At 58.5% G+C, this 216,190-nt stretch carries 208 protein-coding genes, 1 tRNA gene, 1 pseudogene and 1 riboswitch; of the genes and pseudogenes, 96 read left to right on the top strand and 114 right to left on the bottom strand.

The annotated features are described in order from the left end of the window. Together AC1DK3_RS21110 and AC1DK3_RS21105 are read left to right on the top strand one after the other, a co-directional pair. Nucleotides 1-727: arginase family protein (locus tag AC1DK3_RS21110; RefSeq protein WP_477194202.1), on the top strand; the 727-nt coding region annotated here is incomplete at its 5' end. A gap of 11 nt (nt 728-738) precedes the next feature. Beyond that, the gene (locus AC1DK3_RS21105; protein ID WP_477194201.1) at nt 739-1,362 is read left to right on the top strand and encodes a HupE/UreJ family protein; all 624 of its coding nucleotides are present in this window, start codon (nt 739-741) and stop codon (nt 1,360-1,362) included. Between the two features lie 112 nt (nt 1,363-1,474). On the opposite strand, the gene AC1DK3_RS21100 is transcribed toward AC1DK3_RS21105, so the two are convergent. The 3 genes from AC1DK3_RS21100 to AC1DK3_RS21090 are packed head-to-tail and all read right to left on the bottom strand — an operon-like array spanning nt 1,475 to nt 3,311. Then, a complete protein-coding gene (locus tag AC1DK3_RS21100) occupies nt 1,475-1,873 on the bottom strand; it encodes a group II truncated hemoglobin (protein ID WP_477194200.1) in 399 nt (132 codons plus the stop codon). A 5-nt stretch (nt 1,874-1,878) separates the two neighbouring features. Beyond that, a complete protein-coding gene (locus AC1DK3_RS21095; protein ID WP_477194199.1) occupies nt 1,879-2,850 on the bottom strand; it encodes an NAD(P)H-dependent flavin oxidoreductase in 972 nt (323 codons plus the stop codon). An 11-nt stretch (nt 2,851-2,861) separates the two neighbouring features. After that, nucleotides 2,862-3,311, bottom strand: a complete 450-nt coding sequence (locus AC1DK3_RS21090; protein WP_477194198.1) for an RrF2 family transcriptional regulator — start codon at nt 3,309-3,311, stop codon at nt 2,862-2,864. 96 nt (nt 3,312-3,407) lie between these two features. Here AC1DK3_RS21090 and AC1DK3_RS21085 point away from each other — a divergent pair, with 96 nt between their 5' ends. The 4 genes from AC1DK3_RS21085 (at nt 3,408) to AC1DK3_RS21070 (ending at nt 5,646) form a co-directional block, all read left to right on the top strand. Then, nucleotides 3,408-3,857 carry a group III truncated hemoglobin gene (locus tag AC1DK3_RS21085; RefSeq protein ID WP_477194197.1) on the top strand — a complete coding sequence of 150 codons (450 nt, stop codon included), beginning with the start codon at nt 3,408-3,410 and terminating at the stop codon, nt 3,855-3,857. 137 nt (nt 3,858-3,994) lie between these two features. Further along, nucleotides 3,995-4,693, top strand: a complete 699-nt coding sequence (locus AC1DK3_RS21080) for an RNA polymerase sigma factor (RefSeq protein ID WP_477194196.1) — start codon at nt 3,995-3,997, stop codon at nt 4,691-4,693. A 91-nt stretch (nt 4,694-4,784) separates the two neighbouring features. Then, nucleotides 4,785-5,306 carry a DUF4142 domain-containing protein gene (locus AC1DK3_RS21075; protein ID WP_477194214.1) on the top strand — a complete coding sequence of 174 codons (522 nt, stop codon included), beginning with the start codon at nt 4,785-4,787 and terminating at the stop codon, nt 5,304-5,306. Nucleotides 5,307-5,319: 13 nt separating this feature from the next. Next, entirely contained in the window at nt 5,320-5,646 is a 327-nt protein-coding gene (locus tag AC1DK3_RS21070) for a plastocyanin/azurin family copper-binding protein (RefSeq protein WP_477194195.1), read from the top strand. 37 nt (nt 5,647-5,683) lie between these two features. On the opposite strand, the gene AC1DK3_RS21065 is transcribed toward AC1DK3_RS21070, so the two are convergent. The 4 genes from AC1DK3_RS21065 to AC1DK3_RS21050 all read right to left on the bottom strand — a co-directional run bounded on the left by AC1DK3_RS21065 (nt 5,684) and on the right by AC1DK3_RS21050 (nt 8,243). Then, on the bottom strand, nt 5,684-6,037 hold the full coding sequence (locus AC1DK3_RS21065; RefSeq protein ID WP_477194194.1) for a hypothetical protein: 354 nt from the start codon (nt 6,035-6,037) through the stop codon (nt 5,684-5,686). 79 nt (nt 6,038-6,116) lie between these two features. Next, entirely contained in the window at nt 6,117-6,527 is a 411-nt protein-coding gene (locus AC1DK3_RS21060) for a VOC family protein (protein WP_477194193.1), read from the bottom strand. 71 nt (nt 6,528-6,598) lie between these two features. After that, the gene (locus tag AC1DK3_RS21055; RefSeq protein WP_477194192.1) at nt 6,599-7,852 is read right to left on the bottom strand and encodes an RNA polymerase sigma factor; all 1,254 of its coding nucleotides are present in this window, start codon (nt 7,850-7,852) and stop codon (nt 6,599-6,601) included. Between the two features lies 1 nt (nt 7,853). Continuing rightward, a complete protein-coding gene (locus AC1DK3_RS21050; protein WP_477194191.1) occupies nt 7,854-8,243 on the bottom strand; it encodes a YciI family protein in 390 nt (129 codons plus the stop codon). 133 nt (nt 8,244-8,376) lie between these two features. On the opposite strand from AC1DK3_RS21050, the gene AC1DK3_RS21045 reads away from it, so the two are divergent. Together AC1DK3_RS21045 and AC1DK3_RS21040 are read left to right on the top strand one after the other, a co-directional pair. Then, entirely contained in the window at nt 8,377-8,841 is a 465-nt protein-coding gene (locus tag AC1DK3_RS21045; RefSeq protein ID WP_477194190.1) for an SRPBCC family protein, read from the top strand. Nucleotides 8,842-8,850: 9 nt separating this feature from the next. Beyond that, nucleotides 8,851-9,327, top strand: coding sequence for a VOC family protein (locus tag AC1DK3_RS21040; protein ID WP_477194189.1), 477 nt, complete (start codon nt 8,851-8,853; stop codon nt 9,325-9,327). Between the two features lie 595 nt (nt 9,328-9,922). Here AC1DK3_RS21040 and cydX read toward each other — a convergent pair. The 5 genes from cydX to cydD form a co-directional block, all read right to left on the bottom strand. Next, on the bottom strand, nt 9,923-10,066 hold the full coding sequence (cydX, locus tag AC1DK3_RS21035) for a cytochrome bd-I oxidase subunit CydX (RefSeq protein ID WP_092865835.1): 144 nt from the start codon (nt 10,064-10,066) through the stop codon (nt 9,923-9,925). A gap of 24 nt (nt 10,067-10,090) precedes the next feature. Next, nucleotides 10,091-11,248, bottom strand: a complete 1,158-nt coding sequence (gene cydB, locus AC1DK3_RS21030) for a cytochrome d ubiquinol oxidase subunit II (protein WP_477194188.1) — start codon at nt 11,246-11,248, stop codon at nt 10,091-10,093. Between the two features lie 4 nt (nt 11,249-11,252). Further along, nucleotides 11,253-12,830 carry a cytochrome ubiquinol oxidase subunit I gene (locus tag AC1DK3_RS21025; protein WP_477194187.1) on the bottom strand — a complete coding sequence of 526 codons (1,578 nt, stop codon included), beginning with the start codon at nt 12,828-12,830 and terminating at the stop codon, nt 11,253-11,255. 76 nt (nt 12,831-12,906) lie between these two features. After that, a complete protein-coding gene (gene cydC / locus AC1DK3_RS21020) occupies nt 12,907-14,595 on the bottom strand; it encodes a thiol reductant ABC exporter subunit CydC (RefSeq protein ID WP_477194186.1) in 1,689 nt (562 codons plus the stop codon). Beyond that, nucleotides 14,592-16,349 (bottom strand): thiol reductant ABC exporter subunit CydD, encoded by a 1,758-nt coding sequence (cydD, locus tag AC1DK3_RS21015; protein ID WP_477194185.1) that lies wholly within the window; start codon nt 16,347-16,349, stop codon nt 14,592-14,594. The genes cydC and cydD overlap by 4 nt, the downstream gene beginning before the upstream one ends. 660 nt (nt 16,350-17,009) lie before the next feature. Between cydD and AC1DK3_RS21010 the strand changes: the two genes are divergently transcribed. The 15 genes from AC1DK3_RS21010 to AC1DK3_RS20940 all read left to right on the top strand — a co-directional run bounded on the left by AC1DK3_RS21010 (nt 17,010) and on the right by AC1DK3_RS20940 (nt 39,024). After that, complete coding sequence (locus tag AC1DK3_RS21010) at nt 17,010-18,437, top strand: polysaccharide biosynthesis/export family protein (RefSeq protein WP_477194184.1); 1,428 nt, start codon at nt 17,010-17,012, stop codon at nt 18,435-18,437. Nucleotides 18,438-18,484: 47 nt separating this feature from the next. Then, on the top strand, nt 18,485-19,285 hold the full coding sequence (locus AC1DK3_RS21005; RefSeq protein WP_477194183.1) for a glycosyltransferase family 2 protein: 801 nt from the start codon (nt 18,485-18,487) through the stop codon (nt 19,283-19,285). Between the two features lie 28 nt (nt 19,286-19,313). Continuing rightward, nucleotides 19,314-20,447 (top strand): glycosyltransferase family 4 protein, encoded by a 1,134-nt coding sequence (locus tag AC1DK3_RS21000; RefSeq protein WP_477194182.1) that lies wholly within the window; start codon nt 19,314-19,316, stop codon nt 20,445-20,447. Next, nucleotides 20,444-22,381 (top strand): hypothetical protein, encoded by a 1,938-nt coding sequence (locus AC1DK3_RS20995; RefSeq protein ID WP_477194181.1) that lies wholly within the window; start codon nt 20,444-20,446, stop codon nt 22,379-22,381. The genes AC1DK3_RS21000 and AC1DK3_RS20995 overlap by 4 nt, the downstream gene beginning before the upstream one ends. Further along, nucleotides 22,371-23,174 (top strand): hypothetical protein, encoded by an 804-nt coding sequence (locus tag AC1DK3_RS20990; protein WP_477194180.1) that lies wholly within the window; start codon nt 22,371-22,373, stop codon nt 23,172-23,174. The genes AC1DK3_RS20995 and AC1DK3_RS20990 overlap by 11 nt, the downstream gene beginning before the upstream one ends. Beyond that, entirely contained in the window at nt 23,174-24,415 is a 1,242-nt protein-coding gene (locus tag AC1DK3_RS20985; RefSeq protein WP_477194179.1) for a glycosyltransferase family 4 protein, read from the top strand. Before AC1DK3_RS20990 ends, AC1DK3_RS20985 begins: the two co-directional genes overlap by 1 nt. After that, nucleotides 24,412-25,995: a glucosamine inositolphosphorylceramide transferase family protein gene (locus AC1DK3_RS20980; protein WP_477194178.1), complete on the top strand. Its 1,584-nt coding sequence runs from the start codon at nt 24,412-24,414 to the stop codon at nt 25,993-25,995. The genes AC1DK3_RS20985 and AC1DK3_RS20980 overlap by 4 nt, the downstream gene beginning before the upstream one ends. Continuing rightward, nucleotides 25,982-26,956 (top strand): glycosyltransferase family 2 protein, encoded by a 975-nt coding sequence (locus AC1DK3_RS20975; protein WP_477194177.1) that lies wholly within the window; start codon nt 25,982-25,984, stop codon nt 26,954-26,956. The genes AC1DK3_RS20980 and AC1DK3_RS20975 overlap by 14 nt, the downstream gene beginning before the upstream one ends. After that, complete coding sequence (locus AC1DK3_RS20970) at nt 26,953-28,257, top strand: lipopolysaccharide biosynthesis protein (RefSeq protein ID WP_477194176.1); 1,305 nt, start codon at nt 26,953-26,955, stop codon at nt 28,255-28,257. The genes AC1DK3_RS20975 and AC1DK3_RS20970 overlap by 4 nt, the downstream gene beginning before the upstream one ends. A 10-nt stretch (nt 28,258-28,267) precedes the next feature. Beyond that, the gene (locus AC1DK3_RS20965; RefSeq protein WP_477194175.1) at nt 28,268-29,482 is read left to right on the top strand and encodes a glycoside hydrolase 5 family protein; all 1,215 of its coding nucleotides are present in this window, start codon (nt 28,268-28,270) and stop codon (nt 29,480-29,482) included. Between the two features lie 64 nt (nt 29,483-29,546). Continuing rightward, nucleotides 29,547-30,317, top strand: coding sequence for a class I SAM-dependent methyltransferase (locus AC1DK3_RS20960; RefSeq protein ID WP_477194174.1), 771 nt, complete (start codon nt 29,547-29,549; stop codon nt 30,315-30,317). 228 nt (nt 30,318-30,545) lie between these two features. Next, a complete protein-coding gene (locus AC1DK3_RS20955) occupies nt 30,546-31,259 on the top strand; it encodes a hypothetical protein (protein WP_477194173.1) in 714 nt (237 codons plus the stop codon). A 634-nt stretch (nt 31,260-31,893) separates the two neighbouring features. Then, nucleotides 31,894-34,032 carry a type I secretion system permease/ATPase gene (locus AC1DK3_RS20950; RefSeq protein ID WP_477194213.1) on the top strand — a complete coding sequence of 713 codons (2,139 nt, stop codon included), beginning with the start codon at nt 31,894-31,896 and terminating at the stop codon, nt 34,030-34,032. Beyond that, nucleotides 34,033-35,838 (top strand): HlyD family type I secretion periplasmic adaptor subunit, encoded by a 1,806-nt coding sequence (locus AC1DK3_RS20945; RefSeq protein WP_477194172.1) that lies wholly within the window; start codon nt 34,033-34,035, stop codon nt 35,836-35,838. A 201-nt stretch (nt 35,839-36,039) separates the two neighbouring features. Then, nucleotides 36,040-39,024 carry a N,N-dimethylformamidase beta subunit family domain-containing protein gene (locus AC1DK3_RS20940; protein ID WP_477194171.1) on the top strand — a complete coding sequence of 995 codons (2,985 nt, stop codon included), beginning with the start codon at nt 36,040-36,042 and terminating at the stop codon, nt 39,022-39,024. Between the two features lie 66 nt (nt 39,025-39,090). Here AC1DK3_RS20940 and AC1DK3_RS20935 read toward each other — a convergent pair whose 3' ends face one another. Continuing rightward, nucleotides 39,091-41,292 carry a hypothetical protein gene (locus AC1DK3_RS20935; RefSeq protein ID WP_477194170.1) on the bottom strand — a complete coding sequence of 734 codons (2,202 nt, stop codon included), beginning with the start codon at nt 41,290-41,292 and terminating at the stop codon, nt 39,091-39,093. Nucleotides 41,293-41,310: 18 nt separating this feature from the next. Continuing rightward, complete coding sequence (locus AC1DK3_RS20930; RefSeq protein WP_477194169.1) at nt 41,311-43,551, bottom strand: polysaccharide pyruvyl transferase family protein; 2,241 nt, start codon at nt 43,549-43,551, stop codon at nt 41,311-41,313. Between the two features lie 534 nt (nt 43,552-44,085). Between AC1DK3_RS20930 and AC1DK3_RS20925 the strand changes: the two genes are divergently transcribed. Beyond that, a complete protein-coding gene (locus AC1DK3_RS20925) occupies nt 44,086-44,367 on the top strand; it encodes a hypothetical protein (protein ID WP_477194168.1) in 282 nt (93 codons plus the stop codon). A gap of 56 nt (nt 44,368-44,423) precedes the next feature. Here the strand turns inward: AC1DK3_RS20925 and AC1DK3_RS20920 are convergent, their stop codons facing one another. Further along, nucleotides 44,424-44,981, bottom strand: coding sequence for a cytochrome P460 family protein (locus tag AC1DK3_RS20920; protein ID WP_477194167.1), 558 nt, complete (start codon nt 44,979-44,981; stop codon nt 44,424-44,426). A gap of 408 nt (nt 44,982-45,389) precedes the next feature. Here AC1DK3_RS20920 and AC1DK3_RS20915 point away from each other — a divergent pair, with 408 nt between their 5' ends. The 6 genes from AC1DK3_RS20915 to AC1DK3_RS20890 all read left to right on the top strand — a co-directional run bounded on the left by AC1DK3_RS20915 (nt 45,390) and on the right by AC1DK3_RS20890 (nt 50,868). After that, nucleotides 45,390-46,334 carry a metallophosphoesterase family protein gene (locus tag AC1DK3_RS20915; protein WP_477194166.1) on the top strand — a complete coding sequence of 315 codons (945 nt, stop codon included), beginning with the start codon at nt 45,390-45,392 and terminating at the stop codon, nt 46,332-46,334. A 4-nt stretch (nt 46,335-46,338) separates the two neighbouring features. After that, nucleotides 46,339-46,722 (top strand): c-type cytochrome, encoded by a 384-nt coding sequence (locus AC1DK3_RS20910; RefSeq protein ID WP_477194165.1) that lies wholly within the window; start codon nt 46,339-46,341, stop codon nt 46,720-46,722. After that, a complete protein-coding gene (locus AC1DK3_RS20905; RefSeq protein ID WP_477194164.1) occupies nt 46,722-47,294 on the top strand; it encodes a sigma-70 family RNA polymerase sigma factor in 573 nt (190 codons plus the stop codon). Before AC1DK3_RS20910 ends, AC1DK3_RS20905 begins: the two co-directional genes overlap by 1 nt. After that, the gene (locus AC1DK3_RS20900) at nt 47,291-48,094 is read left to right on the top strand and encodes an anti-sigma factor family protein (RefSeq protein ID WP_477194163.1); all 804 of its coding nucleotides are present in this window, start codon (nt 47,291-47,293) and stop codon (nt 48,092-48,094) included. Before AC1DK3_RS20905 ends, AC1DK3_RS20900 begins: the two co-directional genes overlap by 4 nt. 4 nt (nt 48,095-48,098) lie before the next feature. Further along, a complete protein-coding gene (locus AC1DK3_RS20895; protein WP_477194162.1) occupies nt 48,099-49,118 on the top strand; it encodes an alpha/beta fold hydrolase in 1,020 nt (339 codons plus the stop codon). A gap of 70 nt (nt 49,119-49,188) precedes the next feature. Continuing rightward, complete coding sequence (locus AC1DK3_RS20890; RefSeq protein WP_477194161.1) at nt 49,189-50,868, top strand: FAD-dependent oxidoreductase; 1,680 nt, start codon at nt 49,189-49,191, stop codon at nt 50,866-50,868. On the opposite strand, the gene AC1DK3_RS20885 is transcribed toward AC1DK3_RS20890, so the two are convergent. Both AC1DK3_RS20885 and AC1DK3_RS20880 read right to left on the bottom strand, forming a co-directional pair. Continuing rightward, on the bottom strand, nt 50,865-51,740 hold the full coding sequence (locus AC1DK3_RS20885) for a hypothetical protein (RefSeq protein ID WP_477194160.1): 876 nt from the start codon (nt 51,738-51,740) through the stop codon (nt 50,865-50,867). The two genes, AC1DK3_RS20890 and AC1DK3_RS20885, sit on opposite strands and share 4 nt — an antisense overlap. Nucleotides 51,741-51,746: 6 nt before the next feature. After that, nucleotides 51,747-52,958, bottom strand: a complete 1,212-nt coding sequence (locus tag AC1DK3_RS20880) for a hypothetical protein (RefSeq protein WP_477194159.1) — start codon at nt 52,956-52,958, stop codon at nt 51,747-51,749. Nucleotides 52,959-53,082: 124 nt separating this feature from the next. Between AC1DK3_RS20880 and AC1DK3_RS20875 the strand changes: the two genes are divergently transcribed. Further along, nucleotides 53,083-54,018, top strand: coding sequence for a cytochrome P450 family protein (locus AC1DK3_RS20875; protein ID WP_477194158.1), 936 nt, complete (start codon nt 53,083-53,085; stop codon nt 54,016-54,018). A 7-nt stretch (nt 54,019-54,025) separates the two neighbouring features. Here the strand turns inward: AC1DK3_RS20875 and AC1DK3_RS20870 are convergent, their stop codons facing one another. The 7 genes from AC1DK3_RS20870 to AC1DK3_RS20840 all read right to left on the bottom strand — a co-directional run bounded on the left by AC1DK3_RS20870 (nt 54,026) and on the right by AC1DK3_RS20840 (nt 60,224). Beyond that, entirely contained in the window at nt 54,026-54,292 is a 267-nt protein-coding gene (locus tag AC1DK3_RS20870) for a phosphopantetheine-binding protein (protein ID WP_477194157.1), read from the bottom strand. 137 nt (nt 54,293-54,429) lie between these two features. Beyond that, the gene (locus AC1DK3_RS20865) at nt 54,430-55,560 is read right to left on the bottom strand and encodes an NAD(P)/FAD-dependent oxidoreductase (RefSeq protein WP_477194156.1); all 1,131 of its coding nucleotides are present in this window, start codon (nt 55,558-55,560) and stop codon (nt 54,430-54,432) included. Continuing rightward, on the bottom strand, nt 55,557-56,936 hold the full coding sequence (locus tag AC1DK3_RS20860) for an FAD-dependent oxidoreductase (RefSeq protein ID WP_477194155.1): 1,380 nt from the start codon (nt 56,934-56,936) through the stop codon (nt 55,557-55,559). Before AC1DK3_RS20860 ends, AC1DK3_RS20865 begins: the two co-directional genes overlap by 4 nt. Continuing rightward, complete coding sequence (locus tag AC1DK3_RS20855; protein WP_477194154.1) at nt 56,933-57,745, bottom strand: phosphotransferase; 813 nt, start codon at nt 57,743-57,745, stop codon at nt 56,933-56,935. The genes AC1DK3_RS20860 and AC1DK3_RS20855 overlap by 4 nt, the downstream gene beginning before the upstream one ends. Continuing rightward, nucleotides 57,742-58,572 carry a carbohydrate ABC transporter permease gene (locus AC1DK3_RS20850; RefSeq protein ID WP_477194153.1) on the bottom strand — a complete coding sequence of 277 codons (831 nt, stop codon included), beginning with the start codon at nt 58,570-58,572 and terminating at the stop codon, nt 57,742-57,744. Before AC1DK3_RS20850 ends, AC1DK3_RS20855 begins: the two co-directional genes overlap by 4 nt. After that, nucleotides 58,562-59,446, bottom strand: a complete 885-nt coding sequence (locus tag AC1DK3_RS20845; protein WP_477194152.1) for a carbohydrate ABC transporter permease — start codon at nt 59,444-59,446, stop codon at nt 58,562-58,564. Before AC1DK3_RS20845 ends, AC1DK3_RS20850 begins: the two co-directional genes overlap by 11 nt. 4 nt (nt 59,447-59,450) lie before the next feature. Next, nucleotides 59,451-60,224 carry a DeoR/GlpR family DNA-binding transcription regulator gene (locus AC1DK3_RS20840; protein WP_477194151.1) on the bottom strand — a complete coding sequence of 258 codons (774 nt, stop codon included), beginning with the start codon at nt 60,222-60,224 and terminating at the stop codon, nt 59,451-59,453. A 127-nt stretch (nt 60,225-60,351) separates the two neighbouring features. Between AC1DK3_RS20840 and AC1DK3_RS20835 the strand changes: the two genes are divergently transcribed. Both AC1DK3_RS20835 and AC1DK3_RS20830 read left to right on the top strand, forming a co-directional pair. Then, nucleotides 60,352-61,656, top strand: a complete 1,305-nt coding sequence (locus AC1DK3_RS20835; protein ID WP_477194150.1) for an ABC transporter substrate-binding protein — start codon at nt 60,352-60,354, stop codon at nt 61,654-61,656. A 41-nt stretch (nt 61,657-61,697) separates the two neighbouring features. Continuing rightward, a complete protein-coding gene (locus AC1DK3_RS20830; RefSeq protein ID WP_477194149.1) occupies nt 61,698-62,762 on the top strand; it encodes an ABC transporter ATP-binding protein in 1,065 nt (354 codons plus the stop codon). A gap of 34 nt (nt 62,763-62,796) precedes the next feature. Here AC1DK3_RS20830 and AC1DK3_RS20825 read toward each other — a convergent pair whose 3' ends face one another. The 3 genes from AC1DK3_RS20825 to AC1DK3_RS20815 all read right to left on the bottom strand — a co-directional run bounded on the left by AC1DK3_RS20825 (nt 62,797) and on the right by AC1DK3_RS20815 (nt 64,830). Then, nucleotides 62,797-63,153 (bottom strand): c-type cytochrome, encoded by a 357-nt coding sequence (locus tag AC1DK3_RS20825; protein WP_477194148.1) that lies wholly within the window; start codon nt 63,151-63,153, stop codon nt 62,797-62,799. An 80-nt stretch (nt 63,154-63,233) separates the two neighbouring features. Continuing rightward, on the bottom strand, nt 63,234-64,079 hold the full coding sequence (locus AC1DK3_RS20820; protein ID WP_477194147.1) for a universal stress protein: 846 nt from the start codon (nt 64,077-64,079) through the stop codon (nt 63,234-63,236). 64 nt (nt 64,080-64,143) lie between these two features. Next, nucleotides 64,144-64,830, bottom strand: a complete 687-nt coding sequence (locus tag AC1DK3_RS20815) for a Crp/Fnr family transcriptional regulator (protein ID WP_477194146.1) — start codon at nt 64,828-64,830, stop codon at nt 64,144-64,146. Between the two features lie 126 nt (nt 64,831-64,956). Between AC1DK3_RS20815 and AC1DK3_RS20810 the strand changes: the two genes are divergently transcribed. After that, the gene (locus AC1DK3_RS20810; protein ID WP_477194145.1) at nt 64,957-65,673 is read left to right on the top strand and encodes a response regulator; all 717 of its coding nucleotides are present in this window, start codon (nt 64,957-64,959) and stop codon (nt 65,671-65,673) included. Nucleotides 65,674-65,677: 4 nt separating this feature from the next. Here the strand turns inward: AC1DK3_RS20810 and AC1DK3_RS20805 are convergent, their stop codons facing one another. After that, complete coding sequence (locus tag AC1DK3_RS20805) at nt 65,678-67,588, bottom strand: hybrid sensor histidine kinase/response regulator (protein ID WP_477194144.1); 1,911 nt, start codon at nt 67,586-67,588, stop codon at nt 65,678-65,680. Between the two features lie 188 nt (nt 67,589-67,776). On the opposite strand from AC1DK3_RS20805, the gene AC1DK3_RS20800 reads away from it, so the two are divergent. Further along, nucleotides 67,777-68,349, top strand: a complete 573-nt coding sequence (locus tag AC1DK3_RS20800; protein WP_477194143.1) for a hypothetical protein — start codon at nt 67,777-67,779, stop codon at nt 68,347-68,349. Beyond that, nucleotides 68,346-68,795 carry a host attachment protein gene (locus AC1DK3_RS20795; RefSeq protein WP_477194142.1) on the top strand — a complete coding sequence of 150 codons (450 nt, stop codon included), beginning with the start codon at nt 68,346-68,348 and terminating at the stop codon, nt 68,793-68,795. The genes AC1DK3_RS20800 and AC1DK3_RS20795 overlap by 4 nt, the downstream gene beginning before the upstream one ends. Before the next feature lie 56 nt (nt 68,796-68,851). Here the strand turns inward: AC1DK3_RS20795 and AC1DK3_RS20790 are convergent, their stop codons facing one another. Next, nucleotides 68,852-69,307, bottom strand: a complete 456-nt coding sequence (locus AC1DK3_RS20790; RefSeq protein WP_477194141.1) for a c-type cytochrome — start codon at nt 69,305-69,307, stop codon at nt 68,852-68,854. 232 nt (nt 69,308-69,539) lie between these two features. On the opposite strand from AC1DK3_RS20790, the gene AC1DK3_RS20785 reads away from it, so the two are divergent. Beyond that, complete coding sequence (locus AC1DK3_RS20785) at nt 69,540-70,001, top strand: c-type cytochrome (protein WP_477194140.1); 462 nt, start codon at nt 69,540-69,542, stop codon at nt 69,999-70,001. An 83-nt stretch (nt 70,002-70,084) separates the two neighbouring features. On the opposite strand, the gene AC1DK3_RS20780 is transcribed toward AC1DK3_RS20785, so the two are convergent. Beyond that, nucleotides 70,085-70,885: a pentapeptide repeat-containing protein gene (locus tag AC1DK3_RS20780; RefSeq protein ID WP_477194139.1), complete on the bottom strand. Its 801-nt coding sequence runs from the start codon at nt 70,883-70,885 to the stop codon at nt 70,085-70,087. Between the two features lie 497 nt (nt 70,886-71,382). Between AC1DK3_RS20780 and AC1DK3_RS20775 the strand changes: the two genes are divergently transcribed. After that, nucleotides 71,383-75,117 (top strand): autotransporter domain-containing protein, encoded by a 3,735-nt coding sequence (locus AC1DK3_RS20775; protein ID WP_477194138.1) that lies wholly within the window; start codon nt 71,383-71,385, stop codon nt 75,115-75,117. A 213-nt stretch (nt 75,118-75,330) separates the two neighbouring features. On the opposite strand, the gene AC1DK3_RS20770 is transcribed toward AC1DK3_RS20775, so the two are convergent. Continuing rightward, nucleotides 75,331-76,158 carry an LssY C-terminal domain-containing protein gene (locus AC1DK3_RS20770; protein WP_477194137.1) on the bottom strand — a complete coding sequence of 276 codons (828 nt, stop codon included), beginning with the start codon at nt 76,156-76,158 and terminating at the stop codon, nt 75,331-75,333. A 166-nt stretch (nt 76,159-76,324) separates the two neighbouring features. After that, a riboswitch (cobalamin riboswitch) is annotated at nt 76,325-76,548 on the top strand. 236 nt (nt 76,549-76,784) lie between these two features. Here AC1DK3_RS20770 and AC1DK3_RS20765 point away from each other — a divergent pair. Both AC1DK3_RS20765 and AC1DK3_RS20760 read left to right on the top strand, forming a co-directional pair. After that, nucleotides 76,785-78,824, top strand: a complete 2,040-nt coding sequence (locus AC1DK3_RS20765) for a TonB-dependent receptor plug domain-containing protein (protein WP_477194136.1) — start codon at nt 76,785-76,787, stop codon at nt 78,822-78,824. 82 nt (nt 78,825-78,906) lie between these two features. After that, complete coding sequence (locus tag AC1DK3_RS20760; protein WP_477194135.1) at nt 78,907-79,518, top strand: hypothetical protein; 612 nt, start codon at nt 78,907-78,909, stop codon at nt 79,516-79,518. A gap of 3 nt (nt 79,519-79,521) precedes the next feature. On the opposite strand, the gene AC1DK3_RS20755 is transcribed toward AC1DK3_RS20760, so the two are convergent. Next, nucleotides 79,522-80,262, bottom strand: coding sequence for an adenosylcobinamide amidohydrolase (locus tag AC1DK3_RS20755; RefSeq protein ID WP_477194134.1), 741 nt, complete (start codon nt 80,260-80,262; stop codon nt 79,522-79,524). 154 nt (nt 80,263-80,416) lie between these two features. Continuing rightward, nucleotides 80,417-81,727 carry a lipopolysaccharide biosynthesis protein gene (locus tag AC1DK3_RS20750; protein WP_477194133.1) on the bottom strand — a complete coding sequence of 437 codons (1,311 nt, stop codon included), beginning with the start codon at nt 81,725-81,727 and terminating at the stop codon, nt 80,417-80,419. 320 nt (nt 81,728-82,047) lie between these two features. On the opposite strand from AC1DK3_RS20750, the gene AC1DK3_RS20745 reads away from it, so the two are divergent. The 3 genes from AC1DK3_RS20745 to AC1DK3_RS20735 all read left to right on the top strand — a co-directional run bounded on the left by AC1DK3_RS20745 (nt 82,048) and on the right by AC1DK3_RS20735 (nt 85,210). Further along, complete coding sequence (locus tag AC1DK3_RS20745) at nt 82,048-83,160, top strand: glycosyltransferase family 4 protein (RefSeq protein ID WP_477194132.1); 1,113 nt, start codon at nt 82,048-82,050, stop codon at nt 83,158-83,160. A 222-nt stretch (nt 83,161-83,382) separates the two neighbouring features. Beyond that, nucleotides 83,383-83,952 (top strand): WecB/TagA/CpsF family glycosyltransferase, encoded by a 570-nt coding sequence (locus tag AC1DK3_RS20740; RefSeq protein WP_477194131.1) that lies wholly within the window; start codon nt 83,383-83,385, stop codon nt 83,950-83,952. Then, complete coding sequence (locus AC1DK3_RS20735) at nt 83,942-85,210, top strand: hypothetical protein (protein WP_477194130.1); 1,269 nt, start codon at nt 83,942-83,944, stop codon at nt 85,208-85,210. Before AC1DK3_RS20740 ends, AC1DK3_RS20735 begins: the two co-directional genes overlap by 11 nt. A gap of 21 nt (nt 85,211-85,231) precedes the next feature. On the opposite strand, the gene AC1DK3_RS20730 is transcribed toward AC1DK3_RS20735, so the two are convergent. From AC1DK3_RS20730 to AC1DK3_RS20720, 3 genes are read right to left on the bottom strand one after another with little or no spacing between them, the layout of a single operon-like run. Further along, nucleotides 85,232-86,452 (bottom strand): polysaccharide biosynthesis/export family protein, encoded by a 1,221-nt coding sequence (locus tag AC1DK3_RS20730; RefSeq protein WP_477194129.1) that lies wholly within the window; start codon nt 86,450-86,452, stop codon nt 85,232-85,234. Nucleotides 86,453-86,454: 2 nt separating this feature from the next. Next, nucleotides 86,455-88,125, bottom strand: a complete 1,671-nt coding sequence (locus AC1DK3_RS20725; RefSeq protein ID WP_477194128.1) for a nucleotide-binding protein — start codon at nt 88,123-88,125, stop codon at nt 86,455-86,457. Nucleotides 88,126-88,166: 41 nt separating this feature from the next. Next, nucleotides 88,167-88,880: a sugar transferase gene (locus AC1DK3_RS20720; RefSeq protein ID WP_477194127.1), complete on the bottom strand. Its 714-nt coding sequence runs from the start codon at nt 88,878-88,880 to the stop codon at nt 88,167-88,169. Between the two features lie 598 nt (nt 88,881-89,478). Here AC1DK3_RS20720 and AC1DK3_RS20715 point away from each other — a divergent pair. Next, nucleotides 89,479-90,549 carry a glycosyltransferase family 4 protein gene (locus tag AC1DK3_RS20715; protein ID WP_477194126.1) on the top strand — a complete coding sequence of 357 codons (1,071 nt, stop codon included), beginning with the start codon at nt 89,479-89,481 and terminating at the stop codon, nt 90,547-90,549. 30 nt (nt 90,550-90,579) lie between these two features. On the opposite strand, the gene AC1DK3_RS20710 is transcribed toward AC1DK3_RS20715, so the two are convergent. Next, entirely contained in the window at nt 90,580-91,575 is a 996-nt protein-coding gene (locus tag AC1DK3_RS20710) for a glycosyltransferase family 2 protein (RefSeq protein WP_477194125.1), read from the bottom strand. Between the two features lie 395 nt (nt 91,576-91,970). Between AC1DK3_RS20710 and AC1DK3_RS20705 the strand changes: the two genes are divergently transcribed. Next, nucleotides 91,971-93,932 (top strand): glycoside hydrolase family 5 protein, encoded by a 1,962-nt coding sequence (locus AC1DK3_RS20705; RefSeq protein WP_477194124.1) that lies wholly within the window; start codon nt 91,971-91,973, stop codon nt 93,930-93,932. Nucleotides 93,933-93,958: 26 nt separating this feature from the next. On the opposite strand, the gene AC1DK3_RS20700 is transcribed toward AC1DK3_RS20705, so the two are convergent. From AC1DK3_RS20700 to AC1DK3_RS20665, 8 genes are all read right to left on the bottom strand, one after another. Beyond that, nucleotides 93,959-94,843 carry a glycosyltransferase family 2 protein gene (locus AC1DK3_RS20700; RefSeq protein ID WP_477194123.1) on the bottom strand — a complete coding sequence of 295 codons (885 nt, stop codon included), beginning with the start codon at nt 94,841-94,843 and terminating at the stop codon, nt 93,959-93,961. Nucleotides 94,844-95,062: 219 nt separating this feature from the next. After that, nucleotides 95,063-95,722 (bottom strand): hypothetical protein, encoded by a 660-nt coding sequence (locus tag AC1DK3_RS20695; protein ID WP_477194122.1) that lies wholly within the window; start codon nt 95,720-95,722, stop codon nt 95,063-95,065. Nucleotides 95,723-95,728: 6 nt separating this feature from the next. Beyond that, entirely contained in the window at nt 95,729-97,129 is a 1,401-nt protein-coding gene (locus AC1DK3_RS20690) for a selenium-binding protein SBP56-related protein (protein ID WP_477194121.1), read from the bottom strand. 95 nt (nt 97,130-97,224) lie between these two features. Continuing rightward, nucleotides 97,225-97,998 carry an ABC transporter ATP-binding protein gene (locus AC1DK3_RS20685; protein ID WP_477194120.1) on the bottom strand — a complete coding sequence of 258 codons (774 nt, stop codon included), beginning with the start codon at nt 97,996-97,998 and terminating at the stop codon, nt 97,225-97,227. Continuing rightward, a complete protein-coding gene (locus AC1DK3_RS20680; RefSeq protein ID WP_477194119.1) occupies nt 97,995-98,816 on the bottom strand; it encodes an ABC transporter permease in 822 nt (273 codons plus the stop codon). Before AC1DK3_RS20680 ends, AC1DK3_RS20685 begins: the two co-directional genes overlap by 4 nt. Before the next feature lie 10 nt (nt 98,817-98,826). Next, nucleotides 98,827-99,891, bottom strand: coding sequence for a putative urea ABC transporter substrate-binding protein (locus AC1DK3_RS20675; protein ID WP_477194118.1), 1,065 nt, complete (start codon nt 99,889-99,891; stop codon nt 98,827-98,829). Between the two features lie 43 nt (nt 99,892-99,934). Continuing rightward, the gene (locus AC1DK3_RS20670; protein WP_477194117.1) at nt 99,935-101,251 is read right to left on the bottom strand and encodes an NtaA/DmoA family FMN-dependent monooxygenase; all 1,317 of its coding nucleotides are present in this window, start codon (nt 101,249-101,251) and stop codon (nt 99,935-99,937) included. A gap of 52 nt (nt 101,252-101,303) precedes the next feature. Then, complete coding sequence (locus tag AC1DK3_RS20665; RefSeq protein ID WP_477194116.1) at nt 101,304-102,770, bottom strand: tetratricopeptide repeat protein; 1,467 nt, start codon at nt 102,768-102,770, stop codon at nt 101,304-101,306. Between the two features lie 648 nt (nt 102,771-103,418). Here AC1DK3_RS20665 and AC1DK3_RS20660 point away from each other — a divergent pair. Next, nucleotides 103,419-103,724 carry a hypothetical protein gene (locus AC1DK3_RS20660; protein ID WP_477194115.1) on the top strand — a complete coding sequence of 102 codons (306 nt, stop codon included), beginning with the start codon at nt 103,419-103,421 and terminating at the stop codon, nt 103,722-103,724. A 103-nt stretch (nt 103,725-103,827) separates the two neighbouring features. Here AC1DK3_RS20660 and AC1DK3_RS20655 read toward each other — a convergent pair whose 3' ends face one another. The 3 genes from AC1DK3_RS20655 to AC1DK3_RS20645 form a co-directional block, all read right to left on the bottom strand. Continuing rightward, the gene (locus AC1DK3_RS20655) at nt 103,828-104,208 is read right to left on the bottom strand and encodes a hypothetical protein (protein ID WP_477194114.1); all 381 of its coding nucleotides are present in this window, start codon (nt 104,206-104,208) and stop codon (nt 103,828-103,830) included. A 223-nt stretch (nt 104,209-104,431) separates the two neighbouring features. Then, on the bottom strand, nt 104,432-104,953 hold the full coding sequence (locus AC1DK3_RS20650; RefSeq protein ID WP_477194113.1) for an MOSC domain-containing protein: 522 nt from the start codon (nt 104,951-104,953) through the stop codon (nt 104,432-104,434). 181 nt (nt 104,954-105,134) lie between these two features. Then, complete coding sequence (locus AC1DK3_RS20645; RefSeq protein WP_477194112.1) at nt 105,135-106,097, bottom strand: polysaccharide pyruvyl transferase family protein; 963 nt, start codon at nt 106,095-106,097, stop codon at nt 105,135-105,137. 570 nt (nt 106,098-106,667) lie between these two features. Here AC1DK3_RS20645 and AC1DK3_RS20640 point away from each other — a divergent pair. From AC1DK3_RS20640 to AC1DK3_RS20630, 3 genes are all read left to right on the top strand, one after another. Further along, nucleotides 106,668-109,205 (top strand): TonB-dependent receptor, encoded by a 2,538-nt coding sequence (locus tag AC1DK3_RS20640; RefSeq protein WP_477194111.1) that lies wholly within the window; start codon nt 106,668-106,670, stop codon nt 109,203-109,205. Nucleotides 109,206-109,873: 668 nt separating this feature from the next. Continuing rightward, entirely contained in the window at nt 109,874-110,560 is a 687-nt protein-coding gene (locus AC1DK3_RS20635) for a DUF2076 domain-containing protein (RefSeq protein WP_477194110.1), read from the top strand. 314 nt (nt 110,561-110,874) lie between these two features. Continuing rightward, nucleotides 110,875-111,108, top strand: coding sequence for a con-10 family general stress protein (locus AC1DK3_RS20630; RefSeq protein ID WP_339083724.1), 234 nt, complete (start codon nt 110,875-110,877; stop codon nt 111,106-111,108). Nucleotides 111,109-111,205: 97 nt separating this feature from the next. On the opposite strand, the gene AC1DK3_RS20625 is transcribed toward AC1DK3_RS20630, so the two are convergent. After that, a complete protein-coding gene (locus AC1DK3_RS20625; protein WP_477194109.1) occupies nt 111,206-111,646 on the bottom strand; it encodes a diacylglycerol kinase in 441 nt (146 codons plus the stop codon). A gap of 85 nt (nt 111,647-111,731) precedes the next feature. After that, on the bottom strand, nt 111,732-113,153 hold the full coding sequence (locus AC1DK3_RS20620; RefSeq protein ID WP_477194108.1) for a coniferyl aldehyde dehydrogenase: 1,422 nt from the start codon (nt 113,151-113,153) through the stop codon (nt 111,732-111,734). Nucleotides 113,154-113,345: 192 nt separating this feature from the next. On the opposite strand from AC1DK3_RS20620, the gene AC1DK3_RS20615 reads away from it, so the two are divergent. Next, nucleotides 113,346-113,483, top strand: coding sequence for a hypothetical protein (locus tag AC1DK3_RS20615; protein WP_477194107.1), 138 nt, complete (start codon nt 113,346-113,348; stop codon nt 113,481-113,483). 235 nt (nt 113,484-113,718) lie between these two features. Here the strand turns inward: AC1DK3_RS20615 and AC1DK3_RS20610 are convergent, their stop codons facing one another. The 5 genes from AC1DK3_RS20610 to AC1DK3_RS20590 form a co-directional block, all read right to left on the bottom strand. Beyond that, the gene (locus AC1DK3_RS20610; RefSeq protein ID WP_477194106.1) at nt 113,719-114,969 is read right to left on the bottom strand and encodes a response regulator; all 1,251 of its coding nucleotides are present in this window, start codon (nt 114,967-114,969) and stop codon (nt 113,719-113,721) included. Further along, on the bottom strand, nt 114,950-117,589 hold the full coding sequence (locus AC1DK3_RS20605) for an ATP-binding protein (RefSeq protein WP_477194105.1): 2,640 nt from the start codon (nt 117,587-117,589) through the stop codon (nt 114,950-114,952). The genes AC1DK3_RS20610 and AC1DK3_RS20605 overlap by 20 nt, the downstream gene beginning before the upstream one ends. A gap of 4 nt (nt 117,590-117,593) precedes the next feature. Beyond that, nucleotides 117,594-118,991, bottom strand: a complete 1,398-nt coding sequence (locus AC1DK3_RS20600; RefSeq protein ID WP_339083729.1) for a class I SAM-dependent methyltransferase — start codon at nt 118,989-118,991, stop codon at nt 117,594-117,596. Between the two features lie 138 nt (nt 118,992-119,129). After that, complete coding sequence (locus AC1DK3_RS20595; RefSeq protein WP_477194104.1) at nt 119,130-120,251, bottom strand: response regulator; 1,122 nt, start codon at nt 120,249-120,251, stop codon at nt 119,130-119,132. Nucleotides 120,252-120,573: 322 nt separating this feature from the next. After that, nucleotides 120,574-121,974, bottom strand: a complete 1,401-nt coding sequence (locus AC1DK3_RS20590) for a glutamine synthetase family protein (RefSeq protein ID WP_477194212.1) — start codon at nt 121,972-121,974, stop codon at nt 120,574-120,576. 485 nt (nt 121,975-122,459) lie between these two features. Between AC1DK3_RS20590 and AC1DK3_RS20585 the strand changes: the two genes are divergently transcribed. From AC1DK3_RS20585 to AC1DK3_RS20565, 5 genes are all read left to right on the top strand, one after another. After that, the gene (locus tag AC1DK3_RS20585; RefSeq protein WP_477194103.1) at nt 122,460-123,569 is read left to right on the top strand and encodes a polyamine ABC transporter substrate-binding protein; all 1,110 of its coding nucleotides are present in this window, start codon (nt 122,460-122,462) and stop codon (nt 123,567-123,569) included. A gap of 97 nt (nt 123,570-123,666) precedes the next feature. After that, entirely contained in the window at nt 123,667-124,863 is a 1,197-nt protein-coding gene (locus tag AC1DK3_RS20580; protein WP_477194102.1) for an ABC transporter ATP-binding protein, read from the top strand. A gap of 7 nt (nt 124,864-124,870) precedes the next feature. Further along, nucleotides 124,871-125,773 (top strand): ABC transporter permease subunit, encoded by a 903-nt coding sequence (locus tag AC1DK3_RS20575; protein ID WP_477194101.1) that lies wholly within the window; start codon nt 124,871-124,873, stop codon nt 125,771-125,773. Next, nucleotides 125,770-126,594: an ABC transporter permease gene (locus AC1DK3_RS20570; RefSeq protein ID WP_477194100.1), complete on the top strand. Its 825-nt coding sequence runs from the start codon at nt 125,770-125,772 to the stop codon at nt 126,592-126,594. Before AC1DK3_RS20575 ends, AC1DK3_RS20570 begins: the two co-directional genes overlap by 4 nt. Before the next feature lie 55 nt (nt 126,595-126,649). Beyond that, entirely contained in the window at nt 126,650-127,927 is a 1,278-nt protein-coding gene (locus AC1DK3_RS20565) for an NAD(P)/FAD-dependent oxidoreductase (protein WP_477194099.1), read from the top strand. 87 nt (nt 127,928-128,014) lie between these two features. Here AC1DK3_RS20565 and AC1DK3_RS20560 read toward each other — a convergent pair whose 3' ends face one another. Then, nucleotides 128,015-128,992 carry an NAD-dependent epimerase/dehydratase family protein gene (locus tag AC1DK3_RS20560; RefSeq protein WP_477194098.1) on the bottom strand — a complete coding sequence of 326 codons (978 nt, stop codon included), beginning with the start codon at nt 128,990-128,992 and terminating at the stop codon, nt 128,015-128,017. Between the two features lie 75 nt (nt 128,993-129,067). Here AC1DK3_RS20560 and AC1DK3_RS20555 point away from each other — a divergent pair, with 75 nt between their 5' ends. Then, nucleotides 129,068-129,613, top strand: coding sequence for a TetR/AcrR family transcriptional regulator (locus tag AC1DK3_RS20555; protein ID WP_477194211.1), 546 nt, complete (start codon nt 129,068-129,070; stop codon nt 129,611-129,613). 21 nt (nt 129,614-129,634) lie between these two features. Here AC1DK3_RS20555 and AC1DK3_RS20550 read toward each other — a convergent pair whose 3' ends face one another. The 8 genes from AC1DK3_RS20550 to epmA all read right to left on the bottom strand — a co-directional run bounded on the left by AC1DK3_RS20550 (nt 129,635) and on the right by epmA (nt 136,980). Beyond that, nucleotides 129,635-130,276, bottom strand: a complete 642-nt coding sequence (locus tag AC1DK3_RS20550; RefSeq protein WP_477194097.1) for an NrsF family protein — start codon at nt 130,274-130,276, stop codon at nt 129,635-129,637. Beyond that, nucleotides 130,273-130,830, bottom strand: coding sequence for a sigma-70 family RNA polymerase sigma factor (locus AC1DK3_RS20545; RefSeq protein WP_477194096.1), 558 nt, complete (start codon nt 130,828-130,830; stop codon nt 130,273-130,275). The genes AC1DK3_RS20550 and AC1DK3_RS20545 overlap by 4 nt, the downstream gene beginning before the upstream one ends. Nucleotides 130,831-131,002: 172 nt before the next feature. After that, nucleotides 131,003-131,389 carry a DUF3307 domain-containing protein gene (locus AC1DK3_RS20540; RefSeq protein ID WP_477194095.1) on the bottom strand — a complete coding sequence of 129 codons (387 nt, stop codon included), beginning with the start codon at nt 131,387-131,389 and terminating at the stop codon, nt 131,003-131,005. Between the two features lie 197 nt (nt 131,390-131,586). Next, nucleotides 131,587-133,734, bottom strand: coding sequence for a molybdopterin-containing oxidoreductase family protein (locus AC1DK3_RS20535; protein ID WP_477194094.1), 2,148 nt, complete (start codon nt 133,732-133,734; stop codon nt 131,587-131,589). Nucleotides 133,735-133,878: 144 nt separating this feature from the next. Next, entirely contained in the window at nt 133,879-134,946 is a 1,068-nt protein-coding gene (locus AC1DK3_RS20530) for a lysine-2,3-aminomutase-like protein (RefSeq protein WP_477194093.1), read from the bottom strand. Next, nucleotides 134,943-135,461, bottom strand: a complete 519-nt coding sequence (locus tag AC1DK3_RS20525; protein ID WP_477194092.1) for a hypothetical protein — start codon at nt 135,459-135,461, stop codon at nt 134,943-134,945. Before AC1DK3_RS20525 ends, AC1DK3_RS20530 begins: the two co-directional genes overlap by 4 nt. Next, nucleotides 135,422-135,922: a GFA family protein gene (locus tag AC1DK3_RS20520; protein WP_477194091.1), complete on the bottom strand. Its 501-nt coding sequence runs from the start codon at nt 135,920-135,922 to the stop codon at nt 135,422-135,424. The genes AC1DK3_RS20525 and AC1DK3_RS20520 overlap by 40 nt, the downstream gene beginning before the upstream one ends. Nucleotides 135,923-135,927: 5 nt before the next feature. Continuing rightward, nucleotides 135,928-136,980: an EF-P lysine aminoacylase EpmA gene (gene epmA / locus AC1DK3_RS20515; protein WP_477194090.1), complete on the bottom strand. Its 1,053-nt coding sequence runs from the start codon at nt 136,978-136,980 to the stop codon at nt 135,928-135,930. Nucleotides 136,981-137,131: 151 nt separating this feature from the next. Here epmA and efp point away from each other — a divergent pair, with 151 nt between their 5' ends. Then, nucleotides 137,132-137,701: an elongation factor P gene (gene efp, locus AC1DK3_RS20510; RefSeq protein ID WP_477194089.1), complete on the top strand. Its 570-nt coding sequence runs from the start codon at nt 137,132-137,134 to the stop codon at nt 137,699-137,701. A gap of 24 nt (nt 137,702-137,725) precedes the next feature. Here efp and AC1DK3_RS20505 read toward each other — a convergent pair whose 3' ends face one another. The 7 genes from AC1DK3_RS20505 to AC1DK3_RS20475 all read right to left on the bottom strand — a co-directional run bounded on the left by AC1DK3_RS20505 (nt 137,726) and on the right by AC1DK3_RS20475 (nt 143,573). Beyond that, nucleotides 137,726-138,565 (bottom strand): transglutaminase-like domain-containing protein, encoded by an 840-nt coding sequence (locus AC1DK3_RS20505; protein ID WP_477194088.1) that lies wholly within the window; start codon nt 138,563-138,565, stop codon nt 137,726-137,728. 130 nt (nt 138,566-138,695) lie between these two features. Further along, nucleotides 138,696-139,907 carry a molybdopterin molybdotransferase MoeA gene (locus AC1DK3_RS20500; RefSeq protein WP_477194087.1) on the bottom strand — a complete coding sequence of 404 codons (1,212 nt, stop codon included), beginning with the start codon at nt 139,905-139,907 and terminating at the stop codon, nt 138,696-138,698. A gap of 84 nt (nt 139,908-139,991) precedes the next feature. Then, entirely contained in the window at nt 139,992-140,468 is a 477-nt protein-coding gene (gene moaC, locus AC1DK3_RS20495; protein WP_477194086.1) for a cyclic pyranopterin monophosphate synthase MoaC, read from the bottom strand. Further along, nucleotides 140,465-141,268 carry an indole-3-glycerol phosphate synthase TrpC gene (gene trpC, locus AC1DK3_RS20490; protein WP_477194085.1) on the bottom strand — a complete coding sequence of 268 codons (804 nt, stop codon included), beginning with the start codon at nt 141,266-141,268 and terminating at the stop codon, nt 140,465-140,467. The genes moaC and trpC overlap by 4 nt, the downstream gene beginning before the upstream one ends. Nucleotides 141,269-141,271: 3 nt before the next feature. Continuing rightward, a complete protein-coding gene (gene trpD / locus AC1DK3_RS20485; protein ID WP_477194210.1) occupies nt 141,272-142,270 on the bottom strand; it encodes an anthranilate phosphoribosyltransferase in 999 nt (332 codons plus the stop codon). A gap of 66 nt (nt 142,271-142,336) precedes the next feature. Next, nucleotides 142,337-142,933 (bottom strand): anthranilate synthase component II, encoded by a 597-nt coding sequence (locus AC1DK3_RS20480; RefSeq protein ID WP_477194084.1) that lies wholly within the window; start codon nt 142,931-142,933, stop codon nt 142,337-142,339. A gap of 127 nt (nt 142,934-143,060) precedes the next feature. Further along, nucleotides 143,061-143,573: a SixA phosphatase family protein gene (locus tag AC1DK3_RS20475; RefSeq protein WP_477194083.1), complete on the bottom strand. Its 513-nt coding sequence runs from the start codon at nt 143,571-143,573 to the stop codon at nt 143,061-143,063. Nucleotides 143,574-143,683: 110 nt separating this feature from the next. Here AC1DK3_RS20475 and AC1DK3_RS20470 point away from each other — a divergent pair, with 110 nt between their 5' ends. Continuing rightward, nucleotides 143,684-144,079 carry a hypothetical protein gene (locus AC1DK3_RS20470; RefSeq protein WP_477194082.1) on the top strand — a complete coding sequence of 132 codons (396 nt, stop codon included), beginning with the start codon at nt 143,684-143,686 and terminating at the stop codon, nt 144,077-144,079. A 17-nt stretch (nt 144,080-144,096) separates the two neighbouring features. Here AC1DK3_RS20470 and trpE read toward each other — a convergent pair whose 3' ends face one another. Together trpE and AC1DK3_RS20460 are read right to left on the bottom strand one after the other, a co-directional pair. Then, the gene (gene trpE, locus AC1DK3_RS20465; protein WP_477194209.1) at nt 144,097-145,617 is read right to left on the bottom strand and encodes an anthranilate synthase component I; all 1,521 of its coding nucleotides are present in this window, start codon (nt 145,615-145,617) and stop codon (nt 144,097-144,099) included. A gap of 64 nt (nt 145,618-145,681) precedes the next feature. Continuing rightward, nucleotides 145,682-147,571 carry a SurA N-terminal domain-containing protein gene (locus tag AC1DK3_RS20460; RefSeq protein WP_477194081.1) on the bottom strand — a complete coding sequence of 630 codons (1,890 nt, stop codon included), beginning with the start codon at nt 147,569-147,571 and terminating at the stop codon, nt 145,682-145,684. A 216-nt stretch (nt 147,572-147,787) separates the two neighbouring features. Between AC1DK3_RS20460 and tpiA the strand changes: the two genes are divergently transcribed. From tpiA to AC1DK3_RS20435, 5 genes are all read left to right on the top strand, one after another. Then, a complete protein-coding gene (gene tpiA / locus AC1DK3_RS20455) occupies nt 147,788-148,564 on the top strand; it encodes a triose-phosphate isomerase (protein ID WP_477194080.1) in 777 nt (258 codons plus the stop codon). Next, on the top strand, nt 148,564-149,307 hold the full coding sequence (locus tag AC1DK3_RS20450; RefSeq protein WP_477194079.1) for a hypothetical protein: 744 nt from the start codon (nt 148,564-148,566) through the stop codon (nt 149,305-149,307). Before tpiA ends, AC1DK3_RS20450 begins: the two co-directional genes overlap by 1 nt. Nucleotides 149,308-149,461: 154 nt before the next feature. Beyond that, complete coding sequence (secG, locus tag AC1DK3_RS20445) at nt 149,462-149,845, top strand: preprotein translocase subunit SecG (protein ID WP_477194078.1); 384 nt, start codon at nt 149,462-149,464, stop codon at nt 149,843-149,845. A gap of 100 nt (nt 149,846-149,945) precedes the next feature. After that, a complete protein-coding gene (locus tag AC1DK3_RS20440) occupies nt 149,946-150,527 on the top strand; it encodes a hypothetical protein (protein ID WP_477194077.1) in 582 nt (193 codons plus the stop codon). Between the two features lie 105 nt (nt 150,528-150,632). Continuing rightward, a complete protein-coding gene (locus AC1DK3_RS20435) occupies nt 150,633-152,261 on the top strand; it encodes a CTP synthase (protein WP_477194076.1) in 1,629 nt (542 codons plus the stop codon). A 42-nt stretch (nt 152,262-152,303) separates the two neighbouring features. On the opposite strand, the gene AC1DK3_RS20430 is transcribed toward AC1DK3_RS20435, so the two are convergent. After that, entirely contained in the window at nt 152,304-153,428 is a 1,125-nt protein-coding gene (locus tag AC1DK3_RS20430) for a hypothetical protein (protein ID WP_477194075.1), read from the bottom strand. 293 nt (nt 153,429-153,721) lie between these two features. On the opposite strand from AC1DK3_RS20430, the gene AC1DK3_RS20425 reads away from it, so the two are divergent. After that, a complete protein-coding gene (locus tag AC1DK3_RS20425; RefSeq protein WP_477194074.1) occupies nt 153,722-154,114 on the top strand; it encodes a bactofilin family protein in 393 nt (130 codons plus the stop codon). A gap of 85 nt (nt 154,115-154,199) precedes the next feature. Here AC1DK3_RS20425 and AC1DK3_RS20420 read toward each other — a convergent pair whose 3' ends face one another. Beyond that, the gene (locus AC1DK3_RS20420; RefSeq protein ID WP_477194073.1) at nt 154,200-154,439 is read right to left on the bottom strand and encodes a hypothetical protein; all 240 of its coding nucleotides are present in this window, start codon (nt 154,437-154,439) and stop codon (nt 154,200-154,202) included. Nucleotides 154,440-154,811: 372 nt separating this feature from the next. Here AC1DK3_RS20420 and pqqA (AC1DK3_RS20415) point away from each other — a divergent pair, with 372 nt between their 5' ends. Together pqqA (AC1DK3_RS20415) and kdsA are read left to right on the top strand one after the other, a co-directional pair. Beyond that, nucleotides 154,812-154,901, top strand: coding sequence for a pyrroloquinoline quinone precursor peptide PqqA (gene pqqA, locus AC1DK3_RS20415; RefSeq protein WP_045836478.1), 90 nt, complete (start codon nt 154,812-154,814; stop codon nt 154,899-154,901). A gap of 112 nt (nt 154,902-155,013) precedes the next feature. Further along, nucleotides 155,014-155,874, top strand: coding sequence for a 3-deoxy-8-phosphooctulonate synthase (gene kdsA, locus AC1DK3_RS20410; protein WP_477194072.1), 861 nt, complete (start codon nt 155,014-155,016; stop codon nt 155,872-155,874). Nucleotides 155,875-156,171: 297 nt separating this feature from the next. Here the strand turns inward: kdsA and AC1DK3_RS20405 are convergent, their stop codons facing one another. From AC1DK3_RS20405 to AC1DK3_RS20380, 6 genes are all read right to left on the bottom strand, one after another. Next, nucleotides 156,172-156,408, bottom strand: coding sequence for a hypothetical protein (locus AC1DK3_RS20405; RefSeq protein WP_339083761.1), 237 nt, complete (start codon nt 156,406-156,408; stop codon nt 156,172-156,174). 197 nt (nt 156,409-156,605) lie between these two features. After that, a complete protein-coding gene (locus AC1DK3_RS20400; protein WP_477194071.1) occupies nt 156,606-157,271 on the bottom strand; it encodes a hypothetical protein in 666 nt (221 codons plus the stop codon). 8 nt (nt 157,272-157,279) lie between these two features. Next, a complete protein-coding gene (locus tag AC1DK3_RS20395; RefSeq protein WP_477194070.1) occupies nt 157,280-158,299 on the bottom strand; it encodes an ABC transporter permease in 1,020 nt (339 codons plus the stop codon). Beyond that, on the bottom strand, nt 158,299-159,078 hold the full coding sequence (locus AC1DK3_RS20390; protein ID WP_477194208.1) for an ABC transporter ATP-binding protein: 780 nt from the start codon (nt 159,076-159,078) through the stop codon (nt 158,299-158,301). The genes AC1DK3_RS20395 and AC1DK3_RS20390 overlap by 1 nt, the downstream gene beginning before the upstream one ends. A 61-nt stretch (nt 159,079-159,139) precedes the next feature. Next, nucleotides 159,140-160,126, bottom strand: a complete 987-nt coding sequence (locus AC1DK3_RS20385) for a PQQ-dependent catabolism-associated beta-propeller protein (protein ID WP_477194069.1) — start codon at nt 160,124-160,126, stop codon at nt 159,140-159,142. Between the two features lie 65 nt (nt 160,127-160,191). After that, nucleotides 160,192-161,493, bottom strand: a complete 1,302-nt coding sequence (locus AC1DK3_RS20380; RefSeq protein ID WP_477194068.1) for an ABC transporter substrate-binding protein — start codon at nt 161,491-161,493, stop codon at nt 160,192-160,194. Between the two features lie 265 nt (nt 161,494-161,758). Here AC1DK3_RS20380 and AC1DK3_RS20375 point away from each other — a divergent pair, with 265 nt between their 5' ends. From AC1DK3_RS20375 to AC1DK3_RS20330, 10 genes are all read left to right on the top strand, one after another. Continuing rightward, nucleotides 161,759-162,286: a DUF3280 domain-containing protein gene (locus AC1DK3_RS20375; RefSeq protein WP_477194067.1), complete on the top strand. Its 528-nt coding sequence runs from the start codon at nt 161,759-161,761 to the stop codon at nt 162,284-162,286. After that, entirely contained in the window at nt 162,283-163,269 is a 987-nt protein-coding gene (locus tag AC1DK3_RS20370) for an ABC transporter substrate-binding protein (RefSeq protein WP_477194066.1), read from the top strand. Before AC1DK3_RS20375 ends, AC1DK3_RS20370 begins: the two co-directional genes overlap by 4 nt. After that, the gene (locus tag AC1DK3_RS20365) at nt 163,232-164,044 is read left to right on the top strand and encodes an ABC transporter permease (protein ID WP_477194065.1); all 813 of its coding nucleotides are present in this window, start codon (nt 163,232-163,234) and stop codon (nt 164,042-164,044) included. The genes AC1DK3_RS20370 and AC1DK3_RS20365 overlap by 38 nt, the downstream gene beginning before the upstream one ends. After that, on the top strand, nt 164,032-164,790 hold the full coding sequence (locus AC1DK3_RS20360) for an ABC transporter ATP-binding protein (protein WP_477194064.1): 759 nt from the start codon (nt 164,032-164,034) through the stop codon (nt 164,788-164,790). Before AC1DK3_RS20365 ends, AC1DK3_RS20360 begins: the two co-directional genes overlap by 13 nt. 8 nt (nt 164,791-164,798) lie before the next feature. Beyond that, on the top strand, nt 164,799-165,563 hold the full coding sequence (locus tag AC1DK3_RS20355; protein WP_477194063.1) for a (5-formylfuran-3-yl)methyl phosphate synthase: 765 nt from the start codon (nt 164,799-164,801) through the stop codon (nt 165,561-165,563). Next, nucleotides 165,560-166,015 carry a dihydroneopterin aldolase gene (locus AC1DK3_RS20350; protein ID WP_477194062.1) on the top strand — a complete coding sequence of 152 codons (456 nt, stop codon included), beginning with the start codon at nt 165,560-165,562 and terminating at the stop codon, nt 166,013-166,015. Before AC1DK3_RS20355 ends, AC1DK3_RS20350 begins: the two co-directional genes overlap by 4 nt. Further along, entirely contained in the window at nt 165,996-166,622 is a 627-nt protein-coding gene (locus AC1DK3_RS20345) for an amino acid kinase family protein (protein ID WP_477194061.1), read from the top strand. The genes AC1DK3_RS20350 and AC1DK3_RS20345 overlap by 20 nt, the downstream gene beginning before the upstream one ends. After that, nucleotides 166,622-167,203 (top strand): DUF447 domain-containing protein, encoded by a 582-nt coding sequence (locus tag AC1DK3_RS20340; RefSeq protein WP_477194060.1) that lies wholly within the window; start codon nt 166,622-166,624, stop codon nt 167,201-167,203. Before AC1DK3_RS20345 ends, AC1DK3_RS20340 begins: the two co-directional genes overlap by 1 nt. Beyond that, the gene (locus AC1DK3_RS20335) at nt 167,143-168,381 is read left to right on the top strand and encodes a class I SAM-dependent methyltransferase (protein ID WP_477194059.1); all 1,239 of its coding nucleotides are present in this window, start codon (nt 167,143-167,145) and stop codon (nt 168,379-168,381) included. The genes AC1DK3_RS20340 and AC1DK3_RS20335 overlap by 61 nt, the downstream gene beginning before the upstream one ends. 116 nt (nt 168,382-168,497) lie before the next feature. Beyond that, nucleotides 168,498-168,797, top strand: coding sequence for a PepSY domain-containing protein (locus tag AC1DK3_RS20330; protein ID WP_477194058.1), 300 nt, complete (start codon nt 168,498-168,500; stop codon nt 168,795-168,797). A gap of 55 nt (nt 168,798-168,852) precedes the next feature. Here AC1DK3_RS20330 and AC1DK3_RS20325 read toward each other — a convergent pair whose 3' ends face one another. Continuing rightward, nucleotides 168,853-169,863, bottom strand: a complete 1,011-nt coding sequence (locus tag AC1DK3_RS20325; RefSeq protein ID WP_477194057.1) for a hydantoinase/oxoprolinase family protein — start codon at nt 169,861-169,863, stop codon at nt 168,853-168,855. Between the two features lie 59 nt (nt 169,864-169,922). On the opposite strand from AC1DK3_RS20325, the gene AC1DK3_RS20320 reads away from it, so the two are divergent. Next, on the top strand, nt 169,923-170,630 hold the full coding sequence (locus AC1DK3_RS20320; protein WP_477194056.1) for a HisA/HisF-related TIM barrel protein: 708 nt from the start codon (nt 169,923-169,925) through the stop codon (nt 170,628-170,630). Between the two features lie 186 nt (nt 170,631-170,816). On the opposite strand, the gene fae is transcribed toward AC1DK3_RS20320, so the two are convergent. From fae to AC1DK3_RS20285, 7 genes are all read right to left on the bottom strand, one after another. Then, nucleotides 170,817-171,329, bottom strand: a complete 513-nt coding sequence (gene fae, locus AC1DK3_RS20315) for a formaldehyde-activating enzyme (protein WP_092869382.1) — start codon at nt 171,327-171,329, stop codon at nt 170,817-170,819. A 231-nt stretch (nt 171,330-171,560) separates the two neighbouring features. After that, nucleotides 171,561-172,424 (bottom strand): triphosphoribosyl-dephospho-CoA synthase, encoded by an 864-nt coding sequence (locus AC1DK3_RS20310; RefSeq protein WP_477194055.1) that lies wholly within the window; start codon nt 172,422-172,424, stop codon nt 171,561-171,563. Further along, nucleotides 172,421-173,392: an ATP-grasp domain-containing protein gene (locus AC1DK3_RS20305; RefSeq protein ID WP_477194054.1), complete on the bottom strand. Its 972-nt coding sequence runs from the start codon at nt 173,390-173,392 to the stop codon at nt 172,421-172,423. Before AC1DK3_RS20305 ends, AC1DK3_RS20310 begins: the two co-directional genes overlap by 4 nt. Then, nucleotides 173,376-174,335, bottom strand: a complete 960-nt coding sequence (gene mch / locus AC1DK3_RS20300) for a methenyltetrahydromethanopterin cyclohydrolase (protein WP_477194053.1) — start codon at nt 174,333-174,335, stop codon at nt 173,376-173,378. Before mch ends, AC1DK3_RS20305 begins: the two co-directional genes overlap by 17 nt. A gap of 14 nt (nt 174,336-174,349) precedes the next feature. Continuing rightward, entirely contained in the window at nt 174,350-175,534 is a 1,185-nt protein-coding gene (locus tag AC1DK3_RS20295; RefSeq protein WP_477194052.1) for an ATP-grasp domain-containing protein, read from the bottom strand. 22 nt (nt 175,535-175,556) lie between these two features. Beyond that, nucleotides 175,557-176,462 (bottom strand): NAD(P)-dependent methylenetetrahydromethanopterin dehydrogenase, encoded by a 906-nt coding sequence (locus AC1DK3_RS20290; RefSeq protein ID WP_477194051.1) that lies wholly within the window; start codon nt 176,460-176,462, stop codon nt 175,557-175,559. Between the two features lie 5 nt (nt 176,463-176,467). Next, on the bottom strand, nt 176,468-177,472 hold the full coding sequence (locus tag AC1DK3_RS20285; protein ID WP_477194050.1) for a beta-ribofuranosylaminobenzene 5'-phosphate synthase family protein: 1,005 nt from the start codon (nt 177,470-177,472) through the stop codon (nt 176,468-176,470). A 114-nt stretch (nt 177,473-177,586) separates the two neighbouring features. Between AC1DK3_RS20285 and AC1DK3_RS20280 the strand changes: the two genes are divergently transcribed. Both AC1DK3_RS20280 and folK read left to right on the top strand, forming a co-directional pair. Beyond that, nucleotides 177,587-177,964: a 4a-hydroxytetrahydrobiopterin dehydratase gene (locus AC1DK3_RS20280; protein ID WP_291163718.1), complete on the top strand. Its 378-nt coding sequence runs from the start codon at nt 177,587-177,589 to the stop codon at nt 177,962-177,964. A gap of 23 nt (nt 177,965-177,987) precedes the next feature. Beyond that, entirely contained in the window at nt 177,988-178,515 is a 528-nt protein-coding gene (gene folK, locus AC1DK3_RS20275; RefSeq protein ID WP_477194049.1) for a 2-amino-4-hydroxy-6-hydroxymethyldihydropteridine diphosphokinase, read from the top strand. Between the two features lie 100 nt (nt 178,516-178,615). Here the strand turns inward: folK and AC1DK3_RS20270 are convergent, their stop codons facing one another. From AC1DK3_RS20270 to pqqA (AC1DK3_RS20245), 6 genes are all read right to left on the bottom strand, one after another. Then, nucleotides 178,616-178,972 carry a c-type cytochrome gene (locus AC1DK3_RS20270; protein ID WP_477194048.1) on the bottom strand — a complete coding sequence of 119 codons (357 nt, stop codon included), beginning with the start codon at nt 178,970-178,972 and terminating at the stop codon, nt 178,616-178,618. 213 nt (nt 178,973-179,185) lie between these two features. Beyond that, nucleotides 179,186-180,346 (bottom strand): pyrroloquinoline quinone biosynthesis protein PqqE, encoded by a 1,161-nt coding sequence (pqqE, locus tag AC1DK3_RS20265; RefSeq protein WP_477194047.1) that lies wholly within the window; start codon nt 180,344-180,346, stop codon nt 179,186-179,188. A gap of 29 nt (nt 180,347-180,375) precedes the next feature. Further along, on the bottom strand, nt 180,376-180,678 hold the full coding sequence (gene pqqD, locus AC1DK3_RS20260) for a pyrroloquinoline quinone biosynthesis peptide chaperone PqqD (RefSeq protein ID WP_477194046.1): 303 nt from the start codon (nt 180,676-180,678) through the stop codon (nt 180,376-180,378). After that, nucleotides 180,675-181,457 carry a pyrroloquinoline-quinone synthase PqqC gene (pqqC, locus tag AC1DK3_RS20255; protein WP_477194045.1) on the bottom strand — a complete coding sequence of 261 codons (783 nt, stop codon included), beginning with the start codon at nt 181,455-181,457 and terminating at the stop codon, nt 180,675-180,677. Before pqqC ends, pqqD begins: the two co-directional genes overlap by 4 nt. Further along, on the bottom strand, nt 181,454-182,386 hold the full coding sequence (gene pqqB, locus AC1DK3_RS20250; protein WP_477194044.1) for a pyrroloquinoline quinone biosynthesis protein PqqB: 933 nt from the start codon (nt 182,384-182,386) through the stop codon (nt 181,454-181,456). Before pqqB ends, pqqC begins: the two co-directional genes overlap by 4 nt. A 144-nt stretch (nt 182,387-182,530) precedes the next feature. Continuing rightward, entirely contained in the window at nt 182,531-182,620 is a 90-nt protein-coding gene (gene pqqA, locus AC1DK3_RS20245; RefSeq protein ID WP_041921595.1) for a pyrroloquinoline quinone precursor peptide PqqA, read from the bottom strand. Nucleotides 182,621-183,191: 571 nt separating this feature from the next. Between pqqA (AC1DK3_RS20245) and AC1DK3_RS20240 the strand changes: the two genes are divergently transcribed. Both AC1DK3_RS20240 and AC1DK3_RS20235 read left to right on the top strand, forming a co-directional pair. Beyond that, nucleotides 183,192-184,976 (top strand): diflavin oxidoreductase, encoded by a 1,785-nt coding sequence (locus AC1DK3_RS20240; protein WP_477194043.1) that lies wholly within the window; start codon nt 183,192-183,194, stop codon nt 184,974-184,976. A 59-nt stretch (nt 184,977-185,035) separates the two neighbouring features. Further along, a complete protein-coding gene (locus AC1DK3_RS20235) occupies nt 185,036-186,766 on the top strand; it encodes an NADPH-dependent assimilatory sulfite reductase hemoprotein subunit (RefSeq protein ID WP_477194042.1) in 1,731 nt (576 codons plus the stop codon). 130 nt (nt 186,767-186,896) lie between these two features. Here the strand turns inward: AC1DK3_RS20235 and AC1DK3_RS20230 are convergent, their stop codons facing one another. The 5 genes from AC1DK3_RS20230 to AC1DK3_RS20210 all read right to left on the bottom strand — a co-directional run bounded on the left by AC1DK3_RS20230 (nt 186,897) and on the right by AC1DK3_RS20210 (nt 192,248). Next, nucleotides 186,897-187,697 carry a sulfite exporter TauE/SafE family protein gene (locus tag AC1DK3_RS20230; RefSeq protein ID WP_477194041.1) on the bottom strand — a complete coding sequence of 267 codons (801 nt, stop codon included), beginning with the start codon at nt 187,695-187,697 and terminating at the stop codon, nt 186,897-186,899. A gap of 179 nt (nt 187,698-187,876) precedes the next feature. Then, a complete protein-coding gene (locus AC1DK3_RS20225) occupies nt 187,877-189,412 on the bottom strand; it encodes a GTP-binding protein (RefSeq protein WP_477194040.1) in 1,536 nt (511 codons plus the stop codon). Next, nucleotides 189,412-190,317, bottom strand: coding sequence for a sulfate adenylyltransferase subunit CysD (gene cysD / locus AC1DK3_RS20220; RefSeq protein ID WP_477194039.1), 906 nt, complete (start codon nt 190,315-190,317; stop codon nt 189,412-189,414). The genes AC1DK3_RS20225 and cysD overlap by 1 nt, the downstream gene beginning before the upstream one ends. Further along, the gene (locus tag AC1DK3_RS20215) at nt 190,314-191,123 is read right to left on the bottom strand and encodes a phosphoadenylyl-sulfate reductase (RefSeq protein ID WP_477194038.1); all 810 of its coding nucleotides are present in this window, start codon (nt 191,121-191,123) and stop codon (nt 190,314-190,316) included. Before AC1DK3_RS20215 ends, cysD begins: the two co-directional genes overlap by 4 nt. A 420-nt stretch (nt 191,124-191,543) precedes the next feature. Further along, nucleotides 191,544-192,248: a sulfotransferase family 2 domain-containing protein gene (locus AC1DK3_RS20210; protein ID WP_477194037.1), complete on the bottom strand. Its 705-nt coding sequence runs from the start codon at nt 192,246-192,248 to the stop codon at nt 191,544-191,546. 392 nt (nt 192,249-192,640) lie between these two features. On the opposite strand from AC1DK3_RS20210, the gene AC1DK3_RS20205 reads away from it, so the two are divergent. Both AC1DK3_RS20205 and AC1DK3_RS20200 read left to right on the top strand, forming a co-directional pair. After that, on the top strand, nt 192,641-193,345 hold the full coding sequence (locus AC1DK3_RS20205) for an ATP-grasp fold amidoligase family protein (protein WP_477194036.1): 705 nt from the start codon (nt 192,641-192,643) through the stop codon (nt 193,343-193,345). After that, entirely contained in the window at nt 193,291-193,536 is a 246-nt protein-coding gene (locus AC1DK3_RS20200; RefSeq protein ID WP_477194035.1) for an ATP-grasp fold amidoligase family protein, read from the top strand. Before AC1DK3_RS20205 ends, AC1DK3_RS20200 begins: the two co-directional genes overlap by 55 nt. 45 nt (nt 193,537-193,581) lie before the next feature. Here AC1DK3_RS20200 and AC1DK3_RS20195 read toward each other — a convergent pair whose 3' ends face one another. Both AC1DK3_RS20195 and gloA read right to left on the bottom strand, forming a co-directional pair. Then, entirely contained in the window at nt 193,582-194,820 is a 1,239-nt protein-coding gene (locus tag AC1DK3_RS20195) for a TIGR03862 family flavoprotein (protein ID WP_477194034.1), read from the bottom strand. Then, nucleotides 194,814-195,254, bottom strand: coding sequence for a lactoylglutathione lyase (gene gloA / locus AC1DK3_RS20190; protein WP_477194033.1), 441 nt, complete (start codon nt 195,252-195,254; stop codon nt 194,814-194,816). Before gloA ends, AC1DK3_RS20195 begins: the two co-directional genes overlap by 7 nt. Before the next feature lie 585 nt (nt 195,255-195,839). Between gloA and AC1DK3_RS20185 the strand changes: the two genes are divergently transcribed. The 3 genes from AC1DK3_RS20185 to AC1DK3_RS20175 all read left to right on the top strand — a co-directional run bounded on the left by AC1DK3_RS20185 (nt 195,840) and on the right by AC1DK3_RS20175 (nt 197,134). After that, nucleotides 195,840-196,439, top strand: a complete 600-nt coding sequence (locus tag AC1DK3_RS20185; protein ID WP_477194032.1) for a cold-shock protein — start codon at nt 195,840-195,842, stop codon at nt 196,437-196,439. Nucleotides 196,440-196,461: 22 nt separating this feature from the next. Beyond that, the gene (locus tag AC1DK3_RS20180) at nt 196,462-196,983 is read left to right on the top strand and encodes a DUF192 domain-containing protein (RefSeq protein ID WP_477194031.1); all 522 of its coding nucleotides are present in this window, start codon (nt 196,462-196,464) and stop codon (nt 196,981-196,983) included. 74 nt (nt 196,984-197,057) lie between these two features. Continuing rightward, nucleotides 197,058-197,134: transfer RNA gene (locus AC1DK3_RS20175), tRNA-Pro, on the top strand. Between the two features lie 143 nt (nt 197,135-197,277). Here the strand turns inward: AC1DK3_RS20175 and AC1DK3_RS20170 are convergent. From AC1DK3_RS20170 to AC1DK3_RS20145, 6 genes and pseudogenes are all read right to left on the bottom strand, one after another. After that, a pseudogene (locus AC1DK3_RS20170) lies at nt 197,278-197,808 on the bottom strand (tyrosine-type recombinase/integrase); the annotation flags it as partial. Between the two features lie 445 nt (nt 197,809-198,253). Continuing rightward, nucleotides 198,254-198,496 carry a helix-turn-helix transcriptional regulator gene (locus AC1DK3_RS20165; RefSeq protein WP_477194030.1) on the bottom strand — a complete coding sequence of 81 codons (243 nt, stop codon included), beginning with the start codon at nt 198,494-198,496 and terminating at the stop codon, nt 198,254-198,256. 151 nt (nt 198,497-198,647) lie between these two features. Then, nucleotides 198,648-200,285 (bottom strand): virulence-associated E family protein, encoded by a 1,638-nt coding sequence (locus tag AC1DK3_RS20160; protein WP_477194029.1) that lies wholly within the window; start codon nt 200,283-200,285, stop codon nt 198,648-198,650. Between the two features lie 50 nt (nt 200,286-200,335). Further along, nucleotides 200,336-200,524 (bottom strand): excisionase family DNA-binding protein, encoded by a 189-nt coding sequence (locus AC1DK3_RS20155; RefSeq protein ID WP_477194207.1) that lies wholly within the window; start codon nt 200,522-200,524, stop codon nt 200,336-200,338. A 477-nt stretch (nt 200,525-201,001) separates the two neighbouring features. Next, the gene (locus AC1DK3_RS20150; RefSeq protein WP_477194028.1) at nt 201,002-201,511 is read right to left on the bottom strand and encodes a hypothetical protein; all 510 of its coding nucleotides are present in this window, start codon (nt 201,509-201,511) and stop codon (nt 201,002-201,004) included. A gap of 576 nt (nt 201,512-202,087) precedes the next feature. Further along, complete coding sequence (locus tag AC1DK3_RS20145) at nt 202,088-202,951, bottom strand: hypothetical protein (RefSeq protein WP_477194027.1); 864 nt, start codon at nt 202,949-202,951, stop codon at nt 202,088-202,090. Between the two features lie 568 nt (nt 202,952-203,519). On the opposite strand from AC1DK3_RS20145, the gene AC1DK3_RS20140 reads away from it, so the two are divergent. Next, nucleotides 203,520-203,696, top strand: coding sequence for a hypothetical protein (locus AC1DK3_RS20140; protein WP_477194026.1), 177 nt, complete (start codon nt 203,520-203,522; stop codon nt 203,694-203,696). Nucleotides 203,697-203,832: 136 nt separating this feature from the next. Here the strand turns inward: AC1DK3_RS20140 and AC1DK3_RS20135 are convergent, their stop codons facing one another. The 5 genes from AC1DK3_RS20135 to AC1DK3_RS20115 all read right to left on the bottom strand — a co-directional run bounded on the left by AC1DK3_RS20135 (nt 203,833) and on the right by AC1DK3_RS20115 (nt 206,680). After that, entirely contained in the window at nt 203,833-204,381 is a 549-nt protein-coding gene (locus AC1DK3_RS20135) for a hypothetical protein (RefSeq protein ID WP_477194025.1), read from the bottom strand. Nucleotides 204,382-204,615: 234 nt separating this feature from the next. Further along, nucleotides 204,616-204,819 carry a hypothetical protein gene (locus AC1DK3_RS20130; RefSeq protein ID WP_477194206.1) on the bottom strand — a complete coding sequence of 68 codons (204 nt, stop codon included), beginning with the start codon at nt 204,817-204,819 and terminating at the stop codon, nt 204,616-204,618. Nucleotides 204,820-204,916: 97 nt separating this feature from the next. Then, the gene (locus AC1DK3_RS20125) at nt 204,917-205,558 is read right to left on the bottom strand and encodes a DnaB-like helicase N-terminal domain-containing protein (protein WP_477194205.1); all 642 of its coding nucleotides are present in this window, start codon (nt 205,556-205,558) and stop codon (nt 204,917-204,919) included. A 76-nt stretch (nt 205,559-205,634) separates the two neighbouring features. Next, complete coding sequence (locus AC1DK3_RS20120) at nt 205,635-205,811, bottom strand: excisionase family DNA-binding protein (protein WP_477194204.1); 177 nt, start codon at nt 205,809-205,811, stop codon at nt 205,635-205,637. A 119-nt stretch (nt 205,812-205,930) separates the two neighbouring features. After that, the gene (locus AC1DK3_RS20115) at nt 205,931-206,680 is read right to left on the bottom strand and encodes a hypothetical protein (protein ID WP_477194024.1); all 750 of its coding nucleotides are present in this window, start codon (nt 206,678-206,680) and stop codon (nt 205,931-205,933) included. Nucleotides 206,681-206,961: 281 nt separating this feature from the next. Between AC1DK3_RS20115 and AC1DK3_RS20110 the strand changes: the two genes are divergently transcribed. The 8 genes from AC1DK3_RS20110 to AC1DK3_RS20075 all read left to right on the top strand — a co-directional run bounded on the left by AC1DK3_RS20110 (nt 206,962) and on the right by AC1DK3_RS20075 (nt 214,614). After that, nucleotides 206,962-207,840 carry a DUF4238 domain-containing protein gene (locus AC1DK3_RS20110; RefSeq protein WP_477194023.1) on the top strand — a complete coding sequence of 293 codons (879 nt, stop codon included), beginning with the start codon at nt 206,962-206,964 and terminating at the stop codon, nt 207,838-207,840. Nucleotides 207,841-208,067: 227 nt separating this feature from the next. Beyond that, the gene (locus AC1DK3_RS20105) at nt 208,068-208,556 is read left to right on the top strand and encodes a hypothetical protein (RefSeq protein ID WP_477194022.1); all 489 of its coding nucleotides are present in this window, start codon (nt 208,068-208,070) and stop codon (nt 208,554-208,556) included. Continuing rightward, nucleotides 208,499-209,116 carry a very short patch repair endonuclease gene (locus AC1DK3_RS20100; RefSeq protein ID WP_477194021.1) on the top strand — a complete coding sequence of 206 codons (618 nt, stop codon included), beginning with the start codon at nt 208,499-208,501 and terminating at the stop codon, nt 209,114-209,116. Before AC1DK3_RS20105 ends, AC1DK3_RS20100 begins: the two co-directional genes overlap by 58 nt. Nucleotides 209,117-209,190: 74 nt before the next feature. Continuing rightward, nucleotides 209,191-211,341 (top strand): AAA family ATPase, encoded by a 2,151-nt coding sequence (locus tag AC1DK3_RS20095; RefSeq protein WP_477194020.1) that lies wholly within the window; start codon nt 209,191-209,193, stop codon nt 211,339-211,341. Then, a complete protein-coding gene (locus AC1DK3_RS20090) occupies nt 211,331-211,576 on the top strand; it encodes a hypothetical protein (RefSeq protein WP_477194019.1) in 246 nt (81 codons plus the stop codon). Before AC1DK3_RS20095 ends, AC1DK3_RS20090 begins: the two co-directional genes overlap by 11 nt. A 275-nt stretch (nt 211,577-211,851) precedes the next feature. Continuing rightward, nucleotides 211,852-212,439 carry an AAA family ATPase gene (locus AC1DK3_RS20085; RefSeq protein ID WP_477194203.1) on the top strand — a complete coding sequence of 196 codons (588 nt, stop codon included), beginning with the start codon at nt 211,852-211,854 and terminating at the stop codon, nt 212,437-212,439. Between the two features lie 281 nt (nt 212,440-212,720). Beyond that, nucleotides 212,721-213,305, top strand: a complete 585-nt coding sequence (locus AC1DK3_RS20080; RefSeq protein WP_477194018.1) for a tyrosine-type recombinase/integrase — start codon at nt 212,721-212,723, stop codon at nt 213,303-213,305. 862 nt (nt 213,306-214,167) lie between these two features. After that, nucleotides 214,168-214,614 (top strand): DUF992 domain-containing protein, encoded by a 447-nt coding sequence (locus AC1DK3_RS20075; RefSeq protein WP_477194017.1) that lies wholly within the window; start codon nt 214,168-214,170, stop codon nt 214,612-214,614. 110 nt (nt 214,615-214,724) lie between these two features. Here the strand turns inward: AC1DK3_RS20075 and AC1DK3_RS20070 are convergent, their stop codons facing one another. Next, nucleotides 214,725-214,913, bottom strand: coding sequence for a hypothetical protein (locus AC1DK3_RS20070; protein ID WP_477194016.1), 189 nt, complete (start codon nt 214,911-214,913; stop codon nt 214,725-214,727). 530 nt (nt 214,914-215,443) lie between these two features. Here AC1DK3_RS20070 and AC1DK3_RS20065 point away from each other — a divergent pair. Continuing rightward, nucleotides 215,444-215,962, top strand: a complete 519-nt coding sequence (locus AC1DK3_RS20065; protein ID WP_477194015.1) for a superoxide dismutase family protein — start codon at nt 215,444-215,446, stop codon at nt 215,960-215,962. The last annotated feature ends 228 nt before the right edge of the window (nt 215,963-216,190 follow it).

Here is a 216,190-nt window from a genome sequence, read left to right as displayed (position 1 = left end):
CGACCAGGTGACGAAGGCCGTGTCGCACATCTACACCTCGGGCGTTTTTCCGATCATCTGCGGCGGCGATCACAGCTTGGGCTTTCCCAACGTGCGCGGCATTGCTCCGCACATCGACGGCAACGTCGGCATCATCCACATCGACCGGCACATCGATATCCAAGAGAAGGATATGGATGAGCGTATGCATACGACGCCTTGGTTCTGGACGACGAACGAGGGGACGCACACCTCACATCGCGATCATAGCCACATGCACGATGTCGGTTTGCCCAACTGCCATCCGAAGAATCTCGTGCAGATCGGTATCGGCGGCTGGTACGGCAATCGTCCCGGAACGGCGGTCGCCAAGCGCCGCGGCACGAGCGTGCTGACGATGCATGACGTGCAGCATTTCGGCCCGAAGAAGGCCGCCGAAATCGCGCTCGAAATGGCCTGGGAAGGCTGCAAGGCGGTCTACCTGTCGTTCGATATCGATTCGATCGATCCGGGGTTTGCGCCCGGCACAGGTTCGCCGGAGCCCGGCGGTCTTCTGCCGCGCGAAGCTTTCGAGATGATCCATACGATCGCAGCCGAAGGCTTATGCGGCATGGAAGTCGTCGAGGTGTCGCCACCGTACGACGTCAACGACAACACCGCGCAGCTCGCCTGCCGGGTCGTACTCGATACGCTTGGAACACTGGTGGCGAATGGAAAGCTCGGCCATCGCAGCAAAGTCATGAAATAGGAGGGCGTACGATGAGACATTCACGCGTGCAGCACGTTCTAAAATCCGTCGGCGCAGCCTCGATCCTGATGGTGGCTGCGATCGCGCCAGCGTCGGCTCATGTCGGGCTCGGCGCCGTCCACACGTTCAGTCAGGGCTTTCTGCATCCCATGAACGGCATCGACCACATCATCGCGATGCTGGCTGTCGGCTTCTTTGCAATGAACGTGGGAGGGGCCGGACGCTGGCTCGTGCCCACGGCATTCGTCGCGGCGATGATGTTTGGCGGCTGGCTCGGCTATGAGGGTTGGCCGCTGCCGATGGTCGAACAAGGTATCGGCTTGTCCGTCGTCGCCTTGAGTGTGGCGGTGGCCGTCGGCGTTCGGCCGCCAACCGTCATCGCGATGGCGGCGGTTGGGCTGTTCGCTGTTTTCCATGGTCACGCCCATGGTAACGAGGGCGCTGGGCTCGGCTTCGCATTCCTTCCCTATGCTGCGGGATTCGTTGTCGCGACGGCGCTCCTGCACCTTTCGGGAATGGCCTCGAGCCTCTGTCTCGATCAACTGAAGCCATCGCTCGCGCTAACGTTCAAGAGAGCAACAGGTGTAATCGGCGCGATGGCGGGCGCGTCGCTGCTTCTCGGGTTGATGAGCTGAGGTGGCATTCAAAACGGGGCAAGTCTCGATGGAGACTTGCCTCATTTTCAATAGTGACAACGGCCGCCTGGGCGGTCTTTTTTTTATTGTTTGAGGACTTGCCTCAACGCATTCACCTCATTGTTGCACTCTGATTTTCGAGCGCGTTCGCTACAACGCGAAAATGTTTCATCAACGTGGCTCCGACGTCGGGCGGTATTCCGACCCGATCAATCGCTTTCGACATGCAGAGAAGCCAGGCGTCTTTTTCCGCCGTTCCGATTTCGATATGGCGGTGCATCTCGCGAACATCGGAGTGACCGTATTTTTCGACATAAAGTTTCGGGCCGCCCAAGAATCCGGAAAGGAAATTGAACTGCTCAATTCGCGAATGTGCAACGCCGTGTCCTCTGAGATGCAGCAGATGTAAAATCTTGCCTTCCGGTTCCGTTTCCACAATGTCGTAGAACACGTCGACGAGCATTTGGACCCGGCTAGCGCCTCCCATCCGTTCGTACAGCGATACAACCATCGATCTCATCCCAGTTGCTTTGATTTCGACCGCAGAAGCTCCTCCGCTTCACGCACGATACGTTCGATGATATTCGACACCGGCTCGATATCGTGGATCAAACCGACGACTTCGCCCACGAAGGTGTTGCTTTCCTCCGGATCGCCATCGGCCCAGGCTTTGCGATATTTGGCAGCCTCTTGGTCGGCAACGGCTAGCAGTTCCGGCTCATGCCCGTGCCAACGTTCGATGAATCGGTTCTTGAGCACCCGAGCGGTATAGCGCGAGGGCCAATCCAGTTTGCGCGCCAGATCCATGACTTGCGAGCGAATGGTATCGTCGCCGGTTGCCGCCAGCGCGGCGTCATGCATGCGTTGGCCGACATTGGCTTCTTGCGAAGCCCAAAGGCGCGAGCCGATCAGAACGCCATCAGCACCCAACATGAGAGCCGCCGCGAGTCCCCGTCCATCTCCAATGCCGCCAGCCGCGCATAGAAGTGTGTCCGGCGATTCTTTTGCAATCAAATCCGCGACTTCAGGGACAAGGCTGAACGTGCCGCGCCTTTCCCCGTGACCGCCAGCTTCCGAACCCTGCGCGACGATGACGTCGGCCCCGCACGCGAGTGCCCTTTCAGCATCGCGGCGCGTCTGGATTTGACAGATCAAGGTGACGCCGCGTTCTTTGATGCGGTTGGCGAGCGGTGCCGGATCGTCGAAAGAGAGAAAGATCGCCGTTGGATTTTTGCTAAGGACCAGATCGAGCAGCGCCGGTTGTTTGCGCAATGACCAGGTGATGAAGCCGCATCCGACCCGTTGATTTCCGGCGGCGCGGAACTCTTCGGTGATCCAGTCCGCATCGCCATATCCGCCACCGATGAGGCCGAGACCTCCGGCCGCCGAGACAGTCGCTGCGAGGCGTCCACCGGCTGCAAATGCCATTGGCGCGGAGATAATCGGGTGGCGCAACTTTAGCCGTTCGGTCAGGCGTGTTTTGAGCACTGTCGTATCCTCTATCGGCGGTCGATTTGATCAGCGTTGCCGAGAACGCCGAGGAGAGCCTTGCGGTTGGCGACGATGTCGGCCAGCGTCCAGTCGTCGAGGACCTCGAAATAGGCCTCCAACGCGCGGCGAAGGACGCGCTTCAAGCGACACACATCAGAAATGAGGCAGGTATTCCCGGCGCCGAAGCATTCGACGAGTTCGAAGTCCTCTTCGACCGCACGCACAACCTCGCCTAGCGTCACTTCGCCCGACGGTTTGCCGAGGCGTAGTCCGCCACCTCGACCCCGCTGCGTTTCGACGAAGCCGAGCTGGCCCAGCCGATGCACGACCTTCATCAAATGATTTGCAGAAATCCCATAAGCTTCAGCGATTTCGTCAATCGTCGCAAGCCGGTCCGGATTGGTCCCGAGGTACATAAGGACGCGTAGTGAATAGTCGGCCAAAGCGGTCGGTCGCATGGGGTTCCGCGCAAACAAGAGAGGGTCGACATTGCCCGCTTGACGAAAGATGTATGCATCATACATCTTATAGGAGAATTCGCGCAAGGGAACTGTATGCAACGACCACCACATCCGAAGGCGCCCGGGCTCGATGCCGGTGTCGACGAGGAGATGATCGGTATGCTCGTCGATCGCTTCTATGCGGCCGTCCGCCGTGACGAAGTTCTTGGACCGGTATTTGAGGCGCGCATCAAAGATTGGGACGATCATCTCGAGAAGTTGCGGGCGTTCTGGTCATCGGTCATTCTGATGACGGGGAGCTATAAAGGCCGGCCGATGCCCGCGCATCTCGCTATCGAGGAAATCTCCAAAGAGCATTTCGCGCGATGGCTCGATCTCTTTGGCAAGACAGCGTTGGCCGTTTGTCCGCCTGCTGCGGCATCGCTCTTCATTGATAGGGCTGCGCGGATCGCCGAGTCCCTTCAGATGGGCATAAGCTTACATCGGGGCGACAATTCCGTTCTCCACATGCCGCGAGAACGCGCTGCACAAACGTCAGAATGAGCCAAGCGCCCGGGAGGCGACATTGCGCTTCCGGTAACGCCGTTCACGGCATCGAAAATTGTTTCTGGCCCGGGAACCTTTGCAAATCCGGGCCATCTAATCTCTGATATGTTGTCGAACGTACGGAGATGTCGCTGATGGTCCTATCGCATGTAGAAAACGGCAGGGGGGACGACCGGGAAGCCGATCTTATTCGCCGCGCCGTGGGACGAGACGAATCCGCAATACGTGCCATCATCCAGGCGAACAACCGCCGTCTCTACCGCGTCGCGCGGAGTGTCGTGCGCGATGACGGGGCAGCCGAGGATGTGCTGCAGGAGAGCTATCTTCGCGCATTTTCAGCCCTATCTGAATTCCGCGGAGGATCGTCTCTTTCGACGTGGCTGACACGCATCGTCCTGAACCAGGCTTTGCAGCATCTTCGCCGCCGCTCCGAAATTCCAAACTCGGCGATCGATCCTCCCCAAGCCCAGGCCCAAGGCGAGGTCATTCCGTTTCCGCTATCCGGTCATCCATCCATAGATCCCGAGCGCACCATGGCTCAACGAGAACTCTGTCATCTGCTGGAGCGGGCGATCGACGAACTTCCGGAAGATTTTCGCACTGTTCTCATCGCGCGCGTCATAGAGGAAATGAGCATAGAGGAGACGGCTGAGCTGTTGGGGCTTCGCGCCGAAACGGTGAAAACACGGCTGCATCGCGCCCGCCGTCTTCTAAAGTCCGCACTTGCCGAACACATGGACTCGCTCTTCAGCGATGTTTTTCCGTTCCAAGGCAAGCGCTGCGAGAGACTTACAAATGCCGTCATCAAACAACTCGTGCCGGGCTCCCGATAGCGGGAACCTTTGTCAAACGATGGCATCAAATCCTTTGTGACGTCGACATGCCACTTACGGCGAGACAGTCCCGGAGGTTTTCAAGATGCGAATGATTGAGATCAGCGGCATCGCCGCAGCTATCCTATTAGCGACGGCGACGGCGCCCGTTCATGCGGCCGACAAACCATCAGACGCGCAGATCGCTCACATCGCCTATACGGCCGGCGACCTCGATATCAAAGCAGCTCAGCTGGCTTTGAAGAAATCCAAAAACGCCGACGTTCGCGCTTTTGCCAGCGACATGGTGCGGGACCACCAGGCTGTGAACGACAAGGCGTTGGCTCTTGTGAAGAAGCTTGGCGTCACGCCTGAGGACAACGACACAAGCAAAGGTTTGGTCGAGCAATCGGGTGAAAAGCAGGCGAAATTAGCGAAGCTATCGGGCGCGGACTTCGACAAGAGTTACGTCGACAACGAGGTCGCCTATCACAAGACTATCAACGGTGCGCTTCAATCCACGCTAATTCCGTCGGCCGATAACGGCGAACTCAAGAGCCTGCTACAGACCGGCCTCAAAATATTCACCGGCCACACGGAGCACGCAGAGCACCTTGCGAACGCACTTCATTAGCAGGAGGTATCTCATGCGGTTTGTTCGGCGCCGTGCGGCCTTGATTGTCTTGGCGCAAGCTTTGGCCGTACCGGCGCCGGCGGGAGAGGTTGTGCAAGTCAAAATCAATGATCTCGCATTTGTTCCCGCAGAGATCACTGTGAAGGTCGGCGATAAAGTCGAGTGGGTGAACGAGGATTTCATCGATCATACCGCCACCGCGAAGAGTGGAGAGTGGGACGTCATGGTTCCAGCAGGAAAGTCGGCGCAGGTGCAGCTCGATCACGCCGCAACGATCACATACTTCTGTCGTGTCCATCCCGGGATGACAGGAACGATCCGCGTCAGCGCCAACCGGTGAAAAGGATGGTTGGTGATACTCACACCTTGTTCGCGGCTCATTGCTTCTCTGGGATAGGCAAGCACTCCATCACTTCCACCCGATCGCCCGGGAAAATCATGAAATGCGGGTGGTTGAGAAACAACTTGGCGGCTTCTTCCTGCGAATTCGCCTTCACGACCGTCCACGCACCCAATTCGTTGCGCGTATCAGAAACGCCTTTCTTGTCCGTACGCTTCGTTTTGCCGAGTGGGGAACCCATTTCTGCGATCGCGTCTTTGTGGTCCGAGACCCATTTGTGCCACGCCTCGATGCCGGCCTTCCCCCGCCGCTCGCGCTCTGCTTCCGGTAGTTTTTTCCACGCGTCCATCGCTTCCGCACTGCCGAGGAATATGGCGAGAAAGGTTTTCATATCGATACTCCCATGATTGGATTTCGGTGCGGATGTTCAGGCATCTATCGATCCGCCGAACATCCGCTGCCGCTCTATGTTATTCCTTTTTCAGAGGACCGTTGACCGCCCACAGGACGCCGAACGGATCCTTCAACTGACCGTAGCGATCGCCCCAGAACATATTGGCGACGGGCATTATGGCGGTGCAGCCGGCGTCGACGGCCCGATCATACCAGGCATCGGCGTCATCAACCTTGAGCATGACGCTGAAGCCCGCGGGTGGGACCCAAGGGTGACCGTGCTCGGGATAGCAATCGCTCATCATGACCGACGCGTTGTTGATGTAGAGATGAGCGTGCATGGTGCGACCCTTCTCATCGGGCGGCATCACCCATGCCACTTCGGCGCCGAACGCCTTCTTGTAGAACTCAACGGCTTTCACGGCGCCGTCGACGGAAAGATAGCAAACGGCACCACCTTTGACCTGCGGATGAGGATAGTCGGACATGAATACCTCCTTGTGCTGCGTCTCTAGGACGGACGTACAGGCGCCGATCCGACACTCCTTTCGTGAAAGTTTTATCTCGAGTCTTGCATCAGCCGATCGAGGTGCCGGCGAATGTGGGCGGCTTGCGCAGGGGTTCCGGCTAGGGCGATGGCGCGGTCGAAATCGGCGCGGGCTTCACTTTTGCGTCCGAGCTGCAGCAGAAACGCTCCGCGTGCGCCGAAATAATGAAAATAACCGGATAATGCCTTCTCCAACGGAGCGATCATGGCAAGACCGGCTTCAGGACCATGCAACTTGGCAGTCGCTACTGCGCGGTTCAACGTGACCACCGGCGAGGGCTGCATCCGTTCGAGCGCCGCATAGAGTCGATCTATTCCGGCCCATTCGGTATCGGCGGCGGTAACGGCCCGAGCGTGTGTCGCGGCAATAGCTGCCTGCACCTGGTAAGGACCCGGACGGTTGTGACGCATCGCCTTGTCGATCAGCGCCAATCCTTCGCTGATCAGCTTGGCGTTCCAGCGTGTGCGGTCTTGATCTTCGAGCAGGATGGCTTCGCCGGCTTCATCAAAGCGCGCCGGTAACCGCGACTGCTGCAACAGCATCAACGCGATCAGGCCCATGATTTCCGGCTCGGTCTGGAAGAGGCGCAGCAGCAGTCGCGCCAGCCGGATCGCCTCGTCGCAAAGCGGCGCGCGGTCTGGATCGTTTCCTGCCGAATATCCTTCGTTGAACAATAGGTAGATCATGGCGGCGACCGCCGCGAGCCGCTCTGAGCGTTCGACGGGACCAGGCGCCTCGAAGGGCACATCGGCTTTCGCGATGCGCGCTTTGGCGCGCGTGATGCGCTGTTCCATCGCTGCATCGCTTACGAGGAAGGCGCGGGCGATCTGGGCCACGGTCAGGCCCGAGACGATGCGTAATGCCAACGCGATCTGCTGCGTCGCCGGAAGCTCAGGGCGACAACAGATAAACAACAGTCTGAGTACATCATCGCGATAGTGCGAACCATCCAGCCGATCGATCAGCGGCGCCTCGGCGTCTTCCAGGTTTGAGATGATATCGTGGGACGGGAGTTCGACATCGCGGCTGCGTTTACGCGCACCGTCGAGCGCCGCATTGCGTCCCACCAGGATCAACCAAGCAGTCGGATCGCGGGGCGGACCATTCTGCGGCCAGCTTTTCAGCGCGCGCAAGCAGGCTTCCTGATAAGCCTCTTCGGCGATATCCATGTCGCGGAAATAACGTAACAACGCCGCGACCGCCTGAGGCCTGGCGGCGGTCAGCGCCCCATGAATCCAGGCGGGGTCGTGGATCACCTCGTTCATCTCAATAGGCCTTGATGCGATCCTTGGGTGCGTTGGGCCGTGCCTCCGGCACATACAAGGCAACGGGGCGGATCTCGTACACACTCGTCGGGTTAGCGGCGGAAAGCTCGCGAGCGACTGCGAGGGCCGCATCGAGGTCCGGCACGTCAATCACGTAGAAGCCGAGCAGCTGCTCTTTCGTTTCGGCGAAGGGGCCATCGATGACCATGTCGGGCCCGCGGAGGGTCGTTGCGGCAGTGGTCGGCAACAGGCGCAGGGCAGGGCCGAGCTTGCCTTCCTTCACAAGTCTTTCATGGACCACATTCAGGCGGTTCATGACCGCATCGTCTTCCTCCTTGCTCCAGGACCAGACGACATCTTCCTTGTTGTAACAAAGCAGGGTGTAGAGCATGGCGTTTCCTTCTTAGCTTCCCGAGGACGGCTCAATATGCCCTGTCCCGACAGGAGCGCGAAAAAATAAATCCTCGTGGCATTGTCGGGCCGACTAATCTGGGGGCGTCCTAGTGCCGAAAGCAGGAGGCAACATGACAAAAGACACATATGACCTCGTTCTTACCCGGTTGCTCGACGCGCCCGCGGACAAACTTTTCCGTTGCTGGACGGAGGCCGACCTCTTGAAGCAGTGGTTCGCGCCTAAACCCTGGACGACACCGGAAGCCCGGCTCGATGCGCGGCCGGGCGGCGCCAGCAGCATCACGATGCGGAGCCCGGAAGGCCAGGACATGCCCAACACCGGCCAGTATCTGGAAGTCGTACCCAACCGGAAGCTCAGCTTCACGGATGCCTTCACCGGCGATTGGCAACCGCGCGACGGGCAGCCTTTCATGGTGGCGGTCATCACCTTCGAGCCTGAAGGAGACAAGACTCGCTACGTCGCGACCGTGCGCCACTGGTCCGAGGCCGACAAGAAAAAGCATGAGGAAATGGGTTTTCATAAGGGCTGGGGCCAATGCACCGAGCAGCTCGAAGCTTTGGCACGAACGCTCTAGGAGGCCGCCATGACGATCCGAAGCATCACGCCGTTCCTGTGGTTCAACACCCAGGCCGAAGACGCCGCGAATTTTTATGTCTCGCTGTTCCCCAACGCGAAAATCACGAATGTCTCGCGCTATGGCGATGCAGGGCCGGGACCCAAAGGCAGCGCCATGGTCGTGGGCTTCGAGATCGTGGGCCAGCGCCTCGTCGCGCTCAATGGCGGACCGAACTTCAAACTCGACGAAGCCTTTTCCTTGCTTGTCGATTGTACCGAGCAGGAGGACATCGACCGGTTGTGGTCGGCGCTGGGTCATGGCGGCAGCTACAATGCCTGCGGCTGGCTCAAAGATCGCTTCGGACTGTCATGGCAGATCAACTATGCGGGTCTGCCCGACCTCATCAGCGGTCCGAATGGCGGCAAGGTGATGGCCGCCATGATGGGGATGACCAAGATCGATATCAAGGCGCTGAAGGATGCTCGCGCGGGCTCGCAGACTTAACGGGCGGTGAGAAAACACAAATCCAATCGCCTCAAAGCCGAGCCGCCTCGCAAAGAAAGCGATCACCATGGTGCATTCTTCCGCTTGCTCGCTTTGGCGGTTGAGGAGTGTCGTGTGCTTTCAGCCACCTGCCGGCGTTGAGCCAACAGGTGGCTGAGCCAGTCGAGCAAAGGCTCGATTGTGTTTGAGAACAGCACGACGTGGAGAAATCAAAATGATCAGGTTGTTCGCTGTTGCCTTTGCTTTGGCCGTTGCGACCTCTGCGCATGCCCTGCCGATCGCGCCGCTTCATCAGCCGGACGGCGTGATCATGCAAGTGCGCGCAGGATGCGGTCCGGGCAGGGTACGCGTTAATGGTATCTGCGTGGCACGGACCACAATTCGCCATACCCGTCGCGAAGTCCGCAGGTGTCGACGGTGGAACGGAGGTACGTGCATTCGCTGGCATTAGGTGACAGGCGCGCGTTACGATCGCTCAAGCATTTGGGATCAAACTGCCACCTGCTGTAACGCGCTTGTCTGCCGTGCCAATGCTCGTTGAAAGTCGCGGAAGGTCTTCCGGGTAAAGGCCGCGCCCGGAAGACCGTGAGGGGTTCTACTTTCTTTTACCGCTGCCTGCAGGTGGCGCCGGGCGGGTGCGGGCCGCTGCGGCGTCCTCCATCAGCTCGTACCACATCGCATTGAGCACGGCGAAGGCGGCGGCGAGCGGCAGACCGAGCAACCAAGCGAAATACCACATGATCAATCTCTCCTTTCGTTGGTCTCAGTATGCGTGGCCGCGCTCGTCACGGATCGCCTTTTCGTCAACCTTGCCCCACATCACGTGATAGACCCAGGTCGTGTAGGCGATGACGGTCGGCACGAAGATCACCGCGACCACAAGCATGATGAAAAGCGTCATGTGGCTCGATGAGGAATCCCAGACTGTCAGGCTCGATCGCGGATCGATGGACGACGGCAGGATGAACGGGAACATCGAGAGTCCGACCGTCGCGATGATGCCGAAGATCGAAAGCGATGTCGCAAGGATCGCAGCGATCTCCCGGCGCGCGCCCATGAAGACAAACGCTACTGCAGCGCCGGTAATGCCAAGCAATGGAGCAAGCATCATCCAGGGATGCGAACCGTAATTATCGAACCACGCTCGGGGCACTTTGGCGGCTGTTTTCGCCAAAGGATTTGACGGTCCGAGCGGGTTCACCGTGCTCGTGATGTGGTAGCCATCAATTCCAGCCCAAAGCGCTACGCCGCCCAGGACGAAGAGCACGACGGTCGCGAGGGCTGCGATTTTCCCGTAGGTCCGGGAGCGATCCGCCACGACACCTTTGGTTTTCAACGTGAGCCACGCCGAACCGTGCATGACGAGCATTGCCACCGACAGAATTCCGCAGAGTAAGGCGAATGGATTGAGCAGCTCGAACAGCGTCGTTCCTTCGTAGAATATGCGCAATTCGTCGTTGAAGTGAAACGGTACGCCTTGCAGGACGTTACCGACGGCGACGCCAAAAATCAGCGACGGTACGGCGCCACCCACGAACAGCGCCCAGTCCCAGGCGGTGCGCCAGGTCGCGTCTTCTCGCTTCGACCGGTACTTGAATCCTACCGGCCGCAGGATAAGGGCGAAGAGGATCGCGAACATCGCGAGATAGAAACCTGAAAACGAAACAGCGTAGAGCGGCGGCCAGGCCGCGAAGATCGCGCCGCCGGCGAGGATCAACCAGACCTGATTGCCCTCCCACGTCGGACCGATGCTGTTGATGACGACGCGGCGTTCAAGGTCGGTTTTCGCCACGAATGGCAACAGCGTTGCGGTTCCGAGATCAAAGCCGTCGGTGACTGCAAATGCGATCAGGAGCACGCCGAGAAGAAGCCACCAGATGATGCGGAGGGTTTCGTAATCGATGAGTTGGTGGAGGATCATTTGTCTACTCCGCAGCGATGAGTGAAGAAGGAACGAGAACGGCTTCGGGCTCATCATCCGGTTTGGGCCCGCTGCGCACGGCTCGCAGCATAAGACCCATCTCGATGATGAAGAGGACGGTATAGATCACGATGAAACCGATGAGCGTCAGCAGCACGGTCATGGCACTGAGGCTCGAAACAGCAGCCGCGGTGGGCAGGATGCCTTCGATGCTCCAAGGCTGGCGACCGAATTCTGCAACCACCCAGCCAAGTTCGGCGGCGATCCATGGCAGCGGAATGGCAAATACTGCGAGCCGCAGAAGCCATGGGTAATGATCGAGCCTTCGCCGCGCGGACAAGTAGAAGAAAGTGCCCGTCAGCAGAATGAAGAAGAAGCCGAGGCTGACCATGATGCGGAACGACCAGAACAACGTCGGGACGCTCGGAACCGTGTCCCACGCGGCTTGATCGATCTGTGCGTCCGTCGCCTTGCGCGGATCATCGACATAGCGTTTCAGAAGAAGAGCGTAACCGAGATCGTTGCCGTTCTTCTCGAGCGCGTCGTGCGCCGCTTGCGGTACGGTCGACGGATCGCTCGCCGCCCGGATTTGCTGAACGGCGTCGTAAGCGGAAATCCCCTGCCGGATACGAACCTTTGCGTGCCCGACAAGATCTTCGATGCCGGGAATTTGGGTCGTCAACGAGCGGGTGCCGATCAAGCCCATCACCCAAGGAATATGCACGGCGAAATGGGTTTCACGCGCTTGCTGATCGGGGAAGCCGAAAAGGGTGAACGCGGCCGGTGCAGGTTCGGTCTTCCACATCGCTTCGACTGCTGCGAGCTTCATTTTCTGATGCTCTGTCGATAGGTAGCCGCTTTCATCGCCGAGGACGACGACGGAAAGAGCGGAAGCAAGCCCGAAGGATGCGGCGACCGTCATCGAGCGCTTGGCAAGATCGACGTAACGGCGATTGAATAAGTACCAAGCGGAAACGCCGAGGACGAATATGGAAGCGGTGACATAGCCCGCCGAAACGGTATGTACAAACTTCGCCTGCGCGACCGGGTTGAACACCACCTCGTAAAAGTCCGTGACCTCCATCCGCATCGTTTGCGGGTTGAACGCCGAGCCGACTGGGTTCTGCATCCAGCCGTTAGCAATCAAAATCCAAAGCGCCGACAAGTTGGAGCCTATCGCAACGGCCCACGTCGCCATCAGATGCCCGACCTTCGAAAGCCTGTCCCAGCCAAAAAAGAAAAGGCCGACGAACGTTGCTTCGAGGAAGAAGGCCATCAGCCCTTCGATGGCGAGCGGTGCGCCGAATATGTCGCCGACGTAGTGGCTAAAGTAGCTCCAGTTCATGCCGAACTGAAATTCCATGACGAGGCCGGTCGCAACGCCGATAACGAAGTTGATGCCGAACAACGTGCCCCAGAACTTCGTCATCTGCCGCCAAATAGTTCTGCCGGTCATCACGTAGACCGTTTCCATGATGGCGAGGAGGACGGAAAGACCAAGCGTCAACGGCACGAATAGAAAATGATAAAGTGCGGTCACCGCGAATTGCAGGCGCGACAGCGCGACGATGTCGAGTTCCATCTGCTTTTTGTCCGGCCTACGGCCGGTCCCCTTTACGAATTGACGGCGCCAAACGGACGCCGCTGGTTCTATTCTTTCAATCTTGTCGCAACGCTGCGAGCGCCGCTTCGAAAGCCGCCTCGCCGCGTCGTGGGCTCGCAACGACGCGCCCTCGATTCATGATGAGCAACCGGTCTGCGATTTCGGCTTCCCGCTGGATGTGTGTCGCAATGACGAGCGTGCGGCCACTCGCGTTGGCTTTGAGGCGCGCAATGACGTCGCGAGCTGTTGCGCCATCAAGGCCTTCTGTTGGCTCATCCAAAAGCCAAAGAGGCGTGTCGCGCAGAAAGAGGCGCGCAAGCGCGAGACGGCGCGCTTCACCACCGGAAAGTCCGAGCCCACCTTCGCCAAGCCGCGTATCGAGCCCTTTGGGCAGCCCCGCGATGTAGGCGCCCAATCCGGCAGAGGTGAATGCGTGCAAAATCTGGCTGTCATCTGCATTGGGATCAGCGAGACGTAGATTGTCACGCAGCGAATCCGCGAAGAGCTCAGTCCGCTGAGTCAGCAAAGTTCCCGGAACGCTCTCGATCTTGCCGTTCTCAATTGGTATCTCGCCAGCGATTACTCCCAGCAGCGTCGACTTGCCGGCTCCGCTCTCTCCGATCAGGGCCAACCGCTCGCCGCATCGAAGCGACAGCGAAAGATCGCGGAGCAGCGACTGAGGCGCGTGTTCGTGCAGGACAGACACATGATCGAAGCTTACGGCAATACCGCCGGGCGGGTCGGAACGCTCGGGAGACGCCTGGGTCGAAAGACGCGGACTGATGCGTCGCGCGGCGAGGCGCGTCCGGCCGAGTTCAATCGCGCCACGGCGCAAAGCAGCGAAGGGTTCAAGTGCGGCAACAACAATCAGGACGGCAAAGGACGCAACCGGAGCGCTGATGTTGCCGGATTTTGCGAGCGCGGTAACGACGAGAAGCATTGCCGCGATGAGACTGGCGTTCGCTATTGCGAACGCAGCTGCAACTGCCGTTTCGACGAAATTCAGCCGATCGTCGGCGTCGGCGAGTTTTCGGTCGGCGTCGGCAATCTTGCCGCGTTGAGCCGTTAGCCGCCCGGTCATGACGAGTTCCGTTTGGCCGGAGACAAGATCGATCACGCGTGAGCGCAGCACTTCGAGCGCATGAGCACGGCGCCGGGCAGGGCGTTCAGCAGCGTGTGCGGCGAGAAGGGGAAACGCGAGGCCTGTCGCAATGAGAAAAGCGCCGGCGGCGAGTCCGACGATCGGATGAAGAAGCCCGAGAGCGATGCCGATGGCCAAAGCGGCTGCAAGCGCCGCGCCCAACGGCACGAGGATGCGCAAGTAAAGGGAATCGAGCGCGTCGACATCCTGCGTGATGCGAAAGAGAAGCTTGGCCGGACGCATGCGGAGTTCTTCGGCGGCGCGCCTTTCGGACGAACCCCGGAAAAGATGCTCGCGCAGTTTGGCAAGGGTGCCGAGCGTGGCATCATGGGTGATCAGGCGCTCGCCGTATCGGCTCGCGGTTCGTGCAAGCGCAAAGAAACGAATGCCGGCCGAGGGAGAAAAGACGTCGAACGTGATCGCCGTTGCCGCGCTTAGACCCGCGATTGCCGTCGCGGTGATGAACCAACCCGAGAGCCCGAGCAAAGCGATGCCGCTCAGAATGGTCGCGGCGCTGATCAGTAATCCCAGGAGAAGCTTCCGGCGCGGCCCGTGCCAAAAAAGCTCGAGTACGGGTTTCAGGTCGTCGAAGGTCCGGGTCATGCCGCCTTCTCCAGGCGTAAGCGCCGGAAGTCGACGATCCGATCCATGCGTGAAGCAAGCCTCAGGTCGTGGGTCGCCACGATGAGCGTCTTGTTGCGGGCGAGGGTCAACAGATTGTCCGTTATCTCTTGCGCCGTATCGGCATCGAGATGCGCGGTCGGCTCATCGCCGAGGATAAGGGCGACATTGGCGCTGGCGGCGATACGCGCGACCGCGAGACGTAGCGCTTCGCCGCCCGAAAGTCCGATGCCGTTTTCACCCACGGTGTTCAACCCGCGCACCATGGCGATTTCATCGAGCCTCGCAAAGTGCAACGCGCTTGCGATGTTCTCCGGATCGCTGGGCCGCCCAAGGGCGATATTGCTAGCAAGCGTTCCCGCAAAGACGTGCGGCCGCTGGCCAATCCAAGCGATGCTTTTCCGTAAACTGGCAGCGGTTTCGTCGGAGAGCGGATAGCCCCCGATCGAGATGGCGCCGGACGTCGAAGGTATAAGGCCAGCCAAGAGCGCGAGAAGCGTTGACTTGCCTGATCCGCTTGGACCTAGCAGTGCCACATGTTCGCCGGGCGAAACCGAAAGGTCGAAGCGATCGAAGACGGGCGTTTCGCTTCCCGGATATCGAAAGCTCAAGTTTTTGATGTGAACGGCGGGCGCGCGGCGCTCAACGTGCGCGGTCTGTTGAACGTCACAATCGCTGCCGAGCATTCTGGGTCCACTCGCCGTGGCCAGGCGCGTGAGTTCACCGCGGGCGGCGCGGCCCGCCGCGCGGTCGTGCCAGGCAGACGAGAGTTCGCGCAGAGGCTCGAAGAAAGCGGGTGCAAGCAGGAGAATGAACAGTCCTTCGCTCAAGCTCAAGGGCGCGCCCCAGGTGCCAAAATCCAATTGGCCGAGCAGATGAAATCCGACGTAGACAGCGACCATCGCAACGCCGAGCGCCGAAAAAAGCTCGAGAACGGCCGATGACAGAAATGCGATTTTGAGAACGGCCATCGTCCGCTTGCGCAAGCTTTCGGCGTCGGCACGAAGCCTGCGTGCCGTTACGTCGACAGCGTCGAGGGAGCGGATGGTCGCGATGCCGCGCAGCCGGTCGAGCAGGAATGCGTTCATGCCGCCCGCTTCGATGAGCTGAGCTTCGCTCGCTTGCTGGGCGCGCCAGCCAATCAGCGCCATGAAAATCGGGATGAGCGGCGCAGCAATAAGCAGCACAATGGCTGCTGCCCAAGAGAGCGGCAGGACAGAAATAAAGATGACGACCGGTACGAAAACCGCCCGTATTCTCGCGATTTCGAAGCGGGCGAGATAAGGCACGATCAATTCGGCCTGTTCGACGACCACACTCGCGGCACGACCAGATGCCGGACGCGTTTGGTCGAGTGGGGAGTGAGCAGCGAGTGCGGCGACCACACCATGTCTGGATGTGGTCACGGCCGCGCGCGCCGCATGGAACGCCATGCGGCTGCCCGTGCTCTCAAAAAAGGCCCTCAATATCCCGACAACGAGGACACTAAGGGCAAGCCAGCCGATGCGCTCAGAACCAGCCGCGTTTGCAATGTCGCCGATCGCGATGGCGATCAACGCCGCCTGAGGCAGCCACAGTAACGATGCTGCGATCTGATGAGCTGCGCTTGCTTTATTCGTGGCGATGTCCAAAGGACCTGACACTTCTCGTGTTCTCCCCCGGGCCGCGGCGGCAAGCAGCGCCGTTGCCCGAATCTTCCCAGCCAGATCAATTCTACATAACCCGGTCCCGAGCATTGACCAATATCAATGGGGATCACGCGTCGTCAGTCAGCATCTTTGAGGAGGGATAACTGGAAAATTTCCGCCGATCGCGTTTTCGCGCCCATGTGAATTGGATCGAAGGCCTCTCGCCTAACGGCCAACAGCTCAATAAGGCTTTGACCTTAAATCGGTAGCGGCGGTTATTAGGGCGGCACTGAGGTGTGCGTGCGCCGCACCTTTGGCGAAAATTGCGCTGGAGATATTCGCGCTGAAAAGTCTTGAGCCAGCCGCCGGTACTTCTCCCGGCGTTGATAACTGATCCGTGCGTGTCGATTCGTTGAAGAAATCCATCGACATATGTGGCGCTGTTGAAGAAGCCGAATCGAAAATACACGGCGTAATTATGAACTAAATATAACACCGGGTTTGAGGCCAGCCGATTGCGATCGTCGTCAATTCGCAAATGGCGTTGGCGCGAGACCGTTTCTCCCAATCTCAAGCGCCCGGTAATTTACTTTCTATTCAGCGCATGGGAATTGGCCAAGCGGCTCCTGTCCGAAACGACAGCAGCGCGAACACGGCAAGTAGGTCAAGCAATTAGCAGAAGCATTTCGGTCTCTTAAGATCGCCCGCAGTGCTGCCAGTTGCGACGTCGGTTTCGTTCGCTGTCCAAAGCCTGAACAGGTATTGAATATGCTGCTGAGCGTTGTGCGTCGTGCGTCGTCATTATTCAATCTGATGTTTCCTCTGGTTTTCCTCACTGTTTTTGCGTGGATTGCGTATCCAAAATTGATCGAGCCGGGCCTGATGCGGTCGGCTGCCATCAACTCGGCGCCGAGCCTCAGCAGCAAGGACGTGCTTGCAGCGGTAACAACACCAACGATCCTCGATAGATGGGAGCCGCCGGCACAACCCGTAACTCGGCCCGGCGACAATTCCTTGGTTTCGGTCGGCGACACGCTGCAGGTCGCGTTCTATGAACGGCTGATCAATGAGGAAGACAAATGGTCGGCGCGAAGCTTTTCCAAACGACCTGCAATCAGCTTTCAGCAGCGTACGGAGTTGTCCGGGGAGTATGAGGTTCACGAAGACGGCACCGTCATTGTGCCGCTTCTCGGAGCCTTTCCAGTTGCCAAGCGTTCCGTTGCTCAATTCGAAGAAGATGCAAAGAAAGCCTTCGAACAACTCGTGGGCCGCTTTGCATTCATGAGCGTTACGATCAATCGCCGGCCTGTCTATGTCGTCGGTCCGGTGAAGAAGCCGGGCTACTATAAATTCACGGAAGGTCTGACGGTATTTCATGTCGTGGCATTAGCTGGCGGCTTTGAACGTACATCAGTCGATCTCGATCACATGCTGCAGGCGATCCGTGAAGTCGAGACGAAGCAAAAGACTGGCGACCGCCTCAAGAGGCTTTGGGCTAAGTTGAATGTCCTCGAAGCCGAGCGTGACGGGACAACGGCTGCTCCTTCTCGAAATCTGCTGCGGCTGTGTAACGACAGCGAAGCTTTCGGTCTCATCGCCTCGGAGAACTCTGTTCGCCAATTGGCACTGCGCAATAGCCAAGCTCAGGCGGCTAACCTTTCTGCGTCTCTTCAGTCGGCGCGCGACGAATTGGAAAGTCATCAAAAGCTTCGGGATCAGGTCGAATCTGGCATTTCCGTCAGAACACAAAGACTCGCCGATTTGGACAGTCTCGGCGACAAAATCGGCCGTCCATTCCGGTCGCAAGTCGCTGCCGATCTCGGTGATACGAAAGCGCGTGTTCAGGAAACGGCGGTCGCTCTTCACGCCGCCGAGGCGAAAGTATCGCAACTGGAAAAAGACAAGCTGACATTCGAGAACCAAACAAAAATCGATCTGCAGCAGCAGATCGTGGATCTGCAGTCTCAGATCGCCGAGGCATCCAGCACGACGTCCGCCAGTAGCGGTGCGCTCGATGCGATGCGGACGGCGTTGGCGATCAATGACGATGGCACTGATGGTGCAACGATGTTCCAGATTGTTCGGGGTCCGAGGACGAACCGGCAAGTGATCAATGCGACAGGGATGGAATCCGTCAATCCCGGCGATCTTGTGCGTGTGCTGGTCAATCCGCCGGCAAGCAAATCCCCGATGTAAAACTCTTCCCCATTTTCCGTACCTTCCGCGTTCCTGGAGTCAGATCCTTGAATATCGCCGCCATTCATTCTCAGGCTGTCGCCGACGCTCCGCTTAGGTTTCCCGGAGGCAAGCTCGATATTCCCAAGGTCAGCGTCGTCATGCCGACGCTGAATGAAGCCAACAATCTTCCGATTGTCTTCGCCAAAATGCCTGCATGGGTTCACGAAATCATTATTGTCGACGGCCGATCCACCGACAACACGCGCGAGGTCGCGCTCTCGTTGCATCACGGGGTTCGCATTCTTGAAGAACCGAAGAAGGGAAAGGGTGCCGCACTCAGAGCGGGCTTCGGCGCCGCTACCGGTGACATAATCGTATCCATCGACGCCGATGGCTCGATGAACGCCGACGAATTGATTTTGTTCGTTGCCGCTTTGATGTCGGGCGCCGACTTCGTTAAGGGCTCACGCTTTATCCAAGGCGGCGGCACTGAGGACATGTCGATTTTTCGGATGTCGGGCAATTGGGCGCTCACGCATATTGTTCGCGTACTGTATGGCTCCGGATTTTCGGATCTTTGCTATGGATACAATGCCTTCTGGAAAAGGCATTTGCCCCTCCTGAATATCGCCTGCGACGGATTTGAGATTGAGACCGCTTTGAATCTCAGTGCGCTCAGATCCGGCGTGAAGATTGTCGAGATTCCCTCCTTCGAAAAAAACCGGGTGCACGGGCAAAGCAATCTCAATGCATTTACCGACGGCTTCCGGGTGCTCTGGACAATTATGAAAGAGATGTTCCGCCGGCAAGCTTCGCTAACTCACCTAAACGCGCCGTCGTCGGTAAATGGCTTTTTGAAATCCTGATCGCGTAGGGCAGAGTGCGGGGCCGGTAATGCGTATTCTGATGGTCGCAGCTCGTTACTTCCCGTTCGCGGGCGGCACAGAAATGCACGTCCATGAAGTTGCGACGCGCCTCGTCAGGCGTGGGCACGCTGTCTCGGTGGTGACCGCCAATCCGGGTGGTGCACTACCCGAGCACGAAAATACTGCCGGTGTCGATATTATACGTGTCTGCAGCTGGCCGAAATCCCGCGATTGGCAATTTGCACCGGGCCTCGCTCGCGTCATTGGAAAAGCGGAATGCGATGTCATTCACGTTCAAGGCTATCATACATTCTTCGCGCCCTTCGCGATGTGGGCCGCACAACGTTATGCGGTTCCGTTTGTCCTATCGTTTCATAGCGGCGGGCACTCTTCACCGTTGCGCAATCGCTTGCGACATTTCCAAGCGAGGTTGATTGCCCCTTTGGCCCGACCGGCTCAGCGATACATTGCTGTTTCGAAATTCGAAGTTGAACATTTCGCTGATGCGATGTCGCTTCCAGCCGACAAGTTCCTGGTGGTGCCGAATGGGGCCAATCTCAACGCGTCGTTACCTAAGCCAGACGTGCAGGAAGACGAAAATCTGATCCTGTCAGTCGGTAGGCTGGAGCGCTACAAAGGCCACCATCGTGCGATCGACGCGATGCCGTTTTTGTTGCGCGCACGCCCCGAGGCGCGACTTCAGATCGTCGGTTCGGGTCACTATGAACGCGCCTTGCGACAGCGCATCCACCGGCTTGGCCTCGATGACCATGTGACCATCGGTTCTATTGCGGCATCGGACCGCTCCGCCATGGCGACCCTTTTGGCGCAGGCGCGCCTGACTGTACTTTTTAGCGCTTACGAAGCTCATCCCGTCGCCGTCATCGAAGCGCTCTCCCTCAACAAGACTGTTCTCGTTACCGCGACGTCGGGACTACGCGAGCTTGCCGACCGGTCTCTCGCGTACGCTGTTCCTCTTGACGCGGGGCCCGAGACCATCGCTGCGGCAATGTCGAATGCGATGAATGTCAGGCCAACGCCCAGATCACTTGAGCTTTCGACTTGGGATGAATGCACTGCGACTCTCGAGGGCGTTTATGAAGCTCTGTTGGCAGAGCGGTCCGAAGTTCCTCGCTTTTCAACCCCATGTGAGGCGAGATGAAAGGTCGGCTTCAGTCCGTATTCCGCTTCGCGCGACCGCTTTTTTCCGCGGAAGTGGAATATCCGGATGAGCTTGCTAGCGAGGTGCATAGCGATTGGGGCTGGTTCCCGGCGTTGGCCTTATGGACAGGCGTAGCGATTGTGGTGGCGGCTGCGGCCGCTGAAGCCAATAGGCGCGAATTTTCGTTCGCATCGGCGCTGTTTTACGCGTCCATTGCGGCGCTCATCTTTCCGATTGCAAGCCGGATGGTCTGGCCAGGCGTTCCGCGGGCGGAACGAATAGCGACGGTCCTGCTCGCCGCTGCTGGACTGTTCTGCCTCCGTCTCATCCATGAACCAATTTCGTTTGTGGACCACGACGCGTTTCTTCATTGGGCCACGGCTAACGACATTGTGAGGACGGGAAAGCTCTTCACGCCGAACCCGCTATTGCCCATTTCGCCGGTCTATCCAGGTCTTGAGATCATCGCGACGGCGTTGTCGGAGTTGACGACACTCCCGATTTTCGTCTGCGGGCAACTGTTGATGATCGTTTGCCGGATGATTTTCGTCATCTGCCTATTTCTTTTCTACGAACGGCTCTCCGGTTCGTCGCGGGTCGGGTCGCTCGGCGTGCTGGTTTACATGGGGGCCTCAAGCTTCGCCTTTTTCGACACGACATTTTCCTACGGAAGCCTGGCGCTGTTTTTCATGGTCATCGCGCTGCTGGTTGATGACCGCATGGGACAGGCTGCCAGTTGGCGGTGCTTCTTCATCGTCGCTCTCCCCGTGCTGGGCGCGCTTGCTGTTACGCACCATCTCACCGCGTTCATTACGGCATTCCTGTTGACCGGGATGGCGGCTTTCGAGGTTGCGCGACGCAAGTCGACGCGGTCTTTCGTTTCCATCATCGCCATGCCGGCCGCCGCCCTGATTTTTTCGATCGGCTGGAGCGAGTGGACCGGAAATCCGAGCGAGGACTATCTTGGGCCTGTTTTTGGCCATGCCATATCGGAAGCCTCGCGCTTTCTATCTTTTGAAGGGGGCCGAATTCCGTTCGTCGCAGAAGATGGAACGACAGCTCCTCTTTGGCTGCGCGTAACAACGGTTCTCTCGGTGGTCTTGCTATGCGCCGGATTAGCGACGAGCTTCTTCCGGGCTTTGGCTCGTGCCGGTGTGCCGGTCCTGTGGGATAAGTTTCCAGAAAGCTGGCGAGGCTTTCTCAAATGGGACAGCAGCAGCCTCGTCATTCTGACGCTGGTGACGTTTGCGTATCCAATCAGCATCGTTCTGCGGATGACGCGCGCGGGTTGGGAAATCGGCAATCGCATCGGACCATTCGCGTTCCTCGGCGTCGGCATTGTCATCGCCATCGGCATCGTGACGTTCTGGCAGAAAGATTCGAGAAGCCGCTGGCGTTCCGGTCTCATCGGCACCGCTATGACGATCATCGTGATCGGCGGGATCTTCAGCGGCAGCGGCAATTATATCCTCGGTAGCCCCCGCTATCGCGTCTCCGCCGATTCCGCATCGGTCGAGCCTATGGCGATTAGCGCTGCAACATGGACTCGCCAGTGGCTCGGAACCCGTAATCGCTTTTTTGCCGATCGCACGAACCGATTGCTGCTGGCGGCTTATGGCGGACAGCAGGTCATTACGTTGCTTTACGACAAGCGGGATCTTGGTGACGTGGAATTTTCTCCGAAGTTTGGGCCACTCGAGCGTGAGGCCATCCGTGAAGCCTCTGTCGATTATTTTCTTCTCGACTTCAGGTTGACCGAACAGCTGCCCTTGATGGGCTTCTATTTCGATCCCGGTCCGGTTTATCGGGAGCCACCGGATCCACAGGTCTTCTTCAAGTTCAATAATATCGCCGGAATTAGCCGCGTTTTCGACAACGGCTACCAGTCAATCGTCAACGTTGCTCAAGCCCGGGACAGCACCGATGCCCCCTAACGCGGCCTTATGTGCGATGCCCGCCGTTTTGCTTCTTGTGTCGTCGTTTCTACCCGACGCCGTCCGCGTGCTCGTCGCAGTCCCGATGGTTGTTCTGGTCCCAGGCTATGTCGCCACGAAAGTCACGTTTCCCGGAGAGCCTTTGGATTTGGAGCGGCTGGTTTTTGCCGTCGGCGTGAGCCTCGCGGTCACCGTGCTCATCGGCTTCTTCTTGCATGTGGTTCACATGATGAACGTTGCCGGTTGGTCTCTTGGGCTCGGCGGATTGACTCTCTTCATGCTGCCGTTTGCAAAGTGGGGCGCGTCCGAGCCGCCGCCGTTGCCAGCGTTGAGCAGCGCGCAGAAGCTCTCCTTGACCTTTGGTTCATTGCTTGCGGTGTCGGCGGTGCTGCTGTCAGGCGTTGGGTATAGGCAGCTTAGAGAATTTCAATTTACCGAATTGTGGATGGTGCCGACGCAAACCGCGCCGACCTATCGCCTCGGCATCACAAACCAAGAGCAGAGCGCGATGCGTTACGACTTGGAAGTCGTCTCGCCTAACGCGGTTATTGCGTCTTGGAATGATATCCCGCTTGCAGCCGGAGCGACTTGGCAGCGCGATATTCAGTTGCCGATTATGCGGAATGCGTCCGTCGAACAGCGTTTCACAGCACGTCTTTACAAACACGCTGATCCGACGGCGACCATGCAGCGCGTGTGGACTTCAATTCCACCTACCGTCGCGGCGAAGCTTGTGCATGTGAGCGACATAAATGGCGCTGATGAACGGCCGGACATCGAGGGAGCGCGCTGATGCGAATTCTCATGCTCAGCCAGTTTTTTCCGCCGATCATTGGCGGCGAGGAGCGGCACGTCAAAGTCTTGAGCGAAGCTCTCGCTCAACGGGGCCACGACGTGAGCGTCGCTACGATCAAGCATGGAGACCAGCCGGACTTCGATATCATCTCCGGCGTCAAGATCTACCGTTTAGAGGGCATGCTCCAGAGAAATGCCGTTCTTTTCACGGAAGGTCAGCGGCGACATGCGCCACCCTTTCCCGACCCCGAGTTGACGTTTCGTCTCAATCGCGTTGTGCGCGCTGAGAAACCGGATGTCGTTCACGCGCATAACTGGCTGCTCCATTCCTATCTGCCGCTGCAGAGGATCTACAAGAAGCGGTTGGTGGTGACGCTTCACGATTACAGCAGTGTTTGCGCCAAGAAGAATATGATCCACGCGGGCGTTCCTTGTGGCGGCCCCTCGACATTCAAATGCCTGCCTTGTGCCGGCGAGCACTACGGCAATCTCAAAGGCGCCGTGACGTGGCTGATGAATTCCTCGCTCGGCAAATCCGGCCTTCGCGAAGTCGACGCCTTCATTCCGGTCAGTCATGCCGTTGCGTTGCGATGCGGGCTCGATTCCGAACGCGATCAATACGAAGTCATTCCGACCTTCATCTCAAATGACGTAACGAGACTTTGTGATGGCCAAGATGCGCATCTGGCCCGGCTTCCGAAAACAGACTTTCTTCTTTTCGTCGGGGATCTGACACGGCTGAAGGGCATTCACACGCTGCTTGCGGCGTATGGACGGATGCGAGGAGCGCCTCCACTCGTGCTGATCGGCCGGCGCTGCAAGGATACGCCAACGGAGCTGCCGGGCAACGTCACGCTTCTCGAGAGCTGGCCGCATGCCGCCGTGCTGCACGCCTGGAGCCGATGCCTTTTTGGGGTGGTGCCGTCGGAGGGTCTCGAAACCTGCGGGACTGTTGTTATGGAGGCTAATGCTTTCGGCAAGCCAGTCGTTGCCAGCCACACGGGTGGCCTGTCGGAGACGGTGATCGATGGCAAAACCGGTATCCTTGTTCCCCCTGGTAACATCGATGCGTTGCATGGCGCCTTGCTCACGATGCTGCAGAAGCGTGATCTTCGCGAGCGGATGGGTGCAGCGAGCCTGGTGCACTCCGAAGGTTACATGCCCGATGCCATCATTCCGCGCATCGAACGAATCTACGAGGGTTCGAGGCCTTCGCAATTTGCGGAGGCGCGACGGTGAAAATCTGCGTTGTCATCGGCCAGACGTGCGCACGCGAGTGGCACAACCTGCTTGCAAGGCGGTTGGTTCACGATCAACACGAGGTCGCAATTTTCGTTAGCGAAGGCGGTACATCGCTTCCCGCTCTTATTGCGACGACATTGGCTTTCGAGCGTCTGGTCTACGGCATCGCCGCAAGGTCGCTGCTGACCGCTGTCATCGTCGATAAATCATTCGATGGGATCCGGCGTACGGCCGATGTCGACGAAAGCTTCGACATCATCTTGCGCCTTGACGGAGACGTATCTTCAGCACCGATTGGCGCACGTTTTTTTTATCCGGTGTTCAATGGCTTTCAAAGCGAAGTCGGCGCCGTTCACGCCATCCTAGACGGCCAAGAGGTCATGATCGGTGTGGAGAGCTCCGGCGAAAGCGCGCATGCGAATGGGTATGCCATCGAAACTGAACTTCCGACGATCATAGGCAAGACACTCGACAACGCGTGTTCCCGCATGATTGATCTTTTGGCTTGGCAATGCACGCCCAATCGCACATTGCCGACAGGGTCGAAGAGCGTCGATCTTTGCCGAACGAGCAACTCTCCATTGCTCCTCCGGCATGCGGCAACGACACTGACGAAGCGTCTTTTGCGTCGGCTCGATATGCTTGCTCGCGGCGGCGACCGGTGGATGATCGGTTGGCGACACACCGGCAATCAGCCGTTGGAGATTAACGGGGGCAGAGCGTCGCTGAGTTATCGCCGGGTTCCCGATGACGGACAGCGCTTTCTCGCCGATCCATTTCCCGTCGTTGCCCGCGGCCACTCGTGGCTATTTTGTGAGGAGTATCCTTACGCCACGGGGCGCGGAATTATATCGGTCATCGATCTCGACGATCCCAATGGCGGGGCGCGACCCATCATCGAAGAGTCGCATCATCTCTCGTATCCGATGGTATTCTCTGACGGCGGCCGGTGGTGGATGATTCCAGAGTCCGGTGCCAGCGGCCGCATTTCGCTTTATCGTTGCGAAGCATTCCCCTTCAAGTGGACTTATGAAGCGACGCTTATCGATGTCGCCGCCTCCGATCCAACGCTTTACCGTGACCAGACAGGCTATTGGCTGATCTTCACGTCGTGCGAAGGGGCAGGATCGCCATCCGATCGTCTCTGTCTTTATCACGCTCCGACACTGCACGGCCCTTGGCGGCCATGGGGGCAGCAGCCGCTGGCCATCGATGCGCGTACGTCTCGCCCGGCCGGCCACATCGTCAGCGTCGGCGGCGCTCTCTACCGTCCGGCGCAAGACTGTTCGACGCTGTACGGTCGCAGTATCGTTTGGTGTCAATTCTCCCTGCCTCTCGAAAGGCCGTTCCAGCAAGTCGAAATTGCGAAGTTGTCGCCTAAAGACGCCCGATCATTCCGCGGCGCTCACACCTATAACCGCAGCGGCAGCATTGAGGCGATCGACGTCTACGGCGCTCCTGCAGACAACGCGATCGATTTGGATTTTCTGCCGGTTGCGACGGCGAATTCAAATTCGGCTGGCTCCCAGGCTTCTGCGGTTCGAACTGGTCAGGAGTCCGCGAATGTCAGCGCGTGATAGCGTCTCCGTGATCATTTGCGTCCACTCCGAGAAGCGTTGGGACGCCATCTTCGAAGCGGTCGAGTCGGTCCGATCTCAGAGCCATCCCGTCTTGGAAACTCTCATCATCGCCGATCACAACGCCGAACTGGAAAGGCGTCTCGGAGAATCGCTCCAGGGCGTCACTGTCGTTCCCAATAACCAGGATCAGGGGTTATCCGGCGCCCGCAACACCGGAGTCGCCCTTGCGAAAGGGGACCTGCTGCTATTCCTAGACGACGATGCCGTTCTCGAACCGGATTGGGTCTGCGAAGCCGTGAAGCATTTCGGGAGCGCCAAGACTTTGGGCGTTACGAGCCGGATCGTGCCGCGATGGCAAGGGATCAGACCTTTCTGGTTTCCGGATGAGTTTCTTTGGGTCGTGGGCTGCACCTACGAAGGCATGCGGCCCGGAGCTGTGAGGAATCTCATCGGTGCTGCGATGTGCGTTCGGCGCGATGTGTTCAGCTGCGTCGGCGGTTTTAATCAACGTCTCGGCCGGGGCAGCGGCCGGCTACCGATGGGCTGCGAAGAAACAGAGCTCTGCATCCGCGCCGGGGCGGCCTTTCCGGGAAGCGCATTTGTCTTCGATGCAGAGCCTTGTGCTTTCCATCTCGTCGGCAATGAACGCCTGACAGTCGGCTATTTCATTCGCAGGTGTTTTGCGGAAGGCAAATCAAAGGCTGCACTTGCGGCGGTCGCACAGCCGTCGGCGGCGCTTTCAACCGAACGACGGTATGTCACGAGTGTTCTTCCGCGCGGGGTTCTACGTGGAATATCTGCATTCTTACGCCGCGACATCGGAGGCCTCGGCCGGGCCACTGCCATCGTCGTCGGCTTCATCGCGACATTTGTTGGTTACGTGAGCGGAAGGGGATTTCGCAAGGCCGGTCGTTTCGCGCACCAGCTTGCTCTGCGCTGGTCGGGAGAGATCCGATGAAAAGGCTGCTTCGCTTCTGGATGCCACGTCTAAAAAGCGATCTGATCGTGAACCAGACACTCTTGACGAATGCCGGCTTTCTGACCGTTGCGGCTGCTGCGAGCGCCCTTATGGGCTTTGTATTTTGGGTCTGGACGGCGCGCATCCTTTCTCCTGAACGACAGGGACTTGCTGCCGCGACGATTTCGGTGATGAACCTCATGGCGTTCTGCGGCGAATTTAGCCTTGGCACACTTTTGATGGGGCGGCCCGACTCAGGGAGGGGTGTGTACGGATTAATCACTGCGGCCATACTGTGCGGTGCTCTGACAAGCCTAGCGGTCGGATGCATTTTTATCGGGTGCARCAGTTGGCTGTCTCCGCAGCTTCAATCCATGCTGAGCAGCCACAGCCTTGTGTTTCTTACGGGAGTGGTCGCGACAGCGATCGCAATTACAGCAGATGGAGCCGCGATCGGGTTACTGGCGAGCTGGGCCCGTATGGTGCGGGAAATCGTCTTTTCGTTGCTGCGCTTGCTGCTGCTGTTTCTTGTACTTTCATATTCCTTGGCACCTCAAGCATCAGCAATTGTAGCCGTTTGGATTGCGGCGCTTGCCGCATCTCTTGGCTGTACTCTCGGTTATGCCGTTTATCATCGCGAACTGCTCGCCTGGCCCGATTTTTCCGGGCTTAGAACCTATGCCGCGGACATCCTCGGTCATCACATTCTCAATCTTGGCGCACTCGGACCTTCGATCGCGTTGCCATTTCTCGTGACCGTGGTTTTATCGCCCACCGTCAACGCGGTCTTTTATGCGGCATGGATGTTGTTGCAGGCTGCGATGCTTGTGCCCGCGGCGGTCGGCACCGCACTCTTCGCGACGTCTTCCTCCGATCCCGATACAGCAGCGCAGCGTTTGCGGTTTTCGTTGGGATTGTCGGCGGCTTTTGGCATCTTGGGCGGCCTTGCCTGCTATTTGTTTTTGAAGCCAATTCTAGGTTTTTTCAATCCACGGTATCCTGAGATCGCCGGCGCAGGTTTGGATTGGCTGGGCTTCAGCTTGCTGCCGATTATGATCAAGTATCACTATATCGCCGTCATGCGTTTGCAGCGTCGAATGACGACAGCTGCTCTCATGATGTTCGCTGGAGCGCTTATTGAAATCGTTGCCGTCGTTGTCGGCGGCTTGAGCGCCGGCCTGTTCGGCCTCACGGCTCTTTGGCTGGTGGCCGTTACGCTGCAATCGATCATGCAACTTCCCGCGATCATCAACGCTGCAGGCTGGAACCTACGGTTCGGCCCGCCAGTGACGCAGAGTTGAGGTGACGACCATGCAACGGCGCTCAATTTTTGGTCTGGTGGCGCCGGTCATTTCAGCGCTTTTGCTGCTGCCGTCCCATCTTTCTTACGGCGTGGATCGGTCGCCATTTGTAACTCGTAGCGGAACTCATTTTGTTGCCGACGGGGTTCCTTTCTACGTCGCCGGGGTCAACAATCACTATCTTCCGTACGGATCGCGACAGGAGGTGATTGACGTTCTTGATGACGCCGTCGCGATGCACGCCAATGTCATACGGACATTCATTCAGCCGGTCATAGGATCGCTCGATAATAATGTCCCGGCCATTTGGGATTGGAAAAGCACGGCTGAAACGAGCAATCTCGGGGTGCACGGCGTCTACATGCTCTATTGGGATGCAACACAATCCCGGATGGCGATCAATGATGGCCCGAACGGCATGCGCCGCATCGACTTTCTTCTGGAGGAGGCACGCAAGCGCGACCTCAAAGTGATTTTGGCGTTTCTCGATTTCTGGTCATACACGGGCGGCGCCCAACAGATACGTGCTTGGTACGGTAGCGACGACACTTACACATTCTTCGCGAAGGACCAGCGGACAACCGCCGACTACAAGAACTGGGTGCAGGCAGTCATCACGCGGGTGAATAGTATCAACGGCAAACGTTATGCCGACGATCCGACCATCTTTGCGTGGGAGCTGATGAACGAACCGGACATCCATCCGATTCCGCTTCTCCGATCGTGGTTGGCCGATATGGCTCAGTTCGTGAAATCGCACGATCGCAATCACTTGCTAGCGAGCGGTCACGGCAATTCGAACGGGGATTTCTTTGATCTCCAAACCGATGGCATCGATTTCGGTACTTGGCACGGTTATCCGCGTTTCAACGATATAACTCCCGCCGAGATGAACGAACGGATCAACGCCTTCTGCGCGATCGGCGCGAGATACAACAAGCCTGTGCTGCTCGAGGAATTTGGTTGGTCCAGGGTTCACGAAGACCAGATCGGTGTCTACCAAAACTGGCTGAATACAATCTATCAGAACCAAGACTGCTCCGGCTGGATGATCTGGCGTCTTGTTTCGCGGCAGGACAGCGGGAAGTATCCGGACGACTCGGTCGACGGATTCGATATTCACAATGATGATAGTCCGCTGTGGCGCCTTATGCAGGCGGCAGCCGTACGGCAAATTTCGAAGCCCACTCTTTCATTTTCAATTCAAGATCCATCAACCAAATAAACTAACAACGTTTGTCGCCGCGAATTTTTTGAATCATTCTGAACCGTAATACTGCGAGTATCCTATGACGATTGAACATACTGCAAACGGCAATCCACGCGGAACGCGCCAAGAGATCGATGCCTTGAGAGGCACGGGCCTTCTTCAGTCCAGGGATGAGTGGGCAGCGCGCAACGACGAGTTGGCAGGTTCGTTGAATCAGCTCATTCGGAGGTATCGCCTCGCCAGGACCGACAATGCCCTGGACGTCGGCTGTATGTCGGGCGAGCTGACAGATCGTTATGGCGAAGGTTTGAATCTCAGTTGGTCGGGCATTGATCCCGATATTCCTGAAAACAAAATTTCCCGCAACGGCGCGCGTCTCTATCCCGGATTCGGCCACCAGCTGGCTTTTCCGAATGATCACTTCGACTGCGTTACCTTTGCGAATGTCTACGAACATGTGCCGCCTGCACTGCGCGCGGCGACTCTAGCGGAGATCTACCGCTGTTTGACGCCCGGGGGCATTCTTGTCGGACAATTGCCCAACCCCTACTTCCCTATCGAGTCGCACAGTCGCCTGCCGTTCCTTGGTGTATTGCCTCGACCGCTTCAGCGCGTGTATTGGCGGTTGACGCCCACCGGTTGGGATTTCGAGAAGGCGCATTTTTTCAGCGTCTCGATGAATGATCTTAAACGAAGAGCGCGGGTGTGCGGCTTTGAGGTCATTGCTGTCCAAAATTTCAACTACTCGGTGCGCGCGATACCAAAATCGGTGCACTGGCTCGCGGCCATTCATTCGCGCCTTGGGATACTTCCGTGGGCTTGGCAGTTCGCATTTCGAAAGCCGTTGTAATTTATAATTTCGTTTTTCAATTTGAAACCGGGGATCTTCTTTACGATCATGAACGAAAACGCGCCATTGACCAGAGCCATTTGCCGGGAAATCGACGAAGCAGATCTCGAGGGGGTTGCTGACCTTCTTGCTAAAGGTTTCCCAAGTTACGATCGCGCAGTTTGGAAAGGTGTCTGTCAACGTTTGGCCGATCGACCCTGGCCCGGCGGCTTTCCAAGATTTGGATGGATGCTGGAAAGCAAAGGCCGTGTCGTCGGCAGCATTTTCACAATTTTCACCGCTGTCCCCGTCGAGCGGCGTGTTGAGGTTCGTTGCAGCACGTCAAGTTGGTATGTGGAGTCGGGATTTCGTGGCCAAGGCTTCCGCTTGGCGCGACAAGCAGCCAAATTCAACGACGTCATTTATTTTAATCCAACACCCGGTGCCGGCACGCGTCCTGTCCTCGATCATCTGGGGTTCGCGCCTTATTGCAGAGGACATTTCTTAACCGTTGCGGCGGCGAGTCCCTCTCGCGGAGCTGCGCACATCTGGGATTATGCCGATTACAAGTCGGAGGGCTCAAGGCTTTTGCCCGCAGATGTTGCGTTGTTGGCCGATCACAGCAATTACGGATGCATCAGTCTGGTGTGCGAAACGGGTGATATGGCACTTCCGTTCGTATTCCTGAGGCGAAGGCAATATGTTTCCTATGCGCAGTTGATCTACTGCCGACGGCCTTCCGACATCATCAAATACGCGGGGCCAATCGGCCGGCATCTTCTCAAGCGCGGCATCCCGCTTCTGGCGATTGATTGCAATGGCCCCATCAAGGGATTGACAGGGCATTTCATGGATAACAAGCCGAAGTTTTTCAAAGGGCAGAGGGCCCCACGGCTTGGCGACTTGGCCTATAGCGAGCTGGCTTTCTTCGGCGATTATGTCAGCGGATTCCGCGCCGGATAAAAAGACGTTGGCCGGCGACCGGGGGCGTTCGCCGAATTCTGAAAAACAAATGCGCAAATGGAATTGCATCTTCGTGCAGTCGAACGGCGGCCTGCTGGAGAATGTTCGAATATTGAATCAACATTAATCCTTCTTTCACGCCTGCTGGATAAAACAATCATCGCAATTTAATGTGTCGACAAATATTGATGAGTGTAAAGCCGCCTTCCGCGGTTGATTGAATTCACAGCAACCCCGGATTTCAGTTCACATATTCTCGCAGGGATAATTGTCAGTCGATTTCGTGATTTCGCAGCCTCTCAGGTTGCCGTTCTCGAATAAGTAGATCTGTCCATCGGTACTTCTGCGCGGCGGTAATGGCCGGCGCGAACGTACGAGTTTTGTTGCATTCATTGGAAAATTGGGCGGTGCCGAGGGCATTTGCCTTTGAGACCTAAGCTAGAAAAAGCCGGTTTTTTTTAATTTAAGGGGGCATTCCATGTTGAGTGTATCAGCGGGGGCTGGTGGCCTCCCAGGGGAACGCGATCTGGGGAAGGAGGGGGCGGCCGCGCCGAAGGCGAATGCCCATGCGAAGACTTCAGCCAATGTTGCCTACCTCAACCGCGATGAAGCGGGAGCCAATGCTGCAAATTCAATGGTGCCGTCCTCGTCGGCGAGCGGATTTTGGGCGCTGGCAGCGATAGCCGCGCATTACAGGATAGCGGCTCAGCCCGAGCAAATCGCCCATTTGCTTGGCATTTACGGGAAGCATTGCGGTAGCGAGGACATCGTCCGGGGCGCTCAAAAAATCGGACTGAAGTCGAAAATTCTGAAGCATCAGAATATCGACCGCCTGAATGCCGTGCCTCTGCCGGCGGTTTTGCGGCTGAATGACGGCCAGTATATCGTTCTTTCCAATCGGCTTCCCGACGGGCGGTACCGGCTCGTATCCCCAGTCACGCGTGCAGCGAAGGTAGCAGACTCGGCCGCTCTGGCCGAATGCTGGGCGGGTGAGATCATCCTTCTGCGTCGTCGCTTGGCCGGCGCTGGTATAAGCCCAGCGGCGTTCAATTATCGCTGGTTTCTCGCGTCGATCTGGCGGTATCGCCGTCCGCTCTCTCATGTGCTGGCAGCTTCCTTATTCATTCAGCTGTTTGCGTTGATCACACCTTTGTTTTTTCAGGTGATCATCGACAAGGTGCTCCCCTACAAAGGCGAGTCCACGCTGTTTGTTATTGTTGGCGGTCTTATTCTGCTAGGTGCGTTCGACGTCACGCTACAATATTTGCGCTCCTACGCTCTCAACCACACGACAAGCCGGATTGATGTCGAGCTTGGAGCGCGGTTGTTCGATCATCTACTGCGCCTACCGCTCTCATATTTCGAAACGCGCCCGACGGGCCAGACTGTTGCTCGCATCAGGGAACTCGAGACGATACGGTCGTTCCTCACGGGCCAAGGGCTGTCGTCAATTATCGACTCGCTGTTTGCTGTTATTTTTATTTCGGTCCTGTTTTGCTATTCGGCGCTGCTTGCAACAATCGTATTGGCGTCGATCCCCTTCTACGTGGCGATCGCCGTCGTGGTCAGGCCCATATTGCGGCAGCGGATCGACGAGCGCTTCAACTGCGGCGCAGCCAGCCAGCAGTTTCTGGTCGAATCCATCGTCGGCATGCAGACGCTCAAGGCGGCGGCGATCGAGCCCACCTTGGGCAATGAGTGGGAAGAGAAGCTTGCTTCCTATGTGCGCACATCATTCAAGGCCGTCACTTTAAGCAACCTCGGCCAGAACGCGATCCAGTATGTGGGAAAGGCGACGACTGCCTTTGTCATTCTATTCGGTGCGCGCGCAGTGATGAACGGTGAGATGAGCATCGGCGCGTTGGTTGCGTTCACGATGATCATGAATCAGGCCATTGCGCCGATACTTCGGCTGTCGCAACTTTGGCAAGACTTCCAGCAGGTTCATATTTCGGTCGACCGGCTCGGCGATATTCTGAGAAGTCCCGTGGAGAACAAACCTCAGGCGTGCGCGAGCCTCGCGCCGTTGCGGGGCGCCATCAAGTTCAGCGACGTCAGTTTCCGCTATTCGCCCGACAGCAGCGATGTGCTGAGGGATATCAATATTGAAATCCCGGAGGGCCAAGTCATCGGGATCGTGGGTCCTTCGGGATCAGGAAAGTCTACACTGACGAAGCTGGTTCAGAGGCTATACCGTCCCGAGCGCGGGCAGATTTTCTTAGACGGCATCGATATCGGACACGTCGACACGAGCTGGCTACGGCGCCAGATCGGGGTCGTCCTGCAAGAAAACCTTTTGTTCAACCGTTCGATCCACGACAACATCGCGCTTGCCAATCCGGCGTTGCCGCGCAGTGCGATCATGTCGGCGGCGAAGCTCGCGGGCGCCGACGAATTCATTTCGAAGCTTCCTCTTGGCTACGACACATTGATCGAGGAACGCGGTGCCAACCTGTCCGGAGGGCAGCGGCAGCGCATCGCGATTGCGCGAGCCTTGGTCACTCAGCCACGCATCCTGATCCTCGATGAAGCGACGAGCGCGCTCGACTACGAGAGTGAGCAGATCATTCGGGCGAATATGCGCGAAATGACGAAGGGGCGCACGGTCATCGTCATCGCACATCGCCTGGCGGCGGTGCAGTGCTGCGAACGAATTATCGTTGTCAAAGAAGGCTGCATTGTCGAGGACGGCTCGCCCATTGAACTTCGCAAGTGCGTCGGCGGCGCCTACGCGACCCTTCATAAACTTCAGTTTTCTGCGATGGAGGCTTAAGTGAAAACGCGCACTGTCCGCTGGATCGGGTGCTTGTCGTTGTTCGCCGGCACCCTCGGTATTACCCACCAACTCTTCTTACATTTCGCAGGTGGCGCTTGGGGCGGGCGCTCGCCATACCCATCCGTTATGGGCTGGTGGATGGACGTTCCGTCCACTGTCGTGGCATCGGCTCGCAGCACGGCTGACGTGCTCAATGGGGAGCCATTGGTGTTGGCGTTCGTCGAGCTGCTCGTTTCGGTTCCGGTGGCGGTCGCTCTTTTCTTTGGAATACTTTTCTTGGCGTCGCGCAATCCGTTCAGCGGCTCAGGCGGCGCGATTGCGCGGTTCCTCTCCAACGTTGGTTCCCGGCCCGCTCTCAAAGACCGCGCCATTGTCCCCTCCGCGGCCGCGCGCCAGCGAATGGAGGCGGCACACCGAGAGTTTCTGCCAGCGGCACTCGAGCTTGTTGAAACTCCGCCGTCGCCCATCGTCGTCGCTTTGCTCTGGTTCGTTTGTCTCGGCTTTTCGTCCGTGCTGGCGTGGTCGTATTTCGGCCATCTCGATATTTATGCGACGGCGAGTGGAAAAATTCAGCCCAGAGGCGGCTCAAAAATCGTTCAGCCGTTGTTGCCGGGTAAAGTCATCGCGATGCACGTTGAAAACGGCAGTCACGTCAAGGCTGGCGATCTTCTCGTCGAGCTCGATCCGACCGAGACGACAGCGGATAGAACGGCGCAAGCATTGGAGCTTCAGGCCACGCGAGCAGAAGTCGCGCGGCGCGAGGTCGCCGTCGCAATAGCGCGCAGCGACGCTCTCTCGTTGCGGCCTATTCCTTTTGACGAGAGCGTCGGCGACGTCCTGCGCAAGCGGGAAGAACACGTCCTCGCGGCCGAGGTCGCTCACTTGGTTTCAACACGCGACAGCCTTGAAGCGCAGTTGAGAGAGGCGGTTGCGCGTTACGATCACACGACGATGACCGTCGCCGCGCGGAACAGTTTGCTCGCCGTGTTGAAGGAGCGCGTGGACGTTCGAAATGAGATCGACTCTCAGAGCGGGGGATACCGCGCAAGGGTCCTTGATGCGTTGCAGGAATATGAGCGGGAAAAAACAAATCTCGCAAGCGATCAGGGTGAACTCATCGAGGTCGAGGCGGCCAAGAATTCTGCCAAGGCCAAAATCGACGAAGCCATTGCGCAATTCATTGCAGAGCAAGCCGGCAAGCTCGCTGAGGCTCAGCGCAAGCGTGACGGGCTGGTGCAGGATCTTATCAAAGCGACCGTGAAAGAGACGCAGACGAGGCTAACGGCACCCATCGACGGAATGGTTCAGCAACTTTCCGTGACGACGGTTGGACAGGTTGTGTCGAGCGGGCAATCGCTCATGACGATTGTGCCGGATGATGCTCCAATCGAAATCGAAGCCATGATCCTAAATCGCGACATCGGCTTCGTGAAGGTGGGGCAACCCGTGACGATCAAGATCGATGCGTTTCCATTCACGCGATATGGGACGCTCGACGGCACCGTCACCACCATCTCGCATGATGGCGTCGATCAGAAAACGGCTGCGAATCTAAGCGACGCCGCGAGCCTGACGCGGCCGCAAGGGGCACCCACTTCAGCCAATGCCGCGACAGCCGAAACGCTCGCGTTTCCGGCAAGAATAACCATCTCGCAAGAAACGATCGATGTCGATGGAGAGAAGGTTCGGCTGCGTCCCGGGATGTCGGTGAGCGCCGAGGTCAAGACGGGGCAGCGCCGGGCTATCGACTACGTGTTGTCTCCGCTTCGCGAAATTCAATCTGCTTCGTTGCAGGAACGCTGATGGAATTAATTCGGAATATGATTGAATAGAAAGATTTGGAATAAAAAATCATAGCTCGGTAGTCGGATTTTTTTTGAGATTCAAAGGTGTGTCATGTCGAATGCAATTGTACTTGAGAATCAGAAGCCTGGAGCTCCCCAAAGCGAATGGATGCTTCAGCCGGGTGCTGCAAGCTCGAGTATCGAGGGGTTCACCACCTCAATGAGCACGAATTTGGGGAGTACCGTTGATTTCAAAATCAACACCGACTCCAACGATTATCGGATCGACATCTATCGCCTTGGGTACTATGGCGGTGATGGGGCCACCCTCGTGACGTCGATGGTGCATCAGGCGGCTTCGGCCGTAAATCAGCCGGCGCCATTGACCGACCCGACGACCGGCAATATTGACGCCGGCAACTGGAGCGTCACGGATTCATGGAATGTCCCAACCAATGCGACTTCCGGCGTCTACATTGCTAAATTGACCAGACTGGACGGAACGGACGGCGAAAATATCATTCCGTTCGTTGTGACGAATAATGCGAGCACCTCCGACATCATCTTCCAAACGTCGGATTCGACCTGGCAAGCTTACAATGCCTGGGGTGGAGGCAGCTTCTACACCGATACGGCACAGAACATAAGCTACAACCGGCCGATTCAAACGCCCGCTGGGCCCGACGACACCACAGCGTCAGGTCCTTGGGACTTCGTTTTCGGAGAGGAACTGCCGGCGATTTATTTCCTCGAGAAGAACGGTTACGACGTCAGCTATCAATCCGGCATCGATACGGCGACGAATGGCAGCCTCCTGCTCAACCACAAGGCATTTTTGTCAGTCGGCCATGATGAATATTGGACTGTACAGCAGCAGAACAACGTCCGGGCGGCACGCGATGCGGGTGTCAGTCTCAATTTTTGGAGCGGTAACGAAAGCTATTGGACGACGGAGCTTCTTCCGAGCATTGACGGAAGTGGAGATCCCAATCGCACGCTTGTGACCTATAAGACGTCAGCCACCGGATTGCAGAATCCCGACGGCGTATGGACGGGTGCGACCCGCGATCCCGCTGGCGGGCTTATTCCCGAGAACGGACTTTCCGGTCAGATGTACTACGTGGATTGGGACCACAACACACCGCTCAATCCAATCACTGTGCCTTACAAGTATGCTCAACTGAACATCTGGAAAAACACTGCGATCGCTGATCTCCAACCTGGGCAAACGTACACAAGTCAAAGCGACTACCTGGGATACGAATGGGACGTCAATGCCACATCAAGCGAGGTGGCGAACAACGGGTTTAGTCCCGCGGGTCTCGTGCCTCTGTCCTCCACTACGGTGACGACCGACGCGCTGAGCAATGCCTACGTACTCACGGGATTGATCACGGGGACGGCCACCCACAATTTGACCATGTATCGCGCACCCAGCGGCGCTCTCGTATTTGCCGCAGGAAGCATCATGTGGACTTGGTCCCTCTCGTCCTTGCATACGCCCGGGCCGGACGGGTCGCCAACGGATGCTCCAGCCGATCCGGCCTTTCAGCAGGCGATGGTCAATCTTCTGGCTCAAGAGGGAATTCAGCCGCAATCTCTGGATTCGAGCTTGGCCTTGGCCTCGCAATCGACAGACTTTCTGCCGCCGACGACGGTCATATCAACGAACACTGCTGCGCAGTTCGTTGCGGGGCAGCTGGCAACAATCACCGGCACGGCAACCGACCAGGGTGGTGGTGTCGTTGCGGGCGTAGAAGTATCGACCGACGGCGGCAATACTTGGCATGAAGCCAGTTTTGCAGCGGCTGCTGCGAATGTCAGTTGGACCTATGCGTGGACACCCTCGGCGACGGGTTCCTATACTATCCTGGCGCGCTCGGTGGACGATGCTGCCAATCTTGCGCATCCACTGCTCAGCCCCAATTTCCAGATTACGGATTTATACGGCAATTTCGGCGTGTCGCAGGGATGGGCAACCGTGGGCACAATGCGCACGCTTGCTGATTTCAATGGCGACGGCCGCGCCGATCTCATCGGATTCGGTACTTCAACTGTTTATGCTACGGCCTCACTTGGGGACGCCTCGCAATACAACGGCGGCGCAAGCTTCTCGTCGAGTCTCACAGCCTTGGCCAATGACTTCACAGTCGCTCAAGGCTACACGGCGGCGAACCAGCGCGGAATCGACTTTGTCGGAAACCTCTCGAGTTCTCCGACCGATCACTTCGATACGCTTTGGGCCGTCGGCGCGGACGGGTTTCATTACGCTTCTGTTACTGGTTCGGGCGCGGCAACGACGTCGAAGGTCTTTAATAACTTCGGGCTTGCTCAAGGGTGGACGCAGACATACGGCGTGGATGTCGCCTTCCTCTCCACTACCGACGCCTACGCCTCAATTTTGGGGTTTGGGGTTTCTGGTCTTTGGGTTGGACAACAGGCATTCAATCCAACGGCGACGCCGTCGGCAAGCTACATCGCAGCGGGTTCGCAAACGCTCGGCGGCGCTTCGGGATGGGACAGCACGTTGGATATCCAAACGTTCCGAGACTACCGAGGCAATATGATCGATTTGAACAACGACGGAATTGCTGATTTCGTCGGAATGGGCCCCACCGGTCTGGAATATGCTTACGGCCAGCTTACAGCCGGTGCGACGGCCGGGTCACAGGTTTACTCGCTCGGTGCCATACAAAAGGGCTCTACCGGCACGAATATCGATTTCGGGCGAGACCAGGGGTGGGATACATCATCGTCGGATCGCATTCTCGCCGACATCAACGGAGACGGACGCCTTGACGTCGTTGCTTTCGGCGACGCCGGTGTTTGGGTATCTCTCGGTCAGCAGGCAAATGCCGACGGAAGCGGTGCGTTCGGCGCAGCCTACCTTGCCATGGCAAACTTCGGTACGCAGCAAGGGTGGAGCGCAGAGGTCAACACGCGCGTGTTAGGCGACATTTACAACAAGGGTGAGGTCGATATCATCGGCTTCGGTGCGGATTATACTTTTGTTGCGCGGCCGACTGCGGACCCCACGACGGGACATGTCACGTTTGCGATCAGCGATAGCTGGCATGCTTACGGGTCTAACGAAGGGTACACGCAGGCCCAGAATTTCCGTGGTGTCGCGGATGTCAACGGGACGGGCGTTGACAGCATTGTTGTGAGCAGTACGTCGACTACGCAAATCGTTAGCCGCGTATAACCGTGCCGCTCAATCGGGTCATGGGCTGCCCGCTTCGTATCCGGCGGCCCTAAGCCCTGTGATGTCTCAATTGCCCCGCTGCGGTCGATTTCGCACGCGCGCTTGCATTTCCCGCAGCAGCAGCCACCGCACAGGCTTGTTTGGATTTTTGAGCGCAATCTTCCACCAAGGCCTTCGCTCGTGGAAGTAATAGGAGATTGGCCGTCGAGAGATCAGCACGGAATTTAGCCCCGAAACATCGGGCTCAGCTCCATCATTTTCGCCTGCTCCTTTCCAAGCTTTGTAGCTCAAGTCCGTCGCATCGAGTGCGGCCGCAAGCGTTACCTTTCCGCCGGCCGAGTACATCTCGTGTTTGGCGAGAACCGCATCGATATGACTTCTGAAGCTTATGGGCGTCGCATCCGGGAATAGCTCGACGCGAGCTTCAATCCGATTGCTTACGATATAGCGATGCCCGCTCGCGCAGGCTCGCATATGGAAATCCCAATCCACGTTTCGGTCCAGAGTCTCATCGAAGCCGATGGATTCGATCGCTGCGCGTCGTCCCACCATTTCGATGGTACCGAAGAGATTAGCCACCACCCCGGTATTAAGAGCCTCTCCTAAACGAACTCTATCAGGATACAGAACCTCCGGTTCCGACGGCAGCTTCTCGAAAATCAGTTGCGGAATCACGAAGTCAAAATCGGGTTGCGAATTCAGGGCCTCTACGGCATCAACCAGAAACGCAGCATCGATCGACGTACCGGCTCTGCAAAATGCAACGATGTCATTTTTAGCGCTGCGGAGCCCCAGATTGCATAGTGCCGCAAGGCCGCCTCGAAAGCCGAGCTCCACGATTTTGACCGTCCCGTCGGAAACGAGCGACGACGCCCTCAGACGTTCAAAGACCGCGGCTCGTTCGGGCGCCGATGGGAGGCGATCACATGCGAAGATAACTTCGACGTTCAGTCCTTCCACTTGAAGTGCCGAATAGATCGTATCCATCGGATTGCCATACTCATCGCTTGTCGCAACGATGATCGAGAGCCGCTTCGGCTCAGCGTCGGACGGCCGGGATGATCTGCTTATCGCGGTATTCATCCAATACGGCGCGGAAGCGGGCTCCAATGCTACCCGCTCATGTTTCAGTCCCTGGCGGCGTGACCACATATCTTGAAGTAAGCCGACAAGATCGTGGGCAGTACCATCGAACTTCTCGCAACTGGTTCCATTCACCCAAGGCGTCTTAGGGCCGAACGCAGGATTGCCGCTGTTGAGAATGACGAGGGCATCGAGGAGATTTGCTTCATACGCGGCAAGACAGAAGCTCTCATAGGCTGCGGGGAATATCGCGACTGAATTGGAAATGGTTTCTTCCCGGATGGCGTTATGCAGATTGTCTAGAACCTTGATGCGCGCTTTGAGATGGTCCGGAATCAAGTTTTCACAATGGCGGTACAGTTCGTCGTTGACGATGTGTGCCAGTAACAATGCGTCGCCTTGATATTCCGGGGTGGACTCCATGAAGCCGACGGCGGCATTAATGAATACGTGCGCTCGTTTCACCCACTGAATCTTGCTGGTGAATACGAGGGGGGTGTTCTCGGTGAATTTGGCGCTCTCTTTGCGTTCGTCGGATTCCAACAGCACCGGCGGCGTTTCAACGATTGCCTTTTGCTTCCATGCTTCGTTAAAGCCGAAATGCGAAGCGACATCGTCGATGATCGGTTGAAGGTGACCAATAACGATGTCGGCGTCGGAAAGCGCTTTCCGCTCGATATCGGCAATCACCAAATTTCCACAATGCGCTGGCCGGTGGTCGCGGCTGCGTAGAACAGCTTCGGTGCTGTGGATTCGTACGGCGATCGTTGAGCGCGCGAAGGCACGACCCATCAACTTTTCCTGCAACGTTGCAAGTGCCGCGCCGCCAAAGTCAGGAAATTCGATCACATCGAACGGCCCTGAGTGTTGTTCGATGGCACGAAGCGCTTTCATCAGTTCGGCGGATTGGCCGTGACGGGCCAACATGAAAGCGTCGGCGGGCGGATAGCTGATATCCTCGGCGGACCCTCGAGAGGTCCACTCCCTGGCGTCGAAGAATTTACATGCCGGGTGGACGCGGCGGAACAATCCCTCGCTCAACGCCTTCTCGCCGTACCAGAGAATCGAAAATTCAATACCGGGATCGCCGCCGTAAGTCTTGAGAAGATTATGAACCAGAACTCCAATGCCGCCGGATGTAAAATACTTCAGTTCGAACGTTGCAATGCAGATGCGAATGGCCATAAGGCGATCTCTTGAAAATTAAAGGTTGAGAAATTCAGCGTAACGCTTTCTTGAGACGCGAGTAATTTCCCGTGCGTAATCTGAAATGATTGCCTGCAGCTCTGGATTGTTCATCGAGCTCAGGTAATCGAGGCGCTTTCCGATTTCTCGCACATTGAAGGGGTTTGCGATAGCGCTGAGCGCCGTAAACGGATGCTCTGTGAGCGCGTCGAGAAATAGCGGGCCCGAAAGCACCATCGCACCTGCGCCGAGCGCTTCCATATCGACCATGGGATGGCAATCGATCGTCGTTACATTTACGCTAACGTCGACGTCGTGCAGGAGCGTGATGTGGTTGTCATGACCCGCGTACGGCACCCGTTTGCATCTCGCAGTCTCGGGCATCGTCCCAAGAATTTTTCCGTAGTGGAGAATTTCCTGAATCGAGCTCGATAACGCAGCGCCGAGGAGACTGGAGTGCAAGTTCTTGCGGATGTCGGGAAATGCCGGCACCAGAGCGATCTTGCGGTTTCCGCTAAAGGCTGGAACGAGCCGGCGCCGGTTGGTTACCGGCGGGCGGTTGAGGAGCATTGGTTCGTAGCTCCGCGGGAACACCATTCCCATGCCGGACTTCATCATGTGCACGCGCCGGACGATGCCGTGCCGGCAGACCATCATGGCGCGCTCGAAAAATTGAGCTTCGGGCTTCCACGCAAGTTGGCTCAGATTTCCGTGCCAGACGAGGTAGCATTCGATCCCAGCTGCACGCACCGTCCGGAGGGCGCGCTCGGCTGCGTCTGAGAAGCCATGAAATACAGCTTTCTGGATGCCCCATTCTTCAAGCTGCAAAACGAGTTTCATCAAATCGCCCTTGCTGAGGGGGCGCTGCAAAGGGATCGCCACTTTGTGACCCGGCTGCACGCCGGCGGCGGAACGTATCCCGTGCCAATTCTGATGAAAGATATGGGCGACGCGCACGAAGCCCCGGTCATTCTGGGCGTAGCGACAGTCGCCATCGGCATCGAATTCTATTTCTGAAGACAGTTGCCGGGGGCTAGCCGTCTCGCGCTTATTTTCATTCTCTTCGGCTGGTTCTGTAGGCTCCGGTTTGCCTACAAGTCCAACGAGTTCGCGAAGTAGAGAACGTCGGTCCGCCGTGGGTTTGTCCGCGACGCTACTGGTGATCTGCGGTTGTTTCGGCTCGATCCAACTCTGTTTTACGATGTCACCGGCGCCAARTGCTTTGAACTTCGGTTTCGCAAATGTTGGCTTTTCTGGAACTGGCGATCGGACGGGAAAATGACCTAATGTTCGCGAACAGGCGATCTCATCTGAGCCGATGGTCATCGGATGATTGACTGGCGCGAGCATCTCTGAAATTTGAAGTTCGATGCCGTCTAGAAGGCGCAGAGCCCGTTCCCGTGAGTGCACCACTGCAGCACGAGCATCGGCCGTTAGACACCAGTTCAACGCCGCATCCATCGCTTCCGGCGTTGCTTCATCAGCTTGCAAGCACACCGGCCATTCAAGGGCCCGAGCCTGCGCGGTGACTTTGTCGCCGCCTGCAACAGAGTCGACAGCAATGACAGGAACGCCGTTTCGAAGTGCGAATACAAGTCCGTGCAATCGATTTGTAATCAACGTATCGACAACGCCGATGAGCGCGCTGACGCCTTCAGCCGATGCAATGCCGCCCGCGTTGGACGCTTTCGGCCACCGCGTATCGACATCGAAAACCGGCAATCCGTGCCGTTCGATTAAATCGTTTATGCCGTCGATGACTTTGCCGTGTCTCTGCCTCGCACCGTACTCATGCTGGCTCTTGATAAGACAGCGGCCCAGCACAGGAACCTTTTCCGTACCGACCATAAAGGTGAGGTCCGGCCTCGTAGCGACATCGGAGTCGCGCTCGAGCAATAGGTCGAATGGGTTCCACTTGGCGAGCGGTTCCACCATCGTCAGATTGACGCCAATGCGTTTGCAGTGCCCGTATTGGTCGATATCGAAATTGTGGTTCTGGAGCAGCCCAGGCCAGCAGGGACCGCAAACGATGACGAGATGAGTATAAGAACGCGGCTCTGCCATTGCCGGACTGATGGAACCCGTAAGCTCGCTGCGAACGTCGGCTCCAAAGGCCGAGACGTCGTAGCGTAGTCCAGCGTTCGCAAGACAGCGCTTTACAAACTCAAGGCATTGAATGTCTCCGACCGTTGAAAAATGGCCGAGCAAAAGCGCTCGTTGCTGGACCGAGCCCGGAACTTCGAAGAGAATTTGTTTCATATCTTGCAAAGGATTCTCTTGGAGCCGAGCTCCGTAGAACGTTGAAAAACGAAATTGTCGGGTAAGGTTTGAGCGACGACTGGAGATCGCGTTTCTTTCAGATCGCGATTGAGAGCCAGGAAAAGGCCAAAGCCGCCATGTGAGATGTGCGGATCGTCGCGTGCCAATGAATTCTTGTTCTGTGACGCATGTGCGGCTCCCAATATCGGCGCCTGATGAAACAAAAATGGACGTGAACTAAAAGTCAGGGGTGGCTGAAAATGCAGTGCCGGGAGAGATGAATGCTGACAATCACAGCACGGCGCGGGCCGGGTCGAACAGTTGCCATCTGGTTTAATCAGACGGTCGCGATATGGTTATCCACAAAAGACCCTTATGGTCGGAGGCTTGAATATCCGCGGAACATGCTGAGCGTCTCGGCTGCCGCGAATTCTGAAATCGAGTTCAAACCGCTTGAGCGCAGGGTTTGTGTGCGATCCGAGATTTATCGCCAGGCGTTGAGTTCACTGCGAGCCCTGAGTGGAGGAACGGAAGATGAGCGAACCTCGAATTGTGGAGGGTAACGGCGAAGTTGTGGTCGAGTGCGCCGGTGGCTCGAGATGGTGCTCTGTCCTTCTGTGGGAAGACGTTGATCCCGCGGAGAGAAGACTCGCGCTCGTGAGGCGGAAAGACACCGGTCAGGTTTTTGCAGCGAAGCGAAAGTTTGGCGGTTGGATCGAGTTATCTTGGATCGACGTCATGCACGCGCTTTCGAGGGACGCTCGAACGCAGGACGACGCGATCAAGATGCTCGCTCGGGCTGCCGTCGGTGAGTAGAATTGGATCACTTGCCGGTCTGATCTTTCCGCCAAACAGACTGAGGCTGAGCCCTGTCAGCGTTTTCCGTATGCCGTGAAGATGTAATCTTTCGCTGAAACGATCGTATGGCAGGCAAAGCCGCACTTGGCGTCGTTCTCCTGTGGCGGCTGATCATCGACGGTCGCGGGTGTGAAAGCATCAGATTTGGCGTCGTATATAAACGCGGCGTATCCCCATCCGCCGCTATCGGCGAAGCGCTTGCTATCCTTCTCGATGAAGTCAACGTTTTGCTGGGCGCCACCCACCGTCGTCGGACCGGGGGCTTCCGTACTCTTTTCCGGCTTCCAATGGATTTTCGCGATCTTGGAGCCGTCAGGGAATGGCTTGCCGTTTTCGGGAATTCCGGCCTTGTRGGCCTCGATCATTACGGGGTTGGCTAGGATGACAGCAATAGCACCTTCCGTGTGACTGACGGAGACGGCGGCCCAATCTTCGTATCCTCTGAACTCGGAGAACGCGAGCCCGTTGGGGACGCTCACCGTATACTTATCGTGGGCGGCAATCGCCAGCCCGCCGACGAGTGTTAGAGAAGCCGCGAGGATCGCGATCGGCAACGATTGACTTACATGCATGGATTACCCCTTCGAAGTCAGTGACGTTCCGGCGCTGGTGATTGAGAATGCGTGCGTTGAGCGGTTGATTTGGTGAGGTTCGCCGCACCGAAGACGATTATCCGGCCGCTCATAGCTGCCACTCTGTCATTCCGTGACGTCAGAATCCATAGGCCAACCGTCTGTGCGATGGATCGAAATTGCTGCATTCACTTTATTTTTGAAATTGGCTACCTCAATGGCGCAGGCTTGGGTAACGCGGCCTTGCCGGAACATTGTTTGCGTGCGGAGTTGTTCTAAATTTGCCGCTTCCCACCCGCGAGCAGTGGCAGCCCTAATTTTTTTTGGACCCGCTTGGGAATAAACGGCTCGTCCTTCGAGTCTACCCTTTCGATCCGCCAAGTCGCGGACCTTTGGAAAGGTATAGTCATGAGCGACAGCAAGGACGACGAGGGCGTAAGCCGGCGGCATGCGCTGGAATGCATGATCTGGGCGGGGACGGGTGTACTTTGGACGGTTGCGGGCGGTGTTCCGACATCGTTATCGCTGCTTGATGCCGCCGAGGCCGCTGCAGCTGCGACGAGTGGTTTCACGTTCCTTCAGATTTCCGACAGTCATGTTGGGTTCAACAAGCCTGCCAATCCGCACGCGCTCGATACGCTCAAGGAGGCGATTGGCCGGATCGATGCGCTGCCCGTGAAGCCGACGTTTATGCTGCATACGGGCGACATCACCCACAGTGCCAAGCCCTCGGAATTTGACCTCGCAAACCAAGTTATCGGCGGCACAGGCGTCGATGTGCATTACGTGCCCGGCGAACACGACATCACGGACGAAGCAACCGAGAAAGCCTATCTCGAACGGTACGGCAAGGGCACGAAAGGCGGAGGCTGGTACTGTTTCGACGACAACGGCGTGCACTTCATTGGCTTGAACAACGTCGTGAACTTGAAGCAATTCGGCCTCGGATATCTCGGCAACGAGCAGCTCGAATGGCTCGAGGACGATCTTCGTCCGCTCAAGTCGTCGACGCCGATAGTCATTTTTGCGCACATCCCGCTCTGGTCCGTTTATCCGAACTGGGGATGGGGTACCGATGATGCCGCGATCGCACTTGGTTACCTCAAGCGCTTCGGGTCGGTGACCGTCCTCAATGGCCACATTCATCAGCTGATGCAGAAAGTCGAAGGAAACATCACGTTCCATACTGCGCGCTCGACGGCGTTTCCGCAGCCGGCGCCAGGAACGGCACCTTCGCCGGGCCCAATGGTCGTGCCGGCGGAGAAGCTCCGCAGCGTGCTCGGGATAACCAACGTCGCCTTTAAGAGAACGGACTCGCCGCTCGCGATAACCGATACGTCATTGGCGGAGTAGTGCGATGAAGCTCCAAATGATACGCGCGGCGGCGGGGTTCGCTGGCGCCGCAATGGGAATGATCTTCCTGATGCCCACCGCTGGCGCGGCCGCAGATGCCGCTCACGGCGAGCAAATTTACCAAAGCTGCCAGGACTGTCATTCGCTCGACACGAACGATGTCGGCCCGAAACATCGGGGCGTATTCGGCAGAAAGGCTGGTTCGGTTCCCGATTACAGCTATTCCGCTCCCCTCAAGAAATCGGGTATTACATGGGATCAAGACAGCCTCGACCGATGGCTTACGGATCCGCAAAAACTCGCGCCGGGCTCGAAAATGTTCTTTCACCTCGATGCCGCCCAAGATCGAGCCGACGTTATCGAGTATTTGAAGGAACGGGCGAAGTAGTGCCAGACGGCGCAATCATGCGAGGCGTGATGGACGAACGGCAACGATTTAGCGAGGCGGTGCTCCCGTACGTCGACGATGCGTTGTCTCTCGCGCGTTGGCTGACAGGGAGTGCCACCGATGCCGAAGATGTCGTTCAAGAGGCTTGTCTCAGGGCTTTCGGCGCCATCGCCTCGGTCCAAAACGCCAACGCGCGGGCTTGGCTTCTCGCCATTGTTCGCAACACTGCTTTCAGCTGGATGGCAAAGAACCGGCCGAAGTCCATCACGACAACGGATGACGCGGGACTTTTAGAACAGGCTGGGCTTGAGATGGCTGAACCACAGGCATCGCCCGAAGCGATTTTGATAAGGAAAGCCGATGCCGCGCAATTGGAGAACGCTATCGCGGCATTGCCGCTCGGCTATCGCGAGGTTCTGGTTCTGAGAGAGATCGAAGATCTGAGTTATCGGGAGATAGCGAAGGCCTTATCCATACCGGTCGGCACCGTGATGTCGCGATTGGCGCGCGCGAGGAGTTCGCTTATTCAACGCATCGGCATGACGGTTGAGGGAAAGGCTGGCGCAGCATGATCAAGCCTTCGTCATGGTCTTCCCGGGAAGAGTCCCTCATTCTGTTGAATGCTTATCTCGATGACGAACTCGACGGGGCTTCGGCATTGGACGTCGAGCGGCGTCTGGCGGCTGATCCAGCTCTTCGGGCCGAGCACGACCGGATCGCCGAATTGCGCAGCACGCTGGCGTCTCATCTCACAACGCAGCGCGCATCGGATGACTTCAAGCGGCGTATCGCGGCGATTGCCGAGCCGTCGCGGGATGTTGTCGTCGCGCTGCCGTCGCGGCCATCTCGAACATACGATTGGCGTCAAATGGCTGCCGCTGCCGTCGTCGCTGCCGCCATCACGGCTGGCGGGATGTATGGAGTTCTGCGTCAGAATTCCGGTGCGAACGAAATTGCGGCCATTGTTGCCGATCATCAGCGCGCGTTATTGGCGGCTCAGCCCTTCGATATCGCATCGAGCGACAGGCATACCGTCAAGCCATGGTTCGACAGCAAGCTCGCCCTTTCGCCCCAGGTCGTCGATTTGGCCGGAGCGGGCTTTCCGCTTGCTGGCGGGCGCGTGGAAATCGTTGACGGAAAGCCCGTGCCCGTTCTCGTCTACCAGCGTCGCGCCCACATCATCAGTGTAGTGGCGGTACCGCGTGCGGGGCAAATGTCGAGCACCGCTCCGGCGCTGCAGACGACCATGGACGGATACTCCGTGATCCGCTGGTTCGGCCGGGATTTCGAGTATTTTGCCGTGTCGGATTTGCCGGAACCCGAACTTCGTGAATTCGTCTCGCGTTGGCGCGAGGCGACGCCCGGTAGCTGATCGATTGGAGATTATTCAAAAATTGCTGTTGGCGATGCCGGACATCGATGGAATTCTGACGATACTAAAGCGATCGCTTGTTGCGGTCGCAGCTACGTTCATCCTTGCTGGCAACGGAACCCAGGCTCAGCCCTTGTCTTCGCCCTCGACCTCGGCAACTACGACCTATCAAACGCTCGCGGTGGATGGCGTGAAGATCTTCTATCGCGAAGCCGGTCCGCGTCATGCACCGACCTTGCTGCTCTTGCATGGGTTTCCATCTTCGTCGCGGATGTTCGATACGCTTATTCCATTGCTCGCCGATCGTTATCACATCGTTGCACCGGATTATCCCGGCTTCGGGCAAAGCGATGCTCCGCCGGCATCGGCCTTCGCCTACACTTTTGATCATGAAGCCGGTGTCATTGAGGATTTCATCGTGGCGCTGGGCCTTAAGAAGTACGTCTTATTCATGCAGGATTATGGCGGCCCCGTCGGTTTCCGGCTTGCTGTCGCTCACCCGGAACGCGTTCAAGCGATGATCGTCCAGAATGCCGTGGCGCATGAAGTGGGGCTTGGACCGATATGGGAGGATCGAAAGGCCTATTGGAAGAACCGTGCGGCGCATGAGGCGGTTTTCATCTCGAGCTTCACGTCGCTCGATGCCTGCAAGCAACGCCATGTCGGAACGAGTCCCCACATCGAGCGCTACAATCCTGACATCTGGGCTGAGGAATTCGCGGCGCTGTCGCGGCCCGGCCAAGCCGAGATTCAGGCCGATCTATTTTATGATTACCGGAACAACGTGGCCTCATATTCGCGCTGGCAGGCGTGGCTGCGCCAATATAAGCCACCCATGCTGGTCGTGTGGGGCAAATACGATCCTTCATTCGCGGTTGCAGGGGCGACGGCGTACGCGCAAGATGTGCCCGATGCGGAGATCCACATCCTCGATGCCGGACACTTCGCGCTTGACGAGGCGGTAGACCAGATAGGGGCTTTGATGCGCACGTTCCTCGCCAGGCAAAAGCTGGGTGCTCTGTAGTTTTGTCCGGGCGGTCAGTTGGACAAGCCCGTGACGGTCATTTCGACGAGACGTGGGAGTGCGAGTAGGGATGTCATCAGAAACGCAGTCTATCATTGCAAAGCGACGCGAGCAGATGTTTCCTGAGCTGGCGCCCCAGGAGATCGACCGTCTCCGCCGGTTCGGCAATCTCAAGTCGTTCAACACAGGTGATGCCCTCGCGGAAATCGGAAAAGTCAGCGCCGGTTTGGCGGTCATCCTGAGCGGCAAAGTTGACGTCACGCAGCATGATACGAACGGTCACCGTGTACCGATTGTCATGCATGGGCCGGGGTCGTTCTTGGGCGAGCTTGCTCAGCTCTCCGGCCGGCCATCTTTGGTCGATGCGCGCGCAAAGAACGAAGTCGAGGCGCTGATTGTCGGGCCTCAGAAACTTCAGGCATTGCTCATCGCGGAAGCCGAGCTCGGCGAGCGCATTATGCGGGCGCTTATCTTGCGCCGCGTCGGCTTGCTTGAGACCGGTGGAGGAGGTCCCGTTATTGTCGGGCCCGCCGACAACAGCGATGTGCTGCGTCTCCAGAATTTTCTGGGGCGCAATGGTCACCCCCATCTGTGGCTCGATCCCGCGACCGATGCCGAGGCGCGCGCTCTTATCGAACGATTCCATGTGGAGGGAGACACGCTGCCGATCGTTCTCTGTCCTGGCGGCCAACTTCTTCAAAATCCGTCCGAGACGGCGCTTGCTCGTTGCATCGGACTTGTGGGGCCCATCGATGCAATGCGTGTTTACGATGTGGCTGTTGTTGGCGCCGGGCCCGCGGGAATGGCGGCCGCTGTTTACGCAGCCTCGGAGGGATTGTCGGTTATCGTGCTCGATTGCCGATCGTTTGGCGGGCAGGCAGGTGCCTCGGCCCGCATCGAAAACTATCTCGGCTTTCCGACCGGCATTACGGGGATGGCGTTGATGGCACGCGCCTACAATCAGGCGCAGAAGTTCGGCGCCGAATTTGCAATTCCGACCCAAGTCGTGGGGCTGGAATCCAGTAGCGACCCGGATCAACGCGGCTTCATTCTAGCGATGAAAGATGGCGAGCGGGTCACCGCGCGCGCCGTTGTTCTCGCTGGCGGAGTTCGGTACCGGCACCTGGACGTGGAGAATGTCGACGAGTTCGAGGGGAGCGGTGTCCATTACTGGGCGTCGCCCGTTGAAGGCCGGCTTTGTTCCAAACAGGAAGTCGTTTTGGTCGGCGCCGGAAATTCGGCGGGGCAAGCCGTGGTTTACTTAGCGAGCCGGGCCGCCAAAGTCTGGCTGCTCGCGCGTGGTGGCGACATCTCCACGAGCATGTCCCAATATTTGGTGGAACGTATTCGTGGTCTTGCAAACGTTGAAGTGCAGACGCAGGCAGAGGTTACGCGTCTCGAAGGACGCGATGGTGTTCTCGATGCGATCCATTGGAGAACGGCAAAAGGGGAAGACGTTCGCCGCGAAATACATCATCTCTTTCTCTTTATCGGCGCCGACCCAGAGTCGGATTGGCTGTCGGGGTCTGGCGTACGCCTCGATCCGAAGGGATTTGTTCTAACCGGTGCAGCTGCCGGCGATGGCCCCAGCCAATTGGAAACGAGCGTTGCCGGAGTGTTCGCCATAGGCGATGTTCGCGCAGGCTCAATCAAACGCGTGGCGGCGGGAGTCGGCGAGGGAGCGCAGGTTGTTGCCGCGCTTCATACCTATCTTGCCTCGGTCAATCATGCGCGCCCTGCTATCGTCTAACTCGTTCGCTCGGAGCGAGCCTGCTTGGAGACAGAAGCCGAGACCGCACGGTGCTGGTGGCTTCCGGACTTTGGGCCCATGTGCGTCGACCAATCGCCCACCTTGAGTTTCGACGGCATCTCTTGAATCCTATCGACGAATGCAATGAAATTGTTGGCGGTCAGGACCGGGGAGCCATCGGAATTGCCGCTGCCAGGTGCGCGTTCGATGACACACTCCATTTCTCCCTCCGCACCGATGCGCATGTGAGCGAAGAACAGTTGCGCTTTCACGCGCTGCTGAAAATCGAAGAGAGATGTAGAGATGTAGCGATCTGCGTCCGGGCTCTTCCTGTTCGGCACATAATCGACGTCGCACAGCAACGTGTAGCCTTCTCGCAGCGCTGCGCGAGCGTCGACGAAGGTTGAGGACGTTCTCAATAAGTTGAGAGGCGGGTTTTGAAAGCGGTAGCCGGCTACCCTAGCCGCGTTCATTCGCGATGCGGTGATCATCGCTGTTCTTAAGCCAGCCCGGTCCAAGGCCGCGAGAATCGCATATTCGCCTTTTGAATGGATGGTCGCAATTATCGATGGGCGCGAGCGAAGGTCATTGATGATGTCGCGATCACAAAGGGAGATTTCTGGTGCGAAGTTTGGAAAAAAACGTTTGAAGATCTGCCGAAAATCGTAGTGCCGAATATTGCGGGATGGAATTTTCCTGTAGTTATTGACGACTGAGGCGGAGCTGTTCTTGTCGAGCATTTTCCACGCCTCTTTGAAAAGTTCGCCGCCCGGCGTGCGGCGGTAGCGCATCAAGAATGCGAAAACGCGAATATTTTGGCCAACAAATAGCAGGTGCTTCAAATCAGTTTTGACCTTCTTGCGAGACTTCATCGCGTCCTAAACGTCCTTTCCAATTGATGCCAAGTTGTTCAGGGCCGATCCCATCCACCTCTTACTATAGGTGACGAACTTCGACTCTTGAAGGTCTCTCAGCCGACGATAAAATCCGAACACTTCCTGGTACGCCTGGGTAAAGTTCGGGATCGTGCGAGCATGTCCGAGTGCCAGTGCGGAATTAAAAATCTCTTGAACCGCGTGAAAGCCGGCGGTCTCCCGATAGCGAAGGCGCGTCGCCCAGTCGGACGGGATCGATTGGTCCTGGAAGATACCGGGGACTGAACCCGTGGCTGCCAAAAAGAGCATCTTTGTCAGGAGGCATTTCCGGCAATCCCCGCAATTTTCTGGCTGTATCTTCCTGTTCCAGCAGAAGGCAAGCGAGTTCAGCGCTGTCTTGGAGTTCAAGATCAATTCCAACTTTTCACTTCGCGTTAAATCGTCGTCTGCTGTGATCAGCTTCGTCCGCCCGTCGTCAAAGAGATGATCGGTTGCCGAGTTCGTTCCCCACGGAAAATGCAGAAACTGTCCATCAAGGCGCTCGTCGGCCGCGAGGATGAGATTTTGGTAGGTGCCGGAGTGAAAAAAACCTGCTCCGGACAACGCAAAAACATGACTCAAATGATGCCGCTTTAAATTGACTTTCAACTTGTTGTAAAGCGCATAGGCATCCGACTTGACCACGATGCGCGTGTCGGAAAGCTCTTCCGCGAATGCCCGTGTCTTGCCGAGCAGCGCCTCGAAACCCGCCTTGTCGCTCAGTTTGTAATCCATGCCGTGAATCGTCAGAAGGTCCTGTTGGCGGCCATCCCTAAGGCGTGCAAGTGCGGTATAGGCGGCGTCGAGCCCTCCGGAGAAATAGAGAAGATCGCGACCCGAATTTTGATATGAAACTTCCGTTTGCCTCGAGCTCAGTTCGGCGAAGCTCACGTGAGTCGCGTAGAGATGGCCGGGTAGCCACGACTGCCAAATCTCGCTAATCCTACGAAAATTCGCGACCGTCTCGGGAGTGCCGCGCCCCTCGATGCGAAGAGCCGTGTTGAGCCGCATGCCAACAGGAAGGAAATACCATGCCGCAAAGTCAGTCATCGCTTCGCGGTTGCGTTTTTCGGGAAGACTTGTCGTTACGTGGATTTCACCGACCCGGCTTTTCAACAGGGCCCCGTTATATGTTTCGATGACTTTGACATCGATAGGATATTGATTGTTGATCATTTGAAGGACGTTTTGCGAACAGAGAATATTTGCGCGAGTGACGCGGTCCTATGTTATCCGGTTTACTTCGCATACTCCTTCGCTATCTTGCCCAAAATTCAAACGGACTTGGGGAAATCAGGATATGAAGTCTGTGCAGGACGCAGCCATTGCGAAGGCGATTATCCTGTCTCCAGATTTCGGCACCTACTCCATGGCAAATCGCTATCGCGAGCTGGCGGAGCGGACGAAACTTGATTTTTCGTCTGCCATTAGATTGCTCGATTGGTTGCCGGTTTTTATCGATGGCGACGTTCATCAGAGAATCCGCAAGGCAATGGCCAAGCAGATCTCGAAAACGAAGGTTTGCCAATTTGCTGCCAGCCGGGAGATGCTGGCCATCCTATTCGAGCGGGTTTTCCGGCAAAATACGCAACTGGAATTGGTCGGGGACTTTTCTCAACCGCTGTGGCGGGCAATTTCGGCCTCAATTGTGCCGCCGCACAACGAGGCTTTGGACCTTGTCGATGAGATTCCCGCGCTCTTTAGTCCTGTACTATCGATACGGGAGAGAATCCGGATTAGCGATAAAATCGGAGATTATCTAAGCGCACATCCGGAAGAAGTGGATGATCGGCTTATCCTTCTCTGTCTCGCAGCGCTTGGAGCGAGGCCTTTTGTCGGAACATTGAGCTTGTCGCTTTATGAGATCTTCAAATCGAACCCTAAAGCTCGGATGTGCGATATCGCTTGGCCGCAACTCTATCCGTCAAGCTCGCTTCGTTACGTGGACCGAATTTGCGGTAGAGAGAGGGAGGTCGCCAAGTCCGAGTTTCTTCCGGGCGAGCGGGTCAGGTGCTTTACGCAGAGTGCAGACTATTCAAACGAGGAGAACATGCATGCTCTGTTTGGATTCGGAGCGCACACCTGTTTGGGAAAGTCGATTTCGGAAAAAGTATGGGGGCTTTTGGTTGAAACGTTTTCTCGAAGTGATCTGAGGGCGGAACCTCTTGCCATCACGATGAGTCCTCACAACGACCCATTTCTGATGCCAGCGCAAATTCATATTGCGCTGACCTGAAGCAAATCTACGCTGGTTGGAGGAGCCCGGCTTTCATCTCGAAGAGGTGTTCAGAAAGCTGTGCGATCGTCAACGTATCTGGGAAGTTTACGATCTCTATGCTCATCCCAAGCGCGTCCTCGATGTCCATCGCCAACTGCAACGTATCGAGGCTGTCGAGATCCAGTGATTGTAGCGTTTTGAATTGCGCGTTCTGCACGGTTAAGTCTGAAGCCTTTTCGGGGCTCAACTTCTGCAATTTGTCGATGACTACAGAGATTATGTCTGGGTTCATCTGCCACCACTGAGTTTGATCGGAGCCCGTAGCAGTGATTTATGCTAGGGTTGCAGACAAGGGCAATCATGCAACACTGCGGGAGAACCGCAGTGCCGGGGTTGGATTTGCACAGGCTTTCCGAGCGAAGCTTTCGCTTACGCCGATTTCGTGAGGGTTTGCCGCTCGTAGGCATCTCGGAATCTGGCTGGCCGCCAGCGTTGCGAAAGCTCTCGCGGATCGGAGAGTGAAGTGTCCCAATGCTGCGGAACCCGCGACGCGGCGATCTCTCTCGTTTCGCAGGCCTGTTCGCTCGGGATTTTCCCTGCAATAGCCAGTGCAGCCATGGCTCCGGCACGCTTGCCTTCGAGGGCCGCGAAGCCGCTCGTCTCGACCCCACGGAGAACGTTTCCGGCGGCGAAAACACCTGGAATGCTCGTGCGCATGGCCTGATCGACGACCGGCCCTTTGGTCATCGAGTCAATCAACATTGGCCCCTTTGCGATCGCGACCGTTTCGGGGATCCAACCGGCTGAGAAGAGGACGCCGTCGCAGGCAATGTCGCGTGTGACACCGCTTTGCTGAACCCTCACAGATTCGACGCGTTCACTGGTGCCGACGATTGCAGCGATCTCGCTTCTTAAATGAATGCTGATCCCGAGCGCCCGGGCAAGCCATCCCGCAGCCGAGTAGGATTGCACACGTTCCTCGGCGCCAACCAACGCAACGACGCGGATGCCGGCGTGCCGTGCCGTCAGAATAGCGGAAAAGGACACGTGCTCTGTTCCGACAACGACGAGACGGCGCAGAGACGATGGCAGCCTGACGTTTCGATGTACCAATTGCTGGAGCAGGCCGGTCGTCAGGATGCCTTGCGGCGGCCGTACACCAGGCACGACGCGGTTGCCTCGATTGGCTTCGCGGATGCCGGTGGCGACAATGACGACCTGTGGCTCCAGTCGGGCATACCCGAACTCGGGCCCAATCACCTCGCATACCGGCCCGTTCTCAAGCGAGAGTAACGTTGTGCCCATGCTGATCCGCACAGGCGTGCCTTGCAGCTGGTCCAGCATTTTCTTTGCGAACGACGGGCCGGAATATGGCCAGCGGGCATACTCAAGCCCGAAGCCCGCGTGGTGACAGAAACGCGGCAAGCCGCCCGGGCTGTCATCGCGATCGATAACGAGCACGTCGCTTACGCTGGAACGGGTCAGTTCAGCCGCGGCCGCCAAGCCTGCAGGCCCGGCTCCGACAATCAAGACGCGCGGATTTCCAATTGCCGCCGTCATGGCTTCGATCTTTCGTCGAACATCGCTTGCACGCGTGCTCCGCAGTAAAAGCCCTGGCATCTGCCAAACATTGCGCGGGTGCGCCGCTTCAATCCTTTGATCGTCTGCGGCGGGACGGGAGACGCGAGGGCATCGCGGACCTCGCCTACGCTGATACACTCGCAGTGGCAGAGCATCTCGGCGTAGGCAGGATCGGCGCCGCTGCGCTCGCCGTTCTTCAGCAATCGGTTGGACGGTTCCGACAAGTCGGGCACGCTGACGGGACTGAGACTGCCTTTCGGTCTGGCATCGAAGACGTGCGGAACGATTAGGCCGATGACATGCTCGGCGATGCCGAGCGCGCCGGAAAAGCCAGTCGAGCGAATACCCGCCACCGTGAGCCAGTCGTGATCGAAGCGCGGAATGATCCGATAGTCGCTGTAGTTCGTGGCTGGTCGCATGCCGGCATAAGCCGTGTTTACCGGGATGGCTGTGAGGCCCGGGACCATGATCGCCATCGCTTCCTTGAGGAGCTTTATACCGTCAACAGTCGTTGCGCGGTCGTCGCGATCGTCCACGTCCTCGGCTGTCGGCCCGACGATGACGTTGCCGAAAATTGTTGGAGAGATGAGGATGCCGCGACCCTTTGGAGTGGGCGTCGGCATTGCGATCACGTCGTGAATTGCGCGGGCGGCCTTATCGAGCACCAGGTATTGGCCACGCCGGGGGCGCATCTCAAAGTCATTGTACCCCGCCAGCGCTTCGACGATGTCGGCACGGAGGCCCGACGCGTTGATCACCAGCCTCGTGCGAACGACATCCCTGTCCGCACTATGCAGAGCCCAGCCATTCTGAAGACGATCGACCGATTGAACCGGCCATGAATGACGGAACTCGACGCCGTTCGTGACCGCGTCCAGGACATAGGCGTAGGGGGTCGAGAACGGATCGGCGATTCCTTCTTCGGGTGCCCACAGGGCCATACGAATCCCCGGGCCAAAATTCGGCCAGCGGCCGTAGATCTCGGCGGACTCCAGCCTGTGAAAATCCTGGTGCCCAAGCGCGCGAACGCGCTCGAACTCTTCTTCGAGGATCGCGCACTGCTCATCGCTCCATGCAAGGGTCAGAGCGCCGACTTTGCGCATCGGCAAACCTAGAGCCGGTGCTTCCTCGAGATAGCGGGCATAGCCCCGCTGAACCAAGCGATACTCCAGACTATCGGGCGCAATCTCTATGCCCGACGTCATCAGCGCCGAGTTGCCTTTGCTCGATTCATCGCCGAAATCCGGTCGCGCTTCGAGTAATGCGACCTTGAGCTTAAATCGCGAAAGATCGCGCGCGATGGCGGTGCCGACGACTCCTGCGCCGATCACAACGATGTCGAAGTCGGATGTCATCGTCCGATCTCCAGCAGGCGCTGCCGGCAAAGGCTCGTGTACTCGATCAAATCTCCCAACTCGTCCGTGTGCCGCGCCTGAACGAGGCACCAAAGATATTCGCGTATGATCGAAGCTTCGCGCATTGCAGCCAGTAGATCGAGTGAATAGGAGCCATAGGCGCCCAGGAGTGTTGAGGTTTGGCGGTCATCGAGGTCAAAATTCGCGATGACAGATGCAAGATCCGTTTCAGGCGCGCCGCGGCCTGCGTATTCCCAGTCGACGACTTGCAGGACGCCGGCGCTCTCGATGAAGTTTTCGGGGATCAGATCGGCGTGGACGAGGCAAAGCGGTTCGCCTGCTGGCATCGCCGTAAGCCTCGTTGCGAGGTGCCGGCGATCGATTGCGAGGCAAGAATCTGGAAGCATATCCAGATAAAGCAGAGCGGCGTCCCTCGGAGAGAACGCTGGCAGGCGTTCCGCGGGAATCTGGTGCAGGCGACGCAACAGTGCCGCGATCGCCACGAGATGACGATCCTCGATTTGGTGTTTGTGGAGCGTCGTACCGTCGATGAAGCCAGTTACGAGCAGCCCATCGCGCGCATAGACGAGTGGCGGCGTTATCTCTGCGGCAGCCGCAAGCGTCACGGCCTCGCGTTCTACCTGCCGGTCGATCCGGTGATGCGGCAAGTCTTCGCCGATGCGCGCAAAGTAAGAGCGTTCGCCGTCGTGAACCGCGAAGTTCCGGTTCGTGCGGCCTCCCGTAATAGGCACAATACGTGGCGGTGCCGACCAGAGCGGCAGCGCTTGCAACATTTCGATTTCGCTCATCCCTTCACCGCGCCAAAAGTCAGACCGCGCGCCATGTATCGCGACAGGGAGAATGCAAGAAAGAAGACGGGAACCAGGACGACGGTGCCGAGCGCCAGTGCGGGGCCCCAGAGAATGCCGCGATGGGTGAGGGCCAGCCCGACCACCGGCGGCAGGGGCCGCAGCTTGCCGCCAACCATCGTGTTCGCGATCAGGAATTCGTTCCAAGTAAATATGAAGACGAACAGGCCGATGCAGACGAGCCCTGAAACCGATAGCGGCAGGATCGTGCGCCAAAGAATGCCAAACGGGCTGCATCCGTCGACACTTGCCGCTTCGTCTATCTCGCGGGGGATTTCGTCGACGAACGACTTCATGACCAAGATGGCGAAAGGCAGTTGAAACGACGTGTTGAGAAGGATCAGGACCAGATACGTGTCGTACAATCCGACCTGTCTCAGGAGGACGAACAACGGCACGATCGATGCGATCGGCGGGATCATCTTGAGGCTGAGCAGATTGTAAGTGATCGCATCCTTGCGCCAGACAGGGAAGCGAGAGAGCCCGTATGCTGCTGGCAGCGCGAGTGCCAACGTGAGGAGCGTGGTTGCCACGCTGATAATGACACTGTTGGCGAGATGGCGTTCGACAGCCCAGTTGGCCAGGATGAATCGCCAGTGATCCAAGGTGGGACTGAAGAACCAGACCGGGCTTGGAGATAGCAGATCGGCATCGGATTTGAACGAGCCCAGAACCATCCATGCGAGCGGGAATAGAAACAACGCCACGAGCATAACGTTGGCTGCAATCATCAGCCACTCGGCACCGAGCTTACTTTTAGTGCGCACCGGCGAAGCCTTTCTTGAACAGAACCCTGATCACGACAAACGCGATGATCAGAACCAAGAAGGAAGCGGCCGACGCAGATGCAACGTTGAGGTTCATAAGTCCTTCGCGCTGGATGAAGAGTGTGATGAGGTCCGTCGACAGGGCGGGGCCGCCTTTGGTCAGCACGAATACGCTGTCGAAGGTCGCGATCGCGAACATCAGACGGAATACCAAGGCGACGGCTATGATCGGAGCCATCAAGGGGAGCGTGATGCCGAAGAGTACGTGCCGGCGTTTTGCTCCGTCGATCTCGGCGGCTTCGAACAAATCTGCGGGGAGCCCTTCGAGACCCGCCAAAAGGATCAGGAACATGAAGGGCGTCCATTGCCAGACGTCCATTACAATGATGGAGACGACCGCCATCGTCGTGTCCGAGAGCCAGTGCACGTCGCCAAGCCCAAGCGCCGAACCCCCATGAACGATGATGCCGAAATCGCTGTTGAGCATCAACTTCCAAATGAGGCCGACACTCACGGGCGTTGCCATGACGGGAAGCATCAGCAGCGCGCGCATGATCGGGTGCTGGCCGCGCATTTGCTTGAACGACAGCGCGAGTGCAAAGCCGACGACAAACTCCAATCCTACCGCCGTGACAAGAAAGACGGCAGTGACGGCAAGTGAGTGTCGAAAGATATCGTTCGTGAGCGAGAGCCAGTACGTCTCAAACCCGACATAGCGCCAGACGGGACTTGTCAGCCGCAGATCGGTGAAGCTTGCCCACAGAGAATAGACGAGCGGGTAGATGGTGAGCGCGGTAATGAAAAGGAGCGCTGGCGCCAAGAACGCCATTCCTTTCCACGCGTCGTTGGATCGTTTGATTGCTGGCCTGGACATGGCGTTACTTGGCCTCGATGACGCGCAGTCCGGCGGCGACCAGTTCGCGAACTGATGCCGATGGTCCGGTGATGAGTTTTGAAATTTTTGACAACGGAACTGCCGTTACGCGCTCGCGGGCATTCAGTTTGCGAGCCGTCGCCACGACGATCGTCGTTTTGGACTGGCTCATCATTTTCTGCGCGAGCCCCGCGTCGTGTGGATCGGCAAATGCCAATCCACATTCGACGCTCACGGCGTCCGCAGAGATGATGGCGAAGTCTGCGTTGATTTGAGCCGTCATCGCTTCGGTGAAGTGACCGCTTGTGGCGAGCGACGTCGTTCGGACGAAGCCGCCGAGCAAACATGAGGTGACGGCGCGATTTTCTGCGAGCTTCGTCGCAACGTTGACAGCCGGCGTCGCCACGAACAATTCAGTTCCCGCGGACACGATTGCTCTTGCGACCGCCATGATCGTGGAGCCATCATTCATAAAGACCGTGCTTTTGGGCGGGATGAGGCGGACAACGGCCTCAGCGATGCGCTGCTTTTCCTCGACGTCCTGCAATTCGCGCTGGGCAAAATCCTGGTCGGCCATGCGCACGTCTTGAAGCGCCGCGCCGCCGTGGGTTCGTGACAGCGCGCCATCGGCTTCAAGGGCTGCGAGATCGCGACGTATCGTGGCTGGCGACGCGGACAGGATTACGCAAAGCTCCTCCACCGATACGGTTTCACGAGCCAGCATCAGTCGAAGGAGTTCTGCGCGTCGTCCGGAGGGATTTCGCTTGTCGCATCTCATGATGAAAAGTCGCTCACCCAATGCCAAGAAGTCAATCACTAACAATCATTCTATTGCGTTTTGTGATTGATTGCCATTAGTCTCTCGTCTCGGGGCGCAGATTTCGGCAACGGAGGACTGAAAGACCATGATGTGGAATCGGGTGGGCATCGAACTGGCAGTGACGGCACTGGCGGGCGTTCTCGCGTTTTCGCCGCTGAATTCTGCCGACGCGAAAGAGATCCGCGTTATCGCGACGGGCGAAGCGTATGGATCGGCGATGAAGGCGGCTGCCGACGTTTTCAAGCAGCGCACCGGAATTGAAGTGAAGATCGATCAGCTGCCATACGCCGATGCCTATAACAAAGAAGTGTTGCTCGGCACTGCCGGCTCCGACGAATACGACATCATGGTGCTGGACTGCATCTGGCTGCCGATCTTCGTGAAGAACAATTGGGTGCAGCCCTTCGAGCCGCTGGAGGCGAAGGCCTCGACGAAAATCGATTGGAACGGGTTCTTCCCGGGCATTGTCGATAGCTACAACGTCTTTGACGGCAAACACTATGCGGCGCCGGTCGATTTCTTCATCGAGGTGCTCGGCTACCGGAAAGATCTGCTTGAAAAAGCGGGCCTCACCGAGGCGCCAAAAACATGGGACGAATTCCGGGACTATGCCGCCAAGCTCAACGCGCCACAGTCTGAAGTTTACGGCGTCGCTACCATGCCAGCCGAGCAAGACGGCGCCTATTCGGAGTGGACGGTCCGTTTGGCCGGACTGAAAATGCCGCCGAACGCCAACCAGTTCGTGTGGGACAAGGATTTCAAGTCGACGGTCGCGCACGAGGGTAATGGCAAAAAGGCACTCGACCGTTGGCTCGAGATAAAGCCTTACACGGCACCCGGTGCTGCTGCGATGGGTTACGCCGAGGCCATCAATGCCTTTGCGCAGGGCCAAGCGGCCATGCACATCAATTGGTACTCCTTCTTCTCAGACATCGAAACTCCGGCCACCAGCAAGGTTGTTGGCAAGGCGGGTTATGCGTTGCCTCCGCGCGAGACGCTCGATGGCCCGCGCCGCGACTACTTCGGCGGATTCCAGATTGCCATCAGCGCCAAGGCTCAGGAACCGGATCTCGCTTACCAGTTCATCAGCTTCGTCACGAGCGACGAAGGTCAGGAGATCATGCTGGAAAACGGTGCGCCCGGAGCCTACCGCACGCAAGTCTACGACAATGCGAAGTGGCTCCAGCGCTATCCGTTCCTGGCGCCTATCAAGAGTGCCGAGGTACTTCTGCCTCTGACGGCCGATCTCGCGGAATACGTCGAGATGCAACGGACTGTCTACGATCAGATCTCCGCGGCATGGGTCGGCAAAAAGAATTCGGAAGAGGCGATGAACGCCGCGCACGGTGGCCTCGATGATTTGCTGAAGCAGCTCAAGTATCAGAAGTGAGCGCCCAGAAAATCGGATAGCGCATGTATCAAGATACCTCCATGACCGACATTGTCCTCCGCAAGGTCACCAAGCGCTTCGGCGATTTGGTCGTCCTGCCTGAACTCGATCTTACGATCCGAAGCGGCGAATTCACTGTGCTGCTCGGACCGTCGGGTTGCGGCAAGACAACTCTGATGCGGATCATTGCCGGACTCGAGGAGGTAACGAGCGGTGAAATCGTCATATCCGGACAGGACGTGACGCACACGCGCGCCAGCGAACGCGACGTTGCGATGGTGTTCCAGAGCTATGCGCTCTATCCCCATCTCAGCGTCGCGCACAATTTGGGATTTCCGCTCAAGGTCCGCGGCGAGGCTTCCGGCGTCGTCGACGCTAAAGTCAAGAAGGTCGCGGCCTTGCTCGGGCTCACCGCGTTGCTCCAGCGGAAGCCGAAGCAATTGTCCGGTGGGCAGCGCCAACGCGTGGCGCTGGGCCGCGCAATCATCCGTGAGCCACGCATTTTTCTGTTCGACGAGCCGTTATCAAATCTCGACGCGAACATGCGCGAAGGCGTGCGCTCGGAACTGATCCGGTTTCATGCGGACGTCCGCAAGACAATCGTCTACGTGACCCACGATCAGGTGGAGGCGATGACGATGGCGCAGCGCATCGTCGTCATGCACGAGGGGGTCATCCAGCAGATCGGGACGGCGAAGGAGGTCTACAAGAAGCCGGCGAACACGTTCGTCGCTGGCTTCGTCGGAAGCCCCGGCATGAACCTCGTGCCGGCAGCGGAAATTGGACAGCCTATCATTGGGCAGGATTTTTCCGGCCGCAGCGAACACGTTCTTCGATCTGCCGGACGCGCCGCGTTGGTCGGATGCAGACCAGAGAACGTGCGCCTCGGCTCCAGATCGGCTAGCGGCTTCGCATTCACAGCGAAAATCCTATCGCTCCAGCCGCTCGGTGCATCCATGATGGTCGACCTCGAGACAGCCGGCAGCAGGATCGTCGCCTTGACCGAGTGGCGGGACAACAACTTGGAGCCCGGGCAGGCGATCGACGTTTGCTTTCCGCTTGAAGACGTCTGCTATTTCAATGAGGCCGGCGCACGTTTCGATTGATGTGCGCGACAAGCGGGGCGATGCGCGTAAGCCATCACTGGGATGCTTTGCGCTTCAAGCTTATGATGTAGGCAATCACGTCATCGCGGTCTTGCTTTGAAAGGATGAAGTTCGGCATCGTCGGGTGGGCGGTATCGAGCCACGCCGAAAGCGCGAGGCCCGTCATTCCCGATGTGTTCGCGACGCTCGTGAAACTGGGCGCGCCGGCATTCGGTGATAGCACCTCATTTTCGTTGACGGCGTGGCATTCGGCACAATGATCCAACGCGAATGTGCGCCCTACGTTCGGGTTGCCGGGCTCCGCCGCGCGCGCCTCTATCGGCGTAAGGAGCGCCACAGTCATCGCAAGCACGTAATATGACTTTGTCCCACGAAAGACTTTTCTCGTCATGCTTTCACCCATCGAAATGAGATATGCGTGAGCCGGAAGAACAACTGGTTGTGTCGAATTTTCTAGCGCTCAAATGTGCGCTAATGGGAAAGTAACACCGGCACCTTTGTATGTTGCAGGACGTCTCGCGAGACGCCGCCCAAAATGAATTCTCGAAATCTGGAATGACCGTAGACACCCATGACAATGAGGTCTTGATACGTGCGACGCGTATGCACCAGAAGCCGATTGGAGACGGACAGATCATCCTGGGTAACCGTTTCGGTCTCAGCATGAATGCCATGGCGCAACAGCGAGGAAGCCAGTTCATCGCTTGATGTTCGGTTGCTTCCGTCAGACTGGGAGTCGCCGTTCTCCGTCACGGTCAAAATGCGAACGCGCTCAGCGTCTATCAGAATCGGCAATGCATCGAACGCAGCGCGTGCCGCTTCTTTGGTCGGCTTCCAGGCGATGGTGACGTCTTTGCCTATTTGCTCAAAATCACCTTCCTGCGGAACGACCAGGGTGGGCCGGCCGCTTTCGAGCGCGACGCGTTCCGGCACGTCGTCAATCCAGGGATTTTGCCCTGCCTGACTGACGATGACCAAATCGACGGTGCGTGCATGATCGATGACGGCATCTGCAACGTTGGCATCGAAGCTCGAATCGTCTGTTCGCCACTCGTGCGTTATGTTGCTCGCCTCATTGATCTTGGCATCGAAGACAAGCCTGATACGCCGTTCTTGCTCACGATAGCTGGCGAGCTGATCTTCCATCCACGTCACTGCGAATGGGCCAACGAGATCAGGCGGAGGAGAAGCTGACGGCATCACGTAAAGGCCGATGACATGCGCTCCGCCACTTCGCGATAAAGCGGTGGCCGTTCTTATAAGGTGTGTGACGCGCTTTTCGTCGTTCAAGTGCAGCAGAATCGTGCGGTATTGCATGGGCGAAAACTCCAGCTCGTAATTCTTCGGCTGTAGCCAGGCAGAAGTGGCGGTTTATCGTCCTTCAGCCAGCGATCTCTTCGAGGCGATTGGGATCAAGAATGCGAACGTCATGTCCATTCTGAATCTCGATGACGCGCATCATCCTGAGCTTCGTCAGCGTGCGGCTGACCGTCTCGATGGTCAAGCCAAGCAGATCGGCGATATCGGAGCGGCGCATCGGCAGGTTAATAACATCTTCTTCCGTGTGGCCGCCGCGGCCCTTCAATTCGATAAGAAACGAAGCAATTCGTTCCATTGCGGTGCCCTGACCGACGCTGACGAGCAGCCGGCGCGCGGCCGACAGTTCTGCTGAAACGGCATTATAGAGCCGGAAGGCAAGGGCGGGATCTCGGGCCGCATCATGTTCGAGCTGCGATGTCGGCAGACACTTGACCTTGCAGGCGCACGTGGCTTGCGCGTCGAAAACGTGGTCACCGAACATTCCGAGGCCGATGTAATCACCGGGATAGGCAAAGTCGATGATCTGGCGGCGGCCGTCGCTCAGGACCTTTGAAAGAGCAATCACACCGTCTTCGATGCGATATACATGCGTCCGCGGGTCTCCCTCGCAAAAGACATGCTCTTTGGCCTCAATGCGCCGGACGGTCCCCGAATGGAAGCCGTCGAGACCGTCAACGGGATGGCGGTTAGGCGCTCTCCGAGCGGTTTTGAAGCTCGTGGTCTGCTCGGTTTGTGGCGCGCTATACATGTCCCGTGTATCCTTCTGCCCTGCGTCCGTCGGGGGGCATATGACAGGATTAACGTGCCGGGCATTTGCGCTCTGTGTAATCAATTGTAATAGATTGTAACCGCCTGACGTCTGGGACCCCGCGTTGTGACAGAAATACTCGTCGTCGATGATGATCCCGAGATCCGAAGCTTGCTCAAGACGTGCTTCGAGCGGGAAGGTTACGACGTCATTGAAGCGCCTGATGCCAAGAACGCTCGTGCTGCGCTAGAGCGCGGCACCATTAGCCTGGTAACGTTGGATCTGACGCTCGGCCGCGATGATGGTCTCAGTCTCGCGCGAGAAATCCGGGCGTCCTGTGACGTGCCGATCGTGATGCTTTCAGGCAAGGGCGATACGGTCGATCGCATCGTCGGGCTGGAGGTCGGCGCCGACGATTACATTGCGAAGCCGTTCAGTCCGCGCGAGGTCCTGGCGCGCGTGCGCGCGGTGTTGAGACGGAGGGAGGGCGGCAATGCGCCGGCCGCTCGACCGGCTTCCGCGCATGAAGTTTTCCGTTTCGGCGGTTGGACGCTCGACATAACAAGCCGTGAACTCAAGGGGCAATTGAGCGAGCGCCGCGAGTTGACGACAGCCGAATTCAATTTGCTCGAGCTCTTCGTGCGGCACGCGCATCGGGTGCTGTCGCGAGACGAAATTATGGATCTCCTCAAGGGGCACGATTACTCGCCACTCGATCGCTCGATCGACGCGCTCGTCAGCCGGTTGCGCCGAAAAATCGACGACGAGACGGATGCCGAGCACATCAAATCGATCCGCGGGGTCGGGTATATGTTCGCGAGCGACGTTCGCCGGACCGTCTAGGCTGTCAGTCGCGCAGCGATGCTTGGCGGGCGGCCTTCTTATCGATCGTCGCGCGCAACATGCTGGCGAGCTGTTTCTGCGTATATGGCTTGCGCAGAATTGGCCAGAAGGTGTCGGCTTCGCTCTTGCCGGCTGCTTCATCGGCGAAGCCCGTCGTCAAAATGACCGGTAGATCCGGCAGGCGGGCCGAGATCCAGGTAGCGAGTTCAATACCCGTCATTCCGCCCGGCATTATGATATCGGTGAATACTGCGCTGACCTGTTGGCCGTTTTCGAGCGCGGCCTTCGCCTCGACGCCGCTCGCACACTCGACCGTATCATAACCGAGCCGCTTGAGCCGGTTTACGGTCAACTGGCGAACGTCGCGGTTGTCCTCGACAACCAGGATGCATTCGCCGCTCGCATGCGGTTCTGTCGCGAGAGATAACGTCTCGTCGTGCTGCGCGGCCTCTTCGTCGCAACGGGGCAAATACATATTTACGGTCGTGCCGACGCCTGGCTCGCTGTTGATCGTGATATTGCCGTTCGACTGCTTGATGAAACCATAGATCGTGCTGAGGCCAAGGCCTGTGCCGCGTCCTATGGACTTGGTCGTGAAAAAGGGTTCGAACACGCGGCTCAAAACTTCCTTGCTCATGCCAATACCGTTATCGGAAACGGAAATGCGCACATAATCTCCGGCTTTGAGCGAATCATCGAGGCCCGTCTCTCCTTCCTGCAGAACGACATTGTCGGTTCGGACTGCCAGGGTGCCGCCTTCCGGCATCGCATCGCGTGCGTTGATGGCGAGGTTCAAGACTGCCGCTTCGACTTCTCCGGCGTCGGCGCGGACGAGCCATAACGGCGACGCGAATTGGGTGCGGAGTTCGATCATATCACCGAGGGTGCGACGGAGCAGTTCCGTCATGGTGCGCACTTGGTCGTTCAAGTTGATGACCGCGGGCGCGAGATGGCGCCGGCGTGCGAAGGTCAAGAGGCGTTTTGTGAGCCGCGCGCCAGAATCCGCCGCTCGCGCTGCCCGATCGAGAAGATCGCGATCTTGCTCGCTCAAAGGCTGCTCTTCGAGAAGCTCGAGGTTGCCCGAGATGATCGTGAGCAGATTGTTGAAGTCGTGAGCGATGCCGCCGGTGAGCTGTCCGATGGCTTCAAGACGTTGCGATTTGACCGCCGCCTCTTTGTTTTTGAGCGTTTCCGTGACGTCCCGGAAGACGCTCACTCGGACACTCGGCCTCGCATGTTGATCGGTGACCTGAGTAAATATCCCTTCGGCCGGAAAAGTGCTGCCGTCTTTCCGGCGTAACATCACGGAGAGATTGAGATCCGGTGCTCGCTGGATCGATCGAGAAATATCGAATTCGATCTGGGGAAGGCTCTCGGGATCTCCAAACAAACTCGCCCATTCCATACCGGTCGCCTCGGCCAAGTCGTACCCGAAGATTTTCGTCGCGGCGGGGTTGAAGAGAAGGATTTTTCCGGCCGGTGACGAGATGACGAGCGCTTCGGGGACGTGCTCGAAGACCGTTTCGAATAGGCGCGACTGACGATCCACCTCTTCCTGCAGCTCGGCGCGGTCGCTGAGATCGTTGATGATGCCGGAGAAGAAGCGCCGGCCGTCCACCATGAATTCGCTGACGGCCAAATGGATCGGGAAGATGCTGCCATTCTTCCTTTGGCCTTTGACTTCGCGGCCGATGCCGATGATGCGCTTTTCGCCTGTCTTGACGTGCCGGCCGATATAATCGTCGTGCTCCGCGCGATAGGGCTCGGGCATCAGCATTTTAATATTTTGGTTGAGCATTTCATCGGCGCGGTAGCCAAACATCACTTCCGTCGCCGGATTGACGCTTTGGATATGGCCGGTGTCGTCGATCGCCAAGATGGCGGAAACCGCGGAATCCAGAATCGCCTGGAGCATGGATGACCTTGGGATTATTGCTTGGCTGATCTGCACCTTACTGCCTCGGCAAGCGGCAATCCAGCTGACGACGCCGGATCAGAGCGTCGCAAAATATTCGGTGTGAGGCGGCTCAGAACTGATCTCGATCAAGGTCCGAAGGGCGCAGTCGCCGCAAAATGGCCTCCGAAACTGGAGCCTTTACGCCCTTGGCCGAACAAACAGGAACATCATACTTCGACGAGGACCATCCTGGGGCAAGGTTTCTTGCTGACCATGCCCTACAACTCGAAGTTTGCCGTGGGCTGCTCGCGCTCGCGGACGGCCTGCCGAAAACAGCCGACCACAATCTCACTCAGCGCCTCATTGAAATATTCAACGCAGCTTGGCTGGGGCATATCCGCTTTCACGACGAAGTGATTTGTCCTCTTCTCAAACGCCGGCAGAGAGGGGAGCAATGCGGGTGCGCAGCGCTATTTGATCGTCAGCACAGCGAAATCCGTTTCGCCAATGATGAACTGGTGGAGACGCTTCGCGTCGCCGTGAATTGCGGGGCGGCAAGCGATACGTTGGCGTATCTTTTGCGGCATGTTTCTGAGCGCAGGCGGGATCACATCGAGGCGGAACACGTTTTACTTCTGCCTGTCTTGCGTGAGGCCCTTGCTCCGATCGAACGTAAAACGTACCTCGAATGGGCCGCGGCCAATCCGTTGCCGTTTGCCGGGCTTGGACTGGACAATGAATCCGGAACATTTTTGAGCTTCAGGGAATTGCGGAAATGAAACCGACGCGCACCTGGATTCTTATCGCGGATGGCGCTCATGCGCGGATGGTTGAGGCCATCGGCAAGGGGCATGGCCTTCATGAAGTGGCGGGAACGGAAACGCGGTTGCACATTCCGCCAAGCCATCTTTTGGGTAGAGCAGAGCCGGGCCGGGTTCATGAATCCGTCGGCTACACGCGGCACGCCATCGAACCCAGAAGCGACCCGCACGATTCTCTGGAGGTTCAGTTCGCCGATCAACTTGCCGATCACCTTCGCCAGTACGTGGAGATCAACGCCTTTGACAGGCTCGTGATCGTGGCACCACCAACAATGCTTGGCTATCTCCGCAAGCGCTTGGCAACGGAGGTCACATCGAAGGTGATTGCCGAGGTCGACAAGGACCTTACGAAGGTTCCGAACGGCGACGTCGCTTCGCACCTCGAAAATGTCGTTTATCTATAGGCGTGCAATACGCCTCTTGATGCGCGAAATCCGGCGCGGCAGGAGCGGCTTCCAACTTAGAGCTGCTGAATGGATTTGAGGTAGTCTTTCAGCTGAATTACGGCTCGCCGGGAGAACGCGCCTCCGCGTTTGCCGCCACCGCCCTGGACGCTAAATACTTTGCCCCAGATCGGCATGTCGCGCGTTCCATGGGCGGCAACATCGCCCCCGTAACGAATAGTTTCGACGATGCGCTTGGCCGGGAATTTTCCGCCGGAGCGCTTGCTGATCGTCGTCAAGTCGGAGGGAGCAACCTTGAGCACGTCGGCAATCGGCCCGTTCCCTTTCCCGTCAGCGCCGTGGCATTGGGCACAATGCCCGGCAAACAAAAGTTGCCCCAAAGATGCTTCCGTCGTTGCCGGCGCTTTCGCACCGACTGCCGTTGCGGACGCCGTCGCGACGAGAATCGAGAGTGCGCCCATGATGATTCCAGCGTTGGCTCGCTTGGCGTTCGCGGGGGCGATGGTCGCCATCGTCTTACCTCCGGCTCAGTGGCCGCTGCAGAGGCTTATCAAAAGTTCGAACGCGCGGAGGAGAATGTTCGGGGCATGTACGCGATGAGGTGAATTCGATGGCCGGGATTTTACAATATGTGTTTCATTCAGCATCCTTGAAAACTTGACCGAAGAATTTTGGATCTGTCGATTGCGCCACGTCAATTGCAAATCAGCCGCGCCGCGCTAGGACTTTCATTGACTTGAACCCATGACTCGAACCCATGGAGATCTCGACGTGCCTATGTCCGATCAAACCGTCACTTGGCGCGTCAGGCCCATCAAACAGTGCGCCCCTGTTGCTGCCCGCCTATTGGCGATTGCCGCCGCGGCTTGTGCGTTCACGTCTCTGGCCCATGGTCAATCCAATGAAAACGAGCCCGTCCAGGAACCCGGCGCGATCCAAGCGAAGAAGCCCCATCCCGAAAACGGGCGCGCCGTCGCTCGTGCGCTATGCACGAACTGTCACTTGATCGGAGATCAGCCGAACTCGGCTGTGAACGCTGACGTGCCGAGCTTCGTAGCGATTGCCAACATTCATGACCAATCAGCCGAGCGCATATCGAATTGGTTGCTTAATTCTCATGGACCAATGCCGAACGCTCATCTCACGCGGAAGGAGCTTGGCGACGTCGCAGCATATATAATGTCACTGCGCCAACCCAAGCCGTAGCTTTATGGCGTTGGGAGCTGATGCGCTGGGTTATACCAAGCATCAGGGTCGTGTACGGTCGAAGGGGTGCTCATCGACTGCGTTCAGTCGCGCACACTCCGATCGGCATTCTTCAGCTTGTCGAAATTCTTGGCTTCATTGGCATTAATGAGGTGGCCGATCCGAGCGCTGTCGACATCTGCGCCGTCGAAATTTGCGCCCCGAACATTTGCGTCAGTTAAATCACTCGCGGCGAGCTCGGCTTTTCTCAAGTTGGCGTTTGTCAGGTCAGCTCCCCGGAGTGATGCGTACTCCATCATGACGCGAGCCATATTGGCGCCTTTGAACGATGATCCATCAAGATTGGCGCTCTTGAAGGCACCGCGCATAAGTCCCATCGATTGGTTTTTTTCGTCGGCCGACAGATCTGCTCCGTCGAACTTTGCATCCGTCACGCTGGCATTGCTGAAATCCGCCGCGACATGGGCGTTCGAGAAATCGGCGCCGTCAAGTTTCGACCCGCCGAACTGCGTCGCAAACAGGCTCGATCCTTTAAGCTTGGCTCCTGTCAGATTGGATTTCAGAGCCCAGGCTTGATCTAGTACGACGCCTTCAAGGTTGGCGCCTTTGAAATTGACGTTGTTGATTCTCGCGGACTGCAACTTGGTCCGCCTGAGGTCCATGCCTGAGAGGTCAAGGCCGTTCAGACTTTTGCCGCTGAGATCGAGAACTTCGGAACCGGAAAGCTTGGCCAGGCCGGATTCGATATCCGCTCTCGTCATCTCCGATTTCGTAAAGGCGGGAGAGGTCGTGTCGAGGCCGGTCATGTCTTGAGCGACCACAGCCGGCGGTACGCTGGCCATCGTCAAGATTGCTGCGCAGCTCGCAGCGATGAATTTCAACATCGAGACCATCGGGACAGCACGAGCGATCGAATGACCGCATCTTGGGCGCTGCACTGATAGATATGTACGCACTCGCCCCCAGCTCTTACAAGGGCGGCCCAAGACCAAAAATCATCCGTCAACACAGGCTATGAACGCGGGCCGCGGAGGACGTCCTTTCGGGGCAATTAGCCGACATCCGCTTGTCTCATCTGCCGTGGATCAACGCTTTGCCGCACGGGCAACGTTTGAGTCCGCTGTAACAAAGTCGCAACGGTAAAAGACATTCGCGAGGTTATTTCACTTCTGGGAATTAGTCCTATATCTCGGCGCCGTAACCCGCAGATATGAACAGAGCGTTAAAAGTACATCAGTTAGTGTGGGTCCTGGTATGTATCGACGTAGGCAAACGTCGCAAGTTCTAGCTCCGTGACGGCCTGACGGGCCGTAGCCGGAACTACTCGAGAACAATCAGTCAATAAGCGCCGTCCGGGATCGTCCGGCGGGAGGGGGAAGTCATGTCTGTGTCAAACCATCTGGCGCGCTACGCGCCGCCGAAAGTTCTGCTGGCCTCTCTCGCGGCAGCCCTCAGCATGGGTGTGTCGCATCAGGCGCTGGCTGCTTGCGCCGGATCTGTCGCTTCGCCGAATTCGAACGCGGTGACCGTGCTCTGCAATAATGCCGGTGGGGACCCCAACGCCAATTTGACCGTCAACGACAATACGACCTTCGTGGACACCACGACGAAGGCGTCGGGCAGCAATGTGCTGCTGCAATTCGATGGGCACGGACGCGAACTCATCAACAATGGCACCGTTACAAACGACCGGATCATCAACGGCGGCACGGGACGCAATCACACCGCCGTCGTGATGGGTGCATCGACCATAAACGCTGGCAACGGGACGACGTTCAACAGCGTGACCGCCGGCTCGACGACGACGACGATCAAGCTCGGCCCGACGGTCAACACGGCCTGGGTCAATCAATCGATCATCTTGGGCTCCTACGACGGCGACGACTTTGCCGCTGGGCAATCATTCGTCATCCAGTCGGTCGATACAGTCAACAATACGGTCACTGTAACGGGCGTGGTGCCGTCGACCTATACCGGTGCCGGCGATCAGCGTTATTCGATCGTTTCCAACTACGGCGCCACCACCGTCGTTAACGGGGTCGCGTATAATAACGTCATCATCAACAACGGCTTGATTTCGAGCAGCATCAAGGGCGCAGAGATCACTGCCAACCAGACAGGTGCGTCGCCCAGCATCACCTCGGGGTCCAATACCGGTACGGTCAAAGGGGTGACCACGTCTGTCGCCGGAACCTATCTCATTCAGAACAACGCCAACGGAACGATCAAGGCGACGCACGACGGCATCGGCACGACGACCGCCGTCGAAGCCGGCGGTCAGGTCACGAGCCTCACGATCGAAAACTCGGGCAAGATCATTGCCGAACGCACGACGGCCCTAACGCTCGCTGCGGTGACGGCCACGGCGGCGCCGACGGCAACGGAGGCCAATTGGCCGGGGTTCAGCACGCAGAACGTCTCGCTTGTGACCGGCGTCTATTCGGAGGAAGAGGCGCAATCGATCACCGTCAACAACCGCGCGGGCGGCCTTATTCAGGGCAAGGGTGACTACACCGGCGCCCTCTATCTCCGCGCCGAAGAGCAAAGCGTCACGAACTACGGCACCATCGAGCACGTGTCATCGGCGGGCGGAACCGATTACAGCAAGGGATATGCAATCGCCTCGGTTTCGAACGGTGGCGAAATCCGTGAGCTTGAATTCACTAACTACGGCACCGTCCACGGCGATATTCTCTCCGTCAACGGCAACGCCCTGCGTTGGTATGCATTGAGCACTTCGGGCATCGGGTCCGTCGACAGCAGACTGCTCATCAACAGCCATACCGGCCAGGCCAACAGCGAGATCGAGAACAAGGCGTCCGGCACGATCATCGGAAACTTCTGGTATAGTAACGGCGAGCACGAGCTCGAGAACGAAGGCAAAATCGTCGGCAACATCGACGTCGATCAGAGAGACACGACTTACGGCACCGTATCGGGGTCCATCGTGACCGTTCTCTCGGGTGACGACGACAGCCCGGGGCCCTCGAACAATACCAGCCAAGGCGCCGGATTCACGATCCGTGGTGACAAGACGTTCGAGTTCGAGAATAGCGGCAGCTTCACCGGCAATCTCACCATCACGAACGCGACCAGCACGATCACCAATGGCGTCTACGGTTCACAGACGATCAATAAGACCGTTGCCAGCGACAACAGCATCGAAAACAGCGGCAAGTTCGACGGCAACATCACGATCAAGGACGTTGCCGGCGCGAAGAACACCGTCACTCTCGTTGACGACGGTTTCGGCCGCAAGGACGACGGTTCGGTAAACACCGCGACCGGCAACATCACCGCCACGACGGGCGCTGGCAACAACATCCTCAATCTTGAGGGCACAGGCACGCTGCGTGGCGACGTATCGAAGTTCACCACCTTGAATCTTGCCGCTAGCGATGACGCAGGCGGCGGTGACGATGACGACGATGATGATGATGCACCGGCGGCCTCCGGCGGTCCGAACTGGACGTTCGCCTTCGGCAAGACGTTCGAGTTCCTGTCTGCTGCAAACATCGACGCGGGTACACTGAACGTCGAAGGAACCCTGAAGACGCCGATCACCAATATCGGTGAGGAAGGCACGCTGAAGGGCACTGGCACAATTCAGGGCAACGTCCTGAACAAGGGCACGATCGATCTCGAAGACAACACGCTTCACGTTGTCGGCAACGTCACGCTCGACGACGACTCGAAGCTCGCGACGACGATCACGAACAGCGGTAATGGCGTTCTCGCCATCACCGGGCACCTGAATGCCGATGACGACGCGACCGTTGTCGCGAACCTCGAGCGCGTTGTTTGGTCGGGCGAGGAGTTTACGATCGCAACCACGACGACCGGAATCTCGGGGCTGCCCGAGGTCGCAGAGACTGCACTGATGCATTGGGACGCTAGCGTCGTCTCCAATAACCTGATCATTACCGCCGACGTGGTCGATGCCAACGAGATCGAAGGCATCTCCAAACCGGGGGCGAGCGCCATAAACGCTCTTCTTGGCTTCGACAGTGAGCTTGGTCTCGCCATGCTTGGCGTCGAGGACGAGGGCGACGTGAAGAAAGCCGGCAATCAGCTTGCGCCTGAAACGAACTTCGCAACCCAGCAAGCGGCGATTGCGCTCAACAGCGCGGTCGGGCAGCACATCGATATGCGCCTCAACGCGGTTGGAGCCACCGGCGGAGCCCCGTCCTTCGCATCCGGACCTTCCGGGCTCGGCATGAAGCAGCCGTCTGACCCGAACCGTTCGAACCTCGGCGGTGGTCTCAAGGACGATGACGACTTCGTTGCGCCGCGCAGTGCAGCACTCTGGGGCCAAGCCTTTGGTGCCGGACTCAATCAAAACGGGCGCGAACAAGTCGACGGCTATGATGCCCGCATCTACGGCGCGCTTGCCGGCTACGACAACTGGATCTCACCAGGAGTTCGCGTCGGTGTTGCCGGCGGCTACGCGAATACCCGGATCAACGGCGACGGAGATACTTCGCAAAACCATACGGAAATCGACAGCTACTTGATCCAAGCCTACGGTGCGGTCAAGGGAGCCGGATGGTACGCGTCGGCGCGCACGGGCTTCACTTGGAATGATTACGACACGACCCGCGTTCTGACCATTCCCTTCACCGATAAGGCGGAGGGCAGCCATGACGGCGGTCAGTTCAACGCCTCGGTCGAAATTGGTGCTCCCATGCGTTTCGCCAGCACGATCCTTACGCCCGTCGCATCGCTAACGTATTCGCGGCTTCACCAGAATGGCTATACGGAGAGCAGCGATGGCGGCATGGCGCTCGACGTTGCCAGCCAGGATAACGACTCGCTGGTGTCCGGCCTCGGTCTGAAGGCGCTCGTTCCAATTGCGAACGATACTGTCATCCAAGGCCGCGCTTTGTGGCTGCATGAATTTGCCGATGACGCACAGAACTTCACGGCTAGCTTTGCAGCGGGCGGCGGTACCTTCGCGGCAGGCGGACCGGCGGTTGGACGGGACACCGCAGCACTCGGCGTCGGTATGCTCGCTCAGATCAGCGCGGAATCGACGTTCGAACTGAACTACGACGCCAACGTTCGCGAGGATTACCTGGCGCACATCGGTTCAGCGCGCGTCGACGTCCACTTCTAAATCCTGGCCTCATTAGAGGCTCGGTCAATAAGGCTGGGGATCGCGTTTACTCGCGGTCCCCTTTTTTGTTCTCCGCACACGCGTCTCGCAGCATCTCGTCCGAGTGGCGCCCAACGGCTCAAAATTCATTTCCGATTTCGCCAGGAAACGGAGGCGTCAACTTGTCGGGTGGTAGGGTCGAAGACGGCGACGGAGAGCGGTTCAGAAAGCCAATCAACTTGCAGGAGCTTCCAATTCGGCTACCGCGACATCGCCGTCGGTGACGTAGTGGTTCACGTGCTTCGTGATCAGCTCGTCGCCGGTTTTATAGTTGGTCACTTTTCCGATGACGCCGCGCTTGCTCAATTCATCGACGATGAAGTTCCGTTCGGCGTTGGTGTCGGAGTCGGTCGCGTGCGTCATCTGAAACGTCATGCGCGTCAGAGATAAGCCGGTATCCTTGGTGCCGGCTCCCACCCAGAGCGCATGCTCATCGTCCGCCGGGCGCTCGTCGTTCAGCCAGAAGGCGGCTGAGTTCCAGTCCGTCTCGGCATCCGTGAGGTTTTGGGCCCAGAAGCGTACGTGGTGCCTCTTCCGCGGGCTGTTATCGATCGCTTTTTGAAATCCGATGTCCTGGCCGCGTCCAAAAAGATAGAGCGTGCTGAATGGCGCGGTCGGGTATGGCGTGTTGAGGACGAAAGCGCGAGCCATTCGCCACGAGCTGGCGATATCCAGCCGATCCGCTTCCACCCAACCCGCTGCCGCGAACGCTGCACGGAGCTGAGCCGCGGTGCCGGCCAATGCCAAGTTCACGGGGTCGCCTGGCAGTCCATCTCCCGTGATCGTAAAGCTCGGGACGTGTTGACGTTGAAGAATTTTCAGACCCATCCGGACGGCGCGGGGGAGAATGAGATATGCGCCGATGACGTACGTGGCGCTCACGGCGAGGATCCACGGCAGTCTGCGGTCGACCAATTCGAAGACATCCACAATCAGCCAGACGCTCAAGACGCCGAGGCCGAAAATAGCTATCCGCTGCAATGTGCGAATTGCTGATCGCATATTCTTTCCCGCCTCTGCCGCTGCCAGCCGCGCCTTGCGATCATTAATTCGATGCGCGGATGCGGGATGCAATCAAATTTGACTGTTCGAACGAAGAGTGCGGTGGGGCTCCGCTTTCTGCCGCGTGTGGCAGTTTTTCGGCATTGACTCGTTATCGTCGATTGTGTGCTTATGGCGATGTGACGGTTCCATCGGGGTGAAGTGACCCAGGTGGTGAAAATGGGAACGCGGTGCGACACCTTTGGTGTCAATGCCGAGACTGCCCCCGCAACTGTAAGCGGCGAGTCCGCTCCGAATGTACCACTGACGGTCTCCTTTGAGATCCTCGGGAAGGTCGGAGAAGACGCCTGAGCCGTGAGTCAGGAGACCTGCCGCCACAAGCTGCCCATCTTCCGCGCGTGGGGCGCGGCAGGACGGAATCCCGTAGCGGCGGCTGATGTGTTAACCGGTGGTGAGCCACATCAGATTATGCAGGTTGTTGCGCTGAGCGGATGAGATCCTGCGCGCGAACGTTGTTTGAACGCGGCCTTCGGGTTCGTGAGCGATGACGTGTGCGCGTTCCACTTGGCCTTCGCGGTATACCTGATCGGCGGATCCACCCTCATCGTCTCACGACGGGGGTCATCATGCTACGAGCCTTCATGCGCCGCACGTCAGGTGCGGTACTTCTCTGCACGTTCTCTGCAATTTCTTCGCTCGAGGCTGACGCTCAGGTGTCGGCGTCGCCGAATACCGAGCTTCCGGAGGTCACCGTGACATCCGGTACGGATGCCATGCCGAAGAAGAAGGCGCCGGCGGCTGCTCAACAAAGTTCGACGCCTCAGAATTCCGGCGGAGGAGCGAGCGGTACGGCGCGCGGCGCCGATCATTCGGGCGTGGCTGTTTCGCCGACCGGCATTACCTCGCCCGTCGAGCAGATTGCAGGTTCCGTCACCGTCATCACATCCAAGGAAATTCAAGCGCAACAACGGCGCACGCTGCCGGACGTTCTGAAAAGCGTGCCGGGTCTCAATGTCGTGCAGACGGGCGGCCCTGGCGGCCGGACTTCCATTTTCATGCGCGGAACAAACTCCAATCACACAAAGGTATTGATCGACGGCATCGACGTCAGCGATCCGAGCAGCTCGAATCGAGCTTTTGATCTCGGCCAAATGCTGACGACGGATATCGAACGCGTTGAAGTGTTACGCGGACCGCAGAGCGGCCTTTACGGCGCGGACGCAGTGGGCGGTGTCATCGTCATTTATACGAAGAAGGGCGAGGGGCCGCCCAAGGCGACTGGAATGGTCGAAGGTGGCTCCTTTGGAACGTTCAACCAGGCGACGAGCATCAGCGGCGGGACGGACCGCTACAATTACTCATTCAATGTTTCGCATTTTCGTGCCGACGATACACCCGTAACGCCGTTCGATCTGCTGTTGCCGGGCGATGAGCGCCACAGCAACCGTTATGACAATTGGACGTATTCGACGAAGATCGGCGTCGATCTGACCAAGGAGGTCGCGGTGAATTTCGTCGGTCGCTATACGGATGCGACCTTGCATTTCACCGGCGATGATTCCGGCTTTCCAAGTCACCCCAGTTCGACCATGTCGCGGTCGGATTACGATCAGTTCTATACGCGCGGCGAAGTCGTGTGGAAGGCGCTGGGCGGGAACCTGACCAACTTCTTCGGCGTCAATTACACCAATGTTCAAACGTTCAATCTCGATCCCACATGGGGTAACAGCTCCTCGGAAGGGGACCGGGTAAAATACGATTGGCGCAGCGTTCTTCGTGTCGCGCCCGGTTATACGATCGTGACCGGCGCGGAGCATCAGAACGAGCAACTCGATACGGCGGCGCTTTTCGCTGAGGAATGGAACAACGCGGCATTCGTGGAGCTGCAGTCGGAGATCTTCCGCAACTTCTTCCTCGTCGCCAACGTGCGGTATGATGACAACGAGAATTTCGGAGGTCACACGACGTGGCGCGTCGCACCGGCGTACGTGATCGACGCCACGGGCACGAAGCTGAAGGCCAGTGTCGGGACGGCATTCAAGGCTCCGACGCTGAGCCAGAGATTTCAGGATTCCCCGCCATACTTCTACGGCAATCCCGCTCTCGCGCCAGAGGAAAGCCTCGGTATGGATGCCGGGTTCGAGCAAGCCATTTTCGGAGGGAAGGCGCAATTCGGTGCGACGTACTTCTATAACGACATCACAAACCTGATCGATTCAAACGCGACGTTTGATTCCTATGTGAATGTCGGCAAGGCGAAAACGTCCGGTGTCGAGGTGTTTGCATCGGCCGACATTACAGAGAGCATCCGTGTTCGGGCCGACTACACCTATACGGAAGCGACCAATGAAGACAAACACACCCAGCTTCTCCGCCGTCCGCGCAACAAGGCGAGTTTGTCGGCGGGTTGGACGCCCTATGACCCACTCTTGCTGACCGCGTCGCTGGTCTACCTCGGCGAGGCGGCCGACATTGATCGCTCGACCTTCGCCGATGTCACTCTGCCGGGCTTCACGCTCGTCAACGTGGCGGCCGACTATAAGCTCAAGGAAGGCGTTAGCCTCTTCGGGCGGATCGACAATCTCTTCGACAAACACTACGAGAATCCGAATGGCTTCGAAGGTACCGGGATTGGCGCTTATGCCGGTCTTCGATTCACGAACTGAAATTCCGGCGAGAGGGCGGTCAAACGCCCTCTCGCTTCAGACGGCCTCTGTGCTATTAATCCGACAATACAGGAGACATCGAATGACCTTGAAGACGCTCACCAACGACAACGCCGCGACCGGGCTTTGGATCGCGTTGATCGCCGCGCTCAGCATCGGCGGCAGCTTGGCTTTTGCGTGCGCTGCGCCGCTCGCGGCCGTCGCCGCGCTCAGCATCGGCGGCAGCTTGGCTTTTGCGTGCGCTGCGCCGCTCGCGGCCGTCGCCGCGCTCGCAGGAACGAAAATGAAGAGCGGTGAAGGCGTCGCGTTGGTCGTGGTGGCTTGGCTTGCGAATCAGGTCGTCGGTTATGGAATTCTCGCCTATCCGATGACCGCGGACTCGTTCGCTTGGGGCGCCGCAATCGGCGTTGCAAGCATTGTTGCGTTCTTGGGAACGCGCGTCGTCTCGATCGCTACGGGCTCATCGCCACTCGTTCTTGCCGGTGCGTTTCTCGCAGCTTTCGCTGCATACGAGGCGGCGCTCTACGGAGCCGGATTTGTTCTCGGATCTTCGGATGAGGCGTTCTCCACGGCGGTTGTGGAACGCGTCTTGATGATCAATCTCGTATCGTTCGCCGGTTTGCTTCTGCTGCATCGCGCGGCGGTCGCGATGTCGTTGATCCGGTCTGAAAATGCGGTGCCGGCAATAGCTTAAATCCTAGCCTTCTGCGCTGGCGGCGAGCTGCATGGCCTCCATATCCTGGAGCCATGTAGCTATGCCGTCGCGCATTGCCTTGTAAACCGCCGCTCCGATAGCTTCGCCGACGGCCGTATGCATCCCTGCAAACCGCGCGGAGCCGCCAAGGGGCGCCGCCACGACGATGCAGTCGGTGCCGGTTCCCGTAATTGCCACGCCTGATCGGCGCACTCCAGAGTCGAGAATAGCGGCCGTTCTTGCTTCAGCTGCAATCGTGATCGCTTCGATCAATGCCGCTTCGGACAGCGGCTTTGATATATGCACCATGGTGTTGATCGTTCCTACGATTGTCCGTGCTGTGGCGAACCGCTGACCTACTCTCTCGCCATTCGAAAGTCCGACGGTGGTGACGCACGTCGCGACATTGTCCTCAACCGCGACTTGCGACATGTGATGCCTGCTTACGTCGCGCGACGTGATGAGCGATACCGCTTCGTCCAGCTTGGCTTTTCCGATGCGGCTGACAATGATCTTCTCGGCGTCCTGATCGGCAGGTAAATCGGCATCGCGGATTTCGATCCAGGCCACTTGCCGAGCAATTTGAAATCCCGGCCTTGTGAGCGACCAACTCAGCATTTGCTGAGGCTCATGGAAACTTGCGAGCAGGAGCCGTTGTTTGTGCGAGAGGCCAAAAGGAAGGCTTGGAAGGTCCGCGGCGTAGATTCCGGCGACCCGTCCGGACGCTTCCTCTATTCGCCTCATCGACTATCGTACCTCGGGGTCTATGCGCGCCTGTGCGGATGCGAGGGTATCCACCGCAGGATCGCACTGTGCTTTGTGTTGGATTAGCCGTGGTTCCAGCCATTGCCAAGCGTCGAGATGTCTCCACGCCGTGCAGGGTCGTGATCGAACGCCGCTAGACGATCCAAACGCCGAGGCGCCGGCGGGCCATCAGCACTCCGACTGCGGCGGTAACGATCGCCTCGAACGCGTTGAACAGAGCTATCCCGAGAAGAAGCCCTTGGGACGCGAGAACGATCTTGGCGGCGGTGCCCGCGGCGATAATGCAGATGCGCGCGCGTGAGTATTCGCGCTCCATCCCGCACATCGGAGCGACGAGGCTGTGCAAGCCGCCGATTGCGGATACCAGAGGCCCGAGCGCAAGTACTGGAAGAAGGATCGCGTATTCCGCGAATTCAGGGCGGAATATCGACATGATCTCGGTACGAAAGATCAGCAAGACAACCGACAAGAACACGACGATCAAGCCAACGCCTCGAGAGATCTGTCGCGATAGCCTCACGATCTCGCGGGGATTTTGTTCGCTATATGCCAATGGAATGAGGGGCGCGCTGGTGATCGCAGCTCCATAGGGCAGCAGGTACAGAATCTGAATTGTCCTCTGGGCTGCGTAGTAGGCGCCCAGCTCGACACTCGATACCGAAGACATTATGCCGAGTACGAGAATGTCGATTTGCGTTCCCGCTTGGCTGATGAAATTGAGCGCAAAGAACGCAAGGCCGCTCGGTTTCGGATAATCCAACAGCGCGGCGGGATCGCCTTTCGGAGTTCGGTGCCAGGCACGCACCACAAACAGCGCCGATATTGCGATGGGGACGACGTACCCCGTCAGAAGCAGCCAGCCCAAGAGTGTCGCGGTGGGATGCACGCTACCGAAAGCCATGATTACCAGTCCCGCCGCCAAGATCAGCTTCCAGGCAATTTCCTTTACGAACACCGCTGGCAACGTATGTCCGCATCCCCGCTGAATTGCGAAGGTGAGCTCGTTCAATCCGCTCATGACAACGAGGCCGCCGAGGAGGCCAAGAATTTCAAAGTCCGAAGATCGAAGCGAGTGGTAGCCGTAGAGCATCCCCACAGCCGCGAAAAACAGCAGCCCTGCGCCCGCAATGATTAAGCTGCGTTTCAATAGCGGGCGAAACCCGTGATTTCCGCGTGCGACTACGAGGGGCAAGTCGCGAAGCAAAATAGACTCTTGCCCGATGGTTGCGACGCCGCCAAAAAGTGCTGCCGATGACATCAGCAAAATAAAATCGCTAAAGCCTTGCGTGGTCGTTGAGCGAGCCGCAAGCGCGATGATGATGTAGCCGAGCCCCGCGCCGCATATCCGCATGAACAGTGCGGTCGATTGCTCTATTCGCTCTCGAGAAACGTAGGTTGCGAGAAGCTTCCACTCTGCGAAAGACGAATATTTCGCGGTGCCCATGTGCCCTGCTGCGCCGTTGGGTTGAGAAGCCTATGGCCTACCGAATGAGGAACGTCGCCGTGACAATGACTTGATGCGCATCGATGAGAATGCGCATTGGTGGGATGAGCAACGGGACATTTGCGCGCTGCTCGTATCAGCCAGGCCTAGTTGATCGCAGTGACGCTTCGCTAACGATCCGCATGCGGTTCATTGTGGTCATGGTGATCGAATGTCCCAAAGACCTGCGTCAGCTATGCACGGTTACATTCGTTTTTCGGGGAGTTACGGTGATTGCCGGTGGGCAGCGCGTTTCGTAGTTATCTAAGCGAGTAGCTGCCATGGATGCCTACTCAAAGCCGCCACTTCGCGTGCTGCATGTTGTCCGCCAGTACCCCCCATCGGTCGGAGGTCTGGAGGAATATGTAAGGCAACTTGTCGAGAAGCAGTCCAGCTCCTCGCGCGTCACGGTCCTAACCCTGGACCGCTTGTTTGGCACGTCGCGCAAATTGAAAAAGGTGCAGCGGGTCAATCGTGCGATTGTCGTGCGCGTGCGATACGTCGGCTTCAGCCGCTTTTTCATTCCATTCCTATCTCCGAAATTATTGCGCAGATATGATTTGATTCATCTGCACTCTCTGGACCAATTCACCGATCTCATCAGCATCTATAGAAGGCTTGGCGTTCCGCCGCTGATTGTGACCTCCCACGGCCTCTTTTTTCACACGCACAAGTTCGACAAGGCCAAGGATTTCTACTTCAAGACAATTTCACGGGTGACGCTGTCGCAGGTGAAGAAGATTTTTGCAGTAAGCCGAAACGATCAGAGGAAGCTTGAAGAGATAGGCGTCAGGTCTGAGGTGTTGCCGAACCCCGTCGAGCCGTTTCCTTGGCTCTACGCTGGCGGTGATCACCTAATTTATTGGGGCCGGATTGCCGAAAACAAATCCGTCGATCGTCTTATTCCGTTTTTTGCGCACCTGATTGGAGCGGATAGCAGCAGAAAGCTTTTCATAGTCGGGCCAGGAACGGCCGCCGATATGGAGCGTTTGAACGTAGGTATTCGCGCCGCGAAATTGACGGACAACATTCATTGCCTTGGGTATCTCGATCGCGCCGAACTTCAGGCGTTGATCAAGGATTGCGGGTTCACGGTGTCCGCGTCGCAGTATGAAGGCTACGGATTGGTGCAGGTCGAGGGAATGTCGGCCGGGTTGCTGCCGGTCATGCAAAAGAATTCTGCTTTTGAAGAAATTTTCGAGCGTTCGGCGACGGGTTTGCTTCTTGATTTTACAGACGCCGAAATTGCGGCCGAACGGTTTCGCCAGTGGGAGAAGACACAGAATATTCGAGATCGAGAAGGCGCGCGCCGTTTTGCGTTGGCATGCGCGTGGCCTCCCGCCGCCGCTCGAATTGAAGCGACCTACCAGGATGTTCTTGCCGGGAAGGTTTAACGCCGAGGAGTTATGATGTCGCAAAGCGCTCTTCCACAGATCCCTCGCCGAACAATATTTGGTGTTCCGGTCGCGGTCCTCAGCAAGTCCGAAGCTCTGGACGTTATTGTCGATGGGCTCCGGACTTCCCGATCCATAAACGTGGCGTTTGCGAACGCAAACTTGTTGTTGAAGGCGCGGAGGGACCCGCTGCTTCGGCGTCAGCTCGATGGAATGCTTGTTTTGAATGATGGTCTGGGGGTCGATATTGCTTCGCGGGTTCTGTACGGCGAGCGGTTTCCTGAGAATTTAAATGGTACAGATTTAACGCCGGAACTGCTCAAGAGACTGCCTAAACGGACGCCGGTGTTTTTATATGGTTCTCGTCCGGCGGTCGTCAGCCGCGCCGCTGAGATCCTCCGTGAGAAATACCATTCCGAAATATGCGGCGTGTGCGACGGGTACTGCGATAACCCAGATGTGGCTGTAGACGCGATCAAGCGCGCGCATGCAAAAGTTGTCCTCGTTGCGCTTGGGAATCCGAAGCAGGAACAATGGATGTCGGAGAAGAGCTCGGCTTGCGGCGTTCTTGCTCTGGGTGTCGGCGGCTATCTCGATGTCGAAACCGGGCGCGTAAATCGCCCGCCGCGCTGGCTGCAGAACGCAAAGTGCGAATGGCTATTCCGGATAACTCAGGAACCGTCCCGGCTTTGGCGGCGATATACAATCGACGTCGTACGCTTCCTTGCGGCCGTTGCGTTCGATCGAATCACGGTCTCTTCGCCGTGGGGGAGGATGAGGCGTGAATTATGAGCGGTATGATTCGCATGTAGATATTCCATCCGGCGTGCTGACGCGAGAGGCCGTCGATAAGCTGATCGCCGCGATCATGATCGCAGCTCTCGTGTTCAACGCGGTGCTCGCAGCCATCAATGCACACGTTACCGCCGTGACGAATGGGGAGGTGATCGCCGCGGAGTTGCTGATATTTTTCTGCGGCACCCTTCTTCTGGTATTGACGCTCGCCCCTCATGATCGCCCTTGGCTTGCGCTCATGTGCCTGTTCATCGGTATCGGCTTGGTTCTAAGCCTATTTAGGGATGAGTTCGTTGCAAAGAATATCCGCGACGTGCTGTCGATACCCGTCTTCGTGATGCTCGGTTTGCGGTATTCGAGCAATCCGGTATCATTGTTTTCCAAGTTGCAATTCATTGTTGTTTTCTTTGCTCTCCTGGAGGTTGCCAATCCAGATCTCTTCTCAGACATCTTTGATGTCAGGAGTTACTATATAAATTCCCGCAACTTCGCGGCTGACGACTTCTGGAACTCGGATTCGTCTCTCTTCGTCAGTGCGACACGGCCGGGCGAACGTTTTTTTTCCTTTGTCGAAATTCACCGCGTCTCCTCGATATTTCTCGAGCCGGTTTCGCTCGGCAATTACGTTTGCATCATCGTCATCTTGCTTCTCTGCTTCTGGCCGACTCTTTCGCTGATCATGCGGGCCTGGCTTATCGTCTCGACTGTTTTTCTGCTGGTTGCCTGCGATGGGCGTTTTGCGGCAATCACTTCGGTCCTTATCCTGATTTGCGTGCCGCTGGCTTCCAAGCTGCCTTCGCGCGCATCAGTGTTCTATTTGCCGGCGATCGTGACACTCGGCGCGATCGGGGTTTATGCATTTCACCCAGATCCTCTGAGCGACGACTTTGGCGGTCGCGTCGCGAAAACGATGGCGCTTGCGGGAAATCTCAATTTTTACGATGTGCTCGGCATGGCCCAATGGAGCCAGATCGGCGACAATCTCGATAGCGGATTGACTTACCTGATCGTTACGCAAACGGCGCTCGGGGGATGTTTCGTCTGGTTGTTCACGACGCTCGTGGCCAGCGACCATGTTCCGGATCTGGAACTTCGGCTCCGCATTCGGCGTGCAACACATGCGGTCGCCCTTTTTATCGGGCTCAATCTTCTTGTCAGCTATTCGCTCTTTTCAATAAAATCCGCCGCGTTTCTTTGGTTCTTGTATGGAGCGGCGATCAAGCCGACGCCCGAAGATTATGCGGCTGGTGATTAGCTTCGTGATTGGTTCTCCTGTTTAGTTCTGAGCGGATTCGGTCGGCTCTGGGGAATGGGAGCGCTCAACTGTCAACACATCGCCGGGCTCGAGCGGCGTTCCCGCGTTCACCGGTATTTCTTCGCCTCGGCCTTGCTTCGCGATCGTGAAGTGCCCCTTGGTTGTGCGTAGCAGGCTGTCCGGCGTCGCCACTTGAGCTTCGAAGGCCAATCTCTTGGCAGTCGCGATTTTTGCTTTGGTATTATCTATTTCGGCGCGGGTTCCTTGGGTATCTCGATTGATGCGTTCGGCTCGTTGAACCAGCAAATCGAGTTTTGCTTGCTCGGTCTGGCTGATGTTCTGCTGTGCTTGCAAGACGAGCGTATTCATGCCCTGGATATTTCCTGACACTTGCGCGAGCGTGCGCTCGAGCAATTGCTTGCGGGGTTTCTGGGTCAAGCCTTGAGCCACGAGCCCTGTGACGCTTGCGAGTTCGTCTTGCACTGAGCGATATTGTTCCCGTTCACTTTCGATTTGCGCTTTAATCGAAGTGACCTCGCCCTCGTAGATTTCGTGAAAGCGATCGAACGTCGACTTGCGCTGTTCGAAGCTGTCGTTGTTCGTCGCGAAGATGCCTCGTTCCTCGGCGACGAGACGGGCTTCAGGCGAGGCGCTATCCAACTTGCTCCATTCGGATGGAAAGACCAAGTCCTTTGCGCCGCTTTGTTCCGCAGCTAATCTTATCTGGCGGGCGGCAAGTTGTTTCATGCGCGTCTGCAATACGTCGATGTCACCTTTTGCGGCTATCGCATCACGTTCGAGACGTAACGATGCGACGTCGACGAGGCGATAGTATCCGCCGGCGACGCTGACGGCCTGCATGACGGTCAGGCCCGGTTGGAAGGGAAAGGCGCCTGGGCTTTGCACATCGCCGAGAACGTAAAACGGGCGGAAAATGACGATTTCCGTTGTCGCGCTCGGAAGGTCGTTCAACTTCTGCCGCCGCTGTAACTCGGTTGCGACCTTGGTCGCGACCTGCGCAGCGGTGAGGCCTTTGACCGGAACTTCACCGACGAGGGGCAGGAAGATCGTTCCGGTCGCGGTGACGTTGAATTCGCCGGAGAGGTCCGGCCAGTCGTGAACGGCAATGCGAACTTTGTCGCCCGTGTCGAGGGCGTAGTCCGTTGCGAATAGCGGCGTTGCAGGTAGTGCGGTGAGAAGCAACGTCAGGCCAAATAAAGCACGCATGAGGGTGTTCGGCATTTTTATTCTCCCGCTGTCCATTCAATATGAGGGACTGTTGGAGTACCCTTTCCGACGTTGTCTCCGGGTGGCTCCATTCCGAGGCCTCTCGACGACGGATTGAACTTCCTTTTCGTGTGGGCTGATGCATGGGACTGCTGCATCGGCGAACGCCGCCGACGAAACATTTTGTCGCCGGCTTTATTGAGGAGCACGCCGATAAGCTTGGATCTTACGGGGCCCGCTGAATCCAAGATCATCGCCAGTTGTTTGGCTGAAGTTTTATTCCATTCGATGACGAGCAGCATTCCGTGCACGATCGGCTGAGCCTCACGGACGTCTGGAACCGGATCAAGGGGCGGCAGGTCGATGAAGATCCTGTTGTACTCACGCGCCAGTTCATTGAAGAAATTTTCGTTCGTCGCGCTCAGCAGCGAGCCGGGGCGTGAGCCGTTCTCGCTCGGCGGGTTGGGCAGAAATTCGAGGCCGGTCTGATCGCATGTCCAAAGTAAGTCCGGCAGATTGCGGCCCTCGAGCGCTTGGGCCAATCCGGCGACAGCTCCAGGTGAAAGCAATGCGGTAAGGCCGGCGCTATATGGATCCGCGTCGACCAGAAGGACTTTCTGATTTGCGACCGCCATAAGTCTCGCAAGATTGGCGGCGACGACAGATTTGCCTTCGCCGGACGAAGGAGAAGTAATGCCAATAATGATGGGATTGCTGTCTTGGTGCTCGAGAATGGCCGCTCGGGCATTTCTCAGCGTATGAACGAAGTGACTTTGCGGATTGTTTATCGCCCAAAGGAGGGACGGATCCGCTTCGACGATTTGGCGGTTCGTGTGTGGTGACCGCTTGCGTGATGCCAGTTTCGAGTACCACGGCGTTTTTTTCATGCAGGGCAGCATGCCGAAGCATTCCGCGTCACATACCCGTTCAACGGCCTCGCGCGTTGTTATCCGATTGTCGAACCAGTCGAGTGTAAACGCCAACGTGAAGCCGAAGACCAATCCCGATGCGAGCCCGAGGGCAAGGATAAACCCGTCTGGAAGTTGGTCTCTTTTCAAGGGAGGTGTTGCTTCGCTCACGACGCGAGCCGTTGTTCCGAGTGACGCGACCTTGCTGCGCAACCACGGGCTGACGGCGTTCGCGACGTCGGCGTTCGAACTCGCCTGATCGTCGAGGTATGCCTTGACCACTGCGTTCGTTATCTTCGCAGCCTTAACCGGATCGACCGACGTTGCGCGCACGTCAATCAGATAGCTTTCGCCGATGCGGCTCGCGTGTATCTTGTTTTGTAGTTTATCGAGGACCTGGGCTTCCCTCTTTTGCTCTGTTTCTGACGCAGATGTTTTCGGCAGGAATTCAGGGTCGTTGGTAAGGCCCAATGCTTTCATCGCATCGTGGGCGATTTTATCGGACAGCAGGATCGCTACCTGGCTCTGCAGCAATGGAGAACTAATCGACGATGTCGGGAGGATGGCTTCCTGGGGATTGAATTGAAGAATTCGATTGTCGATGACCAATCGAGACGCTGCAGTATAGCTCGATCCTCTCATTGATACGTAGACTGCAGCCATCGCGAGAAAGAGCGCCGGGAAAGCAATCAGAATGGTTCGGTGGCGCGAGACGGTATCCCAAAGAAATTGGCTCGAATGGGCGGTCGCCCTTCGCGCATCGTGGTTCCGAACCAGCATCAAAGCGCCTTTCTATGGCCGAGTGCTCAGGCAGTGCTTGGTCAGAGAGCGTTTGGCCCGAACAGGGCAAGAGGCGTGCGCGCCAAAATTTTGAGGTCCAACAGGAACGACCAGCGCCGTACATAGGCGCGATCGCGATTTACGCGCATCGAAATATCTTCGATGGTATTCGTGGGGCCGCGCAGGCCGGAGATCTGAGCCAGCCCGGTCAGACCAGGTCGAACGAGAAGTCGATCTGAATAGCGGGGAACGATACGGGCATAATGCTGGTCCATCGCAAGGGCGTGAGGACGAGGGCCAACCAACGACATGTCGCCCATCAACACGTTGAACAGTTGGGGCAGCTCATCAATGCTGGTTCGACGAAGCCATCGGCCAAGAGGGGTGACGCGCGGATCGGCGCTTCGCGCTTGAATGAAGGCGCCGTCGGATTCCTGCACCTTCATGCTGCGAAACTTCATTAATGTGAAAACCTTGCCATTCCGACCGAAGCGCTTCTGATGAAACACTGCAGGTCCGTCGGATTCGAGGCGTATGAGGAGCCCGATCAGAAGGAGACTTGGCGCCAGAAACGCTAGCAACGCGCCCGATACAATGATATCCAGAGAGCGCTTCAAGAAAGCGGTATTGGCCTTGTGGGCCCGCGCATGAAGCAGCGCTTGCACTCCGGACTCTGCGGAGATGGCAAGCTCACGGTGTTGAAATTGATCGTTAAGAAGAATTGTTTCGGCGTCAGAGACAGTGCGGAAATGCATGCACGCTCCTCCAAATTATAACTCAGCGCAGATCTGAGATCTGCACAGGTATTAGAAAAAATGAATTCCACTCAATCGTCGGTCAATTCTGGCGAACAAAAAAACGATCCGACGCAGGAACATATTCGTTCGACTGCAAATGCTGCCAATTCGTTGGCTCCTGCTCAGATCAGCAGGGGAAGAGCCCGATTGCTTGGGCTTCTATTCGTCGGAGGCGTGTCGCTCGTGGTCTGGCTTTTCGTCGCGCTGCTATTTTCTAAATAAGAAAAAATCCGTTCTCCGTTTTATGCTTTTCAGCGGAGGTTCACGGTGCACCGCAAAAACCTAAGCTATCAGCTGAAGAAGTGAAAGCTCGGCTAATGCGTCTTTTTGTCCGTGCGCGTCATAAGTTAGTGGATCGATCCTGAGGCATTACGCTTTCTCAGAATTTTCCCGCAGGGCGATTCACTGGCGCTTATTTGATTCAGTTTTACCGTGAGTGCTCTTGCGAAGCGAACTGTTCAGAAAACCTGTCCGCTTCGCCCGCCGGCATATTTTGCCGAGGATCATGCCGCCTGCGCGTGGTTCTCTTCGGGATCCGCCTACGAAGATCAAGGTCGTGGGACTTCTGTCATCGGCCTCCGGCCTCGGCCGCTCGGCGCGGCTCTGCATTCAGCAGCTTGAGAATTATGGCTGCGAAATTTCGACGAGCGACGTCGCGGGACTTTACTCTAGCGGGGATGATGTAACGTATCACCGTGGCTCCCCCGGCCTTCAAACGAATGTTTCGATATTTCATTTGAACGCGCCGATGCTGCTGCCCGGTATCATCACGGCAGGGCTCCGCTCCTACTACAATTCGTACAACATTGCGTATTGGGCGTGGGAACTAGAGTGTTTGCCGAAGGACTGGATCGACGCCATGCGGTTCGTCGATGCGTTCATGGTTCCAAGTCGTTTCTGTCAACGAACGATGCAACGCTACACGACGAAGCCGGTGCTTACGGTGCCTCATCCCATCCAGCTCGACATGGGCAATGTGGTTCGTTCGAAGCCGAAAGTCGGGACTTTCCGGGTTCTTTCCATTTTCAATTTGGGTTCCTCCTTCGAAAGGAAGAATCCGCTCGCGGTCATACGCGGGTTTAGAGCGGCATTCGGCGATGAAGACGGTGTCGAGCTTGTTCTGAAGACATCGCAGGGCAAGCGCTATCCGCAGGATCTCGCTGTGATCAAGAGCGAGATCGGCGCGAGCCGGAATGCGATCGTCATCGATCAAGTCTGGTCGGATGAACAACTCGCAGAACTTTATTGCTCTGCCGACGTCTACATCTCGTTGCATCGCTCGGAAGGTTTTGGGCTGACGATCGCAGAGGCGATACTTATGGAGGTTCCCGTTATCGCGACGGGTTGGTCCGGTAATGTGGATTTTTGCTCGCCAGACAAGCTGTCGGCAGTTGTGTACAAGCTCATTTCGTTTGCCGATGCCGATCCGGCGTATCACGGCGTATCCGACGCCGTTTGGGCGGAACCGTCCGTGGAAGCTGCGGCGCGCGAACTTCAAAAAGTGAGAAGCGATCCTGCCGGTTCAATTAAGCGGGCATGCGAGGCAAAGGCTGAGTTCCTGTCATATCTTGGTCAACATACTTATGCTGCGGCGCTGGACGCTTTGGTTCGCCGCAACGGCTCGTAGCTTTTGCGGTCCGAATGTCGAGAGTGCCGTTCAGGCTTTTACGGCAGTTTGGCGGGCAAATCGCCGTTTGCGGCTGATCGCATAGGGCAGGCGAACGATAAATGGCGGCAGTCTCAGTTGCGCTGCGGCTTTGTGAAAGATGCCCATCGGTCGCCACCGCCGCTCCGCCGGATAGTCGTTCGAAAGTATCAATTCGCGAGCCGTTTGCACGTCTCCGCGACTCAGCCGTTCGTTGATGGCCGCAACTAAGAAAATCACCAAGCGCTGCCTTTGAAGATCCTTGTAGGCGGAGGGAACGTTGATCTCTCGCAAAAATGCGTAAATTGGAAGATGATCGAGGCGCTCGGTTTCGGCTCCCGGCGTCAGCCGATAGCGATGCGTTACGCCGGAGGTGAGGAAGAGCAATGCGTCGCCGCTCAACTCCGCTAATCGCAGGGCAAAAGCCACGTCAACAGCGGAGCCAGGGTTAGCCGGCAACGCCGTCGCCGCACGTTTCGCGAGATCGGTCCTTAGCAAGAAGCCGTTGCTCGGCAATTGCAGTGATAGAACTGAAAACCAAACGCTATGAATGCGGTCCAAATACTCTTCGGTTCTAAGGTACGTTTTATTGAATTGTTCTGTCTCCGCAGACAGTAGCGCTCCGTTCGCGTCGAGAATTTCCTGGACGCCGAAGGCGCCAATCGCCGAGGGGTTTTCGCAGGCGGCCTTAATTGTAAGGTCCATTCCGCCCGGTGCGAACATGTCGTCGTCATGTAGCAACGAGACGTACGGCGTGGTGACGTGATTGAATAACCTGATGATGTTATCGCGTTGTGACGCGACCGCGGCCCTTGGCAAATACTCGATGCTCACACCGTCGGGAACTGCGAGGGCTTTGAGCATTTCGTTGGTTTCGTTCGTGCGGGAATCGTCGCCAATGACGATGCGCAACGGCCGGTAGGCTTGCGTTACGCATGAGTGAATTGCGGCCTGCAGGAGCCGAGGCCGTTCGTAGGTCGGGATGCACACACTGACCGGATCTGGCATTCGATGCTCCAATTCGTCTGCGGCAACGTGCGGCAGGGTTCTCGGGGCGCTCAGGTGTTTCGCTCGCTTCGACGACGATCAAGCCGGTTCGGCTGCTCAGAATCAATGCCGCATATACGGCGCCGTACGGAAAATTGCTTCAGGCTCGTTGGGGGGAACTTCCCTTGAGAGCAGGAGTAGGTGTTGTTGCTGTTTTCAATGCACTCATCAGCGTAGGGAGTGATCCCGTTTGCGGCCAGATCCCGCGCGCCACCAGTTTTGCCAAACCGGCGAACGCGTGTTGGGCGCAACGCTGGGCTAACCACCATTCCCAAAGCGAGCCACAGCTTCCGCCATCGATGCGTTCGACAATCGTTGCGGCGCCGTTGACAGAAGAGAATCTGGGAGCGGGATCGATGTTTGTATATTTTAAGCTGCCTTCCGTTGTCGTAATCGCGGTCGTGACAGCTGCTTTCGCCACGGCGGGCGGGTTCTCTTCGCAGACGTTCGCCGCCGCAGACGACCTCGCTGCCAAAGACACACACGGCGAGACATCGCCGGATGTTTTTTGCCGGGGCAAGAAGGATGGCGTTTATATCATTGGTTCCGGTCCTCTCGTCTTGGAGGAGGGTGATCCTTTCAATATCCACATGATCGCTTGCCGTGTGGCCGACGGGCAAACGGTTCAAATGCAAGTTTCGGGTGTGGCGAGCGACGACAATCTGTTGGAAGAGTCCTATGACGTGGTCGCGCAAAAGGCTCTTTCATCGCGGCCGGGTCTGTCACTCGAGCCTGTAACATCGCATGATTTTCAGTATCGCCTGTCCCCCGGCACCTATGAATTGAATTTCCCATTCAAGTTTGCGCGCGGGCGGAATTTCACGGGCAGTGATGCCGCTCCGTGGGCACCAGGGAAACAGGAGCAAATCGATTTCATCATCGCGGCCGGGTCGGTCAATCCGGCCACCATTCATGACTCATCAACCTTCAAGCTCATCACCGAGGGCCCACGCTTTGCAGGTGGTGAGGATCGCGCAATTCGATGGTCGCTTTTGCGTTCTGTTCCGGCGATTGCTGCGGGTGAAAGCGTGACATTCGAGATTGATGAGAGCGGCGCCGCTATCAAGAAGCCTACCAAGATTCGCATCGGTATCGATCCGAGCAGTACGGTGGACGAGGGTGCGTTTCAGGGCCACATCGTGGATGCGATAGCTGCAGCGGTGCCGCCGGGAACGTACGATCCTGCGAGCGGCGTGTTGACCATCGATGCTCAAACGAAGTTTCCCATAAAATTCACGCTGACCGCGCGCGACGATCCTAAATCCGGAGATTTTGTTCTGGGTCTCAAAGACAACGAGACCGGGGAAATCGATGCTGGCCGTGCGGGCGTTCATCTCGGGGACTGGGCATTGCCTCCAGCGAAGCCCGCAATGGGCGTGAATATGGCGAGCGGTGAATTTGGTCAGGGCACTACGTTCAACAAAGATTACGTCTATCCGGAGAATGCGCGGATCGACTGGTCCAAGGAGCAGGGATTCAAGATCCTCCGCATCCCCTTCAAGTTTCAAAACATCCAGTCCGGCCCGCAAGGCGAACTTCGCCATCAGGACATGCAGGAACTCGGCCGCGTGGCATCACGGTGCGCGCGAAACGAGATTGTTTGCATTTTGGATATGCATAATTACGGATCGTATTATAGCGACGACGGCAAGGGTATGGGCCTGGCGGGCTCGAACGGTGTTTCCAACCAGAGGTTGGCGGCGCTCTGGGCGAAACTCTCCGTGCATTTCAAGAACAACCCGTACATCTGGTTTGGTCTGATGAACGAGCCGCACGAGCAGTCGGCGCTCGAGTGGATGAAGACGGCGAACACAATCGCTCTGGCCATTCGGGATGCCGGCGCTCCGAACAAGATTGTTTTTCAAGGTTCCTATTGGGACGGCGCGCACTCGTGGGATTCATCGGACAACAGCGTACAGGTTCTCAAGGCGTACGATCCTCTGAACAACTTCGCCGTTGAAGCTCATCAATACCTTGACGTGGATTCTTCCGGAACGTCCTCCTTCTGCATGCCGTTCAGCGGCGCGCGTCGTCTCGATCCGTTCACGACGTGGCTGAAGAAATACAAGATGCAGGGCATCATCGGTGAGGCGGGGTGGGCCAATAATTTCCTTTGTCTCCACGAGGGCGAGAATATGCTCGACAGTTGGAAGAGCGCGATGGCGACGCCTTCCGAGGGAGGCTACATAGGTTTCACGTATTGGGCCGCCGGCCCGTGGTGGGATAATAACTACCCCTATCTCGTCGAGCCGCGACCCTTCCCAGGTGGCACACCACCACCGATGCTTGACCAACTGAAAAAGTATATTCCGCGCTGACGGTCGTGAGGACGTAATGCGGATCTTTACTTGTGAACGGGGAATGCGGGTCTGCCTCGGCTGTAGCCGTAGAGCACCCCGTTTGCCCAAGCTATTCTAAGGCGGGCCCCCGCGAAATCTCCGGTCGCCACGCACCAAGCGCCTCGGAGGGAGGTTTTCGCAATTTTTCCCAATATGTAGGGCGGCGGGTAGCGATACTTGCGAATGAGGTAGCCGAAGCCTCGCGCGTAGGCGGTGGTTCTACGAGCTCTCTCGGCAATAGGGGCGCGATCATCGATCGGGTCATGGAATATCGTGAGTTCCGGAAAATACCATCCGGCCGCTCCCTTGCCGAGGGCACGCAGAAGAAAGTCTGTTTCTTCGCCCGATTGGAAGTCGCTCGCCGCACCGAGGCCCAGTCCTTCATCGAAGTTCAGCGATTGCGCGAGCATGCGTTCGATGAAAATCGTATTGGAGTTACCGGCCTCAAAAATGTTTTCGCGCGTTATCAGTGCTTCCTCGGACAGCGTGACTGTTACGCCGTGCCCTTCGGGATCGATGGACCGGCCGGTGATGATGTTCAGCTTCGAATTCCTCCGGAAGGTGTCCAGCACTTCTTCGACGACCGTCGGTCGATACCAGACGTCATCGTCGGGAAATCCGACATACCGGCCGTAACTCGCTGCGAGGCCGACGTTCCTTGCCCGAGAAAGGCCCGGCCGCGAGCGCAAATGTCTTATGCGGAGTGCAGGAAATTTCCGGATCGTCGCGTCCAGGAATCCTTCGGGATTTTGATCGACGATAATGACTTCAAAGTTCTTGCGCGTTTGCGCGTTCAATGATCGCAACAGGCGCTCGAGCGGTTTCACGCGGCCCAAAGTGCAGACGAGAAGTGTAAGAAGAGCCGCTTGCGGTGCATCGTTTGCCATCATCAGCTTTTCCGTTACGCTGGCAAAGAAATGAGGTCTGCGAGATCTGCTTCAACCCAACTCAAGCATAGTTCGTTGCTACTAGACATAACAACCGACAGTTAGCCAATGATGTCGTTCGTCGTCGCGGGACGTGCTGCCTTAGCTTAATAAATGGCATCAATCTTAAGGACCGGTTGGAGTCTCGTTGCTTCAAAATTGGTGCAACGTTGAGCGATCGCCTCAAATAGATCCGGCGACGGCGACAAGTCCGACGGCGATCAGGCTTCCGGCCCAAAAGGCGTCGAGATTGATCCAGGCTTTGGACAGAACCTGCAAGCCGAAATAGCGATAGACGACCCATGCGACGACACCGCCGGCCGCGATCATGGCGATCGCGTGCACGGCCGAGACGAGGATGGCTAGGCCGAGGTTGTTTGCAACGATCGACATCGTGGCGTCGTGGTCCATCAGTGACGACGGCTTCGCGGTGCAAAGCCCGAGATACATCGGGACCAGCATCAAGCCGGCGCCGTGAGCAACGGCGATGGCAAAAGACCAAAGACCGAGTTCCGCCGGGGGGATGCGGGCGAGTATGCGCGGATGGCGGCGATAGACGAACAGCAGAATGCCGACGCCGATGACGATCAAGGCCGCCGCGACGCGGATCTCATGGTTCCAGTACTGCAGAGCCGTCAACATGCCGAAGGGCAATAAAATGATGCCCATCGCCAGGAAGTGTCCGCCGGCAAGTGGTGCCAGTGCGCCAAAGAGCGCCGACGGGCGGCGTTCAATCAATCCGGCCGCCACCGCGAGGGGCCAACCCATGCCGGGGTTGAGCCCGTGATAAACTCCACTCGCAATAACCGCGAGCCAGAGTGCGGTGTTCCAGCCATTATCCATTGTCAATCAAGCCGACGAATAGCAGAACGAGTCGGTCGAGCAATCGCCGCCTTCGAGCCGCACTTGGTGCGCGCGATATCCATCAGGCACCGCCACCCGGAACGTTTTATCGAAGGTGATGCCGCCCGCCGGATTGACGTTGACGAGCGCCATGGCTCCCGGCACGCCCTCCGGATAGAATTGATCATCCCACGTCGAATAGAGCGAGTTCGTTACGTAGACGCGCTTTCCGTCGCGACTGATTTCGAGCATTTGCGGTCCGCCTGCGAAGGCCGTCCCATCGGGCAAAGCGGCTTTCCGGACAATGCCTCCCGCGTGGAGGCTGCCGACAAACTTCGGTTTGCGCGGTTCGGTGACATCATATTGGCGAAGCTCGCCAGTGCCCCAGCATGCGACGTAGAGAAATTTATCGTCCAGAGAGAGGTCGATGTCCGTTATCAACGGGGGAACTGCGCCGAAGCCTTTCAGAAGGGGCGGCAACAATGACGGATCGGCGGGTTCAGCCGGAATCGTCGCGGTCTTTTCGATGCGGAACTCCGAGCCTTCCCGCCACCACGTCCAGACCGATCCTTCGAGGTTCGTCGTGTCGACGACGACGCCGAGGAAGCCATATTCGCGCGCGGGATCATGCGCTGGGCGCACTTCGAGCGCCATTTGGTGGTTGGCGCCGAGATCGATGGTTTGAACGTTGCGGCGCGCGCGCAAATTCCAGAAGTGAACGTGATGGCCGTATTTGTTGGCAAGCAGGTCTTCCGGAACGATGCCTTTTTCAAATTGCGGCGGCAGGCCCCACTCGCTGCTCACCATGTAGTCGCGCGGCAGGTTCCACCAGAAATCATAGTGCAGAAGCTGTGGTCCGCGATCGATCTCCCAACGGCCGAGCACGTCGAAGGTCTCGCAGTCGAGGATGAAGATGCCGGGAGGTCCGTCGGTCCCGTCGGGACCTGCGCCGCCAAGTGTGCTGACGTAGATGCCATCTGGTCCGCAATGCACGGTATGAGGGCGCGAATAGCCGGTTTTGTGGAAGATCTCTTCCGGCTCGATGATCTTGTGAATTTTCGCCTGGGTCGGATGTGGCTTGGTATCGATGATGTAAAGCCGCGACGACCGGAGCCCCGGAATGATGAGGTATCGTCTCTCGATAAATGCGTGGCCGGTCAGCGGCGACAGTGCCGACGAGCACGCGTTCCAGCCGAAATGATGGAACTCGTCGCCTTTGTTCGGCATCGTCACCGTGTGTACGATTTTTCCATACTGCGCGGACGAAGGATCGACATCGACAATTGCGAGTGCGTCGGGCTTGGAGAAGTCCGGACTGAGCAGCAGGGTGTAGGCGAACTTCTCTGGGGGAGCTTCGCTCGCGAGCTTCGGAGATGCGTAGAACGTTGGGTCGGGTCTCTGGACCATTGTTGGTCTCCGTTCAATTGAAAACCGCCGCGCCTATGTAAGCGCGGATGCTCGGGCTCTGTCAGCGAAAATCGCTTAGAATATGCAGGATTTGACTAGCGGTATTTGCGTTTTTTCTGCCGGTTTGTCTGACTGCTTCTCTTTTCCGTAAACGATGTGACGACAGTCGAGGTGGCTTCAGGAGATCCATCAGACGCGATGGTTCCGCCCCCGCCCAGGGCAAATCCAATGGATACAAGCCGCGTTGCGAGCGTGCGAGCCTCGGCGAGATCGTGTGTCACCATGACGATCGTCGTGCGGCTTTCACGCCAAAGCCGGAGAACGACGCGATGCAGTTGCGCGCGCGTTTCGGGATCCAAAGCACCGAAAGGCTCGTCGAGTAGCAATACCTTTGGCCGGCAGATCAGGGCTTGAGCGATCGCTAAACGCTGGCGCATGCCGCCCGACAGTTGGCTCGGGTATTTCGATGCGGCCTGTTCGAGGCCGACATCGGCGAGGGCCTGCCTAGCCTCCTCGATAAGCTTCATACGTTCTTCACCGAAGATACGGCCGAGGAACCGCGAGCGTTTGAATTGCGGACCGATAAGAACGTTCTGCAACGCGGTCTTGTGCGGAAAGACCGAGTAGTCCTGGAACACGACCCCGCGGTCCGGGGCCGGGAAGGGTGAAATGGGCGCGCCGTCGATCGTGATTTCTCCGGCGCTAGGGCGAAGCTGGCTGAGGAGCAGGCGGATAAACGTGGTCTTGCCGCTTCCCGACGGGCCGGTGACGACGCAGAATTCGCCGCTCGCGACGTCGAGGTTGACGTCGGAGAGGACGGGATGATCGCCGATGACGACATTCAGATTGCGAACGGAAATCTGGGTCATCGTGTGTTTCCAGGTTGTGACCAGGGGGAGAGCCGCTTCGCACCCCACCGTAACGCGAGGTCCAGCGTAAACGCTAAAATACCTATCCAGATGACGTAGGGGATGATGACGTCCATCGCCATGTATCGCCGGACAAGAAAGATGCGGTATCCGAGGCCGCTTTGCGCGGCGATCGCTTCGCCGGACAAGACGAAGAGCCACGCCGGCCCGAGGCTCAGGCGAATGCTTTCGAGAAGGCGCGGAAAGATCTGCGGCAGCACGATGTGCAGCGTGATCAGCCATGTCGATCCGTAGAGTGTCTGCGCCTTGATCAGCATTTCCTGAGGAATTTCTTGCGTTCGCGCTGCGATGTCCCGCGCAATAAATGGCGTGATGCCAATTACAATCAGGATGATCTTTGAGACGTCGCCTAAGCCGAACGCGATGAACAATATCGGCAGAAGCGTAATCGGCGGGATGATCGACAGCACGGAGATGAACGGCGCGAGCGTGGCGCGCGCGACCGGAATGAGGCCGACAGCCAAGCCGATGATGAGTCCGATTGCGGCGGCGATTCCCAGTCCGATGCCCAGCCGTTCCAGGCTCGCCAGCGTATCGGCGAGGAACACCAGGTGGCCGGACGTCGGATCGACTACGAAGCCGACGCGTTCCAGTCCTGCGAACATGGATTGAAGCGACGGCAAGAGATTGTCGCGGGCGTTGACCAGCAGCCGCTCCGCCGACGCGATTGCGTAGACGGTCGCGACGGCTAGGAATGGCGCCGTCCCGAGGGCAATGGTGAGCCCTTGAGACGGCTTCGTGTTCAGCAAGCGGGCCATGAGATGCTGCTTAGAGTTTGCCGGCCGCAGCGAGTTCCAAGACGGACCTGTCGAAGCGCAGCAGGACATTCTTGGAATCTCCGACGACTTCGCCGCTCGGCAGTTCGATGCCGATCGAGTTCGCATCCTTCACGTCCTTGCCGAGGAGATTGTAGCGATGGGCGAAATCACGGACACGGATGAGCGTATCCTTGGTTTCAGGTCTCTCAGCGAATGCGAGGGCAGCCTTCGCGTCCGAGAATATGACGACGGACTTCAATTGCTGCTCATAGCCTGCCACATCGGTGGCCGAAGCGGTCGCAAGCGCTTTGATGACGTCAGCGCGCTCGGGTGACGTTCCGTTGATGATGCCGACTGTTTCGTACCATGCGCCGAGCAGGGCTTTGGCGACTTCGGGGTTTTCCTTGAGCTTGCTCGTGCGCAGGAGGATGGACTCGAAGATTTCGCCGTTGATCTTGGACGAGTCGAACACGATGTGGGCGTCGCCGGAGCTTTGAATCTGCTCGACCTGCGGGTTCCATGCGACGATCGCGGAGACGTCGGGGCTCTTATAGGCCGCCACGAAATCTGCGTCCGATGTGTTCACCCGCTTGACGTCGTCGTGCTTCAGATTGCCGGCTTCGAGAGCGCGATCGAGCAGATAGTGGGATACCGAGAACTCGACCAGATTGACAGTTTGGCCTTTGATGTCGGCGAGCTCGTCCTTGCCCTTCAAAATGACGGCATCGGCGCCGTTCGAATAGTCGATGGGGAAGATCGTGGTATCGACGCCGTTGGCGACCGGGATGGAATAGACATCGGCGATGCTGCCGAGGACGCCGTCGAGACCACCAGCTGAATATTGATTGAGCGACTCGACATAGTCATTGAGCTGCACAAGCTCAATGTTGACGTTGTACTTGTCTGCCCACTTCTTCAGGACGCCGCTCTGCTGCGCGTATCCCCAGGGCATCCAGGGCGTAAAGACGATCCAGCCGAGCTTGAATGTTGGCTTTTCAGCCGCGTGAACGGATTGGGTGCCGGCTTGCAGGAGTGCTGCAAATGCCAGAACGGCGGCAAGTATAGTTCGTTTCATGACAGTTCCTCGTGAGGGGCGAAAGAAGGTTCGGGTTGATGCTTCAGAATGCTCGCAGGTTGTCGCGCAGTGTTTTGTGTGTGTAGCCGTCGCGGACCAGTCCCCTGCGCTGCAGGGCCGGTACGAGACCGTCCGTCACCTCGGCGATATGCCGGCGGTTGGTGGAGAGGCTCGGCGTCGTGATCAGAAATCCGTCGCCGCCGACTTGCTCCATTGCTTCGCCCATTTGGTCGGCGACCTGATCGGGCGTTCCGACGAGTTCGATCGAGGCGCAGATGCCGCCTGAGGCCTCGACGACGAGCTGGCGTAGGTTTTTGCTGGTGCCCCATTGCTGGAACATGTCGAGCGAACCCTGCTCGCCGTTCGTGACGAGGCGTTCCGGCAAAGGCTTGTCGAGATCGAACTTTTTGAAGTCGATGTCGGTGATGGCGGAAATCAATGCGAGGTTCTGCTCGATGAAGCGCGGGGCTTCTGTGATGCGCTCGTGCCGGTCGCGCGCTTCGCGTTCGGTTTCTCCGAGCACTGGCGTCACGAGGAACATCACCTTGATGTCATCGGGATTGCGTCCGTGCTTCTTGGCGCGCGCGCGGATGTCGTCGCGGTATTCCTTCATCCCCGCTACGCCGCCGCTGACTGCAATGATGGCGTCGGCATAACGTGCCGCGAAGTCGCGGCCGGTTGGCGATCCGCCGGCTTGCAGAAGCGTCGGACGTCCTTGCGGCGACCGCGCGGTGTTCAAGGGACCGCGTGATTTGAAATATTTGCCCTCGAAGTCGATCGTGTGGACCTTCTTGAAGTCGGCGTAGGTTCCCGATGCGCGGTCGCGAATGATGGCGCCGTCTTCCCAGGAATCGAAAAGCCTGAAGACGAGGTCCATGTATTCGTGGGCTCGTTCGTAACGCTCCTCTCTCGGCGGCAAGCGATCCAGGCCGAAGTTCTGCGCGGCGGCGTTTTCGGCGCTCGTCACGATGTTCCAGCCGAAGCGTCCGCCGGCCAAGTGGTCGACGGTCGAGCACAGGCGTGCCAGCAGGAACGGCGGATAGCCGAGCGTGGACATGGTCGCGACGACGCCGAGATTTTTGGTGGATGCCGCAAGCAAGGTCGCGAGTGGAACCGGGTCATGTTTCGGCGCCATGCCGAGGGCGTGCTTCAGGTAAACCTCGAAACTGCCACCGTATGCTTCGGGAATAGCGAGCTTGTCCTCGAGCATGATGAAGTCGAAGCCGGCGCGATCGAGAGATTGAGCCATCTCGATGTGAAACTTGCCGTCCCAGGAATTGCCGCCGTTCGAGAATGGCTCGTTCCACTCGTCTGAAGTGAAGTTCGTGAACCAACCCAAGTGGAATTTCTTCGATGACACGGAGAGTTCGTCCTTTTAACTTTGGTGATGGAAGGGGGGCGTTGTTGTTGCGTCAGGCCTGGAAAGCGGAGGCGGTCGGGGCGGCGCTGCTTCGCGGTTCTCGCCAATCGAGGCTCCGCAAGACCTCATCTTTCAGCGATAGCGATCGGGCGTCGCTCTCGCCGGCACGCTCAAGAGCTTGCGACAAGCGAAGCGCCTCGGCCATTTTCGACCAGTTGTACGGATTGTTCGGATTGAGGTTGACGCGTTCCGACGCGAGCGCTGAGGCCAGGTTCGAGCTGCCGCTTCTGATCGCCGCCTCAAGCAGCGTCCGATCGATTGCATCGCGCTGGGCTTCGGAGCCGCCGATGTCGATCGCGTTTTCGCGAACGTCGTAAAGAAGATCGAGGGCCGTTTCGTAGCGGTCTTCGCCGAAAGCGACGAGCGCGCTCGAGAGCGGGAGACCGACGCGAACCGTGTTGTGGTAATTGTTCGTGCCTTGATGGCAGCCGGCGACGTATTGCTCGAGGCGGCTCACGACTGCGCGCGCGTCGGCGACGCGGCCGCTGCCGACGTAGGCCATGACAGCATGTACATCGTTGAAGACGTAGAAGGGGTCCGACGCCAGGGCATCCCAGGCATCGGCGAGTTCAGCAAAGCGATCCGCGACAGGAACCCGCTGAAGATGAAGACGCCACAGCAATGACGATGCATCGAGCAGGACAAGGGCGATCTTCGGCGAGGCCTGGTTGAAGATGGCCTTGTCATAGATTTCGAAAGCGGCCGCGTAGTTGCCGATATCGGTGTTGAACAGCGATTTGTGCCACCAATTGTGCGCGCTGAAGAGATTGCCTTCCGCCCAATCGCCGCTGCGCTCGTTCATGAAGCGAAGGCCGTCGGCGATTGCGCCCCGCATCTCGAAGCTGTGCGTTACGGCGTGCAGCGCCCAAACATCGTCGGGGCGAACGTTCAGCGCGATCAAGCCGTGCTCTTCGGCGCGTTCGTATTGGCCGTTTTCTTCAAGGCCGAAGGCGTAGCATCCCTGTACGATGCCATAGTGGGGATCCGATGGAGACCATGCGTTCAGCTGGCGTGCGATGCGATCGCGCAAACTTCTTTTATTGCCAGCGAAGAAATCCAGCTCGTGTCCGATGCGGAGCGCCAGAATATCGCGCGGTTCATCGAGGCCGAGCCGATCGAGAATTCGCGCGGATTTTCGCAGATCGCCGCCGATCCATGCCTCGATTGCCGCCGCGTGATGCCGCTCTCGGCTCGAGAGTTTTTCGATATCTACTTTCGTCTTGAGTTCTTCCAGCGTGTTCTTTGCACGCTCAGCGAACTGCGGTTCCGTCATGAAGAGATCGAGATAGGCCCGCGTGAAATAGGGAAGCGCGAAGCCCGGATTTTCCTCGATCGTTTTGTCGAGCGTCGAAAGTACCGAGGATTTGAAGTAGACCAATTCGTCGAGAGCGCTGCGAAAAAGCGCTGCGCCCTTTTCGGTCGCTCCGGTGAGCGCCAGTCCCTGTTGGTCGTTTTCCATAGACGTTCTCTTTTCTTCAAGTCCCTTGGGCGCGCGAATCCTTCGTTCGCCGCAGGTGTCGTTCGGGCGAACGCGTTGCGAAACGCATCTTGTGTTTTGTGGCGGCGGCCTCAGCGGAAAGTGCGTTCCGCGATACAGAGTGCGCTGGAGCACCAGGAACTTGGGCAGCACCTTTGCGGCGGCCGATTTAGATCATCTGTCAACTTCCACACCGCTGCGTTCAAAAACAGAAGTTGATTTACTCACGAGAAACGAATGTGAGAACTGAATAGAATTTCTAAGCTTAGATCGATGCATGCAGCATTGTCTTCCGTACACGCTGCGGCGCGCCGAAGGTCAGGCTCGGCTCGGAGTTCGTTCGTGCGTTGAAACCGCACGAATGCGTCTAAGCTCATATGAATTTCTGAAATACGTGGTTGGAGGCGGCCTACGGTGGCGTTCTTCGGCCCTGCTTCTTAGCCTGCTCTTGCACGTTCCAATTCATTGCATGCGACGCGGCCGGGCGTGCGCTCTCAGCACCGATGATGGCGAGTTTGCGGCGTGGTTCCTAACGGCGGTTGAACCGTTCGTTCAGCATCGGTTCCGGGACGCTCGTGTTGAATGGCCTCCAATCAAGCGGCATTGAGCGCGCTTGAGGGAGACAAAGTCATGAAACGCACTCTTGCACTTTTGCCGGTCGCGGTTGCCCTGATGACGTTCGGAGGCATGGCCGAGGCGAAGGCGGACTTCGCAGTGGGCAACAAGACCTATCGCAACGGCTCATCCGTCCAACAGGTTCATGATGGCGGGTATTACGAAGGCCGCCGTCCGTGGTGGCGTCACGAGCGTCGGTGGGGCTACGGCAACGAAGGCTGGCGCCGACACTGGCGTGGCGATCACCGGTCCGAGCAGGATCGCGACCGTTACGGCTCGAATGACAGGCGGGATTGGCGCGGCGATAGCCGGTGGCGATAAAAGTTTTGCGGGAGGCCAATTGGCCTGATGGAGCGGCAGGGACGCGCAAGCGCTCCTGCCGCTTTTTTTAACTGTAACGGTTCGCGTTGGCGCGGGCGACGGATCAGGGCAGGAACGGGCAGTAAAGCGAGCGAAAGCTCACCTCGTCGCCTTCAACGGAAAACCCCCGCCACATGGGGTAATCGCTGGTGGGGTTGCGCTCTTTTACGCAGCCTTGGACGACGTTCGACGTCCATGAGCGAACGCGCTCCTCGGCCACGCGGACTTGAGCAAAGACAGCGCCTGAGGGATAGGCGAGCTGATTGAGGACTTGGGTCTTCGCCGTCCTGACCATCCTGTCATCCTGCGACGGCAGGAACAAGCTGACGAGACCCGCGACGAGGATGCCGATGCCAAGAAGACTTGCGGCGGTCGCCGGAGAAGTCGCCGGAGAAGATGTGGATTTGCGGAATAGTAAATTCGCTGAGGGGAGAGGCACAGGCACTTGGCATTTTCCGAAAGTGATAATGACGTAACGATGTTCACAACATCAGCCGAGCCCTTAAGCCTGTGTAAAATATTACATTGGGTTTGCGATGGCCGGGGCATTGGCCCGGAGAAAGCGGAACGATGGCTAACGCGCCTCGCCTACTTGCTCGTTCGGAGCTTTAAAGCCGCTCGAAATCTAGAATAAAATTTGAATGATCCGGCGGCGCGGCGCTCGACGCTCAAGAGATGCGATCGAGCCGCTCGATGCTGTCGCCGATCCGGATCTTACCGCCCTCGATGATCCTTGCAGTCAGGCCGCCGCGACCGCAGACGGCATTGTAACCACCCGGCCCGAGGTTCGCTTCCATTTGACTGCAGGGTGCGCACTCGCCGGTTGTCTCCAGCGTCGTCGATCCAATGCGGAAGCTACAACCTTTGAGGGCGATCAGGTTGATGCTGCGGGTAACAAGGTTTCGGCGCAGCAGTTCTGGAACGACAGCCTCCTTGCCGAGGAACGACGCGATCGCTGCAATATCTTCCGCGGCGATGAGCGTGACCTGACGCGGTCCGTTACGTTCCGTGCGGTAACGGTCGCCCTCGATGCCCCGTTGCGAAATCAAGTTCGCCGTCGTCGGCAGGATCATGGGCGCGTTGCGTGATGGGCGAAGTCCTATCCACACGAGTTCGCCCGGGCCTACCGGTCCGGCCAGCAACTTTGCCAACATGGACTGAGGTGGTGGCGAAGATGCCGGTTCGGTCATTGGGTGGCCGCAGTGCTCGAACGAAGGATCAAGTAGGCTCTGTGCGCGAGATTTGGTCGATATTTGTTCGTGGACATGAGAGATGCAAGTCGAAACGTGGTGAGCACTGGCTTCCTCAGCGCTCAATGGGTGCGCCCGAATCCGGAAGGCTGCGGTCGCGGGCGTCTCATGCTGGAGCGCTCTAAGCGTCAGCCAAAGCACGATAGCGCGTTAGCCGGCGGTGGTATTTGACCAACCTTGCGAGCAGCGGCTTTTTACCAGACGGTCGATCAGCTATTTTCGGACCGGCGGTTTTCCAAAAAGAAATCGATGGAAAGCGCTCTAGGCTGAACGCGTAAATTTCTCTGTTCTTGCTGTAGGAATTGTCGACAAGCTCGCACTCCTTGCCGAGCAGAGCGCAAGCGATCGCCACATGCAGCCGGTCTGTCGTGACTTGCCTTGCGACCGAGATCGTTTTCAAAAAGCACCAGGCGCGAAGCCTTGAAGTCTCGACGTCGGCGACACCCGTGAACACTTTCGATACATCGAGGTCGCTCTCCATTCTCGACGTTGCGGATTCCTTGTCGGTGCGCATAAATCGAACAAGCGGCAATCGGGACAGTTGATCCAGGCCGACGCCGGCGCGTCTCAGGCTAGCTTCCAGAAGCGGCGATCCCAAAGCGTTACATTCTGGATCGCTCAAAAAGTCTTCAACATCGCAGTGAAACGCCATGTCATGCGTCAGCCGGCAATCAATCTTCGGATTGGTGCGGCCGACATGTTCGAACGATCTCTTGTCACGGCACCAAATCGTCGTGCGGCCGTCGAGGGTCTTGATCAATTTTTCATTGGCTCTGACGGTATGCGGGAGAAGGACGATGCGGGCGGCTTCGTGGCGGCACGCTTTGATCGACCGACGCGTGCCTCCATAGATGCCGACGAGGTTTCCTCCGCCGCCCAGGAATACCGTTTGATTTTTGAAATCCGCACGATCGTCGACGACTTGCACGTCGATCGATGCTTTGGACATTGCGGCGAGCGTCGATGCCAGGATCAGGCAGTCGCCGCCGTTGCCCTCGTTCGGAATCAGAAGCACTTTTTTGCCGCTGAACTCCTCCAGAAAACGCTCCATGTCGTCTCGAAGCGAGACCATCACGTCTGTCATAGGTCTCACATGCGGATGCGATGCGCGGAAAATTTGCGGCAGAGCTGGAATAGAGCTGAGCTTTTATCCGCTTCTTCTCCATCATCCGCGAGGGGTGCGCATGGGGAAGGTGTGGAAAATTGCGATCGACTCCGAAGCTCAAGTCCTTTCGTCCTTGAAGGTGGGGCTACTGGCGCTTCCGTCGCCGGAATCGGCGGTCAGCAATTGAGATCGCTACACCGCTTGCGATGATCTCGGGTCACATCAGGAAGACGGGGATCGCGGCGCATTTGATCTGCCACTCATCCGCAGCGGGGCGCGGGATTCGAGGTGCAGCTGCTACGATAATTCCCGGTTCGACAGGGACTTTTTCCCGATTGTGGATATTTCGTTGCAACAATACCACGGGGACTCCGGAAGAGGCATTCCCGGGAAAAACTCCGGCCGATCCATGGATTGACCCACCCTGATAAAAACCTTTTCCCTGGTCCGGGCATAATGGTCAGAGTCGACCATGGGGGAGTTGCGCGGCGGCTTAATGCTTTGGCAGGTATTTCGACGCAGCGCCAAGAAAATGGGAAGTTTGGGGAAATGACTCGGGAATTGTTAGCTTCGGCTGCGGCCGTGGCACTTTTGATTGGCGGCGGCGGGAGTTTCGCCATCGCACAGGACGCGGGGAATGCGGGATCGGCGACTGCTCCGCCGGCAGCTGCTGAGAAGCTTCCCGAAGTCCAGGTCATTCAAGAACAGCAGAAGCCCAAGCCGAAGCCCGTCAAGCAGGCAAAGAAACCTGCGGCTGCAGCGCCCGTCGTTGCAACGCCGGTGAGCTCAGAAGATTTCGCTGAAGCGACCGAAGCAAGTTCCGTGAAGATGTCGCCGATGGGCGGCAGTGAAATTCCGGTCAACAAGGTTCCCGGCAGCGTCTTCCAGGTCAATTCCGCCGATATCAAGAGAGACGGAACGGTTATCATTCAGGAAGCCCTTCAGAGCCAGATCCCCGGCGTGATCCTCGGCGACCTGCAAGGCAACCAGTTCCAGACCAACATTCAATTCCGTGGTTTCGAGGCTTCGCCGGTGAACGGCGTCCCGCAGGGGCTCGCGGTCTATCAGAACGGCGTTCGGATCAACGAAGCCTTCGGTGATACCGTCAACTGGGACTTCCTGCCGTCGAATGCGATCAACAACGTAGCACTGGTGACCGGCAACCCCGTGTTCGGTCTCAATGCGCTCGGTGGTTCTCTGGTCATCGATATGAAGGACGGCTTCAACTACCAGGGCGCGGAAATCGACACGCGCTTCGGTTCGTTCGGCCGTAAGCAGGTATCGACCGAAGCCGGGTTGAACAAAGGCAACTGGGGTGTCTACGGGGCATTCGAGGCGATCAACGACGATGGGTTCCGCGACTTCTCGGACGCTGAGGTCCGCAGAGGTTACTTCGACCTCGGCGTCAAAGGCGACGGCGCGGAGTTTCACTTCAATTTCACCGGCGCGGACAACCACGTCGGCGTGACGGCCGCGGCGCCTGAGCAGCTGCTCGAAATGGGCAGGAATTTGACGTTCACGTCGCCGCAAACGACCGACAACGAGATGCAGATGTACTCGGTGAACGGTAAGGTCAAGGCGACCGACACGCTCACCTTCTCGGGCGCCACGTACTATCGCCATTTCAAACAGAGCCACCTCGACGGCAACCTGTTCGAAGAACCGGGTAACTGCGGCGGAAACCTCTGCTCAGACGGGGAAGAGGTGTTTAATGCCGCCACAGGGGATCCGATCCCGTTCCGGTCTGACGTCGCTTACGCCTCGATCGACCAGACGTCGCAAAATGCTGACGGCGCGGGTATCAGCCTTCAGGCCACCGAGAAGGCCCGGCTCTTCGGTCACGAAAACCAGTTCGTGATCGGCACTAGTTACGATCGCGGCAGAGTGGCCTATACGGCGAAAAGCGAACTCGGCTTCATGCAGCCCAAATTCGTTGTCGACGGTCAGGGCGTCATCATGACGAACGATGACCTCTTCCCGCGTGCGCTATCGACGAAGAACGATTATTTCGGAGCTTTCTTCGTCGATACGTTCAACATCACGGATAAGCTTGCGTTGACGGTCGGCGGCCGTTTCAACTACGCGCGCATCGAGCTTGAAAATGCCGGCGATCCCGAAAATGACGAGTTGAACAAGCTCAACGGCGTCAACAAGTATAGCCGCTTCAACCCCTCAGCCGGCCTGACCTATACGTTCAACCCGGCTTTGAATTGGTACGGCGGTTATTCGGAAGCCAACCGCGCGCCGACGGCGGCGGAGATCGCTTGCTCCGATCCTGAGAACCCGTGCCTGATCGAGAGCTTCCTGACATCCGATCCGCCGTTGAAGCAGGTCGTGTCTCGCACGTGGGAAACCGGTTTGCGGGGTACGGTCAATAACTGGAACGGATCGCAGTGGGATTGGGGCGTCGGCCTGTTCCGCACTGAGAACTCTGACGACATCATGAGCGCTGCCTCCACTGCGACAGGCCGCGGTTACTTCCAAAACGTCGGCACGACTTTGCGCCAAGGCGTGGAGGCAAACGTTGCCTATCGTTCGAAGCGCCTTTTTGCCTACGCGAACTACACCTACAACGACGCCACGTTCCAATCCGGGATTCCATTCTTCCCGGCCCCCAACCATCCTGAGGGTCCCGGCGTCTTCCCATGCCCTGACGATCCGGAGGGTGGGGACACCGGAAACTGCACTGCCATTCACAAGGGCGATCGCCTTGCGGGCATTCCGGCCCACACGTTCAAGACAGGTTTCGATTACTGGATGACGCCGAAGTGGAAGTTCGGTGCTGACCTGATCGCCGCAAGCTCGCAGTTCTTCTTCGAGGACCAGGCTAACCTCTCGCGGCCGCTGGCGGGTTACGCCAAGGTCAACCTGCACACGTCCTACGACGTGACAGATCACATCCAGGTTTACGGATTGATCGAGAACCTGACGGACAAGCGCTACTCGCTCTACGGGACCTACTTCAACGTGGACGAGACCAACGAACTCGACGACGTTACCGGTATCGAGTTCGACGAGAACAACCCGCGGACCGTCGTGCCGGCCATCCCGTTCGCGGCGTACGGCGGCATAAAGGTAAAATTCTAAACACTCTCCCGACTGCAACATCTCGAAAAGCAAAAGCAGCCTCACGGCTGCTTTTGTTTTTTGGCGCCTCTCTCAAATGCGGGACGCGACTACGCCGGATCGCCCTGTCCGGTGTGACAGGCACGCAAATGGCAGTCAGCAAAAGAGGGGAAGTTCGAAGCTTAGAAGAGGGGGCCGCTGGCCAACTGGTGGACCAGCACCAAGACGACGACGTTGAGCACGAGTAGGACGCTTAGGGCGACTTTATCCATGGCCGTTCTCCCAGGAGATGTGCGCGGCTAGAGATATATGACTTTCGCTCTGGAATGAAGCCGCCGTCCGGCATAGGCCATGCGGGGCCGTGGGGCGGTCCGACGGCGATGTCGAGGCCCTGGACACCTTCTGCATGGCATCACGCTGGCTGCATGGCATCACGCTGGGCTTTTAGCTAGTGCGAATAGCCGATACAGGAGGCCGCCTCCGGGTGGCATTGTCGCGGCCGTTCACAAGCGTCGATCTCCGGTCATGAACCGGGCGTACGACCCCTGGCGGGTCGCGGAAGCTGCTGCGGCAGAACGCAATTCCAGCGAAAAATTAATCTCGGGCCCCATGTCACTTTTCCGTTCTGTTCCTACATGCGGTTCTGAACGGTCGACACCGGCGTCCAATCTCATAAGGAGGCTAGCCTCATGAACGCGCAAGAGAAGCAGCTCATCGAAGATTTGTTTGCGCGACTCCGCAATTTTGATGGCGGCCAGAAGGATCAGGAAGCGGAATGGCTGATCCAGGATCTCATCAGGCGCTCTCCAGATGCGCCGTACTATCTCGCTCAGACAGTGATTGTTCAGCAGCAGGCTCTCGAGCGCGCGGAAGCTCGCATGAGAGCGTTGGAAGCTGCCGCGCGGGAGCCCCAGTCCACGGGACGCGGTGGAAGTTTTCTCGGTGGCTCGTCGGTGCCGCAGAGCGGAAGCCGATATGCGCCTTCGTCTACACCGCAGCGGGCGCCGGATCCCGTCGCGCCGCCAGTCGCCGATCCGTCGGCCAATAGTCCATGGGCTTCTCCCGCGCAGGCTCGCGGGGGCGGAGGGTTTCTTTCCTCGGCATTGACGACCGCGGCCGGTGTTGCCGGTGGTGTCTTCCTCGCCGATGGAATTCGGAGCCTCTTTGGTGGCGGCCATGCCGCAGCCGGTGGTGATGCCGCGAGTGCGACCGATCAAAAGACGATCGATAACCTTCAGGACCAGGCGCAGGACGCCCGCGACGATGCCGATCAAGCGAAGCGAGACTTGGCGGCTGACGATGCTGCGCAAGACGAGATGCAAGATGCCCAGGATGATGGCAACTCCGATTGGGGCAGCGACGACTTCGACGTTTGATTGGTCGATCCTCGCCTCGGCTTGGGTCACAGGCCGAGGTCGCTTGCAGCACGCTCGCGAAGGGACGGTTAGGGCGGCTCGCCGCTCGACCTGCGCGCGAAGCTTCGCTTCGTGAAATTTCTTTCCAAAACGTCATGTACCGGCGGCGAGAATTGTCGGAACCGACCTCAGAAGGTGAGGTTGTTCCTTCAGTTGCCTTGTGACGACCGGGTCCCACGCGGACCGGCGTCTATTTATGGGCAGTTCGGATTGTCTCGATTTTCGAGGCGAATTTTTCGAGGCGAAGATTTTTCACTGAAGAAGGTAATTTTCAAATGGCGCAAGAGGACAGAACATCAAAGCGCGGCTTTGCATCCATGGATGCCGATAAGCAGCGTGAGATTGCCCGCAAGGGCGGCGCAAGCGTTCCGGACAATGAGCGCAGCTTTTCGCGGAATCATGAACTTGCGTCTCAGGCCGGAAGAAAAGGCGGCCACGAGAGTGGCGGTAACTTCCGGAATGACCCACGGCGAGCGGCCGAAGCCGGTCGCAAAGGCGGACAGCACTAGCGACAGAATAACAACCTGCCTTTAGTTCACGCAGCATTCTCAGGCCGGACGCGTTCTACGCATCCGGCCTTTGGCTTTTTTTAAGTGGAAGGCCGGATTAAAGCGAAGGATTGGGGTGGCGATCGCCTTCGGCGCGGGCTGATGCCGTCAACCATTTGGGATTGAACCAGCGGTCCGCCGGGCCGTCGTAAGGCAGGCGCGTTACGTCCCAGTGGCTGACGAAGCGTGCATAGACGTCCCACACCGGCGGACCGCCGCCGATGAAAACGACGCGGCCCGCAAATTGTTTGAGCGTCTCTTCGGGATCCATGTGGGACCGCAGAACGAAGAGCGTGCGATCCGTGCGAGCGAAATCGGGGACGGCTTCAATGGTCTTGGCTCCGGCCATTAGAACGTGGCCTCGCGTGATGTCGAAAAATCGAGCGACGTCGGCCACGTATTCAGGGTCCCGGTTGCCTTCCCACGGCAGCTCTCCATTGAGGCCAAGCTGACCGGACTGTCCGATCGCGCAGATGACCCTGACCACTGTTTGCTGCATTCGAATTCCTTTTTTTCTTTTCTAGTTTCGCCGTTGGACGGTGGTGATCGACGGCGGCCGAATACATGCGATTTGGTGCGGAAAGTCACCGCTGAAAATATCGGATGACCATATCGGTCGTTTTGTTGAATGGCGGGTGCAGGATCCGCGCGAGATTCCACTTGCTCTGCTCGAAAATGCCTTTCGCATGGCTGAGCGACTTGAAACCCTCGATCCCGTGATAGGCCCCCATGCCTGCCATTCCAACGCCGCCGAACGGCAGATCGTCCTGAACGTAATGCATGAGGGTATCGTTGATCGTGACGTTGCCGGAGGTCGTCCGCGTCAGGACCTTTTGGCGATCGTCGCTGTTCTCGCCGAAGTAGTAGAGCGCCAGCGGCCGAGGCTTGCGGTTTATGTAGCCGATTGCTTCGTCAATGGTGCGGTAGGTCATGACCGGGAGAGCCGGACCGAAGATTTCCTGCTGCATGATGGCCATGTCGTCGGTGACATTGAGCAGGATCACGGGTGCGAGCTTGCGTGGATCGGCTGTGCCGCCATTTGCGACTTCGATAACCTTGGCGCCTTTTTCCTTCGCATCGTCGATCAGCTTCTGAAGGCGGCTGTAATGCTTCGCGTTGACGATGGAGGTGTAATTGCGGTCGGCTGCTCCTTGCGGATAGAATTTGTGAGCGGTCGCGTCGTATGACGCCACGAAGGCGGCCGCGTCCTTTTCGTGCACCAGGACGTAGTCGGGCGCGATGCAGGTTTGCCCGGCATTCGCGAGCTTTCCGTAGGCGACGCTGACGGCTGCGGCATCGATGTCGGCATCGGGGCCGATCAAGGCTGGAGATTTGCCGCCAAGCTCGAGTGTGACCGGGACAAGATTTTCTGCCGCTTCCTTCATCACCGAGCGACCGACATTGGTGCTGCCGGTGAAGACGAGATGATCGAACGGGAGGCGCGAGAACGCGGCGCCGATCTCGGTTCCGCCGGTGACGACGGCGACCTGCTCCTCGGGGAAAATCTCGCGCAACATCGATTTGAGGAGTTCGCTGGTCGTGGGCGTCAACTCGGACGGCTTCAGGATGGCGCGATTGCCTGCCGCGATTGCCGTGGCGAGCGGCGTGAGGGCGAGCGACAGCGGATAATTCCAAGGTGAGATGATGCCGACGACGCCGAGCGGCTGATAGACGACGCGGGCTCGGCCGGGCAGGAAGTGGATTGCCACGCGGCGGCGCTCGGGACGCATCCATTTCGTCAGGTTGCGGCGGAGGTAATTGATCGTCTGAATGACCGGCGTGACTTCCATGATCCGCGTTTCGTAGGCAGACCGGTAGCCGAAGTCCTTACTGACGGCCGCTTCGAAGGCCGTTCGCCGTTTCTGCAATGCCGTCTTCAGTTTGAGCAGATCCGCCCGTCGTTGCGCGGCCGACGGCGGCCCATCCTTGAGGAACGCGGCGCGCTGCCTGCTCAGGAAGCCTGTCAGGAGGAAGTCGTCTTCCTTGACCGAAACGTGGGCCGTCATTCAGCAACCTCCAGATGTGGACGCAGAAAACATTCGCGGTGACGCCGCGTGAAGTTTTCCGTGTCAACACATGCCAATTCCACCAACTTTGGTTCCTTCCGTGCGTGGAGCCCCGAACGACCATACCATCACGACGATCTCAAGCGCGTATGGTTAGAAAAACGCGCAAGACGTGCTTCGAGACGGGAAGGGGTGACAATCCACCCTATGCCGCTTTCCAACGAAGCGGCGTTGCCCGCCGATCTCGTGGCACGGGCTATCCTCGCCTTGAAGAAGACCTCATTGCGGCGCTTGCACCGGAAAGACGTGGATCTGCGCGCAACCAAGTGATTGCGGCGGCCAATGTGTGTCTGAATTTCGTGCGCGGGAACCGTCGCACTGCGAACTCAATGTTCAGTTCCGAGATCGACGGGAACCGCCCAAGCCCCGGTTCGCGAAGCTTAGTCGCGGTGTTCTCGGTCATGGTTGGCATTTTGACGCGCGGCCAACAGGCGGGCGAATTCAAGGCGTTTTGGCCGGGGATCAGACACTTACGCGCGATTTATTTCGCGTAGGGGTCAGTCGCTCAAGCCGCCATTTCGAGAGTGCCTAGCACCCACTTTTCGTATTCGTCGCTCAGATCCTGCAGCCATTGCTGGGGAAGCGCGTTGATCTTCTTGGTGGCCGCCTTGGCGCGTGCCGGAAGCGCGACGTGGATTTGCTTGTAGCCGTTTTCCATGGGCGGCGAGCTGATCGTGCCGCCGATGTGGCCGATCGCGAGCGAGGCCTTCAGATAGTCGCTCGCACGCTTGGGTGCGGTGTGCAGCGGCGGCGTGAACAACACGCTATCCTGCATCGAGCGCTGCGGCTCGCAATTGCGGAGTTCGAAATGAATGGCAACGCCTGGCGTGTCGTCATCGAGCGTTTCGCGTGAGACATTGACGAGCAGCACGCTGCCGGCTGCAGCCCACTGGCTCACAGGATCCATCAGACGCGTGATGATCTCGCGCATCGCGGCGGGATCGGCGGAAACGGCGAGTTGCGGCTGGTCCGCATGGATCACGACTTGTTGGCCGCCGAGTTCGCGGTTGATTTCGTCGGCACAGCCCGTCAGCATGGCGACGAGATCGACTTCGCTCGGATGAGCATCCGCCAACAGGGGCGGCGTCTTCAGAACTTCGGAAAGTTCGATGGCGCGCTGCGTTTCCTCAACGGGAATGCGCCAGTGGTCTCTGATGCGGAGCTGCGACCATGCTTTCTGAGCCGACGGACGCCAGGCCGTTTCGGCGATCGCGTCCTTCAAATAATGATACATCGTCAACGGAGCGTTGTTGTAGGGCAGCAGGCCCGACAGCATCGCAAGGTCGTTCATGCGATCGCGCAAAAGGGTGCGATGCAACGCGCTGAGCTTGTCGCGCAGGAGCATGTCGTATTCGTTTTTCAGGAGATAGAAGGTGATCGCCTGCTCGATTTCGGCTTCGAGCACGCGGAGGTCCCACGGCTTCGAAATGTAGCGGAGGATCTCGCCCTTGTTGACGGCGTCGATTGCGCTATCGAGATCGGCGTATGCGGTCGTCAACATGCGGATGATGTCGGGACGTTCGTTGCGGACGCGGTTCAGGAGACTGACGCCGCTGCGTCCGGGCATGCGCTGGTCGGAAATCACCAGCGCGATGTTGTGGTTGCCGGAGAGAATGAGGGATTCAGCTTCGTCCGCGCTCGTTGCGGTGAGCACGTCATATCGCGTGCCGAACGCCTTCTTGAAATATTTGACGGCCTGCGGCTCGTCGTCGACGATCAGGATCTCGACCGGCTGATCAGTGCGAAACGACTCCATGGAAGACCTGGTTCTCTTTGTCCGACGATATCGGTAGGTTGAAACGGAACTCGGTCCACTCTCCAAGACTACTCTTAACACTCAGTGAACCGCCATGGTTCGCAATGATCCGATGGCTGACCGCCAAGCCTAGTCCCATGCCTTCACCCACGTCCTTCGTTGAGAAAAATGGGTCGAAAATCTGGGTTTGAATTTTAGGGTCGATGCCGGTGCCGTTGTCTTTTACCGAGACAATCAGTTCGTCACCCTCAACGAATGACGTAATCGTAATTTCAGGTTTGCGCTCTTCCTCGACGGAGCGGACCGCGGCGACCGCGTTGACGATGAGGTTGACGAGAACCTGAGCGATCGTCGACTGCGAGCCGACGACAAGCCCATCGGTCGCGATATTCCTCGTAATCGTTATGCCCTTCTGGATATGCGCCGTGAAGCGAAGCGAGTGGTCGATGGCCGATTCGATGTGGAACGGCCGCGGGTGCTCGGGGCGATGCGGCGCGGTGAAGCCTCTGAGATCGGTTACGACGCGGTGAATGCGATCATAGCCCGCGTGGATGTCCTTCAGCGTATCCGCGGTGTCGGGATCGGCTTGAATGGTTGGGTCGCGGGCAGCCAATTGCAGCGCCGTTCCCATGAAGTTCAGCGGGTTGCCGATTTCGTGCAACAGGCCGGCGGCCATCGTCCCCAGGGCGCTGAGACGCGCGTTTTGCACCAGGGCTGCCTCGGTTTCCCGCAATTGCTGCAGGCTTTGTTTCAGCTCCGCGTTCGTCCTGTAAAGGTCGGTTTCGAGCTTTGAAGCCCTGATCAGATTGGCGATGCGCGAGCGGACTTCCAGGCCGCTGAACGGCTTTATAAGGAAGTCGTCGGCGCCATGCTTCAGCGCGGTAATCTTGGCTTCTTCGTCGGCTCGCGCCGTCAGAATGATAATTTTGATGCCGCGCGTCTCGGCTCTTTCCTTGAGCGAGCGACAGACCTCGAGCCCCGTGACGCCCGGCAACATGACGTCGAGCAAAATCAGATCGGGCTTCTGTTCCTTGGCTTTCTCGAGCGCGGTGATGCCGTCGGGCGCCTCGATGATGCGATAGTTCTCGCGCAGCATCGAAGCCAGATAACGGCGCATATCCGGCTCGTCGTCGACAACGAGGAGGAGCGGGAGATCGACGCGTTCGTCCTTGGCTTGGGGGTCGCCCACCTGCCCGATCGCGGAGGCCGCGTTATCGGTGATCATGATGGCGCGGGCCGATGCTTTGCGATCGAAGGTGCGCAATGGGTCGTCGGCAAGCCCGTCCGGCTTTTCTTCGGAATTGCTCATGTCTGATTGGGTAACCTGCAGGGCATGAGGAAAACGTAAAACGAATGTCGTGCCGTGGCCTGCATTGCTCGTTGCGGTGACGGTGCCGCCATGACGCGTCATCAATTCGCGGACCAGGGCGAGGCCTAAACCCAGGCCCTGATGGCGGCGGGTCGCGGAGCCATCGACCTGATAGAAGCGATCGAAAATATGCGGAAGCTGTTCAGCCGGAATGCCGATACCGGTGTCGGAGATCGTGACAGTCACCATCTCTTCTTCGCGATGGGCGGAAATATCGATGCGGCCTTCGGGCGGCGTAAATTTGATCGCGTTGGCGATGACGTTGCTGACGATCTTCTCGAGGGCGTCGGGATCGGCGTCGATCAGCAGGTCGCCGGTCGGTTCCTGGAGCTCGAGGTTCACGCCCTTCAGTGTCGCGAGATGCTTCATCGAAGCGGCCGTGTGCTTCAGGAAGTGCGCCATATCGACCGGCTTCTTCGATAGCGTGGCGCGGCCTTCCTCGAGGCGGATCAGGCTCAGAATGTCATTCACAAGTCGCAGCAGCCGAAGCGCATTGTTCTCGATGACATCCAGCAACTGCTCGGCCGACGGGCCCAAGCCCGCGACGTCGATTTTCAGCCGTTCGACCGGCGCCAGAATGAGCGTGAGCGGCGTTCTCAACTCGTGGCTGACGTTGGCAAAGAACTGCGATTTCAGACGGTCGAGCGCCGACAGCTCCTGGTGCTGAGATGCGAGCTTGAACTTCAAGCGGAATTCGTTGAAGCGGCGGCGGTAATTGAAATGAACGGCGGTGACGGAAATGATGCAGGTGAGCACTAGGAAATAAAGATTGTTCATCAAGGTTTTCATCGTGTCGGCGCCGGAGGACACCTGCAAGCACGCGATGATGTAAATTCCGAGCGTCGATGCGCACAAAAGTGCGGCTTCGAAGGGCTGCATCGGCGCCAGAACACCGACCGCAAAGAGGATGAGGAAGAGGCCGTTGTAATAGGTTGAATTTGCGCCGTCGGTGATGCCGATCATCACCGCTATCGAGGCGACGGCGATCAGCAGGCCCGCCATCGTCAGATAGCGAACGTGAGCTGCCGTCCTGTCCCAGAAGTGCAGAGCATAAATGACCGCGATCAGGGCCGCCGCAACGAGCCGGATCGCAAGCAAGGTATTGAACTGGCCAGAATAGCTGATGCTATCGAGCGTGATCCCAGCCGGGATCAACACAATGCCGAGGATGCAAGCGACTTTCGACTGCCTTAGCCGAAGCTCTTGCTCCTCAGCCTCGAAGGCATGCCGTAGGTCGCTCTTGTCATCCATGCAGTCAAACGGGGGGTTTATCTATCTCCAGAAAGACGTTGATACCCGTCTCATCTGTATAAATCTTTAGCGGCCCAAGATCAGGCGCGAGCCGGACCATATCCGACTCGTCACGCATCACCAGATGCCACTCCATAATATGCTCCATCAAACCTTTCACAGGGTTTGACGAGTGGACATTTGTAACAATCACGCGTCCGCCCGGCTCGCACCACTGGTGGAAGAGCCGTACCAGTTTGGTGCAAACGCGATCGGACAGGTAATCGAAGAGACCGGCGCAATAGATGATGTCGTAGGTCTTGGAATTCTCCGGCAGCTCAATGGCTTGACGCAGGAGATCCTGCACCGTCTTCAGGATGTACGTGACATTGGGCGGTTCTTCGCTGCCCGCGGTCGCCACTTCGATCTGGCGTTTGGCGTAGGCGAGGGTCTCGGCATTAAAATCAAGAAGATCAAAGGAGAAGCGATGGGCTTCCTTGTTCTTCGCGAGGAAGAGCTGGAGTTCCTGCACGGGGCCGCAGCCGACATTCAGGATGCGGACCTTCTTGTCCGCGGCGGCCGCGTCTTCCGCGGCTTTGTCGAGCATTTTCCCGAGCATGTAGATGCGGTTACGGTGGGCCTCGGGCGGTCCTCCGTTCAGCAACCAATCATTAATGATCTGGCCATAGGTCGTCTTTCCACGGCGCTCCTTGCGGAACATCATGTTCACCATCTCATAGTCGCCCGCGTAGCCGAGCGGCTTGGAATAGACGCGATTGAAGAAGGGCGAGGCCATCATGAGCGGCAGTAGGTCGCGCTGGGCCAGTTGCTTGTGATTTTCGACTTCATCGACGTCGAGCTGGCGGCAGGCTTCCTCAAGTTCGAGGAAGAGCTGCGTCAGACGCGGCATCACGGGTGCTTTGATTTCTTCAAATCTGGCGGTGTCGAGGACGGTGTGGTTGGCGCCCGGCTCGCCTTCGACTGCCAGGTCGACCTGATCCAGCCAAAAGCTCAAGTCGCTCAGGAACGATCGGAGGTCGGCGACTTTCAGCTGATAGTTCGGCTGGAGCTTATTGGCCCGGTCCCATTCATCGACGAAACGGCCGACTTCGGATCCAAGTCCGGCAGGGTCCGAGATGATCGCATCAACGGCCGACCACTGATTTACCAGCGTCGCGGAAACGACCACCAAAATGCTTGTTGTGACGATGCCGGTTACGACCGCGTCGCCTTGATAGACGAGGTTCTTGCCGCGCCTCACCTTGAGATCGCTCAGGACCTCGCTCATTTGGACGGGCGAAAATGGATTGTAGATCTCGAAGACGATATTGCGTCTTGAGAGCTTGCTCAGGGTACCGCGGAAAACCGTACCCTGGCTGCTCCGGAATGAGACCGTGCGATCAATATCTCGTTCGATGCGCAAGGGGACAGCTCCATGACTGAACTACGCCGACTGTGGATAATAAAAGGTTATCACAGTGGTTCAGTTTGGCGCTGCGGTATTTAGAAAGCGTTTAGATGATTTTGAATTATCAATGCCTTGGAGATACATCCTGGCGATTTATGCCTTCGGAAGGCACACGGTGAGGGTGGTTGTGCTCAAACTATTGTCAGTTGCGGACAGGAGTTCGCCTCCAAATGCCCATAGGGCGCACCGGACCGTTCGCCACTGATTATTTTCCAAGGTCGTGGGTTCGCGGTCCGAGGTCGAAACGATTCGAACCTCGTTATGTTCGGTACCGGAAACCAATTCCACTCGGGGGAAAGTGTTGGACTTCATCGCGCCGCGTAGCAGGTGGGTCAGCACGAACTTCATGATCTCGCGCGGGATGCGATAGGTGAAGTCCTGACCCGTTGCCAGGTTGGCCAGGGTTGTTCCCGAAGGGCAGATCACGGCCTGTTCGACAACTTCGGAAAGGGTGTCGGCCATCGATGAGGACGGCGCGGCTGCCGGGTCCGAGAGGCTGCGAGCGAGGTTGCCGATGGACTTTGCCAACGACTTGCAATGCTCGACGTCCCGGCGGATCTGCATGGCGGATGCATTCATCTTTCCAAACCTCAACCGGGACCCCCATGATCCAAGGTACGAAGTAACCGAAGGCGATGCTTCCAAAGAACTCGGCCGGCTCAGCTGAGCCATTTGGAGTGCTTCGGTATCGAGGGATTTCAGCGGCGCTTCGAGGCCGGCCGCGAGAACGGCGAGGAGCGCGATGTTAGCGCTCTCGGCATCTCCCCCTGTGGCCGGGCCGAGCACGGGTTCCGATATGGCGGCGGCCGAGCGCTCGACGTGGAGGGCATCCTGCATCGCCGTGCATAATTCGTCGATATTCCAGGGCTTCGGCACGAAGCGATAGATCGCAGCGTCATTGATCGCGTGCTGCAGGTTATCGATGTTGGCGTAGGCGCTCGTCAGGACGCGAACGGTGGACGGCCATGATTTGCGGACTTCACTCAAGAAGGAGACGCCGCTCTCACGCGGCATGCGCTCGTCGCTCACGACAACCGAAATGTCGTTGCCTGCCGACTCCAAGATTTTCATTGCCGCTTCGGGGCTGCTCGCCGTTACGACGTTGGCATATTTGCCTACGGAGCTTTTGAAGTATTTCAGCGAGAGCGGCTCGTCATCGACGAACAGAATGGTTTCGCTTGCTTTATGAGCCAAAATTTCAGCCTTTAACGCCATTGAGAAAAAATCCGTGCCCTGCTCGAGTCACGCGCTGGAAAGCGCATGCGAGGTACTTGTCTGCCATATGACTTTTGCTCAGCAGTATTTGGAATCAGTCGAGCATTGGTGGAAAATTGAAGATTTGTTTGAATGCAGTATTAAAATTTCCTAACCGAGCTACGTATAAAGAGACATAATCCCGGTCTTGCGGGGTGTGGCGTGGGCGGATCGTCCGCACGCAACGCATCTGGCTCCGGCGGCGTGGCCTGGGAGAAGCCCCGGCGGTAATTCGCCGGGGATTGTCGATCTCCGATCCCGAGAAGCCGATGGCCGGCTCGGATCAAACGCTCAGAAGAAGATGCTCGCGCTCCCAAGGGCTGATGACGCGCATGAATTCCTCGAACTCGCTGCGCTTCAATGCGAGGTACACGTGGCAAAAGCGTTTGCCGAGGATGTCGTGGAGCGCGGTGTTCTCTTCGAAGTCGGTCAGCGCTTCAAGCAGGCCGCGCGGCAGCTGGTGGTCATTTCGATAGGCGTTGCCGACGACAGCTTGCCGCGGCTCGAGCTCGTTCTTCATTCCGAGATAGCCGCAAGCGAGGCTGGCTGCGAGCGCGACATAGGGATTTGAATCGGCGCCGGCGAGGCGATTTTCGACGCGTCTCGCTGCGGGGGGCGAGAACGGCACCCGCAATCCGGCCGAGCGGTTGTCATATCCCCATTCGACGTTGATCGGTGCGGCGCCATTCGGCACGAGCCGGCGATAGGAATTGACGTAGGGTGCGATGAGGCACATCGCGGCCGGCAGGTATGCCTGCTGACCGGCGAGGAAATTGAAGAACAGCTTGCTCGGTTCGCCATTCGGCTGCGTGAAGATGTTCTTGCCCGTCTTCGCATCGACGACGCTTTGATGGACGTGCATGGCGCTGCCCGGCTGGTTGGCGAGGGGCTTGGCCATGAACGTCGCGTAGCAATTCTGCGCGAATGCCGCTTCGCGAATGGTCCGCTTGAAGAGGAAGACCTGATCGGCGAGATCGACCGGATCGCCGTGCAGCAGGTTGATCTCGAGCTGGGCTGCGCCGCCTTCCTGAATGATCGTATCGATCTTCAGATACTGCCGCTCGGCGAACTCGTAGATGTCGTCGACGATCTTGTCGTATTCGTCGACGGCGCCGAGGCTATAGGCCTGGCGACCGGCGCCTGGGCGGCCCGAGCGGCCCATTGGCGGCTCCAGCGGATAGTCGGGATCGGGGTTGGTCTTCGTCAGATAGAATTCGAGTTCGGGCGCGACGACCGGCACCCAGCCTTCCTTCGCGTAGAGATCGACGATGCGTTTCAGAACGTTGCGGGGCGCGATCTCGACAGGGTCTCCGTTCTGCCATTGGGCGTCATGAATGACCTGAGCCGTTGGACTTGATGCCCAAGGCGCCGGCCGGATGGTCGAAAGATCCGGCACCATCATCAGATCGCTTTCGGCGTAGAGTTCCTGACCGTCCTCTTCGAAGCCGACGTAGTCGCCTGTAATCGTCTGATGGAAGATCGAAATAGGAAGGTGCACCGGATCGAGCTTCACGAACTTCTCGGCGGGCATTGTCTTGCCGCGCGCAACGCCTGCAATGTCCGGTACGGCACAGTCAATTTCCTCGATGCGGTGCTGGCGAAGCCAATCGCGAAGAGCTTCGGGTGTGGAGCCGGCGCCGAAGTCACTATCTTCGTTCAGCATTCGTGCGGGTGGGGCAGTCATAAGGGCACCTGAGAATTTTGGTTTCTTCGTTTCCATGTGGCGCGTCTCGATCGGTGGCGTCTAGTGGAATGCTTCACGGCTCCGAAGGCCGTTCGAGCCAAGCCACCGGCTCAGCTCTCCGCATTGCTTCGGGCTTCGTCACGCGTGTCGGAGATTGGAGTTCAGAAGGCCAGCAGAGTTAAACTGGTCGGCGGTAGAACCTCAATAGCACGGTGCAGCGCAGCTCGGGTTGCCCCGTTTCAACGAAACCATACCACTGTTCAACTGGGCAGCACATGCTCGAAGAACGCGCAGTTCAGTTTGCTGCTTTTACTGCTTATGCTGGCGTCGCTTACTTCAATCTTTCTTCCATTGGTCCGTTGTGCTCCGCAGATTAATTGAGCAGTATGGTGGCAGTTTAGCAAAACGCCGATGAGAGCGGCGATTTGCGGCTGAACCGCCTTTTTCGGGCGTTCCTGGTTACGACGGGTTCTGGAGGAATTCCAATGTTGACTGTAGGAAAAGTGGTGCGTTGCGCCGCAGGCATAGTTGCGGCCGCAGTTACCCTGGTGGGTGCGGGGGCTTACGCAGCAGACAGGGTCGTCAAGGTCTACAACTGGTCGGACTATATCGACCCTGAGATCCTGACGGACTTCACGAAAGAGACTGGCATCAAGGTCGTCTACGACGTTTTCGATAGCAACGAAGTTTTGGAAACGAAGCTCTTGGCGGGCGGCAGCGGATACGACGTCGTCGTGCCGACCGGATCGTTCCTCTCGCGTCAGATCAAGGCGGGCGTCTTTCAGAAGCTTGACAAGTCCAAGATCCCAAACTTCGCCAATGCGTGGCCCGAGGTCTACAACCGCGTTGCCCAGTACGATCCGGACAATCAGTACGCAATGAACTGGATGTGGGGCACGACCGGCGTCGGCTACAATGAAGCCAAGATCAAGGAACGCATGCCGGATGCGCCGGTCGATTCTCTGGACATCATCTTCAAGCCCGAGATCGCCGCCAAGTTCAAGGATTGCGGAATTTACGTGCTCGATTCACCGGAAGACATTCTTCCTGTGGCGCTCAACTACCTGGGCATCGATCCCAACACCACCAAGGAAGAGGACCTCAAGAAGGCCGAGGATCTGATAATGAAGATCCGGCCTTTCATCAAGAAATTCCATTCCTCGGAATACATCAACGCGCTCGCAAACGGCGACATCTGTATGGCGCTCGGCTGGTCTGGCGATATCCTTCAGGCCGGCACACGTGCGGCCGACGCCAAGAACGGCCAGGTGGTCAAGTATCATATTCCGAAGGAAGGCACGCAGATGTGGTTCGACATGATGGCCATCCCCGCGGATGCCAAGGATGTCGAGGAGGCTCACATTTTCCTCAACTATCTCAACCGTCCGGAAGTGATGGCGAAGGCGTCGAACTTCATTCAATACGCCAACGGAAACCTTGCCTCGCAGAAGGATATCGAAGAGAGTGTTCTGAAGAACCCGGCGGTCTATCCTGACCCCGAGACATTCAAGAAGCTCTACGTGAAGACCGCTTGGGACAACAAAACGCAACGGCTCGTAACCCGAATGTGGACCCGGATCACGACAGGGCAATAACCAAAAACCGCGCCAGCAAAAACCTGGCGCGGTTTTTTCTTATACACTCGGCATCGGCGTCGGACTGGCAAACGCGAACGCTCTGGGGAAGTTGATCATGACTGTCGTTACTGCACGCGATTCACAGGCGAACACTGCCTCTTCGCAGCGTGCGGGACCTCGCACCGCCGCACCCCAGTCCGGATTTGCTCCGTGGAAGAACCCGGCCCTGCCGCCGATCGTCCGCTTCGAGGGAATAACGAAGCGGTTCGATGATTTCGTCGCCGTCAACGATGTGACGCTCGACATTTATGAGAGAGAGTTCTTCGCGTTGCTCGGGCCGTCGGGCTGCGGAAAGAGTACGCTTCTCAGAATGCTCGCCGGTTTCGAGCGGCCGACGCAAGGGAAGACGATCGTCGCCGGACAAGACATTACGGACCTGCCTCCCTATCAGCGCCCCGTGAATATGATGTTCCAGTCATACGCGCTTTTTCCGCACATGACGGTCGAAGGCAACATCGGTTTCGGGCTCCGCCAGGAGGGCATGCCCAAAAACCTGATTGCCGAACGCGTCGAAGAAGCCATGGACATGCTGGAGCTTCGGCAGTTCGCCAAACGCAAACCCAATCAGCTATCGGGCGGACAGCAGCAACGCGTCGCCCTCGCGCGCGCGATTGCCAAGAAGCCCCGGATCGTTCTGCTCGACGAGCCGCTCGGCGCACTCGACAAGAAGCTGCGCCAGCAGGCCCAATTCGAGCTGATGCGCATTCAGGAAACCACTGGCACGACCTTCATCATCGTGACCCACGATCAAGAAGAGGCGATGACGGTCGCGAGCCGGATTGCCGTCATGGAGAAGGGTGTTCTCGTTCAGGTCGCGACGCCCGGCGATATCTACGAGAATCCGAAGACCCGCTACATCGCAGGCTTCATCGGGGACGTGAATATCTTCGAGGGAACGGTCTCTGCGATCGGTGACGGTTGCATCGAGATCAATGCGAAGGACGGCTATCAATTCAAAACACGCAGCTCAGAGTCGGTGGCGGTCGGTCAACAGGTGTGGCTGGCGCTCAGACCGGAGAAGATCCGCATTGCGCATGAGCAGCCAGCGAGCGCGGTCAACGCCATTCCCGGCAAAGTCGAGGACATCGGGTATCTCGGATCAATTTCCCATTATCATGTCCGCACCGCTCCGGGGGAACGCATTACGGCATTGCGTGCCAACGCGGCGCATACCGTCGAGCGGTCGATCAGCTGGGAAGACGGTGTTTGGCTCGACTGGCCTATCGACGCGGGCGTGGTTCTGACGGGTTGAGGCGAACATGAGTGCAAAGGCTAAGGGCCTTGGACGCTGGTATGTAATCGCGGCGCCATATTTGTGGCTGCTGATCTTCTTCCTCATTCCGTTCTTCATCGTCTTCAAGCTCTCGCTCTCCGACGTCGCGACGGCCATTCCGCCCTACACGCCGACATTCAGTTGGTCGGAGGGCATCGGGAAGTTCATCTCGCAGCTCGACTTCGAGAATTACGCCTTCATTTTCGGCGATCCCCTTTACGTCAACGCCTACCTGTCGAGCCTGAAGATCGCGGGGATCTCGACTGTTCTGACGCTGCTCGTCGCTTACCCGATGGCGTATGGCATGGCGCGGGCGCCGCGATCCTGGCAGCCGACGCTGATGATGCTCGTCATCCTCCCGTTCTGGACCTCGTTCCTGATCCGCATTTATGCCTGGATCGCGATCCTGAAGCCGGAAGGATTTCTCACAATGTTCCTGATGAAGCTCGGCATCATCAGCGAGCCGCTGCAGATCATGAACACGACGACGGCGGTCTACATCGGCATCGTCTATTCGTATCTGCCGTTCATGATCCTGCCGCTGTATGCGAGCCTCGAAAAAATCAATCCGGCATTGCTCGAAGCGGCCCAGGATCTCGGTTCGCGACCGTGGCGGGCCTTCTGGCAGGTCACGTTTCCATTGTCGCTGCCCGGTGTCTTCGCGGGGTGTCTGCTCGTGTTCATTCCCGCCGTCGGCGAGTTCGTGATCCCGGATCTCTTGGGCGGGTCCGATACGTTGATGATCGGCAAGGTGCTGTGGAACGAATTCTTCAATAATCGCGATTGGCCGCTTGCGTCAGCGGTGGCGGTCATCCTGCTGCTCGTCCTGATCATCCCGATCGTGGTCTTCCAGCGGCAACAGGAGAAGGTGCGGGAGGCGGGCCGATGAAGGGGCGATTTTCCTGGTTCAATGCGACGTCGATCGCGCTCGGCTTTGCGTTTCTCTACATCCCGATCCTGCTGCTCGTCATCTATAGCTTCAACGAGTCAAAGCTCGTCACCGTCTGGGCCGGCTTTTCGACGAAATGGTACGGCTCGCTTCTTGAAAATCAGGCGCTGAAGGATGCCGCCTGGGTTACGATACGAGTCGGGCTCGTGTCTGCCACCGTGGCGACGGCGCTCGGTACGCTCGCCGCGATCACACTGGTGCGTATGGGGCGTTTCCCCGGCCGCACGCTTTTCTCGGGCATGATCTTCGCGCCGCTCGTGATGCCGGACGTGATCACGGGCCTGTCGCTGCTTCTCGTTTTCGTGGCGCTGGGCTTCGATCGCGGCTTCTGGACTATTACGCTGGCGCACATCACGTTTACCATGTGCTTTGCGGCGGTTGTCGTGCAGGCGCGGTTGCAGGACTTCGACAAGTCGGTCGAGGAGGCTGCAATGGATCTCGGCGCGACGCCATTCAACACATTTTTCCAGGTGACGTTGCCGATCATCGCGCCGTCCGTAATCTCGGCGTGGTTGCTCTCGTTTACGCTTTCTCTCGACGATCTCGTCATTGCGAGCTTCACGACGGGTCCGGGTGCGACGACCTTGCCGATGAAGATTTACAGTCAGGTGCGCCTCGGCGTGACGCCTGAGATCAACGCGATCTCGACTATACTGATCGGCATTGTGACAGTCGGCGTCCTTTCGGCAGCCTTCGTCACAAAGCGTCAAAGCGAGCGGACTGAACGAGAGCGGCGCAAGGCCTTCGGAGCTGCGGGCTGAGGATGTCACGCGGGATTTGTGTTTCGCCGCCCGGCGCGCTAAGCAGCGGCCTATCGTGACCGATCAAGATTACATACGCTCATACTATGCCGCGACGGCAAACGACCAGACGCGCTATCCGGCGCTCGAGGGTACGGTCAAGGCGGATGTGTGCGTTATCGGCGGCGGCTTCTCGGGCGTCGCCACGGCGCTGACGATGGCCGAGCGCGGCCGGTCCGTGGTGCTGCTCGAAGCCAAGCGCATCGGCTGGGGGGCATCGGGGCGCAACGGCGGCCAGATGATCGGCGGCATCAGCGGCGAAGCGACGATCAAGCAACAACTCGGCGAAGCGGGCGCGAAGCTCGTTCGCGACATTCGTTACCGCGGTCACGAGATCATCGAGGGCCGGATCGCGAAGTACGGCATCGCCTGCGATCTGAAGTACGGTTGGATGGAAGTCGCCGCGCGTGCCCGGCATATGACTCACATGCGGGACTACGTCGAGGATCGCATCAAAGATGGCGACGGCGGTGGGCTCGAGATCGTCGAAGCCGACGCGATGCCGAGCGTGCTCGGGACGACGTCATATTACGGCGGCTACATCGACCGGCGCAGCGGCCACCTGCATCCGCTCAATCTCTGCCGGGGTGAAGCCAACGCCGCCGCGGCGCTCGGTGCGCAGATCTTCGAAAATTCCGCTGTCATCAGCCTCGGTGGCGGCGCGAAGCCCTGGGTTCAGACCGAGCGCGGCCGCGTCGAAGCTCAGACCGTCGTCATCGGCGGCGAGATTTTCAATCGTTTCGGGCAGCGGGGACTCAAAGGACTGATGCTGCCGGCGGGCAGCTACATCATTGCCACCGAGCCGCTGACCGGAGCCGAGATGGCGACGGTCGATCCGCAAAACCTCGCCGTCGCCGACAGCAACGTCGTGCTCGATTATTACCGGATGTCGGCCGACCGGCGCATGCTGTTCGGCGGTCGCTGCAACTACACCAACCGCGATCCGCCGGATATCGCAGCCGTCATGCGTCCGCGTATGGTCGAGGTTTTTCCGCAGTTGAAAGACGTGCGGGTCGAGTTCGCATGGGGCGGAACGATTGCCATCGTCGTCAATCGCGTGCCAGCGATCGGTCGCCTTGAGCCGAACCTCTATTATCTGCAGGGGTATTCGGGGCRTGGCGTGAACGCGACGCACATCGCGGCCGAAATCGTTTCAGACGCGATTTGCGGGCAGACGGAGCAGTTCGATCTGTTCGATCGGATCAAGCACGTCAGGCTGCCGCTCAGCGAGGTCGCGGGCAATTACATGCTGGCGCTCGGCATGCTCTATTACCGCATTCGCGATCTGGTTTAGGAAAAATCAAGGCGAGAGAGTCCAGGCTGCGCCAGTAGTACGAAGATTCGCGCTCAGGTGTTTTCGCCTTGGATGATGCGGCTTGCCTTATCCGGGCGATCCGCGCATGCGCGAGATACCGTCATCCCAGGTGATGACCGGTACGTAACCGAGATCGCTCTGTGCCTTGGAGATGTTGAGGGTGAAGTCCTGGCCAATCAAGCGCAGGATCTGACGTGTGACGGGTGGTTTGGAGGCAAGACGAAATGTCCGCCACACGGCCTCCATGGCAGCGGCTATGTACCAGGCTAAACCGAACGAGGTGCTACGTTTGATTGGCGGAACCCCGCGTGTTCCCAAAAGATCGGTCAGCGCGTCTTTGAGCGTGTTGTCTTCGCCGTCCGTCACGAAATAAGCTTCGCCGCCCCGGCCTTTTTCGGCGGCCAAGATCAAGCCTTCTACGACGTTGTCGACGTGGCTGGTGGACATGACTTGCCGTCCAGCATCCGGCAACGCGAAGTGGCCGGCCTTGGCCGCAGCGACCATCCCTTCGAGCATCGGCATTCCCGCGCCCCAGATCATGGGCGGCCGGATCACGACCGTACGCAGCTCGGGCGTATTCGCTTGCCGCACCAATCGTTCAGCTTCCGCCTTCGTTTCGATGTAAGGGGCCCATGAAGGCGCCTGAAGCGGCAGCTCTTCCGATATGTTCCTCATTGGCATGGGCCGGCCCATGACAACGGCAGAGGCTCCGGCAGCAATGAATGTCGACGCGCCTGCAGCCTTCGCCGCCGCGAGCATCGTTCGGGTGCCAATCACGTTGGCTTTGTGAAAGACTTCAGGAGGGTCCCATTCGCTCAGATGCCCGGCAACATGGAACACCGTATCGCAGCCCCGCATGCCCTCGGTAATGGCCCGTTCGTCCAGCAGGTCACCGCGACAGGCCTCGGCCCCCTCGTTCCTGACTGCCGCCGCTGCAGCCTCGCTGCGGACGAGCGCTACGACACGAACGTTTTGTGCCACGAGCCGCCGAATCAATGCGCCACCGACAAAGCCGGAGCCCCCTGTGACGAATGCCTTTTTCATGCTACCTCTATAGCGTTGTTATAGCCCCAATATAGCGCCGCTATAGAAACCTGCAAGGCCACTAACGTGAAAGTGATGATCGCGACCGAAGAGCAGATTCTGATCGCTGCTGCCGGTCTTCTGGAAAAAGACGGCATCGAAGCCATCACGACGCGCGCGGTTTGTCAGGCTGCGGGGGTGACTGCGCCGACGCTGTATCATCACTTCGGTGACAAAGATGGTTTGCTGCGCGCCGTCGTCGCCCGGGGCGTCGAAACGTTCATCGCGCATAAGCGGGCCAACCGTCAGACGACGGATGCCATGGCCGATCTGAAGCGCGGTTGGAATGGTTGGATCGCATTCGCCCTCGAACGCCCCAAACTGTTCCGGCTGGTGATCGAGAGCACGCGGTCCGATCCGAGCGCGAGCCAAGAGGCTTTCGTCATTATGCGGGCGATCGTCGAGCGCTTGGCAATCGAAGGCCGCTTGACGACTGATGCCGACACGGCGGCACGGACGATCTGGGCGGCCTCCCACGGAGTCGTGACCCTGCTCATGCAAGGCACGCCTGTTGCTGAAATCAAGGCCTCGAGCGAATTACTGCTCGATGCGCTTATGGCCAAGCTCGTTCGACCAAAGTAATGGGCCGGTCCGCTGCGGTTCTCACCAGCGCAGAATGCGCGATCCGATCAGCGCGCCGAGACCGGTCATCAAAACGATGCCGATCGTGTACCAAGCCGCGAGAAACAGGGGGCTGTCGTCAGGGCAGTGGCTGGCATAGAGCGTTGCTGCGATACCTGCCGAAAGCAATCCGCCCACGGCGCCTGCAATCGCCGGGTTGGCCGGCGCGCCGCAGCGAAGCGCGTAAAGAACCGCAGCTAGCGGCGCCAGCGACAGAAGCGGGATGACGATGAGGCACGCTACCGAATTGTGGCCGATCATCCGCGCGTGCCATTCGTCAGACGGCACCGAGAGAAGTTCGAGCCCAACGCCGATCAAAAGCAGCGCCGGAGCGAGCGCCAGCAACCACAGTTTCTGTCCAGGCTGGAAATCCGGCCGTGCCAATCCGCGGACGAGAACGTAGGCGGGAATTGCGAGGCTCAGCGTCAGCACGAACTTGAAGACGAAGCGAAGCGAGGACGTCATCGATTCCGAGAAATTGTCCCGGACGCCGAGCACAGAGAGAAAGAGCAGGGCCGAGATCAATGCGCCTACGCCGACCGCTATCGCGACCGTCTGGGCAATCGGCGGCTCGACGCTTTTGGCATCGGCGGCAATGGCGTTGATGAGGTCGTCGGTCTTCATAGTTTCTTCTCTTGATAGGTATCGGCGAGTGTCTTCAGGCTCCGATGCAAGGCAACGCGAACGGCTACTTCACTCATTCCAAGCCGCTCGGCGACATCACGCGCCGATTGGCCGTCGATGCTCATCGACTGGACAATGTCGCGATTCTTGTCGGAGAGGCGACCGAGAACCCGCACCACGTCATGGGCATCGATGGAGGCCTGCTGGTCCTCACCTTCGAAGTCGAATTCGCTCAGATCCACCGGAACTTCGGGCCGCCGGCCGCGACGCCGCAGATTGTCGATCATCTTGTTGCGCACAATGGCCATCACCCAAGGCCCGAGCGGCAATGCCTGGTCCCATGTATGTCTTTTCAAATGGATTGCGAGCAGCACGTCCTGCACCACGTCCTCCACGTCGCTCGCCGGCACGCCAACGCCTGCGAAGCCCCGGCGAACGACGCCTCTCAACACCTGTGAAAGCTCGGAGAGCAGCCGGCGATAGGCGGCCTGATCGCCCGCGATTGCGGCGCGCATCAAGGCCGTCCATTCAGCGTCTCGAGCCTTTCGGTCCAAATTCACGCCTTCTCAGTTGTCTTCGGTGGCGGACGGCGAAATGTTACGTTGCGCGTGGAATAATATTAACGGGGTGTGCGGATTGGCGCGCCCGTCCGTTTGCCCCGCCGCATATGGCAGAGCCGCGACATGTTGCGCAAGATGGGCATAAAGGCCTGTTAGAAGGTGCCGGTTAAGCGGCGGGGAGCCAAATCCAAAGGATGGCGACGTAGGTGAGGCCGTGCAGCAGCTGGTCAATGCCGAGTGCCCACCAGAAATATTTGACCTTCGGCGTCCACCCTTCGCGGCGGACGATCTGCTCTTTCGTCCAGTCGATATGATAGTGAACGACGAATTCCCCCGCGAGAAGCACCGCCGCGAGGCCTGGACCGCCGCCTGGGAAAAGCAAAAAGACAGGCCCCGTCAATAGGATATGGATGAGCGCGTGCCACAGTCCGCCGGGCGCGCCGTAGGATCCCTTCTGGCGGAAGATCTGGTCCGTCTGGAGGATGAAGTCGGCGACCGCGTGCTTGACGAGCAGATATGTGATCGCGGCGAGCGCCGCGTGAACGGGTGACATGAGCTTCCATCGCCTGCCTGGCGGACGACCGGAGCGCCCGGACGCCCCGGAGGCTCATGTCGGATCGTCAACCCTACTTCCCCGGGCCGGTTATAGCGCAATGTAGCCCCGCAGGATGTCACCTAGGGAACAAGAGGTCTGCACAACCTTGGCCGTGCAGACCTCAGAGCTTCGTCGACGGCGGCGGTTGCGCCGCCTCAGTTCACGCGCTGAACCTCGACCAGATTGTCCGAGAACGTCGGTGCCCGGCCGAGGCCGCTCCACGCGTCCGACGAGATGGAGTTGACGGACCCGTCAGACCGGTTGAGGGACCGCCAATAGCCGAGCGTCGCAACGACGATGCCGGGCGTGACGTCGTCCGTCACACGCGCGACGCCTTCGAAGTCGCCGCGCTCATTCTGCACGCGCACCGGGTCGCCTTCGCGGATGTTGCGCTTGGCGGCATCGACCGGCGAAATCATCACGAACTGCTCGCCTTGGATTCTGATCTTGTGCGGCTCGTTGGCGTAGCACGAGTTCAGGAAGGCGTGGCTCTTCGGCGAGATGATGTTCAGCGGAAAGCGCTTTGCCAGTTCCGGGTTGGTCTCCGGCGATTCACGAACCGGCACGTAGCCGGGCAGCGGATCAATCGGCGTGCCGTCTTGTCCGCCGTCGTACATGGCGCGGAACGGCCCGGCGACGAAGTTCTTCGCGTCGTGCAGCAGCAGTTCGACTTTGCCCGATGGAGTCGGGAACTTGCCCTCGCTGTGCGGCGTGCGCGTATCCGCGGAGCCGACATCGATTTTGTAGTACCCGTGCTTCTTGAAGTACTCCATGTCGACGCCGCCCATCTTGGGGTCGGTCCAGTTGATGTATTCGGCGCAAAGCTCGCTGTCGGTCATTTTGAAGACCGGGTCGTCGAAGCCCATCTCCTTGGCGAGCAACCGCCACATGTCGCTCGTCGGCTTGCATTCGCCGGGCGGGTCGATGGCCTTCTCATTGTACGTGAAATAGAAGTGGCCCCAGGACCACATCATGTCTTCGGCTTCGCCCGCCATGGCGGACGGCAGGATGATGTCGGCATATTTCGCCGTGTCCGTGATGAAGTGCTCGGCAACGACCGTGAACAGGTCTTCCCGCAATAGTCCTTCGACGATCTTGTTGGTCTCGGGCGACTGACTGACTGGGTTGGTGCAGAAGACGAACATGCTCTTGATCGGCGGATCGAGCTTCATCTCCCCGTTCAGCGCTTGGCCGAGCCGGAGATTGTTGACGACGCGCGTGCCGGGCTTGATCCAGTCGGGCCGTGCGGCCTTCACCCAATCGACTGGGAAGTCCCACAGCGGCAACTGAAGCATGCCGCCGCCGACGTGACGCCACGACCCGCAGACCGCCGGAATTGCGTAAACGGCACGGGCAGCTTGCGCGCCGCCGGCCGAGCGTTCGATCGCGACGCCGATGCGGATAGCGGACGGTTGCGAGGTCGCGAATTCGCGGGCGAACTTGGTGACGTCGGCAGCCTTAACGCCGGTGACCTGCTCGACGTATTCGAGGGTGAATTCGGCTGCGCGAGCTTTGAGTTCAGGGAAGCCTTGCGTGTAATTGTCGACGTAGTCCTGGTCGATCAGTCCCTGCTCGACCATCGAATTGATGATGCCGAGAGCCAGCGCTCCGTCGGTGCCGGGCTTGGGGCAGATGTGCCAGTCGGCGGCCTTCGCCGTGCGGGATTTGTAGGGATCGACGACGACGACCTTGGCGCCGCGCTTCTGCGCTTCGAGCACGAAAGGCCAATGATGCAGGTTCGTCGAGATCGAATTGCAGGCCCAGATCACGATGTACTTGCTGTGTACGAAGCTTTCCGGATCGACGCCGCCCGTTGGACCATGTGTCAGAAGCCAAGCCGTCGACGAGCCCGACGTGCAGTAGGTCTTCTCGTTGACGGTCGAGCCGAGACGATTGAAGAACGGATCGCCTGAGTTGATGCCCTGCACGAGGCCCATGTTGCCGAGATAGCTTTGCGGCATGATCGCCTGCGCGCCGTGCGTTGCGATGATTTCGCGCCAGCGGGTGCCGATCTCGGAGATCGCTTCGTCCCAGGTGATGCGCTCGAAAACGTTGCCGCCATTCGGTCCCGAACCCTTCGGGCCGACGCGGCGGAGCGGATACATCAGCCGGTCCGGGTTGACGTGGTGCTCGGCGAAGTCCTTGAGCTTCACGCACAAGCCGCCGCGCGTGATGGGATGTTCTTTGTTGCCGCGCACCTCGACGAGCCGGCCATCCTGGACTTCGTAGATCATCGCGCAAGTGTCCGGGCAATCGTGCGGACAGGCGCCGAAAAACTTTTCGCGAGGCGGTTGGTCGTTCATTCATCCCTCCAGTCGATGCCGGTCGTTTAACGACCTGTTCTGCTGTGACAATCTGGCATCGAAACCGCGATGCGTCCAATCGAAAGAACAGATTGTGAGCCGGTCAGCTCATGGCCGGGCATGGTGCCTGCCGGTCTACGGCAATCAGGGCACGTCGGGGGCGGCGCACGCATCTTCGTAGCGGTGCGTCCTGCCTTCGCGGTCGGTGAAAACATTGACACCGTCGTCCGCCGTCGTGGCGTGCCGCTCGATCGGGACCTTGCCGAAGGCGCCCGGCAGGTCGAGCACGTACGTCGGGAGCGCTAGCCCGGAGATGCGCTGGCGCAATTCGGCCATCAATGCTCGGCCTTCGGCGATGGTCGTTCGAAAGTGCGCGGTGCCGGGCGCGAGGTCGCCGTGATGGAGATAGTACGGCTTTACGCGTAACTCGACGAGGCGGCGCATCAGAGCTTCGAGCGCGTCGACGTTATCGTTGACGCCTTTCAGCAGCACGGTCTGGCTGACGAGCGGAATGCCAGCGTCGACCAGCCGGGCGATGGCATCGCTTGCGGGTCCTTCAAGCTCGCGCGCGTGGTTCGTGTGAATTCCGACGAAGACGGTTTTCGTCGTCGCTTTCAGTGCAGCGATAAGATCGTCCGTTATGCGGGTGGGGTCTGCGACTGGGACGCGCGTGTGCCAGCGCAAGATTTTGACGTGAGGGATCGCAGTCAATGCTGCGGTGACGTCCTCGATGCGGCGCGGAGAGAGGATGAAGGGATCGCCTCCCGTCAGGATGACTTCCCAGATTTTGGGATTTGCGGCGATGTAGTCGAGAGCGGATGCAAGGTCGGCGGCTGAAAGGGCTTCGCCGTTGCTCGGTCCGACCATTTCGCGGCGGAAGCAGAAGCGGCAATAGACGGGACAGACGCTCGCGATCTTCAGCAGCACGCGATCCGCGTACCGGTGCACGATGCCGGGCGCTGGGCTCTTGAGGTTGTCTCCGATCGGATCGGCTTCTTCGCGCGGATGCGTTTCGAGTTCTTCAGCGCTGGGGATGAATTGGCGAGCAATCGGGTCGTTAGGGTCGTTCGGATCGATCAGGTTGGCGATGACGGGTGTGACCGCAATGGCGTAGCGCGCCTCGACACGAACAAGCCCGTCTCGTGCACTTTCAGGAGCAAAGCCACTACGAATTACTTCGGCGGCGGATCTAAGTGAAACATTACGCGTCATCGGTCGCGGTTCGTGCCACCAAGCAGCATTGGGTTTGCCAAACTGTGTGTGTACGACGAGGAATCAAGAAAGGGCCACAGGGTATGATCGCGGGCCTTGAGGTACCCATCCTTCCGCGCCTGCCAGCCTTTCCCAAATCCGAGCGACATCAAAATGGTCCGCCATTTTCGGGGAAAAAGAAAATGGTTCGGGTGTTTAATCTCGGGCCATCCGTAGGGCAAATCGGAATAAAGGAAGAGAAGAAGTCTCGCGACGATGTGACGGCCTTCTGCTTTCAACCTATGGCGACCAATCAATTTGTGCGTTCTAAGATCACTGTAAGTCATCCACATTACCCAGAAAATGGCACAGACGGCGGGATCGCGTGACTGCGGTACGGCGTCGTCGAATTCATCATTTGTGATTTGGCCAGCCACTAGACGCCTGATCGCGATTGCAAATTGCTTGCGGGCAACGCGGTCGACCGGGTTGTTTATCACTTGCTTGTCCTCGGTTCGTTTTGCGTCACTGGCCAAGAGTCAGTGTCGTGATCCGGGTGCTGATGGGAAACGAGCGTCTTCAGAAATGGCGCCGCGTTCGCGTCCGCAAGCGTATCATGCTGCGGAAGGCCCGGAATGGTGTCCGCAAACGGGAGCTTGGCTTCGACGCCCCACTGCACTTTCGGCACGATCTCCGCCGGATTGTCGAAGGCTCCGACGGCGATCGCCACGCCGTCGGGTGCTTCATAGGTGAGCGGCGTACCGCAGTTGGCGCAGAAGCCACGCGACACGGCGTTCGACGACTGGAATTTCGCCGGGGTTCCTCGTGTCCAAACGAGTTTTGCATCACGTACGCTTACCAGAGGAGCATAAAGGGCGCCGAATGCCTTCTGGCACATCCGGCAGTGGCACACGGAGGCATCGCCGAGTGTTCCCTCGATACGAAAACGGATTGCTCCGCACTGGCATCCGCCGGTTTGCTTGTCGCTCGTGGGCATCGTCACTAGCTCCTTTCCGCGTCTGCCATAGGCGTCCAGATCACTTGATCGACGCGTTCGGCGCCGGTCGCCAACATCACCAGCCGGTCGAAGCCGAGAGCGCAGCCGGAAGCCGGTGGCATCTCGGCGAGTGCTGCGAGGAAATCCTCATCCAGCGGATAGTGTTCGCCGTATATGCGCTGCTTGTCGGCCATCCAGGTTTCGAAGCGGCGGCGCTGTTCGGCGGCGTCCGTCAATTCGCCGAAGCCGTTCGCCAGCTCAACACCACAGACGTAAAGCTCGAAGCGCTCGGCAACTGCCGGATCCTCAGCGCTCGGCCGGGCCAGCGCGGCTTCCGCTATCGGATACTCGCACAGGATTTCCGGCCGGTAGAGTCCAAGTCCCGGCTCGATCTTTTCAACCAGTACGCGGCTGAAAATATCCGACCAAGTGTCGTCCTCGCCGACGCGAATGCCTTTGGCTTTCGCGAAGTCTGCAAGCTTGGCACGATCGACCGACGTTGCGCTCGTCGTCTTGTGCAGCGGAATTTCGGCAAACTGAGCAAACGCCTGATAAAGCGTCGTCCAGTCGTAGCGTTTGGTCATATCGCACGGCTTGCCGCGAAACGACCACTCTGTGCGCCCCGTCGTCTCCGCGGCGATATCGAGGATCGCCTGGCAATCCGCCCACAAAGTTTCGTACGGCTCGTTCGCCCGGTACCATTCCAGCATCGTGAATTCGGGCGAATGCAGGCTGCCCCGCTCGCGGTTGCGAAAGACTGGGGCGAAAGCGAAAATCTTCGTCTCGCCGGCCGCCAAGATCTTCTTCATCGCGAACTCGGGCGAGGTGTGGAGATAGAGGTCCCGGCGCGTGAGATCGGTTCCGATAAGCTCGGTCCTGAAGGCGTGCAGATGTGTCTCGTTGCCGGGTGAAACCTGCAACAGGCCCGGTTCGACTTCGAGGAACCCTTGCGAAAGAAACCAACTTCTTATCGCGGACTTGATCCGGCCCCGGCCAATGAGAAAAGGCCTGCGGTCGGCATGGCGATCAGGTCTCCACCAGGAGGAAAGTTGCGACATGCTGACAAATTGAGGGTTAAGCACAGGGGTGCCGCACTTGGCGGCAACTGACTAAGCGGGTATGAGACGCGACAGAATCCCTGAAGGCTTCCGCCGGCCGGCCGCCCATGTGGCGGCCGTAGCGCATGAATTTTGAGATCGGAGACGTTACGTGGTGAAGGTTATTGCAAGCTCGGTTCGTAAAGGCAACGTGCTCGATCTCGATGGCAGGCTTGCCGTCGTGATGAGCGCGGAAAATATCCATCCGGGCAAGGGCACCCCCGTAACCCATCTCGAACTGCGCCGCATCGCTGACGGCGTGAAGCTTGTCGAGCGTTACCGCACGACCGACCAGGTCGAGCGCGCCTATCTCGATGAAAAGGACTACAATTTTCTCTACGAGGACGACATGGGCTACAACTTCATGCAGCCCGAGACCTTCGACCAGATCGCCATCAACAAGGACGTCGTCGGCGATCAGGGTCAGTGGCTGCAGGAAGGCATGACGTGCCTCGTATCGCTGCATGAAGGCAACCCGATTTCCATCGAACTGCCGCAGCGCGTGACGTTTGAAATCGTCGAAGCCGACCCCGTCGTCAAGGGCCAGACAGCTTCATCGTCCTATAAGCCCGCGAAGCTTTCGAACGGCGCTCGCGTGATGGTGCCGCCGCACATCGGCGCCGGTACGCGTGTCGTCGTCATGACGGCTGACGGCTCTTACGTCGAACGCGCGAAGGACTAATTCGACGGGTTCGGCCTATCGATATCAGGCCGCGTGAGACGTCAGTTGCTCCGCGCGTTGCGGGGCGACTTCTTCACATACGACTTTGAATTCAGCCAGATAGTGCTGACCGAACGACGTGATCATGGCCACGTCGGCGGCGTCGCGTCCGCGCGCGATGACGACGCGGCCGGTTCGCGGCGCGTTGTGGCGGGCGTCGAATGTCACCCAGCGATGGTCGATGTAGGCTTCGAACCAAGCGCTGAAGTCCATTGGCGCCGGATCGGGAGGCACGCCGATGTCTCCGAGGAAGCCGTTGACGTATGCCGCCGGAATGTTCAGGCAGCGGCAGAAGGCGATGGCGAGATGCGCGAAGTCGCGGCAGACGCCGGTTCCCTCCTTATAGGCTTCCTCCGCCGTGCGTGTTGAGCGGGCGGCCTGATAATCAAACTTGATGTGGTTGTGAACGAATTCGCAGATGGCTTTGACGCGCGCGTATCCGGGGGAAACGTTGCCGAAGAGCTGCCACGCGATCGGCGTCAGTTCGTCGGTTTCGCAGTAGCGGCTGCCGCCCAAGAAGTGCATCGCGTAGTTCGGAAGGTCGGGTATCGGAATTTCGCGGGCGTTGAGCGGCGTTTCTTCGAGAACGCCGGGATCGCGAACGACAGCACGATAGCTGAGCTTCAGATGACCAGCGGGCGCGACGAGCCGTTGCGTCCGGTTTCCATAGAGATCGAGTCCGCGCTCGATGGGGATGTCAGGAACGTTCAGCGCGCTTTCATAGATGATGTCGCGGCGGCGACTCGGATGAACGTCGAGAAGCAATAGAAGTGGCGTCGGCGCTTGAAATTGCAGACCGATGTCGTAACCAACGTGAATAAGCATATACGGCGCCTCGGTCCAACAGATGAGCCCGAAAAACGCGACGCTCGGCTCGAATGTTCCCGAGAGAGATGAAATCGCCCGGATTTTGAGGAATGCCGGTGTCCGATTGGGACGTGTGCCTATTAAACCATCAGATATCGAGCTTCAGCACTTTCACCGTGGCGCCAACGGGCTGAGCGGGCGCGTCTGCCGGGATTACGACGAGACAATCCGCACGCTGCAAGGATTTGATCAGACCGCTGTCCTGACTTTTGAAGGCCACGACGCGCGGGGGGACCTCGCTCGTATCCAATCGTCCGCGCATGTAGTGTTCACGGGGGCCGTTGGCGGGCAGGGGTTCGGCTAGCACGGCTGTCACCGCTTGGAACGGGGTTTCCCGTCCGAGCAGCCGGCCGATGAGCGGCACGAGAAATACCCGTGCGCAGATCATAGCGGAAACCGGATTTCCGGGCAGGCCCAGGCAGAATTGCGTCTTGCCGTTCGGGATGCGCGATCCGAAGAACAGCGGCTTCCCAGGGCGCATCGCGATTTTATAGAAATCAAGCTTCGCACCTGCCTTTTCGAGCGCCGGCCGGACGAGATCGTGATCGCCGACGGATGCGCCGCCGCTCGTCACCAGGATGTCGGCGCCATTGGAGGCCGCGATACGGTCGTCGAGGGACGCGAAGGTATCGCGTGCAATTCCGAGAAAGCGGGCTTCTGCGCCAGCGGCTTCAACGACGGCCGCAAGGCCGTAGGCATTGGAAGCAGAAATCTGGCCCGGTCCGAGGGGATTTCCAGGGGGCACAAGCTCATCGCCCGTCGATATGATGGCGACGACCGGTTTGCGCACGACCGGAAGCTCGGCATGACCCGACGACGCGCCGATCAGCACGTCGCGTGCTGTCAGGCATCGCCCTGCTTCAAGAAGGATATCGTCGGTCCTGAAGTCCTCGCCTTTGGGTCTGATGTTGGCGCCGCGGGCCGCGGTCTCGCGCACGGTGATCGCTTTTCCCGATGCGTCGACATTTTCCTGAATGACGATGGCATCGGCGCCTTCCGGTATGCGGCCGCCTGTGAAGATGCGGACGGCTTCGCCTTTGTCGAGTGCACCCGTGAAGGGACGGCCTGCGCCAGCCTCTCCGATTACTGTGAGCGACGCGGGAACGCTCGCAACGTCGTCCGCGCGCACGGCGTAGCCGTCCATCGCGGAGGCATCGAACGGCGGATTATCAAGCTTGGAAATGACCGGTGCCGCAAGCGTACGGCCTCGCGCCTGGAGCAGGTGAACGGTTTCGCTCTCCAGGGTCGTCGCGACACCCAAAATGCGCTTCAGCGCCTCGGCGACGGGCAGCAGTGACATTGGCGTCAGGCGCCTCCGGAACGCGAGTCTTTTTTCATCGCGTTTTCTTCAGGCGAACCGGTGTCCACTTCGCCTGAAAACGCTCTAGCCGGCACGGTAGACACCCGATTTGCCGCCGTCCTTCGCGATCAGGCGGACGCCGTTGATCGTCATCGATTTGTCGGCGGCTTTGAGCATGTCGTAGAGCGTCAGGCAGGCGACCGACACGGCCGTCAATGCCTCCATCTCGACGCCCGTTTGGCTCGAAACCTTTACCTCAGCCCACACGCGGACGCCGGGCGGGTCCTGGGAGAGCTCGAAGTCGACAGTTGCTTTGGTGAGCTGGAGCGGGTGGCAAAGGGGGATAAGCTCGTGGGTGCGCTTGGCTGCCATGATGCCAGCGAGGCGCGCGGTGCCGATCACGTCGCCTTTGTGCGCCTCGCCCTTCTCAATGAGTTCCAACGTGGCGGGCCGCATCGCGACAAAGCCCTCGGCCACAGCACGGCGCGCCGTGACGGACTTTTCCGAGACATCGACCATCCGGGCTTCGCCCTTTTCGTTGATGTGGGAGAGCTTGCTCATGACAGGGCCACCGGTTGGAGCAGGGCCTTCGTCGCGGCGGTCACATCAGCTTGCCGCATCAGGCTTTCGCCGACGAGGAACGTGCCGACGCCAATTTTGGAGAGGCGCGCGATGTCGGTGCTCGTGAAGATGCCGCTTTCGCCGACGACAATTCTGCCGGCGGGAATCCGCGGGGCGAGCTGTTCCGTGGTCTCGAGTTTCACATCAAAGGTCTTGAGGTTGCGATTGTTGATGCCGATGAGGCGGCAATCGAGTTTCAGCGCGCGTTCCAGTTCCTCTCTGTCGTGGACTTCGGCGATGGCATCCATGCCCCAGTCCTGTGCAGCGGCCGCGAGATCGTGAGCCGTCGCATCGTCGACCTCCGCGAGGATGATCAGGATGCAGTCTGCGCCCCAGGCGCGGGCTTCTGCGACTTGATAGGTGTCGATCATGAAGTCCTTGCGCAATACGGGAAGCGACGTCGCCTCGCGCGCTGCCGTCAAGAACTCGGGTGCGCCCTGAAAGGACGGGCGGTCGGTCAGCACCGAAAGACACGCGGCGCCGCCCGCTTCATAGGCTTTGGCGAGGGCCGGCGGATCGAAGTCGGCGCGGATCAGGCCTTTCGAAGGCGATGCCTTTTTGATTTCGGCGATCAGCGCGGGTTGCTTATTCTGAAGCTTCGCTTCGATGGCGCCGGCGAACGAGCGGACCTTCGGCGCCGAGCGTGCATACTCGGCAATGACGCGCAGCGGCTTCAGCGTTTTGGCGCGCGCGACCTCTTCGCGCTTATAGGCGGTGATTTTGTCGAGGATGTCGGCCATCTCTTAAACTCGTTCGTTGGTGACGGCGACCAGTCGGTCGAGCGCGCGTGCGGCGCGGCCGCTATCGATAGACAATTCGGCTTTCGCGATTCCATCCGGCAGCCCGTCGGCCTTGCCGGCGACGATGAGTGCTGCGGCTGTATTCAGAACGACGATGTCGCGATAAGGGCCCGTTTCGCCCTGGAGAAGCGCGTGAATGGCAGCCGCGTTGGTGGCTGCATCGCCACCCTTCAGTGCTTCGATGCTCGCACGTTCGAGACCCGCATCTTCGGGCGTCAGATCGAAGGCGAAGATATCGCCGTCCTTCAATTCGGCGACGTGGGTCACGCCCGTCGTCGTCAGTTCGTCCATGCCGTCGGCGCCGTGGACAACCCATGCATGAGTTGAGCCGAGCTGGCGGAGAACTTCGGCGATCGGTTCGACGAGCTTCCTGTCATAGACGCCGAGGACCTGACGCGTCACGCGCGCCGGACTGCAGAGAGGTCCGAGCAGATTGAAGATCGTTCGGAGGCCGAGGTCAGCGCGGATCGGCGCCCACATCTTGAATGTTGGATGATAGAGCGGCGCCCAAAGGAAGCCCACTCCCGCGTCGGCAATCGCCTGTGAGACGATGACGGGCGGAACGTCGAGTTTGACGCCGAGTGCGGAGAGGACGTCGGAGGCGCCGGAGAGCGAGGTCACGGCCCGGTTGCCGTGCTTGGCGACGATCGCGCCGGCTCCGGCTGCAACGAACGTTGCAGCAGTCGAAATATTGTAAGTGCCGCTGCTATCGCCGCCGGTACCGACGATGTCGATGGCGCCGGGCGGGGCATCGACCGTCGTCATCCGGCCACGCACGAACTTGGCGGCGCCCGTGATTTCTTCCGTCGTTTCGCCGCGAACGCGAACGCCCATCAGGAATGCGCCCATGGCGACAGGCGGGGCGATGCCGGACATCAGAAGATCGAGCGCTTGCTGCATGCCCTCGTCGCCGAGGGTTTCCCCTTCGGCGATGCGATTCATCAGATGCTTCAGTTCGCGGGCCGGATTGGCGACGGTTGCGGTGGTTGTCACAGTGCTTGTCACGGTTCAGGCCGCCTTACGGCTTTTCGGCGTGAAGCCTGCGAGCGAAAGAAAATTGGCAAGGAGCGCGTGCCCTTGCTCGGAGGCGATGCTTTCAGGATGGAACTGAACGCCGTGGACGGGGTGCGTCTTGTGCTGCAGCCCCATGATGATTCCATCGTCGGTTTCGGCCGTGACCTCCAGGCAATCGGGAAGCGTCGCGCGGTCGACGATGAGCGAATGATAGCGTGTGATCTCGAAGTGTTTCGGCAGATCCTTGAAGATGCCTTTGCCGGTGTTGGAGATCGTCGACAGCTTCCCGTGCATCGGAGATGGGGCGCGAATGACGTCGCCGCCGTAGGCTTGTCCGATCGCCTGATGGCCGAGGCAGACGCCAAGCAGCGGGATCGTGGGGCCGGCTTTCTTGATGAGGTCGAGGCAGACACCGGCTTCGTTCGGCGTGCACGGACCCGGCGACAGGACGATCGCTTGCGGCTTCTTCGCGAGCACTTCGTCGGCTGAAACCTTGTCGTTGCGAATGACGACGCTTTCGGCGCCAAGCTCACCCAGATAATGGACGAGATTGTAGGTGAAGCTATCGTAGTTATCGATCAGGATCAGCATATTGGCCCTTAGTCTGCCGCGCGTATCATAGCGGACAACGCCCTTCTAGCAGACCCCGGACGCACCGCGACACGGAAAATATGGCCCCCAGACCGCTTGTTTCAACGCGGGACGGCGTTTCGGCGTTTCAGCTGCGGTCGCGTGGCGTGATAAAGGCCTCGAGGTGACCGGAGGCGGGTGTCAAATCGCGCCAGGTGACTTGCGGGAAGGTAAAGGTCGCCAGGGCGGCGGTCGGAAACTTATCTTCCAAACGCGATATCGACTTGGCGTCGCCCGTGCCTGCCAGCATCAGGGCGAGGCCATGCATTCCCGGGTTGTGACCGATCATCAATACGCGCTTGATGCCGACGGGAACGGTCTTCAGGCGCGCTAATAAAGTGTCCGGGCCCGTTAGATACAACTGATCGTCGAATGTGACCTCGGCGTCTTTGACGTATGAAGTGATCAGCGACAGCGTCTCGCGGGTCCGCTTGGCGGGGGAGCAAAGGATCTGCTCGGGGGCGAATTGGAGTTCCTTCAGAACGCCTCCCATGACCGGCGCGGCGGCGCGCCCCCGGTCATTCAAGGCGCGGTCCAAATCGTCGATGTCCTTCGCGTCCCAGCTTGATTTCGCGTGGCGGAGGAGGGCAAGAGAAAGCATTCTGGCCTTGGGCTGGCGTTGCGGGACGAAGAGACCTTACAGCAGGTCATCGATGCCGTTAAGCGATAGGCCATAGATTCGCGCTGGCGTGATGACAAGGTCCATCCGCAATGGATTATCTACTGGCGCCGTTTTTTTGGATTCTTGCCATTCTCATCAGCATTGTCTGGTGGGTTTTCACGCAACTTCTATGGATCGTGTTGTGGTTGCTGCTGCCGTTCGCGGTCGTGGCGTTCATTGCGCTGCGTGTCGCCGAGCGCGTTCTCGGCCAGGAGACGGTCCGGGCGTGGGTGAAGGCGCGCAGTCAGAAATACGGGGTCGCGGCATCGAAACGTATACAGCGCGTGGCGTTCGCGCTCGGTGTCTTGCCGGTCCGCGTACTCTTCTGGTTACCGATCTACGCAGTCTGGCACAGTGTCATCAGCCTTTTGTGGCGGCCGAAATGGTCGCCATGGCAGCGAGCATGGGCAAAGCGCTGGCGCGCCGAGACGACGAAGGTTCGCTGAGTGGCGCGCGCGCCGGTCTACGATCGAGCGACGTTGGATGAGCGCGAGGCGAAGCGAACGGCTTCTTCGGCGGCACGCACCACGGCTTTCGCCTTATTGATGCATTCCTGCTGTTCGTTTTCGGGGATGCTGTCGTGCACGATGCCGGCGCCCGCCTGCACATGGATCATGCCGTCCTTCAGGATTGCCGTGCGCAGAACGATGCAGGTGTCCATCTCGCCATTCGCCGAGAAATAGCCGACGCAGCCCGCATAGGGGCCGCGTTTCGCCTTTTCGAATTCGGCGATGATCTCCATGGCGCGCACCTTCGGCGCACCCGATACCGTGCCTGCGGGGAAGCCCGCCATCAGGGCGTCGATCGCATCGTGATTTTTTTCGTCCAGCTTGCCGATCACATTCGAAACGATGTGCATGACGTGGCTGTAGCGTTCGATGACGAATTTATCGGTGACGGTAACGCTGCCGGGTTCGGAGACGCGTCCGACGTCGTTGCGGCCGAGGTCGAGCAGCATCAGATGCTCGGAGCGCTCCTTGGGATCGGCGAGGAGCTTCGCTGCCAACGCCTTGTCTTCCGCGTCGGTCGCGCCGCGGGTTGCGGTGCCGGCGATGGGCCGGATGGTGACGACGCCGTCGCGCGCGCGGACGAGAATTTCGGGCGACGATCCGACGAGCTGGAAGCTGCCGAAATCGAGATGGAACAGAAACGGCGACGGATTGAGCCGCCGCAACGCGCGATAGAGCGCGAATGAGGGAAGTGCAAACGGCGCGGAGAAACGCTGCGAAAGCACGACCTGAAAGATGTCGCCGGCTTTGATGTATTCCTTCGCCTTCGTGACCATCGCCATGTAGTCGGCGGGCGTGGTGTTCGATTGCGGCTCGGGAAGCGCGTGGTTTGGCTGAGGCGCCGAAGAAGCGAGCGGTAGCGGCGTCTCGAGAGCATGAATCGTCTTGTCGATGCGCGCGAGCGCTTCGCCGTAGGCGTCGGCGGCGGAGACGTTCTCGCGTGGCCGGACCGGCGTCACGAGCGTCATCTCATCCTTGACGTTGTCGAAGATGAGCATCAGCGTCGGCCGAATCAGGATGGCATCCGGAACGCCGAGGGCGTCCGGTTTCATCTCGGGCAGTTTTTCGATCAGCCGAACCGTGTCGTAGCCCATATAGCCGAAAATGCCGGCCGCCATTGGCGGCAAGGCCTCAGGCAGAGAGATCGCGCTATCGGCCAGAAGCTTGCGCAGCGATTCCAAAGCCTGGTTGTCGTCGGGCGTAAACGCTTCGGGACTGGTGTCCGGAGTTCGATTGATTTCCGCCGTGTTGCCGTTCGCTCTCCAGATCAAGTCCGGCGCGAAGCCGATGACGGAATAGCGTCCGCGTGCCGACCCGCCTTCGACCGATTCCAACAGGAAGCTCATGGCGCGACGCTCGCCGAGCTTCAAGTAGGCGGACACCGGCGTTTCGAGATCTGCGATGAGGCGCGTCCAGACGACCTGGGCCGTGCCGTCATCGTAGATTTTTGCGAACTGATCGATCGCGGGGAAGATATCCGCTCGTGTCGTGTCAGAATTGGCCGATGCCGGCGCTGCCGTTGAGGCGGTCACGTTGCTCTCACTCTTCGCTGAGGCCGAGAGCGGCATTCATCTCCGCCGCATTCACCGTGGTGCCGAGGCGCTTTTTGAGCGCTTCCGTGTATTCGGTGAGCGACTGGTTTGCGAGTTCGGCATTGAGCTGACGCATCAACTGATCCGTTTCGGTGAGGGAGGCTTCGGGCGCCGCGATGACATCGGCAACACGGAAGACGACTGCCGTCGTCTGGTCGGGCGACGCGCCATGGCTCCCTTTGCCCTTAGCTAATGCAAACGCCTGTGCGACGACGGCATCCGAAAGGCTCTGCGGTATGGTCTTGCGCGTCAGCGGGTCGGTCTTCTCGACTTTATTTTTCGCTTCGGCTTCGAGCGCCGTCATCGGCTCACCGGCGTTGACGCGATCTACGAGCTTCTTTGCCAGCTCTTCGAGCAGGCGGTGACGCTCGGACGCGATATAGTTGTCCTTTACTTGATCCTTGACCGTGTCGAACGGCTTCTGCTTCGGGGCATCGTTCGACAGAACGTTGATCCAGGCATAACCGCCGTCCGAAAGCTCGATTGCCGTGTCGTCCGAGCTGTTGTCGGGAGCGAATGCGCGAGTGACGATCTTGCGGAGGTCGGGTGTTTCCATCACGGGCTTGCCTTCAGGCGAAAGACCGGTTGCGTCCGTTGCCGGGATTTCCTTGAAGGCGAGCTTCGATGCCTCCGCGATCTCCGTCAATGTTTTGCCGGCGATGCGGTTGTCTTCGATTTCGTCGTGCTTGTTCTGCAGCTCGGACTTGGCTTTTTCAGTCGCGAGCTTATCGCGCACCTGATCCTTGACGTCGGCCAATGTGCGGGTGATGCCCGGATCGATTTGCGTGACGCGCAGGATGACCGTCGCGAAGCGGCCTTCGACGACGTCGGAATATTTGTCCTTTTCGAGCGAGAAGGCGACATCGGCGATCTTCGGGTCGATCAGGGATTTCTTCGTCACCAAGCCGAGGTCGACGTCGGTATCCTTGGCGCCGGCTTCCTTCGCGACGTCGCCGAAGGACTTCTTGCCGTCGCGGAGATCTTTGAGGGCCGCTTCCGCCGTCGCCTTGTCCTTGAAGGCGATCTGCTGAATGCGCCGCTCCTCGGGCTTGTTGTAGGTCTCTTTGGTCGCTTCGTAGGACTTCTCGATATCTTCGTCAGTGATCGTGACGTGGTTCTTCAAGTCATCGACACTGAGCGTCAGCACCTGCACCTTGCGGTACTCGGGCGTCATGTATTTCGACTTGTCCTTGTCGTAGAGCTCCTTGAGCTTTTCATCCGTCGCTTCAGCGACGGTGACAGCTTCTGGATCGATCTTGACCCACTCGATGACGCGCTTCTCGTCATTGTAGGCGTGCATGAGATCGAAGAGCGGTTTCGGCACGGTCTGGCCGGTCACGAGCGATCTGATGATCGCGGCTCTCAGCTCATCCTTGCGGCGGAGGTCCAGGAAGCCGCGTTCGGTCATCCCGATCTGGCGGAGCAGGGCGTCGAAATTCGGCTTCGAGAATTTGCCGTCGATCTGGAAGTCGGGATCGGACTGGATGCCGTCGACGAGCGTCTGGTCGGAGAGGGCGAGACCGAGCTGCTGGCCATGCGCTTCGACCGCTGCGCCGCTGATGAGCTGGGCTAGAACTCTTTTGTCGAGACCGAACGCGCGGCCCTGCTCAGCGGTGATTCGCTGGCGAGCCTGCTGAGAAACCCGGTCGAGCTCGTTCTGATAGGCGCGGCGAAACTCTTCGTCCGAAATGGCGGTGCTGCCGACATGGGCGACGGCTCCTCGGCCCCAGCCGCGGAACACGTCATGGACGCCCCAGATGCCGAAGCTCAGCACGAGCAATCCGAACAGCAGCTTGGCGACCCGCGTCTGGGCGCCGCGTCTTAGAGCTTCGAGCATAGGTAAAGACGTCCCGTTGATGGAAGCGTGACGCTGCCGCGGGAGGGCGTAAGGTCAACGAGCTTCAGATGACGAACCGCGCCCTCGAACAGGGCGATGGCGTGATATGAAGCGCAGGCCGTTTCGGATTGCAAGGGCGACCGGGAAGAGGTTACGGAGTGTTCACGACGGCGGGCGCTCGAAAAGCGTGTTCGCGTCCGCAAAAAGAGGGACGGGATGGTGAATCATCGGCGCGAAATTCGGCCTCTGGTTGCTGGAAATTGGAAGATGAACGGCCTGAAGGCGAACTTCGGCGAGGTTCAGGCCGTCGGTGACGCCCTTCTCGGTCCGCTGGCGTCCGTCGCGGCCGATGTGATGATTGCCCCTCCTGCGACGCTTATCGCCGGATTTGCGTCGGGCCTCGGGGAACGTCCCGTATTGCTCGCCGGGCAGGATTGTCACGCCAAAGCGAGCGGCGCTCATACCGGCGACATTTCGGCCGAGATGCTGAAGGACGCGGGTGCGTCGGCCGTGATCGTCGGCCATTCGGAGCGTCGCGCGGATCATGGTGAAACGAGCGAGCAGGTGAGGGCGAAGGCGGAAGCTGCGCACCGGGCCGGGCTCGTCGCGATTGTATGTATCGGCGAAACTCAGGAAGAGCGCGCCGCCGGTGCGACGCTCGATGTGGTGTCGCGGCAACTCAAGGGATCGATGCCCAAGGCGTCAACTGCGGTCGATACGGCCGTCGCCTATGAGCCGGTCTGGGCGATCGGCACGGGGCTTACGCCGACGCCCGACGATGTTAAAATCGTACATGCTGCCATTCGGAGGGATCTCGTGGATCTCATCGGACCGGAAGGCGCGCACATGCGGATTCTCTATGGCGGTTCGGTCAAGCCCGACAATGCGGCGACGCTAATGTCTGTTGAAAACGTCAATGGCGCGCTCGTCGGCGGTGCGAGCCTCAAGGCAAGCGATTTTCTCGCCATAGTTCGCGCATACGAGAATCCGTGATGCCTCTACCTTTTCGCCACGCTGTCGCTCTGGCACTCGCGCCGCTTTTTTGCGCGCCGATCGGTACTTCATACAATGCATGGGCGACGCAGCCTAAGGTCGATCCCGAGACATGCACCGCGCTCAGGCTGGAGCAGATCAAGTTCCGCGCGTCGGGTATTCTCGACGACATGAGCAAAGGCCCGCAATGGGCGAAGGCCAATCTGCCGGCGGACCGGCTGCGCGAGATCGAGCATTTCATTCAACTCGACGAGCAGGTGAAATTCGGCTGCCGCGACGCCAAGCTTTCGGCCGAGGCGGAACGGGCGAGCGAAGCGGCGGCGCGCATCGAGCTCAATTCCGACGCCGATCCGACCGCGCCTGTCGCGCACGACCCGCCGAAGCCCGGTTCGGAGAAGGCAGGCTCGCAGAAATCTGCTTCGCCAGCGAAAAAGGACGCGCTCCAAAAGGACGGGCCGAAAAAGGGAACGCACAAGAAAGCAAAGCCGGCTGAGCCGAAGGCCGAGAACGACGATTCTTCTAAGCCCGGGCCTTCTAAGTCCGGGCCCGCTAAGCCCGCGAAGCCGAAGGTCTCTCAGGAAACGCCGGCTCCCGCGCCGCCTGTCATCGTCCATGACGCCTATCGCGGGGACCCGCGGCCGGCCGAGACGGCGTCCGACGCTCATCCGTCCTTCGTGCCGGAACCCTCGTTGCCGTCGTTCGGCTTCGGGGAAACGGTGGTTTTGCCGCACTCGGAACCTTGAACGCGCTCAAAACCCTCCCGAAGTAAAGCGGGTTAACGTTCGCGGCTGAACGACCATCGCAAAAGCCGGTCATCGGGGCTGGTTCATCGCGACAGGCTAGTGTATAGGCGCACGCTTGCTGGGCTTGCTGCCCGCTCAATCCGGATCAAATTCTATGGCCACCGTACTGCTCGTTATCCATTTGATGATCGCCACGGCGCTTGTCGCTGTTGTGCTTTTGCAGAAATCCGAGGGCGGTGCGCTCGGCATCGGCGGCGGTGGTGGCGGCGGCTTCCTGACGGGACGCGGAACGGCCAACCTGTTGACGCGGACGACTGCGGGCCTTGCTGCGGCTTTCTTCGCAACGAGCATTTTGCTGACGATCCTCGCCAATCACAACGCTCCGCGCGGGTCGGTGTTCGATGGCGTGAAGGCTCCGGCCAGCGGAACGCAGGTTCCGGCAGCCGGCGGAGAAGCCCCGAAGGGAGAGCCCGGACGTGGCGGCATCCTGGACAAGCTCGACGCGCCCCGTGCGCCACTCGTCCCTCAGAATCAGTAGTCGATAGCCAGGAATCATGTGCGCTACCGGGGTCTAAGGCCCCGGGCGGCTGGACCCCCAGCCTGTTCCCTGCAAAAATGGGAACAAATGGGGGACTGTCATGGCTGACTTCAGGTCGATCCGGCGTGGGCGCTTCTGCCGCCACGCATCGCGTTTGTCCGCGCTTGTCGTGAGCGCCGGAGCGCTTCTTCAATTCGGCGGTTGCGGCGCCACGCTCGGTGATCTGACGACGGGGTCGGTCACCAATTATCAGGCCGCGAATTTGTTCGCGCCTGCCGGATACAGCATTTCCGCCAATTCGGATGGCAGCATTCACGTTTCGGCGGCGGGTTCTCCGGGAACGCCGTCCGACCGGCTCGAGAAAATTGCCTTGGCCGCCGCCGCTGACTACGGCGCCCAGCAGCATCAGAAGACGTTCACATCGACGCTCGCGCAGACGTCATTCAAGTGCGGAAAGACGAAGATGAGCGAGAAGGGTCAACAGGTCACCATCAAGCCGACCGATCTGCGCATCGTCGCGATCGACGTTACCTATGGTCGCGACGGGCTCGCACCGGCGGCGCGCAACACGCGTGAGACGGCAGACGCGCTCAAAGCGCAACTTGCCACTGAAACAGTGGCTCCGGACGTGCAGGCTGCTGCAACGCAAGAGGTTTCTCAGCAGTGCGGCAGACCCCTTTAAGGGGCCGACTTCCGTCCCGGTCTGAGCCTTGCGACGTTTTCGTTTGGTGAAGGTGCAAAAAAGCCGCTTCCGAATCCGGGGTCGGCTGTGCCAGAACCAAGGCCCATGCAGCGGTATATCTTCATAACCGGCGGCGTGGTCTCCTCCCTCGGCAAAGGCCTCGCGTCCGCAGCCCTTGGCGCGCTTCTCCAAGCGCGCGGCTATTCAGTACGGCTCAAGAAACTTGATCCCTACCTGAATGTCGATCCCGGGACCATGAGCCCCTATCAACACGGCGAAGTGTTCGTCACCGACGACGGTGCGGAGACGGACCTCGACCTTGGTCATTATGAGCGCTTCACTGGCGTTCCGGCGAAACAGTCGGACAACGTCACGACGGGGCGCATCTATCAGGACATTCTCGCCAAGGAACGACGAGGCGACTATCTCGGCGGAACCGTGCAGGTCATTCCGCACGTGACCGACGCGATCAAGAACTTCGTCCTGTCAGGCAACGAGGATGTCGACTTCGTGCTGGTCGAGATCGGCGGCACGGTCGGCGACATCGAAGGCCTGCCGTTCTTCGAAGCCATCCGGCAGCTCGGCAACGAGCTTCCGCGCGGGGCATCCGTATTCATCCATCTGACGTTGATGCCGTACATTCCGTCGGCGGGTGAGCTCAAGACCAAGCCGACGCAGCACTCCGTCAAAGAACTACGCTCCATCGGCATTCAACCCGACATTCTGCTGTGCCGGTCGGATCGCGAAATTCCGGTCGGAGAGCGCAAGAAGATCGCGCTGTTCTGCAACGTGCGCCCCGAGGCCGTTATCCAGGCGCTCGACGTTGCGTCGATCTACGATGTGCCGCTCGCCTATCACCGCGAGGGGCTCGATCGCGAGGTCCTTGCCGCGTTCGGGATCACCGGCGCGCCGAAGCCCGATCTCATTCGCTGGGAAACGATCTCGCGCGGTATCGCGCAGCCCGAAGGCGAAGTGACGATCGCGATCGTCGGCAAATATACCGGTCTCAAGGACGCGTATAAGTCGTTGAACGAGGCCCTCGTTCACGGCGGTCTTGCCAATCGCGTCAAGGTCAAGCTCGAATGGATCGAGAGCGAGATCTTCGAACGCGAGGACCCCGCACCCTATCTCGAAGGCCTCAACGGCATTCTGGTGCCGGGCGGCTTCGGCGAGCGCGGTTCGGAAGGCAAAATTCTCGCTGCGAAGTTCGCGCGCGAGCGTCGGGTTCCCTATTTCGGAATTTGCTTCGGCATGCAGATGGCGTGTCTCGAAGCGGCGCGGAATTTGGCGGGCATCAAGGACGCAAGCTCGACCGAATTCGGTGAAGCGAGCGAGCCCGTCGTCGCGATGATGACGGAGTGGATGCGCGGCAACGAACTCGAGCAGCGCCGTCAGGACGGTCAGCTCGGCGGCACGATGCGGCTCGGGGCCTACGATGCGTCTCTCGCCGAAGGCAGCCACATCGCCAAGATCTATAACTCGACGCATATCTCGGAGCGTCATCGCCATCGCTACGAGGTCAACATGCGCTATCGCGCCGATCTCGAACGCGCTGGGCTCAGGTTTGCGGGCGTATCGCCGGACGGACTTCTGCCCGAGACGATCGAGTATCCCGACCATCCGTGGTTCATCGGCGTGCAGTATCACCCCGAGCTGAAGTCACGGCCGTTCGATCCGCATCCGCTCTTCGCGAGCTTCATCGCGGCCGCAGTGGAGCAGTCGCGGCTCGTTTAGTTTCTGGTCTTGCCGAGGCGCGCGCCGCCTCGGCTGATTTCGTCAGCGGGTTTCGCTGAAGACCTCGAACGCAGCTGCCAGCGCGCGCGCTCCATTCAGCTGGGCTTCCGATTGCATTTTGGCGTCGGTCGCCGCGATGAGCTGAGCCACCGTGTTGTTCGTGATTGCAATCTGGTTGCGTTCATAGCCCCGCCGCTGGAAGAAATTCGATGTCGGGATTTTCTTCCTCATGTCGTCCGACATCGTGACCATGTCGAAGCCTGAGCCGTCTCCCGTCAGGTTCATCATCTCGAGTTCGGCGGCTTTTAGCGGCTTCGCAAAGCCTAGGCGCTTGGCATAGTTGACGGACGTCAGCAGCTTTTCGACCTGCAATAGCGGGCTGATGTCGATATCGAGAATGATCGCGTGAATTCCGAGGCCCTTGGGAGTTTCGGCGAGCTTGGCGTGCTCGCTCCATTGGTTGGGCACGGTATGGCTGAATGCGATCATCTTCTTCAGAGTCGCGATTTTTTTCTGCAGCTCAGCGCGGCGTTCGCCGTCCGCCGCTTCAGCTTTCTCACGCAAGGCCGCAACGAATTTATCGCCGACCTCCGCAAGGAGTGAGATGCTGTTGGTTGCCAGGAGCTGGTTATAGCCGAGCGCGGTCGAGATCGCGCGTTCGTGCGGCAGGCCGTACTCCAGGCCTGCTTGAATGTCGTATCCGCCGTTCCCGGTCGATTCGAACGCGTAGATCTTCACGCACTGTTCCGGCGTCAGCCCGGCGGCCAAAGCGAGCTGCGCATACGCATGTCTGTATTGATCATCGCCCGCGGGACGTTTCGGGACAAAGCCGAAGTGCTCTTCTGCGTTCTTCAGGAAGTCCGCGACGACCGGCATATACTCTTCGCCGATGCGGCCCTTTTCCGGATCTTCAGGTTTCGGCGGGCCTGAGTAGACGGGCGGTTGCTCGAGAACGTAATCGTCGAGCGTCGTTCGTTCTTTGTTGCGCCGTTTGGCGGCACGCTCGGCGCGCTTTTCCCCGATCGCCGCCCAGTAAGGACCCGCGACCACTTCATAGGCCGCGCGCGCCTTCGTGTATTCGGCGAGTTTCTCGCGATACTCGGTGATCTTTTGAGTGAGATCCGCCGGCTGTGCCTGGGCGATGCTGCCTTGAGGTAGCGCGATCATTGTGACCGCCGATAACGCGCAAATGGTTGCGCGCAAATTGCGAGCTAGAACTGTCATCGGACGTTTCATCGGAGATTTCCCCCTTTGCTTTTCCTGGTGGTGTGCCCTCGTGCGGCTGCAATCGCATGTCCCTCATAGTTAAGCGGGACCGGCTCTTTTCTTATGTTCAAAGTGATCAATCTCTGGGGGTTCTTATGTTCAGTCGAGATTCACGAGCAGAGACGCGCGCGGACACTGCAAAACCGGGCGCAATACCAACACCGCCACCGCGGTTCTCCGGGCCAATCGGTGTCGTGTCCAATGCCGCGGCTCCGAGCTATCAGCCCGCTTCACCCGACAGGCCGACATCCATTCTCGGGCCCGATATTTCAATATACGGCGAGCAGCTTATCCTGAAAACCAAAGGTTCGCTGCTGATACAAGGTCACATCGAAGGCGACGTGCACGGAGAAACGGTTACCGTCGATGACGGCGCGCACGTCAAAGGTGTCATCACTGCACGGACAATCGCCATACAGGGCGGCGTAAAGGGCGAACTCAAGGGTTCGAACGTCATTCTGCACGAACATTCCGTCGTCGAGGCGGACATCATTCAGGAGCGGCTTACCGTCGCTGACGGCGCTCACTTCGAAGGTAGCGTCAAGAAGGCGAAGGACGCGAGCGAAGTGACGCCCGACTTATCGTAAACGGCAATCGCCGCTGAAAACAAAAATCCCGGCGTCACGCGCCGGGATTCTAATGGCCTGCAAACGCGGATATCCGCTGCGGTCCTTATGGCGTGGTCGTCGCCGGTGCGGACGTTGTCGTCGTAGTCTCGGTCCTCACGTCGAGCCGGAGGACACCGGTGTAAAGCAATCCGCCGAACACGATTGCGAAGACGATCGCCGTTGCGAGCGCGTTGAGGACGCGGTTCGAAAACGAGATGAGATTGCCGATCAGGTCCAGCACGAAAACGATCGCTGCGCCGATCAGAACCGGCTCAATCCAAGGGTAGGTTTCAAGTAATTGCATCTGGGTAGTCTCCACGAGCTTTTGTTATGCCGCCTGTGCGCGCGCCCCGAGTCGCGGCTTGCAAATTTGGCTTAGCACGTGAAAAGCCGAGGAAAGCGACAAGCCACCGTGGAGTAGAGCGCCGGTTTCCGACTGAAGCTTTGAAGGCACAGTCCGTACCCTGCTCATAATACAAGCGGCCCATGCATGTAGAAAGCGGCACTCGATAATTGCGAGCAATCGAGCATTTACAATTGAAATGATATAACAATTCGTCGTTTCGATCACGAAAAGTTTGAACCGCGTTAGCGAAAAGAGATTGGTAATTGAGGGGTTGTTTCGGTAACTAAGTATTCAACAGGAGCAACCTGTAGAAATCCGAGGAGGACGCACATGAAAGTCTGGATGAAGCCTGCAGTTCGCGAGCAAGAAGTTGGTCTCGAAGTCACCAGCTATCTGCCGGCTGAGATCGACCTCATCTAAAGAATTCGAACCTTCGGGTTTCTGAAACGGCGGCCATGGGCCGCCGTTTTTGTTTGGGTACAGCGGACCTAGGGGGTCGCGGCCGGAGCCCGGCGACGCTATAAATCGCGCCATGACCCAGCATGAAATCCTTAAGCCTGCCGCCCACGTCCGCGCTCGTGACGTGCTTTTCGCCAACGACGCGCCAATCGCGATCTTGGCTGGGCCCTGCCAGATGGAAAGCCGCGCCCACGCCCTCGAGATGGCTCAGGGTTTGAGCGAAATAGCCCAAAAGCTGGGTTTCGGGCTCGTCTACAAGTCGTCCTTCGATAAGGCCAATCGCACGTCGTTGACCGGCCGCCGCGGCATGGGGCTCGAGGCGGCTCTGCCCATTTTTGCTGAAATTCGCGAAAAATACGGGGTTCCGGTCGTTACCGACGTTCACGAGGCCGGGCAGTGCGCTGCGGTGGCCGAAGTCGTCGACGTGCTACAGATCCCGGCTTTCCTGTGCCGCCAGACCGATCTTCTGATTGCGGCGGCGAAGACGGGCCGGGTGGTGAAGATCAAGAAGGGGCAGTTCCTCGCGCCCTGGGACATGAAGAACGTCGTCGCCAAGGTGACGGGCTCCGGCAATCCGAACGTGCTCGTCACGGAGCGCGGCTCGAGCTTTGGATACAACACGCTCGTCGTCGACATGCGGAGCCTGCCGCAGATGGCCGAGACGGGTGCGCCGGTCATTTTCGACGCTACCCACGCGGTGCAGCAGCCCGGCGGGCAGGGAACGTCATCGGGTGGCGATCGCCGCTTCGTGCCGGTGCTTGCCCGTGCAGCCGTGGCTGTCGGCGTCGCCGGGCTTTTCATCGAGACGCATCAGGATCCAGACAGGGCGCCTTCGGACGGGCCGAACATGGTCGCGCTCAAGGATTTCGCGGGGCTCGTATCGGAGCTGCAGGCGATCGATCAGGTCGTCAAACGGCGAAAGAGCGCGAGCTAGCCTCACTCGCGCTCTTGTCGATAGACTTATTTCTCGATTGAAGCTTCCGGGGTTAGGTTGATCTCAGGCCGGGAGCTTCGGCATTTCCGACTTGGCAAGCGTAAAGCGTATATTCGACAGTAGGCTTCGTGAATTCATTTCGGTCCGTGCGCACGGACGGCAGTGCGTGATCGTAGATCGCTCGACTTTTCTTCACTTCACTTCACTTCGCCCTCACACTCGCCGAGGCGCAATTCCGCTACCCGCATAGACGGCACGGTGCTTCGCCGAGTGAATTTTTTCTGAGATTTTCGACTTCTAGCTGACGCGCCAGAACTTCGCCGCCAGCGTGGCGACATGAGCGCGGCTCGTCAGAGCACCGAATTGAGCTTCCGTACCAACTCGAATGCCGGCGACGCAGGCATTGGGTTGGCAGAAGGCGGGGTGCGTTCTGCCAACGTTGATGGCTGCAATCGCCATCGACGTCATAAGCAGGCTCATTGTCGAAATGCAGGAGGCATAGGCAAGGGCACGCGAAACAAGTTCGTAGTGCATGGTCAACCTCACAAACGCGAGACCAGAGATGACGACACTTCCACTTGCAGTGTGGCTTCGGGCCGGGGATAGGCTGGCGTCGAAAGCCGATGCGTTGAGAGTATGTCAACCTTGGTTAAGGACGCGTTAAGGCTAACGACGCGTAAAGATTATTTTTGCCGTTCCTGAGTTTTTCGCCCGCCGTGCGCTGTCGGTCCTTAGCTTTTCATCTCGGCTCGAATGGCTCGCGCGATGGCGCCAGCCCGCTCGTCGATCAGCTGAGGGATCTCGCAAGCGATCGGAATGTTCGCCTGCTTTTCCTGGAAGGTGCGGACCTCCCACTTGTATTTTTCTTCCTGGGGCGAAAGCTGGGAAATCTCGCCCGCCGGAGCGTCCGTCGCCCCGAAATCGCCCGCGGGGGGAAGATCGATGCCTTCCTTCTCGATTTCCTTGGCGCGCTCGAGCTGGCGCTTATGAAAGCGCTCGATGCCCGACATGACGACCTTGCGATCCTCGTTGGTCCGCGTGAGCACGGCGGAGAAGAGCTCCGTCAGCTTGGCGTCGCGGGTATCGGCGGGCAGGCCGGCCGCGAACTTTTTCACGGCAGCTTCGGCCTCGGGCTCCTTCACGCGGCGAGAGACGAGGTATTGCGAGAGCTTTCTGATGGTCTCGTCCTTGCGCCACGTCGATGTGTCGGTGATCTCGGGGCCATCCCAAATCGTTGCGGCGGTCAACACGGGAACCTTGCGGTAGACGCAGGGCCATTCGGCTTTCGGCGGCTCATCCGCGAAGGCTGGAGCGGCCACCAGGGCGAGAGGCGCAAGTGCAAGGGCTGTAGCGATCTGCAAGCCGGCGCGACGAAGACCATGTCCGATCATTTTCATTTCCAACCTCAAGCTGAGCCGCCAGGGCCGCCGCGCCGAGCGATCAACCCCTTAGACGGATTGTAGGCAAAAACCGCTGCCCCAAGGAAGACAACCGTGCAACCAAGGACAACGGCGAGCGAAACCGTATCGACTTGTCCATAAAGCCCAAAGCGGATCATTTCCACCGCATAGGTGAACGGGTTGAGACGGCAGATTTCGAAAAGCAGGGGGCTGGCCTCGCGAATGCGCCAGAGCGGGTACAACGCAGACGAGGCGAAGAACATCGGGAAGATGACGAAGTTCATCACGCCCGCGAAGTTTTCGAGCTGCTTGATGACAGACGACATAAAGAGCGCGAGCGAGCCAAGCATCAGGCCGGCGAGGATGATCGCGGGAATGACCGTGATGTAGCCTGCAAAGGGCTGGATGAACGCGGGAATGGAAAAGAGCGAGGTGACGATCGGGTCCGACATCTTGGGGATGACGTCGCCCGCCCAACTCGGAGGATCGTAGAACGTGAAGAGCTTCACTTCGGTGATCGGCGGCGGTTGAATGCCCCAGAACCAAGCGACGAGCATGAAGGCGTAGGCTTGCAGCAACGCGACCGAGACGCCTCCGAGAAGCTTCGACAGCAACAGGAACGACCGCGGGAAGGGGCTGACGAGAAGCGTACGCATCGTGCCGGTTTCGCGGTCATAAACCATCGAAAGCGATGATTGCATCGCATTGAAAAGCAGGATCATCGCGATCAGGCCGGGCGCGATATATTCTTCGTAGAGGACGTAGGTCTCATACGGCGGAATGATCGAGACGCCGAGTGTCTGCCGGAAGCCTGCTGCAAAAATGAAGAGCCAGATCAGCGGGCGGACGAGTGCGGAGAGAAACCGCTCGCGCTGATGGAGGTAGCGAAGGATTTCGCGCCGGACGATGCCGTTGAAGCAGGCCCAGTATCCCGAAACGCCCAGGCGGCGGCGGGCGTCGGCGTCGCTTTCGTGATAGACGGGGCTGAGGTTTTCCGATTCGGTGGTGACCGCTTGCGATGCCATTAGGCGGCCTCCTCGATCGCGCTTTTCGTGCCGGTGACGCTGCGGAAGGCTTCGCGTACGCTCGACGTGCCTGTGAGCTTTAAGAGCTGGGGAACGGGTCCGTTATAGAGAACGACGCCCTTGTGAAGAATGACGACCTGGTCGGTGGGTAAGACCTCGTCCATCAGATGGGTTGCCCAGAGGACACCGAGGCGTTCTCGCGCAACGAGATCGCGGACAATTTTCATAACGGTTTCGCGCGAGCCGAGATCAAGTCCGACGGTTGCTTCGTCGAGCAGCAGCAGATCGGGATGGTGCATCATCGAGCGAGCAATCTCGACGCGGCGGAGCTGGCCACCGGAGAGCGCGCGAACTTTCTCGGAGGCGCGATCGGCAAGGCCGACGAGTGCGAGCGCCTGATGCGCGCGCTCGGTTGCCGTCCGTCCCGCAAAGCCGTGAAGCGCTGCGTGGTATTTGAGGTTCTGCATGAGAGTCAGGTCGATATCGAGCGTCCGGCTTTGGAAGACGACACCGAGGCGCTGCAGTGCCTGCGACGGCCGTCTGCGGACGTCGAAACCACGAATGATTATCTCGCCGCTGACGTTGTCGTAGAGGCGCGTGATCAGCGAAAAGAGGGTCGACTTCCCCGCGCCGTTGAGACCGAGGAGCACGACAAATGCACCTTGATCGACCGTCAACGAGACGCGGTCGAGGACCTTCCTGTCGCCGAAACTATGGCTGACGCCGTTGACGACGAGGGCCGGCGTCCTTTCAGCTTCAGTCTCGGCTGTCGATGCCATCGTCGTCATTGCCTTTCGTTTGCGCCCAGCTGCCACGCCTGCCGTTCGAACTTCGTAACGATCAATCCGGCGAGACCACGACGCCCCAGGGATAGCGCCCGACCTTTATCGATTTGATCGCCTTCTGACTGGCAACGTCGATTACGGTCACATCGTTCGATGCGCCATTGGTCGTCAGCAAAAGTTTATCATCCGGGGTGAAGTACATCTGCCAGACGCGCTGGCCAACAAGAATGTACTTCAGGACTTTGAAGGTCGATGTATCGACGACCGCCACGCGGTTTGCCGGCCCGAGGGCGATGAACGCGATCTTGCCGTCCTTAGTAATGCGGATACCGACGGGCTGGATCGCTTCCTTTTCGACGCCCGGGATTTCAAAATTGATCTTGGTGATGAGCTTGCGGTCGGCCGGGTTGATGACCGCCACGGTGCCCCCGACTTCGGAGGAAACCCAGAGCTGCGTCTGTGCCGAGTTGAACATCGCGACGCGGGGACGGCTGTCGACCAGGACGTTGTCGAATGTCTTGTGGTTCTCGGTGTCGATGAAGTGGGCCATGTTCGTCGTTTCGGACGTGTTGACGAGCACCTTGCCATCCGGGCTCATGCCCATCCCTTCGGGTTCGACGCCGACGGGGATTTCGGTCAAGACCTTGGACGTTTCGATGTCGACGACCGTTACGAGGTTGTCGTCTTCGTTGGCGATGTAGAGCCTTTTGCCGTCAGGGTGGAGCGTCAGCAGCTCGGGGTCTGGGCCAGATGGAAGCGATTTGACGAATTCGAGCGTCTTGGCGTCGTAGACTTTGACGTCATTGTCGTCGCTCGTGCAAACGATGACCCACTTGCCGTCTTTAGACATCACGATGCCGCGCGGCCGTTGACCGATCTTCACGGTCTTGATGACTTCGAGCTTGTCGGTGTCGATGACGGAGAGGCTGTTGTCCTTCTCGTTCGTTATGTAGGCCGTATAGGCGTTGGCGGCTGTCGCGTAGAACGACGTCATCGCGGCGGCGGCGACGAACACAGGCAATGCTTGGGAAAATCGGGACATTCTCGTCTCCAGATGGAAGCGTCTAAAAGGTGTGAAGGTTCGCCGGGCTGGCGGAGCGGATCGGATCATTGCGTGTAGGCTTTGCACTTTGTCTCCGGTTTATCGATGCCCAGCGTGTCGAGCACGCTGAACTGATGAAGGAAGCCCTGTTGCGGCGAGACGCTGACGAGGTGCTTCGGCGTCGAAACGAGCAGCGGTTCGCGGAATTGGCCGTTCCAGGCGCGGAAGCTCGTGGCGACGCCCTTGAAAGCGGCGACATCGAAGTTCGGAGAATGCATGAAATCGCGCAGCGTTTTGAAGTCGCTCGTCTGCTTTCTGGATGCGGCTTCTCCAACTGCGCGCGTCGCGACCCAGGCGTCGTAATCGATCGGGCGCATGATGCGGCCTGTGAGTTTCTTGAAGCGGTTCTGGAACTGGGTTCCGCCCCACAACTCGAGTGCCGGGTGCCAACTCGACGGTACGAGACCCGCCGAGCCGGCAATGGGGCGAGGAACCCATGTGCGATAGGGGAAATAGTCGGCAAACACTTCGTCCTCGTCGGCGACCATGACGACGTCGTGATCTTTGGCTCCCTGCATGAACTGAGGGATCTGCTGCTGAATCTGTTCGTATCCGCCATCGGCGCGGCGGTTGCCGGTATCGATCTTGAACTGGCGCTCCTCGACGATCTTGGCGCCGAATTTCTTCGCGGACCGGCGATAGGCGTCGGCGAGAAGCTGATCCTTAGGGCTCGGTCCGACGACGAGCAGCCAGTTCGGCCAGCGTTTCCATACGAGATATTGAGTGAGCGCGTCGGCCAGCATCGTGCGGGTCGGCGCCGTGTGCATCACGTTGGGCCGGCAGTCTTCCTCGCGCAGCCGGTCGTCGGGGTTGCCGACGTTGAAAATCTGAGCGGGTTTCCCCGCCAAAGCATCGGACAACTTCAGCAAGGAATCCGGTTCGACGTCGGCGATAATGAAGGAATCGCCGCCTGAGAGCTTCTCTGTGGCGCCCTTGATCAATTCGTCGATGTCGCCCTCGAGGACGTCCATCGTGAATGTCTGGTTGAGGAAGCGGCCGGTCGTGTTGTTATCGGCAACGCCAAGCTTGGCGCCGGCGATGCCGTCATCGGGATTCGGCTGGTCGAGCAGAGAGAGCGGAAGCTCTTTTTGGCGTTTCTCTTTAACGTAAAGAATTTTGATATTTACGCTCTGAGGTTGTGCTGTCGGGATCGGAATGGGCGCCGGTTTAGGCGCCTCTTGCGCGCTGGGGTTCTCGGCGCGGGCGGGTAGGCCAAAGGCTGCTGTAAGCGCGAGGGCCACGCACGCCGCCTTCCAGGTCCTTCGCGGCAGGGATGCGGTGGTGGCGCCGGTATTTGGGAATGCCAATGTTCCAACTCCGATCGGCGTTTAGCCCGCGCCCACGTTAGCGCGCGGCGCAAGTGTTACTATGTTGCTAAAAGGGGCTGACCGCTCCGGTTGTCAAGCTGGCGGCTACCGCCTCGCGCGTTTGTGACCGGGCGTGCGTGGCAAAGCGGGCCGGAACCTCTTGCAATCATTGGGGGGAAACGGGCACCTAAGGTTATGCGCTTCGGCCGGGCGCATAATCCACCTTGAAGTCTGAGTTCGCTCAATAACTTGGAAATGACAGTCCATGCGCATGCTTAAGCGGATCTTGTGCCTTTTCGTACCGGTTCTTATGGCCGTTCCTGCCTATGCCAATACGACGGCCAACACGACGAAAGCAGCTGTCTTTCCATTCGATTTCCATGACGCCCAGCAGGATGGCGAGATCGTTCCCCAATACAACCCGGAGGATCTGCGGCGGCTCAAGCTCGTGGCTGAGGAACTGAAAGCGTTAATGACGAAGGATGGGAAATACTCGATCATCGACCTGGCCCCCCAAGCGAAGGCCATCGACACCGCGTCGCCATTCCATCAGTGCAACGGCTGCGAAGTTCCGATTGCCAAGGACGCGGGCGCAGACATCGCCGTGACCGGGTACGTCGACAAGGTTTCGGATGCATTGCTCAGCTTGCAGATTATCGCGCGCGACGCCAATACCGGCGCGCTGACCAAAACGATGTCGGCTGCGATCAACGGCAACACCGACGAACTCTGGCTGCACGGGCTCCGTTATCTCTGGAGAAACAGGTTCAACGTCGAGGCTCAGCCGAAATGACGAAGCACACTCGCCGTAGTGTTCTCGCAACAGGCTCGGCATTCGCCGCCGCGACGCTGCTGCCGCGGCTCGCCGTCGCTTCCACTTCGGTGCCGGTGCGGCTGACGTCGGTGAAGTTCGGCTCGGTGAGCTGGCTGATCGATACGATCCGGTGGGAAGGGATCGACAAGAAGCACGATCTCAATTTGCAGGTCGTCGAGGTTTCGAACAATCAGGCGGCGCCCGTCGCGCTCCTCTCGCGCGCCGCGGACGTCATCGTCAGCGATTGGACGTGGGCGCTCAGGCAGCGGGCGAAGGGGGGCGATCTCAAGTTCGCACCTTATTCGTCGGCTCTCGGCAGCGTCATGGTCCGCAAGGACGGTCCGATCAAATCGCTCGCCGATCTCGAGGGAAAAAAGATAGGCGTCGCCGGCACAGGCATCGACAAGAGCTGGATCTTGCTGCGGGCTTATTCGCGCAAGACGCTCGGCAAAGATATTGCGAGCATCGCCGAGCCCGTCTTCGGGGCGGCTCCCTTGGTAACGGAAGAGTTCAGGAACGGCCGCATCGATGCGGTATTGAACTTCTGGACCTACGCGGCGCGGCTTCAGGCTGAAGGCGCGCAGCAGCTGCTGACGATGGCCGACGTCGTCAAAGGTCTGGACGTCACGCCGACGCCACCGCTCGTCGGTTTCATCTGGTCGGAGAAGCAAGTCCGCGATAACGCCGTTCCGGTCGCCAAGCTGCTTGCCGCCGTGGCGGATGCCAACCATGTGTTGGCTTCGTCCGATGATGCCTGGCAGCGGCTTCGGCCATTGATTAAGCCCGCGTCGGACGGGGAACTCATCGCGATCCGGGATTACTACAGGTCGGGCATCACAGGATCGTGGGGCGTGGCGGAAACGGCGGCAGCAAAGAAGCTGACGGATCTTCTCATTGAACTCGGCGATACGGAACTCGTTGGCGATGGCACCCATTTCGACCAGAATCTTTTCCACACCTAAGCCGATCGCCGCGCCTCTGGGCTTTACGGCTGCGCTAGAGCGGCTCGCTTGGATGGCGGGCTCGCTGTTCGCGTTGGCTGTGCTTTGGCAGCTGATCGCCGTCTACGCTCAAAACAGATACCTGCCGACGCCGATAGCGGTTTTCGACGTTCTATGGCGCGAGAGCGCGAGTGGCGATCTCTGGATCAATACGTCGGCCACGCTTGCCCGCGTCGCCGTGGCCTTCATCGTTTCGATGTTCATTGGAACCGCGATCGGGCTGGCGCTGGGCCGCTTCAAGACGGCGGACAAGTTCTTCGACGCGTGGCTGATCCTTTTCCTCAATCTGCCGGCGCTCGTGACGATTACGCTTTGCTATATCTGGTTCGGCCTGACCGATATCGCCGCGATCACCGCCGTTGCGCTCAATAAAATTCCGAACGTCGCCGTGAACATGCGGGAAGGTGCGCGCAGCCTTTCCAAAGATCTCGACGAGATGGCGAAGATCTACAAATTCGGTTCGTGGAAGAAGCTGCGCCACGTGACGCTGCCGCAGCTTGCGCCGTTCTTCGCGGCGTCGGCGCGTTCCGGTCTTTCGCTCGTCTGGAAGATCGTGCTCGTCGTCGAAGCGTTCGGACGGTCGAGCGGTGTCGGTTACCGCTTGAGCATCGCTTTCCAGGAATTCGATGTCAGTACGATCTTGGCTTATGCGCTGGCTTTCATCTTGATCGTGCAGATGATCGAATTTCTGCTGTTGCAACCATTGCAGGCACGGGTGAGCGCATGGCGTCGTTGAACGTGGCAAACCGCAAAATCGACGTCACCGGTGCGGCGCCGATCAGCGTTTCAGTCCACCGCAAGGTCTTTCCGCCAGTCGGCGATCGCGCCGCGCAGCTGGTATTGAAAGACGTTTCATTCGAGGTCGCGGCCCGGTCGTTCCTGGTCATCACCGGACCCTCCGGATGCGGGAAGTCGACGTTGCTCAACATCATGGCCGGTCTCGACAGGGATTACGACGGCAGCGTCGATCTCGGGCCTGCGCGGGACCGCTTGGCGTTCATCTTTCAGACGCCCCGGCTTTTGCCGTGGCGCACGGTTTACGAAAACATTTCCCTGGCTCTCCCTGACGGTGATCCGAGGCAATCGCGGATCGCCGCCATGCTCGAGCGCGTGGGGCTTGGACAGGCCATGAATGCCTATCCGGAGCGCTTATCGCTCGGAATGCAGCGCCGTGCGGCCCTGGCTCGCGGTTTCATCCTGGAACCGGAAATCCTGCTGATGGACGAGCCGTTTGTATCGCTCGACGAGCAGACCGCTCAGAGCCTTCGGGACCTGTTGCTGGAACTTTGGCATAGCCATCCGACGACCGTGATCTTCGTTACCCACGACCGGACCGAGGCAATTCAGCTCGGGACGCGCATCTTGCGCTTGGCGCCCGGAAAGGCGAGTGTCGTGCAGGATGTGACCATTGACCTGACCGAGGCGCAGCGCCATGACCGTGCTGCCGTGCTCGCGGAGCAGAACCGCATCTTCGCCGCCTAGAATGGCCGATGGCGGACCAATCTCGGAATGACGGAATGATCGAAGGTTTGAGACGAGGCAGACCCGCCTTTCTCGCCAGTGTGACGAACGCGGACGAGGCGGAAATCGCGCTAGAGGGCGGCGCGGACATCATCGATTGCAAGGACCCGTCGTCGGGCGCGCTCGGCGCGCTTCCCGCTTCGACCGTTCGGGAGATCGTCAGCCGCATCGGCGGGCGGCTTCCGGTCAGCGCAACGGTCGGCGACCTGCCGTCCGATCCTCAAGTTATGAGCGCGGCGGCGATCGCCATGGCCGAGACCGGCGTCGACGTCGTGAAGATCGGCTTCTTCGGAGACGAGGACCCACGCGAGGCCATCGCGGCGGCTGGGGCCGCGTGTTCCCTCCGGGCGCAGCTCGTTGCCGTGCTGATGGCGGATCGCGCTCTGGATTTCGACGTTCTGCCGGTGCTTCGGCGTGCGGGGTTCTCGGGCGTGATGCTCGATACCGCCGACAAGGCGGCCGGCAGTTTGACATCGGTTCTTTCCGTTCGTCAGTTGACCCAATTCCTCCGCGCGGCGCGCGCTAACGATTTGTTCGCCGGACTCGCCGGATCTCTTAGGGAAAGCGATATCGCGGGGCTCACGGGGCTCGAACCCGATATGCTGGGGTTCCGCGGCGCGCTGTGTCCCTCGGGGCGCAAAGGCGCCGTCGAAGCGGGGCGGGTCGTTCAGGTGCGGCGCGCAATCGATCAGGCTCGGCTTGCAAAGGTATCATCGGAGACGTCAGCGGCATGAAAGATAAGAAGCCTGCAAAGGCCGAAGACTCGAGTTCAGTGGCACTGAAGAAGGCAGCAGCAGACGTCCGTGAGCTTGGCGATTCCATCTTCGTTCGCGACTTCGTCGTCGAGTGCAACGTCGGCGTCTATGCGGAAGAGCAGGGCGTGACGCAGAAGGTTCGCTTCACGGTCGAAGCCCGTTTGGACAAGGACGTCTTCAGCGTCGACGATGAGATGGTGGAAGTTCCGTCTTATGCCGACATCATCGACATGATCGTCGCCCTTGCCCGCGGCGGCCACATCAATCTCGTCGAGACGTTTGCCGAGCGCATTGCGGCGCAGGTGCTCGCGGACAGACGTGTCGTTGCGGTTCGCGTCGTTCTGGAGAAGCTCGAACGAGGGCCGTTGAGAGGCGTCGAGATCATTCGGCCGGCGACGAGGGCCGCCGCGCGTGAGTTCGGGCGTGGGTGAGAGCCGCAAAAGCGGTATCCGCCCGCTCGTCATCAAGGTCGGCGGCAGCCTTGCCGAGACCGGACGTCTCGGCGCGACGCTGGCGATGCTCAGCGCGGCGCAGATACCGATCGTCATCGTGCCAGGCGGCGGCCCGTTCGCGGATGCCGTGCGCAGTTTGCAACGTGAGATCGACTTCACGGATGCGGTCGCTCATCGGCTTGCGATGCTTGCCATGGAGCAGATGGCGGAATGGATCGTATCTCAGCGCCCGGGTTTGAAAGTCGCGCACTCGGTCGATGAAATAGCTGACTGCATCATGGATGGGCAAATTCCGGTCTGGGCGCCGCTTCGCATGATCGGCGACGACGAGGCGATCTCCGCCGACTGGTCGGCCACTTCGGATAGTCTCTCAGTGCGTCTCGCCGAACTTCTGGGCGCACAGCTCATTCTTCTGAAGTCCGTCGATGTCGCGGATGATCTTTCTGCTGAGGAACTTGCGCAGAAGGGTGTGATCGATGCGTTTTTTCCCGAGCTCGTTGCGCGGGCTGGGGTTTCGTGGTCCATTTTCGGGCCGGCGGATGATGCGGCGTTGGCCGCAATCCTGGCTGGCGAAGGAGCCGATTGATGCCGCGTATCGTCGAAACGATCGTGACGACCTTCAACGCCGAAGGTGAAGCGCATATCGCTCCTCTCGGTCTGATCGACGACGGGACGAATTGGATAATCGCGCCGTTCCGGCCATCGACCACGCTCGACAATCTCCGCACCAATCCGGTCGCGGCGGCGAGCCATACGGACGACGTTCGCGTTTTCGCGGGGGCCGTGACGGGACGCAAAATATGGCCGCTGTTGCCGACGCGAACCATCAAAGGCGACAGGCTCGCCGATTGCGTCTCGCATTGGGAACTGAAGGTCGAGAAGATCGTCGAGGATGAACAGCGGCCGCGGTTTCTTTGCTCTATCGTGGACGAGGAAACACACAAGGCGTGGCAGGGCTTCAATCGCGCGCAAGCGGCGGTCATCGAACTCGCCGTGCTGACGACGCGGCTCAACATGCTGCCGCCGGAGAAGATCGAAGGCGAATTGAAATATCTCGAAATCGCAATTTCGAAGACCGCCGGCCCGCGCGAAGAAGAGGCATGGGAATGGCTGATGGAAAAGGTTTCGGCGTGGCGTCAGGCACGGTTCGACAAGTCGACGTCATGAAGCCCGACGGCGACGCCAAAGGCGCGTTCATCAAGGCTTGTGCCGATGCGATCGAGAACGGATCGTTCGCCAAGCTCACGCTCGGAAAATTTCGCGGCAAGGGCGAAGAGCGCAAAGCGATTGCGACGCTCGTGACGCTCAAGGACCTCCCGCATCTGAAGCTCGTCACGAGCTTTCCGCGCAAAGACGAAACGAAGACCTACAAAATCGACGAGGGCTTGCGTGCGATCGGTTCGTCTATCGGCGAAACCTACATGAGCGCCACGCTCTTCTCGACGACGCGGGACGTTCGCCTCGACTATAGCCGCAAGGGTGTCGCGCATTTGGCGAGCGGAAAGGCAACGCTGAAAGCGGCAGAGCCCGCGTCGCACGATCGCCAGAAGGCGTATCTCGTTCCGCCGGACAGGCCGTATCTCAGGGCTCTGCAGGTGGCGGACAGCGAGGGCCGTATCAAGCCGTCGATGCAGGGCAAGTATCGTCAGATTTGCCGGTTCATTGAAATTGCGGACGATCTGATCAAGGAAAGCGATCTCAAAAAAGATGCGCCGCTCAAGGTCGTCGACATCGGCTCCGGCAAAGGATATCTAACCTTCGCGTTCTACGATTATCTGACGACGCAACTTGGCTACCGTTGCGATATGGCGGGTATCGAGATGCGCGCCGAACTCGTCGCGTTCTGTAATGGGCTTGCGCGAGAACTCAGTTTCGGCGGATTGAATTTCGTTGCCGAAGAAGCGTCACGTATCTCGCGCGCCAACATCGATATCATCATCGCGCTTCACGCCTGTGATACGGCGACGGACGATGCGATGGCGCTCGGTGTTCGCGGGAACGCAGCGCTCATCCTGTCAGCACCCTGCTGCCAGCACGAAATCGCGCCGCAGATCAAAGACACGGGCGAAGGCTTGCTCGGGCTGATAAAATATCCGCTTCTGAAGCAACGTCAGGCGGATCTCGTGACGGATGCAGCGCGAGCATTGCTGCTTGAATCGTCAGGCTACAAAGTCAAGTTGATCGAGTTCGTTTCGACTGAACACACGTCAAAGAATATTCTGATTGCGGCGGTCAGATCTTCTCACGTGGATCGGGTATCGGCGCGCGAACAGTATCAGGCGTTGAAGAATACTACGGGTTTTTCTACGCAACATCTCGAGTCACAACTCAAGGATGTCGAGTAGTCTCCCGCTGCGATTTTATTGCACGCCTCATTTGTTGCTCACTGACGTGGAATGCGTATAGAGGGAACTCATCCGGGCTTCATATGTTTGATGCTCGGGACCCCCAGAGTGAATTCATGAAAAGAAGGCAGAACTCGATGATTGACGTCTCCCGTATCGTACGGCTCGCTTCGGCCGTTGCCGCTATCGGTGTGGCTATGGCGCTTCCTGCAAGCGCGCGCGACGAAGTCCGCGAAGATCCTGCGGTCGTTGCGGAGAGGCTGCAGCACATGGGCTTCGTCGAATGGCGCAAGATCCGCTGGTCGCATGGCAATTGGAGGGTCGAGGACGCCAAGCGTGCGAACGGTCACGTTTACGATCTGGAACTCGAAGGCGGTTCGTTTGACCTCGTGCGGCTCCGCCGCGAACGCGGCTGAGATAGTCTCCTCTGATATTTTTCTTCGGCCGCGACGGTATCCGTTGCGGCCGAATTTATTTGTGCAGAAGAAGTGCTACGGCGACGGCTGGTGCGCAGCGCGTCGCCCACTCTCGCTGATCGTCTTTGGCATCGATGAGCGTGCCGAATGCGAATGCAGGAAGCTGCAATCGGTCTGCAATTTTTTCCGCGTGCGATGTGCCGATGCCGGCGAGCACGACGGCGTTCACTTCGATGCCGGGGCGCGACAGGACCTGCAATACGCCGTCTTGAATCGATCGCAACTGGCGTTCGGATACATAGGCCGCAGAAACCTGCCACGTCGGCAGGTGACGCATTTCAGCGTCGCGGCCGAATCCGCGGGCAAAACGGACGAGACTTTCTTCCTGGGTTTTTCCGCGCCCGTCAGCCGTTGGATGCTGGTCGACGTCATCGGGCAGATCGGCGAGGATGCGCCGCACGTCGGCCATCGTTGCGAAGCCATCGCGGGCCAAGCCTTGCCACTGTCCCGCCAGCGGCGCGCGATTTGCGATCGATGCAACGGACGTTCTCGTCAGCCCCGTATAGACGAGTTCGCCCGTCTGCAGACGTTCGGCGTCGGTGAGGCCTAACGGGCGATCACACGCGATGATGTCGGTCGTCGTCGATCCCATGTCGATGAGCAGTGACTTTGGGCGGAGGCGGGCGACGAGTTCGGCCGTTGCGATGAAATTTGCCGACGCGACGGACAGCGGATCACCGATTGCCGCTTGCGGCGCGGCGAAGCCTTTGAGGCCCATGAAAAAGCGAAGCTCTCCCTGGAGGCGCTCGCGCAGCTTTTCGACGATCGCGAGAACACCCGCCTCGCGGCTTTCGAAAATCTCGGTCAACTCGCCGGTCATCGTGATGGCGCAGAGGGTATGACCTTCGATGATCGTGGCGGCGTCTTGGAGGGCTTGCTCGAGCCGATCCAAACCTTCCCATAGGGGGCAGGGGATCTGGCGCACGGCGACGACGCGGCCGTCCTCCACGCGCGCGACCTTGAGGTGCGCGCCGCCAACGTCCAAACCAATTGTGACCTTCGTCATTTGGGCCTTCGCTTCAACATCGTTGCTCGTGATACACTGAGGGCCCGAGGAGGCAAGCAGTGGACGTAATTCCGGTTATCGATGTCGCGCACGGAAAGGTGGTCCGTGCGGTCAAGGGGGAACGTTCGGCTTATCGGCCTATTGAAACGCCGATTGCAGCGTCCTCTGACCCCGTAGATCTGGCACGGGGCCTCGCAAAGCTTTTTTCGTTCCGCAGACTTTACTTAGCCGATCTCGACGGCATCGAGGGGCGGGGCCGCGACAAACACCTCGTTCAGGCGCTCAGCCATGTTCTGCCGGGCGTCGAGATCTGGATCGACGCCGGCACGGGATCGCGCGGCGCTGCGCGCGCCGTGCTTGCCGCGCCTGTTTCAACCCTCGTCGTCGGCTCGGAAAGCATCGAGACGGCGCGAGTCTGGAACGACATCGCAGCCGAGGCGCCGGGACGCACGATCCTGTCTCTCGATTTCAGGCACGATGAATTCATGGGGCCGGAGACGCTGCTGACCGATTCGTCGCTTTGGCCCTCGCGCGTCATCGTCATGACGCTCGATCGCGTTGGCGCGAACGCGGGCCCCGATTTCCAAAAGCTCACAGATATCGTGTCGCGCGCTGGCGCGCGCCGCGTCTATGCGGCCGGCGGCGTTCGAAATCGCGCCGATCTCGATGCGCTCCGAAAGATCGGCGTCAAAGGCGCCCTCGTCTCTTCGGCACTGCATTCGGGAAAAATTTCGGCCGGCGACCTCAAGGAAGTCGCCGGCCGGTGATGTCCAGTCCAGAATTGGCAGCAGCCGCTCTGCTGAGTTCGAAGCCAGGTTGCGGCCTTGGCTTCGGCTCAGTTGCTAACCGCTGTAACGGCCCGAGAGCAGTCTACCCAATCGCTGCAGCAGACCCCCCTTCATGGGAGGGGCAGTATTATTTTTGTTTTCGACCTGCTGAGGACGGTTTCCGCTTCAAGTCTTGGCTGCGAACGGATGCTGAGCCGAGTTACGCTGAGCGGTTGCTTCGGCAGCCGTCGGCTTGCCAGCAACTGCGCGTGCGATCGATTCCTTCACGGCGCGGTAGTTGTAGTCTTGGATCTTGGCGTCGTCGGCAGCTTCCCAGTGGATGAACACGCCAACGCAGATGTAGAGATCATCAGCTTCAGCAGCGGGGATGACGCCTTCAGCAACCGAGTCCTGAACGGCCTTTGCAACGCCGTACTGAGCGGGTCCGAACATCTGAACGGCCTGACGGGCGTCCTTGATCGTGACCTTGTTGTAAAGGATCGTGTTCGGCTTGCAGGCCAGGTTCGGCGCGATGACGGCGAGAAGCGTCGTGAAGCCGTCCTTGTTGTTCGTCAAGGCGTTGCAGAAAGCCGTCTCAGCAGCCGAACCGCGCGGTCCGATGATGAGGTCGATGTGAGCGACTTCGTTGCCGTCGCCGACGAGCGACTCGCCGACCATGACTTTGTTGATTTTGGCCATTAGGGGGGTTCCTCCCACGAAATAAACGATATGAGCACCAACGCTCCCCCGTCAGATGCCGGGAATTCGTTGAGTTGCTCTGGCGATGAATATCCAAGCACGTCGGCGCCCTGGTGTCATGAGTACCAGCGTCAGGCACAATGGATCGGCCCGCAGCGAATGCGGACACGGCGCCTGTATTGCCCTAGGTCAACGAGCGAGACAAGCCCTTAAAATGGGGCGCGGCGGCATTCAGGAGTGTTTCCGCTCGATTAACGCGTCGGCGAAAAGGGTGGTGACTACAAAATCGGCGGTCGTACCCGGATTGAGACGGCTCTGTTTCAACTTTGCGTCAAAATCCAGAAGCGACGACATTGATTTCGCAGTTGCAACAGGAAACCAGCTCGACTTGAGCGCGTGTACTTCGCGCTGCACATAGAGAGCGGTTTCAAGACCGTATTTCCGCGCGATGTGCGTGTCGGGGAACTCGGCCAGCAAAGACATATGCAACGTCGTTATCGAAAGGGCGGGGTCGGCTCCTGGTGCGGCGCGCGCAGCGTGGAGCGCGGGCAAAGCGAAATCAAAAACGTCTGCGAAGACGTTCACATAGGCGTTCGCGATGCGATCGCGTTCGGCGGCAATGTGCATTGCGGCAATGAGAGTGAGCCGGTTTGCATCAGCGCGAACGTCGCCCTCGCCGACTGAGCCGAGGCCCGCGGGATTGGCGATGCGAATTGCTTCGAACGCGTCTTCGGCGTCCGCTACATCGAGGTCTGAAAGAATGCTGCCGAGGCGGCGCCGCAGACCGACGTCGAACGTCGTCTCGCTCGCAGCCTTCGCGAGCGGCGCGCAAAGAAGCACGATGCCGAGGTTGGTATTCATGCCGGTCGCGGCAACGCTCGCCTCTGTCGCGCGGAGGATGCGTTTGCCGACGCTTAGTGCGGGATCGGCGATCGGACCCGCTGCGGCTTTCGCCGCCTGCTCGAAATGGAGCACCTCCATGCCGTGCCCGGCGGAATGACGGTGGACATTGCCGGGCTTCAACGCATTGAGTTCGGCGTGGCAAGCGTCGAGGAAGGCCGCGGTTATCTCGGCCGGTTGACGCGGCCCGCTCATGTTTCAACAGCGACAGGGATACCCGACGCCGCGCGGTGCACGAGGACGGTTTTCAGGAAGTCTTCTGCAATTGCCCATGCGATGTTGACGTCGGCCACGCCTTGCAGGCCGCGCCATGCGGGATTGGAATTGACTTCCAACACCTGCAGTTCGCCATCTGCCGTTCGAATGAGATCGATGCCGGCGTAATCGGCATCGACGGCGCGCATCGCGGCCATCGAGATGCTGGTCATTTCGGCGTCGGGGAGATGGACTCGGGCTTTGCCGCCCTGATGAATGTTCGTCACCCAATTGGTGCCTCGCCGCGTCATCGCCGCGACGACGCGATGCCTCGTCGCGAGAACGCGCCAGTCTTCGTAGAGGCCATCCTTCGGTGCGACGTAATCCTGCATGTAGTACATCTGATCGACGGTCTCGGGCGCGGGCAATTCGCTCTGCTGCTCGATTTTGCCGATGCCTTTGCCCTGGCTGCCGAAGATCGGCTTCACGACAAGCGGGCGGTCGAGGCCTTCGGTGTATTCGAGTGCGTGGGGCAGCGTTTCGCAGACGCGCGTGCGCGGCGTCGGGATGCCGTTCTTGTGCAGAAGAAACGTGGTTTGCGATTTATCCACGCAGCGCTCGATGGCGCGCGCATCGTTCCAGACGCGCACGCCGCTTTCGCGCAGCGCATGCAAGAGGCCCAACCGGAACGTGATCTGCTCGAGCGTGCCCGCCGAGATCGAGCGAACGAAAACGCCGTCTGGCAAGCGGCCTTTGAAGCCTGGAATATCGATGCCGCTTTCGAGCCCGGTATCGAAAGCGCAATGGGGAAGAGACGAAACCGTGACGCGGGCGCCCATGGTTTCGAGCGAGCGCACGATGCGGCGCGCGTGCCATTCGCCCCGCCCTTCCTCAATCAGAAGGGCGAGGTGAAGACCATCGCCTGGGCCTGGCAAAGGATCAGGCTTTGCCTCAGCGGAAGCTCGCATCGACGATCTCCGGCGCCAGCTCGCCTGCGCGGAAGGAATTGCCCGTCTCGACGTTCGAGACGATCACCTGAGCGGGTGAGAACAGCATCGGGTCGATCTTATAGAAGTCGCCGTTAACGTCGGCGAAGATCTCGGCGAACGGTTTGCCGTAGGCACTGCACGTGCTGGAGGGGAGATTTTCCGCAAGCCGCTTCGCATCGGAATCGGGACCTTTGACGAAGAGATGGATGCGGCCGCCATAGATGATTGAATCGTTGGTGCGCCCCATCGCCTTGACGAAATCAGGAACCGGCGGCGCGATGGCCGTCGTGCCCGTGCCGTCGAGGATGTTTTCAAGCGGGAAGTGCAGAGCATGGGCTTTGTGGATCGCGACCTCGAGAACGCGGGCTGCGATCTGCACGGTGCCTGCAAGGCTCCAGGTCGTCGCGTACATGATGGTCAAGCCCGTCGGATCGATGCCGCAGCCCGTCGACAGTTTCGCGATGACTGCCGAAGGCGGAGCCTTATCGCCTTCGATGACGAGCGTCGCCTGCGGGTGGTGGTCGACGTAGCCGAGTTCTTTGTACAGGTCTTCGACGCGCGACAGGGCGCGCGCCGGTCCGGAGCCAAGCGCGAAGAAGCCTGACTCTTCGTCGCTGATCGTCCAGCCGGCATATTGGCTGGCGAGGCAGGCGATGACCGGATTGTTCGAGGAGACGACAACGCCGAGCGGCCAATTCTTGAGGCCGGACGATTGCGTGAATGCGACGGTGCCGAGGCCGCCCATGCAGACTTCGCCGAGACGGCGGCCGGCTTCCAGTCCGCCGAGGACGTTCGCGCCCATATCGATGAGGCGCTCGCCGAGGCTGCCTTTCGACACGGAGATGCGGAGTGCGTCGGCATCGGCAACTATTTCGTCGACGAGCTTTGCTGCGCGTGCCGAGACGCTGGGCTGCTTTACCATTGGGAACTCCGCGGTCAGGATTTGGCGTGTCCGTATATCAGGTCTTCAAGTTCCGCCAAGCGTTTACGGGCGAGCGCTTCTGCCGCATCGGCCGTTGGGGCCTCGGCCAAAGCCGTCGCCAAGGGGGCGCCGAGGGGAATGAACGTTCCGGGTGGGCCTCGATCGGCAGCCCAGTCCGGCCATGGAATATCATTAAGAATGATAGGCCAGCGGTCGGCGTGCAGAATGGCTGCGGCTTTCGCCGATTTGGCTGGCACGCGATGCTTCGTCGGGCGTGGTCCGGCGGTCCAGGCGGCAATGTGATCGGCGAATAGCTGGCTGTCATCGTTGTCGAGCACGTCGAGGGACGCTCCCGGCCGGGGATTGATTTCGAGCAGGTGGGGCGTGCGAGAGTTTTTATCTGCCCCCGGCGCCTCGCGTTCCGCGAGCCGGCCGCCGGGCGCGGGCGGGACAAGAAAATCGAACGATGCCATGCCGCGCAGGTCCAAGTCGGCCGCGACGGCGCGGACGGCACGCGATATCTCGTCGCTCAGCCGTTCATCGACGTCTGGCATCGAAACGCAACCGCCAAAACGAAATGGGTGCTCATCGGATGGCGAGATCCATTGGCGGGTGAGTGAGATGGCGCTTCCCTGCCGCGTGAATACGGCGCCCGCGGAAATCCGGTCGCCATCGAGCAATTTCTGGAAATAGCGGCGCGGCTTGGCGGCTTGAGGCCCGTGGCAGGCGCGAATGTGCCGTCCGCCGCTGCCGCCGATGCGTTTCGAAATCCAGCCGGCCGGATCGGCGGGTGGAGACGTTCGCGTTTCGGGATGCGGGATACCGAGCCTGTCGAGAACACCGAAGAAGCTCTGCGGGTCCTTGCAGGCTTTGTAGGTCGCGGCGCCGGAGCCGAGCAGATTGAACCGACTTGCGAGGGCTGCGACGAGACGAGGCTTATCCTCGAAGCCCGAACCCAGGACGAGGCCGATCGGGGCTGATCGCGCCGATTGCGAAAGCTCCGTCAACGCTGCAATCAGCGGCTTCGTGCGGAAGCCGGTTTGCATGGCGCCGTCGAGAACGCGAAAGTCCTCGGCGGCGTCTTGTGTATCGAGATCGCCGAAGGCATCGACGACGAGTGGTCTATAACCGGCGCGCCGGGCGGATTGCGCGAGGCTCCGCCCGGAAAACGCGGCGATGAGGACCGTTTCGTCACTCACCGCTTTTCTCCGGCGTCAGGCCTCAAACCAGTCCGACGAGCTTCTTCGCGAAGGCGTAGGCATCGCGGAAGTCGAGCACGAGCGGCTTGTCGGAATCGATCATCTGCTTGAACAGGCCCGATTCGCATTTGTACTTGATGTCGCCGATCGCGAGCGGGCCGACGCCGAGCGCGTCGCAACCGGGGAGCTTTTCGCCATTCATGAAAAGCTCCATGCCTTCGACGCCTGCGGGCGGCACGGCGTTGACGTCGGCGATGACCTTCAGGTTCTTGGCGAGAGTTTTGTGCTCCTTGGAGACGACCTGAACGCCGGCTGCCGCTGCCGCGAAGATCACGTCGGCATTGGCGATGATCTCAGCCTTCTGCGCATCGGTTTCGCCGGGGACTGCCTTCAGATTGACGCCGAAGCGGGTCTTCGAGATCTCGGCGCTCTTGATGACGCGCTCGACGCCGCGGTGGGCGACGAGCTGGACGTCGGCGCCTTCGAGGGCTGCGATGATGGACGAAGCAAATCCGACGACGCCGGTTGCGCCGAAGACCGCAACCTTGACGCCCTTCCAGTCTCTATTGAACTTGTCCTTCAGGAGCTTCTCGACGCAGGCGACCATCGCGGCCGCGGTCGTGAACGAGCCTGCCGGGTCGGCGAAGACCGAGCATTCGAACGGCGGGACCATCGCCTTCTTCGCTGCGTCGAGCATGTCGAGCGCGAGGATCGCATCCTTGCCGCCCATGAAGAATCCGGTGCGTACGCCGTAATTCGGGGGGCGCGAGAAAATCGCATCCTGGATGAGGCCGGTTACTTCGCCCAATTCCACGTTGATGTAGGGAACGATCACCTTGTAGCCAGCGTCGGCCGCCATGTTCACGTCGAAGGGGCTCATGTGCTTCTGCGGCGCGAGCATATGCAGAATAGGTGTGGCGTCGCTCATTTGATTTATTGCTCCGTTCGTTGGGAATTTCGCAGCGTTTCTATGATGGCGCCGGAATTGCGGCCTTGTGCAATTTGGATTTCGAGCCCGACGCCTTTAGCGTCTTCGTATAAAGAATGATAGAGGCGTTCTGCCGCTTTTTGGCTCTCGACGAAGGCGAACCCGGTCGGACCCCAGGAGCTTTGTCCGATGCCGGTTGCACCCAGTTCTCCCATTCGCGCTGCGAGATGTCCGACGGCTTCGCTTGTCCATGCGCTACCGCCCTGCTTGGTCGCGAAATGGCCGCCGACGATCTCCTGAATTTCCGTCAGCGCCGAGCCGAACGCGCCCAGGTCTTCCTCTTTCAACCCGGGCACGAGTTTCATCAGGACCAAATGGCAGATGTGCGCGGCGCTCGCTTCGGGGAAGGGGGGAAGCCCGGCGAAGGCCGTGGTCTCGGCTTCTCCGGAAACGCCTGCATCGCGTGGGTCCAGGATGAGCATCACCCGCCATTCCACCGGGAAGTCGGAACGCAGCGTCAGGGGCGGGGGCCTGTCCTCTTTGCCTTTGCCTCCGTCGATGATGAAGCCGCCTGACCGGAATGCTTCGAGCCCGATACCGGAACGTGCTCCGCGATCGCCCAGGGCCGCGAGGTCTGCCGCTGAAAGCTCGCGCCCCTCCATCCGCGCCACCGCCGCGCCAACCGCGAGGGCGAGTTGTGTTCCTGATCCGAGGCCCGCATGCGCAGGGATGGCTTCTGAAACGGTTATGGCGTAGCCGTTGTCTTGGTTCTTATCCGGGTCCTCGCCGGCGAATTTACGGAGAAGGGCAACGGCTCGCTGGCTGTCGGGCCCCGTGGCCGAATGGTGGCCGGCTTTCGCTAGCGTGAGCTCGGTGCTCGGTCGGTCGATGCTCAAGCCAATGCTTCCGTAGCGCCTGCCTAGTCCCCCGTTCAAATCGAGGAAGCCAAGGTGCAGTCGCGCGGGAGCCGTGACGCGGATCGCGGCAGAGGTTGCCGGAAAAGGCCTCACGTAAGACGGTCCTTTCTGATAGCCGCCGGAGGCATCCGTTTGATTGTTTACCGGTTGCGGCGGCGGTAGGATTTAAAGAAGCGAGTTGTCCGATAATTGGAGGTCGAGGGCAAGATGAGTGCAGAACGCGAAAAACCGATGGCCGATGCCGATGTTAATGCTTGGCTGGCCGCCAACCTTCCGACCTGGAAGCTCGAGAACGGCTGGATACGCCGCACATACAAGACAGCGAGCTGGAAGGGCACGCTCATGGTCGTCAATACTGTCGGCCATCTCGCCGAAGCGGCGTGGCATCACCCAGATATGACGCTCTCCTATGCGTGGGTCGAGGTTCGTCTCATGAACCATGCGGCCAAGGGCATCACCTCGAAGGATCTCGAACTCGCGAAAAAGATCGAAGAGGTCGTGCACTGGCAGCCGGGCAAAGAGGGCAAGGGCCTCGAAGGCACGCCCCACGGCGACATGCGGTTTGCGTACATCAAGTACGATTGAACGTGGCGCCGGAGGCAAGTTCAATGGCGAACGTCGAGCGTGCGCAAGCGGAGCTGCGAGGGTCTGCCGGCGCGTCCGACGCCATTTTGGCGCTCGGTACGAACCTCGGCGATCGCATTGAAAATATCGAGGAAGCGATCCGCCGGCTCACGGCCGACGGATCAATCCGGCTTGTCTCGCGATCGAAGCTTTATCGATCGGCTCCGTGGGGCGTGACGGATCAGGATTGGTTCATCAATGCGTGCATTGCGATCCAAACGACCCTGTCGCCGCATGAGCTGCTCAAGCGCTGCCAGACGGTCGAAAGCGATATGGGACGCGTACGCATCGTCCGATGGGGGCCGCGGATCATCGACGTCGATATCCTGACGTTCAAGGACCTCACCATCGCGGACCCGGACCTCACCGTTCCGCATCCGCTCATCGCCGAGCGCGCGTTCGTGCTAGTGCCGCTCAAGGATGTCGCGCCGGAGCTGAGGCTCAACGGCCGGTCGATCGATGCGATGCTGGAGAAGCTCGACGCAAGCGAGGTCGAAGCGGTTCAACCGTGACGAACCTTGGTCACGGTCCAGAGGGAAAAAGAAAAGCGCAGCGAAGAAACTGATCTTCGCTGCGCTTGCTATTAAATGGAACTCAGACGACGAGTTCCGATTACTTCAGCGTCTTGAGATATGCGATGAGGTTGGCGCGGTCGCCTTCATCCTTGACGCCGGCGAAGATCATCTTGGTGCCGGGGACGTCCTTGGCGGGACCCTGCAGCCACTTGTCGAGCGAAGCGTCATCCCAGGTGATGCCGGACTTCTTCAGCGCATCCGAATAGTTGTAGTCAGGCAGGCTTCCAGCCACACGGCCGACAACGCTGCCGAGGTGCGGGCCGACGCCGTTCTTGTCGACCTGATGGCAGGCCTTGCACTTATTGAAGACCGTCTTGCCGGCATCCGCATCGGCGGACATGGCAGCGGTCGGTACTGCTGCGATCATTGCAATCGCCAGAACCCACTTGCGCATTTCGTTTTCCTTCCCGTTTCGCCTGAGCGGCATTTTTAGAAACGCTCCAACTCATAGCTCAGTGGCAGGAAGTTGCCATTTTTTTTCTGAACCGCGACCGAACAGAATGCCGCACCGGCTCAAAAAAAATTCCCGGGCGATTTCGCTGCACTGCGCGCGCGGGCTCAGGCTCGGTTAAATGAACATTGCTCGCTGGCAGGTACTGACCAGTCCCTACTCCGCAGCGGTCGCCTTGGCGGGGCTCATGCGGCGGTAGACGAACGGGGGCGGAGCGCTGACGCCACTTTCGGCCTCGGCGGCGGCAACGAACGCCAAGTGATGAGGCGAGAGCTTGCAGGCCGGATCGGTATTTGTCGGATCGCCGGTAAACGCCATCGCCTGGCAACGGCAGCCGCCAAAATCGATTTCGGCGCGTGGGCAGCCCCGGCAGGGTTCCTTCATCCAGCTGGTGCCGCGATATTTTTCGAACGCCTGACCGTGTAGCCAGATGTCGGCCAGTCGCCGGTCTTTGACGTTGTCGAACTCGAGGCCCGGTACCGATTCTGCAGCATGGCAGGGGAGGACGCGGCCCTGCGGGGTCACGTTCATGACGCCACGGCCCCAGCCGCCCATGCAGGGCTTCGGCGTCTTGGCGTAGTAGTCCGGTACGACGAAATCGAAGACCATAATGCCCTTCAGGCGCTCTTTGGCTTCTTCGACGATTTCAGCGCTCTTCAGAACCTGCGCGCGCGTCGGCATTAGGCTCGCGCGGTTCTTCAACGCCCAGGCGTAGTACTGGATATTCGCCACTTCGATACGGCCAGCGCCCATCTCGACGGCGAAATTGATGATGTTCGGCAGGTTCTCGATGTTGTGGCGATGTATCGGGGCGTTGATGGTGAGCGGCATTTCGAATTCGCGCACCCACTTGCCGACTTCGCGCTTCTTGGCGAGGCCGTTTTTGTAAGCGGAGATTTTTTCGGCGTTCGCTTCGTCGACGTCCTGAATGGAGAGCTGGACGTGGTCGAGCCCAAGTTCCTTGAGACGTTTCAGGCGGTCGCGCGTGAGCGTCACGCCGGCGGTGATGAGGTTGGTGTAGAGACCTACCTTCGCCGCAACCTCGACGATGTCTTCAAGATCCTTGCGAACGGTCGGTTCGCCGCCCGACAGATGGATTTGCAGGATTCCGAGGTCGGCGGCCTGGCGCATGACGTCCTGCCACTCGGCGGTTGTCAGCTCGCTGTTGACCCGGTCGAGCTCGAGCGGGTTCGAGCAGTAAGGGCACTGGAGCGGGCAGCGGTGCGTCAGCTCAGCGAGGAGGCCAACCGGCGCGCGGGCGCAAGCCTCAACCAGGGGCTTCTCGGAGAACTGCTCCATCGGTGCTACTTCGTTCATTGACGTCAGCTCCGTTTTGTCCCGAGTTCTTAAGCTCTGATTACGCCCTTATCCGAAAGCTCCTGGAGCATGGATATGGTGTCTGCGAGGATTTCCTGCAGTGGCGCGTTGTACTCTTTTGCAAGCTCCGACGCGATCTGCTCGACCGAGTTCACGCCATCACAACGCTTCAAGATTTCGATAGCGATCGGATCGGGCTCGAAGACGCGTTCAGGCGCGAGCACGTGCCAGCGACCGCGGCCCGCATCGTGCCTTAACTTAATGTGGGGTGGCATCGCTGGCTTTGAAGCCGGCGCGATGATCACACGTGTGCGATGTGCTTCGCCGCTCATCGATCAGCCTCTGGCCGGAATGCGCCGGGCGGAATATGTCCGTCGACGTAGGCGTGATGGAGTGCATCGAGCTGCACCCACAGCACGTTACACTTGAAACGCACGGCCTCGACGCAGGCTTCCTGTTCGTCGCGCGTCTTGGCATTCTTCAGGATGTACTGCAGCGCGAAGTCGGCGTCGCGCGGCGCCTGCGTCAGGCGGCGCTTGAAGTAGGCCATCACCTTGTCGTCGATGAAATCGTAGTTCTCGAGCATGCCCGAGATCCGCTCTTTGTGGATCTTCGGCGCGAAGAGTTCCGTCAGCGACGATGCGACGGCGATCGTCAAAGGCTGCTCACGGACGAATGTGACGTAGGCCTCGACGGCGAAAATGGTGGCAGGCAGGGCACCGCGGCGCGAGATCACATATTCACGATCGAGACCGAGGCCGTCCGTCAAAATAAGCCAGCGTTCGATGCCGCCCGGCTCGTCCGGCGGAAGGCCGTCATGGTCGAGAATACGATGCGTCCATTCCCGGCGCAGCTCGCGATCGTAGGCGCGGCTGATGAGGGCCGCATCTTTGCGCGGCACCGCGGATTGGTAGCAGAAGCGGTTCAAGGCCCAGGCTTGGACCTGGCCGCGATTGAGTTTGCCCCCGTGCAGCATGTGATGAAAGGGGTGCAGGTCGTGATAGCGCTCCGGTCCGACGGCGCGGATCGCGGCTTCGAATTCCGCGGGCGACATCGGCGGCTCGTTTTCACGGCGTTCGGCGTTTTTCTTTTCGAGGCTGACAGGGTTCATAAGCGGACCTCCATGCCGTCGAAGCCGACTTCCCATCCGGCGGCGTCGACAACTTTACGGGCTTCTGAGTTCTCGTCCAGGATTGGGTTGGAATTGTTGATGTGCACGTAGATCCGGCGCTTCACATTGAGCTGGCGCAATGCCGAAATCGACCCTTCGGGCCCGGAGACCGAGATATGGCCCATGCGCTTGCCCGTCTTGTTCAGCAGGCCCTGGGTCAGCATTTCATCGTCAGTGAAGAGTGTGCCGTCCAAGAAAATCAAATCGGCGCCGCGGATCTTGTCTGCGAGCGGCGGGTCGATCTCGGCGACGCCTGGAACATAGAAAAACGATTTGCCGGTTTTGGCATCGGTGACTTTGAGGCCAATGGTGTCGCCGTCGCGGCTGCCGAAATTGTTGCCGGCGTCGCCTTTCTCAAGAAAGAGCGCGACTTTGCCGGGTACGGCGAAGGCTTCGACGACGAGGCCGGTGTCGACGCCGCCGCCTTCAAGGCGCGTCGGCTGGTCGAGTTCGAAGGTGTTGCGGGAAACCTTGTCCCGGGCAAGCACTTCGAAAACGCTGTTGGCGTTCAGGGTCGCTAGAACGCGGTCTGCGGCGTAGATCGAGAAGGGCTGGCCTTCGCGGAGGCTCAAGAGGCCGGTGATATGGTCGACGTCGGCGTTCGTCAGAACGACGGCCTTGATCGGCGAATTGCGCAGCGCGCCAGCCTTTGCAGGCTGCAGTTCTGGCGTTTCGTTGATCTGCTGGCGGATGTCGGGCGAGGCGTTGAGCAATACCCAATTCGAGCCGTCAGCACTGACGGCGAGAGACGATTGCAGCCTTGCCTTATATCCCGCTACGCCGGCCCTCACACTGGATGAGTGAAAGCCATTGCAATTCCATTGCGGGAATCCGCCCCCAGCGGCGGACCCGAGTACTTTGATGATCATGTGAGCTGAATGTTGTTGCGCCGACGGATCGCCGAAGCCGGCAGCGCTTTCAATTATTCGAGATGAAACGGCCGCGGCGGCCGATGATACATCGACCGCCGCGCCGGTGTCTCACAAACCTTGCGAGACCGAAGACTTCATCGGTTAGATGAGGTCGATCTCGGCCGGCAGGTAGCTCGTGACCTCGAGGCCAACTTCCTGCTCGCGCACTGCGGGTTTGGTCCAAATCTTCATAGTGTTTCCTCCAAAGCGGTAAACTGCTTACGTCTTTGCAGACCCCGCCGAGGGCCCACCAGATCGGTGCAGGCACTTTTGTCGTGCCGCTCCAATCTGCGGATCAGCTGACCAAAGTCAAGGCTGGTTGCCGCTGTCCACTGATGTAGATCATGCTCCGGGTCTTCTTTTCAAATCAATGCGCTTCACGTCTGCGTGTGAACCAATTGGCCCGGCGCTTGGGGTGAGACCCGGTGTGGAATTTGGACCTCCGGCTCGCCGGATGTGGGTCCATTTCGGCGGACGATCCACGACTCCGATTTTTTGCCGGTTGGGTCTGGGATATTAGAAAATTATTCTTATCTTCGGGTGAAATGCCGCAGGAGCGTAGAAAATTGTCCTACAATATCGTATGGAACCGGGCTTGGCGGCGTGACGTTCGGCTTTCTCGGTCGGGTGTTAAGGATTGTCTTTTAGAATGCATGGGCGGCTTACGCGGCCGGCCGGCATGTTTGGGCTTTTCCGGAGCTCGGAGGCGCGCTACGCCCGCGCCCTGAACGCCGGGCTAATACCCTGACGAGGAGAGCATTTAGTGACCGCGACCCCACTGCTTCCGCGCAACGCGCCTTTTCTGCCGGAAGACATCGAACTGTTGAATAAAGTGGTTGCGCGGACAACTCCGCAGCAGCGTTCGTGGCTGGCCGGCTTTTTTGCCGGTTTCGAGGCCGCGCAGAGCGGTGGCATGGCTCAGGTGGTGCCGGCATCCAAGCCGCGCGCGCCGCTCACTATTCTCTATGCGAGCGAAAGCGGTAACTCCGAAGCCCTCGCAACGAAGGCAAAGAAAGCCGCCCAGAAGCACGGTCTCGATGCCAAGGTCTTCGATATGGCCGACGCCGACATGGCGCTGCTTGCCAAGGCGAAGAATATCGTCGTGTACGCCGCGACCTGGGGCGAGGGCGATCCGCCCGCCCGGGCTGTCGATTTCTATCAAGCGCTGATGAGCGATGCGGCGCCGCGCATCGACGGCGTGCGGTTCGCGGTTCTGGCGCTGGGCGATACGGCCTACACGCAGTTCTGCGCGACGGGAAAGGCCATCGATCAACGCCTCGAAGAATTGGGCGGTGTGCGAACGTTCGATCGCGTCGATCTCGATCTCGACTATGCCAAGAAGGCTGCCGAGTGGACGGAAGGTGCGCTAGCTAAACTGGCGCCGGAAGATACGCAGGCGGCCGGAGGAACGGTTGTGCATGTCGATTTCGGCGGCGCCTTCCCGCTGGCCGACGATGACGAACCGAAATTCACCGCGGAGCAGCCTCTCGAAGCCGAGATCTCGGCGCTCGTCAATTTGAACGGCAGCGGCTCGACGCGCGAGACGTGGCACACGGAATTTGCGTTCGAGGATCCGGCTTTCACCTATCAGCCGGGAGACGCGATCGGCCTGCTGCCGGAGAACGATCCGGCTCTCGTCGACGATCTTCTGCAAACGGTCGGGCTCGGCTCGGATGCCGCGCTGCTGCTCAAGGTGCAAAAGTCATTCGACGTGACGACGCTGTCGCGAGCGGCTGTCGAAAACTACGCGAAGCTGACCGGCCGTGCCGACGTCAAGGCGCTGCTCGAGGGCGAGGCTTATCCGAAGTTTGCGTCCGACCGGCAGCTCATCGACCTTTTCCTGGCGTACCCGGAGAAGCTCACCCCAGAACAGCTGACAAGTCTTTTGCGGCCGTTGCCGGGACGGCTCTACTCGGTCGCGTCGAGCCTCAAAGCGCATCCGGGTGAAGCGCATCTTCTCGTCGGCGCGGTTCGCTGGCAATCGCATGGCCGCGAGCGCAAGGGCGTCGCTTCGACGTTCCTCGGCGAGCGCCGCAAGATCGGCCAGACGGGCCGCATCTACGTCAAGCCGAACCGGCATTTCCGTCTGCCGGCCGACGGGCATACACCGATTATCATGATCGGCGCGGGAACGGGCGTTGCGCCCTATCGCGCCTTCGTCGAAGAGCGCATCGCCGACGGCGCCAAGGGTAAGAGCTGGCTCTTTTTCGGCGAGCGGAACTTCACCAATGATTTCCTGTATCAGCTCGAGTGGCAGGACTATCTGGCGTCCGGCGATCTGACGCGTATCGATGTTGCATTCTCGCGCGATCAGCCGGAAAAGATCTATGTCCAGCATCGCATCTGGGAAAAGCGTGCCGACATCAATGCGTGGCTGCAGGAAGGCGCGCACGTTTACGTCTGCGGCGACGAGAAGGGCATGGCGAAGGACGTCGATGCGATGCTCGTCAAGGTTCTTGCCGAGCCGCTCAAGGGCGATGAAGAGGCGGGCCGCGCGAAGCTCAAGGAGCTGACGAAGGCCGGCCGCTATCAACGCGACATCTACTAATTCAATTGCACGAAATCCTTTCGCAGCCGCCGAGGCCGAAGGGAGCCGGGGAATACGAAATGACCGACAAGCGTTCGAAGAACGAGATCATCAAAGAGCACAGTCATCAGCTGCGCGGTACGCTGGCTGAGGGGCTGCTCAAAGTCGAAACAGGTGCCATCGCGGAAGACGATCAGCAGCTGATCAAGTTCCACGGCTCCTACATTCAGGACGATCGCGACGTTCGCGGCGAGCGTGGGAAGAAGAAGCTCGAGAAGGCTTACTCCTTTATGATTCGCCTGCGCATTCCGGGCGGGGTCGTGACGGCGAAGCAATGGATCGGTCTCGATACCATCGCGAGTACTTATGCGAACGGCACGATGCGGCTGACGACGCGCGAGACATTCCAGTTCCACGGCGTCATCAAGTCGAACCTCAAGCGCACGATGCAGTCGTTCAACGACATCTGCCTCGATACGCTGGCTGCTTGCGGCGACGTCAATCGCAACGTGATGACGGCTGCCAATCCGCATCTGTCGAAGGCACACCGGCAAGCCTACGATCTCGGCAAGGCGATCAGCGAGCACTTGCTTCCCAGAACGGGTGCCTATCACGAGATCTGGCTCGACGGTGAGAAGGTCGAGGACGCGTCGCGGCCCGCGAAGAAGGACGAGGAGCCGATCTACGGCGTTCAGTACCTGCCGCGCAAATTCAAGGTCGTGGTGGCGGTGCCGCCCGATAACGACGTCGATATTTATGCGCACGACCTCGGCTATATCGCCATCGTCGAGAAGGGTGAGCTCGTCGGCTGGAACGTGACCGTCGGCGGCGGCATGGGCATGACCCACGGCGACCTCAACACCTTCCCACGCGCGGCTGATCTTCTTGGCTTCTGCAAACCCGATCAGGCGATCGACCTTGCTGAAAAGGTCGTCACCGTTCAGCGTGACTGGGGCAATCGCGAGAACCGCGCACGGGCGCGGCTGAAATATACGATCGAAGATCGCGGGCTCGATAATTTCCGCGATGAAGTCGAAAAGCGTCTCGGGTTCAAGCTCGAGAAGCCGAAGCCTTTCAAGTTCACCGGCACGGGCGACAAGATCGGTTGGCGGCAAACGTTCGATGCGAAGAAGGGTACGGAGAAGGCGTGGCATCTGACGCTCTTCGTCGAGAACGGCCGCATCAAGGATCGCCCCGGCTATGCGTTGCGGACGGCGCTGCGCGAGATAGCCGAACTCGGCATCTGCGATTTCGTCTGCACCGCGAACCAGAACGTCATTCTCTCGAACGTCACGGCGAAAGCGAAAGCCAAGATCGAAGCGATCTTCAAATCGCATGGCGTTTCGCTCGACGTTTCGTCGGGGCTTCGGCGCAATGCGATGTCGTGCGTTGCGCTGCCGACGTGCGGTTTGGCATTGGCGGAAGCGGAACGGTTCCTTCCTGATCTCGTCACCGCACTCGAAGAAAGCCTCGACAAAGCCGGTCTCAACGATGACGACATCGTCATCCGCATGACGGGTTGCCCGAATGGTTGCGCGCGGCCGTATCTTGCCGAGATCGGCCTCGTCGGCCGCAATCCGGGGCTTTACAACCTCTACCTCGGCGCGGCGTTCAACGGTTCGCGGCTCTCGAAGCTTTACGCGCAGGATGTCGACAAGCAGCGCATCGTTTCGCTGCTCGAACCGCTCTTCATCGCCTATTCAAAAGAGCGCGAGAAGGGGGAGCACTTCGGTGACTTCGCGATCCGGCATGGCGCCGTTGCGATCACGAACACGGGCAATCAGTTCCACGCCGATGTGAAGCTGGTTTAGGAGCCCTGGACCGTTTCTTTCGTCATCCCGGCGAAGGCCGGGATCCATCCAAGCCTGACCATAGCGAAGAACAGAGCCTGGACGGTTCCCCGTCTGCGCGGGGATGACTTTCTGTGCTTTTTTCGGCCAACTAAGTCTTCAGCGCGAGCTGGTAGGCGGCGAAGCAGAGGATCACCGCCAGGAAGATGCGCAGCAGCTGATCGGGTAGAACCCCGGTCAGGCGCGATCCGATTGCGATGCCTGGGATCGAGCCGACGAGCAGCAATCCCAACAACGCGAAACTCGTGTTCCCGATCGACATATGGCCGAGGCCCGATACGAGCGTCAGCGGTACAGCGTGCACGATGTCGGTGCCGATCAGGCGGCGCGTGCGGAGCATTGGATAGAGCAGCGTCAAGACGACGACGCCGATGGCGCCTGCGCCAACCGACGTCAGCGTTACGATCGAGCCTAGCGTCAAGCCGAGCAGCAGCGTCGGCAAGCGGCGGACTTTGATCTCTGCCGGTTCGCCCGCGTGCGCATGGCCGCGAACGACGAACGGATAGATCAGGATCGCGATCGAACTCAGCACAAGTGCCGCGACGAGCGCCTGCTTGATGAAATGAGCAAGCGCCGCGGTGTCGGGATTGAGAAGGTGCAGAACGATAAGCATCGCGACGGAGCCGGGGACGCTGCCCAACGCGAGCCAGCCGACAAGGCGCCAATTGACGTTTCCGAAATTATGATGGGGCCAGGTGGCCGACGCCTTGGTGATCGAGGCAAACAGCAAGTCCGTGCCGACAGCCAGGGCGGGCGGCACACCGATGTTCGTAATCAAGAACGGAGTCATCAGCGAGCCCGCGCCGACGCCCGTCATCCCGACGAGGAAGCCAACGACGAAGCCGCCCGTAATCACCATTGGCCACAGGGTGTGCAAATCGAATTCGGGCATGGGATTCCGTTGCGGGGTTGACGGACTGACCTACGCGAGATCACCCGGATCTGCAATTGCGGATTTATGGTTGTGATAACGGAGGTTCCATCGCGCACGCTTGTTTGCGCACGGCACTCGCGTTCCGTGAGCCGGCCGCCGTGCGCGATGTTCCGTCGACTTTAGGTGAGCGTTGAAGCCTACAATCCCGGGTCCATCCCATCATCGACTGGAGGCGGCGGTTCGATCGCCACGGAGACGCCAGCCGAGCGCAGAATGATCGCAACCTCGTTGGCGCGGCGCATGAACTCCTCGCGATCGCTCGAACTCATCGACAGGTCGCGATTGAGGCCGTTTGCGAGCATATCGCGCTTCAATACGAAACGACCCTCGGCCGGTTGTTCCGCCTTGGCGTTGACGGATGTCGCGATGCCGCCGGCGATCGTTGCGCCGGTGACGGAATCAACAAGCAAGAGCGTGCCGGTTTCCGGCGTCTCCGTGAAGACGTCGACGGAGGCGGCTCGGCCGAGTGAAATTTTCGCGATCGCGATGTCGTTCGCACTGCAGCTGCGTGCCGGACGCGACGCCATCGTTTCGAGATCGAGGAGGGCTTTGATCTCGATGTTGGAGACCGGGATGAGGTCGGTCGACGTCCGCAAGAGATAGCCGGCCGTCGGACTGAATGCATCTTCCGATAACCACACAAAGCGGGCTTCGATCGTTTGTGCCGGAACGGGACGCATCTCGGGCGCCGACAGCACGGCGCCGCGCGACACGTCAATATCGACGTCGAGTTGAAGGGCGACGGCCTGACCGGCGGAGGCACTCTGAAGGTCGCCGTTCATAGTCGCGATGCGGATGACCTTGCCGCTGGCGTTGCTCAGGGCATCGACGACGACGTCGCCGACTTTCACCGAGCCTGACGTGACGGTGCCGGCGAGGCCGCGGAAATCCTGGCCGTCGCGCAGCACGGTCTGCACGGGAAAGCGGAAGACGGAACCGGCTTCGCTGACACGGCTCGGCGTTTTTTCCAGGTGCTGGATCAACGTCGGGCCCGTGTACCAGGGCATGTTGCCGGAGCCCGCCGATACGTTGTCGCCGAAGACGGCGGACAGCGGAATCGCGGTCGCGTCCCAGAAATTGAATTTCCAGCACAACGTGCGGAAGTCGGCCTCGATTTTGCGGAACACGTCTTCCGACCAGCCGACGAGGTCCATCTTATTGACGGCGAGCACGACGTGCTTGACGCCGACGAGATCGAGGATCGCGGTGTGGCGCTTCGTTTGCTTTTTCACGCCCGAGCGCGCGTCGACGAGCACGATGGCGACGTCAGCGTGGGACGCGCCGGACGCCATGTTGCGCGTGTACTGCTCGTGGCCGGGGGAATCGATGATGACGAAACGGCGCGTTTCGGTATCGAAATACTTCCAGGCGATGTCGATCGTTATGCCTTGCTCGCGCTCGGCGACAAGGCCGTCCAGCAGCATCGAGAAGTCGGGAAGATCGGTGCCCGCGGCCTTGCGGCCCGAGCGGCGAACGTTCTCGCGCTGATCCTCGTAGAGATCGGACGCATCCCAGAGCAGCCGCCCGATCAAGGTCGATTTGCCATCGTCGACGGAGCCGCAGGTCAGAAGATGCGTGATGCCGCCAAGCTCGTGCACGAGATTGGGCACGACTTCGAGATGGGGCGCAGCCTTCTGCGTGGCTTCCGTTTTATGCAGTGCGTGCACCGACATCAGAAATAGCCTTCCTGCTTCTTCTTTTCCATTGCGCCGACCTGATCGTGATCGATCAAGCGGCCCTGGCGTTCCGAAGTCTGCGCGTTGATCGTTTCCGCAACGACGGCTTCGATCGTATCAGCGTCAGACTCGACGGCGGCGGTGAGAGGATAATCGCCCAGGGTGCGGAAGCGGATCTTTCGCATCTCGACTTTTTCACCGTCGCGCGGCTGGAGACGCTGGTCGTCCTGCATCAGGATTTGTCCGTTGCGGACGATCGTCGGTCTCTCGGCGGCGTAATAGAGCGGCACGACCTCGAGCTTCTCGCGGAGGATGTAGCGCCAGACGTCCTTTTCGGTCCAATTCGACATCGGGAAGACGCGAACGGTCTCGCCGGTTCCGAGACGGCCGTTCAACAGGTGCCACATCTCGGGGCGTTGTTTGCGCGGGTCCCAGCGGTGGCCCGACGCTCGAAACGAGAAGACGCGCTCTTTGGCACGGCTTGCTTCTTCGTCGCGGCGGGCGCCGCCGAATGCAGCATCGAAGCCATACTTGTCGAGTGCCTGCTTCAAAGCTTGCGTCTTCAGCACGTCGGTGTGGATCGAGGGCGCGTGATCGATCGGATTGATCCCGCGCTTGATGCCTTCCTCGTTGGTGTGGACGATCAGATTCAGTCCGAGCTGACGGGCCGTGCGATCGCGGAATGCGATCATATCCCGGAACTTCCACGTCGTATCGACGTGAAGAAGCGGGAAGGGCACGGCTTGCGGGAAGAACGCCTTGCGCGCGAGGTGCAGAAGGACGGTCGAATCCTTGCCGATCGAATACATCAGCACGGGCTTGCGGAACTGCGCCGCCGCCTCGCGGAAGATGTGGATGCTCTCGGATTCGAGTAGATCAAGATGTGAAGGCGATGCCGTCATGCGGCGCGGTCCTTTGGTTCAAAGCCGGGGTCTTCGGACTGCGTGTGAAGTCCGCATTCCTTGCCGTTCTCGTTTTCCCACCACCAGCGACCGGCGCGAATGTCTTCGCCCGGCTTGATGGCGCGCGTGCACGGCTGACAGCCGATCGACGGGAAGCCTTGGGCATGGAGTGCGTTGACGGGAATTTTGTTCCCCGCCACGTAGTCTTCGAGCTGAGCCAGCGTCCAATCGGCGATGGGGTTCAGCTTGATGAGTTTGGCGCCCGGGTCGTAGCTCGCGAAGTGCACGTGCGAGCGGCCTTGCGATTGCTCGCGGCGGAGGCCGGTCAGCCAGGCGGCCGCACCTTCGAGCGCGCGATTGAGCGGGCGGACCTTGCGTATTTCGCAGCAGGCCTTCCGCGCTTCGACGGAATAGCGAAAGCCGTAAATGCCGTCGTTCGACACGAGCTCTTCGACTTCGGCGGAGTCCGGAAACATCACGCGGATCTTGATGCCGTACTTGCCCTCGGTTTCGAACAGCGTATCGAGCGTTTCGGGGAAGTGCCGGCCGGTATCGAGGGTGAAAATGTCTATGTCCGTCGCCGTTGTCGCCACGGCGTGCGTGATCGCCTGATCCTCGATGCCGAGACTGGTCGAGAATGCGATCGTACCGTCGATGGCCGCACGGATGGCGGCGAGGCGCTCCTCGAGCGTCGTCAAGCTCGCGAGTTTCGCGTCAAGGTCAGCTGCAACCGCGTGTTGTGGCGCGGAATGATCATTGCCCGCCGATCCGCCAGGAGCGGATGGGGGTGCTTCGAACAGCGTCATGGAAGGCCTCCAGTGCTGCGATACATAGGGGTAAATCATTCCCCTGAGAAGCCATTTTTGCAAATAAGAATAGGATATTATTCCAGCATGTAAGGCTGGAAGACGTTTTTGTCGCCGTCAAGGTCCGTAGAACCCGGATGCGTTAAGCCCTGCGACAGACCGTGCCGGGGGGCTATTCCGGGCGGGATCCGGGGCCGGAAGAGGGGCGTGTTGCCGGCTGGGGGCGCGCGCAGCCAGAGCGGAGCAGCCTTCGGGGAAGAGAGGATGTGAGCTTCGTGACGTCGCCTCCGTGGGCCGCGCCTACCGCGTCTCAGAGGCGGTAGACCCCTCCCAAGCCGGCACGCCCGACCGAACGGGTGTCGTTCGATTCATGGGAGAGCGCCCGGTCCGGGGCCACGGGCGATCGTTTTCGTTTTTCAATCACCACGCATAGTCAAAGAGGTCCAGTTCGGCGCGGGCATTTCTTTCAATATGCTGACGGGCCGCAGGGCTGATGACTTCTCGATAATGGATTTCATTCGGACGCACTCCGCCCTTGGCGTTTGGTAGTGCGAGTGGTTCGTCGATGCCCAATCGAGACAATGTTGTTTGAAAGCCGCTCTCCAGCTCCTCGTAGCGGATGAAATGGTCCACCAGCACTTTGCCGCGCGATGCGTACATGAACCAGTTGGTCAGCACGGAAGGACTCGACGTCTCCAAGATATACTCGTTGATCGTTTCCTTGGTGTGGGCTCCGGTCTTTCGATTGTTCCAGAAGTATTGGCTCAGTGCCCGGTCGTATGGATTGCGAACGATGGTGAACTTGAAGTAGTTGTCCCAGACCGACTTGGGCAGCGCGCGGCGCACTCGGACGGCGGGCATGTGTTCGTAGAAAGCCTTGCGAAACCGAAAGTGTTTGGCGACGGGGGTGAGCGGCGGTATCGGCAGTGAGACATACGCAGCGCGATGAAGGGGAATCGCAAGATTGCGGGCCCGGTAGGACGAGTATTTTTGATCCTTGGATTCTCTCGCCGGCGCGATTATGTCGTCGGTTCCACAAAGCTCAGAAAGGGAAATCTCGACACTTGTGCCGGCAGTCTTGCTGGTCTTGACGAAAATGAAGCGTCGAGCGTGTGAAACGATCATTGAAGATATCCCGTGTGTTTCCCGGATGCCCTGCGTGTGTCGGGATCGGTTAAAGTCTTGACCCGAGAATGGCAAGATTGCCAGGCACTTCGTGCTTGGGCCGACCTTCGGTACGATGGTCGATCGCGCTCGGCGGATCAATGCATCCGGAAACCAAGAAAGTTCGTTGCGGACAACGAGGCTGGGGGGGTATGACCTCGTATAATTCGGCGACGCACAAAAACCAGTTCTGAAAATCATCTCTGTAGGTGGGAAAATCGGATAGCGGATTTTCTGCACCGTGACGTGTTTCTTTGGGGACACTGCGCCGTTAGGCTCTGGACCGAAGGTCAGTTTGCCGACATAAATCGCCAAATTCCGGTCGCCGGTTTTGGCCTGTGGTGGGGCATAAAATGGTATTCCATTTTCTCAAGCTGACAATACCGTATTGCCTTTTAATAATTGCCGTATGGTCGATTCCGAGCTGTCGGCTTAAGGATCGAATTGACGCTTTAGCTAAATTTATCAAGCACCACCGAAGATATCCGGCCAGAAGATTGGTTTTCAGCGATGTCTTGTACCGAATTAAATCGGGATCGGAACTGCTCGATCCGGTCAGGACTTTTACAACGGACAAAGAGCTGGCGAAGATATTCATCAGCGGTGTCGTTGGTCCTTCTTACAACGTCCCTACCATAGGAGTTATAAGATCTCACGCTGATCTGGCGGCATTTCGTTTTCCAGAGCGGTGCTTTATCAAAGCGACGCACTCTTCCGGACGCAATATATTCAGGCAAAATGGCGAGCCGATAAACTATGATGTTTTGAGTGAGTGGCTCAATCACAGCTACTATGAAAAGAAGCGCGAGGGCAATTACAGGGACTTGCGGCCGAAGATCATCGTCGAGTCGCCAGTTTTTGATGGGCGCGAGTTTTACGAATTGAGCCTGTTTTGCTGTAATGGCGAAGTCAAAATTATCATTAGGCAATACGGCGACAAATTGCGAAGACCTCTCGGAGAAGAAGGCTTTATACGGCCGAATGGCAAGACTGTAATTGCTCCATGGGCTACCCACTTGCAGAGGTGGCCGAGAGGCCGAAAAATCTCGATGAGATAATAACAGTCGCAAATGCGATAGCGGGTTACTTCTCTTTCGTGCGATTAGATATTTACACCGATGAAAATGAGTTTTTTGTCGGGGAGATTACGCATAGTCATGCGGGTGGGGGGCAATCATTTATCCCTCCGGAGGCCGAAATCGACATATCAAGGCACATTTTCGGCGTTGAAAAAGGTCTAGTGGCTTAGCCCGCCAGAGCGGCAGATGGTTCCCTTTTCAGGCGGGAGATCGTTCTATCGGGTGCCGTCCCGTGCGAGCCAAGCCACCAATCCGTTTGCCGCCCGTGTCGCGGTTGCGAATGTCGCCTGCAGCAGATAGCCCCCGGTCGGTGCTTCCCAGTCGAGCATCTCGCCTGCTGCGAAGACGCCCGGGCGCGACTTGATCATCAGGTCCTGATCGAGTGCGGCCCAGCCGATGCCGCCGGCGGTGGAGATGGCGCGCTCTATGCCGGCAACGCCGACGACCGAGAGCGGAACCGACTTGATGCGGGCCGCCAGAGCGTCGCCTCCATCGGGAAGGCTTGCGCCCGCTTCGCGAAGGAGGGCGAGCGCGGCCGGATCGAGATGCGTCGCCTTCCGCAGAAAGTTCGTCAGCGTTTCCTTGCCGCGCGGTTTGGCGAGCCGTTCGGCCAAAACGGACTGGTCGACATCAGGCTTCAGGTCGATCGAGAGCGTTACGCTTTCCTCAGTGCGAAGCGCCGAACGTATTTGTGGTATGAGTGCGTAAATCGCTCCGCCTTCGAGGCCGTCGCCCGTTACGATGGCTTCGCCCCGCATCGTGGCACCCGCACATGTGAGCGCGATGCGCTTCAACGCGGCGCCTTCGAAGCGTGATTTGAAGATCTCGGACCACGCTATGCGCACGCCGCAGTTGGCGGGAGCAAGCGGCGTTACCGGAATGCCGGCCGCGCTGAACGTCCCGGCCCAGAGCGCGTCCGAGCCGAGCTTCGGCCAGCTTCCACCTCCGAGCGCGAAGAGCGTTGCATCAGGCGTCGCCGTGACGGTTCCTTCAGGCGTTTCAAAAAGGAGACCGCGCTCGGGCGTGAAGCCGATCCAGCGGTGCCTCGTTTTGATCACGACGCCGAGCTCGCCGAGACGGCGCAGCCATGCGCGCAAAAGAGGAGAGGCTTTCATCGCGCGCGGGAAGACGCGGCCGCTCGAACCAATGAATGTGTCAGCGCCGAGCCCGTTCGCCCATTCGATGAGGGTCGCAGGCGGAAAGCTTTCGACCATGGCGCGGACGTTTTCTGGCTCGGTCCCGTACCGCGTCAGGAAATGTTCGAGCGGTTCGCTGTGCGTGAGGTTCAGGCCACCGCGCCCGGCGAGGAGGAACTTGCGGGCGGGCGAGGGCATGCGCTCGTAAACGGTGACGCGATGTCCGGCATTCGCGATGATCTCAGCGGGATAGAGACCGGCGGGTCCTGCACCGATGACAGCAACGTCACGGGCTGTGACAGCGGCGGCGCTCACCATGTCCCCGCATTCGGCATGGAGACCCAAGGTTCAGTCGGGGGCAAGGCTGCGCCCTTCTGTAAAAGCTCAATCGAGACGAGGTCGGGCGAGCGGACGAACGCCATGTGCCCGTCGCGCGGCGGTCTGTTGATCGTGACGCCGGCCGCCTGGAGCCGCTCGCAGGTCGCGTAGATGTCGTCCACCTGAAACGCGATATGGCCGAAGTGGCGGCCCGCATCGTAGTCTTCGGGGTCCCAATTATAGGTGAGCTCGAGCATCGGCGCCTTTTCGCTCACGGCGCGGGCTTCGTCCTCCGGCGCCGCGAGGAAGATCAACGTGAAGCGGCCCTTTTCACTCTCCATGCGACGGATTTCTTTCAGTCCGAGAGCGTCGCAGTAGAACTTCAGGCTCGGCGCGATCTCTTTGATGCGAACCATCGTGTGCAAGTAGCGCATCGGTCCCCTTTCCTTCGAAAGTCTGATGTTGCTGCAAGTCGTCAGCGGCAAAGTTGGCGCGCCAGAATGCAGGCGCTGCAGCTGTGCCACAGTGCGGCTCTAAACGTCTCGCGGCACCGAGTCGCCTTATCCCGCGTTTTTGCGTAACTGTGGATGAGCATTGAAGACTTTCGCTTCTTCATGCGCGACGGCATCTCGGAAGCTCATGGGAATCAAGACGAGATGAGCGAATCACGTCGCGCTGATTCGCAGTGCAAAACTTATGCACGCATGTGGAGGAATTCTGCACCAAACTCCGCACGCAATCGAAACTGGGGATGAATCGCGACAACGTTTTTTTGCACGTTTTCATTGGCTTAATGTGTGACAAACGATGTGGATTGAGGCACCACAACTCGCGGTCAAGGGGGAGTGGCCAAAATATTGCCCCTAGTTCCGGGCAGAGCCAGTGTTATGGTTTACGACATTGCGCAGTTGCGTTTCAGCGTTCGCTTCTGAAGAGGGCTCTTCCAGAACGGACGCGAGGACGACAACCGCGGAATGCTCGTTATCGTTTGACGCACAGTACACGCGGGGTAAGCAAGTATGGGGGATAATAAACATCCCGGGCTTTCAGAATATTTTGAACCGGGTCCGATTGGCCCCGAAGCGCTCGACGACGCGGCGGCCGAAGTTTTCGAGGTCGCCGGAACAATCAAATGGTTCGATGCTTCGAAAGGCTACGGCTTCATTGTTCCTGACAATGGTCTGCCGGACATACTTCTGCATGTCACCTGCCTCCGTGCCGGTGGATTTCAAACCGCTTACGAAGGCGCGCGCCTTCACTGCGAAGTTCTGCGCAGGCCAAAAGGCATGCAGGCATTTCGCATTCTCAGCATGGACGAAAGTTCGGCTATCCATCCGTCGCAGCTTCCGCAACGCACCCACGTCATCGTGCAGCCGGAAAGCGATTGGTGCCGGGCTTACGTGAAATGGTTCAATCGGGTACGCGGTTTCGGGTTCCTGACCCGCGGCGAAGGCACGCCCGATATCTTCTGCCACATGGAAACGTTGCGCCGCTTCGGCTTCACTGAGCTACGGCCGGGCCAGATCGTCCAAGTCCGCTGGGGCTATGGATCGAAGGGCTGCATGGCTGCGGAACTCAGGCCGGACGGTGTGCCGACGGGGCTGCCGTCCCGTAACTGACGCGGGACAAATGGCGACAGTCATGTCGAGTTCGACGAAGGGGGCCGCGATTTGCGTGGCCCTTTTTATTTTTCTGCCCGTGTTCGCGGCGAGTTTCCCACTGCTCAACCGGTTGATCGATCTCGTTCCGGCCGCATACGCCAAGATGCGCCAGGACAAGCTGACGATCGTTTCCGCTCAAGGCGGGGCCGAGCATCCGTTCACGATCGAGGTCGCGTCGACGGAACAGGAGAAGTCGCTGGGGCTCATGTTCCGCACGTCGCTCGGGGACGGCGAGGGCATGCTTTTCCCTTATCCGGCCGAGCGTGGTTTGCAGATGTGGATGCGCAACACGTACATCCCGCTCGATATGCTTTTCATTCGCGCGGACGGTATGATTGCGCGGATCGAGGAGGGGGCCGAGCCGCTGTCGGATCGCGTGATCTCGTCCGGCGCCACGGTCCTCGCCGTTCTTGAAATTCCGGGAGGTACAGCGTCGCGGCTCGGCATTAAAGCCGGCGACAAAGTGCGTTACCCGATCTTTTCCGGTGCGGCCGGGCCATGAAAGCGGGATGCCGCACTACTTTCGTTAGCCGTGACTTGACCTTAGCGGGCGAAAGCGGCAGATGAGAGCCGTGTCGGGGCGTAGCTCAGCCTGGTAGAGCATCTGCTTTGGGAGCAGAGGGTCGCGTGTTCGAATCATGTCGCCCCGACCAATATTTTCAGAGACTTGCTGATCGATGACCTGAGGCGTTGTACAAGACGAGCTGTCTCGTTGTACAAATTCGGTTCGCTCGGCGTTCTCCCACTTCGCGATCGCGGCCACCGCGAGCTTCCTCTGGCTAACCTCGCGGGCATAGTGTTCGACCATCTCAAAGCTCTGGCCCGTGATCGAGGCGACCTCGGCCGTTGTGCATCCAGCCTCCAGAAGCATCACCACCGCGCTTTTCCGGAGACCGTGGAAGACCAGCCGCGCCGGAAGCGCCATCCGGTCAAGAACTCGTCCCCATGACGTCCTGAAGCCATCCTGGGTCCACGGCGCGCCATGCGAGTTGGTCGCGATGTAGATCGACCGCCGGGGTATCTCAGCGAGAATTTGGGCAAGCGCACGGTGTATTGGAATCCACACCCGAACGCCTGTCTTCTCTTGCGTGACCGATACAACTCCATCCCCCACGTCGGACCACTTCATCACGAGCACATCACCTTGGCGCTGGCCCGTGAAGAGAGCAAGTGCGCTCACCCACCAAATCTCAAGCGGCGCCTTCGCGCGGAGTAAGTCGATCGCTTCCCAGGACCACGGTTCGTATGGCGCTCCACCCTTGAGCGGCTTTACCTCCCGGCAGGGATTGTCTGTTCGCCATCCTCGCGGGACTGACCAAGCGAGCATCGAGGAAAGGCAGCGCAGCAAATTGTTGGCAGCCGCAGGTGTGTCGGCGTACCTATCGCGAAGAGCCAGTACGTGCTTGGGCTCAAGCGCTGCCACCTTCAGATCGCCCCACGTGGACGCAATTCGACCGAGGTATCGCGTCCATTCAACCGAAGTCTTGGGCGCCAGCGCGCGCCACTCGGGGCTCACCTGCCAAGCTGCGATCAGAGCGTGGAAGGTTCCGGGCGCGGCCGAGGGCGGTACTTCGTTGGCGATAGCGTAGTACGCGGGGAAAAAACCTGGGTCTGCGGGATGGGGTAGTTTTATTCGCGGGCCAGCGCTCTTCGTGCCGCGCGCCTTCTGAAATGTGAAGTATTCACGCCCCCTCGACACGACCCGATGGACGTGTGGCGGCAATGTGAGGAGCGGCTTCCGGGGGCGCGCCATGGCAACGGTTTGCACTGATTCATGCATCTAGGCGCTCCAAGAACTCGTCCGTGTCCACAGAATCAGGCCGATCGATAAGGGTCTCGACGTCCGCCCATTTCCAGCGGGGGAGACCGAAAACGTTCCGAGCCTTCGGCAGCTTCGCTGTCCGGACCAATTTTTCGATCGTCGATTCAGATACCGACAGCCTGTAGGCAAGTGTCGCTGCATCGACGTAATCGGGCGCGTAGGGTCGAAGAACTTTCGATTTGGCTACGGTCATGGAGCACCGTCACCAGTGTCACTACCGCTCACGCAATACATGCCTGGCGTGTGGCTATTGCAGCTCCCGCCAAAATGATGAGGGATGAGTGATGACACCGGTGACACTGGTGCTTCACCAATGAATGCCAGATTTTGCTTGTCACCAGTCTTCATGTCGTCACCGCCTTCTCAGGAGTGACAACATGCTTGTCCAATTCAGCGTCTAGGCCTCCGTCGCGCATGACGGGGACGTAGGCCCAATACCTCTTCGCGCCGCGTATTTGGCGTCGCCGCCAGCCGAGTTGACGGAGGCAGCGTGCGACTCTGTTCTGCTCGATTTGACCTTGCTGCGGAATTGCAAGATGCAGCGCATTGTTTAGTATTTCGGAAATACGGACCTCATCCCGATCTTCCACAAATATTCCGATCGCCGACTGCCACGGGTCTTCGACATAGCGTGAGGCCTGTTCGGCCGCAGCGGCCGGTGTTTCATTAGCGGTAAGCCACCATTGTTCGCCCCTCTTGAAACGGGACAAAGCCTCCGCCCAAATCTGGTCGCGATCACCCCTAATGGCCGCGACGTCAATCTTGCCAGTCTTTATCGGAAGAAAGCGGCGCGCACCGGTTTCGTCTTTTAAGTAGGTTTCGGCATTTGTCGTTCCGATAAATATGCATTGCCTCGGAGCCTGAATCACACGACGGCCATATGGCGGCCGGAAGCGGTCAGTGCTGCGGCTCACGAAGGCTTTGATCCGGGAAGCTTCGGAGCGCGACATGGCATCGAGTTCCGAAATCTCGATGATCCATGCGCCGCGGCTCTGCATGGCTGCATCTTTCGATCCAAAATCCGCCAGCTCATCGGTATGCCAGGTGCCGCCGAGCGCCGCTAATGCAGACGACTTTCCGGTTCCTTGGCTTCCCTCAAGCACCAACATGAGATCGGCCTTGCAGCCGGGCGTCATAATGCGCGCCACTGCCGATATCAGAACGCACCGGCTAACCGCCGTCGTATAGTCGTTGCTGGCGGCACCAAGATACGTTGCAGCGAAGCTGTCGATGCGGGGTTTATTATCCCAACGGAGACCAACAAGGTACTCGCGGATCGGATGAAACTTGGCACCTTGCGCGACGGTTTCGATTGCCTTTTGGACCGTCTCAACGCCGCAGGAGATACCCCGATGCTGCATCCAATCCGTGATTAGTACGTCGTCGGCCTCGGTGCAGGCGCGGCGTTCAAATTTGCCGCCGCCGGGAGGCTCAAAAGGGGGGCGAGACAAAAATATCGTGTTCATCGCGAGTTCATCGTAACCGAGCACGTACCGCCATGCGGGCGCAGAACGCAATGCCGTCACCACATTTGCAAGAATCGGTTTGATGGCGCCATGCGCGGTCCGAATAAGCGCAGCTTGCCAACTCGTATCCTGACTTTCGGCGAGCCGTTCACGCGCGCAATCGAGCACCACATTAGCGTAGTTAGGCGCAAAAATAATTGTCACGACGTTCAAAGCAACCCATTCGATGTATTTTGGAATCGTCGTTCCGCAATCGAGTGGCTCCGCGGAGGCGAAATGGGTTCCTACGGTTACGAAATCCGCCGTCTCGCCACGAGCGACCAACTCAACGATCTGAGAAAATATCTCAGCGTGAATTGGATCGAAAAATGCCAGACAATCGAAGCCGGGGGGCAATCGCGCCAGTACCGCGTTATCAGCGAATAAGGCTCCCAAAAGCGCGCGTTCGGCTTCAAGGCAGTTCGGAAGCCGCCGGTCGGAAGACAATTCTGCAAACCAGTTTGCGGATTTGAGCATGTGTGACCCCGCCATTCGTCCCTGTGGCTATACGAATGCTGATCTGAGGGTTAGTCTGACGGGGGAGCCGAGGTCGCGAGACGCAATGGCGGCAATTCGCGGAGATAGCGTTCCAGCGACTCAAGTGTAATCAACGTGCGCCGCCCAACTTTTTTTGCTTCCAGTCGACCTTCGCGAATTGCGCAATAAAGGTGGTCTCTGCCGAGGCTGGCTCGCATCGATGCCTCACCGATGGACATCGCTAGTTTCTCGCGCACGTCTCGCATCGTCGGTCCTCGTCTTATTGAGACGGACATTGCGGAATGGCTTGCTAGAAGTCAGGTTGGAACGCGTGAAAAAATGAAGTGTGATTTCCCCCCTTGTCTCATTACATTCCGCGTTTCTTGACCTCACGCCATATTCATAGGCGCGTTCGTTGTTGATCTGCCGGTAGTGGCGCTTCGACAACACGGCCGCGATAAGTGAACACCATGGCCCGTCGCGCGTCGCCGTCGATTTTTTGTGAAATATAGAGCGGTAAAGGCGAGCAAGCCCAGCAACGAAATATAAAGTTCCCTGGTCCGCGAATTCCACGGAAAAATCTAAGGTGCCGCCGAACTTAATCGTGGGGTCTCCGGTACCTAGACTTTGCTGGGTTCTGAGCAACGTCTGCAATTGTGTCGCTCCTTGCGGCGACGGCACGGTGAAGCACGCAGCACGACTCATAAGGCTTTCAATCAAGATGCGGAATCGGATTTGAACGCAAAATTCGTCCATTGGCGCATAGCATCAGCGATCAGCCGGAAATCGTCTTTTCTGATCCATGTGGAAAGATGGGTTACGGCTAAGGAATTTCGTCCACAAATCTTCCCAACCCACGTCAGCGACTTTTGCTTACCATCGGGCGTTGGCCGAGTTGTGTAGGGTCGCAGCTCCGCGTGATCAAATTCTTCCATCGCGCGTTTGCCAATTGTGATTATGGCCTTTGGCTTCAATAACCCGACAAGGCCAGCCACACGCGCCGTCGAGTGTTCGCGAATGGACGCCCGAACCTTTGGAGGTACACCGTGCGCGTGCAAATAACCTGGTACATCTTCGCGCCCCGCTGGGTGTGCTCGTACTGATTTCACACCAGTTGTGTGCGGCCATCGTACGAAGTGCGCGTTGGTGCCCACGCATTGATGCAGAAAGTTTTCGTCGAAGATTATTTTTGAGCTGAACAGCGAGCTTCCAATTTTCAACCGCATATTCGCATTTCGGGGGCCACCTCTCATGAGATCGCTTCCCCTGTTCTTCAACCCGCCGGGGCTCCGCCGCCGGGCTGATATCCAATGATAAGAACTTGAATTTCGTTGGGGGGGGAATGGGCGGTCCGTTCAAAATCTTGTACCCAAAACGGCGATGCTCGGGTGCTAGGGCTGAGATAAATCTAGCGGTGTCTCGATAAATTCTTAAAACTTCAGCTTCCATACTTGCTCGCTCATATCGGAATCGGGCCAATAACTCGACCTCATGCAAGATTTCAGTAAGCACTACGCACGAACAAGATAATTTTGAAGTCGCATCTCTCGCGGCTGAGTCCATCAGTTCCCACAATCGAGACACTCGCACGACACCATGATGTGATGGCGCATAAATTGTCCTGCTGCCTTCAGCGGGGTCGTACGGTCTTCTGAGCGGCGGCGAGCTTTCAACATGCCCGGACCCACACTCAGGATAAATTCGCGACGTGGCCGCGTTCTTGTCGTTCGGTCTTGCTAGATTGTTGTACGGCTCTGCTTTGACGACCACCGTTCGACGACCGCAGCGAAGCATTACACAGATTAATCTGCCTGCTCACTGTCATCTTGGGGGAAGAATTCCCTATTCTCGTCAACGCCTCCGAAGTGTCTGAAGACGTCGTAATCAATATCTAACCGACGTTCCTGCAGGAAGCTCGGGTCGCTGCGGCAGTACGTGTGGCTTATTCGTCCATCGTCAAAGACGAAGAAGCTATACAGGCCGTACTCGTTTGTTTCTTTGAGGTGTATCCCGTAGCGGTTCTCTGCGAAGTGCCAAACGTCCTTGACAGAATACTTTGGCGTGTCGAAGCCAACACTTGGTTCATCGCGATCCCGACGCCACAAATAGAAATCTTCTACTGCTCTCTGTATTCGAAGATGGAATTTCGTGTCTTTGATCTTCTGAACGTACTTCGTAAGGTGATTAAGTTCGTCGGCTGTCGTCGCGTGAAAATTGCTCCAATGCTCGTCGGTGACGCGTAGCACCCCAATGAATCTCGTTATGTCGCTAAAGTGCTCGGCAAGTTCTTCCTTGGTCATCATGGAAGCGCCGGGATAAAGTACGTAGCGGCGAACGCCAAGCACATCGAAATCCTGGTATTGCGGATATTTTGCGCTGATGCTGTCGTAAAGTTCCTGCACTGCTTCTGGCTTCCATGAGCCATACTTCGAGTTCTCAACGTGAAGCTGCTTATATAGATTCAAAAAGTCGTCTGGGTTTTCCCAAATCAGAATGTTCGCTAGTTCGCGACTGACAGTGAATAGGAAAGACGCCCGGTCCGAGGCGCGACCGTTCTCTTGCCGCCAGCTCCCTTGTTTGATTTTCTCGTTTGCACCCTTCGCGGTTAGCCAGCAGCCGACCACAAAGCCGATTGCCAATAGAAGAACGGCCTCAAGCCAAAACATCGCAACATGCCCCCGAAAAATACCAGCAGTCTAGCGCAGCAACTCACCGAGTTGCTAGATGTGTTCTGACGGGCGACGTGGGGGTTGGTTTGATTTCTCGCGACAAGTATTCTGAAACAAGAAGACTTCTTGCGGAGTAGATTCCGCAGGAACTTCATTTTGGTCAACTCACCCACGACCAGCGAAATCGGTTCGAACATTATTCGTCGGAATTGTCGGGAGTTCTTTTGAGCCCATGGTTCCGTTGATTGGGTAGGCGGCTTGCGATCCTCGCTATTTCTCTTTTCGGTGCACAGAAATCAATCCTCGGAAATTACCAACCGATTGCTCTATTGGCTTCTGTTGCCAATCTTTTCTCCGAGAATAGTGGACGAGGCGGATCGTGTTTTTGGCCAAATAAAGCGGCTCAGAAACCTTCGCTGAATGAGCAGTTTGAGGAAAAGTGTTCGATGCATCCACAAAGTTAGCGAACATGACTATAGGCGATGTCGTCCCTTTGGTCGCTGTACCATTGTTGGTCGTTACCGTGGTGCAAACGCTAGATCGATGGGGCAAGGAGCGTCGATTGATGGAACGCGAAGATGCTCAACGCCAAATCGAATACGAAGCCTACCTTCGTGAAATCCTTCGAACTCAAGGGACAAGCGCTCTCAAAAAATATGAGCTTGAGTTCCTAGATCGTCGCATGAACAAAGGGCAGCTGCCAATCAATTGGGTTCCCGGCGATCGCTCTGGGATAAACTGATGCGTTATCGTTTCCTGGTTGCAGGCTTGATCGTAGTTTGGATGTTTGGATTCTTCCTGCTGCTTTGCTCGTCCCACATCATAGGTAATGCCCGGCCTACTCTTGTCACTCATTTCAATTATTCCCAACTGCCATTTCAGTCGGCAGAAATTTCAAAAAGCGAGAACATGAGAAGATTTTCTTGAATGGCGTTTGCCTGAACCGACATCGCATATTTGCGACCTCCCATGCCCACAAGCGAGACGATGTAACCGGCAATCTTTGAATCGCCCTGTGAAAACATCTTGGGTTTGGTCACCGTGTATTTTGCCTCGATAGCATTGAGCAGGGATTGAAAGTTTCCCTGGAGCCCAATTGAACAGCTTCGCGAAATGAAGTTTCCGTTCCTTCTTTCTCCGTAGAGCACCATCAACGGACTTTTGCCTCTCACGAATGACCATCCTTCCAGGTTTTCTGGTGCGATCATCTTCACGGTCTCGTCTTCTAGAGGCCCGACTTCGTATTGATAGAAGGATCCGAAAGCGTTCGACAATTTTGTTATATTTTTCCGCTCTAATCTGCTTCCGATGCAGATGTTGTCCATCGCAGTGATAGCGATTGAGCTAGGCTCTGCAGAGCAGTTCTGTGTCATGCAAAGAGGGTAAGCTGCTACAGCGAAAATAGCAGCTTTGGCGACGAAGTTCATTTCAGCTCCGGTTACATTCGAAAATTCAAAGTGCATACCACGCTCAGTAACATGTGCGGCTCGCTAGGCAAGCTCTCATCGGCTCCCTAGCTGGTCCGTGCTCTCAACTTGCTTTCGCGCAGAAATCTCAAGGCTCACATCCGACGACTGTTGGGTGCGAGCCCGTCGGCGTTGGAAAGCCTCAACCGTGGAAATCGACATGACAGACCAACCGCAGGGAAACCCCGTGCCAATTCATGAGGAGCTTCTCCTCCGTGGAGCATGGCCGCCTCGTGCCTTCAGATCGCGGACAAGGGATGGGTTCACAACGGTGAGTCGCCCGACATGTTCGACTTGACATAGAGTTTGCGGAACGCCGGCTCGATCGACTAGAGACACACCGCAAATGTTTGAGATATCGGCTGTCGGCGCGATGGCAATGACGTTCGAGTTCCGCATGCCGGTCGTGCGAACGCGAGATCGCAGCATATCCCACTCGGGCGGGTATCTGCTCGCAGATTACCCCCTCGCGCTGCATTCGACAGGTCGAGCGAGTCTAAAGGTAGAATACCGTGGCTCCACAGCGACCCCTCGAACGAGGGATAACGTCCCCGCTCCCCGCGGTGAGCATCGAAACGTTTTTATCCGGAACCGCGCCTTCTACGACCCAGTCGCGAGTTTGAACCGGTCTACCGGCGAGCGACGCGTCGGTGATGAATTTCTTCCCGCCTTCCAGCAGAGATAGTTCATCAATTCGCGCTTGCACTTGGGCGATTTGTTCGGCGGGGCCGGTGTCGATAGCACTGTCATATGCCATTTTGAGCATATCCTCGCCTATGACGATTAGCGCCCGCCGTGTGGCTAGATCATATATCGTGCGGCCATGGTCGGCGGCATTGAGAACCGTAGTGGCATTGGCCGCGAGCTTGCCGAGATACTGCGGCACTGTCGTTTGCGGATTGATCGGCTCGGCGTTCTCGAAAAACGTCTTGAGGGTTACGGACGTCGCTGTCTTTCCGGCGAGGATCATCGTCGCGAGTACGTCGTAAATCTGCCCGTGGAGCGGATCGTAAAAATGATCGGGTGACAAAAAGCCAGACACCCGGTCAAGCGCCTCGTTGTGGACGAGGATCGCGCCCAAAAGCGCCTGTTCAGCCTTGAGATTGTGGGGCGCCTGACGGTTATCGGGGGCGCGCACCAATCGGCAAGTGGGACTAAATTTAGCATCGATCCTCGTCAGACTAGCTTGCCATCGCAAAGCTTCGGCGCTGGGGCTAAGTCGATGAGGGCAAACGCAATGCTGGAAGTTCGTTCAAAAATCGATGTAGTGCATCAAGGGTGATAACGGTTCGGCGACCAATCTTTTTCGCATCTAGGCGGCCATCTCGGATCGCCCTGTAGATGTGGTCTCGTCCGAGGTTTGTCCGTATCGCGGCCTCGCCTATGGACATTGCGATGCGATCTGTTGCGTCCGTCATCATCAGCTCCCCGTCGTGTTAAGACGAAAAGCTACGAGTAATCGAGGCAAAGTCAGGTCGGAAATCTCGACAGAATTTTCGCGTATTTCCACCTAGCGGTCGGGAGGTATCTTCTTTGCTTCAAGCCAAAGCTCATGGGCGTTGTCGCTCGTCACCCGGCGATGCTGGCATTCAGACAATACGGCGGCGAGAAAAGTACACCATCGCCCGTCCCGAGTAGCGGCGGGAATTTCGTCAAAAACTTCATAGTAAAGCTTTGCGAGCGCCGCGACGAAGCGCAGCCGCAGGTTTCCCGATTCGGGAACTGAGATTTGCAAGCGCTGAGCCTGGGCCCTTTCAGCATCCTGAATATGTTCCCGGCACCAGAGTAGGTACTTGATCAATTCTAACACGCGGTGATCACCGAGATCGCTGGTAAGCGGCCCTCGCCTCACAACTTCATCGATTTGTGTACTGCTTAACCCGGGCAGAATTATTGCCATCTCGTCGTGTGAAAGCTTCCTGAAGCCTGTCTTTTTCCCTTCGTCGGAAGCGATGGCAGTGCGAATAAAACCATCGCTTAGTATAGAGAGCGCCTGCGAAATCGATGCGTCCAGTTTGCGGAGTTTAGCTGAAACAAGACGAGGACTATTCTCTCTGCGCCATTCCGTGACCGTTCCGAGAGTGAGCAGCCTATTTATGCCTACCAGCAAGCGAGACTTTTGATCCTCGGACGTCTGTTCGTGCCCCACGCTCTGCAGAATTGCTGTAATTTCCGTGGCACTCAACCGCTTGTCAAGCAATCCGCGCGCCTTCCTTTTGCGCGCAGCGGCAGGTTTTTTCGTTGCGGATGTACCCGACATCGGCCCCACTTTCGGCAAAGCTTTGCGCTTCCAAAAGAAAACAATGTACCGAGGAGGGAGGCGACGCGTAAAGCCTAGTCTCATTTGTAACAGGGCAAGTTAAATCCGTCGCACTCGATTTCCGAGATGAAAAGGACAAACGTGCGTCATGTCGCGAACCCTAGATTCAGGCGCGGCAGAATGTTCTTTAGTTTGACCTTGCTATTGTTTGACCCCCCGACGCGCGATACGCGAGAACGAACCTGCATTGATCTTGGTGTGCGATTGGAAGCAATGGAGACATGAGGCACCATTTCGTTCCTCAATTCTTGCTCGCTGGCTGGGGTAAGGCGGCCGCCGACGAGCGCTTCGAAGAATTTCGTCTGGATTTGCCGGGTCTTCCTTCTAGGAGAAGGGTGCCCTGCTATCAATTCGATCTCTACTCTCTGACGAGAGCCAAGGTTGCGGGACTGGATCGGGACGCCATTGAAACTGTTCTGCTGAAACGCATCGATAACGAGGCGGCGAAGGTTCGGCACAAACTTGTCACGAAAGGCTTAGCAAGCCTGACCCCGAATGAACGATCCTATTGGGTGCACTTCTTGACCTCTCTGCGCGTTCGTCAGCCGGAGATCGTGAGCAAAATGAGAGTCGACGGTGCTGACCACCTCCGCCGGACTTTGCAGTCGCAACCCGAGCAATACGAGCAGCTAAAGGGAGATGGAGACCCGCCAAAGCTCGAATCTTGGGTTGAAGACGTTTATCCGGGTCCCATCGAAAATTTCGGGATGGGCATTTTCAAAGACGTCATCTTCAACGACGACGTTTGCCAAAAGCTTTTCCGCCTTCGCTGGTGGCTCTACGACTTCACGAAAGGCAAATACGACCTGTTGTTGTCCGACAATCCATCCATTTGGGCAGGCGGCATCGATGCGCCGGACTACGCTCTCGTGCTTCCGATCTCCCCCCGTCTAGCATTTCTTGCAACCCGTAGTGAGACGAGTGGCCCAACTCATCCGCAGCCACACACCGACTTCGCGGCCATCCGACTCAATCACGCCTCGGTTCTGCAAACCCGCGCGCGACTTTATAGTCGAACAAGCAAACCCCGGGATTTCATCGAAAAATGTTTGGCCCTAAAGAAAGCGAATGCCCGTTTCGCGTCTCCAGGCGGCGAGTAGGTCTTCCGCATCGTGGTGGGCTCGGCGCTCCTGGCCAGCGCAACGCCGGGAAGGTCACGGCGCAGATCGAGGTGCCCCAACTCTCGCATTGGTTAAGTCCTTCGCTGATGATCGCAAACGGAAATTGCAAACGCGGTAGCAAACAGCGTACTTCCAAACGAGCTGCCTCGTCGCCTTGATCGTGGCGGTTACAATCCAAGCTGACACCACTGCGGAGCTGGGATTCAATGACGATTGCCATCTGCTATTCCTGCGGCGCCATGAAGTTCGGTGCGCTCACTCCATGCGAAACATGCAAAAAACGACCGAGCGATGAGAATGAAATCATCCTGTCCCTCGTCACGACCGACAGGCATTTCCCGATCTCGGAGCTGGAAAACATTTCGAAGTGGCTGAGGGAGGGGAACGGCCCCCTGAACGTCCGCGAGGAGACAAAAGAATTCTATCGCCCAGGCGCCCGAGAAGCGCAGCGCATGCTCGGACTGGCATCGCAGAACGCGTTTCAGAAGTCCGGTGCCAAAGGGGTACGAGATTCCCGTTCCGAAAGGCTTCTGGAAGAAGGTGAAGAACTACTGGTTTCATGGATGGCGCTGATGACCTGTGCTTGGCCATCTTCTTTTTTAGCAGACGAACTTGGGCTCTTTTGGCGTTCGTCTGCATGGGCTCGACCGATCCCGGCCCGATATTCGACAGTTCAGGAACTGTCGATTCAGTAGTTTGTGAGCGGCGGCGCTGGGTTCTCTTAGTCATGTGGTATCGCCAATATCAGGCTGCCAATTTCGGCGACCGCACTCGATTTAACCGCACTTGCCGCCGCTGTTCCAATCGATGGATCATCGTCTTCTGCCGCGAGAGGTCATTGTTGACATTGTGCGTCTGGCACTCGTTCGTCCATCAGGGCCGGGACACAAAGCCGGAACTGCTCATCCGTCGCGCGCTCCATGCAAAGGGCCTTCGCTATCGACTGCATGCCAGAAGGCTGCCGGGAAAGCCCGATCTGGTCTTCCCCATATACAACGCGGCAATCTTCGTCCACGGATGCTTCTGGCACGGTCATGCCTGCTGTCTCTTCAAATCGCCGAAGACCCGCCAATCCTTCTGGAAGAGCAAGATTACTCTCAATCAATCGCGGAATCATGTTGCCGAGCAGCGCCCGCGCGAGATCGGTTGGCGGACGTTGGTCATTTGGGAATGCAGCCTTCGGGGGACAGACAGGATTGACTTCAGAGAATTGATTGACCGATGCGTTGATTTTCTGATGTGCTCAGATAACTGAATAATCGCACTGGATTGTTTGGATATATCGCGACGCGATAAGCCGCGCAGTGCGCAACTAGGAATTTTGAATGTATGTTTATTCGCAAGATTACCAAGCTCAAGACCATCGGGAAATTTCGGTCAGCCGCGATAAGTGGTGGCGAATATGATAAGTTCACACTGCTGTACGCCGGTAATGGACGAGGCAAGACAACGCTTTGCGCGGTACTGCGGTCTCTGAAGACTGGGTCGTCCATTCACATCGAGGATCGACGTACATTAGGAGAGAGCACTCTTCCCGAGGCGCAGCTTTTGCTCGACACCGGCGCTGCCGTTTTCGCAAACGGCAAATGGAACCAGACGGCCGACAAGATCCATATTTTCGATGGATCGTTCGTGACAGAGAACGTCCACGCCGGGGAAGAAGTTAGCACGGATCATCGCCGTGCCCTATATCGCGTGATAGTCGGCACCAAAGGCGTTCAGCTCGCCGAAGAACTTGACGCTTTGGATGCGAAAATTACTGAAACAACAGCAAAGATCGCATCCGAAAGGAAGGCGCTGCAACAGCATGTTCCTTCCGGCGTCACGTTCGACAAATTCCTTGCTCTTGCCGAAGATGCGCAGATCAATGCCAAGATCGATGCCAAGCACGGCCAGATCAAAGCTGCCGATCAGGCCGCTACCATCGCAAGCAAGCCGCTTCTGAAAACCTGCGCGATACCTGCGCTGCCGCAGGATTTTTTGCCCTTGGTGCAAAAGAGCATAGCCGGTGTCTCAGCCGACGCCGCCAAGCGGCTCGAAGAGCATCTAGCCAAACATAAGTTCGGAGACGATGGCGAAGGCTGGCTTGCCACCGGGTTGGCCCATATCCATGACGAAAGCTGCCCCTTCTGTGCCAACAGCCTTGCAGGCAATCAGCTCGTAGAGCTCTACAAGCAATACTTCGATGAGGCCTATGGGGACTTCGTGTCGTCCCTTCAAACTCTGCTTTCAGATTTGGAAACCGCACTCTCCGAGGCAGCCGCTCTGAAAATGCAAACCCGTTTCAAGGAGCTCGCGTCTGAGGCTGAGTACTGGCAGAGTTTTGGTGCCGTAGATTTTGTGCCTGCGCCGGACGTTGACAAAATCGCGCAGACTATCGAGCCCATCTATTCGGAAGCTCGACGCATCCTCGATCTCAAGATTGCATCCCCCCTTGAGAAACCAGATACCGCAGCGTTCCAGGCGCTCTTGGCCGCTTGGCAAGCAACGCAAACAGCACTGGATGCCTGCAATGCCTCTGTTGCGAAAGCGAACATGGCTATTCAGACGATCAAGACATCGACAGCCGGCGTGAACAAAGCAGTCCTTCAAAAGGAGCTGTCAGATCTGCAATCTGTCAGGAAGCGGTACGAACCTGACGTAGTGGTGCTCGCTGCCTCGTACGACGACCTCGTGGCAGAGAAAGAAAAGCTGGTCGAGCTCAAGGACAAGAAGAAGGACGAACTCGATACGTATGACGCGGCGGTGCTGCCGAAATATCATACAGCGATAAACAAGTATTTGAGCCAGTTCGGTGCCGGTTTCAGTCTGATGAAATCGGAGAAGACCTATGTCGGCAAGGCTCCGCAGTGGATCTACACGATTGAGATCAACAAGCATGCCGTCGATATTACCAAGAAGGCTGGCCTGGGCGAGCCGAGCTTTCAGACCGCAATGAGCGCAGGCGATCGCAGTACGCTGGCGCTGGCATTTTTTCTGGCCCAGATCGGACTCGATCCCAATCTTGCTGACTCGATCATCGTGTTCGACGATCCTTTCACCAGCCTAGACGAATTCCGTCGCGTCATGACGGCCAAGTCCATCTTCCGGATTGGCTCTTCCGCGTCGCAAGTCATTGTGCTCTCGCATGACAAGCATTTCCTGAAAGACGTCTCTGACAGGATCGTCGGTGGCGCGGCGTGCGCGACATTCCAGATTTCAACGTCAAAGCAGAACTCGTGCATCGAGCCGTGGAATCTGGAGCGGGAGGTAAAGGAAGGGTACCTGCAAGACCATATGGATATGCAGGACTTCTACGATGGCCATACGAACAATGCCAGAGCGATGCGGACGCTCATGCGACCGTTGTTAGAGAAGTATATTCGCTACCGATTTCCGAACCAGATCCCCGATGGCAAATGGCTGGGTGACATGCTCTCAATCATTGCAGCCGATGCCAGCCATCCCCTGCAAGCCGTTTACTCCGAGATTGTTCGCTAAGGACGAAGAGTATTTCATCGCCTTTTTTAGCGCTGCTGTCTCGGGGACCACAGATCCGGATAGGCAGTTTCATGCCACCGCGGCGAGGATATTCAGTGAGAAAACCTCGTTGCGTCGTCGCGTCGATCAATTCGCAGATGCAAATGCGCCGGAGCGCAAAGCGCTAAGTTCACTACTCGCCGAGCTGGAAGCACGGGCGTGGCTCGGCGGCATGATCCCCGACGTCGGCAAGTAGATCGTTCGAAGGAAGGTACTCAAGACGCTCGATCGCGTAGAGACGGAAACGGACACGCGAGCGATCACGCAGAAAGCGAGCCAGCTGGCCGAAGCCCTGGTTACGGACGCCCTTCGAGCGCAGTTTACGAAGGAGATCGGTGCTTTAGGCGTCGGCGAGCTCGCGGTTGAGCTGAAAAAAGAGTCCTCGCAATTAGGGACTGCCCGCTTCCGGGTTAGGTTGGACCGCAAGCCGAGCGCCGCGGTTGGTGCGGTGCTCAGCGAAGGCGAGCACCGCTGCGTCGCACTCGCAGCCTTCCTCGCCGAACTTGCGACTTCGGTGGCAAATCAGCGATCATCTTCGACGATCCCGTATCGTCGCTCGATCACCGGCACCGAGAGGAGGTGGCGACGCGCCTGGCCAACGAAGCGCGATATCGGCAGGTCATCGTTTTAACGCATGACATCGCCTTTCTGATGCTGCTCAACAAGGCCGCACAAGAGCAACAGGTGCAAGTAGCATTCCGATGCGTTTCAAAGGGCACCGAGCGTTCGGGCTTCTGCAACGATGAACTACCTTCCAACGCGCGACCAGTCGAAAGCGTGCTCAATGCCATCGAGACAGACATCACGAACAAGCGCTGCATGAGAGAGGCAAGCAGGCGGAATGGCGCAACGCCGTACGCGGGGCCTTGGAGCAGTTGCGCGAGACTTGGGAGCGCGCCGTCGAAGAATTCATCGGACCAGTCTTCAAGCGCTTGTCGACCAAGGTGGACAGCAAGAATTTGCGAAAGATTACGGTACTTGAAATCGCAGACTGCGACGCGATGCGAGACGGGTATGGGGCTTGTTCCGAATTATTGCATAGCGTCGGCGAGGGCCTGAATCCCAAGTTGCCCACGCCAGACGACATTCTGGCTGAGATCGCCAAGCTCAGTGCGTGGCATAACGGCTTGCGGGCCCGTCAGAGCAGGGTAAAAGCAGCTTAAACCCACGACGTCGAAACAAAGTCGGCAATCTTCGGCGTCTGCCACGACACTTGGGTCCGGCCAAAAGCGTTCCCGTCAAATCGAATTCCACCGCAAAACTCTCTACAAAAGGAGCATTCTGTAAAGAGTGTGCTAGAATGGTTGCCGATGGAAACTGGCTTATTGCGAGGTCATCGGATGGGCGCCAAACGGCGAAATGTAAAGAGTGTGGCAGTCGACGCGCATGAGAGCGCCAAAGACTACTTGGATGAAGCTGAGATTGAACGGCTGCTCGACGCCGCAAAAGATGGTCGCCACGGCGTTCGGGACCATCTGCTGCTGTTCATGGCATACCGTCACGCCTTACGCGTGTCTGAGGCTGTGACGATGCGGCTCGATCAGCTCAATCTCAAACAGGCCCGAGTCTGGATTCGGCGGGGCAAAAATTCCCTAGACACCGAGCAGCCGATCGAAGGTGACGAGGTGCGGGCGATCAAGCGTTACTTGGCAAGCCGAAATGACAAGCTGCCCTGGTTATTCGTTTCGGAGCGGGGCCAGCCCATGACCCGTCAAGCTGTAAACTACCTCATCGCACAAGCGGGCGCGCGCGCCGGACTCGGCGATGTTTGGCCTCACATGCTTCGGCACAGCGCGGGATACGCTCTGAGCAATCGCGGGCATGATTTTCGATTGTTACAAGATTTCATGGGGCATCGGGATCCGCGGCACACGGCGCGCTACACTCGAACGGCAAGCAGACGCTTCGAAGGTTTGTGGCGTTAGTCACTTAAAGCGCTCCCAGTGGACCATCGCTTCCGCAGTTGAAAGACACCGGACATTGTCTGCGAAAGTGGCGACGTCCGCATTGCCGAGAAAGCGTAATTGCGATTGTCCAACTCATATGGCGTCCTGTTAAGCAAACCTAACGTCTGATAACCGTCTACGACGCGGCGGAACGCGCAATATTTGCGCCGACCCTGAGCGACTTCGACGGCGAAGCGTTGCTGCCGAAAGACGGGTTGGCTACGCCGGTCAATCCGATGCCCGGGTTTATCGCATCACAAGCGTCCGGCTCAGGGCTTCGGGGCGTGCGATTGAAACGCTGGTAGAGGCAAAGCCCGAGACCAGCGAAGCCACACTGATTATCAAGACGAAACAGGACCAATTTCGCGTTCCCATGTAATTGGTCAGTCCACGCTTGGTCGGGCGCCCGCCTTTCGCAAGAAATTTCCTTAGGGGCCGAACCCGTAACCAGCGCTATAGCGCAACATGTGGGCCAGAAACTGCCCAGCCCCGCCCGGTGCCACACACTTGCTTGTGGCCTTCGAAGGAGTAGAGCATTTAGGAGCCGTTTCCGGGCACTCCTAATTGCCTCCGAGATTGGCCTACCCCCGACCTCGCGAGCCACCCTATCGATGCGCTTGCGGTCCACCGGCGAGTAGCGCTGGCTGCTTCTGTTCAAGGTCGAATGGGACGTCTGCCGGGGGAAGATGCGCGGAAAATAGCTGGCGTATCACTTAGGCCACCTTGGTCTCAGGATAATCAGGCGCTGGATCGATACGATAAGTTGGGGGCCGGCGCAGCTTGTTGGAACGCCTCCACGCGATTGACGTTGGAAACTCGATTGCAAAAGGAGAGCGGACAGATGAAAACCGCGATGATGCTGGCGCTGTCTCTAGCGCTTGGTGCAACGGAGTGCCTAGCGGCGGCCTCGAAACAAGAGCACGTCGGTGATTTGACCTGCACTATTGGCGACGCATCTCCGAAGGCCGGGATGATCTGCGTCTTCCGGAACAAGAATACGGGGCTTGAAGAAACATATCAGGGCAGCCTTGCAAAAGCTGGGGGCGGGACCGTCTCTTCTAAACGTACTTTGCTCTGGGAGGTAAACGCGAATACCAAGCTCGACCTGAGACCTGGTGTGCTTGCGCAACGGTATGAGGCGCCCGAGAGCGAGCAGAGCAATCCGAAGTCTATCGAAGGCGGCGACAAACCCGGAGTGTCTCTAAGTTTGATAACAGATCAGAATGAAGATCTTGCGGCGCTGGCAACGCTTACTTTGGAACTCAAGCTTCTTTCCGCGCCGACGTGAGATCGATAGCATTTCATCGCATCAGGATAGCCGCCGTCGCTGGCCAAGAAGCGATAGCCGTCGATGGAGGAACTTTTATCGCTGTGGTGTCTTCGGCCCCGGCTTACGCTTTATATGGAGTTTGTCGACCTTGTCGTTGGCGGCAATGAGCTTCGTACGTGAAGGCTGACTGGTTGACCTTTCTTCTTCATCAGGTCCTGCAGCGCCTCATCGTAGAGATCATCGAGGCGCGCGCCGTTGTCGCGCGAATATTCATACAAAGCTCCGAGGAGCTGCTTGTCGATTGCCTTACGCGACATTCCAGGCCGCGCCTCTGTCACCCCTCACATCTGCCAGGTAATCGCTGATGTGTCTTTGAAACGCGATTCGATGTTTTCGGACAGGCACTGAAACAGCGACCACTTACGCGCGTGTTCACGCACCTCGAACCCGCCGTCCTCTAAAAATCCGGTTCCGATTTGCGCCGGAGGGCGATCCGCTCACGGACCAATTCTTCGATCCAACCGCAAACGCGAGCCATCGAAGCTTGCTGTTTTCATGTCAATGATCAGGGGGCCCCATTTCATCGAAGTGCACCTCACCTGTGAAGTGTCCGTAGGCGACACCTGCGATGGTGAGGCCCAATCCTCATCTGGCTGCACACCTGAGGCGAGTTCTAAAGTGAACCGGAGACTGCTTTGGACCGAAACGGACGTTTGTCGTCATCTGAGGTACGGGGTCGTGGAAAGCCGGTCCTACCTGCTTTTCCTGGAACTTTCGGATACTGCCGCGGTTGGCTTCAAGAACGCGGCCCAGACCCGCACACCCAATCCAGCGAAGGAGTCAGCGCGTGTCTAAAGTGATAATCGGAACATCGGTATTGCTGCTGTCGGCTACGATGGCTATGGCCGCGGGGACGAAGGTGGATATCAACGCCATCAGCGCCGAAGGGACCGGCAAAGCTATTGGGTCCGCCACTCTTTCTGACTCGAAAGATGGGCTCGTGATTAAGATGGATCTTTCGGGCATCGCCGATGGTGAGCATGGCTTCCATGTCCACGAGAAGGGGGATTGCTCTCCTGGCTTGAAAGACGGGAAGATGGCTTCCGGTCTTGCCGCCGGACCGCACTACGATCCAAGGGGCACCAAAACCCATAAGGGTCCCGATGGCGGAGGCCATGAAGGAGATCTACCAAAGCTAACGGCTCGCGACGGCAAGATCGATCAGACTGTGACTGTCAGGGATCTCAAGATGGTCGATGTGGCTGGCCGTTCGCTGATGATCCACGAAGGCGGAGACAACTACAGCGACCAACCTGAAAACGGCGGCGGCAAGGGACGTATCGCCTGCGGTGTCATCCCGAAGTGAGCTATGCCTCGGTCACCATGTACATCCCATCAACTAATCGGTCGCCGGGGAACGAAGGGTGGTGGTCAGAGACCACTCTAACCGCGATCATTTCGAACCACTGCTAGAGCATTAGAGGAAAGCTCTAGGCCGGCCAGTTGAGAAGCGGCTATCTCGGATGACGTCCGCATTGTCACCAAGCGTGCGGGCGAGATCTGGCACCTTAGCTTGGACGGGTTGGCGGGACCC

It is taken from the genome of Hyphomicrobium sp. 01T421, assembly GCF_056398805.1.
This window is presented reverse-complemented; position numbering and strand designations above follow the sequence as displayed.

Bases quoted from the DNA above. Each gene is read 5' to 3' on its own strand.
- AC1DK3_RS21105 (WP_477194201.1), top strand. From the start codon at position 739: ATGAGACATTCACGCGTGCAGCACGTTCTAAAATCCGTCGGCGCAGCC.
- AC1DK3_RS21100 (WP_477194200.1), bottom strand. From the start codon at position 1,873: ATGGTTGTATCGCTGTACGAACGGATGGGAGGCGCTAGCCGGGTCCAA.
- AC1DK3_RS21090 (WP_477194198.1), bottom strand. From the start codon at position 3,311: ATGCGACCGACCGCTTTGGCCGACTATTCACTACGCGTCCTTATGTAC.
- AC1DK3_RS21085 (WP_477194197.1), top strand. From the start codon at position 3,408: ATGCAACGACCACCACATCCGAAGGCGCCCGGGCTCGATGCCGGTGTC.
- AC1DK3_RS21080 (WP_477194196.1), top strand. From the start codon at position 3,995: ATGGTCCTATCGCATGTAGAAAACGGCAGGGGGGACGACCGGGAAGCC.
- AC1DK3_RS21075 (WP_477194214.1), top strand. From the start codon at position 4,785: ATGATTGAGATCAGCGGCATCGCCGCAGCTATCCTATTAGCGACGGCG.
- AC1DK3_RS21070 (WP_477194195.1), top strand. From the start codon at position 5,320: ATGCGGTTTGTTCGGCGCCGTGCGGCCTTGATTGTCTTGGCGCAAGCT.
- AC1DK3_RS21065 (WP_477194194.1), bottom strand. From the start codon at position 6,037: ATGAAAACCTTTCTCGCCATATTCCTCGGCAGTGCGGAAGCGATGGAC.
- AC1DK3_RS21060 (WP_477194193.1), bottom strand. From the start codon at position 6,527: ATGTCCGACTATCCTCATCCGCAGGTCAAAGGTGGTGCCGTTTGCTAT.
- AC1DK3_RS21055 (WP_477194192.1), bottom strand. From the start codon at position 7,852: ATGAACGAGGTGATCCACGACCCCGCCTGGATTCATGGGGCGCTGACC.
- AC1DK3_RS21050 (WP_477194191.1), bottom strand. From the start codon at position 8,243: ATGCTCTACACCCTGCTTTGTTACAACAAGGAAGATGTCGTCTGGTCC.
- AC1DK3_RS21045 (WP_477194190.1), top strand. From the start codon at position 8,377: ATGACAAAAGACACATATGACCTCGTTCTTACCCGGTTGCTCGACGCG.
- AC1DK3_RS21040 (WP_477194189.1), top strand. From the start codon at position 8,851: ATGACGATCCGAAGCATCACGCCGTTCCTGTGGTTCAACACCCAGGCC.
- cydX (WP_092865835.1), bottom strand. From the start codon at position 10,066: ATGTGGTATTTCGCTTGGTTGCTCGGTCTGCCGCTCGCCGCCGCCTTC.
- cydB (WP_477194188.1), bottom strand. From the start codon at position 11,248: ATGATCCTCCACCAACTCATCGATTACGAAACCCTCCGCATCATCTGG.
- AC1DK3_RS21025 (WP_477194187.1), bottom strand. From the start codon at position 12,830: ATGGAACTCGACATCGTCGCGCTGTCGCGCCTGCAATTCGCGGTGACC.
- cydC (WP_477194186.1), bottom strand. From the start codon at position 14,595: ATGACCCGGACCTTCGACGACCTGAAACCCGTACTCGAGCTTTTTTGG.
- cydD (WP_477194185.1), bottom strand. From the start codon at position 16,349: ATGCTCGGGACCGGGTTATGTAGAATTGATCTGGCTGGGAAGATTCGG.
- AC1DK3_RS21010 (WP_477194184.1), top strand. From the start codon at position 17,010: ATGCTGCTGAGCGTTGTGCGTCGTGCGTCGTCATTATTCAATCTGATG.
- AC1DK3_RS21000 (WP_477194182.1), top strand. From the start codon at position 19,314: ATGCGTATTCTGATGGTCGCAGCTCGTTACTTCCCGTTCGCGGGCGGC.
- AC1DK3_RS20995 (WP_477194181.1), top strand. From the start codon at position 20,444: ATGAAAGGTCGGCTTCAGTCCGTATTCCGCTTCGCGCGACCGCTTTTT.
- AC1DK3_RS20990 (WP_477194180.1), top strand. From the start codon at position 22,371: ATGCCCCCTAACGCGGCCTTATGTGCGATGCCCGCCGTTTTGCTTCTT.
- AC1DK3_RS20985 (WP_477194179.1), top strand. From the start codon at position 23,174: ATGCGAATTCTCATGCTCAGCCAGTTTTTTCCGCCGATCATTGGCGGC.
- AC1DK3_RS20975 (WP_477194177.1), top strand. From the start codon at position 25,982: ATGTCAGCGCGTGATAGCGTCTCCGTGATCATTTGCGTCCACTCCGAG.
- AC1DK3_RS20965 (WP_477194175.1), top strand. From the start codon at position 28,268: ATGCAACGGCGCTCAATTTTTGGTCTGGTGGCGCCGGTCATTTCAGCG.
- AC1DK3_RS20960 (WP_477194174.1), top strand. From the start codon at position 29,547: ATGACGATTGAACATACTGCAAACGGCAATCCACGCGGAACGCGCCAA.
- AC1DK3_RS20955 (WP_477194173.1), top strand. From the start codon at position 30,546: ATGCTGGAAAGCAAAGGCCGTGTCGTCGGCAGCATTTTCACAATTTTC.
- AC1DK3_RS20950 (WP_477194213.1), top strand. From the start codon at position 31,894: ATGGTGCCGTCCTCGTCGGCGAGCGGATTTTGGGCGCTGGCAGCGATA.
- AC1DK3_RS20940 (WP_477194171.1), top strand. From the start codon at position 36,040: ATGAGCACGAATTTGGGGAGTACCGTTGATTTCAAAATCAACACCGAC.
- AC1DK3_RS20935 (WP_477194170.1), bottom strand. From the start codon at position 41,292: ATGGCCATTCGCATCTGCATTGCAACGTTCGAACTGAAGTATTTTACA.
- AC1DK3_RS20925 (WP_477194168.1), top strand. From the start codon at position 44,086: ATGAGCGAACCTCGAATTGTGGAGGGTAACGGCGAAGTTGTGGTCGAG.
- AC1DK3_RS20915 (WP_477194166.1), top strand. From the start codon at position 45,390: ATGAGCGACAGCAAGGACGACGAGGGCGTAAGCCGGCGGCATGCGCTG.
- AC1DK3_RS20910 (WP_477194165.1), top strand. From the start codon at position 46,339: ATGAAGCTCCAAATGATACGCGCGGCGGCGGGGTTCGCTGGCGCCGCA.
- AC1DK3_RS20900 (WP_477194163.1), top strand. From the start codon at position 47,291: ATGATCAAGCCTTCGTCATGGTCTTCCCGGGAAGAGTCCCTCATTCTG.
- AC1DK3_RS20890 (WP_477194161.1), top strand. From the start codon at position 49,189: ATGTCATCAGAAACGCAGTCTATCATTGCAAAGCGACGCGAGCAGATG.
- AC1DK3_RS20885 (WP_477194160.1), bottom strand. From the start codon at position 51,740: ATGAAGTCTCGCAAGAAGGTCAAAACTGATTTGAAGCACCTGCTATTT.
- AC1DK3_RS20880 (WP_477194159.1), bottom strand. From the start codon at position 52,958: ATGATCAACAATCAATATCCTATCGATGTCAAAGTCATCGAAACATAT.
- AC1DK3_RS20875 (WP_477194158.1), top strand. From the start codon at position 53,083: ATGAAGTCTGTGCAGGACGCAGCCATTGCGAAGGCGATTATCCTGTCT.
- AC1DK3_RS20870 (WP_477194157.1), bottom strand. From the start codon at position 54,292: ATGAACCCAGACATAATCTCTGTAGTCATCGACAAATTGCAGAAGTTG.
- AC1DK3_RS20865 (WP_477194156.1), bottom strand. From the start codon at position 55,560: ATGACGGCGGCAATTGGAAATCCGCGCGTCTTGATTGTCGGAGCCGGG.
- AC1DK3_RS20860 (WP_477194155.1), bottom strand. From the start codon at position 56,936: ATGACATCCGACTTCGACATCGTTGTGATCGGCGCAGGAGTCGTCGGC.
- AC1DK3_RS20855 (WP_477194154.1), bottom strand. From the start codon at position 57,745: ATGAGCGAAATCGAAATGTTGCAAGCGCTGCCGCTCTGGTCGGCACCG.
- AC1DK3_RS20845 (WP_477194152.1), bottom strand. From the start codon at position 59,446: ATGTCCAGGCCAGCAATCAAACGATCCAACGACGCGTGGAAAGGAATG.
- AC1DK3_RS20840 (WP_477194151.1), bottom strand. From the start codon at position 60,224: ATGAGATGCGACAAGCGAAATCCCTCCGGACGACGCGCAGAACTCCTT.
- AC1DK3_RS20835 (WP_477194150.1), top strand. From the start codon at position 60,352: ATGATGTGGAATCGGGTGGGCATCGAACTGGCAGTGACGGCACTGGCG.
- AC1DK3_RS20830 (WP_477194149.1), top strand. From the start codon at position 61,698: ATGACCGACATTGTCCTCCGCAAGGTCACCAAGCGCTTCGGCGATTTG.
- AC1DK3_RS20825 (WP_477194148.1), bottom strand. From the start codon at position 63,153: ATGACGAGAAAAGTCTTTCGTGGGACAAAGTCATATTACGTGCTTGCG.
- AC1DK3_RS20820 (WP_477194147.1), bottom strand. From the start codon at position 64,079: ATGCAATACCGCACGATTCTGCTGCACTTGAACGACGAAAAGCGCGTC.
- AC1DK3_RS20815 (WP_477194146.1), bottom strand. From the start codon at position 64,830: ATGTATAGCGCGCCACAAACCGAGCAGACCACGAGCTTCAAAACCGCT.
- AC1DK3_RS20805 (WP_477194144.1), bottom strand. From the start codon at position 67,588: ATGCTCCAGGCGATTCTGGATTCCGCGGTTTCCGCCATCTTGGCGATC.
- AC1DK3_RS20795 (WP_477194142.1), top strand. From the start codon at position 68,346: ATGAAACCGACGCGCACCTGGATTCTTATCGCGGATGGCGCTCATGCG.
- AC1DK3_RS20790 (WP_477194141.1), bottom strand. From the start codon at position 69,307: ATGGCGACCATCGCCCCCGCGAACGCCAAGCGAGCCAACGCTGGAATC.
- AC1DK3_RS20785 (WP_477194140.1), top strand. From the start codon at position 69,540: ATGACTCGAACCCATGGAGATCTCGACGTGCCTATGTCCGATCAAACC.
- AC1DK3_RS20780 (WP_477194139.1), bottom strand. From the start codon at position 70,885: ATGTTGAAATTCATCGCTGCGAGCTGCGCAGCAATCTTGACGATGGCC.
- AC1DK3_RS20775 (WP_477194138.1), top strand. From the start codon at position 71,383: ATGTCTGTGTCAAACCATCTGGCGCGCTACGCGCCGCCGAAAGTTCTG.
- AC1DK3_RS20770 (WP_477194137.1), bottom strand. From the start codon at position 76,158: ATGCGATCAGCAATTCGCACATTGCAGCGGATAGCTATTTTCGGCCTC.
- AC1DK3_RS20765 (WP_477194136.1), top strand. From the start codon at position 76,785: ATGCTACGAGCCTTCATGCGCCGCACGTCAGGTGCGGTACTTCTCTGC.
- AC1DK3_RS20760 (WP_477194135.1), top strand. From the start codon at position 78,907: ATGACCTTGAAGACGCTCACCAACGACAACGCCGCGACCGGGCTTTGG.
- AC1DK3_RS20755 (WP_477194134.1), bottom strand. From the start codon at position 80,262: ATGAGGCGAATAGAGGAAGCGTCCGGACGGGTCGCCGGAATCTACGCC.
- AC1DK3_RS20750 (WP_477194133.1), bottom strand. From the start codon at position 81,727: ATGGGCACCGCGAAATATTCGTCTTTCGCAGAGTGGAAGCTTCTCGCA.
- AC1DK3_RS20745 (WP_477194132.1), top strand. From the start codon at position 82,048: ATGGATGCCTACTCAAAGCCGCCACTTCGCGTGCTGCATGTTGTCCGC.
- AC1DK3_RS20730 (WP_477194129.1), bottom strand. From the start codon at position 86,452: ATGCCGAACACCCTCATGCGTGCTTTATTTGGCCTGACGTTGCTTCTC.
- AC1DK3_RS20725 (WP_477194128.1), bottom strand. From the start codon at position 88,125: ATGCTGGTTCGGAACCACGATGCGCGAAGGGCGACCGCCCATTCGAGC.
- AC1DK3_RS20720 (WP_477194127.1), bottom strand. From the start codon at position 88,880: ATGCATTTCCGCACTGTCTCTGACGCCGAAACAATTCTTCTTAACGAT.
- AC1DK3_RS20710 (WP_477194125.1), bottom strand. From the start codon at position 91,575: ATGCCAGATCCGGTCAGTGTGTGCATCCCGACCTACGAACGGCCTCGG.
- AC1DK3_RS20705 (WP_477194124.1), top strand. From the start codon at position 91,971: ATGTTTGTATATTTTAAGCTGCCTTCCGTTGTCGTAATCGCGGTCGTG.
- AC1DK3_RS20700 (WP_477194123.1), bottom strand. From the start codon at position 94,843: ATGATGGCAAACGATGCACCGCAAGCGGCTCTTCTTACACTTCTCGTC.
- AC1DK3_RS20695 (WP_477194122.1), bottom strand. From the start codon at position 95,722: ATGGATAATGGCTGGAACACCGCACTCTGGCTCGCGGTTATTGCGAGT.
- AC1DK3_RS20690 (WP_477194121.1), bottom strand. From the start codon at position 97,129: ATGGTCCAGAGACCCGACCCAACGTTCTACGCATCTCCGAAGCTCGCG.
- AC1DK3_RS20685 (WP_477194120.1), bottom strand. From the start codon at position 97,998: ATGACCCAGATTTCCGTTCGCAATCTGAATGTCGTCATCGGCGATCAT.
- AC1DK3_RS20680 (WP_477194119.1), bottom strand. From the start codon at position 98,816: ATGGCCCGCTTGCTGAACACGAAGCCGTCTCAAGGGCTCACCATTGCC.
- AC1DK3_RS20675 (WP_477194118.1), bottom strand. From the start codon at position 99,891: ATGAAACGAACTATACTTGCCGCCGTTCTGGCATTTGCAGCACTCCTG.
- AC1DK3_RS20665 (WP_477194116.1), bottom strand. From the start codon at position 102,770: ATGGAAAACGACCAACAGGGACTGGCGCTCACCGGAGCGACCGAAAAG.
- AC1DK3_RS20660 (WP_477194115.1), top strand. From the start codon at position 103,419: ATGAAACGCACTCTTGCACTTTTGCCGGTCGCGGTTGCCCTGATGACG.
- AC1DK3_RS20650 (WP_477194113.1), bottom strand. From the start codon at position 104,953: ATGACCGAACCGGCATCTTCGCCACCACCTCAGTCCATGTTGGCAAAG.
- AC1DK3_RS20645 (WP_477194112.1), bottom strand. From the start codon at position 106,097: ATGACAGACGTGATGGTCTCGCTTCGAGACGACATGGAGCGTTTTCTG.
- AC1DK3_RS20640 (WP_477194111.1), top strand. From the start codon at position 106,668: ATGACTCGGGAATTGTTAGCTTCGGCTGCGGCCGTGGCACTTTTGATT.
- AC1DK3_RS20635 (WP_477194110.1), top strand. From the start codon at position 109,874: ATGAACGCGCAAGAGAAGCAGCTCATCGAAGATTTGTTTGCGCGACTC.
- AC1DK3_RS20630 (WP_339083724.1), top strand. From the start codon at position 110,875: ATGGCGCAAGAGGACAGAACATCAAAGCGCGGCTTTGCATCCATGGAT.
- AC1DK3_RS20625 (WP_477194109.1), bottom strand. From the start codon at position 111,646: ATGCAGCAAACAGTGGTCAGGGTCATCTGCGCGATCGGACAGTCCGGT.
- AC1DK3_RS20620 (WP_477194108.1), bottom strand. From the start codon at position 113,153: ATGACGGCCCACGTTTCGGTCAAGGAAGACGACTTCCTCCTGACAGGC.
- AC1DK3_RS20610 (WP_477194106.1), bottom strand. From the start codon at position 114,969: ATGGAGTCGTTTCGCACTGATCAGCCGGTCGAGATCCTGATCGTCGAC.
- AC1DK3_RS20605 (WP_477194105.1), bottom strand. From the start codon at position 117,589: ATGGATGACAAGAGCGACCTACGGCATGCCTTCGAGGCTGAGGAGCAA.
- AC1DK3_RS20595 (WP_477194104.1), bottom strand. From the start codon at position 120,251: ATGGCGTTAAAGGCTGAAATTTTGGCTCATAAAGCAAGCGAAACCATT.
- AC1DK3_RS20590 (WP_477194212.1), bottom strand. From the start codon at position 121,974: ATGACTGCCCCACCCGCACGAATGCTGAACGAAGATAGTGACTTCGGC.
- AC1DK3_RS20585 (WP_477194103.1), top strand. From the start codon at position 122,460: ATGTTGACTGTAGGAAAAGTGGTGCGTTGCGCCGCAGGCATAGTTGCG.
- AC1DK3_RS20580 (WP_477194102.1), top strand. From the start codon at position 123,667: ATGACTGTCGTTACTGCACGCGATTCACAGGCGAACACTGCCTCTTCG.
- AC1DK3_RS20575 (WP_477194101.1), top strand. From the start codon at position 124,871: ATGAGTGCAAAGGCTAAGGGCCTTGGACGCTGGTATGTAATCGCGGCG.
- AC1DK3_RS20570 (WP_477194100.1), top strand. From the start codon at position 125,770: ATGAAGGGGCGATTTTCCTGGTTCAATGCGACGTCGATCGCGCTCGGC.
- AC1DK3_RS20560 (WP_477194098.1), bottom strand. From the start codon at position 128,992: ATGAAAAAGGCATTCGTCACAGGGGGCTCCGGCTTTGTCGGTGGCGCA.
- AC1DK3_RS20555 (WP_477194211.1), top strand. From the start codon at position 129,068: ATGATCGCGACCGAAGAGCAGATTCTGATCGCTGCTGCCGGTCTTCTG.
- AC1DK3_RS20550 (WP_477194097.1), bottom strand. From the start codon at position 130,276: ATGAAGACCGACGACCTCATCAACGCCATTGCCGCCGATGCCAAAAGC.
- AC1DK3_RS20540 (WP_477194095.1), bottom strand. From the start codon at position 131,389: ATGTCACCCGTTCACGCGGCGCTCGCCGCGATCACATATCTGCTCGTC.
- AC1DK3_RS20535 (WP_477194094.1), bottom strand. From the start codon at position 133,734: ATGAACGACCAACCGCCTCGCGAAAAGTTTTTCGGCGCCTGTCCGCAC.
- AC1DK3_RS20530 (WP_477194093.1), bottom strand. From the start codon at position 134,946: ATGACGCGTAATGTTTCACTTAGATCCGCCGCCGAAGTAATTCGTAGT.
- AC1DK3_RS20520 (WP_477194091.1), bottom strand. From the start codon at position 135,922: ATGCCCACGAGCGACAAGCAAACCGGCGGATGCCAGTGCGGAGCAATC.
- epmA (WP_477194090.1), bottom strand. From the start codon at position 136,980: ATGTCGCAACTTTCCTCCTGGTGGAGACCTGATCGCCATGCCGACCGC.
- AC1DK3_RS20505 (WP_477194088.1), bottom strand. From the start codon at position 138,565: ATGCTTATTCACGTTGGTTACGACATCGGTCTGCAATTTCAAGCGCCG.
- AC1DK3_RS20500 (WP_477194087.1), bottom strand. From the start codon at position 139,907: ATGTCACTGCTGCCCGTCGCCGAGGCGCTGAAGCGCATTTTGGGTGTC.
- moaC (WP_477194086.1), bottom strand. From the start codon at position 140,468: ATGAGCAAGCTCTCCCACATCAACGAAAAGGGCGAAGCCCGGATGGTC.
- trpC (WP_477194085.1), bottom strand. From the start codon at position 141,268: ATGGCCGACATCCTCGACAAAATCACCGCCTATAAGCGCGAAGAGGTC.
- trpD (WP_477194210.1), bottom strand. From the start codon at position 142,270: ATGAATCGCATCGCCGAAGGGGAAACCCTCGGCGACGAGGGCATGCAG.
- AC1DK3_RS20480 (WP_477194084.1), bottom strand. From the start codon at position 142,933: ATGCTGATCCTGATCGATAACTACGATAGCTTCACCTACAATCTCGTC.
- AC1DK3_RS20475 (WP_477194083.1), bottom strand. From the start codon at position 143,573: ATGCTTTCTCTTGCCCTCCTCCGCCACGCGAAATCAAGCTGGGACGCG.
- AC1DK3_RS20470 (WP_477194082.1), top strand. From the start codon at position 143,684: ATGGATTATCTACTGGCGCCGTTTTTTTGGATTCTTGCCATTCTCATC.
- AC1DK3_RS20460 (WP_477194081.1), bottom strand. From the start codon at position 147,571: ATGCTCGAAGCTCTAAGACGCGGCGCCCAGACGCGGGTCGCCAAGCTG.
- tpiA (WP_477194080.1), top strand. From the start codon at position 147,788: ATGGTGAATCATCGGCGCGAAATTCGGCCTCTGGTTGCTGGAAATTGG.
- AC1DK3_RS20450 (WP_477194079.1), top strand. From the start codon at position 148,564: ATGCCTCTACCTTTTCGCCACGCTGTCGCTCTGGCACTCGCGCCGCTT.
- secG (WP_477194078.1), top strand. From the start codon at position 149,462: ATGGCCACCGTACTGCTCGTTATCCATTTGATGATCGCCACGGCGCTT.
- AC1DK3_RS20440 (WP_477194077.1), top strand. From the start codon at position 149,946: ATGGCTGACTTCAGGTCGATCCGGCGTGGGCGCTTCTGCCGCCACGCA.
- AC1DK3_RS20435 (WP_477194076.1), top strand. From the start codon at position 150,633: ATGCAGCGGTATATCTTCATAACCGGCGGCGTGGTCTCCTCCCTCGGC.
- AC1DK3_RS20430 (WP_477194075.1), bottom strand. From the start codon at position 153,428: ATGATCGCGCTACCTCAAGGCAGCATCGCCCAGGCACAGCCGGCGGAT.
- AC1DK3_RS20420 (WP_477194073.1), bottom strand. From the start codon at position 154,439: ATGCAATTACTTGAAACCTACCCTTGGATTGAGCCGGTTCTGATCGGC.
- pqqA (WP_045836478.1), top strand. From the start codon at position 154,812: ATGAAAGTCTGGATGAAGCCTGCAGTTCGCGAGCAAGAAGTTGGTCTC.
- kdsA (WP_477194072.1), top strand. From the start codon at position 155,014: ATGACCCAGCATGAAATCCTTAAGCCTGCCGCCCACGTCCGCGCTCGT.
- AC1DK3_RS20405 (WP_339083761.1), bottom strand. From the start codon at position 156,408: ATGCACTACGAACTTGTTTCGCGTGCCCTTGCCTATGCCTCCTGCATT.
- AC1DK3_RS20400 (WP_477194071.1), bottom strand. From the start codon at position 157,271: ATGAAAATGATCGGACATGGTCTTCGTCGCGCCGGCTTGCAGATCGCT.
- AC1DK3_RS20395 (WP_477194070.1), bottom strand. From the start codon at position 158,299: ATGGCATCGCAAGCGGTCACCACCGAATCGGAAAACCTCAGCCCCGTC.
- AC1DK3_RS20390 (WP_477194208.1), bottom strand. From the start codon at position 159,078: ATGGCATCGACAGCCGAGACTGAAGCTGAAAGGACGCCGGCCCTCGTC.
- AC1DK3_RS20385 (WP_477194069.1), bottom strand. From the start codon at position 160,126: ATGTCCCGATTTTCCCAAGCATTGCCTGTGTTCGTCGCCGCCGCCGCG.
- AC1DK3_RS20375 (WP_477194067.1), top strand. From the start codon at position 161,759: ATGCGCATGCTTAAGCGGATCTTGTGCCTTTTCGTACCGGTTCTTATG.
- AC1DK3_RS20370 (WP_477194066.1), top strand. From the start codon at position 162,283: ATGACGAAGCACACTCGCCGTAGTGTTCTCGCAACAGGCTCGGCATTC.
- AC1DK3_RS20365 (WP_477194065.1), top strand. From the start codon at position 163,232: ATGGCACCCATTTCGACCAGAATCTTTTCCACACCTAAGCCGATCGCC.
- AC1DK3_RS20360 (WP_477194064.1), top strand. From the start codon at position 164,032: ATGGCGTCGTTGAACGTGGCAAACCGCAAAATCGACGTCACCGGTGCG.
- AC1DK3_RS20355 (WP_477194063.1), top strand. From the start codon at position 164,799: ATGGCGGACCAATCTCGGAATGACGGAATGATCGAAGGTTTGAGACGA.
- AC1DK3_RS20350 (WP_477194062.1), top strand. From the start codon at position 165,560: ATGAAAGATAAGAAGCCTGCAAAGGCCGAAGACTCGAGTTCAGTGGCA.
- AC1DK3_RS20340 (WP_477194060.1), top strand. From the start codon at position 166,622: ATGCCGCGTATCGTCGAAACGATCGTGACGACCTTCAACGCCGAAGGT.
- AC1DK3_RS20335 (WP_477194059.1), top strand. From the start codon at position 167,143: ATGGCTGATGGAAAAGGTTTCGGCGTGGCGTCAGGCACGGTTCGACAA.
- AC1DK3_RS20330 (WP_477194058.1), top strand. From the start codon at position 168,498: ATGAAAAGAAGGCAGAACTCGATGATTGACGTCTCCCGTATCGTACGG.
- AC1DK3_RS20325 (WP_477194057.1), bottom strand. From the start codon at position 169,863: ATGACGAAGGTCACAATTGGTTTGGACGTTGGCGGCGCGCACCTCAAG.
- fae (WP_092869382.1), bottom strand. From the start codon at position 171,329: ATGGCCAAAATCAACAAAGTCATGGTCGGCGAGTCGCTCGTCGGCGAC.
- AC1DK3_RS20310 (WP_477194055.1), bottom strand. From the start codon at position 172,424: ATGAGCGGGCCGCGTCAACCGGCCGAGATAACCGCGGCCTTCCTCGAC.
- AC1DK3_RS20305 (WP_477194054.1), bottom strand. From the start codon at position 173,392: ATGCGAGCTTCCGCTGAGGCAAAGCCTGATCCTTTGCCAGGCCCAGGC.
- mch (WP_477194053.1), bottom strand. From the start codon at position 174,335: ATGGTAAAGCAGCCCAGCGTCTCGGCACGCGCAGCAAAGCTCGTCGAC.
- AC1DK3_RS20290 (WP_477194051.1), bottom strand. From the start codon at position 176,462: ATGAGCGACGCCACACCTATTCTGCATATGCTCGCGCCGCAGAAGCAC.
- AC1DK3_RS20280 (WP_291163718.1), top strand. From the start codon at position 177,587: ATGAGTGCAGAACGCGAAAAACCGATGGCCGATGCCGATGTTAATGCT.
- folK (WP_477194049.1), top strand. From the start codon at position 177,988: ATGGCGAACGTCGAGCGTGCGCAAGCGGAGCTGCGAGGGTCTGCCGGC.
- AC1DK3_RS20270 (WP_477194048.1), bottom strand. From the start codon at position 178,972: ATGCGCAAGTGGGTTCTGGCGATTGCAATGATCGCAGCAGTACCGACC.
- pqqE (WP_477194047.1), bottom strand. From the start codon at position 180,346: ATGAACGAAGTAGCACCGATGGAGCAGTTCTCCGAGAAGCCCCTGGTT.
- pqqD (WP_477194046.1), bottom strand. From the start codon at position 180,678: ATGAGCGGCGAAGCACATCGCACACGTGTGATCATCGCGCCGGCTTCA.
- pqqC (WP_477194045.1), bottom strand. From the start codon at position 181,457: ATGAACCCTGTCAGCCTCGAAAAGAAAAACGCCGAACGCCGTGAAAAC.
- pqqB (WP_477194044.1), bottom strand. From the start codon at position 182,386: ATGATCATCAAAGTACTCGGGTCCGCCGCTGGGGGCGGATTCCCGCAA.
- pqqA (WP_041921595.1), bottom strand. From the start codon at position 182,620: ATGAAGATTTGGACCAAACCCGCAGTGCGCGAGCAGGAAGTTGGCCTC.
- AC1DK3_RS20235 (WP_477194042.1), top strand. From the start codon at position 185,036: ATGACCGACAAGCGTTCGAAGAACGAGATCATCAAAGAGCACAGTCAT.
- AC1DK3_RS20230 (WP_477194041.1), bottom strand. From the start codon at position 187,697: ATGCCCGAATTCGATTTGCACACCCTGTGGCCAATGGTGATTACGGGC.
- AC1DK3_RS20225 (WP_477194040.1), bottom strand. From the start codon at position 189,412: ATGTCGGTGCACGCACTGCATAAAACGGAAGCCACGCAGAAGGCTGCG.
- cysD (WP_477194039.1), bottom strand. From the start codon at position 190,317: ATGACGGCATCGCCTTCACATCTTGATCTACTCGAATCCGAGAGCATC.
- AC1DK3_RS20215 (WP_477194038.1), bottom strand. From the start codon at position 191,123: ATGACGCTGTTCGAAGCACCCCCATCCGCTCCTGGCGGATCGGCGGGC.
- AC1DK3_RS20210 (WP_477194037.1), bottom strand. From the start codon at position 192,248: ATGATCGTTTCACACGCTCGACGCTTCATTTTCGTCAAGACCAGCAAG.
- AC1DK3_RS20205 (WP_477194036.1), top strand. From the start codon at position 192,641: ATGGTATTCCATTTTCTCAAGCTGACAATACCGTATTGCCTTTTAATA.
- AC1DK3_RS20200 (WP_477194035.1), top strand. From the start codon at position 193,291: ATGGGCTACCCACTTGCAGAGGTGGCCGAGAGGCCGAAAAATCTCGAT.
- AC1DK3_RS20195 (WP_477194034.1), bottom strand. From the start codon at position 194,820: ATGGTGAGCGCCGCCGCTGTCACAGCCCGTGACGTTGCTGTCATCGGT.
- gloA (WP_477194033.1), bottom strand. From the start codon at position 195,254: ATGCGCTACTTGCACACGATGGTTCGCATCAAAGAGATCGCGCCGAGC.
- AC1DK3_RS20185 (WP_477194032.1), top strand. From the start codon at position 195,840: ATGGGGGATAATAAACATCCCGGGCTTTCAGAATATTTTGAACCGGGT.
- AC1DK3_RS20180 (WP_477194031.1), top strand. From the start codon at position 196,462: ATGTCGAGTTCGACGAAGGGGGCCGCGATTTGCGTGGCCCTTTTTATT.
- AC1DK3_RS20165 (WP_477194030.1), bottom strand. From the start codon at position 198,496: ATGACCGTAGCCAAATCGAAAGTTCTTCGACCCTACGCGCCCGATTAC.
- AC1DK3_RS20160 (WP_477194029.1), bottom strand. From the start codon at position 200,285: ATGCTCAAATCCGCAAACTGGTTTGCAGAATTGTCTTCCGACCGGCGG.
- AC1DK3_RS20155 (WP_477194207.1), bottom strand. From the start codon at position 200,524: ATGTCCATCGGTGAGGCATCGATGCGAGCCAGCCTCGGCAGAGACCAC.
- AC1DK3_RS20150 (WP_477194028.1), bottom strand. From the start codon at position 201,511: ATGCGGTTGAAAATTGGAAGCTCGCTGTTCAGCTCAAAAATAATCTTC.
- AC1DK3_RS20145 (WP_477194027.1), bottom strand. From the start codon at position 202,951: ATGTTTTGGCTTGAGGCCGTTCTTCTATTGGCAATCGGCTTTGTGGTC.
- AC1DK3_RS20140 (WP_477194026.1), top strand. From the start codon at position 203,520: ATGGAACGCGAAGATGCTCAACGCCAAATCGAATACGAAGCCTACCTT.
- AC1DK3_RS20135 (WP_477194025.1), bottom strand. From the start codon at position 204,381: ATGAACTTCGTCGCCAAAGCTGCTATTTTCGCTGTAGCAGCTTACCCT.
- AC1DK3_RS20130 (WP_477194206.1), bottom strand. From the start codon at position 204,819: ATGCGGAACTCGAACGTCATTGCCATCGCGCCGACAGCCGATATCTCA.
- AC1DK3_RS20120 (WP_477194204.1), bottom strand. From the start codon at position 205,811: ATGTCCATAGGCGAGGCCGCGATACGGACAAACCTCGGACGAGACCAC.
- AC1DK3_RS20115 (WP_477194024.1), bottom strand. From the start codon at position 206,680: ATGTCGGGTACATCCGCAACGAAAAAACCTGCCGCTGCGCGCAAAAGG.
- AC1DK3_RS20110 (WP_477194023.1), top strand. From the start codon at position 206,962: ATGAGGCACCATTTCGTTCCTCAATTCTTGCTCGCTGGCTGGGGTAAG.
- AC1DK3_RS20105 (WP_477194022.1), top strand. From the start codon at position 208,068: ATGACGATTGCCATCTGCTATTCCTGCGGCGCCATGAAGTTCGGTGCG.
- AC1DK3_RS20100 (WP_477194021.1), top strand. From the start codon at position 208,499: ATGGGCTCGACCGATCCCGGCCCGATATTCGACAGTTCAGGAACTGTC.
- AC1DK3_RS20095 (WP_477194020.1), top strand. From the start codon at position 209,191: ATGTTTATTCGCAAGATTACCAAGCTCAAGACCATCGGGAAATTTCGG.
- AC1DK3_RS20080 (WP_477194018.1), top strand. From the start codon at position 212,721: ATGGGCGCCAAACGGCGAAATGTAAAGAGTGTGGCAGTCGACGCGCAT.
- AC1DK3_RS20075 (WP_477194017.1), top strand. From the start codon at position 214,168: ATGAAAACCGCGATGATGCTGGCGCTGTCTCTAGCGCTTGGTGCAACG.
- AC1DK3_RS20070 (WP_477194016.1), bottom strand. From the start codon at position 214,913: ATGTCGCGTAAGGCAATCGACAAGCAGCTCCTCGGAGCTTTGTATGAA.